Source organism: Streptomyces sp. NPDC001941, from assembly GCF_040296945.1.
GTDB lineage: Bacteria > Actinomycetota > Actinomycetes > Streptomycetales > Streptomycetaceae > Streptomyces.
The window spans coordinates 243,743-408,822 of the sequence record NZ_JBEOYE010000001.1; the positions used below are offsets into that span (position 1 = coordinate 243,743).

Below are 165,080 nucleotides of genomic sequence, written 5' to 3' on the forward strand. Positions count from 1 at the left end.
TTTTTTTGTTGTTTGTTTTTTTTTTTTTTTTTTTTTTTTTTCACACGGGTCGGGGGGGGCGCCCCCCCCCCCCCCCCCGAGCACCCCCCCCAGGAGGCCCCCGAGATGTCCGCACTCCCCGCGACCAACCGTGAATGGCACCTGCGCGAGCGTCCGGTCGGCTGGCCGAAGCCCGAGGACTTCGCCCTGGTCGAGACGGAGATCGGGCAGCCCGGACCGGGCCAGGTCCTGGTGCGCAACGTGCACCTGTCCGTCGACCCGTACATGCGCGGCCGCATGAGCGCCGCCAAGTCCTACGTCGCGCCCTTCGAGCTCGGCAAGGTCATGCAGGGCGGCGCGGTCGGCGAGGTCGTGGCCTCCGAGGCCGAGGGCATCGCCGTCGGCGACCACGTGCTGCACTTCTTCGGCTGGCGCGAGTTCGCCGTCGTGGACGCCGAGCACGCCGTGAAGGTCGACGCCCAGGCCGCCCCGCTCAGCACCTACCTCGGCGTCCTCGGCATGCCGGGCCTGACCGCCTACGCGGGCCTGCTGCGCACCGGCGACTTCAAGGAGGGCGACACCGTCTTCGTCTCCGGCGCGGCCGGCGCGGTGGGCGGCCAGGTCGGCCAGATCGCCAGGCTCAAGGGCGCCGCCCGGGTGATCGGCTCCGCGGGCTCCGACGAGAAGGTCAAGCTCCTGACCGAGGAGTACGGCTTCGACGCGGCCTTCAACTACAAGGCGGGCCCGGTCCACGAGCAGCTGAAGGAGGCCGCCCCCGACGGGATCGACGTGTACTTCGACAACGTCGGCGGGGACCACCTGGAGGCCGCGATCGCGCGCCTGAACCGGGACGGCCGCATCGTGATCTGCGGCGCCATCTCGGCGTACAACAGCACCGAGCCCCCGGCCGGCCCGCGCAACCTGACCCGCCTGATCCAGACCCGCGGCCGCATCGAGGGCATGCTGGTGGGCGACCACTACGACCTCCAGCCGCAGTTCGTGCAGGAGGTCGGGGCGTGGGTGCGCTCGGGCGAGCTGAAGTACCGCGAGACGTTCGTCGAGGGCATCGAGAACACCGTGGACGCGTTCCTGGGCGTCCTGCGCGGCGCCAACACCGGCAAGATGGTCGTCACGCTCTGACCCCCTCGCCCGCGGGTCCCCCTTGCGGGACCCGTTAGGCTCGGGCGCAGACCGTCGCGATCGTGGGCGCGAGTCGCGGCGAACCACAGGAGGAAGCACTTCATGCCTATCCAGCAGTCCGACGTCCTGTACACCGCCGTCGCCACCGCCGAGAACGGCCGTGACGGCCGCGTGGCCACCGACGACGGCAAGCTCGACGTCGTGGTCAACCCGCCCAAGGAGATGGGCGGCTCCGGTGCCGGCACCAACCCCGAGCAGCTCTTCGCCGCCGGGTACAGCGCCTGCTTCCAGGGCGCGCTCGGCGTCGTCGCCCGCAACGAGGGCGCCGACATCTCGGGCTCCACCGTCACCGCCGAGGTCGGCATCGGCAAGAACGACGAGGGCTTCGGCATCATCGTCAAGATCTCCGCCAAGATCCCGAACGTGGACGCGGCCACCGCCAAGGACCTGATCGAGAAGGCCCACCAGGTCTGCCCGTACTCCAAGGCGACCCGCGGCAACATCACGGTCGAGCTGGCCGTCTGAGCCACCGCGCCCGTCCGAGGGCCGCACTCCCCGCGCGGGGGGTGCGGCCCTCGTCGCGTACCCGTCCCGTCCGGGGCGTGCCGGGGGCGTGTCCGAGGCGCCTCATAGGATGGCCGCATGCGTGATCTCGGGGTGGGCTTCGGCTACTTGGTGAAGGGCCAGCGTTGGGTCGGCGGGCACGGCCGGTGGTTCGGGTTCGGGCTGCTGCCCGGCCTGATCACCCTGCTGCTGTACGTGGGCGCGCTGGTGGGCCTCGGCTACGGGGCCGACGACCTGGCGAACTGGGCGACGCCGTTCGCCGACGACTGGTCCTCGCCGTGGCAGGGCCTCTTCCGGGGGTTCCTGACGGCGCTCGTCTTCGCCTTCGGCCTGTTCCTCGCCGTGATCACCTTCACCGCCGTGACCCTCCTGGTGGGCCAGCCCTTCTACGAGTCGCTCTCCGAGCAGGTCGACCGCTCCGAGGGCGGCGAGGTGCCGGAGTCCGGGCTGCCGCTCTGGCGCGAGCTGTGGATCTCGGCGCGCGACAGCCTGCGGGTCCTGGCGCGGGTGGCGCTGTACGGCGTCCTGCTCTTCGCCCTCGGCTTCCTGCCCGTGGTCGGGCAGACCGTGGTCCCGGTGGTCGGCTTCTGCGTCTCCGGGTTCTTCCTGGCCGAGGAGCTGACCGCGGTGGCGCTCCAGCGCCGGGGCGTGGAACTGCGCGAGCGCCTGGCGCTGCTGCGCTCCCGCCGGATGCTGGTGCTGGGCTTCGGGGTGCCGCTCACCCTGGCGTTCCTGGTGCCGCTGGTGGCGGTCTTCCTGATGCCGGGCGCGGTGGCCGGCGCGACGCTGCTGGTCCGCGACCTCCAGGCCACGCCCGCCCCCGACACCGCCCCGGACGACGGGGCCACCGCGCCCCGCCGCCCGTACAGCCTCGACAAGGGCTGAGCGCCGGGCCTCACCCGCCCGCCGCCACCCCCAGCACCGCCCGCACCTGGGCCACGATGTCCAGGCGGTTGCGGATGAACTCCGGGTCGGTGACCGTGCCCGTCGACGGGTCGGTGTTGCCCGCGCCGAACTGCAGGACCGGCGTGTGGACGTGGCCGCCCGGCAGCCGGTCGTGCAGGCCGAGGCGGTCGCGCAGCAGCGTGGCCCGGTAGGCGATCTCGTTGGACAGGTAGTCCCCGCCGCCGCCCGCGCGCGCCGTGGAGCCGGGTGTCGGGCCGTCCGGGCGCACCACGGGCTGCGTCTGCCCGGCCGGGATCTCGGTGACCGAGGTGTTGTCGTACACCGGGAAGCGGCCGGTGGGGGCGGACGTGATCCGCGCGTACGGGAGCGTGGTCGTCGTCCACTGCGGCTGGCCCGCCGGGTCGGACACCGGGACGGTCTCCGTGCGCGAGACGTTCTCATTGTCCGGGAAGCCGCCCCGCCAGGCGCCGTTGGTGCGCTCGACGTCGAAGCGGCCCACCCGGCCCTGGCTGACCGTGGTGAACAGGTCGGCCGCCGGGAGCGCGCCGCGCAGGGTGCGCTCCACGGTCCCGGCGGCGAAGTCGTCCCAGCGCACCGGGAAGAGCGCGGTCTCCACCCGGGCCCGGCCGCCGTCGGCGGTACGGATCCAGGTGCCGTCCAGGGCCAGGGCGGTGGCGCCGGACGGGTTGCTGATGCGGACGTCCCGGTCGAGGGTGAACGGGTCGAAGCCGGTGAGGACGATCCGCTTGAAGCCCTTGCCCGCCGGGAACGCGAGGGTGTCCTGGCCGCGCGAGGTGCGCTCCAGGCGGTCCAGGAGCCGGGCGCGCACCGCCGCGTCCACGGCGAACCCGGGCCGCCAGGCGCGCAGTTCGCGGGTGAGGGCGAGCCGCGCCCAGTACAGCGGCCGGTCGTCGTCACGGCTGAGGTCGCCGCCCGCGGGCCCGCGCCCCTGCACCCGGTCCACCGCGCGCCGCCACAGCGCGGAGCCGTGCGCGGCGACCGCCCGCTCGGCCTCGCGGGCGGAGCCGGCCCGGGCGAGCGCGCGGGCGAACCGGGGCGCCAGGGCGTCGAATCCGCTGCGCCGCAGGATCTCCCGGGGCGCCGCCCGGTCGAGCCGCGCCTCCTCCACGGTGACGGCGGGGGCGCCGTCGCGCACCGCGGCGGGCGCGGCTGTCGCGGGTGGGGCGGCCAGGGCCGGTGAGACGGCGGCCAGGGCGAGTCCGAGTGCTGCCACGCGAATCCGGGACACGTCGATCCTTCCGTCGGGTCCCGGAAGTATCCCCGCGCACCGCGTGCCCCCTCAACACCGCCTCAGGGCGCGGGCGTCGGGCCCTCCGGCACCCGCAGCAGCGCCAGGAAGTCGCGGAACGCGCCCGGCATGTCCACCGACTCCGGGTCGAGCAGCCACTGGTACTGCAACCCGTCGAGCACCGCGGTGAGCACCGGCGCCGCCCGCTCCGGGGTGAGGCCGCCGGGCAGCCGCTCGCCGAACTCGGCGCGCAGCAGCCGGGCCATCTCCTGGCGCACCTGCGCGTAGCGCCGGGTGAAGAACTCACGGGCCGGGTGCTCGTCGGTGACGCTCTCGCCGAGCAGCGCGGAGAAGGTCTGCACGATGCCGGGCCGCATCGCGTTGTACTCGACGAGCGACTCCAGCAGGTCCAGCCGCCACCGCTCGACGGGGATGCCGCCGCCGGTGTCCCACTGGTCGCGCTCCTCCAGCACGGCGACCAGCAGGGCCTCCTTGGTGGGGAAGTAGTGCAGCAGCCCCTGCTGGGTCAGGCCGACCCGTTCGGCGACCGCGCCCAGGGAGGCGCCCCGGTAGCCCCGCTCGGCGATCACTTCGAGCGTCGCGCGCAGGATCTCCGCACGCCGCTCCTCGCTCCTGGCCCGCGCCATCGTGCACCTTTCCCGTCCACAGGTCCCTGACGACAGGACCGTACGTCACCCATCGAATCACGAAAAGATAACGAACCCTACCGCTCTACAGGTAACGGGTTCACCATGGGAGGACCAGCAGGTTTCTCGACGAGGAGGTAGCCGTGGCGGAGACCGCACGCACCGGCGCGGACAGTGCACGTGAGCAGGCCGTGGAGACGGCGCTCGGCAAGCTCGACCTGGACGCCAAGGCGCGTCTGCTGGCCGGCCGCGACATGTGGTCGCTCCCGGCCCTGCCGGAGATCGGCCTGAAGTCCCTCGTCATGTCCGACGGCCCCATCGGCGTCCGCGGCGTGCGCTGGACCGCCGACGACCCGTCCGTCGCCCTGCCCTCGCCGACCGCCCTGGCCGCCGCCTGGGACCCGGAGCTGGCCCACCGGGCCGGCGCGCTGCTCGCCCAGGAGGCCCGCCGCAAGGGCGTCCACGTGCTGCTCGCGCCCACGGTCAACCTGCACCGCAGCCCGCTGGGCGGCCGGCACTTCGAGTGCTACAGCGAGGACCCGTACCTGACCGGCGAGGTCGCCGGCGGCTACATCCGGGGCGTGCAGTCCGGCGGCGTCGGCACCACGGTCAAGCACTTCGTGGGCAACGACTACGAGACCGACCGCTTCACCGTGGACACCGTGGTGGCCCCGCGCCCGCTGCGCGAGCTGTACCTGGCCCCGTTCGAGGCGATCGTCGAGAACGCCCACCCGTGGGGCATCATGACCGCCTACAACCAGGTCAACGGCACCACCATGACCGAGCACCGCTACCTCGTGAACGAGGTGCTGCGCGGCGAGTGGGGCTTCGACGGCATGAACGTCTCCGACTGGATGGCCGCCCGCTCCACCGTCGGCGACATCGAGGGCGGCATGGACGTCGCCATGCCCGGCCCGACGACCGTGTACGGCGAGGCGCTGGCCGCCGCCGTGCGCTCCGGCGAGGTCGACGAGGCGCTGGTGGACGACGCGGTGCGCAACGTGCTGCGGCTCGCCGCCCGCGTGGGCATCCTGGAGGGCGCCCCGGCCGTCGTCTCCGACCCGCCGTCCGGCATCGACGGCGACGCGCTGGCCCGCGAGGTCGCCCGCCGCGGCTTCGTCCTGGTACGCAACGAGGGCGGCGCGCTGCCGCTGGCGGCCGGCACCACCGTCGCCCTGGTCGGCGCCTCGGCCCGCGACGCCCGGGTGCTCGGCGGCGGCTCCGCGCAGGTCTTCCCCGACCACGTGGTCTCCCCGCTCGACGGCCTCACCGCAGCGCTTCCCGAGGGCGCGCTCACGTACTCCGTCGGCGCCGACCCCAGCGACGAACTCACCCCCGCCGACCAGGGCTTCACGCTGAAGGCCGTGTGCCGCGACGCGGACGGCAACGTACTGGGCGAGGGCTCGCTGCCCACCGGCCAGGTCCAGTGGATCGGCGACGACCTGCCCGCGGGCGTCACCCACGAGGCCATGCACAGCGTCGAGGTCACCGGCACCTTCGTGCCGCGCGAGAGCGGCGAGCACTCCTTCGGCACCCGCGGCCTGGGCGCGTACACGCTGACCATCGGCGGCGAGCGCCACTTCGAGGGCGTCCAGCCGATGGGCGAGGAGGCCGACCCGTTCGAGGCGTTCTTCGGCGCCCCGGTGGAGCGCGCCAAGGTGGCCCTGACCGAGGGCGAGCCCGTCGAGGTGTCCCTGCTGCACGTGCTGGACAAGCAGTACGCGACGCCGCTGCCGGCGCTCATGTTCTCCTTCGTCCACCTCGGCCCGCGGCGCGACCCCGACGACCTGATCGCCGAGGCCGTCGAGGCCGCCCGCGCCGCCGACACCGCCGTGGTGGTCGTCGCCACCACCGAGCGCGTGGAGTCCGAGGGCTTCGACCGCACCGACCTGAAGCTGCCCGGCCGCCAGGACGAGCTGGTGGCCAGGGTCGCCGCGGCCAACCCCAACACCGTGGTCGTGGTCAACTCCGGCTCCCCGGTGGAGATGCCGTGGCGCGAGGACGTCGCCGCGGTGCTGCTCAGCTGGTTCCCGGGCCAGGAGGGCGGCGCCGCCCTCGCCGACGTGCTGACCGGCGCCGAGGAGCCGGGCGGGCGGCTGCCCACCACCTGGCCGGTCGCCTTCTCCGACGTCCCGGTCACCGACTGCACCCCGGTGGACGGACAGGTGCACTACGACGAGGGCGTGTTCATCGGCTACCGCGCCTGGGACAAGTCCGGCGCCGTCCCCGCGTACCCCTTCGGCCACGGCCTGGGCTACACCACCTGGGAGTACGAGTCCCTGGAGGCCACGCCCGAGTCGGTGCGGGTGCGGGTGCGCAACACCGGCGGGCGCGCGGGCCGCGAGGTCGTCCAGGTCTACCTGGCGCCCGAGGGCGACCGGGCGGAGCGGCCGCTGCGCTGGCTCGCCGGGTTCGCGGGCGTCGAGGCCGCCGCGGGCGAGAGCGTCGAGGTCGAGATCCCGCTGCGCCGCCGGGCGTTCGAGATCTGGGACGAGCAGGCGGACGCGTGGGCGTTCGTGCCCGGCGGCTACGAGGTGCGGGCGTCCCACTCGATCGACGACACGCGCCTGAGCGTGACCCTCGACGTCGAGTGACGCACTGACGGAAGGCGCGGCCTTCCCCCTGAACGGCCCCGGGGCGGTCCCTGACAACCGCCCCGGGGCCAGCCCCTTTCCGGCCTCAGGAGGCCGCGGTCACCCTGCGGTAGGCGATCTCCGCCAGCCGGGCCTGGCCGTCCCTGCTCGGGTGGAACCAGTCCCAGGGGCTGAGCTGTTGACCCGTGAAGCGGTACGCGAAGACGTCACCGCCGTCGTAGCGGCACCGCTCGTCCTTCGCGCACACGTCCCGCAGCACGGCGTTGTAGGCGGCCACCCGCGCGCGCACCCGGTCGCGGCGCTCCCCGCCGGCCCGGGTCAGGTCGTCGGGGTCGGCCAGCATCGAGCGGCAGATCCCGAGGCCCCACACCTGCTTGGCCATCGCGCTGGTGCGCCCGGTGGACCAGAGCCGCTTGAGGTCCGGCACGCTCGCCACGTACACCTGCGACTTCGGGGACGCGGCGCGCAGGGTGCGCAGCGCCCGCTCGAAGGAGGCGCGGAAGTCGGCGACCGGGGTCATCTGCGCGGCGGTGTCGCGGCAGGCGTCGTTGGCGCCGGTCATCACCGTGACCAGGCCCGGCCGTTCGGCCGCCGCGCGCTCCATCTGCCCGGGCAGCTCGGCCATCCGGGAGCCGGAGCGGGCCAGGTTCCAGCTGTTCCCGGCCGTCTTCGAAGCGCCGAGGAGCCGCACCGCGAGGCTGTCCACGGCCGGGTCGGTGCCGGTCGACCAGGACACCTCGGGGCAGTCCGAGAGGACGCCGCAGGCGTCGAAGCCCCGGGTGATGGAGTCGCCCACGGCGGCCACCGAGGAGGGGCTGCGGTCCCACAGGGGCGTGGGGGAGGGGGACGGGCGCGTCGGGGCGGGCGAGCCGCCCGCGGGCGCGTCGGGGGCGGCGCTGCACCCGGTGAGCACGGCGGCGGCCGCGGTCAGGGAGAGCAGGGCCGTCCGGAACCTGCGACGGTGGCTCATCCTCGGCCTTCCTTCGGCGTCCTGGCGGGTGAAAGCTCGGTACGTACGGGCTCCGACCGACGGTACGTCACCCCAAGGGCGCCCCAGCACGGTAGTTTTTCCCCCGTCGACCCAGAGGCACCTTCGACCACCGGCTCCGGTAAATTACATCACGTCACATGCTGTCCGTTTTTCGGGAGTTTGTGGAGTTTTGCTCCCGATGCTGTTTACTGAGGCCGCTGGGGAAAGGCGAACCTCGTCCCACACTGGAGGTCCCGGTGACGACACGTGGAGTCCTGTACGTACACTCCGCGCCGCGCGCGCTGTGCCCGCACGTCGAATGGGCGGTCGGCGGAGTGCTCAACGTCCGGGTCCAGCTCGACTGGATCCGGCAGCCCGCGGCGCCCGGCACCTGGAGAGCCGAGTTCTCCTGGCAGGGCGAGGCGGGCACGGCCGCCAGACTCGCCTCCGCGCTGCGCGGCTGGCAGATGCTGCGCTTCGAGGTGACCGCCGAGCCCTGCCGCACCGCCGAGGGCGAGCGCTACAGCGCCACGCCCGCGCTGGGCATCTTCCACGCCGTCACCGGCATGCACGGCGACATCCTGATCCCCGAGGACCGGCTGCGCGCCGCCCTCGCCCGCTCCGCCCAGGGCGAGACCGTCCTGGAGGCCGAGATCGCCAAGCTCCTCGGCAAGCCCTGGGACGACGAGCTGGAGCCCTTCCGCTACGCGGGAGAGGGCGCCCCCGTCCGCTGGCTGCACCAGGTCGTGTAGCGCACGCGAAAGGGCCCCCACCGCGCGGTGGGGGCCCTTTCGGCTACGCATGCCGTACGTCGGGGCGTACGTCCGCGGATCAGACCGTGCGGAACGCCAGGACCACGTTGTGGCCGCCGAAGCCGAAGCTGTTGTTGATCGCCGCGATGGTGCCCTCGGGCAGCGGACGGGGCTCGCCGCGCACGACGTCCGCGTCGACCTCCTCGTCCAGCTCGTCGATGTTGATCGTCGGCGGGGCGAAGCGGTGGTGCAGGGCCAGGACCGTGGCGACGGTCTCGATGCCGCCCGCGCCGCCCAGCAGGTGACCGGTCATGGACTTGGTGGCGGAGACCGCCACGTGGTCCAGGTCCTCGCCCAGGACGCTGCGCAGCGCCTTGATCTCGGCGACGTCGCCCAGCGGGGTCGAGGTGGCGTGCGCGTTCAGGTGCACGACCTCGGACGGCTTCAGGTCGGTGGACTCCAGCAGGTGCCGCAGCGCGGCCGCGATGCCGCGGCCGGTGGGCTCGGGCTGCGCGATGTGGTGGGAGTCGGCCGACAGGCCCTGGCCCAGCACCTCGCAGTAGACCCGGGCGCCGCGCTTGGCGGCGTGCTCGGCGGACTCCAGGATCACGACGCCGGCGCCCTCGCCCAGGACGAAGCCGTCCCGGCCCTTGTCGTAGGGGCGCGAGGCCTTCTGGGGCTCGTCGTTGTTCTTGGACATCGCCATCATGTTGGCGAAGGCCGCGATGGGAAGCGGGTGGATGGCCGCCTCGGTGCCGCCCGCGACGACCACGTCGGCACGGCCGGTACGGATCATCTCGACGGCGTAGCCGATCGCCTCGGCGCCGGAGGCGCACGCGGACACCGGGGTGTGCACGCCCGCCCGGGCGTTCACCTCCAGGCCCACGTTGGCCGACGGGCCGTTCGGCATCAGCATCGGCACGGTGTGCGGGGAGACGCGGCGGGCGCCCTTCTCCTTCAGCACGTCGTACTGGTCGAGCAGGGTGGTCACGCCGCCGATGCCGGAGGCGATGACGGTGCCGAGCCGCTCGGGGGCGACCGCGTCGTCCTCGCCGGCCGGCGCGGTGTAGCCCGCGTCGGCCCACGCCTCACGGGCCGCGATCAGCGCGAACTGCGCCGAGCGGTCCAGGCGGCGGGCCAGCGGACGCGGCAGGACCTCGGACGGGTCGACCGCCGCGAGCGCGGCGATGCGGACCGGCAGTTCGGCGAAGCGCTCCCCCTCCAGGGGGCGTGCTCCGGAACGACCCGACGTCAGACCTTCCCAGGTCGAAGCGGTGTCGCCACCCAGCGGTGTGGTTGCGCCGATACCGGTGACGACCACGGTGCGATTGGTCGAGCTCACAGGAATTCTTTCTCCACGTTGATGAGGGTCGGGCAGTGCTGTCCCGGGGGGCCAACCCCCGGACCCCCGGTCGAGAAACGGCGCCACCGCTGGGTGGCGTACCGGACTCAGAACCGGATCAGTCCTGGTGCTTCAGGATGTAGTCGGCGGCATCGCCGACGGTCTTCAGGTTCTTGACGTCGTCGTCCGGGATCTTGACGTCGAAGCGCTCTTCGGCGGCGACGACGACCTCGACCATGGACAGCGAGTCGACGTCCAGGTCGTCGGTGAAGGACTTGTCCAGCTGGACGTCCTCGACCGGGATGCCGGCGATCTCGTTCACGATCTCGGCGAGACCGGCGACGATCTCTTCCTGAGTGGCGGCCATCTTGGCGCTCCTTCTTGTGTGTCCAGAGGGTGGGGCGGTATCCGTCGCGGACCGGGCTGGCCCGGACGTGATGCCTAGGGGAGGGTAACGACCGTCGCTGCGTACACGAGACCCGCCCCGAAACCGATGACGAGCGCGGTGTCGCCGCTCTTCGCCTGTCCGGTCGCCAGGAGCCGCTCCATCGCGAGCGGGATCGAGGCGGCCGAGGTGTTGCCGGTGGTCTCCACGTCACGGGCGACCGTGACGTGCTCCGGCAGCTTCAGAGTCTTCACCATCGAGTCGATGATCCGCATGTTGGCCTGGTGCGGGATGAAGACGTCCAGGTCGTCCGCCGAGATGCCGGCGGCGTCCAGCGCCTGCTGGGCGACCTTCGCCATCTCGAAGACGGCCCAGCGGAAGACCGCTTGGCCCTCCTGCGTGATGGCCGGGAACTTCTCGACCTCGCCGTCACGGTAGTCCGTCCACGGCACGGTCTGCTTGATGGTCTCGGACTTGTCGCCCTCGGAGCCCCAGACCGTGGGGCCGATGCGCGGCTCCTTGGAGGGGCCGACCACCACGGCGCCGGCGCCGTCGCCGAACAGGAAGGCCGTCGCGCGGTCCTCCAGGTCGGTCAGGTCCGACAGCCGCTCGACGCCGATGACCAGCACGTACTCCGCGGAGCCCTCCACGACCATGCCCTTGGCCAGGGTCAGGCCGTAGCCGAAGCCCGCGCAGCCCGCCGAGATGTCGAACGCGGCCGGCTTCTTCGCGCCGACCTTGTCCGCGATCTCGGTGGCCACGGCCGGGGTCTGCTTGAAGTGCGAGACCGTGGAGACGATCACGCCGCCGATCTGCTCGGGGGTGATGCCTGCGTCCGCGATGGCCTTGCCCGCGGCCTCGACCGACATCGCGGTGACGGTCTCCTCGGGGGAGGCCCAGTGGCGCGTGGCGATGCCGGAGCGCGAGCGGATCCACTCGTCCGAGGAGTCGATCGTCTCGAGGATCACCTCGTTGGGCACCACCCGGGTCGGGCGGTAGCCGCCGACCCCCATGATGCGCGCGTACGGGGCGCCCTGGCTGGGCTTGATCTTCGCCATGCTCTACGGCTCCTTGTCTCAGGAAGAGTGCTCGGCGACGAGCGTGCGGGCCGCGTCGAGGTCGTCCGGGGTCTTCAGGGCGAGCGTCTTCACGCCCGGCAGGGCGCGCTTGGCGAGCCCGGTCAGGGTGCCGCCGGGGCACATCTCGACCAGCGCGGTGACGCCCAGCTCCTGGAACTTCTCCATGCACAGGTCCCAGCGCACCGGGTTGGCCACCTGGCCGACCAGGCGGGAGATCACCTCGGCGCCCGAGGCCACGACCTGCCCGTCCCGGTTGGAGACGTACGTCACGGTCGGGTCGGCCGGGGAGAGGTCCTTGACGGCCTCCTCCAGGCGGGCCACGGCCGGGGCCATGTGGTGCGTGTGGAAGGCGCCCGCGACCTTGAGGGCGACGACCTTGCGCACGCCCTCGGGCTTGTCCTCGGCGAGGGCGGCGAGCTGCTCGGCGGTGCCGGCGGCCACGATCTGGCCCGCGCCGTTGACGTTCGCCGGGGTCAGGCCCAGCTTCTCCAGGTGCGGGACGGTCACCTCGGGGTCGCCGCCGAGCAGCGCCGACATGCCGGTCTCGGTGACGGCCGCGGCCTCGGCCATGGCCAGGCCGCGGGTGCGCACGAGCTTCAGCGCGGCGGTGTCGTCGAGGACGCCCGCCAGGACGGCGGCCGTGATCTCGCCGACGCTGTGGCCGGCCAGGGCGCCCGGCGCGATGTCAGCGATGTCACCGAGTGCCGTGGCGGAGAGCAGCCCCGCGGCGACCAGCAGGGGCTGGGCGACGGCGGTGTCGCGGATCTCGTCCGCGTCGGCGTGCGTGCCGTAGTGGGCAAGGTCGAGCCCGATGGCGTCGGACCACGCGGCGACGCGGTCGGCGGCACCGGGGAGTTCGAGCCAGGGAGTCAGGAAGCCGGGCGTCTGGGCGCCTTGGCCGGGAGCGACGAGTACGAGCACCCTCACACTCTCTCTTGTGGACGGTCCGGGACGCCCGTGGGGACAGGGACGAAGAACCGTCAGGGTAATTGTTGGTGTCCGACAAAAGTCTAGGACTGCTGATCTGCGTCGGCCAGACGTCCGAGGATCAGCGCGATCCTCAGTGTGAACGCTGACCGGACGTCGGAGGGCGACCAGCCGGTGACGTCCGTCACACGTCGGAGCCGGTAGCGCACGGTGTTCGGGTGGACGAAGAGCATCCGGGCGGCGCCTTCGAGGCTGCTCGCCTGCTCCAGGTAGACGCTCAGCGTCTCCAGGAGCGCGGATCCGGCCTCCTCCAGCGGTCTGTAGATCTCCTCCACCAACTGGTCGCGCGCCGCAGGGTCGGAGGCGATGGCGCGTTCCGGCAGCAGATCGTCCGCGAGGACCGGCCGCGGCGCGTCCTGCCAGGCCGTGCAGGCCTTCAGCCCGGCGGCGGCCGCCTGCGCGGAGCGGGTCGCGGCCAGCAGGTCGGGCACCACCGGGCCCGCCACCACCGCGCCGGCGGCGAACGGGCCGATCAGCGCCTTGGCCACGGCCAGCGGGTTGTCGTTGCCGCCCGCGATGACCACCAGGCGGTCGCCGAGGACCCCGGTGAGCACCTGGAGCTTGGCGTGCCGGGAGGCCCGCCTGATCGCCTCCACGGTCAGCTCGCTGTCGCCGTCGGGGGCGGTGCCGAGGACCACGCAGACGTGGTCGGGGGAGTTCCAGCCCAGCGCGGCGGCCCGGCTCACCGCGCCCTCGTCGGCCTCGCCGGAGAGCACCGCGTTGACCACCAGGGACTCCAGGCGGGCGTCCCAGGCACCGCGTGCCTCGGCGGCCTGGGCGTACACCTGGGCGGTGGCGAAGGCGATCTCGCGGGCGTACACCAGCAGCGCCTCGCGCAGCACCGAGGAGTCACCGGGCGCCGCGACCTCGTCGATCGCGGACTCCATGACCTCGATCGTGGTGCGGACCATCTCCACGGTCTGGCGCAGCGTGATCGCCCGGGTCAGCTCGCGCGGCGCGGTGCCGAAGACGTCCGTGGAGATCGCCTGGGGCGTCTCGGGGTGCCGGAACCACTCGGTGAAGGCCGCGATGCCCGCCTGGGCGACCAGGCCGATCCACGAGCGGTTCTCCGGCGGCATGGCGCGGTACCAGGGCAGCGTCTCGTCCATGCGGGCGATGGCGCTCGCGGCGAGCCGCCCGGAGGACTGCTCCAGGCGCTTCAGGGTCGCTGCGTGCGGGTGGGCGTCGCGGTGGGTGTCGTTCGCTGCGGGTTCAGGCACGGGGACAAGACTGCCTTATCGGGACGCCGGCCCGTCCAGCCGGTCTACCGTGGGGGCGTGATTTCCGTGCAGCGCGCCGTCGAGCGCCACCGCGGCGGCGACCCGGCCGCCGGTATAGAGACCCGGCACGCGTTCTCCTTCGGGAGCCACTACGACCCGGACAACCTGCGCTTCGGGGCCGTCATCGCGTGCAACGAGGAGCGGCTCGCGCCCGGTGCGGGATTCGGCGAACACCCGCACAGCCACACCGAGATCGTCACCTGGGTCGTCGAGGGCGAGCTGACCCACCGCGACTCGGCGGGGCACGCCACGGTGGTCCGGGCCGGGGACGTGCAGCACCTGTCGGCCGCCGGGGGCGTGCGCCACGAGGAGCGCAACGACGGGGCGGAGCCGCTGGTGTTCGTGCAGATGTGGCTGGCGCCCCGGGAGCCCGGCGGCGAGCCCGCGTACACGACCGTCCCGGGGATCGCCGACTCCACGCCGTACGACCTCCCGGCGGCGGGCGCGCAGTTGCACGTACGGCGCCTGGGCGCGGGCGCGCGCACCGCGGTGCCGGACGCGGACCTGGTGTACGCGCACGTGGTGCGGGGCGCGGTGGAGCTCGGCGACCGGCGCCTGCGCCCCGGGGACGCCGCCCGGATCACGGACGCCCGTGGCCTGGAGCTGGTGGCCGGGGACGGCCCGGCGGAGGTGCTGCTGTGGGAGATGGCGGCGGGGTAGGGCGCCCAGGGCTCGCCGACCTAGCGGGCCAGCTCCGCCAGGACGGCGTCGGTGAAGGGGGGCCACGCCTCGACCGCCCACGGGCCGAAGGCCCGGTCGGTGAGCGCGACGCAGGCCGCGCGGGCGTCCGGGTCGACCCAGAGGAACGTGCCGGACTGGCCGAAGTGCCCGAAGGTGCGCGGCGAGGACGAGGCGCCCGTCCAGTGCGGGGACTTGGAGTCGCGGATCTCGAAGCCCAGGCCCCAGTCGTTGGGCCGCTGGTGGCCGTAGCCGGGCAGGATGCCGGTGAGCCCGGGGTGGACCACGCTCATGGCCTCCAGGACCGTGCGCGCGTCGAGCAGCCGCGGGGCCTGGAGCTCGGCGGCGAACCGGACCAGGTCGTCGACGGTGGACGTGCCGTCCTTGGCGGGCGAGCCGTCCAGCGAGGTGCCGGTCATGCCCAGCGGCTCCAGGACGCCCTGGCGCAGGTACTCGGCGAACGGGATGCCGGTCGCCTTGGCCACGTGGTCGCCGAGCGCGTCGAAGCCCGTGTTGGAGTAGATCCGCTTGGTGCCGGGTGCCGCCGCGACCGCCGGGGTGTCGAAGGCGAGCCCGGAGGTGTGCGCGAGCAGGTGCCGCACGGTCGAGCCCTCCGGCCCGGCGGGCTCGTCCAGCTCGACGGCGCCCTCCTCGTACGCCACCAGCACCGCGTAGGCGGCCAGCGGCTTGGTCACCGACGCGAGCGGGAAGCGGCGCGCGGTGTCCCCGCGCGTCCCGGCGACGGTCCCGTCGGCGCGTACGACGGCGGCCGCGGCGTTCGGCACGGGCCAGCTCTCGATGATCCCCAGGCTCTGCATGCGTACGAGCCTAATCGGCTCACCAGGTGGGCCGTCCCGGTGCCGGGACGGCCCGCGTACGAGGTCCATGACGGGGCAGGCTGGTACGTGTCGCGAAAATCCCGCCGTTCCGTCCGCTCCGGTCCGGGGTCCCTTGCCTGGAGTGCACTCCAAGGTCCTAGCGTGGAGGCATGACGGTGATCGAGAGCACTCCCGTACGGACCGAACGCCCGGCCACGGTGGAGAACCTGTGCGTGGCCGCGCCCCCGGCGCACCCGCGGCCCGCGGGGCAGGACCGCTACACGATCGGCGAGGTCGCCGCCTGGACCGGGCTCAGCGCGCACACCCTGCGCTGGTACGAGCGGATCGGCCTGATGCCGCACGTCGACCGGTCCCACACCGGGCAGCGCCGGTTCACCAACCGCGACCTCGACTGGCTCACCTTCGTCGGCAAGCTCCGGCTGACCGGGATGCCGGTCGCCGGCATGGTCCGCTACGCGGAGCTGGTGCGCGAGGGCGAGCACACCTTCGGGCAGCGCCAGGAACTCCTGGAGGACACCCGGCGCGACGTGCTCACCCGGATCGCCGAGCTGCGGGACACGCTCGCCGTCCTCGACCACAAGATCGGTTTCTACGCGGACGCCCACCGGGCGCCGGAGAGGGTCTGACCCATGAGCGGCACCGAAGAGAACACCCCCGTCCTGGACACCGTCGAGCTGGGCCGGGGCGGCCCGGTCGTCGGCGTCCAGGGCCTCGGCTGCATGGGCATGAGCTTCGCCTACGGGCCCACCGACGCCGACGCGGCCCGCGCCACCCTGGAGCGCGCCCTGGAGCTCGGCGTCACCTTCTACGACACCGCCGACATGTACGGCTTCGGGGCCAACGAGGAGTTCCTCGCGCCGTTCCTCGCCGCGCACCGCGACGAGATCGTCCTCGCCACTAAGTTCGGCATCGTCCTGGACCCCGCCGACCTCTCCAAGAGGGCCGTGCGCAACGACCGGGCGTACGTCCGCCAGTGCGTCGAGGGCAGCCTGCGCCGCCTGGGCACGGACGTCATCGACGTCTACTACATGCACCGCCGCGACGTGAACGTCCCCATCGAGGAGACCGTCGGCGCGATGGCCGAACTGGTCGCCGAGGGCAAGGTCAGGCACCTGGGCCTGAGCGAGGTCACCGGCGAGGAGCTGCGCGCCGCGCACGCCGTGCACCCGATCGCCGCCGTGCAGTCCGAGTGGTCGGTCTTCAGCCGTGACGTGGAGGACACCGCGGTGCCCGCCGCGGCCGACCTGGGCACCGCCTTCGTCCCGTACTCGCCGCTCGGCCGGGGCTTCCTCACCGGCTCCTTCACCAGCGCCGACAAGGAGCTGGGCGACGACGACTTCCGCCGCACCATGCCCCGCTTCACCGGCGAGAACGCGACCTCCAACGCCCACCTCGTGGAGCCGATCCGGTCCGTCGGCGAGGCCCACGGCGCGACGCCGGGCCAGGTCGCGCTGGCCTGGCTGCACGCCCAGGCCGCCGCCCGCAAGCTGGCCGTCGTCCCGATCCCGGGCACCCGCAAGCCCTCCCGCGTGGAGGAGAACACCGGCGCGACCCGCCTGGTGCTGACCCCGGGCGAGCTGGAGCTCCTGGACGGCATCGCGGGCCGCGTGAGGGGCGACCGCTACGCCGACATGTCGACCACGTCGGCGGGCCGCGAGTAACGCCGTACGCGGACGGGCCCGGGGAGGCGTCCTCCCCGGGCCCGTCCGCGTACCCCGCGCGTCCTACGCCAGGCCCAGCGCGAACACCGCGAACCCCGCCGCGAGCACCCCCGCCACCGCACCGCGGGCCCGGGCCGCGCCGCCGTCCGCGCGCCACGGGCCCTCGAAGCCCCGCGCGTACCGCCCGATCAGCACCAGCAGCAGCGCGAACAGCGGCATCCAGGCGAGCCGTTCGGCCACCCACGCCAGGGTGTCGGGGGCCGTCGTCAGGCCCGGCACGGCGCCCGCGGTCAGCGAGGCGGGCACGGCCGCGGCCAGCATCGCGCTCTGGTGCCAGCACAGGACGGTCATCGCCGACAGGTTGACCACCACCACCGGCGCCCACAGCGCGGGCCGGGCCAGCAGCCGCGCGATCCGGTCCCGCAGCAGCACCGCCGCGCCGCTCTGCGCCGCCGCCAGGGCGAGCACGAGCAGCGACGGCGGGTGCGAGTTGGTGCGGGCCTCGCCCGGCACGCCGACCATCGACATCGGGTAGTGGAAGACCGTGACCAGCGCCGCGAACAGCGCGGCCCCGCCCAGCAGCAGCGCCCAGCCGTGCCGCCGCGCCAGCCGGCCCTCGCCCCAGGAGACGCCCAGCTGGTACGCGAACAGCCAGCCCGGCAGGATGTTCAGCACGCTCAGCCAGGACGGCACCGCCTCCGCGTACGGCCCGTACCGCAGTACGTCCACCACGGCCACCGACGCCAGCAGCGGCGCCGCCGCCCACGCGCCCAGCCGCCGCGCGGCGCGCACGCACCACGGGGTCAGCGCGGTCACCACGGTGTACACGCCCACGAACCACAGCGGCTGGATCACCAGCGTCGCCGCGGTCCGCAGGGTGTCGGCGGGCACCCCCAGGCCGTAGTGCAGTACGGGCAGCAGCAGCGCCCACACCGCGGTCACCCCGAGCACCGGGCGGCCGAGCCGGGCGACGCGCCCGCGCAGCCAGGAGGCGGTGGAGCCCCGGTGGCGCCGGAAGGACAGCGCCGAGGAGTAGCCGCCGACCAGGAAGAAGATCCCGAGCATCTGGAGCACCCAGCTGAGCGGCGCGAAGAAGCCGAAGGAGGACAGCGGCGAGGCGTTGTGCAGTGCCCCGTCCGCGCTCAGGGTGAAGCCGCCGAGCAGCCAGTGGCCGGTGGGCACGGCGAGCAGGGCCAGGGCGCGCAGGCCGTCGACGGCCCGGTCGCGGTGGGCGGGGGTGCGGGCTTCGATGCGGTGGGCCAGCCGGGTCAGGCGGTTCGCCCGGGCCGCTTCGGTGGTCTCGGCCGGTGCGGTCACTGCGGTCACTTCAGGGCTCCCCGGGCGATGGCGGCGAAGGTGCGGAGGGAATCGGTGCCGGGCGCGAAGTAGCCGTCGTGGCCGCGCGCCCCGGCGGCGGGGACCCGGCGGGCGCCGAACGCCGGGTCGGTGGGGTCGGTGCCGTGCCCGAGCCCCGCGAACTCGACGTGGGGGACCTTGGAGATCCAGTCCGTGGCGTCCTTGGCGGCCCACACCCGGGCGTCGGTGCCCAGGTCGGCGGCCCGGTCGGCGCGCATCCCGGGGGAGCCGAACACCACCAGGTCCTTGGCCTTCAGGCGGTGCGCGGCCAGGCCGCAGACCACCGAGCCGTAGCTGTGGCAGAAGTACGACGGGGTGGGCGCGCCCGTGGCCGCCAGGCCCCCGGCGAACCGGGCCAGCCGGTCGGCCCCGGCCTCGGCGAGGTCACCGGTGGCGGCGTCCAGGCCGACGCCGACGGGCGTGGTGTAGCCGGCCCAGGCGATCACGGCGGTGTCCGGCGCGGCCGCCCGCAGCGCCCGCGCCTTGTCGGTGACCGAGCCGCCGCGCCCCGCGTCCACGTCGGAGCCCGGGACCAGCACGGCCAGGTGGCGGCTGCGGTCCGGGTCCCCGAGGACCACGGCGAACTGGCCCCGGCCGCGCGGGTCGAAGGCGAGCACCCGCTCGCGCTCCAGGGCGGGGAAGCGGCCGTCACGGCGCAGGGCGTCGGCGTTGGCCGCGTACCGCAGGGCGGGCGGGGCGCCGTCGAGGTTGCCCACCACCGAGGGGTGGCGGCGGGCCAGCTGCCGGGCCTCCTCCGGCCCCAACCGGGCGAAGTAGGCGGCCACTTGGGCCGGTGTGGCGCGCTCCGGGTCGGGCCGCCCCTCGGCCACCCAGGCGGCGGTCCCGGGCGGTGGCCCGGTCACCGCCCGCTGGGCCGTGCCGGATGCCCAGCCCGCCGTGCCCGTGACCACCGTGGTCGCGAGCGCGACGGCCACCAGGGTCCTCTTGTAGCGCCGCACGGGGTGCCTCCCTCCCTGCCGTTCCTGCCTCGGTTCGTCGGCGAGAGGAAAGGTAGGAAGGAGGTGGCCGCGCGCACGTCACACCGGGGGGCCAAGTCGGGGGTGCTACCCGGGTAGGGGGCGGAGGAGGGGGGAGCCGGAGGCGGGGGGTGGGGGTGGCCCTACCGGGGGGTGGGGGGCCTTCGGGGGTGGGGGTGCGCCTTCGGGGGTGCGGGGGCTTCGGGGGTGCGGGCGGGCGGGGTGCGGGCCCGGGGTCTCCCCGCCCCGCCCCTTCCCGAAAGCCTCCGGCGGCGGGAGGGGGAAGGGTGTTCGGGGGCTGCGCCCCCGGGCCCCGCGCGGGGCTGCGCCCCTGCACCCCCTGCGGGGCTGCGCCCCGGGGGCCCGTTGTTCCGGCGCCCGGCGTGAGGGCCCGGGCCCTCGGCTCGTACCCCCTACCGGGCCTCTCCCGGTGTCACCAGGCCCGACTCGTACGCGAAGATCACCGCCTGGGCGCGGTCCCGCAGGTCCAGTTTGGACAGGACCCGGCCCACGTGGGTCTTCACCGTCTGTTCGGCGAGCACCAGGCGTTCGGCGATCTCCAGGTTGGCCAGGCCGCGGGCGATCAGTTCCAGGACCTCGGTCTCGCGCGGGGTCAGCGCGTTCAGCCGCAGCGCCACCCGGTCCGAGCGCACGCCCGGGCGCTGTGCCGCGAAGTCGGCGATCAGGCGCCGGGTCACCGAGGGCGCGAGCAGGGCCTCGCCCGCCGCCACCACCCGGACCGCCGCGATCAGGTCGGCCGGCGGCGCGTCCTTGAGCAGGAACCCCGAGGCGCCCGCGCGCAGCGCCTCGTACACGTAGTCGTCGACGTCGAAGGTGGTCAGCATCAGCACCTTCGGACGGTGCGTCACCCCGGGCGGCGGGGACAGGACCTCGCGGGCGGCGGCGAGCCCGTCCATCTCCGGCATCCGCACGTCCATCAGCACCACGTCCGGGTGCGTCGAGCGGGCCACCTCGACCCCGGCCCGTCCGTCCGGCGCCTCGCCCACCACGTCGATGTCCGGCTGCGCCGAGAGCAGCGCGGCGAAGCCGGCCCGCACCATGGCCTGGTCGTCGACGATGATCACGCGGATGGTCACGGGGCGTCCTTCGGATCCAGCGGCAGCCGTGCCGAGACGCGGAAGCCGCCGTCCGGCAGCGGCCCGGTGTCCAGCGTGCCGCCGGTCAACCGTACGCGCTCGCGCATCCCGACCAGGCCGTGCCCGGTGCCGGAGGTCTCCAGCGGTGAAGCGGCCCCGCGCGCCGGGCCGTTGACCACGAGCACCAGCAGCCAGTCCGCGCCGCGCGTGACCGACACCCGGGTCGTGGCGCCCGGCGCGTGCCGCACCACGTTCGCCAGCGCCTCCTGCACGATCCGGTACGCGGACAGGTCCACCGCCTGCGGCACCGCGCCCAGGTCGGCCGGGAGCGCCAGTTCGGCCGGCACTCCCGCCCGCACGGTCGCCTCCACCAGCTGCTGCACCCGGTCCAGGCCCGGCTGAGGCGCCCGCTCGCCCTCCGATCCGTCACTGCGCAGCACCGCGAGCAGCCGCCGCATCTCGCCCAGCGACTCCCGGGCGCCGGCCGCGATCGACCCGAACTCCTCGCGCGCCGCGTCCGGCAGCCCCTCGATGCGGTACGGGGCGGAGTCCGCCTGGACCGTGATCACCGACATGTGGTGGGCCACCACGTCGTGCAGCTCGCGCGCGATCCTGGCCCGCTCCTCCAGGAGCGTGCGCCGGGAGCGCTCGGCCTCGCTGATGGTGGCCTGCTCCTCCAGGCGCCGCTCGGCCTCGCCCCGTTCGCGCAGCGCCCCGGTCACCACCAGGACCACGCCGCTCAGGACGAACAGCAGCAGGTTGGCGCCGTCGCTCAGGGACGGGGAGAGCAGCTGGAAGACGAGGCCCGCCGCCCCGGTGGCCAGCCACACGCCGAGCAGCGTGCGCCACCCCTCGCGCAGGCCGAGCAGGGTCATCAGCCACAGGTAGCCGACGATCGCCATGGGCGTCCACGGCCAGGTCCGTCCCGCGGTGCCGTCGGCCGCGAGCAGCGCCAGGGCACCCGCAACGTCCGCGGCGAACACCACCCACCAGGCCTGCAGCGGCCGGGTCACCGCGAGCAGCAGCGGCGCGGCCTGCGCGGTGGCCAGCGCCCCCGCGAGCGCGCCGGGCACCCGGTAGTCCTGGATCAGCACGGTCGCCGTGACCGGCAGCAGGCTGGCCGCGAAGCCGAGCGCGAGCACCCAGGGCGCGTAGCGCAGCCAGCGTGCCGCGGCGCGGGCGAAGGGTGCCGGGTAGGGGCCGCCGGGGGTGGCCAGGGGCGCGGTCAGCGGGGCGATCAGCGCGCGCAGCCGGGCCCCGGGGCGGGAGGTGTCGTCCATGGTCCGTCCAGGGTAGGCAGCGGTCCCGGCCGCGGGCGTCCTCCCGGGGGCCCGCTCCGGGGCCCGGCCCCGCCCCCGCCTCACAGCTCCGCGAGCAGGTCCGCCTTCTTGGCCGCGAACTCCTCGTCCGTCACCAGGCCCGCCCGGTGCAGCTCGCCCAGGTGCCGGATGCGGTCGGCGACGCCCGCCGGGTCGCGGCGCCCGGCCTCGGCCGGCTCCCGCACCAGCTCGCGCACCGCGGGGCCCGCTCCCCGTACCGCCTGGAGCACCGCCGCGGCGAACGGCAGCGACTCGTGGACCGGCCCGTACCCCAGGCCGAACACCACCGCCGCCGGGTCCTGGTCGGCCTGCGCGGGCTGCGGGGCCGCGTCGCGCCGGACCAGCCGCAGGTAGCCGTCGAGCACGTCGGGGGAGCGCCACTGGACGTCGCTGAGCTCGGCGGTGCGGAAGCTCTGGTCGCCCGCCTTCCACTTGGCGGTGGAGGCACCGGTCCAGAACCAGCGGAAGGCGATCCGCTCGCCGTCGAAGGAGGCCTTGGCGTCGTACGCCTTGAAGTGCAGGGGCGCCTCGGGCACCGGGACCAGGAAGCGGTCGGCGGGCTCGTCGGCGGCCCCGGCCGGCAGCCGGGCGCGCAGCTCGTCCGCGTAGTACTCGGCGAGCGTCCCGCGCTCGGCGGGCAGGACCAGGCGGTAGGGGTCGCACCCCTCCTTCAGCTGTCCCGCCGCGGCCTCCATCAGCGGGTCGGCGCCCGGACGCGGCACGGCGTGCAGCACGACCGTCCCGCGCCTGCCCGGGGACAGCGTCACCGCGCGCAACGCCTCGACGGGGACGCGCCGTTCGCGCAGCGCCTGGAACAGCTTCGGCGTGCGGATCCCCCGTTCGAAGCGGATGAGCACGGCGTCGGGCTCGAACTCCCAGGAGGCGTGAATTCCGGCCAGCACATCACCCATGCGCCTCATCGTAGGCCGCGTGCGCCCGCGCGTCGCCCCTCCTCCGCTCCGGGATGTGTGCCGGTTTCTACGCGCGTCAGACGCCTTCCGTACCGGAAATTCCGTCGCGGCAGGCCTGGTCGGCGGGTGCACAGGTGACGGAGTCGTACGAACCGACGGCGATGTCGGCGAAGTTGGACAGGCTCTCGGTGCCCGGCTCGAAATAGCCGGTGTGGCCGACGGCGCCCGCCGCCGACAGCACGCGCGCCCCGAACTCCGGGGCCACCGGGTCCGCTCCGTGGCCCAGGCCGCCGACCTCCAGGTAGGGCACGTCCTGGATCCAGTCGTCCGCGTCGCGCATCGCCCACACGCGCGCGTGCGTGCGCAGGCCCGCGGTGGTCTCGGCGCGCATCCCGGGGCTCCCGGCGACCGCTATGTCGGTGACCCGGGGCGGCAGCCGGCGCGCGGCGACGCCGCAGACCACGGAGCCGTAGCTGTGGCAGAACAGCGAGACGGGCGCGTCGCCGGGCAGCGCGCGGGCCAGCGCGGCCAGCCGCAGCGAGCCCTCGGCGGCCAGCTTGCCGGTGGCCGCGTCGATGCCGACCCCGCTGGGCGCCGTGTAGTCGGCCCAGGCCACCACGGCGGTACGGGTGGCGGGCGCGGCCTTGCGCTCGGCCAGGTACAGCGACTCGGCCATGCCGACGGGCGCCGAGTAGCGGCGGGCGGTCTTCTGGAAGGTCAGCAGGTTGGTGTCGACGCCGGGCACGACCACCGAGACCCGGTCCGCCTTCTCCAGGTCGCCGAAGACCTCGGCGACCCGGCCCTTGCCGCGCGGGTCGAAGGCCAGGATGTGGCGGTCCTTCGCCATCAGGGCCTCGAAGCGGTTCATCCGCCGCACGGCCTCGTGGTGGCCGTCCGCGCTGAGCTCGCGGTCGGCGACCCGGCCCCTCTCCGCGGCCAGTGAACGGCCGAGCGCCGCGCGGTTGGCGCGGTAGCGGAGCGTGACCGGGGCGCCGTCGAGGTTGCCGACGACGTACGGGTGCTCATCGGCCAGCCGACGCTGCCCGGAGGGTCCGAGGGAGGCGAAGAACGCGGCGAGGACGCCGGGCGCGGAGGCCCGCGAGGGCAGCCTGCGGCCGTCGAACCAGCCGTGGTCCCAGGCGGCGAGCACGGCCTCGCGCGACCCGTCGGGCCCGCGGTGATGCTTGATCGCGGTCCACCCGGTGGTCGCCAGCATGATGAGCACGACGACGAGCGCGAGCAGCGTGCGCCAGGCTGTGAGTGTGGGGGAGGAGTCGAAGGAAGTCACTGCGGCTCACCCTAGGCGCCGGGTGCGGGGCACCGCGAAGAGCGTGACGCGGATCACGCTTGATCGGGGGAATGTCCCGCGGAATCGGGGAAGGGTGGTCACGCTCCGTGCGCGCCGGGCGTACACTCCGGCGCCGACCGCCGTCCGGCCCGCGCCCCGGCTTCCGTTCGGGCGCCGGCTACCCCTCGGGAGCCGGCTCCGGCACCGCGTGCCAGTCGTCCGCGAGCGCCGGGCCCAGCCGGTCCAGGTAGTTCAGGGTCAGGTCGCGCATCGCCTCCAGGGAGAGGTCGGCGCCCTGCCCCCACAGCTGTCCGGCCACCCGCATCACCCCGCTGAAGGAGGCCACGGCGATGCGCGGGCGCGGGTCGAGGTCCGGGTCCACGCCCTCGCGCTCGGCGATCAGCCGCGCGATGCTCTCCTCCATCTCCATCGAGCGCCGCAGGTGGGCGGCGAGGAGCGCGGGGGTGGACTCGATCATGTGGTAGGTCCGCAGGTACACCTCGACCGGGACGACCTCGGTGATCGCCTCGCCGATGGTGTCCCAGGCGGCCAGCACGGCGTTGCGCATGGCCCGCAGCGGGCTCTCGCCGGGCGGCCGCTCCTGCAGCGCCTCGTAGTAGCGCCGCTCCACCATGTGCTGCACGGCGAAGGCGACGTCCTCCTTGCTGGCGAAGTAGCGGAAGAAGGTGCGCTGCGAGACCTCGACGACCTCGGCGATCTCGTCGACCGTCGTGCGCTCGTACCCCTGGGCGAGGAACAGCTCCAGGGCGGCGCGCAGCAGGGCGTCGCGGGTGCGCTGCTTCTTGCGTTCGCGCAGGCCCGGGGTCACCGACTGCTCCACGGTCACTGAGGGGTCCTCCTCGTCGCTCTTCGCGGTCTTTGTGGGGGTTTTCGCTGCTCAGCGTACCTGTGAGCTACATGACAGTTACCGACGTGTGAATTGCTTTGTCAATTGTCAGTGGCTGTCACTAACCTCGGAGGATGACTAATCAGACCATCGTCGACAAGGCGCCGCCGGCCGGCGGATCCGAGCCGGCGCCCGCCAAGGGCCTGCGCGGACACCCCTGGCTGACCCTCTTCGCCGTGGCCATCGGCGTCATGATGGTCGCGCTCGACGGCACGATCGTCGCCATCGCCAACCCCGCCATCAAGGACGATCTGAACGCGTCCCTGTCGCAGGTGCAGTGGATCACCAACGGCTATCTGCTGGCCCTGGCTGTCTCGCTGATCACCGCGGGCAAGCTCGGCGACCGCTTCGGCCACCGCCAGACCTTCCTGATCGGCATCGTCGGCTTCGCCGCCGCCTCCGGCGCCATCGGCATATCCGGCTCCATCGGCGCGGTGATCGCCTTCCGCGTCCTGCAGGGCGTCTTCGGCGCACTGCTGATGCCCGCCGCGCTCGGCCTGCTGCGCGCCACCTTCCCGGCCGAGAAGCTGAACATGGCGATCGGCATCTGGGGCATGGTCATCGGCGCCTCCACCGCGGGCGGCCCGATCGCCGGCGGCCTGCTCGTCGAGCACGTCAACTGGCAGTCCGTGTTCTTCATCAACGTGCCGGTCGGCGTCATCGCCCTCGCCTTCGGCCTGGTGATCCTGAAGGACCACCGCGCGCGGAACGCGCCGCGCTCGTTCGACATCCCCGGCATCGTGCTGCTCTCCGGCGCGATGGCCGCCCTGGTCTTCGGCCTGATCAAGGCCGGTGAGTCCTGGGGCTGGACGGGCACGTGGACCCTGCTGTGCCTGGGCGGCGCGGTGGTGCTGTTCCTGCTCTTCGGCTTCTGGGAGACCAAGGTCAAGGAGCCGCTCATCCCGATGGGCCTGTTCCGCTCCGTGCCGCTGACGGCGGGCGTGATCCTGATGGTCCTGATGGCCTTCGCCTTCATGGGCGGCCTCTTCTTCGTGACCTTCTACCTCCAGGGCGTGCAGGGCCTGAGCCCGGTCGACAGCGGCCTGCGGCTGCTGCCGCTCACCGCGATGATGATCGTGTCCTCGCCGCTGGCGGGCGCGCTGATCACCAAGTTCGGCCCGCGCGTGCCGCTGGTCGGCGGCATGGTGTGCACCGCGGTCGCCATGTTCGGCATGACCACGCTCACCGAGACCACCTCCACCTTCGCGATGTCCCTGTGGTTCGCGCTGCTCGGCCTGGGCCTGGCCCCGGTCATGGTCGGCGCCACCGAGGTCATCGTGGGCAACGCGCCGCTGGAGCTGTCCGGCGTCGCGGGCGGCCTGCAGCAGGCGGGCATGCAGGTCGGCGGCGCGCTCGGCACGGCCGTGCTCGGCGCCGTGATGTCCTCCAAGGTCACCGCCGTCTTCGCGGACAACTGGCAGGCCGCGGGCATCCCCGTGCCGGCCGACCCGCGGCTGGAGCAGGCGGCCGAGTTCGGCGCGGTCCCGGCCGAGCTGGCCAAGACCCCCGGCATGACGCCGGAGCTGTTCGCCACGATCGGCGGCGTCATCAAGGACACCTTCATGTCCGGCATGGGCCTGGCCTTCACCGTCGCGGGGGTGGTCGCGGTCGTCGCCGCGCTGGTCGCCCTGCTGACCAAGCGCGGGGAGAACGCGGAGGCGGGCGGCGGGGCGGTCCACATCTAGGACCCGTCCAGGCGTCCACGTACAGGCGTCCACGTACAGCCGTCCACATCCGGCCGTACGAGACGCTTCGCGGCCCGCGCCCGCAGGAGCGTTTCGCCGCCCACTCCATGGGGTGAAGCACGGGGCCCGGCCTCCTTCGGGGGGCCGGGCCCCGCGCTGTGCCGCCGTCGTGCGCGGCGTCGTATACGACCCGTACGCGCGAGTGACCCCGCCCCGGCCGCCGCGAAACCCCTCATCCGGGTGGACCCCGCGGGCCCCTCTTCCCCGGCCCGCCCCGCACCCCCCACGCTCACCCCCAGGTGATCGACCACGCTCACCGCACACACCACACGGGGGTTCCCACCATGCGTACGACCACGAGCACCGTCCTGTCCCTGGCCGCCGCCCTGTCGCTCACCCTCCTCGCCCCGGGCGCCGCCGGAGCCGCCGCTCCCCGGCTCGCCACCTGCGGGCCCGGCGAGCTGTGCCTGTGGGGCAAGACCGACTTCCGGGGCGCCCGCCAGGTCCACGAGCTGGCCACCACCGACATCGAGAGCTGCGTGCCGCTGCCGCCGGGCACCACGGCCCAGTCCCTGGTCAACCGCACCGGCCGACCCGTCACCACCTACCAGTCCGCCGAGTGCGCCGAGACCGGTGAGTTCGAGACGTACCCCGGCGGCGGCACCTGGGTCCCGCAGTCCCCGTACCAGGTACGGGCGTTCAAGGTCTGGGAGTCCTAGGCGGTCCGGGCAGCCCCGGAGCGCGCCCCGTGCGCGTGCGTCCCGCCGGGTGTCAACACCCGCTGGAACAAGGGGTAATGGGCAGCGGCCACCCGGGTACCCGCACCCCATGAACGGTTACGGGAACACGACGCACTCGCGCAAGCACCCCCGTTCACGCGGCCGGATGTGGTCGCGGAGCGGGCCGGACAGCGCGACGCTCGGCATCATCGGCCTGGTCTGCGCCGTCGCGGGGTTCTTCGTCCTCGGCATCATCCTCGGCCCGGTGGCCGTCGTCTGCGGATGGCTCGCCATGGGCCGGCGCTGGGCCACCGGGCACGTCCCGTCCGTGGTGGCCGTGGTCCTGGGCGCGATCGACACGCTGCTGGCGATCATCTGGCTGGCCGGCGCCGCGTCCATGGGCAACGGACTGCTCTGAGCGCGGAAGGCCCCGAGCCGGCACCTCAGGGGCCGTGGGGCTGGGGCGGCACCGCGTGCGCCCCGGCCCCCGCGCACGCCGGAGGGGAGAGCCGGGCCACCTCGGCCCGCAGCTCGCGCACCTCGGCGGTGAGCGCCTCCAGGAGCGCCGTCTGACGGCGCTCCTCGGCGTCGTCGCGGTCGAAGCGCGCGATGAACCAGGCCGCGATGTTGGCGGTCACCACACCCAGCAGGGCGATGCCGGAGAGCATCAGGCCCACCGCGAGGACCCGCCCCAGGCCGGTGGTCGGTGCGTGGTCCCCGTACCCCACCGTCGTCATGGTGGTGAAGGACCACCAGACGGCGTCCCCGAGCGTCTTGATGTTGCCGTGCGGCGCGTCCCGCTCCACGTGCAGCACCGCCAGCGAGCCGAACATCATCAGGCCCACCACCGCACCCGCCACGTACGTGGTCAGGGTGATCTGCGGCGCCATCCGGGCCCGCCGCCCCACCAGCATCAGCGTCGCCACCACCCGCAGCAGCCGCAGCGGCTGGGCCAGCGGCAGCAGCACCGCCAGCAGGTCCAGCGGATGGCCGCGCACGAACGCCCACTTGGCGGGCGCCAGGGCGAGCCGCACCAGGTAGTCCACCGCGAAGGCCGCCCACACCGTCCACTCGACCACGGAGCAGACCCGGTGCACCCACTCCCGCGCGTCCGGCGCGACGATCGGCACGGCGTACGCGACGCCGAAGGCCAGCGCCATGCCGAGCAGCGGCCCCTGCGTCCGCGCCTCCCAGCTCCGCTGCGCCCGCCCGTGCCGCAGCTTCATCTCTCCAGCCGCGCCCTGCGCCGTCTTGCCCCACATGGTGCGCATCGTAGGGGCAGCCGACGCGAAGGGGCGGCAGGACCGTCCGGTCCTGCCGCCCCTCCCGCGTACGTACGACTGCTACGCGTCGCCGCCCGCGGCGCCCGGGTCCGCCGCCGCCACGTCGAGCAGCTGGTAGCGGTCCACGGCCTGCTTGAGCACCGAGCGGTCCACCTTGCCGTCGCGCGCCAGCTCGGTCAGCACGGCGAGCACGATCGACTGGGCGTCGATGTGGAAGAAGCGCCGGGCCGCGCCGCGCGTGTCGGCGAAGCCGAAGCCGTCCGCGCCCAGCGAGCTGTACGTGCCGGGCACCCAGCGCGAGATCTGGTCCGGCACCGAGCGCATCCAGTCCGACACCGCCACGAACGGGCCCTCGGAGCCCTGGAGCTTGCGCGTCACGTACGGCACGCGCTGCTCCTCCTCCGGGTGCAGCAGGTTGTGCCGCTCGCAGTCCACGGCCTCGCGGCGCAGCTCGTTCCACGAGGTGGCCGACCAGACGTCGGCGCGCACGTTCCACTCCTCGGCCAGGATGCGCTGGGCCTCCAGGGCCCACGGCACGGCCACGCCGGAGGCGAGGACCTGCGCCGGGATCGTCCCGGCCTCGCCCGCCTTGAAGCGGTGCACGCCCTTGAGGATGCCCTCCACGTCCGCGTCGGCGGGCTCCGCCGGGTGCTGGATGGGCTCGTTGTAGACGGTCAGGTAGTAGAAGACGTCCTCGGCGTCCGGACCGTACATCCGGCGCAGGCCGTCCTTGACGATGTGCGCGATCTCGAAGCCGAAGGCCGGGTCGTACGCGACGCAGCCCGGGTTCGTCGAGGCGAGCAGCTGGGAGTGGCCGTCCGCGTGCTGCAGGCCCTCACCGGTCAGGGTCGTGCGCCCGGCGGTCGCGCCGAGCACGAAACCGCGCGCCAGCTGGTCGGCCATCTGCCAGAACTGGTCACCGGTGCGCTGGAAACCGAACATCGAGTAGAAGACGTACACCGGGATCAGCGGCTCGCCGTGGGTGGCGTACGCCGAGCCCGCCGCGATCAGCGACGCCGTGCAGCCCGCCTCGGAGATGCCGTCGTGCAGCATCTGGCCGGTGGGGGACTCCTTGTACGCCAGCAGCAGCTCGCGGTCCACGGCCTCGTACTGCTGGCCCAGCGGGTTGTAGATCTTGGCGCTCGGGAAGAACGAGTCCATGCCGAAGGTGCGGTACTCGTCCGGCGCGATCAGCACGAACCGCTTGCCGATCTCCTTGTCCCGCATCAGGTCCTTGAGCAGCCGCACGAACGCCATGGTGGTGGCGATCGACTGCTGGCCCGAGCCCTTGCGGACCGCCGCGTAGGTCTTCTCCTCCGGCAGCTGCAGCGGCTTCGCGCGCACCACGCGCGTCGGGACGTACCCGCCGAGCGCCTTGCGGCGGTCGTGCATGTACTGGATCTCCTCGGAGTCCCGTCCCGGGTGGTAGTACGGCGGCAGGCCGTCCTCCAGCTCCTTGTCCGTGACCGGGATGTGCAGCCGGTCGCGGAAGCGCTTGAGGTCGTCGACCGTCAGCTTCTTCATCTGGTGCGTGGCGTTGCGGCCCTCGAAGTTCGGCCCCAGCGTCCAGCCCTTGACGGTCTGGGCCAGGATCACGGTCGGCTGGCCCGCGTGGGCCTTGGCCGCCGCGAACGCCGCGAAGATCTTCTTGTGGTCGTGGCCGCCGCGGCCCAGGTGCAGCAGCTGCTGGTCGCTCATCGACTCGGCCATCGCGCGCAGCCGGTGGTCGTCGCCGAAGAAGTGCTCGCGGATGTAGTCGCCGGTCTCCGTGGCGTACGTCTGGAACTGGCCGTCGGGCGTCGTGTTCATCTTGTTGACGAGCACGCCGTCGCGGTCCTGCGCCAGCAGCGGGTCCCAGCTGCGGTCCCAGATCAGCTTGATGACGTTCCAGCCGGCGCCGCGGAACTGCGACTCCAGCTCCTGGATGATCTTGCCGTTGCCGCGCACCGGGCCGTCCAGGCGCTGCAGGTTGCAGTTCACCACGAAGGTCAGGTTGTCCAGGCCCTCGCGAGCGGCGATGGACAGCTGGCCGAGCGACTCCGGCTCGTCCATCTCGCCGTCGCCGAGGAACGCCCAGACGTGGGACTTGGAGGTGTCCGCGATGCCGCGCGCCTCCATGTACCGGTTCATCCGCGCCTGGTAGATCGCGCCGAGGGGGCCCAGGCCCATGGAGACCGTGGGGAACTCCCAGAAGTCCGGCATCAGGCGCGGGTGCGGGTAGGACGACAGGCCGTCGGGGAACTTCGACTTCTCCTGGCGGAACGCGTCCAGCTGCTTCTCGCTCAGCCGGTCCAGCAGGAAGGCGCGCGCGTAGATGCCGGGGGAGGCGTGGCCCTGGAAGAAGATCTGGTCGCCGCCGTCGCCGCCGTCCTTGCCCCGGAAGAAGTGGTTGAAGCCCACGTCGTAGAGCGAGGCGGAGGAGGCGAAGGTCGCGATGTGGCCGCCGACGCCGATCCCGGGACGCTGCGCGCGGGACACCATCACCGCGGCGTTCCACCGGGTCGCGTTCAGGACCTTGCGCTCGATCTCCTCGTTGCCCGGGAAGAACGGCTCGTCCTTGGTCGCGATCGTGTTGACGTAGTCCGTGCTGCGCATCTCCGGCACGGCCACGCGCTTCTCACGGGCCCGCTCGATCAGGCGGAGCATCAGGTAGCGCGCCCGCTCGCGTCCGCGCTCGTCGATGGCCGCGTCCAGGGAGTCGAGCCACTCCCGGGTCTCCTCGGGGTCGAAATCCGGGACCTGGCTGGGAAGGCCGCCAATGATGATCGGGTTGCGATCGGATGCGGAAGCCACGCTGTTCCTTCGCTGTTCGGTCGAGCCCTACGGGATTTCCATCGTGTACCCCGCGGGCGCGCACGTCATCTCTACCGAGGAGTAACCCCCACTCTCCCCGCTGGGCTCCCGGTTCGGTCAAATCGCAACCTTACGCCCAAGCCGTCCAGGTGTTTGCCCGAGCGGGGTCCCCCTCGATCGGCGTACCGTCGGGAAGGAACACCGCAAAGGCCGTCAAAAGGTGTGGCGTGCGTCACGAGGCCCGTGAACGGGGGCGTCTGGACTTGCGGGGAGACTGCCGCATCCGTCACCGTTTCGGCGGTCTGGACCGCCGGGTACTTGCGCGATACGCCGCGCCCGTGTGGACTACGGCCAACAGCCGCGCGCAGACGCGTGGCCCCCAGCATTTCCCGAAACGAGCAGGAGGCAAGCCGTGAGCGCGACCGCGGACCACGCGGAGGAGCGGACCAACCCGGCAGCACGGTTGGGATTCGAGCCCGGACAGGTGGTCCAGGAGATCGGCTACGACGACGACGTCGACCACGACCTCCGTGAAGGCATCGAGGCCCTCATCGGCCAGGAACTCGTCGACGAGGACTACGACGACGTCGCCGACGTCGTGCTGCTGTGGTTCCGCGACGAGGACGGCGACCTGACGGACGCCCTGGTGGACGCCATCGGCTTCCTCGAGGACAACGGCCAGATCTGGCTGCTGACGCCGAAGACCGGCCGGGACGGATACATCGAGCCGAGCGACATCAACGACGCGTCGCAGACCGCGGGCCTGACGCAGAGCAAGAGCATCAGCGTCGCCAAGGACTGGGTGGGCACCCGTCTCGCCTCGCCCAAGCGCTGACCCCGCACCACCAGGAGGGCCTCGCCGGCACGCGCCGGCGGGGCCCTTTGCGTAGGCTGGGCGTCACCGCGACGGCCCAGTGGAGGGCCGGGTGGAGGGAAAGGCGCGTCATGGCGATCGAGGTGGGCAGCGAGGCCCCCGGCTTCGAGCTCAAGGACAACCACGGCCGCACGGTGCGCCTGGGCGACCTGCGCGGCGAGAAGAACGTGGTCCTGGTCTTCTACCCGTTCGCCTTCACCGGGGTGTGCACCGGCGAGCTGCGCGCCCTCCAGGAGAACCTGGACCGCCTCGGCGACGACACCGAGGTGCTCGCGGTCTCCAACGACTCCATCCACACCCTGCGCGTCTACGGCGAGCAGGAGGGCCTGGAGTACCCGCTGCTCTCGGACTTCTGGCCGCACGGGGCCGCCTCGCGCGCCTACGGCGTCCTGGACGAGGACAAGGGCTGCGCGGTGCGCGGCACCTTCGTGATCGACAAGGCGGGTACGGTGCGCTGGAGCGTGGTCAACGCGCTGCCGGACGCCCGTGACCTGGAGGACTACGTCAAGGCGCTCGACGCCCTGTGATCGTTCGCACGAACTGTCTGTTTGCGACGGGAACCCGTCACTAGGATCCACACGTTGATCCGATGCCAACGCACGACGGGGGCGCTGCCCCTGGAAACCAATGGAGGGACTCGTGGGAGTCAGCCTCAGCAAGGGCGGCAACGTCTCGCTGACCAAGGCCGCGCCCAACCTGACCGCGGTCACCGTGGGTCTGGGCTGGGACGTCCGCACCACCACCGGCACCGACTTCGACCTCGACGCCAGCGCTCTGCTGACGAACGCCGAGGGCAAGGTCGCCGGTGACGGCAACTTCGTGTTCTTCAACAACCTGAAGAGCACCGACGGCTCGGTCGAGCACACCGGCGACAACACCACCGGTGAGGGCGACGGTGACGACGAGCAGATCAAGGTCAACCTGGCCACGGTCCCGGCGGACGTCGAGAAGATCGTCTTCCCGGTCTCGATCTACGACGCCGAGAACCGCCAGCAGTCGTTCGGCCAGGTGCGCAACGCGTTCATCCGCGTCATCAACCAGGCCAACGACGAGGAGCTCGCCCGGTACGACCTGAGCGAGGACGCCTCCACCGAGACCGCCATGGTCTTCGGCGAGCTGTACCGCAACGGCGCCGAGTGGAAGTTCCGCGCCATCGGCCAGGGCTACGCCTCGGGCCTGCGCGGCATCGCGCAGGACTTCGGCGTCAACGTCTGAGCCGACCCGCGCTCCGTCCGGCGCCGCACCTTCCGGGTGCGGCGCCGGACGTGCCTGTTCCCGAGGGCGGGGACGTGCCTGTTCCCGCGTCCGGCGGGGAAGTGTGAGGGGCAGCGGCACCACCGGACACACGTACCTGAAGCACCGACCGGGGAGGATCCATCGTCATGGGCGTCACGCTCGCCAAGGGAGGCAACGTCTCCCTCTCCAAGGCCGCACCCAACCTGACCCAGGTGCTGGTCGGGCTCGGCTGGGACGCGCGCTCCACCACCGGAGCGCCCTTCGACCTCGACGCCAGCGCGCTGCTGTGCCAGAACGGCCGGGTGCTGGGCGACGAGTGGTTCGTGTTCTACAACAACCTGAAGAGCCCCGACGGCTCCGTCGAACACACGGGGGACAACCTCACCGGTGAGGGCGAGGGCGACGACGAGTCGCTGATCGTCGACCTCAACCGGGTCCCGGCCACCGTCGACAAGATCGTCTTCCCGGTCTCGATCCACGAGGCGGACAACCGGGGCCAGACGTTCGGCCAGGTCAGCAACGCCTTCATCCGCGTGGTGAACCAGGCCGACGGCCAGGAACTGGCGCGCTACGACCTCAGCGAGGACGCTTCCACGGAGACCGCGATGATCTTCGGGGAGCTGTACAGGTACGGCGGAGAATGGAAGTTCCGAGCGGTCGGGCAGGGGTACGCGTCGGGGCTGCGCGGCATCGCTCTAGACTTCGGGGTCAACGTTTCGTAAAGCCGTGCGCGGCACGGGGGAGACCCGTACAGACACGATGGGGTAGCCAGTGCTTCTGAAAACCTTCGGGTGGTCGTTCGCCATCACGGCGGTCGGCCTTGCATTCGCCGCATGGCAGTGGGGGTGGGAGGCGTTCGGGATCGTCCTGATCCTGTCGATCCTCGAGATCTCGCTGTCCTTCGACAACGCGGTCGTCAACGCCGGCATCCTCAAGAAGATGAATGCCTTCTGGCAGAAGATCTTCCTGACCGTCGGCATCCTGATCGCCGTGTTCGGCATGCGGCTGGTCTTCCCCGTCGTGATCGTGGCCATCAGCGCCAAGGTCGGGCCGATCGACGCGGTCCAGCTCGCCCTGGACCACCCCGACCAGTACAAGGACCTGGTCACGGACGCCCACCCGGCGATCGCCGCCTTCGGTGGCATGTTCCTCCTGATGATCTTCCTCGACTTCATCTTCGAGGACCGCGACATCCAGTGGCTGCGCTGGATCGAGCGGCCGCTGGCCAAGCTCGGCAAGGTGGACATGCTGTCCGTCTGCATCGCGCTGATCGCCCTGCTGGTCGCCTCGATCACCGTCGCCACCCACGCGCACACCAGCGCGGGCCACGCCGACAAGTCCGCGACCGTGCTGCTGTCCGGCATCGCCGGCCTCATCACGTACCTGATCGTCGGCGGCCTCTCCGGCTACTTCGAGGACAAGCTCGAGGAAGAGGAGGAGCGCGAGGCCGAGGAGGAGGAGAAGGCCAAGCGGGAGGGCAAGCAGGTCTCGGCCATCGGCCTGGCCGGCAAGGCCGCCTTCTTCCTGTTCCTGTACCTGGAGGTGCTCGACGCCTCGTTCTCCTTCGACGGCGTGATCGGCGCCTTCGCCGTCACCAACCAGATCTTCTGGATGGCCCTCGGCCTGGGCATCGGCGCCATGTACGTCCGTTCGCTCACCGTGTACCTGGTCCGCCAGGGCACCCTGGACGACTACGTCTACCTGGAGCACGGCGCGCACTACGCGATCGGCGCGCTCGCCGTGATCCTGATGGTCACCATCCAGTACGAGATCAACGAGGTGATCACCGGCCTGGTCGGCGTGGTGCTCATCGCCGCGTCCTTCTGGTCCTCCGTGCGCCGCAACAAGGCGCTGGAGGCGGCGGAGGGAAAAGCTGAGTCCTCGGGCGAGAAGCTCTCGTCCGGGGTCTGAGGCCCGCGCGTCCGCGGGGGTGTGACACCCCCGCGGACGAGGAACGCTTCCTGACGGGGCGGCCGGTGCGTCCGGCCGCCCCGTCGGCCTGAGCGCACGTGGACACACTGGGGGTGGGGACCATGGCTTTCTGGGACAACCTGCGGCAGGGGCGCGCCGCGCAGTTCGACTCCGGCAACGCCGCGACGAACACCATCGAGCTGACCCGGCGCCGCCCGTCGGTCTCGCTCAGCCAGCAGGGCGCGGGCACCGGCAACCTGCGGGTCAACCTGTCCTGGCGGATGCGCTCCTCCGACATAGAGGGCCGCTCCAAACAGGGCGGGCTGCTGCGCCACCCCTTCAAGTTCTTCCAGCCCGACGTGGTGCAGGCGCACACCCAGGGCGTCGTCAACGTCGACCTGGACCTGGGCTGCCTGTACGAGATGACGGACGGCAGCAAGGGCGTGGTCCAGCCGCTGGGCAGCCTCTTCGGCAGCCTCAACCAGCCGCCGTACGTCAAGCTCAGCGGCGACGACCGGTTCGGCGCGCCCTCCGGCGAGACCCTGTTCGTGAACCTGGACCACCGCGACGACATCAAGCGGCTGCTGTTCTTCGTGTACATCTACGACCAGACCCCGGCCTTCGACCGCACGCACGCCAAGGTCACGCTCTACCCGAACAACGGCCCCCGGGTCGAGATCGAACTCGACGAGCGCGCCCCGCAGGCCCGCTCCTGCGCCGTGTTCTCCGTCGACAACTCCAAGGGCGAGCTGGTGGTGCGCCGGGAGGTGAAGTTCGTCTACGGGTTCCAGGCCGAGCTGGACCGCCTCTACGGCTGGGGCCTGCAGTGGGGCCGCGGCTACAAGACCAAGATCTGACGTGCCCGGCCGCGCACGGCCGGGTCGGCGTCCGGGAGCGTTCGCGGGAACGTCCCCGGGAGCGTCTGCGCAGGAGCCGGCGGAAGGCCCCGCGGAAGGCCCCGGGGGAACGTCCTCAGGGGCATCCTCAGGGGCGTACGAACTGCGGGCCCATCGGCGGCAGCCGGAAGTTCGGGTCGGGTGCCGGGGCCGCCGCCGCGGCCGGCTGAGGGTAGCCGTACCCGGGCCGCCCCTGCGGCGCCTGCTGCGGGTAGCCGTACCCGGAGTGCCCCGCGCCCGAGGAGGGCTGGGGATAGCCGTACGAGGCCGGGGCGGGCGGCTGCGCGGGCATCGGCGGCACCCCCGCGCCGGCGGGCTGGTGCCCCGTGGGCTGCGCCTGCGGCCCCGGCTGCGTCGCGTCCGCGTCGCCGTCGGCGGCCGACTCGTCCACCGAGATGCCGAACGCGGTGGCGAGGCCGACGAGGCCGGTCGGATAGCCCTGGCCGACCGCCCGGAACTTCCACCCCTCGCCGCGCCGGTACAGCTCGCCGCAGATGATCGCGGTCTCCTCGCCGGTCTCCGCCGTCACGTCGAAGACCGCGAGCGGCTCGGACCCGGCCGACCCGGCGTCGTACAGCAGGATCCGCAGGTCCTGGACCCGGCGGAAGGTGTCGCCGTCCGAGGACGCCGCGAGCACCACCTGGTCCACCGAGGGGTCGAGGGCCGACAGGTCCGCCTCGACGGTGTCGGTGAGGCCCTCGGTGACGCGCTTCTTGGGCAGCCGGCGCACCAGCCCCGAGGGGTGGCGCGGCTGGTTGTAGAAGACGAAGTCCTCGTCCGAGCGCACCCGCCCGTCGGCGCCCAGCAGCAGCGCGGAGGCGTCCACGTCCGGCACCCCGGGGCCGGGGGTCCAGCGCAGCACGGCCCGTACGGCCGCCGCGTCGAGCGGCACGTTGGAGCCCTTGAGCATGGCGTGCGTCATGAACGTCATCCTGCCTCGCGGGCCCGGCCCCGGACAACGCGGGGTGCGGCACTCCGGATGACGGGTCCGCCCCGAGGACGCGGGGCGTGGGACTCGACAGCCGGGTTACCTGGATTTCATGCTCTTGGGGAACTCTTGACACCTCTCTCTACGTACTATTACCGGCCACATGTCGACACGGCCCAGCAGTCAGTTCGGGGGATTTGAATGCGTCATTTCGGGCACATCCCGGCTGCGGCCCGCGCCGGGCTCTTCCACCGCGAGCCGGCCGAGTTCACCGCGGATTCCCCCGCGGACGTCCTCGCGGCCGCCCTCGGGGCCACCCTGTACAGCCCGGCCACCCGCCCCGGGCTCGCCGACGACGTCCTCAAGCAGGCCGCCCGCGGCGTGGTCTCCATGGTCCTCTGCCTGGAGGATTCCATCGACGACGCCGAGGTCGAGGGCGCCGAGGAGAACCTGGTCCGCCAGTTCGCCGACCTCGCCGCGCGCGGCCGCGAGGTTCCCCTGCTGTTCATCCGGGTGCGGTACCCCGGACAGATCACGGACCTGGTCCGGCGCTTGGCTGACAGCGTGCGGCTGCTGTCCGGATTCGTACTGCCCAAGTTCACCGAGGAGCGCGGCGTCCCCTTCCTGGAGGCCCTCGCCGCGGCCGAGGCCGCCGTCGGGCGCCGGCTGTTCGCCATGCCCGTCCTGGAGTCCCCGGAGCTGCTCCACCTCCAGACCCGCCCCAGCACGCTCGCCGGCATCGCCGACGCCGTCGAGAAGTACCGCGACCGCGTCCTGGCGCTGCGCCTGGGCGTCACCGACTTCTGCTCCGCCTACGGGCTGCGCAGATCCTCCGACATGACCGCCTACGACGTCCAGATCGTCGCCTCCGTCATCGGCGACGTCGTCAACGTCCTGGGCCGCTCCGACGGCACCGGCTTCACCATCACCGGGCCCGTCTGGGAGTACTTCCGCCTCCAGGAGCGCATGTTCAAGCCCCAGCTGCGCCGCAGCCCCTTCATGGAGCTGCGCGCCGACGAACTGCGCACCGCCCTGATCGAGCACGACCTGGACGGGCTGCTGCGCGAGATCGAGCTGGACCGGGCCAACGGCCTGACCGGCAAGACCTGCATCCACCCGTCGCACGTGCTGCCCGTGCACGCGCTGTCCGTGGTCAGCCACGAGGAGTACAGCGACGCCCGGGACATCCTGCGGCCGGAGCGGGGCGGCGGAGGCGTCCTGCGCTCCGCGTACACCAACAAGATGAACGAGGTGAAGCCGCACCGCGCCTGGGCCGAGCGGACCCTGCGCCGCGCCGAGGTCTTCGGCGTCGCGCGCGAGGACGTGGGCTTCGTGGAGCTGCTCACCGCGGGCCTGGCCGGCTGAGCCGGCCGCACGAGCGGCGCGCACGCGCCGCGACGACGAGGACGACGAGGAAGAAGAGGCACGACGTGGAGTGGACGGGAACGTGGGTCGCCGAGCGACTGGGCGTGGAACTGGTCGGTGACGGCGGACTGCGCGACCTCCTGGGCCTCGCCCTGCGCCGCAACCCCAAGCGCGCGCACCTGCTGGTCTCCAACGTGCTCGGCAAGCACGTCCCGCAGCGGCCCTCGACGGTCCGGCGCGCCGGGTACGACCTGGGCGTGCGGGTGCGCGCCCTGCTCGGCGAGGACGAGAGCGCCCGCGCCGTCGTGCTGGGGTACGCGGAGACCGCCACCGGCCTCGGCCACAGCGTCGCCGACGGCCTCGGCATCGCGCCCTACCTGCACTCCACCCGCCGCCCGGTGCCCGGCGTCGCCACGGCCGGCGGCTTCGAGGAGTCCCACTCGCACGCCACCTCGCACCTGCTGCTGCCCGAGGACCCCGCGCTGTTCGCGGGCGACGGACCGCTGGTCCTGGTCGACGACGAGTTCTCCACCGGCAACACCGTGCTCAACACCGTGCGCGCGCTGCACGAGCGCCATCCGCGCGGACGGTACGTGATCGTCGCCCTGGTCGACATGCGCGCGCCCGCCGACCGGGACCGGCTGACCGCGTTCGCCCGCGAGATCGGCGCCCGCGTCGACCTCGTCGCCGCCGCGCACGGCACGGTCGCGCTCCCCGACGGCGTCCTGGAGCGCGGCCGGGCCCTGGTCGAGCGGTACGACACCCCGGTGCCCCGCCCCCGCGCCCCGCGCGGCGCCGTGGTCAGGGCCCGGCTCGACTGGCCCGCGGGCGTCCCCGACGGCGGCCGGCACGGCTTCGCCCCCGCCCACCGCGAGCGCCTGGAGGCCGCGCTGCCGGGCCTGGCCGAGCAGCTCGCCGCCGAGCTCCCGGCCGCCGGACGGATCCTGGTCCTGGGCAACGAGGAGCTGATGTACGCCCCGCTGCGGCTGGCCACCGCCCTGGAGGAGGCCGGCCACGACGTCGCGTACTCCACCACCACCCGCTCCCCGGTCCTCGCCGTCGACGACCCCGGCTACGCGATACGCACCCGGCTGGTCTTCCCGGCCCACGACCGCCCGGCCGACGGCCCCGGCGACCGGTACGCCTACAACGTCGCGGGCGCCGGCTTCGACGCGGTCCTCGCCGTCGTCGACTCGGCCGGAGACACCCCCGAGCTGCACGCCCCGGACGGCCTGCTCGCCGCGCTGGCGGCGCAGGTGCCGCGGGTGGTGCTCGCGGTGGTGCCGTCGTACGTCCCTCAGGCCGAGCCCGCCGAGCCCGCCGGGCGCACCACGCCTGCCACTGGGCTTGCCACCTCCGCCCCCGCCGGGCGCGCTACTGCTTCCGGGCCCACCACCTCGTTGGCGCCCACTGCCTCCTCCGGGCCCCTCGCCTCCTCCGCGCCCCGCGCCTCAGCTGCCGCCTCCGCATCCGATGAAAGGGCCCCCATGCTGCCCGAGCCCCTGCGCGGACCCGCGTTCTCCTCGTACGCGCCCGAGGAGGTCGGCTGGCTGCTCCAGGACCTCTCGGACGTCGAACTCGAGGCCCCGACCGAGGAGCGCGAGGAGGCCATCCAGAGCGGCGGCGCGCACTACGCCGAGTCGCTGCCGGTGGAGTACCAGCCCAGCGCGCAGTACCAGGAGCTCTTCCGGGCCGCCCTGGACACCTCGGCGGCCCGGATCGCGCGCGCCGTGGGGACCGTCACCGAGACCGTCCTCGCCGAGCGCTCCCCGCGCCCGGTCCTGGTCTCGCTGGCCCGCGCGGGCACGCCCGTCGGCGTGCTGATGCGCCGCTGGGCCCAGCGGCGCCACGGCCTGGACCTGCCGCACTACGCGGTGTCCATCGTGCGCGGCCGGGGCATCGACGCCAACGCGCTGCGCTGGCTGCGCGACCACCACGACCCGGCCGACGTGGTCTTCGTGGACGGCTGGACCGGCAAGGGCGCCATCACCCGCGAACTGGCCGCCGCACTCGCGGAGTTCGAGGGCTTCGACCCGGAGATCGCGGTGCTCGCCGACCCCGGCTCCTGCGTGCGCACCTACGGCACCCGGGAGGACTTCCTCATCCCGTCCGCCTGCCTCAACTCCACCGTCTCCGGCCTGATCTCGCGCACTGTGCTCCGCGCCGACCTGGTCGGGGCGGACGACTTCCACGGCGCCAAGTTCTACCGGGAGCTGTCCGGCGCGGACGTCTCCGTGGAGTTCCTCGACGCGGTGTCGGCGCACTTCGACGCGGTCGCGGACGCGGTGGACGCCGAGGTCAAGGAGCTGCTGGGCGCCGACCGGACGCCCAGCTGGGAGGGCTGGGCCGCGGTGGAGCGGATCAGCGAGGAGTACGGCATCCACGACGTCAACCTGGTCAAGCCGGGCGTCGGCGAGACGACGCGCGTCCTGCTGCGCCGGGTGCCCTGGAAGATCCTGTCCCGGCGCGGCGCGGGCGCCGACCTCGACCACGTGCGGCTGCTGGCCGCGCAGCGCGGGGTGCCCGTCGAGGAGGTCGACGAACTCCCGTACACCTGCGTGGGGTTGATCCACCCGAAGTACACCCGCGGCGCCACCGGCGCCGACGGCCGGGCGGTGGAGACCCCGTGAGCGTGCTCGTCGCCAGCGACCTGGACCGTACGCTGATCTACTCCACGGCCGCGCTCGCGCTGGCCGGCCCCGACGCGGAGGCGCCACGGCTGCTGAGCGTGGAGGTGTACGACAGCAAGCCGCTCTCCTTCATGACCGAGGCGGCGGCCGGCCTCCTCGAGGAGCTGGCCCGGGCGGCCGTCTTCGTCCCCACGACCACCCGCACGATCGCCCAGTACGAGCGCATCCAACTCCCGTGCCCCACGCCGAGGTTCGCGATCTGCGCCAACGGCGGCCAGCTCCTGGTCGACGGCGAACCGGACCCGTCCTGGCGGCGCGCGGTGGACGCCCGCCTCGCGGACGAGTGCGCCTCGCTCGCGGAGGTCCGCGAGCAACTGGTCAAGCGGGCGGACCCGCTGTGGCTGCTGAAGGAGCGGGTGGCGGAGGACCTGTTCGCGTACCTGGTCGTGGACCGGGAGGCGCTGCCGTCTGACTGGGTGGCGGAGTTCGCGGCCTGGGCGGGACCGCGCGGCTGGCAGGTCTCGCTCCAGGGCCGCAAGATCTACGCCGTGCCGGTACCGCTCACCAAGAGCGCCGCGATGCGCGAGGTGGCCCGCCGCACGGACGCCGAACTCACGCTGGCCGCGGGGGACTCGCTCCTGGACGCGGACCTGCTGCTGGCCGCCGACCGGGCCTGGCGCCCGGGCCACGGCGAACTGGCGGACACCGACTGGCGCGCCCCGCACGTGGAGGTACTGGCCGAGCGCGGAGTGGCAGCGGGCGAGGAAATCCTCCGCGGCTTCCTGGGAGCCTGCACCTGAGGCGACCGGGGAACCCCTGAGGCGGGGCGGGGGTTGCTCACCCCCGCCCCCTCCGCACCCCCGACCCCGGCTTGAACACCCTGACGGCCACGAAGGCGAGGACGGCGGCCACGGCGACGACGAGGACGACGGTCGAGTACACGGAGACGTACCCCGTCACCTGCTCCCAGTTGTCGCCGAGCAGATAACCGGCCAGCACGAACACGGTGTTCCACAGGGCGCTGCCGAGGGTGGTCAGCAGCAGGAACACCGGCAGCCGCATCCGCTCGACCCCGGCGGGCACCGAGACGAGGCTGCGGAAGACGGGCACCATCCGCCCGAAGAACACGGCCTTGGTCCCGTGCCGCAGGAACCAGGCCTCGGTCCGCTCGATGTCACTGACCTTCACCAGCGGCAGCTTCGCCGCGATCGCGACGGTCCGCTCCCGCCCGAGCAGCGCCCCGGCCCCGTACAGCGCGAACGCCCCGACGACGGACCCGGCGGTGGTCCACAACAACGCGGCGACCAGCCCCATCCGCCCACTGGCGGCCGCGAACCCGGCCATCGGCAGGATGACCTCACTGGGGATCGGCGGAAAGAGATTCTCCAACGCGATGGCGAGCCCGGCCCCGGGAGCCCCGAGCACGTCCATGAGGCCGTTGATCCAGCGTTCCATGCGCCCACGGTAGGGACCGCCGGCTGAAGGGGGGCTGAAGCCGGGGCGTGGACCCCTCTTACCAGCTGCGCACCGACTCAGTTGTCGTCCCGTGCGGCTGTGCCAGGCCTGTGCGGCTGCGCCACGATCGTCGCTGCGCGTGCGTCATCTGCATGCTTCTGCTCCATGGAGGCCCGCAGCTCCGCGGGGCTCGGCCATGGCGCGCGTCGGTGCACCATGCGGTGACAGTTGGCGCATATGAGGGCGAGATCGCTGAGCTTGGTCCGCCCCTCGCCTGCCTCGTGCAGCGGGATCACATGGTGGCATTCGATGTACCCGGCACCGCGTTCACCGTAGACCGCCTCGAAGTCGAACCCGCACGCCTCGCACGCCAGGTGCCCTCCGCTCTTGAGTACGGACGCAATCTTCTTCCTGCGCAGCCCCTTGTTGCGCTCACGGGCCTGGTGCCGGCGCACGAGGAGCCGGCCTTCGGGGGCGCTGTAGTCGCTGTCCTCCTCGGTCTCCGCGGGCAGATCCTCGAATTCACCGGCGACGAGGCCGAGTCGAATGCGCTGGGCCACCTCCGCCATCTCGGCCGGGCGCGCGAGGAAGTCATGAAGGACCTCGACATCGAGGGCGTTGCCATTGGTGGGCTTCCCCGAGTAGTCCGGGTGCCGGCAGGTGATGTCGACGGTCTTGCGGGCTACGCCGTTGGGGTTCCGGAACAACTCGTTCCTGACCTCTTCAGGATGGATCGGCATGGTCCGCAGCAGAGCGGACAGCTCGATCACGCGCGGATCATCGAACTCCAGCCGCTTCCACCCGTTGGACCTCGCCAGGTCACAGGCGAGGATGATCTCGTCGCGCGTCCAGTCCGGGCTCCGAGCCGCACGGATCAGGAACCCCTGTTGCCTGAGCCACCTCGCAGCGTGCGACCTCCCACCACTCAACTCGTCCGGCCTCAGAGCCCGGCCCTGACCGAACTTGTGGGCCACGCCGGCGATGGCCTTCGAGTCGTACGTCCGCCCCTCATGGACGAGGAGGTACCCGGTTGCAGGCTTGTACCCGTACTCCGAGAGAAACCGCTCCCGGCCCAAGTCGTCGCACTCCTCTATGGCTTTGAGAATGTCCTGCTGGCTGATCGCACCTTTGCGCATGGCGGAAGGGTAAGGGCTGCCACTGACAGTGAGTCGTGCGCTCCTGCCCATGGACGTGGACGCAGCGGATGCGGAATACCCCCGTCATGATCGGCGGGGGTTGCGGCCGAAGGCCTTCAGCAGTTGTCAGCAGGGTCCTGCCAGTACCAAGGGGTCGCGGGCGGCACCCAGCTTTCGGAGTCGCTGCGGTCCAAAGCCGGCGGTGGGCAGTCAGCCGGGGCGGGTTTGGCGTCGATCACGGCCTCCAGCGTGAGCTGAACGTATCGGAGGTAGGCGCGTACGTCTCGAATCTGGCGAGCGCGATTCTCGTGCCCAACCCTCCGGTATCCCACGTCGTAGCAGAGCCTCACCAACGTGCGGTAACGGAAGCGTACTTGGTCATTTGGGATGGAGAGCAGCTCAGTCTGCATGCCATGGCGAAGCGATTCAACGGCTGTGCCGCACTTGGTTCGGGCCTCGATGCTGAACTGTGGCTGGTCCAAGTCGAGGTCCGGCAGAGACGGCAGCCACGAGTACAAGGTCGCAAGCCGCTCCAGGAGCTGCTGGGCTGCTTCAGCAGCGCGCTGCTGGGTCCACTCACTGCGGGCCAGGGTGGCAGTGGCGGACTGCTGTGAGGCTGCGAGTTGCGCCTGAGCATGGATGGTCCGTGCCGTCTGCCACCGCGCGACCAGAATGGTGATGGCGCCACCGGCAAGGGTTCCCATCAGAGCGCTGATTGCCTGACTTGCGAGTTCGCTCCAGTCGCTCATCCGTCGACCTCGCCCTTCGGGGCCAGGAGAGGTTGACGGTGAGGGTAACTCGTCGGCTGGTGTCCGTTCACCGCGCGCGCCGCGGTTCGATGTGGTGGCAACGTTCACGTTGTGCGTATTCGCCCGCGACACCCTGACCGACCCTGGTCCAAAAGGGCTCGGATTCACGGAAGTGACCGCCTGCTGTGTGCCATTGGGCGTCGGGATAAGCCTCCCTGAGGGCCGCTAAAGCGGCAGCAGCCAGTCCGCACCGTCTGTACTCCTCGTAGGTGTGCGGTGACTCAACCCAGGCGATCCGGCATGGATGGCAGACCACGTACTCGACCTCGAAGGCCAGTTCGTCCGCGTGGTAGGCCGCACGAATGCGCCAACCAGTCCTCTCGTAGTGTCCTGCCGGCCGATCGACCCAAGGCTTGGGAGGCCGGGCTTCCTTGTCGAATTGGTACTCTTCGGGGTACACCCAGCGGCGGAAGCGATCTCGAAGCGTGGCTTTTTCAGGCAGCTCCCGTACCCAATGAACGTTGCTGGCGTGCTGGGCAATTAAGCGAACGCTCTGTGTAGTCTCGCCCATGGACCCTCCCCCTTCAGCCTCTTCTGGATAGACCCCATGTCTGATCGACCACATGAACGATGCCGCACTGTGGCGTGCTCGGCCTTGGTGTAGGTCGACCTGGATCACTGATGGCGACATCCATCCGCCCCTGGCCTGTAGAAGCCCAGAGGCCCGAGCGCTGCGGCTTGCAGGCGAGAAAAGATCTTTCACGGGAGTACGGCGAAGCACAGGCTTACGCCAAGGAGCCCTCCGTCGCGCGTACGGGCTGCGGTGGGCATAGGGCTGATGCAGGCATGGTCACGACGTATCGATGGCGACCACTGATACGGCCGTGGGCGTGACGAACCATCCAGATCGCCATTTCGGTGTTCTGGATGGTCCGTGCTCGTGGGTGCGGACGGTTTCGAACCGCCGACATCTGCTTTGTGAGCTCGCCCGGCGGGGCGCGGTGGTGCTGCCGACGCCCGGTGAGGGCCGTGCTCGCGGGCACCGGGGAACGGCCCGGTCCACCCCGGTTGATGTCAGCTGTGGATGTCAGCCGAGCAGCCCGGCGCCGGGGCTCACCGCTTCTTGCGGATCTTCTTCATCTTGGCCTCGGCTTCCTTCTTCTTGCGCTGCTGCACCCCGTAGGCGGACCAGGCGCCCTGGTGCTTGGAGCACCGTGAGGTGCCGATGACGGCCTTGTTCTGGCACCGCTTGCCGCTCTGGGTGGGTGCTCCGCACTTCGACTGCGTCATGTGCCCCTCCTGCGTACGGATCGCCGTGGACGGAACAGGGCATGGTCCCAGGAGCGCTGGCCGCCCGGGTAGGCGCGTACGGGTCACGTCGGGGGTACGGCGTGGGGTGCGTCGGCGGTGTCCGCCTCTGCTGCCGGGCTCGCCTCATCCCGCCAGCAACGTCTGGTCGGCCCTCGACGCTCTCTGGCCTGCGCCCCACACGGAACGGTGCAAGACCGGCCCCCTGATCGTCGGGGTTGTGGACCCTATGTGGATTCCGAGCACGGCGAAGGCCCCTTCGCGATCTCTACGAAGGGGCCTCGAACTGCCTATGACCTGCCAAGCACTACTGGTGGGCGCGGACGGTTTCGAACCGCCGACATCTGCTTTGTAAGAGCAGCGCTCTACCCCTGAGCTACGCACCCGGGAATGAGGCAAAAGCTTACATGGACCATGGGTGGGTGCCGCAAACCCGTTCCGGTGGGGCGGGGCCGTGTGGGGGCGGCCGGGGGATAGCCCCACCCCCGTGCTGTGGGTTGCCGGATCGTGGTGGGGCGGGGGCGGTCGTAGGCTCTCGGGGTGCGGTGGGTGCCGTGCTGGTTGATCGGGGGGTTCGTCGTTGTGAGCGTGGGTCGTGTCCGTTTCCGTGTCCGTACTGCCGTTGTCGTCGGCGGGGTCGTGTTCGCCTCGCTCGCCCTCGCCGGGTGCGGCAGTACCGATGTCGACTCCGCTCCCGTGGAGCGCAAGTCCTTCGCGTTGGAGGGGAAGAAGCTCAGTGTGAAGAGCGGGAACTCGCGTGTCGAGGTCATGGCCGCCGACGTGAAGGACGTCGAGGTCAGCCGGCAGGTCGACGGGTGGGTCGTCTTCGGCAGTGGGCCGCATGCCGTGTGGAAGATGGAGCAGGGCGTGCTCACCCTCGACGTCGATTGCGATGGCGTCGCTTCCGACTGCCAGGCCTCGCACGTCGTCAAGGTGCCCCGTGGCGTCGCCGTGGATGTCGAGGACGGCAACGGGGACGTTCTCGCCCATGGGTTCGACACCGACCTCGGGCTGCGTTCCGAGAACGGGCGCGTCACCGTCCGCGACGTCACCGGGGCCCTCCGGCTCGACAGCGGCAACGGGCAGGTGGTCGTGGAGAAGTCGTCGCCGTCCTCCGTCGTCGCCAATGCCGACAACGGGCAGGTACGGCTCCGGTTCGATGCTCCTCCGCGGAGTGTGGATGTCGTCAGTGACAACGGTGAGGTTCTCGTCGAGCTGCCGGGCAAGGGGCCCTACGCCGTGGACGCCCGCAGCGAGAACGGCGACGTGCGCGTCGACGTCCCCACCGATCCCGCCAGCGCCCACGTCGTCAAGGCCCGCAGCGACAACGGGACGGTCGCCGTCCGCGGTGTGAACTGACCGTGTGACGTGTGAACCGACCGGGCCGTGTGTTCGTCAGTCCCTGGTGGGACAATGGACCGGGCACGACGGACACGGCGCGGGAGAGGGATGTGGCGGCGACACACGCTGGGGGCGCGGGCTTGGGTGTCGTCGGGTTCCTGCGGGGGGTGGGCGAGCTGGCCGTGATGGTCGTGGCGCCCGTGCCCCTCGCGGTCGGCGTGCTGGCCGCTTCGTACACCGGTGGCGGGACCCGGCGCTGGTTCGGCGGGCGCGCCGAGAACCAGCGCGCCGAGGCGCAGGCCGCCAAGGACGCCGCGGCCGCCGCCTTCTACGAGCTCGACACCGCCCAGCGCGACCTGCGCATCTCCATCGAGACCATCACCGCCGTCGACTCCTCCCCGGCCGCCCGCCGCGCCGTCGAGGACTTCGAGGCCCTCGGGCGCCGCATCGACGAGGTCAGCGGGGCCTACATCACCGCCGTCGACGCCCACGACCTCGACCGCGACGAGCTGGAGGCCGGGGCCGCCTCCCGAGCCCGTACCGAACTGGACCGGGCCAAGGACGAGCTCGTACGGGTCAAGGGCGAGCTCGACCGCTTCGCCCAGGGCCTCGGGCCGCTCCTCGACACCGCCGAGACCCAGCTCGCCCGCCTCGCGCCCGCCGTGGAGCGGGCCCGGCAGGCGTTGCGGGGTGCCAGTGGCGCCCTCGACGCGGTGCGCGGCGCCGGGCTGCGCGCCGACGACCTGGCCGCCCGGCTCGCCGCCCTCGGCCCCGAGCTGACCCGGCTCAACCAGGGCGCCGGGCAGCACGGCGTGCCCGAGACCCTCCAGCGCGCCGACCGCGTGCTGCGCGAGGCCGAAGCCGTACGCACCGAGGCCGAGCGGCTCCCCGAGCGCGCCGCCGAGACCGACAAGCGCCTGGTCTCGCTGCGCACCCGCGCCCAGGCCCTGGCCAACCGCGCCTCCGGCGTCGAACCCGTCCTCAGCGAGCTGCGCCGCCGCTTCAGCGCCGCCTGCTGGCAGGACCTCCAGCAGGTCCCCGAGCAGGCCGCCCGCAGCGTGCGCCAGGCCGAGGAGAAGCTCGCCGAGGCCGGGAAGGCCCGCGACGAGCAGCGCTGGCCCGACGCCACCGCCCTGCTCACCACCGTCCGCGCGCTGCTCAACTCCACCGACGAGGCCGTGTCCGCCGCCGGTGACCGGCTCCAGCGCCTCAACGCCGTCTCCAAGGACCCCCAGGCCGAGATCGAGCGCACCCGGTTCGCGCTCCGCGACGCCCAGCGCCTCGCCATGACCGGCCGCCACACCCCCGACCCGCGCCACGCCCGCCCCCTGGACGCCGCCGTCGCCCGTCTCGAGCGCGCCGTCGCCGGTCTGGAGGGGCGCCACCCCGACTACTGGCACTTCCTCACCGAGACCGAGGCCGTGCGCGACGCCGCCTCCCGCGTCGTCGACGCGATCCGCGAGGACCGGGGCGGTCAGGGGCGCTAGCCCGCTAGCCAGCTAGCCAGAGGGAAGGGGGACCCCGCTCGGGCCCGGTTTGTCCCGTCCCGGCCTGGGTCGGCTTCCCCCGCCCCCGCCCGGGCCGGCTTCTCCCGCCCCGGCCCGGCCCCCGCGCCGCGCCCCCTACAGTGGCCCCATGCCCCGTTACGAGTTCCGCTGCCGGTCCTGTGGTGACACCTTCGAGGTCAGCAGGCCCATGGCCCAGTCCAGCGACCCGGCCGTTTGCCCCGCCGGGCACGAGGACACCGTCAAGCTGCTGTCCGCCGTCGCCGTCGGCGGGTCCGCCGCTCCCGCCGCGGGTGGGGGCGGAGGCGGTGGCGGCTGTTGCGGCGGGGGCTGCTGCGGCTGAACACTGACGGCATGTGCCGCAGCATCAAGACCCTCCGCCCCCCGCTCCTCGACCACGAGGCGACCGAGGACGACGTCCGGGCCGCCGCCCTCCAGTACGTACGCAAGATCTCCGGCTTCCGCGCGCCCGCCGCGCACAACCGCGAGGTCTTCGAGCGCGCCGTCGACGAGGTCGCCGAGGCCACCCGCAAGCTGCTCGAAGGGATCGAGGTGCGGGGGGCGGGGGCCCGGAAGTGACGATCCCCGGTTCGGCGCTCCGGTGCCTCAGGAAGCCGTGACCGCCGCGGGCTCCGCCGCCGGGCGCCGCATCACGTACGCCGCCAGCGTGCCCGCCAGGAACAGCGCCACCAGCGAGACCGCCGCGCCGAACCAGCCCGCGCCCAGCCACTGGCCGCCGAAGTAGCCCAGGCCCACGCTGTAGCCCGCCCACGCCACGCCCGCCAGGGCCGACCAGGGCAGGAACTCCTTCACCTTGCGGTGGGCCGCCCCGGCGCCCAGGGACACCACGGAGCGTCCGGCGGGGGCGAAGCGGGCGATGACGACCAGGACGCCGCCGCCCTTGGCGAGCGCGCTGCCGAGACGTTCCTGCGCGCTGGTCAGGCGGCGCGAGCGGGCGATGGCCCGGTCCAGGCGCTCCCCGCCGCGCCAGGCGAGGCGGTACGCCACCAGGTCGCCGAGGACCGAGGCGGTGGCCGCGCACAGGGCGAGGACCAGCAGCGAGGGCGCGTCGTGGGCGACCTGGCCGTCGACGACGCTCGTGGAGCCCGCGGCCGCGGCCGTCGCGGCCGTGATCACCAGGACGCCGCTGGGCAGTACCGGCAGGAAGACGTCGAGGACGACGGAGACCGCCACCACGACGTAGATCCATGGGCTGCCGGTCAGCGACCCCACGCTATCGAGCACCTTGACTCCCCGGTGTTACGTGACAACGCCGCGACGTCGCAGGGGAGCGGCAGGGGCGGCTTGAACAGCTATACAGCGTACGCCTGTGAGGGGGGAGCCCGCCGCCCGGGGTGGGGTGATGTCGTGCACCTCACGCCGGATGGGGGCAGTCTGGGAGGAGTGACAGGGGGGAGGCAGAGCGTGAGGAGTGGCAGATGGTGTCTGGTGCAGACGCAGGGCCGACCGTGCGGCCGGGTGCGCGGGCGGTGAGCCGCGAGCGCCTCGCGGCCGGGCTCGCCGTCACCCTCGCCGCCGCGCCGGCCGTCCTGTTCGCCGTCCTGCTCGGCGGGCCCGCGGCGCCCGCGTCCGCCGCGCCCCTGGACGACCCGCACGGCGTGGTCCTCGGTGACGTCTCGCTGTGGGGCGTCTGAGTCCACGGGACGCGGGGGTACGGGAGTACGGGAAGGGGCCCGGGCGCGTCTCGCGCCCGGGCCCCTTCCCGTACCGGTGTGCGTCAGGCCATGACGGTGGCCTTGCGCTCCTCGGCCTCCCGCTCGGTGTCCGACGCGGCGCGCCCGGCGAACAGGCCGTCCACGGCGAACGCGCCCGGGCCGGTGAAGACCAGCAGCAGGAAGACCCAGCTGAACATCGCGGCGGCCTCGCCGCCGTTCTGCAGCGGCCACAGGGCTTCGGGCTGGTGCACGTTGAAGTACGCGTACGCCATCGATCCGGAGGCGACGAGGGCGGCGACGCGGGTGCCGGCGCCGACGAGCACCAGCAGGCCGGCGACCAGCTGGATGACCGCGGCGTACCAGCCGGGCCAGGTGCCGGCGGCGACGGTGCCGCCGCCGGGGCCGCCGCCCAGGACGCCGAAGAGCGAGGCGGCGCCGTGGCAGGCGAAGAGCAGGCCGACGACGACGCGGAACAGGCCGACGGCGTACGGCTGTGCGTGGTTCAGGCGGTGGGTGAGGGTACGCATGAGGGGGGTGGCTCCTTCGGTTGGGGACGTGAACCGATGAGAGCCTCAAGGTTAGGCACGCCTAATCTATGCTTGCAAGTTCAACATTTAGTTGTCGGTTACTTTCCGCCGGGGATTCCGTTTGCGCCCCGGTCGCGGCCAGCAGGGCGGCCCGCGCGACCGCGTCGGTGTCCGAGAGCAGGACCGAGTCGACGCCCGGGCGGGCGCCCGCCGCCGTCACCCAGTGGACCCCCTCGGTGGGCACTCCGAGCGCGAACCTCCTGGTGTGGGGCCTGCCGTGACGGTCGATCATGCGGTACGGGCGGGCCGTCACGTCGAGCCCGCCGGTCTCGTAGCCGCCCACGGAGTGCGGTCGGCAGGCGCCGCCGCGCAGCAGCCGGCCGAGCAGTTCGTCACCGCTGCGCCGAAGGTCCGGTTCCGGCAGCCGGGCCTCGATGAGGGTGGTCGCCCGCACCGCCGAACCGGGGACGTCGGGCGAGTGGGCGGTGAACGCGCCGTCCTCCGCGCGGACGGTGAGGCGCGGACCGACGACGTCCAGCACGCCCGCGTCGATCAGCGCGGCCATCTCCTCGACGCGCCGGCGCGGCGGCCCGATCGAGAGGAACGCGTTCATTGGTGTGTACCAACGGTCCAGGTGGTCGCGGTAGGAGGAGCCGCTGAGCCCCGAGTGGTCCACGATCAGGCGCAGTTCGTTGCGCAGGTCCCGCAGGACGTCCAGGGCCGCCTTGAGCGGGCCCGCCACGTTCCCCAGGGCAGCCTGTGCCGCGTCCCGTCTCAGGTGCCCGAGCAGCCACGCGCGGTGCTCGGCGGGGGAGGCGAACGCCGCCCTGCCGTGCGGGCGGGTGACCCGCTCCCAGGACCAGCGGGCCGATTCCGGCAGGCCGAATCTGGCCGGGATGTCATGTACGTCTCCGGGCGCGGCGTCCAGGAACGCGCGCCGGAACTCCCGCGCCCGGTGCGGCGGGAGCAGCGCCTCGTAGTAGACGGTCTCCACCTCGCGGGCCACCAGCGGCCAGACGTCGGCGAGGAAGTCAGGCGGGTCGCCCGCCGCCGCGCGCTCGCGGAACGCCGCGATCACCCCCGGCGTCAGCAGCAGCGGCTCGTGCCGCCCCGAGGCGCCCTTGGCGTTGTCGCCGCGCGCCTGGTACGGGACCCCCCGCCGCGAGCCCGCGACCAGCCGCGGCTCACGGCCCGAGGGACGGTAGGCCAGACCGTGCCGCCCCTTGACGAAGGAGCCGCCGCGGCCGGTGGTGAGCAGGGCCATGTGGTCGAAGAAGTTGAGCCCGAGCCCGCGCAGCAGGACCGTTTCGCCGGGGCGGACCGCGGCCAGGTCCAGGTCGGCGGGGTTGGCCGGCGGGAAGTGGCGCAGCCCGTGCCGGACCGCGTACGCCGAGAGCCGGGCCACCTCGGCGCCGGGCCGGGCGGGCAGGTGGCCCTGGGCGAGCACGACCGCGCCGAGGCCGCGCAGCCGGGTCCCGTCGTCCAGGTCGAGCGCCTGAAGGCCGCCCGGCTCGTCGGTCAGCCGGACCGCCCGGGCGCGGTGGACGCGGACCGTGAGGGCGTCCGGCGCCGTGGCCACCGTACGGGCGAAGGCCCACTCCAGGTAGCGGCCGTACTGGGCGCGGGTGGGGTAGTCGTCGGGGCCCAGGCGCTCGTCGGCCCCGGCGGCGGCCCACTCGTACAGGCTCGGCCCCGGGCGGACCGGGCCCGCGCACCGCACGCTCGCGTCGGTGAACACCGTGACCTGCGAGGCGACCGTGTTCATCAGCAGCTCGGCGGGCTGGTCGGTGCGCCACACGCGGCCCGCGCCGGGCGGGCTGGGGTCGACCACGTGGACGGTCAGCGGGGTGTCCGGGGCCAGCGTCGGCAGGGAGGCGCAGAGCCTCTCCAGGGCGGAGGTGCCGCGCGGACCCGCGCCGACCAGGGCTATCGGTGCAGACGACAAGGTGGTGACTCCCGGGAGCGTTCGGCGCTGGACGGTGATCGTCCGGCACATCATGCCGCCGCCGCCTTCGAGAACGAACCTCTGGCCGGAGCTTCACACTTTGCGGTTGGGATGGTCACGCGGGCTTCACATGCGCCCGCGGGCGCCCCACGGGCCCCTTCCCGGAAGCCGCGGATCCCGCCGAACCGGCCCCGTCCCGGAAGCCTCGGGCCCCGCCCGACCGGGCGCGGAGTTCCGGCGCCGCCCTCAGCGCCGGCGGCTGAGCGTGCGCCGTTCCACCGTCCGCAGCCGGGCGCCGCCCCGGGTCGCGCGCGCCTGCTCCAGGCCCAGCTCGGCCCCGCGCCCGCGCAGCGTCAGCGTCATCAGCTGGTTGCCGAACCACGGGCCGCCCGTGCGCCGCCAGCGCACCGGGGGGCGCCGCACCCCGCCGTGCCGGGCCAGCGCCCGCCCGAGCCGCCGCCCCGCCCGGCTCCAGCCGAACCGGAAGCCGAGCCGTATCGAGCGCGGCACCGAGTTGTGCACCGGCGAGCAGGTCAGCTGCAGCACGTGCGCGTCGGGCCCGCGCGAGGGCCACTCGGGCTCGGCCACGTACGCGTGGTGGACGTCCCCGGAGAGCACGCACACCGTCGCCGGGGCGTCCGGGCCGCTGCCCGCCTCCCGGATCAGCGCGGCCAGCCAGGAGAACGACGCCGGGAACGCGGCCCAGTGCTCCAGGTCCGCCCGCCGCCGCAGGTACTCGGCGAACCGCGCCCACCGCCGCCCCCGGCCGCCGCGCGCCAGCGCCGCGTTCCAGCTCTCCGCGTCGTGCACCAGCGGCGGCAGCAGCCAGGGCAGCGAGGTGCCGAGCAGCAGGTGGTCGTAGGAGCACGCCTCGTCCAGGACCTGCTCGCGCACCCAGGCGGCCTCGTCCTCGTCGAGCATCGCGCGCTCGCTCTCCCGCAGGACCCGGGCGGCCCGCGAGTCGATCATCATCAGCCGGGTGCGCCCGAAGTCGCGCCGGTAGCTCCAGCGGGCCCGGCGCGGGTCCTCGTCGGCCGCCGCCGCGAACGCCCGCAGCGCGTCCGTCCCGTCGGGCGCCGCGCACACCGCCGCGTACACCTCGTCGGCGGCCAGCTCGTCGGGGGAGAGGTTGCCCAGGTGCTGGTAGACCCAGTACGACATCAGGCCGCTCAGCACCCGCTCGCGCCACCACGGGGTGGCGCGCATGTCGGCGACCCAGGCGTCGCTGGTGTTCCAGTCGTCGATCACGTCGTGGTCGTCGAAGATCATGCAGCTCGGTACGGAGGACAGCAGCCAGCGCACCTCGGGGTCGCGCCAGGACTCGTCGTACAGCCGGGTGTACTCCTCGAAGTCCGCCACCTCCGCGCCCGGGGCGTCGCGCAGGTCGCGGCGGGCGGCCAGCCAGCGGCGGGTGGCCTCGGAGGTCTCGTCCGCGTACACCTGGTCGCCCAGGAGCAGCAGCACGTCGGGCCGGTCGGCGTCCGGCGAGGACAGCAGCTTCAGGGCCAGGGTGTCCAGCGCGTCGGGCCCCACCGGGTCGTGCGCCTCGCCCTGCGGCTTGGCGGCCCAGCGGCAGGAGCCGAAGGTGATCCGGGCCTCGTGCGAGGGCACCCGCGGGGTGCGGATGGTGCTCGCCGGGAACCCGGCCTGCTCCTCGGGGTCGGCGGGCGGCCACACCCGGCGCCCGTCGAGCAGCACCTCGTACGGCGTGGAGCTGCCCGGCGCCAGGCCGGTCACCGGCACCAGCGCGTAGTGGTGCCCGGCGACCTGGAAGGTACGGGTGCTGCCGCCCGCCGCGCCCGCGCGCACCTCGGCGGCGCACGGGCGGTCGGCCTCCACCCAGACGGTCGCGCGGTCGCCGCGCTCCCAGTCGACGTACCTCAGAAGTGGTCCGAGCCGCAGTCCCGCCGCCATGAGAGGCCCCCTCCGTCGTTCGTACGTACGGTACGGAAACGAAGGGGGCGGGCGGGGCGGTTCCGGCGCAGGGGGTCCGGGACGGGCGGTCCTGCGCGGGGCCCGACGCCGGGGGCCTGTGCCCTTGGTCACGGGACGGGGCCCGGGGGAAGGGCGGTCGTCAGCAGCCGTTGAGTATCGACTGCAGCGCGCTCTTCTCGGCGGAGTCCACGGTCAGGTTCCAGTCGTGCTTGACCTGCGTCCACATCCGGGCGTAGGTGCAGCGGTAGGCGGTGCGCGGCGGCAGCCACTGGGCCGGGTCCTTGTCGCCCTTGGCCTGGTTCACGTTGTCGGTGACCGCGATCAGCTGCGGGCGGCTCAGGTCGTTGGCGAACGACTGGCGCTGCGCGGTGGTCCAGGAGCTGGCGCCCGAGCGCCAGGCCTGGGCGAGCGGGACCACGTGGTCGATGTCCAGGTCGGAGGCGGCGGTCCAGGTGGCGCCGTCGTACTCCGAGTACCAACTGCCGCTGACCGCCGCACAGCTGGAGTCCTGCTGCACGTTCGAGCCGTCGCGCTTGAGGACGACCTCGCGGGTGTTGCAGGCGCCGGACTGGGTGATCCAGTGGGGGAACTTGTCGCGGCTGTAGCCGGAGGAGGAGCCCTCGGCCTGGACGGTGAGTCCCGCGAGGTAGGTACGGGCGGTGGCGGCGCTCACCGGGGTGGGCGGCGCGGCCTGGGCGGCGGGCGCGGTGGCCAGCAGGCCGGTGACGGTGAGGGCGGCGGAGGCGGCGAGCACGGCGGCGCGCGAGGTGCGACGCGCGTAGACACCAGACATGCGAACTCCCTGAGGATGTGGGGGTGTTGGCCGGAGAGGCCCGTGGGGCCCGGCCATGTTCACGGCGCGAGATTGCGGTGGGGGGTGCGCCGGGTTACAGGGTGGCGACATGGGCACGTCACATCAAGGGGTGCGGTGGATCTCCGTCGCGGTGTCATGTGCTTTGTCCTGCTTCGGGGTTGATGTGCCGTCAGGTGGTGGTCGGGCGGTGTCTAGGGTGGGCGGGTGCTCCTGCCCGTCAACGGTGTCCTCGCCGCCGTGCTCGCCGTCCTGCTCGCCGTCGCGGCCGCCGTCGCCGCCCTCGCGCACCTGGGCCGCTCCCGCGAGATCGTCACCGCCGGACTGCGCGCCGCCGTCCAACTGGCCGCCGTCTCCGTGGTCATCGGCTGGGTCGTGCACCGGCTGCCCGCGCTGCTCGGCTTCCTGCTGCTGATGTACGCGGTCGCGGTGCGCACCGCAGGGCGCCGGGTCACCGGCAATGGCACCTGGTGGTGGGCGGCGGCCCCGCTGGCCGCCGGGGTCGTCCCCGCCGTCGCCGCACTGCTGCTCACCGGCCTGGTCCCGCTCCGGGGCGTCGCCCTGGTCCCGGTCGCCGGGATCCTGCTCGGCGGCGCGCTCACCGCCACCGTGCTCGGCGGGCGCCGCGCCCTGGACGAGCTGCGGGACCGGCACGGCGAGGTGGAGGCGGGCCTCGCGCTGGGGCTGCCGGAGCGCGAGGCCCGGCTGGAGGTCGCCCGCCCGGCCGCCGCCGACGCGCTGCTCCCGGGCCTGGACCAGACCCGCACGGTGGGCCTGGTGACGCTGCCGGGGGCGTTCGTGGGGATGCTGCTCGGCGGGGCCTCCCCGCTCCAGGCGGGGGCGGTGCAGCTCTTCGTCCTGGTCGCGCTGATGGCGGTACAGGCGGTGTCGGTGGCGGTGGTGCTGGAACTGGTGGCGCGGGGGCGGCTGCACCGGGGGTGACCCGTACGGAGCAGCGGGGAGGCGTGGCGCGGGGGCGGGCCGCGGGACCCGGGTGGCGCGAGGCGGACCTCGTTTTGTATCGTGAAGGAACAAAGTGGCCCCGCCCGCACTCCCTGACCGGTGGGCGGGCCGCTCTGTTCCTCCGCGCCCCCGCGCGGCACACGCGACACCCGGGAGCCCCGCATGCCCGTTCTGACCGCCCGCGCCCTCCTCCTGGACATGGACGGCACCCTCGTCAACTCCGACGCCGTGGTGGAACGCTGCTGGCGCGACTGGGCCGTCGAGAACGGCCTGGACCCCGACGAGGCGCTGAAGGTCGTCCACGGGCGCCAGGGGTACGCCACCATGGCCGCCCTGCTCCCGGACCGCCCCATGGAGCAGAACCACGCCGACAACAAGGTGATGCTCGCCCGCGAGACCGCCGACCTCGACGGGGTCGTCCCGATCGAGGGGGCGCCCGCCTTCATGGCCGCGATCGCCGCGCTGCCGCACGCCCTGGTCACCTCGGCCGACGAGGCCCTGGCCACCGCCCGGATGGGCGCCGCCGGACTGCCGATGCCCGCCTTGCGCGTGACCGCCGAACGGGTCGGCGCCAGCAAGCCCGACCCGGAGGGCTTCCTCAAGGGCGCCGCCGAGCTGGGCTTCGCCCCGGCGGACTGCGTGGCCTTCGAGGACTCCCAGGCCGGGATCGAGGCCGCGCGGGCGGCGGGGATGCGGGTCGTGGGGGTGGGCCCGAGGGCCGCCGCCTTCGCCCCGGACGTGCACGTGCTCGACCTGCGCGAGCTGGAGGTCGCCGCGAACGGGGAGGGCGGGATCGAGCTGCGGGTCGCGTAGCCGCCGCCTGTCGCGGGCCCGCCCGGGCCGCAGGGGCCACGGCCCCCGGACCCGGCCCACGGCCCCCGCACCCGGCCCCTGCACCCCGGCCCGGACCTCGTAACCCCGGCCCCCTAAGGCTCCGCCGTCTCCCGCTCCAGCCGCTCCCGCGTCTCCGGCCCGTACACCCCCGCCGGATCCCCCTCGATCGACTGGTACGACTGGTAGATCGCCACCGCGCGCTCGGTGCGCTCGTCGAACCGTCCGTCCGCGTCACCCCGGTACAGCCACAGCTGTCCCAGGCGCCGCTGCAGCTCGGCCACCTCCGGGCCCTGGTCGCCCCGGCGCAGGGTGGTGCCCGGGGTCGGGACCCGGGTGGACGGGGATGCCGACACCGTGGCCGTCTCCCGCGCGGTCGCCGACGGCGAGGGCGGCGCCTGGCGGGAGCGGCTCGGCGAGGCCCGCGAGGGCTCGGGCTCCCGCTGCGGCGTCCGCGCCGACGGCGACCGGGGCACGGCCGCCCCCGCCGCGCGCGAGGACGGCGCCGGGGAGACCCGGGCGCTGGGCGACCCGGCGGCGTCGGAGGGGTACGCGGAGACGAGCTCGGGCACCGCCCGGTCCGGCCCCCCGTCGCCCCCGCCGTCCCCGGAGAACAGCCCCGCCGCGAGCGCCCCCGTGCCCGCCACCGCGACCGCCGCCAGCGCCACGCCCAGCGCGGCCAGCACCCGCCGCCCCCGGTGCGCCACCGGCTCCGGGCCCGTGGGCTCCCCGGCCGCCCCGGGCGCAGGCTCGCGTACCGGAGGGGCCGGCGGCTCGCCGCGTACGAACAGGGGCACCGTCGCGTCGGCCGGTTCGGCCGCCTCTCCGCCCGGCGGGGCCGGCAGGTTCACGTACGGGCGTATGCGCAGCGGGTCGAAGTCCTCCGCCGCGGCCCGCTCGCGCGCCGCGCAGCCGCAGCCCGGCCCCGGCCTGCCGTCGGCCCCCCGCGGCGTCCCGCACTCGGAGCAGACAAGTCCGGTCATCGTGGGCCCCCTCCCTCGGATGCAGCGATTATGCAGCCCCGCCCCCCGAGCCCCCACGGCCTCGCCCGACCCGGGCGGTTCCCGGCGGTTCCCGGCAGGCCATAACGGGACACAGCGCCCAGGATGGGTCCCATGGAGGAGCGAACGAGCAACCCGAACAGCGGCCCGATACCCCTCGGCCCACCGCCCCCCGAGCCGGGGGCCGGGCAGAGCCACCGCACGGTCCTGGTCGCCATCGGCGCCCTGCTCCTGGGCATGCTGCTGGCCGCCCTCGACCAGACCATCGTGTCCACCGCGCTGCCCACCATCGTCAGCGAACTGGGCGGCATGGAGCACCTGTCGTGGGTGGTCACCGCCTACATGCTGGCGTCCACCGCCGCGACCCCGCTGTGGGGCAAGCTCGGCGACCAGTACGGGCGCAAGAAGCTGTTCCAGACGGCGATCGTCCTCTTCCTGATCGGCTCCGCGCTGTGCGGCCTCGCGCAGAACATGCCGCAGCTGATCGCCTTCCGCGCGGTCCAGGGCCTGGGCGGCGGCGGTCTGATGGTGCTGTCGATGGCGATCGTCGGCGACCTGGTCTCGCCCCGCGAACGCGGCAAGTACCAGGGCCTGTTCGGCGCCGTCTTCGGCGCGACCAGCGTGCTCGGGCCGCTGCTGGGCGGTCTGTTCACCGAACACCTCTCCTGGCGCTGGGTGTTCTACGTCAACCTGCCGGTCGGCGTGGTCGCCCTCTTCGTGATCGCCGCCGTGCTGCACGTACCGGTGCGCACCACCCGGCACACCATCGACTACCTGGGCACCTTCCTGATCGCCTCGGTCGCCACCTGCCTGGTCCTGGTCGCCTCGCTCGGCGGCACCACCTGGGCCTGGGGCTCGGCGCAGATCATCGGCCTCGCCGTGCTGGGCGCGGTGCTGCTGGTGTGCTTCCTGTACGTGGAGCGGCGCGCGGCCGAACCCGTACTGCCGCTGAAGCTGTTCCGCATCCGCACCTTCGCGCTGGTCTCGGTGATCAGCTTCATCGTGGGCTTCGCGATGTTCGGCGCGATGACCTACCTGCCGACCTTCCTCCAGGTCGTCCAGGGCGTCACGCCCACCATGTCGGGCGTGCACATGCTCCCGATGGTCCTCGGCATGCTGCTCACCTCCACCGCGTCCGGCCAGGTCGTCTCGCGCACCGGCCGCTGGAAGGTCTTCCCGCTGGCCGGCACCGCGATCACCGCGGTCGGCCTGGTGCTGCTGCACCGGCTGTCGGAGACCAGCTCCACCTGGGAGATGAGCCTGTACTTCTTCGTGTTCGGCGCGGGGCTCGGCCTGGTGATGCAGGTCCTGGTGCTCGTCGTGCAGAACGCCGTCTCCTACCAGGACCTCGGCGTCGCCACCTCCGGCGCCACCTTCTTCCGCTCCATCGGCGCCTCCTTCGGCGTCGCCATCTTCGGCACGGTCTTCACCAACCGGCTCACCGGGAAGCTCGAATCCGCCCTGGCCGGACAGCAGTTGCCGCCCGGCACCGGACCCGGCGAGATCGCCGCCGACCCGCGCTCCATGGGACTGCTGCCGCCCGCGCTGCGCCCGGCCGTGCTGCACGCGTACGCCACCTCCATCACGGACGTGTTCCTGTACGCGGCACCGGTCGTGCTGCTCGCCTTCGCCGTCGCCTGGTTCCTGAAGGAGGACAAGCTGCGCGGCTCGGTCACCGCGCCCGACGTCAGCCAGACCGTCGCCTCCAACCCGGTCGAGCGCTCCTCGTACGACGAGTGCGCCCGGGCCCTGTCCGTGCTCGGCTCCCGCGAGGGCCGCAAGGCGATCTACGAGAAGATCACCGAGCGCGCGGGCCTGGACCTGCTGCCCGGCGCCAGCTGGCTGGTACTGCGGATCCGGCGCCACGGGGCCGTCGAGCCCGGCCACCTGGCCGAGACCGCGCCCGTACCGCTCCAGGTCATCACGGACGCGGCCCGGCAGGTCGAGGAGCGCGGCCTGGCTCGCCGCGACGGGGTGCACCTGGTGCTGACCGAGCAGGGAGTACGGACGGCGACGGTGCTGGCCAAGGCCCGCGAGGAGTCGCTGGCGGAGCTGCTCGGCGACTGGTGGGGACCGGACCGGCCGACCGACCTGGTGCGCCTGGTGGAGGAGCTGACGGCCGAGCTCAGCGGCTCGGACGCGGAGCGCCCGCCGGGACCGGAGCCGCGGGGGGACCACCGCGCCCGCTAGCCGGGCTCGACGGCCCGATGGTCGGCTGGAGCTCAACATCCGCTCGATTGGCTGGAGTTGAGCGTCGAATTGACCCCCCATGTGCACCCGTTTGACCAACGGATTACGGGTCACCCGGAGTTCATGTCGACCATCCTGATCGTAGTCGTACTGGTCGCGGTGTTCATCCTCGTCGTCGCCGCCGTCCTCTGGGTCGGTCCTGGCCGGAGCAGTGGCAGGTCCGGGCTCAAACGGCGCTTCGGCCCGGAGTACGACCGCTCCGTCGCCCTGCACGACGGTGACGTCAAGGCCGCCGAGCACGAACTGTCCGAACGGGTCAGCCGGCACGGCGCGATCCGGCCCGCACCCCTGAAGGGCCCCGAGCGGGAGCGGTACGCCGCCGAGTGGACCGCCCTGCAGGAGCACTTCGTCGACTCGCCGCGCGCCGCCGTCGCCGAGGCGGACCGGCTCGTGGCGCGCCTCGCCACCGAGCGGGGCTTCCCGCCGGCCACGGACCACGAGGAGCACCTGGCCGCGCTGTCCGTGCACCACGCACCGCACGTCGACGGCTACCGCCAGGTGCACCGGGTCGCGGACGCGGCCGGTGACCGGACGGGCCCGGAGGCCACCGAGGAACTGCGCGCGGCGATGCTGAACGCGCGCGGCATGTTCGAGGCGCTGCTCGGCGACACCCCGCGCCGGCCGGAACCGGCCGGGCGCCGTGGGTTCGGGCAGCGGCACACGCTCAAGGCGAAGGGGAGTGGTGCCTGATGTCACGCGAGACCGACCCGAGGAACGTCCCGCCCGCGGAGGCGGCCCCGGCCGCCCCGACCGGCCCGGGCGCGGCCCGCATCCCGGAACAGCCGGGCGCGCCGAGCCGCACACCGGACACCCCGCTGACCACACCGGGCCGCGCGCCAGAAGCCCCGGTGGCGACCCCGCCGGCCGACCCGACGGCACCGGGGCACCACGCGGCGCCCCACGCGGCGCCCGCGGACACGGGCGCGGCTGCGGGGGTGGCCCCGGGGAAGCACCGCACGCCGGTGACGGCTCCGACTCCGGCCGCGGCCGCGGAAGCCGTACCGCACGCGCCCGCTGAGCACGCGGGCCAGCTGTTCCCGCAGGGCGAGCGCGACAAGCTGGCGCTGCGCCTCCAGCAGGCGCTGGGCGGTTTCGTGGACGAGCCGCGCGGGGCGGTGAGGGAGGCGGCGTCGGTCCTGGAGGACGTCACGGAACACCTCACGGCGACCCTGACCGAGCGGCGCCGGACGCTGCGGGCGGCGTGGGACGACGGGGACGGCCCGTCGGGCACGGAGGAGCTGCGGATCGCGCTGCGGACGTACCGCGAGATGACGGAGAGGCTGCTGAAGCTGTAGGCGGCGCGGTACGTACGAGCGGTACGTACGAGGGGCCCGCACCGTTTCGATCCGGTGCGGGCCCCTTCGCGTCCGTACGCGCGGGTCAGCCCTTGGGCGAGGCCTGCTGCACGACGTCGAAGGACCACAGGGTGGAGCCGGAGGCGGCGGGCTTGGGCCGCTCGCCACCGCCTTCGCCGCCGCCCTGGTGGGCGGCGCGCATGCTGCCGTTCATCCAGTTCTGGAAGTCCTCCTCGCTGCGCCAGCGGGTGTACACCAGGTACTGGTCGGTGCCCTCGACCGGGCGCAGCAGCTCGAACCACTCGAAGCCGTCGGAGTTCTCGACGGACCCGGCCCGCGAGGCGAACCGCTCTTCGAGGACCTTGCGCTGCTCGTCCGGCACGGACAGGACGTTGATCTTCACGATGCTCATGCGGACAGCATCGCAGGGGGTGACGTCGGGGAGACGTGAAGGGGGTGCGTCGCGGCTGTCCCGGCTGGACGGGGCCGGGGCGGCGAGGTGGGGCCCAGCGGGGGCGGGAGGATCCTGCGGCGGACAGGCGCAGCGCTGCTCACGGGGCCCGTAGTTCAGGGCCTTGCGGCAGTGGGGGCAGTCGCTGAGGCTGACGATCACGGGGAGCCTCGGAGGGGGCACGGCCCACATGGTCACCGCGCCGCTTTCCGGGGGTGGGGGTGGGAGTGGGCGTGATTCCGGTGGCGGAGGATCAGGACGTTCGCGTCGGACACGGTGGACAGGTCCCCCCGGAGGTACGCGGCGCCGCGTCGTTCGGCGAGGTGCCGACAGTGCGCGCATCCGGGTTCGGTGTCAGGGTCGCTGTGGTCGCGTACGGGCAGTAGTACGGGTGGCTGCGGGTATCTGGAGGGTGCGGTCATGGGGGCGCCTTGTGCGAGGAGTTGGGGTGTTTCAGGTCCCACCCTGCCTGCGTCGCCATACGATCACTAGATGTACCGATTCCGGCAGGAGAGGGGGAACCGGGCATATGCCAGGGGAGTCGGATCTGGACCCCACCCAGAGCATCCAGGCGTACATCGGGGAGAGGGTTCGCGTAGCCCGCAAGGCGCGCGGCTGGTCGCAGCCTGAGCTGGCGGTGAAGTCGTACAGCAACAAGACGACGATCTCCGATGTGGAGAACGGGACCCCACCGGATCGGAGCCTCGCCGTACGGCTGGAGGACGCCTTGGAGCTTGGCCGGGGCGCGATCGGGAATCTACTCGTGATCATCGAGAACCAGGCCGTCCGGGACTATGCGCAGGACTTCGTGGTCAAGCAGGGGCGGGCGTCGCTGATTCATGCTGCGGGCTTCACAGTGCCCGGCTTGCTTCAGACTGCCGACTACGCGCGTGATCTGTTGCTGGTCGGCCAGGAAGACCCGCACAAGATCGATTCCATCGTCGAGGCGCGAATGGCGCGGCAAGACGTGTGGGAGCGGGACGACCCGCCATGGATGTCCGCTGTGATCTCCGAGGCAGTCCTGCACCAAGCAGGTCAGGAACAGTTGGAGCGCTTGCGGGATGTTCAGGAACTGCGCCACATCAGCGTGCAGTTCCTCCCGTTCAACGCCGGAACGATCAACGGGTCCATCTATCTGCTGTCCCTCCCCGATGGTGTGAGGGGGGCGTACACGGAGGGGTTTTCAACGGGCAGCTACTCGGAAGAAACGCAGATCGTCCTGCATTACCAGCGGGTCTATGATCGCCTGGCCGCAAGCGCGTTGACGGCTGAGGCGACCACTGTCCGGATCACTGAGGCACTGAAGCAGAGGTTCACGTGAGCACTCCCAACTGGCACAAGAGCACGTACAGCGGCGGCAACACCAACGATTGCGTCGAGTGTGCGACGAACACCCCGGTGGTCATGATCCGCGACACCAAGGACCGTGACGCCGGGACGGTTGCCGTGAGCCGTGGGGCGTGGCGGGTGTTCGCGGTGTACGTGGGTAGCTGACTGTCCACGTTCATGGAGACGGGTCACCTCAATCACGGCTGAAGCAGAGGTTCACGTGAGCACTCCCAACTGGCACAAGAGCACGTACAGCAGCGGCAACACCAACGACTGCGTCGAGTGCGCGACGAACCTCCCGGTGGTCATGGTGCGGGACACCAAGGACCGCGACGCCGGGACGGTCGCCGTGAGCCGCGAGGCGTGGCGGGCGTTCGCGGCGTACGTGGGCCGCTGAACCCTCGTTGTCAGGCCCGGGCCCCGGCACCCCGGTCGCGGCAGCGTCTCGCCCCCCGGTGGGGGCGGCGAGTTCGCCGATCTCGCGACGAGCCACGCCCGTGTGCGGGGAGGCTTGGTGGAGGCGGCGCGCCGCGTGCGCCACGACGAGAGGGGTCGGTATGGCGGAGGGTGAAGGTGCGCGGCTGTTCCGTGAGGCGTGGATCTCAGGAGTGCGGCAGCACTTCCCGGGTGAGCCCAAGCCGGGGTACGTCACCCCTTGGGAGGCCACGCCACAGTGGGAGCGCGACGCCGCCGGGGTCGTGTACGAGCAGGTGCGCCACTTCGTCGAGGCCAGCGGCGGCCACGCCGCAAGGCTCTCGCGCGAGCAGAAGAGCCGCTTCTTGGCGACGTGCTGGACGGCGCAGATGTACAAGCACTTCGACGACCCGAAGCCGGGGTACGTCGCCGACCGGCCCGACCTCCCCGCCTGGCAACAGGAGACGGACGCGGACATCTTCGAGGCGATCGAGAGGGCATGAACGGAGCAAGGGGACGGCCCCGGCCCGGCGTACGCCAGTCGGGGCCGACCCCCTGTTCCGTACGGGACGCACGGCTGAGCGCATGACCGTTCAGGCGGAGTGCCGCGCCCACCACGTGGAGAACGGAACAGCGGCCGACATGGCCGCGTCCCTGTACTCCAGGAACTCCGGCCTGGTCCCCGTGTCCACGAAGTCAGCGCCCAGGAACTTCCCGGCGTCGTCGTACCGCATCGCCCCGACCGTGGTGTCGTCGAAGAGCCAGAAGTCGGGGGCCTCCGGGATCGGGTTCTCCTGGTCGGTGACGTCGAGGACGAAGAACTCCTCCCCGGCGGTCATGTTGCGGACGTACCCCCAGCCGAATTCGAAGCGCAGGTGGTCCGTGAGCGGGCGCGAGACGACGTGGACGCGGTACATGCGCTTGCCGGAGCGCGTCGCGTTCCCGACCGTGGTGAGCCACCCGGCTGTTCCGTACTCCTCCGGCTGCGGCTCCCCGGCGAGGAACGCCCGGTACGCCTCCACTCCGCCCGACTGGCTGTAGTCGTCCAGCGTTTCCAGCCGGAACGCTTCCCGCTCGAAGTCCTTGAGCCAGTCGCCCAGGGACCTGCGTGAGGTGGTCATGAGGCACCCTCCCGCTCAGGACGTGACGCGGGCCAGGAGGAGGCCGTCGTGGCCCTTCGCGCCGACCGTCTGGACCGCCGTCGCGTCCAGGCGCGGGTGTCCCGAGATCAGGTCGAACATCTCGCGCGTGCCCCGTACGTCCGCGCGGTCCGACGCCGACGGGTCCACCAGGGCGCCGCCGCGGACCACGTTGTCCACGACGATCAGGCTGCCCGGGCGGGTGAGCCGGAGGGCCCATTCCACGTACCGCGGGTTGTTCTGCTTGTCCGCGTCCACGAAGACCAGGTCGAACGGGCCGGCCTCCTCCTCGGCGAGCTTGGGCAGCGAGTCCAGGGCCGCGCCCGTGCGGACCTCGGCCAGGTGGTCCAGGCCCGCGCGGGCCAGGTTGGCGCGGGCGACGTCCGCGTGCCGGGGGTCGTACTCCAGCGAGACCAGGCGGCCGTCCGCCGGCAGGGCGCGCGCCAGCCAGATGGTGCTGTAGCCGCCCAGCGTGCCGATCTCCAGGATCCGGCGCGCGCCCTGCGTCAGGGCCAGCAGGTGCAGCAGCTTGCCCTGGTTGGGGGCCACGGCGATCGGGGGCAGGCCCGCCGCCTCGCTGTCCGCCAGCGCGGCGGTCAGCGCCTCGTCGGCGGGGGCCAGGCGGTCGGTGAGGTACGTGTCGATCTCGGTCCAGCGCTCTTGGTCGGTCATGACCGCGAACGTACCCGCGCGACGGGGCCCGCCGGGGGCGCCGGGGTCCGTTTCGAGCCGGGCGCCCCTCCCGTACGTCAGGACCAGTGCGCCGGGCGGGTCATCCCCTCCGGGACGCGGGTCGTCGCGTCGCCGCGCGCGGCGGCCAGCTGGGCGGGGGTGACGAACAGCGCGCCCGTCAGGTCCGCCCCGGCGAGGTTCGCGTCGCGCAGGTCCGCGCCCGTCAGGTCCGCGTCGCGCAGGTCCGCGCCGGAGAGGTCGGCGGCGATCAGGAGCGCGCCGCGCAGGCTCGCGCCGCGTAGCGGTGCCTTGCGCAGGCGCTTGCCGATGAGGTCGGCGCCGCGGTGGTCCTTCTTGCGGCCGGGGAGCTGATCCCGGGTCAGTTTGCTGGCCTGGAGCAGGAGTTCGTTGGCCTCGGCGCGGAGGGAGGCGGTGTCGGCGGCCAGCAGGGTGTCGGCGTCGGCGTTGCTGAGGGCGTCGAGGCGGTCGCGCAGGGGGGCCAGGGCGGCGTGCAGGGGGCGGGCGGGAGGGAGGACGAGGGCTTCGGTCACGTACCGGAGGAGCTCGTGCAACTGGCGCATGACGGGGAACACCTGGAACATCCGCGCGCCCGCCGCCGGGTCGTCGCGCCAGCCGGACCCGCCGAAGGTGACCTGCGAGACCTGCTGGCCGGCGCCGAGGCAGTCGAAGACCGTGCAGCCCTGGAAGCCCTTGTCGCGCAGGCGGTCGTGGATGCCGCAGCGGTGGTCGGCGAGGAGGTTGCGGCAGGGGGTGCCCGCGGGTTTGTCGACGGCGAAGTCGGTGGAGCGGGAGAAGGGGAGGGCGACGCAGCAGAGGGCGAAGCAGCGGGAGCAGTCGGCGGTGTAGTCGAGGGCGGGGCGGTGTGTCACGGGGCCATTGTCCCCGTACCCCGTGGGCGCTGCCCACTCCCGGTCCGCCTGGACGGGGTAGGGGCTGGGGGCCTGTGGGCGGTCCACCTCCTGTGGCGGGGTGCACCGGTGCGGGGCTTGGGGCGCGTGGGCGTGGCTCATGCCGGGGCCGGGTGCGCGGGGTGCGGGCCTTGGGGTCCCCGACCCGCCCCTTCCCGAAAGCCTCCGGCGGTTGGGGGCGAGGGTTTCGTCGGGGGCTGCGCCCCCGGGCCCCGTGCGGGGCTGCGCCCCTGCGCCCCCTCGGGGCTGCGCCCCTGCACCCCTCGGGGCTCCGCCCCGGACCCCGCGTGCCCGTGCGGGGCTGCGCCCCTGCGCCCTGCTTCGGGGCTCCGCCCCGGACCCCGCGCCTCAAACGCCGGCGGGGCTGGATCTGCCCGACCGCTCCGAGGCCCGGGGCGCAGCCCCGCACCGCACGGTGCCGCCCCTCCCGCCGCCGGAGGCTTTCGGGAAGGGGTGGGGAGGGGATCCGAAGCCCCGCACCCCGCCAGGAAGCCGGGGCCGGGCGTAGGGGGGAGGGGGCCCGGCTTCCTGGGGTGCCGGGGGCCGTGAGGGTCCCCGGGGTGCGTGGGTCGTGCGGGCCGCACGGGGAAGCCCGGGCCCGGTCCGGCGGCCGAACCGGGAGCCCGGGGCGCCCCCCGGAGACCGTGGGTGCCCCTCAGCCGTGGGTTACCCGGAGTTCCTTGATGCCGTTCAGCCATGCCGCGCGCAGGCGGCGGGGGGCGCCGGAGAGGTGGAGGTCCGGCATCTCGTCCGCCAGCGCGTTGAAGATCAGGTCGATCTCGTGGATCGCCAGCGACTTCCCCAGGCAGAAGTGCGGGCCCCCGCCCCCGAAGCCCAGGTGCGGGTTGGGGTCCCGGGTGATGTCGAAGGCCTCCGGGTCCCGGAAGACCTCCGGGTCGTTGTTGGCCGAGGAGTAGAACATCCCGACCCGGTCGCCCCGCCGGATCTTCTGCCCGCCCAGTTCGGTGTCCTGGGTGGCCGTCCGCTGGAAGGAGATGACCGGGGTCGCCCAGCGCACGATCTCCTCCGCCGCGGTCGCCGGGCGCTCGCGCTTGTACAGCTCCCACTGGTCGGGGTGGGTCAGGAAGGCGTGCATCCCGTGGCTGATCGCGTTGCGCGTCGTCTCGTTGCCCGCCACCGCGAGCAGCAGCACGAAGAACCCGAACTCGTCGGAGGACAGGTTCCCCTCGCCCTCCGCCGCCACCAGCTGGGTCACGATGTCCTTGGCCGGGCACTCCTTGCGGGCGGCGGCCATGTTCATGGAGTAGCCGATGAGTTCGAGGGCGGCCTCGGCGCCGACCTCCTCGGTGATGGCGTACTCCGGGTCGTCGTACGCGATCATCTTGTTCGACCACTCGAAGATCCGCGACCGGTCCTCCTGGGGTACGCCGATGAGTTCGGCGATCGCCTGGAGCGGCAGCTCGCACGCCACCTCGGTGACGAAGTCGAAGTCCCCGGCCGCCGCCGTCTCCTTGGCCCGGGCCACGATCCGCGCCGCCCGCTCGCGCAGCGCGGTCTCCAGGCCGCGGATGGCGCGCGGGGTGAAGCCGCGCTGCACGATCTGGCGCACCCGGGTGTGTTCGGGCGGGTCCATGTTGAGCATGATGAACTTCTGGACGTCGATCTGCTCGCGCTTGATGTGCTCGTTGAAGCGGATGACCGCGGTGTTCTCGTTCGCCGAGAACAACTCGGGGTGCGTGGAGACGTACTTGACGTCCGCGTGCCGCGTGACGGCCCAGTACCCCTCGTCGTCGAAGCCGGTGATCCCGCGCGGCTGCGGGCACCACCACACCGGTGCGGTCTGCCTCAGCTGGGCGAACTCCGGGAAGGGAATGCGCTGTTGCAGCAGATCGGGGTCGGTGGCGTCGAACCCTTCGGGGAGCGCGGGGCAGGACATCGGCAACTCCAGGTGTCCGGGAGCGGGAGCGGGAGCGGAGAACGGGGAGCGGGGAGCGGGGAGGGGATGGGGGCGGATCGCTTCTGACAGGGCGTCAGGTGGGCGTGAAGGTAGTAACGAGTTCTACAAGTCGCAAGGGCCGTGGCCGGAACTGTTGCACGGGGCGACGGTGCACGACCCTTGCGTACCCGGGGGGCCAGTCATAAGACTGCACTCATAACTAGAACGCGTACTAGTTCATCGCCGGGTGCCGGGACACCTGGCCGATGTGCGAGGAGAGGACGAGCTCATGGCCGCGGAACCCGTCATCGTCGAAGCCGTACGCACCCCGATCGGCAAGCGCGGTGGCGCGCTCGCCAACCTGCACCCCGCCTACCTCCTGGGCGAGACCTACCGTGAACTCCTCGGGCGCACCGGCATCCAGCCCGACTGCGTCGAGCAGGTCGTCGGCGGCACGGTCACCCACGCCGGCGAGCAGTCCATGAACCCCGCGCGCACCGCCTGGCTCGCCATGGGCCTGCCGTACGAGACCGCCGCGACCACCGTCGACTGCCAGTGCGGCTCCTCGCAGCAGGCCAGCCACATGACCGCGAACATGATCGCGGCGGGCGTCATCGACGTGGGGATCAGCTGCGGCGTGGAGGCGATGTCGCGGGTGCCGCTGGGCTCCGGCTCCAAGCACGGGCCGGGCAAGCCGATGCCGGACGAGTGGAACGTGGACCTGCCCAACCAGTTCGAGGCCGCCGAGCGGATCGCCCGCAACCGGGGCCTGACCCGCGAACGGGTCGACGCGCTGGGGCTGTTGTCGCAGGAACGGGCCGCCGTCGCCTGGGCCGAGGAGCGCTTCAAGCGCGAGACGTTCGCGGTGCAGGTGCCCACCACCGAGGAGGAGCAGGCCGCGGGACAGGGCATGTGGCGCCTGGTCGACCGCGACGAGGGGCTGCGGGACACCTCGATGGAGGCGCTCGCCCGGCTGAAGCCCGTGATGCCCACCGCGGTGCACACGGCGGGCAACTCCTCGCAGATCTCCGACGGCGCCGCCGCGCTCATGTGGGCGTCCAAGCGGATGGCGCGGGCCCTCAAGCTCAGGCCGCGCGCCCGGATCGTGGCGCAGGCCCTGGTCGGCTCGGACCCGCACTACCACCTGGACGGGCCGGTCGACGCGACGCGCGCGGTGCTCGGCAAGGCGGGGATGTCCCTGCGGGACATCGACCTCGTGGAGATCAACGAGGCCTTCGCGTCGGTGGTGCTGAGCTGGGCCCAGGTCTTCGAGCAGGACCTGGAGAAGGTGAACGTCAACGGCGGGGCCATCGCGCTCGGGCACCCCGTGGGGGCCACCGGCGCCCGTCTGATCGCCACGGCCCTGCACGAACTGGAGCGCAGGGACAAGGAGTTCGCCCTGATCACCATGTGTGCGGGCGGGGCGCTGGCGACGGGCACCATCATCCAGCGCCTCTGAAGGCGCTCCTGAAGGCGCTCCTGAAGGCGCTCCTGAAGGCGCTCCTGAAGGCGCCTCTGAAGGGCAGAGGTGTCGGCTCAGTACCAGCCGTTGGCCTGCCAGTGCGACCAGGCGCCGCACGGGCTGCCGTAGCGGCCGTTCATGTAGTCCAGGCCCCACTTGATCTGGGTGGCCGGGTTGGTGCGCCAGTCGGCGCCGGCCGAGGCCATCTTGGAGCCGGGCAGGGCCTGGACCAGGCCGTAGGCGCCGGAGGAGGAGTTCGACGCGGTGTGGTTCCAGCCGGACTCGTGGGACACGATGTTGCTGAAGCACTGGAACTGGCCGGCCGGGACCATCCCGCGGGCGATCTGCTGCGAACCACCACCGGGCGCGGCGGAGGCGCTCTGGGCGCCCATCACGGTGGCGCCGGCGGCGAGCACGGCGGCCGCGGTGGCGACCAGGGTCTTCGGGGCGAGGCGGGCGGCGAGCGAGCGGGACACGTAAGCGACCTAACGTCGGGGACAGGGGCGTCGCGGACGCGGCGGAACCACGCTGTCTCCTGCGAGAAGGGGTTCCGGCCGCGAGGGGGGCGCCTCGGCGAGTGCCGTGCGGCGCCCTGCGACCACTCCAATAGAGCAGGCCCCCGGCGCCGTCGCAACGACCCCCTGTACTAGTGGTGCTCGCATCGGGGGCCGGAGGTCCCGAACCGGACATCGGGGTCATCGCCGCAGGTCGGAGCGGGTCGCGGGGGGCCGCTCGGCACCCGCTCGCGGTCCACTACCCGCGATAGTGGAGGACCAAGGTCCTGTGGGGTGCTTCACCCCCTCGGGACCCCCGGAGGGTCCTCGAACGTGACCTGCGTCTCGAAGGCGGCCCGCCGGGTGGCCCGGCGCAGCGCCCTCAGCAGCACCGGCCCGACCGCCACGGTCAGCACCACCGTGAGCAGCGCCCTGCCCAGGTCCCAGCCCATCGAGGTGGCCAGGCAGTACGCGATGAACCGGGCCAGGTTGTCGGCCAGCGGGTCACCGGGGTGGAAGGACACCCCCGACGACATGCCGCCGATCGTGGTCCAGCCCTGCAGGTTCATCACGGTGCCGTACGCGAACGCCGCCACGAACCCGTACAGCGCCAGCACCATCACCTCCCCGCGCCCGCGCAGCCGGTCCGCGCCCGGCAGCAGCCCCGCGCCCATCGCGAACCAGCCCATCGACAGCATCTGGAACGGCATCCACGGGCCCACCCCGCCGGTCAGCAGCGCCGAGGCGAACATCGTCACCGCGCCCAGCACGAAGCCGAAGCCGGGACCGAGCACCCGTCCGCTCAGCACCATCAGGAAGAACATCGGCTCCAGGCCCGCCGTCCCCGCGCCCAGCGGGCGCAGCGCCGCGCCGACCGCCGCCAGGACCCCCAGCATCGCCACCGCCTTGGCGTCCAGGCCGCCGTCGGCGACCGTCGCCACGACCACCGCCACCAGCAGCGGCAGCAGCGCCGCGAACAGCCAGGGGGCGTCCGCGGCGTGCGCGGTGACCTGGGAGCCCCGGTCGGCCAGCAGCGGCCAGCCGAAGGCGAGCACCCCGATCACCGTGATCAGGGCGAGGGCGGCCACCGCGCGCGGGCCGAGCCGGACCGGGCGGGCGCTCACAGGGCCGCCTCCACCTGGGCCACGGTCAGCCACGGCTGGGGCGCCAGGACCTTGGCGACCTGCGGGGCGAAGGCGGGGGAGGAGACGACCACCTCGGCGGTCGGCCCGTCCGCGACGACCTCGCCCTCGGCCAGGATCACCACCCGGTGCGCCAGGTCGGCGGCCAGCTCCACGTCGTGGGTGGCCAGCACGATGGCGTGCCCCTCGGCGGCCAGGCCCCGCAGCACCCGCACCAGCCGGCCCTTGGCCGCGTAGTCCAGGCCCCGGGTCGGCTCGTCGAGCAGCAGCAGCGGGGGCCGGGCGGTCAGTACGACGGACAGCGCCAGGGCCAGCCGCTGGCCCTCGGACAGGTCCCGGGGGTGGGTGGCGTCCGGGACGCCCGGCAGCAGCTCGCCCACCAGCGCCCGGCAGGTCCCCGCCGGGGCGCCCGCGTCGGCGTCGGCCGCCGCGCACTCGGCGGCCACCGTGTCCGCGTACAGCAGGTCGCGCGGCTCCTGCGGGACCAGGCCCACCTCGCGGATCAGCTCGCGCGGCGGCGTGCGGTGCGGCACCCGCCCGCCGGTCAGGACCGTGCCGCCGGTCGGCTCGACCGTGCCGACCAGCACGCCGAGCAGCGTGGACTTGCCCGCGCCGTTGCGGCCCATCAGGGCCACCGTCTCGCCGGGCCCGATCTCCAGGCCGACGCCGCGCAGCGCCTCCACCCGCCCGCGCCGCACGTCCAGCCCCTCGACCCGGGCCAGGGCGGCGGCGGGTCCCGCGGGGTCGGGCGCCGGGCCGTCCGGACGGCGCCGCAGCCGGGACAGCAGGCCGCGCGCCGGTTCGGGGGCCCGGGCGGTACGGGCCGGGGCCGCGGCCACCGGGGCGGGCGCCGCGGGCGGGGTGAGCCCGGCGAGCCGCTCGCGCAGCCCGGACGCCCGGCGCCGCGCGTCCCGTACCGACAGCGGCGGCGGCGACCAGCCCGCGAGCCGTCCCAGCGCCACCACCGGCGGGTGCACCGGGGAGACGGCCATCACCTCGGCGGGCGGGCCCGTCACCGCGTCCGGCAGCAGGACCACCTGGTCCGCGTACTGCACGACCCGCTCCAGGCGGTGCTCGGCCATCAGCACCGTGGTGCCCAGGTCGTGCACCAGGCGCTGGAGCACCGCGAGGACCTCCTCGGCGGCGGCCGGGTCCAGGGCGGAGGTCGGCTCGTCCAGGACCAGCACCCGGGGGTGCGGGGTGAGGACCGAGCCGATGGCGACCCGCTGCTGCTGGCCGCCCGAGAGCGTGGCGATCGGCCGCTCCCGCAGCTCGGCCAGGCCCAGCAGGTCCAGGGTCTCCTCGACCCGGCGGCGCATCACGTCCGGGGCCAGGCCCAGCGACTCCATGCCGTAGGCCAGCTCGTCCTCGACGGTGTCGGTGACGAAGTGGGCGAGCGGGTCCTGGCCCACCGTGCCGACCAGGTCGGCCAGCTCGCGCGGCTTGTGCGTGCGGGTGTCGCGCCCGCCGACGGTGACGCGCCCGCGCAGGGTGCCGCCCGTGAAGTGCGGCACCAGGCCCGAGACCGCGCCGAGCAGCGTGGACTTGCCGACGCCCGAGGGACCGACCAGCAGCACCAGCTCGCCCTCGGGCACGGTCAGGTCGAGCCCGGACAGCACCGGCGCGTCCGCGTCCGCGTACTGCACCGAGACGTTGTCGAAGCGGATCACGAGGGCTCCTTGGGAACGGGGGCCACGACGGCCGGGAGCAGCCCCACCAGGACGGACAGGGCCGGCCACAGCGGCAGCGCCGGGGCCGTCAGCGGGACCACCCCGGGGCGCAGCGCCTCCGGGTCGTACGTACCCGCCCGGATCATCAGCGCCGCCACCGCCGCGCCGGATCCGGCCACCAGCCAGGCGCGGGCGCCGAAGCGGTCGGGGCGGTAGCGGGTGCGCACCGAGCGCCGCCCGCCCAGGCGCAGGCCCGCCAGCGCGGCGAGCAGCCCGAGCACGACGAGCGGCAGCCCGTACCCGGCGCCCTCGGCGGCCAGCAGCCCGTAGGTGCCCGCGCACACGCCGAGCAGCCCGCCCAGGGTGAGCGCGGCCGTGGTGCGCCGCACGGCGGGCGGGACCTCGGCAGTGCGGCCGTAGCCGCGCGCGTCCATCGAGGCGGCCACCGCGACCGAGCGCTCCAGGGCGCCCTCCAGGACCGGCAGGCCGATCTGGAGCACCGCCCGCACCCCGCCGGTCGGCCGGCCGCGCAGCCGCCGGGCGGTGCGCAGCCGCACCACGTCGGCGACCATGTTCGGCGCGAACGTCATGGCGACGACGACGGCGACCCCGGCCTCGTACAGCGCGGCGGGCAGCGACTTCAGCAGCCGGGCCGGGTTGGCCAGCGCGTTGGCGGCGCCCACGCAGATCAGCAGGGTGGCCAGCTTCGCGCCGTCGTACAGCGCGAAGACCAGCTGCTCGGCGGTGACCCGGCCGCCGATCCGCACCCCGCGCGCCCAGTCGGGCAGCGGCACCTCGGGCAGCGTGAAGAGCAGGTGGCTGCCCGGGATCGGGGAGCCGAGCGCCATCGAGAACAGCACCCGGACCGCCACCACGAACAGGCCGAGCTTGACGAACGCCCCGTAGGAGCGGGCCCAGGGCGCGTCGGTGCGCCGCGCCGCCACCACGTACCCCGCCACCCCGACCAGCAGGCCGAGCAGCAGTGGGTTGGTGGTGCGGGACGCGGCGGTGGCCAGGCCCAGGGCCCACAGCCACCAGGCCCCGGCGTGCAGGGCGTTGGAGCGGTTGGCCTCGGGGGCGCGCAGTTCCACGGCGGCCGGGCGCTAGCCGCGGCGCCGGCGGGCCTGCCAGACGGCCCCGGCCCCGAGCACGACCACGGCGGCGACGCCCGCGATCAGGCCCACGGACGGGCCGCTGCCGCCGTCCTTCTCCTGGGCGGCGGGCGTCTCCTTCTTGTCCGTCCCCTTCTCCGTCGCCTTCGGCGTGTCCGCGACCTGCTCGCCGCAGCCCGTCCCCGGGTAGCCCGAGATCGCGCAGAGCATCGCCTTGCTGTCGTAGCGCAGCGGCTTGGCCACCGCGGCCAGCGCGTCGGCGGCCGAGGCGTCGGAGGGCACCTGGGCGCAGGCGGTCCGCTGGGCGGGCGGCTGCTCGCCGGTGGCGGAGTCCTGCGGCGTGCCGAAGTCGACGACCACGCCGACCCGCTTGCTGCCGTCCTTGGCGGGGGTCTTCCCGCAGATCGCCGCGAAGTCGGGGGCGGTGCGCGGCTTGGCGGCGTCGCCGGAGTCCTCGCTGACCGCGAAGCGGAAGCCGTTGACCGAGCCGTCGGCGGGCCGGGCGGTGGCCGGGCCCTCGGTGGCGTACGCCCAGGAGCCCTTGCCGGACTCCCAGAAGGACCAGTAGCGGTAGCCCGCGGCCAGCGCGGGGCCCGCGCCGAACAGGGTCAGCGCGGCGCCGACGGCCACCAGCAGGGCGAGGGAACGGGTGCGGATCGCTGTTGCCCGGGTGCGCGTCACTGCTGCCCCTTCCGGCGGCCGGCCAGCAGGAAGCCGAGACCGGCGATCGCGACGACGCCCGCGCCGATGCCGACCCACTCGCGCGGGCCGATGGCCTCCTCGGCGTCGGTGGAGGAGGTGGCCCGGCTCTCCGGCTTCGGCCCGGTCGCGTTCAGCCGCTCGACCAGGTCCACGTCGCCGAAGGCGCGCGGGTCGGTGCCCATCGTCTGGGCGGCGAAGACCAGCTGCGCCCAGGCGGCGGGCCCGGCCTTCTCGGCCCAGGCGACGCCGTTCCGCTTCAGCCAGGCGAACGCCGCGGCGGCCTTGTCCTTGTGCCCGGAGGCGCCGAGGGCGACGACCGCGTCCGCGGTGTTGCCGGTGTCGGGCTGCGGGGTGCTGTCGGCGGCGCCCGGCATGGGCGGCATGGCCAGGTGGTCGCTCTTGGTGAGGACGCCGGCCAGGTAGGAGGCGCCGTTGCGGGCGGCCCGCTCGGCGGTCGGCTTGGCGGGCGTCTCGCAGCCCACCGGCTGGCTGGGGTCGACCCCGCGCACGGACAGGCCCTTGCCGAGCCCGCCCAGGACCGCGGCGGCGGTGGCGTCGTCGTTGGCCGTGAGCTTGCCGTCCTTGGGCTGGAAGGCGAAGGCGCCGGGGGCCGTCTTGTCGGTGCACGGCAGCGCGAAGGTGAGCAGCGCGTCGTAGGGGGTGCGGCCGTCGACGGACTTCACCGAGCCGGGGCGCTGGCCGGCCGCCGCGAGGGCGCCGATCACCAGCGAGGTGGAGTTGGCGTCGCTCGGCGCGCCGGGGCCCGAGCCCCAGCCGCCGTCCTTGTTCTGGTTGCCCTTGAGCCAGTCGACCGCGGTGACCAGGGCGGCGCCCACCGGGTCGGTGGGCGCGCCGGTGGAGGAGGCGCTGGGGGTCGCGCCGTCGGACGGCCCGTCGGAGGGCTCCTCGGAGGGCAGCGCCGGGCCGAAGCCGGTCAGCGCGGTCACGGCGACGGCGGTCGCGTTGACGTCGAGGAAGGTGTCGGGGGTGCAGGCCTTGGAGGCGTCGGCGCGGTAGGCGGGGAAGCCGCCGCTCGCGCACTGCTGGCCGACCAGCCAGTCCAGGGCCTCCTGCGCGGGCTTCACGCCGGTGGTGCGCTGCGCCATGAAGGCGAGCGACTGGCGCCAGACGCCGTCGTAGGTGGGGTCGGTGGTGCCGTACAGGCCCGTGGGCAGCTGGACGGACGGGCTGGGGGTGGGCGACGGCGCGGCGTACGCGGCAGGGGCGAGTGACGCGGCGCCGACCGCGCCGAGTACGGCGCCGGCGGCGAGCGCCGTGGCGCTGCGGCGAACGGTGAACATGAGCGGCTTTGCCCTCCTGGAACCGGACGCGGGCGCGCTCAGGGCACCTGGGCTCCGGCCCCGTGTACCTCGACGGTGCCGGCCACCGGGCGGATCCCGGGGGCACGAGCCGGTCACGTGCGCGTACGGGGCATTCCGACTTCCCAGTGGGCTGGGACACGGCTGCGGGTCAGTGCCGGATTTGCACCGGCTTCCCCCCGTACGGGCATGAAATCGACTCGCACACTCTACCGGGCGGTGCCCCGGGCGGAGCGGCAGCGTCCGCCCCGGGCCGCTCCCGGGCGCCCGCCGCCGGGGTCAGACCGCGGCGTACGCCACCGGGTCGCTGCCCGGCACCGCCTCGGCGTGCCCGAGCTTGACCAGCCTGCGCAGATGGGCCTCGGCCTCGGAGACGGCGATGTTGCGCGAGCCGTACGGGATCTGCTCCCAGGGCCTGTTCCACTCCATCCGCTCGGCCAGCTGCCAGGGCGTGAGCGGCGCGGCCAGCAACCGCCGCAGGTCGGCCAGCCGCTCCTCGTGGTGCTCCAGGAGCTCGCGCACCCGGCCCGCCGCGTCGGCGAAGGCGTGCTGGTGGGCCGGGAGCACCTCGGCGACGCCCAGGCGGCCGATGCGCTCCAGGGAGGCCAGGTAGTCGCCGAGGGGGTCGGTGACCGTGTCGCTGTCGGGGTCCTCGTACAGGCCGACGTGCGGGGTGATCCCGGGGAGCAGGTGGTCGCCGCTGAACAGCCGCCCGTTCCCGGCGAGTCCGGCCGGGTGCTCCTCCTCCAGGTGCAGGCAGACATGCCCGGGGGTGTGCCCGGGCGTCCAGACCGCGCGCAGCCGCCGCCCGGCCAGGTCCAGGAGCTCGCCGGGGACGATCTCGCGGTCGGGCAGCGCGGCGCGCAGCCCGGGCAGCTTGTGGCCGCGTCCGGCGGCGCGGGCGGCGCGCAGCGGGTCGGTGTGGCCGGGCGGGGCGCCGACCGCCTCCAGCTTGTCGGCGAGGTAGGCGAGCCAGGTGCCGGGCTCGGCCTCGCGGGTGCGGCGCACCACCGCGGAGTCGGCGGGGTGCATGGTGATCCAGGCGCCGGAGGCCTCCCTGACCTTGCCGGACAGGCCGTGGTGGTCGGGGTGGTGGTGGGTGACGACCACGCCGTGCACCTCGCCGGGGGAGGTGCCGACGGCGGCGAGGCCCTCGGCGAGCGCGTCCCAGGAGCCGGGGTCGTCCCAGCCGGTGTCGATCAGGACGGGGCCGCGGTCGGTGTCCAGGACGTGCACCAGGGTGTGGCCCAGCGGGTTGTCCGGGATGGGCACGCGCAGGGACCAGACGCCCCCGCCGTGGTCGATGACCCCTGACATGCGCGTCCCCTCTCGGCCGTCGTCCGGCGTCCGGCCGGCCCCACCACGATAACTGAAACCCGTTCCAATGGTCGCCCAAGTAGACGACTCTGCCTGGGGTTTCGGCCCGTCCGGGCCGTGGACTGTGCGAACTAGAACTGGTATCAGTTCTGAAACGCCGTCAGGGAGGGTCAGTCATGACCGAGCTTGTGGAGCACGGACAACTGTTCATCGGCGGGGAGTTGGCGGATCCGCTCGGCAGCGGCGTCATCGAGGTGGTCTCGCCCCACTCCGAGGAGGTCATCGGCCGCGTCCCGCACGCGGCCGAGGCCGACGTCGACCGGGCCGTCGCCGCCGCCCGCCGCGCCTTCGACGAGGGGCCCTGGCCCCGCATGACGCTCGACGAGCGCATCGAGGTGGTCACCCGGATCAAGGACGCCATCGCCGTGCGCCACGAGGAGATCGCCCGCTCGATCTCCTCGCAGAACGGCTCCCCGTACTCCTGGAGCGTCCTCGCCCAGGCGCTCGGCGCGATGATGGTGTGGGACGCCGCCATCTCCGTCGCCCGCGACTTCCCGTACGAGGGGCAGCGCGCCGGGGTCCTCGGGCCCATCCTGGTCCGCCGCGAGCCGGTCGGCGTGGTGGCCGCCGTCATCCCGTGGAACGTCCCGCAGTTCGTGGCCGCCGCCAAGCTGGCGCCCGCGCTGCTGGCCGGCTGCACGGCGGTGCTCAAGCCCTCGCCCGAGTCGCCGCTCGACTCGTACATCCTCGGCGACATCGCCCGCGAGGCCGGGCTGCCCGAGGGCGTCCTGTCGATCCTGCCCGCCGACCGCGAGGTCAGCGAGTACCTGGTCGGGCACCCCGGCGTCGACAAGGTGTCCTTCACCGGCTCGGTCGCCGCGGGCAAGCGCGTGATGGAGGTCGCCAGCCGCAACCTCACCCGGGTCACCCTGGAACTCGGCGGCAAGTCCGCCGCGGTGGTCCTGCCCGACGCCGACCTCGACGCCGCCGTCGCCGGGATCGTCCCGGCCGCCTGGATGAACAACGGCCAGGCCTGCGTGGCCCAGACCCGCGTCCTCGCGCCCCGCTCCCGCTACGACGAGGTCGCCGAGGCGCTCGCCGCCGCCGCGGGCGCCCTGAAGGTCGGCGACCCGCTCGACCCGGCCACCCAGATCGGCCCGCTGGTCGCCAAGCGGCAGCAGCAGCGCTCCCTGGACTACATCCGCATCGGCCAGGAGGAGGGCGCCAAGCTCCTCACCGGCGGCGGACGGCCCGCGGGCCTGGAGCGCGGCTGGTACGTGGAGCCGACCCTGTTCGGCGGGGTCGACAACTCCATGCGGATCGCCCGCGAGGAGATCTTCGGGCCCGTCATCTGCCTCATCCCGTACGGCGACGAGGCCGAGGCCCTCAAGCTCGCCAACGACTCCGACTACGGGCTCAGCGGCAGCGTGTGGACCGGCGACACCGAGCGCGGCATCGACTTCGCGCGCGGGGTGCGCACCGGCACGTACAACGTCAACACCTTCAGCCTCGACATGCTCGGCCCCTTCGGCGGCTACAAGAACTCCGGCCTGGGAAGGGAGTTCGGCCCCGAGGGCCTGAGCGAGTACCTGGAGCACAAGATGATCCACCTGCCCGCCGGCTACCAGGCCGGGGGTGCCTGATGGGCGACCGCTGGCGGGTGGAGGTCGACCGGGGCGTCTGCATCGGCTCCGGCCAGTGCGTCGGACACGCCCCGGACGGCTTCACCCTGGACTCCGCCCGCCAGTCCCACCCGGTGCATCCGGACACCGACGCCAACGAGAAGGTACTGGCGGCGGCCGAGGGCTGCCCGGTCGAGGCCATCCTGATCACGCTCCTGGGCAGCGGGGAGCCGGTGTTCCCGCCCGAGGAGTGACCCTCGAAGTACCGTGTCCTGAGAGGTCGTTCGAACACGCCCGAAACAGAAATTAACGCGTGCGTATCGCACGGTCACCTCGTGACAAGAGCGACTGTCCCCCCTCCTCCCGGCGTGGAAATCTCATTGCCACGCCGATGAGGCCCACGAGGGGGGAAGCACACCATGGACAAGCGGTACGAGGTCTACTGCCTGGGGGACAGGCGGTTCTACGAGACCCCGGACCGCTTGTCCGGTGCGCGCGGCCGCACCGGCTCCGCACCCGCCGCCGGCGGCACGCTCTTCGCCGCCGCCGAGCGGCCGCTGCCCGAGGGCTGGCGGCACGAACTCAAGGGCGACTGGCTGCACTTCCTGCCCGACGCGGTGCCCGGCCGGGTGCTGCGCCCCGCCCAGGGCTGGAAGATCCACGTCTCGGCCCGGCTCGACAACGCCGAGCACATAGCCGACGTCGTCCGGGACTACTGCGTGCCCAGGGCCCTGCCCTTCAAGCTCGTACCCGGACGGCGCCCGCTGCACCTGCGCAACTCCAAGTACGCGGGGCGCGGTTCCAGCGGCAAGTTCGCCACCCTCTACCCCGCCGACGACGCCGAGCTGAAGCAGGTGCTCGAAGAGCTCGGCGGACTGCTCGACGGCCAGCAGGGCCCGTACGTCCTCACCGACCTGCGCTGGAACGAGGGACCGCTCTACGTCCGCTACGGGGGCTTCCTGGCCCGCCACTGCGTCGACGACAACGGCCTGCTCGTCCCCGCGATCGAGAACCCCGACGGCGTCCTGGTCCCCGACCGCAGGGACCCCGTCTTCCAGCTCCCCGACTGGGTCGAGCTGCCCGAGTTCCTGGCGCCCCAGCTCGAAGCGCGCAACGCGACCACCGTCAGCGACCTGCCCTACCGCATCGAGCGCGCCCTGCACTTCTCCAACGGCGGCGGCGTCTACGCCGGCACCGACACCCGCACCGGCGAGCAGGTCGTCCTCAAGGAGGCCCGCCCGCACGCCGGGCTCGCCGCCGACGGGGCCGACGCGGTGACCCGCCTGGAGCGCGAGAAGGCGGCCCTGGAGGCCCTCGACGGCACCGGCGTCGCCCCCCGGGTACGCGACTGGTTCACCCTCGGCGACCACCGCTTCCTGGTGATGGACTTCCTGGAGGGCCGCACCCTCAACTCCTTCTTCGCCCAGCGCCACCCGCTGATCGCCGTCGACCCCGACCCCGAGGCCGTCGCCGACTACACCCGGTGGGCGCTGCGGGTCCTGGGCGCGGTCGAGGAGGCCGTCGCGGCCGTCCACGAACGCGGCATCGTCTTCAACGACCTCCACATGTTCAACATCATGGTGGACCCCGACGAACAGGGCGTACGACTCCTCGATTTCGAGGCCGCGACCCCAGTGGGGGAGCACCGCGGGCAGGCGATGGCCCATCCCGGATTCATCGCGCCGGGTGACCGCGAGGGGTTCGAGGTGGACCGCTACGCACTCGCCTGCCTGCGGCTCGCTCTGTTCCTGCCGATGACCTCGCTGTTCGTCGTCGACCGGGGCAAGGCCGCCCACCTGGCCCACGTGGCCCGGGAGTCGTTCCCCGACCTGCCCCCGGCCTACCTCGCCGAGGCGGTCGCGGTCATCGCCCCCGAACCGGACGGCGGCGCCCCCTACCTGCCGGTGCGCACCGCCGCCTCGCCCTGGCCCGAGGTCCGCGACTCGATGGCCGCCGCGATCCTGGCCTCCGCCACGCCCGGCCGCGACGACCGGCTGTTCCCCGGCGACATCGCCCAGTTCGCCGACGGCGGCGGACTCGGCCTCGCGCACGGCGCCGCCGGGGTCCTGTACGCCCTCGCCGAGGCCGGCGCCGGACGCTACGAGGAGGGCGAGCAGTGGCTCCTCGACCACACCGACCCGCCGCCGACCGGCACCCCGCTGGGCCTGTACGACGGCATGGCCGGCGTCGCGTACGTACTCGACCGGCTCGGCCACGCCGAGCGCGCCCGCGAGCTGATCGGCCGCGTCCTGGACGAGAAGTGGCTCAGGCTCGCCCCCGAACTGCACGGCGGGCTCGCCGGGATCGGCCTGGTCCTCGACTCCCTCGGACTGCGCGGCGAGGCCCTGGAGGCCGCCGACGTGCTGACCTCGCGCCCGGCGCACGGCAAGCTCAACGGACTGCTGCGCGGATCCAGCGGCGTCGCCCTGTTCCTGCTGCGGCTGTACGAGAGCACCGGCGACGCCGCCCTGCTCGACCACGCCGCCGACGCGCTCCGCCACGACCTGGCCCGCTGCACCACCAACCGCCACGGCGTCCTCCAGGTCGACGAGGGCAACCGCGGCATGCCCTACCTCGCCTCCGGCAGCGTCGGCGTCGGGCTCGTCCTCGACGACTACCTGCGCCACCGCCCCGACGAGGAGTTCGCCCGGGCCCGCGAGGGCGCCCTGCTGGCCGCCCGCTCCCGCTACTACGCGCAGCCGAACCTCTTCAACGGCCGCGCCGGCATGGTCCTGCACCTGGCGCGCACCCGCGCCGCCGGACTCGACGACCAACTGGCCGCACTGGACTGGTACGCCGTGCCCCACGCCGGGCACCTCGCCTTCCCGGGCGAGCAGATGATGCGCCTGTCCATGGACCTGGCCACCGGAACCGCGGGCGTCCTGCTCGCGGCGGCAGCCGCGCGCGACGCCGCGCGCCCCTCGCTGCCCTTCCTGCCGCCCCTCACCGAGGAGGCGGCCCCACAGACGGCCCCGACCGGGGTCGAACCGCAGTGAATCCCGTCCCCACGGACGCAGTTGTGAAGGAGAGCACCATGGCGCTTCTGGACCTGCAGAAGATGGACACCCCCGAGACCCACGGCCACGGCGGCGGTGGCGGCGGCGGTGGCGACAACAGCACCGCGAGCCTGCTGCTCTGTGACACCAACAGCCACCTGAGCCAGCTGCTCTGCCTCTGACGCAGACCCAGTGAGTTCGGCCCCGGGTGGCACCGCTCGCCGCCCGGGGCCCTCTCCGCTGCCGCCGTCCGGACCGTCCCGCCTCACCGCTTCGTGGGGGTTGCCTTGTCCCTGCGCGCCAGCGTCCGCCACGGAGCCGCCCGCGCCCTGCTCGTCCTCCTGCTGACCTGCGGCCAGTCCGCCGCCGCGCTCGCCCTGCCGGCCCTGCTGGGCCGCACCCTCGACCTGCTCGTCTCCGGGCGCCCCGCGGACCCCTGGCTCACCTGGACGGTGCTCGTGGTGTGCGCCGCCGTCGCCCTGGACGCCGTGGACGGCGTCGTCACCGGCACCCTGGACGCCCGCACCACGGCCTGGCTGCGCGGCCGGGTGCTGCGGCGCGTGATCGACGCGGGACCCGCCGGAGGCGCCCGCCCCGGTGACACCGTCGCCCGGCTCACCGGCAACGCCGCCCAGGCCGGCACCGTGCCCGGCGCCGCCGCGGCCACCGTCGCCGCGGTCCTCACCCCGCTGGGCGGCCTGGTCGCCCTGTTCCTGCTCGACGTGTGGACGGCGCTGGTGGTGGTCGCCGGACTGCCGCTGCTCGCCGTGCTCCTGAAGGTGTTCGTACGCGCCTCCGGCGAGAACGGTGCCCGCTACCTGACCGCCCAGGGCGAACTCGCCGAACGGCTCCTGGAGGCCGTGCGCGGCGCCCGCACCATCGCCGCCTCCGGCACCCACGACCGCGACGAGGCCCGGGTGCTGGCCCCGCTGGCCGAACTCTCCCGCCAGGGACACCTGATGTGGCGGGTGATCGGCCGCTCCACCGCCCAGGCCGCCGCCCTGCTGCCGCTGCTCCAGCTCGCCGTCATCGCCGTCGCCGGACTGCGCCTGGCCCAGCACGGGCTCACCGTCGGCGGGGTCGTCGCCGCCTGGCGGTACGGGGTGCTCGCCACCGGCACCGGAGTGCTGGTCGGCCGGCTCAACGCGCTGGTCAGGGCGCGCGCCGCGACCCGCCGCCTGGACGAGCTGGCCGCGCTGCCGGTCCCGGAGCACGGGTCGCTGCGGCTGCCGCCGGGCCCGGGGCGCCTGGAGCTGCGCGGGGTCAGCCGGGGCGTGCTGCGCGAGGTGGACCTGACGGTGCCCGGCGGCGCGGCCGTCGCCGTGGTCGGCCGCTCCGGCAGCGGCAAGTCGCAGCTCGCCGAGCTGGCCGGCCGGCTCGCCGACCCGGACCGGGGAACCGTCCTGCTGGACGGGGTGCCGCTGGACCGGCTGTCGCGCGGGACGCTGCGCCGCGCGGTGGGCCAGGCCTTCGACCGGCCGGTGCTGCTGGGGGAGACCATCGGCGACACCCTCGCCTTCGGCACCCACGACCCGGGGCGCCGCGACGTGATCAGGGCCGCCAGGGCCGCCTGCGCCGACGACTTCGTGCGCCGGCTGCCCGACGGCTACGGCACGCCCTGCGCGCGGGCCCCGCTCTCCGGCGGAGAGCTGCAACGCCTGGGCCTGGCACGGGCGTTCGCCCACCCGGTGCGGCTGCTCGTGCTGGACGACGCCACGTCCAGCCTGGACTCGGCGACCGAGCTGAAGGTGACCGACGCGCTGCTGCGCTCCGGGCACACCCGGCTGATCACCGCGCACCGCCCGGCCACGGCCGCCCGGGCCGACGCGGTGGTCTGGCTGGAGGGGGGCCGGGTGCGGGCGGTGGGCTCGCACGCGCGCCTGTGGCGGGACGAGGAGGACTACCGGGCGGTGTTCGCCGCCGAGGGGGAGCGCGATGACGGCGGGGCGCACGGTGAAGGGTCCTGAACAGGACACGGTGAAGGGTCCTGGGAAGGAGCGGCAGGAAGCCGGGGCGGCGGGACCGCTGCGGGCGGTGCTGCGCGGGCCGGTCCTGGTCCGGCTGCTCGCCTGGTCGGCCCTGGAGGGCGGCCAGGTCTTCCTGCTCGGCTTCGCCCTGGCCCGGGCGCTGGACGGCGGCTTCCTGGCCGGGCGGCCCGGCACCGGGCTCGGCTGGCTGGCCGCCGCCGGGGCCGCCGTGCTGCTCGGCGCGTACGGCACCGGCCGGGTGCACCTGGTGGTCGCCGACCTGACCGAGCCGCTCCGCGACGACCTGGTGCGCCGGGTGGTGCGCCGGGCGCTGCGGGACGCCGACGACGCGGCGGTCTCCCGGCTCACCCACCAGGTGGAGATCGCCCGGGACACCTTCGGCGGCCTGGTGATGGTCGCCCGCACCTTCGTGCTGTCCGCCGCCGGGGCGCTGATCGGCCTGGCCTCGCTGGCGCCGGTGCTGCTGCCGCTGGTGCTCGCGCCGCTGCTGGCGGGCCTGGCGCTGTTCCTGCTCACGCTGCGCCCGCTGGCCCGCAGGCAGCAGGACTTCCTGGTCGCCGACGAGCGGCTGGCCGCCGAACTGGCCCTGGTCACCGGCGGGTTGCGGGACATCACGGCGGCCGGGGGCGAGGAGCGGGCCGCCGCGGCGGGGGAGCACCGGATCGAGGCGGAGTACGCCGCCGCCCGGGTGCTGGCCCGCTGGAGCGCGGTGCGGGTCCTCGCCGTCGCCGTCGGCGGGCGGCTGCCGGTGGTGCTGCTCCTCGCGACGGCGCCCTGGCTGCTGCGCCAGGGGGTCACCGCGGGCGCCCTGGTCGGCGCGCTGGCCTACCTCACCCAGTCGCTGGCGCCCGCCCTGAGCGCCCTCACCCAGGGCCTGGGCACCTCGGGCGCCCGGCTCGCGGTGGTGCTGCGCCGCCTGTCGGTGCGGGCGCCCGAGCCGTCCGGGCCGCTGCCGCTCACCCCGGTGCCGGAGGCGATCCGGCTGCGCGGCGTCACCTTCGCGTACGGGCCCGGGGCCGCCCCGGTCCTGGACCGCCTGGACCTGTCGGTGCCGCGCGGCGGGCACCTCGCGGTGGTCGGCCCCAGCGGCATCGGCAAGTCCACGCTGACCGCGCTGGTCGCCGGAGTCCTGCGCCCCGGGGAGGGGGAGGTGTCGATCAGCGGCGACCGGGTCCTCGTACCGCAGGAGGCGTACGTCTTCACCGCCTCCGTCCGCGACAACCTCGTCCACCTGTGCCCCCTGCCCCCGGGCGACGCGGAGCTGCGGGCGGCCGTCGAGGCGGTCGGCGCGGACCGTCTCGTGGAGCGGCTCGGCGGGCTCGGCGCGACGCTGGCCCCTGCCGGTCTCTCGGCCGGGGAGCGCCAGTTGATCGCCCTGGCCAGGGCGTACGTCACCCCGGCGCCGGTGGTGCTGCTCGACGAGGCGACCTGTCACCTGGACCCGGCGGCGGAGGCCCGCGCCGAGCGGGCGTTCGCCGCCCGCCCCGGCACGACCCTGGTGGTGGTGGCCCACCGGCCGGGCTCGGCCCGCCGGGCGGACCGGGTCCTGCTGCTCGACGGCTCCCGCGCGTACCGGGGCACGCACCGGGAGCTGCTCGCGGACTCGGCGTTCTACCGCGAGCTGACGGGCCTGTCAGAGCCAACCCTCCCCCCGGGAGATGCGGATGGCGTCGACCCGGTTGCGGGCCCCGGTCTTCCGGGTGATCGCCGCCATGTAGTTGCGCACCGTGCCGTTGGACAGGTGCAGGCTGTGCGCGATGTCGGAGATGGAGGCGCCGCCGGCCGCCAGTGAGAGCACGCTCAGCTCACGTCTGGTCAGCGGCATCTCGGCGGCCCGCAGGAAGCCGAAACCGAGCGAGTCGGTGACGAAGCGCTTCCCGCGGGCCACCTGCCGTATGCCCTGCACGAGCTGTTCCGGCGTCCCGTCCCGGTCGACGAACCCCAGTGCCTGTGCCTCCACGGCCCGCCGCAGCGGGCCGGGCCGGTGGGCGGCGGCTATCACCAGGAGCCTGCGGTCGCACAGCTCGCCCAGCGGGGCGATGCCGTACGACTCCGTACACTCCAGGTCCACCGCGCACACGTCGGGGCCTAAGGACCGCGCCCGGGAGGGCGCGGTGCTCCATGGGGTGTGCGCGACTTCGAAGTCCGTCTCGACGGCCAGGCGCTGGGCCAGCGCCGATCTCAGCAGTCCGACATCGTGCACCAGAAGTACCCGGATCACGTTCAGTCCCCTCAGCTCCCCGCTTACCCGGTTGCTTCATTTCGCACGCGAATCATTCCTAGCGGCGAGTACCCCTGGCACGGGCCCGGGGAACCGGCCAACGGGTGGTACGGGGGGCGCACGCCCCGCGCACCGAGCCGAAGCGGGCGCATGGGCGTACGCACGGAATGACGGGCCCTGGTGCGGGCCAGGAGACAGTGTGAGGTGGGCCCGGGTGCACCGGGGCCGGGACGCCGGGAAGCGGAGGAGGAGGTGGCCGGAAAGCGCTCAGTGGCCGGAAGCGCGACCGGAGCCGGACGCCGGCCCGGGGTCGGTGAGGTCGATCAGCCGGCAGACCGTCTCGATGTCGATCTTCACCTGCGCGATCGAGGCCCGGCCCGAGAGCCAGGTGATCAGCGCCGAGTGCCAGGTGTGCTCGATGACCCGGACCGCCGACAGCTGCTGCGGGGTCGGGTCCTCCAGGCCCATCGCGTCCAGGATGATCAGCGTGGTCTGCCGGGAGACGGTGTCGACCTCCGGGCTCACGCTGCGGTCGGCGAAGGTCAGCGCCCGCACCATGGCGTCCGCCAGGTGCGGCTCGCGCTGGAGCGCCCGGAAGGCCCGCATCAGGGTCTCGGCGACCCGCTCGGCCGCCGCGTCCCCGGCCGGGGGCCGCTTGCGCAGCGTGGTGTGCATGTGGCCGAGCTGGTCCTGCATGGTGGCGACCAGGAGGTGGATCTTGGAGGGGAAGTAGCGGTAGAGCGTGCCCAGCGCGACCCCGGCCGCCTCGGCCACCTCGCGCATCTGCACCGCGTCGAAGCCGCCCCTGCTGGCGAGCTGCGCGCTGGCGTGCAGGATGCGCCGCCGGCGCGCTTCCTGGCGCTCCGTCAGGGGCGGCGACGTGGGCTTGGCTTCCGCAGGCATGGGTCCCGTTCCGTGGCATCGGTTCGCGACAGTATGGCGGGGCACCGGTCGTGGCGCGAATCACCTGATCCAGCCCTTACAGGGGCGCTACCTGCCGGTAGATTCGAAGCTCCTCGAACGATCAAGTCTGTAACTTGTTCTAGATTAGCGCGAGCGGTTACGCTCCCGCGAACACGCTGCGAGAAGGGGGCCGCGAGTGACCGCAGAGGCCATAGAGACGGGCCCCCGTGCCGGTGCCACGGGCGACGGGGACCGACCCCTGCGCATCGCCCTCCTGACGTACAAGGGCAACCCGTTCTGCGGCGGCCAGGGCGTCTACGTGCGGCACCTCTCGCGCGAGCTCGCCCGCCTCGGCCACCGCGTCGAGGTCATCGGCTCCCAGCCCTACCCGGTGCTCGACGAGGGCGTCCCGCTCACCGAGCTGCCCAGCCTCGACCTGTACCGCCAGCCCGACCCGTTCCGCACCCCCGGGCGCGGCGAGTACCGCGACTGGGTCGACGCCCTGGAAGTCGCCACCATGTGGACCGGCGGCTTCCCCGAGCCGCTCACCTTCTCGCTGCGCGCCCGCCGCCACCTGGCCGCCCGCGCCGGGCAGTTCGACGTCGTCCACGACAACCAGACCCTCGGCTACGGCCTCCTCGGCGGCCTCGGCGCCCCGCTGGTGACCACCATCCACCACCCGATCACCGTCGACCGGCAGCTGGAGCTGGACGCCGCCCCCGACCTCAAGCGCCGCGCCTCGGTCCGCCGCTGGTACGCCTTCACCCGCATGCAGAAGCGCGTCGCCCGCCGGCTGCCCTCGGTGCTCACCGTCTCCGGCTCCTCCCGCCAGGAGATCGTCGACCACCTCGGGGTGCGCCCCGAGCGCATCCGGGTCGTCCACATCGGCGCCGACACCGACCTGTGGTCGCCCGACGCGTCGGTCCCCGAGGTCCCCGGCCGCATCGTCACCACCTCCAGCGCCGACGTCCCGCTCAAGGGCCTGGTCCACCTGGTGGAGGCGCTCGCCAAGCTGCGCACCGAGCACCCCGGCGCCCACCTGGTCGTCGTGGGCAAGCGCGCCGAGGACGGCCCGGTCGCCCGCGCCATCGAGAAGTACGGGCTGGAAGGCGCCGTGGAGTTCGTCAAGGGCATCAGCGACGCCGAGCTCGTCGACCTGGTCCGCTCCGCGCAGATCTCCTGCGTCCCCTCGCTCTACGAGGGCTTCTCGCTGCCCGCCGCCGAGGCCATGGCCACCGGGACCCCGCTCGTCGCCACCACCGGCGGGGCCATCCCCGAGGTCGCCGGGCCCGACGGCGAGACCTGCCTGGCGGTGCCGCCGGGCGACGCGGGCGCCCTCGCCGGGGCGCTCGGCCGGCTGCTCGCCGACGAGGACCTGCGCCGCCGCCTCGGCGCGGCCGGGCGGCAGCGGGTGCTCGACCGGTTCACCTGGGCCAGGGCCGCCCAGGGGACCGCGGAGCTGTACCGCGAGGCGATCGCCGCCCGAGCCGCCCACAGCCGAACCACGAGCACCCCCACTGGGAGCAACGCCTGATGCTGACCGTCGACTTCACCCGCTTCCCGCTCGCCCCGGGCGACCGCGTCCTCGACCTGGGCTGCGGCGCGGGCCGGCACGCCTTCGAGTGCTACCGGCGCGGCGCGCAGGTGGTCGCCCTGGACCAGAACGGCGAGGAGATCCGCGAGGTCGCCAAGTGGTTCGCGGCGATGAAGGAGGCCGGCGAGGCCCCGGCGGGCGCCACCGCCACCGCGATGGAGGGCGACGCGCTCAACCTGCCCTTCCCCGACGCCTCGTTCGACGTGGTGATCATCTCCGAGGTGATGGAGCACATCCCCGACGACAAGGGCGTGCTCGCCGAGATGGTCCGGGTCCTCAGGCCCGGCGGCCGGATCGCGATCACCGTGCCCCGGTACGGCCCCGAGAAGGTCTGCTGGACGCTCTCCGACGCGTACCACGAGGTCGAGGGCGGGCACATCCGCATCTACAAGGCCGACGAGCTGGTCGCCAAGATCCGCGAGGCGGGCCTGAAGCCGTACGGCACCCACCACGCCCACGCGCTGCACTCGCCGTACTGGTGGCTCAAGTGCGCCTTCGGCGTGGACAACGACAAGGCCCTGCCGGTGCGCGCGTACCACAAGCTGCTCGTCTGGGACATCATGAAGAAGCCGCTGGCCACCCGGCTCGCCGAGCAGGCGCTCAACCCCGTGATGGGCAAGAGCTTCGTGGCCTACGCGACCAAGCCCCACCTGCCGGTGGACGCCGCCAAGTGACCTCGCCGGAGCGTACCGAGCACCTCGTCCTGCCCGGCGTGCTGACCGCCGAGCAGGCCGCCGAGACCGTCGCCGGGATCCTGGCCGCCCAGCGCGCGGACGGGGCCGTCCCGTGGTTCCGCGGCCACCACCTGGACCCGTGGGACCACACCGAGGCCGCGATGGCCCTGGACGCGGCCGGCGAGCACGAGGCGGCGGCCCGCGCCTACGCCTGGCTGGCCGAGCACCAGAACGAGGACGGCTCCTGGTACGCCGCCTACCACGACGGCGACGCCGGGCAGGTCACCGACCGCGGCCGGGAGACCAACTTCGTCGCGTACGTCGCCGTCGGCGTCTGGCACCACTACCTGGCCACCGGCGACGAGGCGTTCCTGGACCGGATGTGGCCCGTGGTGCTGGCCGCCGTGGAGTTCGTCCTGGCCCTCCAGCAGCCCGGCGGGCAGATCGGCTGGAAGCGCGAGGACGACGGCACGGCCGTCAACGACGCGCTGCTGACCGGGAGTTCGTCGATCCACCAGGCGCTGCGCTGCGCGCTGGCCATCGCCGACGAGCGCGAGGAGCCGCAGCCCGGCTGGGAGCTGGCACTGGGCGCGCTCGGCCACGCGATACGCAGCCACCCCGAGCGGTTCCTGGACAAGTCCCGCTACTCGATGGACTGGTACTACCCGGTGCTCGGCGGCGCGCTGGACGGCGCCGCGGCCAAGGCCCGCATCGAGGAGGGCTGGGACGACTTCGTGGTGCCGGGCCTGGGCGTGCGCTGCGTGCTGCCCAACCCGTGGGTCACCGGCGGCGAGAGCTGCGAACTGGCCCTGGCCCTGTGGGTGACGGGGGAGTCCGACCGGGCCCTGGAGGTGCTGCAGTCGATCAAGCACCTGCGCGCCGAGGGCGGCATGTACTGGACGGGGTACGTCTTCGAGGGCGACCGGGCCGTCTGGCCCGAGGAGCTCACCACCTGGACCGCCGGTTCGCTGCTCCTGGCGGTGGCCGCGCTCGGGGGGGACGAGGCGACCACCGCCGTCTTCGGAGGAGAACGGCTGCCGAGGGGCCTGGAACCGGACTGCTGCTGAGCCGCAGCGGTCCGGGGGCCGGGCCCCCGGCTCACCGACCGGTCAGTACCTGCGCAGCCGGCCGGCGATGGCGTGCCCGACGAGCAGGTACACCACGGCCGCGAGCCCGTACCCGGCGACCACCCGGGCCCAGGCCTCGTCGAAGGTGAACAGGTCGTAGGACCAGCCGGCCAGCCAGCGTGCCGCGTCCTGGACGAAGTTCACCAGGTCGTTGGCGCGGTTGGCGTCCAGCAGGTACATCAGGATCCACAGGCCGAGGATGACGGCCATGATGTCGGCGATCACGACGATGGCCGTCGCCGCCGAGTTGCTGCCACTGCGATGACGAGGGGACATGGAGGGCGTGTTGCCGCCTTCCGGGGCGCGAAACCCGTCCGGACGCGCTCCGGTGGCGCCGGTGCGCTCCCGGGGCGAGTGTGGGACCAACTGCTCCTGGGAGGTTCCCGTGCCCGTTTCCGGTCAGCTGCGCCGCGCGGTCGTCGCGCTCGTGATGTCCTGCGCCCTCATCGCCGGCGCCACCGCCTGCAACGGCGACGACAAGGACGGCGCGAGCGGCAACGCGACGCCCACCAGCTCGGCCGAGGCGCAGAAGTTCGCCAAGACCCGGTTCGTGGCCAACGCGAGCCTGGCGGCGGGCGCCGCCTACCAGTGGATCGTCAAGCCCTACCGCGCGGGCACCTTCAAGGCCGGTGCCGACGGCCGGAAGTTCGCGCTGGTCAAGGCGGGCCTGGCGGGCGCCTTCACGTACAACAGGCTCAAGGCGGCGGTGAACAACGCCAAGGGCGACGAGCTGCTGTCCAAGGCGGTCGCGCCGCTGTCGGCGGGCATCGAGTCGCTGAAGGACCTGGGCACCAAGCTGCGCAAGGGCGAGGCCGGGGACGCGGACGTCGGCGCCTTCGAGAAGGTGATCAACGACGTCAAGGGTGCCGGGAAGAGCGCGGGCGCCGAGGTCACCGACAAGGTGCCCAGCGTCTCCCAACTGGGCGGGTAGTACTAGGAGTTCAGCTCCGCCAGCACTCTGAGCGTCTCCGGGTCCGGTGCCGTGGCCAGCAGGTCCGTCACCGGGCCCTTGCGCCACAGGTCGAGGCGTTCGGCGATCCGGGCCCGCGGGCCCACCAGCGAGATCTCGTCCGCGAAGGCGTCCGGCACCGCGAGCACCGCCTCCTGGCGGCGCCCGGCCGCGAACAGCTCCTGGACGCGCCGCGCCTCCTCCTCGTACCCCATGCGCCCCATCAGGTCGGCGTGGAAGTTGCGGGCCGCGTGGCCCATGCCGCCGATGTAGAAGCCGAGCATCGCCTTCACCGGCAGCAGCCCCTCGGCGACGTCGTCGCACACCTGCGCCCGCACCAGCGGGGCGATCAGGAAGCCCTCCCGCAGCCCGTCCAGGGAAGCCTGGTAGGCGTCGGTGCGGGTGGGCGACCAGTAGAGCGGCAGCCAGCCGTCGGCGATCCGCACGGTCTGCGCGACGTTCTTGGGGCCCTCCGCGCCGAGCAGCACCGGCAGGTCCGCCCGCAGCGGGTGGGTGATCGGCTTGAGCGGCTTGCCCAGGCCGGTGCCGCGCGGCCCGTCGGTGCCCGCGTAGGGGTGGGAGTGGAAGCGCCCCGCCAGCTCCACCGGGCCCTCGCGGCGCAGCACCTGGCGGATCACGTCGACGTACTCGCGGGTCGCGGTCAGCGGCGAGGACGGGAACGGCCGCCCGTACCAGCCCTCCACCACCTGCGGCCCGGACAGGCCCAGGCCCAGCATCATCCGGCCGCCGGAGAGGTGGTCCAGGGTCAGGGCCTGCATGGCGGTCGCGGTGGGGGTGCGGGCGGCCATCTGCGCCACCGCGGTGCCCAGCCTGATCCGGGAGGTGTGCGCGGCGATCCAGGTGAGCGGGGTGAAGGCGTCCGAGCCCCAGGCCTCGGCGGTCCACACCGAGTCGTAGCCGAGCCGCTCGGCCTCCTGGGCGAGGTGCAGGTGGCCGGGGTTCGGGCCGCGGCCCCAGTAGCCGAGCGCGAGTCCGAGTCGCATGCCCCACAACCTTTCTGACGGACCGTCAGTTCAGGGGGCGAGCGTACGGCAACGGCCCCCCGCCCGGAAGGGCGGGGGGCCGTCGTGGACCGGGTGCGCGGATCAGCCGCGCTGGATGCCCGAGGTGTCCTGCAGGACGCCGCGGCGGCCGTCCTGGGTCTGGGCCACCAGGCCCGGGCCGCGCTGCTCGACGGCCAGGTACCAGGTGCCCGGCGCCAGTTCGGCGATCGGCGCGGGCGAGCCGTCCTCCGCGTACAGCGGGCGGGCCACCGGCACGGCGAACCAGAACGGGGCGAAGTCGCCCGACGGGGCGGCGGCCGCCTGCGGCTGGGCCGGCTGTGCGGCGGCCTGCTGGCCGTACGGCTGGGGCTGGCCGGGCTGGCCGCCGTACGAGGGCTGCTGGGCGCCCGGGTAGCCGTAACCACCCTGCGGCTGCTGGCCGTAGGGCTGCGGCGCCTGCGGGCGCGGGGCCGGCATCAGGGCGGCCTTGAGCGGCGGCACCAGCGGGGTGGCGACCGCGGCGCCGGCCAGCACCAGGGCGGCGATCAGGCCGAGGACCAGGCCCGCGCCCGCGTTGTCCGTCTCGAAGACCCACATCAGCAGCGTCCAGGCGGAGGCCACGGTGAGCACGATGCCGATGTGCGCCAGCTCCAGGCCCGCCACCTTGCGGGGCTGCGGCAGCCCGCGCGCCACGACGATCAGGGCCGCCCCGGCGATGGCGGGGAAGAAGGACCCCCAGCCGAGCTGGGAGAACTCCCAGGCGTTCGGGGTGTCGATCTTGTCGCAGAAGGCGCCGCTGCAGCTGCTGACGCCGAGGAACGAGGCGATGAACAGCAGCACCGCTGCTCCGATCACCACGCCATCGCCTCTAGTGAGGGAGCGGATGTTCACGTGAAATGTCCTTCGTCGGTCGTCTCGTCGGGGTGGCGCGAAGCACGGGGGCGGCCCCCCATGGTACGGACGAATCTATCGCCCGTCCGACCTACCCCTTCAGAAAGGTCCCGATGCCGTCGGCGATTCCCTGGGCCGCTTTCTGGCGCCACGCCGGGTTCGTGAGCAATGCGGCGTCCCCGGAGTCCCGCATGTTGCCGCATTCGATGAAGACCTTGGGGACGGTCGAGAGGTTGAGGCCGCCGAGGTCCTTGCGGACGTCGAGGCCGGTGCCGTCGCCGACGTAGTTCGAGCGGGCGCTGCCGGTGGCGCGCGCGAACCGGTCGACGAGCCGCTCGCCGAGCGCCCGGGACGGCCCCACGATCGCCGAGTTGTCCGCGCCACCCGCCTTGACCAGGGCCGGAAGGATCACGTGGAAGCCGCGGTTGCCACGCGCCGAGCCGTCGGCGTGCACCGAGACGACCGCGTCGGCCTTCGCCTTGTTGCCGATCCTGGCCCGCTCGTCCACGCACGGGCCCCAGGCCCGGTCGCCGTCCCAGGTGAATTCCACCGTCGCGCCCCGGCCGCGCAGCAGGGTGCGGAGACGTTGTGAAACATCGCGGGTGAATTCGGCTTCCGTGTAACCGGCGTTCGTCGACGTTCCGGTGGTGTCGCATTCCTTGCGATTGGTCCCGATGTCCACTTGCTTATTGATTTCCCGGGAATGGGAGAAATTGCCGGGATTGTGGCCGGGGTCGATCACGATGACCTTACCGGCCAGCGGCCCGCGCGGGGCGCCGGAGGCGGACGCGGGGGCGGAGGACGGCCGGCCGTCCGGGGTGGCGGCGGACTTGCCGTCGCCGCCGGGCGTCGTCGCGCCGGGCAGCGCGACGGCCTTCGGCGGCGGCGCGCTGCTCGCCGGGCCGCTCATCGCCTCCCACACCAGCCAGCCGGCCAGGGCGGTGGGGACGAGCGCGGCGGCCGCGATCGCGAGGTTGGAGCGGGCGAGACGGCGGGGTGCGGTGGGGGGCTCGTCGTACGACACCTCGCGATGCTATGCCGCGCGGTCAGATCCCCGGTGCCGTACGCCGCAGGACGCGCAGCGAGTCGGTCACCGAGACCTCGGTGAACGCGCCGGACGCCAGTGCCCTGAGGTACACGCGGTACGGCGCCTGGCCGGTGAACTCGTCCAGCTTCACCGGGAACACGTCGTGGATGACCAGCAGCCCGCCGACGGCGACCTTCGGCGCCCAGCCCTCGTAGTCGGCGCCGGCGTGCTCGTCGGTGTGCCCGCCGTCGACGAACACCAGCCCGAGCTCGCCGCCCCAGGCCCTGGCCACCTGCGGGGAGCGGCCGACGACCGCGATCACGTGGTCCTCCAGGCCCGCCCGGTGCAGGGTGCGCCGGAAGGTGGGCAGCGTGTCCATCACGCCCAGCTCGGGGTCGACCGTCGCGGGGTCGTGGAACTCCCAGCCCGGCTGCTGCTCCTCGCTGCCCCGGTGGTGGTCCACGGTGACCGCGCTCACCCCGGCGGCCCGGGCCGCGTCGGCGAGCAGGATCGTGGAGCGCCCGCAGTAGGTGCCGACCTCCAGGAGCGGCAGCCCGAGCCGCCCGGCCTCGACGGCCGCCGCGTACAGGGCGAGGCCCTCCTCCAGCGGCATGAACCCCTTGGCCGCCTCGAAGGCGGCGAGCGTCCCGGGCGCGGGGGCGACGTCGGTGGCCATGGGGTCCTCCAGCGGTAGGGGTGCCGGGCGGTGCGGCGGGGGTGGCGGTACGGGGAGTGGTGCGCGGATCAGGGCGGTACGGGTCCGTGCCCAGGGGCGGTACGGGTCCGTGCCCAAGGGGCGGTACGGGTCCGTGCCCAAGGGGCGGTACGGGTACGGGGCCGGGCCCATCGTGCCGTACCGCCCGCCTCACGCCTGCGCCGGGGCCACCCGCTCGGCGCCCTCCTCGGTGCGCCCTGCCGCGTCCCGCGCGCTGCTGGCCAGCAGGGTCATCCGCTCCCGGTGCCGGGGCAGGAACGCCGCGCACACCGCGCCGAGCACCACGGCGACGATCGCGATGAGGAAGGAGAGCCGGAAGCCCTCCAGGGTGGGCACCCGGACCGCGCCCAGCGGCTGGGCGGTGCGGGCCAGCACCATGCCGACGACGGCGCTGGAGACGGAGGTGCCGATGGAGCGCATCAGGGTGTTCAGGCCGTTGGCGGCGCCGGTCTCGGACGGGTCGACGGCGCCCACGATCAGGGCGGGCAGCGAGGAGTAGGCGAGGCCGATGCCCGCGCCGAGCACGGTGGAGACCACCACGGTCTGCCAGGCGGCGCTCATCATGCCGAGCCCGGCCGCGTACCCGACGGCGATGACCGTCATGCCGAGCAGCAGCGTGGTCTTGGGCCCGTACGTCGCCGACAGGCGCGCGTACAGCGGCGCGGTCAGCATCATCGTCAGGCCCAGCGGCGCCACGCACAGGCCCGCGACGACCATCGACCGCCCCAGGCCGTAGCCGGTCGCGGCGGGCAGCTGGAGCAGCTGGGGCAGCACCAGGGAGACCGCGTAGAAGGCGACGCCGACCATCATCGAGGCCAGGTTGGTCAGCAGCACCTGGCGCTTGGCGCTGGTGCGCAGGTCGACCAGCGGGGCGGGGGTGCGCAGTTCGAAGGCCGCCCAGCCGAGCAGCACCAGCGCGGCGGCGGCGAACAGGCCGAGGATGCGGGCCGAGCCCCAGCCCCATTCGGCGCCCTTGGTGACCGGCAGGAGCAGCAGCACCAGGCCGGCGGAGAGCCCGAGCGCGCCCGGCACGTCGAAGCTGCCGCGCGCCCGGCTCCCGGTCTCGGGCACGAAGGCCAGGGTCAGCGCCATGGCCAGCACGCCGAGGACGGCGGTGCCGAAGAACAGGGCGTGCCAGTCGGCGTGCTGGGCAACCAGCGCGGCCAGCGGCAGGGCGAGGCCGCCGCCGACGCCGATGGAGGAGCTCATCAGGGCCATCGCGGAGGCCAGCTTGGCGGGCGGCAGCGCGTCGCGTATCAGGCCGATGCCGAGCGGGATGGCGCCCATGGCGAAGCCCTGGAGCGCGCGGCCGGCGATCATCACGACGAGGTCGGAGGTGAAGCCGCAGACCAGCGAGCCGGCCACCATGACGGCGAGGCTGATGAGCAGCATCCGGCGCTTGCCGTACAGGTCGCCGAGCCGGCCCATGACGGGGGTGGCGACCGCGCCCGCGAGCAGGGTCGAGGTGAGGACCCAGGTGGCGTCGGAGGGGGAGGCGGACAGCAGCTGGGGCAGGTCCTTGACGACGGGGACGAGCAGGGTCTGCATCACCGCGACGACGATTCCCGAGAAGGCCAGGACGGCCACGGTGCCGCCGGTGCGGGAAGGGTCGCGAGGGGTGCGCGTCATGGGGGTGGGCCTCCAGGGGTCCTCGGGGGTGTGGTGCGGGGCAGGCCGGATCGACACCCCCTATACGTGCACGGTGCAACCTTCTGTACCGGTACGACTATTCCGGCTCGGGGCCGACTTGGGAACGACTTGACCTTTTCCTGGGCGCCACGGGGGCGGCGGCCGGGAGCACGCCCCGCGCACGGTTGTCTGACGCACTGTCAGAAACCCTCTTCCGAAGCACTGGAACGTGTTCTAGTCTGCCGTCCATGGGCATCGGAATCACGCAAGAACAGCGGGAGTTGGCCCGGTCCGTGCGCGGCTGGCTGGCCCGCGCCGCACCCCCCGAGCAGACCCGCAAGCTCCTCGACGTGCCCGCACCGCCCACCGGCCTCCCCGGCTACTGGCGGGCCGCCGCCGGGCAGGGCCTCCTCGCCCCGCACCTGCCCGAGGAGCACGGCGGCGCGGGCGGCACGCTCACCGACCTCGCCGTCGTCCTCGAAGAGGCCGGGCGCGCCGGGCTCCCCGGCCCCCACCTGCCCAGCGCGCTCGCCGCCGAGCTGCTGCTGCGCGCCGGGCACACCGGCCTCGCCCGCGCCCTCGCCACCGGGGAGCGCGCCGCCGCCGTGGCGCCCGGCCCCGGCACCCTCACCGCCACCCGGGCCGCCGACGGCACCCTCCACCTGGACGGCACCGCGCCCCCGGTGCTCGGCGGGGCCCAGGCGGACCTGCTGCTCCTGACCGCCGCCGGACCCGAGGGCCCGCTGTGGGCCGCCCTGGACGCGGACGCCCTCGCGGTGCGCGCCCACGAGAGCGCCGACCCCACCCGCCCCACCGCCGAAGCGGTCGCCGCCCACGTCCCCGTACCACCGGGGCGCCTGCTCGCCCTCGACCCGGACCTCGTCACCGACCTCGCGGCCGTGCTGTACGCGGCCGACGCCTGCGGCACCGCGGCGCGCGCCCTGGAGACGGCCGTCGAGTACGCCAAGGTGCGCGAACAGTTCGGCCACCCCATCGGCCGCTTCCAGGCCATCAAGCACCTCTGCGCCGACATGCTGGTCCGCCTGGAACAGGCCCGCGCCCTGACCTGGGACGCGGCCCGGGCGGCCCAGTCCGGGGACCCCGCCGCGCGCTCCCTCACCGCCGCGCTCGCCGCCGCCACCGCCCTGGACGCCGCCCACACCTGCGCCAAGGACTCCATCCAGGTCCTCGGCGGCATCGGCTTCACCTGGGAGCACGACGCCCACCTCCAGCTGCGCCGCGCCCTCGTCGCCCGCCAGCTCCTGGGCACCGGCGACGCCCACCGGCTGCGCGCCGTCCGCCTCGCCGCCGCCGGGGCCCGCCGCGAACTGCGCCTGGAGCTGCCGCCGGAGGCCGACGCCCACCGGGCCGGGGCGCGCGAGGCCGCCTCCGGGGCCCGGGGCCTCGACCCGGCCGCCGCGCGCCGCGCCCTGGCCCCCACCGGCTACGCGGCCCCGCACCTGCCGCCGCCCTACGGCCTGGGCGCGGGCCCGCTCCAGCAGCTCACCGTCCAGCAGGAACTCGCCGCCGCCGGGGTGCGGCTCGGCGACCTGTCGATCGCCACCTGGGTCATCCCCTCCCTCCTCGCGTACGGCACCGAGGAGCAGAAGGAACGCTTCCTCGGCCCCACCCTGCGCGGCGAACTGCGCTGGTGCCAGCTCTTCTCCGAGCCCGGCGCGGGCTCCGACCTGGCCTCCCTGCGCACCCGCGCCGAACGGGACGAGGAGACCGGCGGCTGGCGGATCACCGGCCAGAAGGTGTGGACCAGCGCCGCCCAGCGGGCCGACCACGGCATCCTGCTGGCCCGCACCGACCCGGACGCGCCCAAGCACAAGGGGCTCACCTACTTCCTGGTCGACATGCGGTCCACCCCCGGCATCGAGATCCGCCCGCTGAAGGAGATCACCGGCGACTCGATGTTCAACGAGGTGTACTTCGACGGGGCGCCGCTGCCCGCCGACGCGGTGGTCGGCGAGGTGGACGGCGGCTGGCGGGTGGCCCGCAACACCCTGGGCAACGAACGCGTCCACATGGCCGACCAGGTCGCCTTCGACACGGGCCTGGAAGCCCTGCTGGAAGGGGCCGACGCCCTGGACGACGCGACCCGCGCCCGGCTCGGCGCACTGCTCGCCGAGGCGCACGCCCTGTCCTGCGTCGGCCTGCGCACCACGCTCCAGCAGGTCTCCGGCCTGGAGCCGGGCGCGGGGGCCAGCGTCCGCAAGCTGGTGCAGACCGTGCACCAGCAGAAGGTCGCCGAGCTGACCCTGGAACTCCTCGGCCCGGCGGGCGCGGTGCGGGAGGGCCCGGGGGAGCGGGCGGTGCACGGCTTCCTGCTGTCGCGGTGCCTGACGATCGCGGGCGGGACGACGCAGGTGCAGCTGAACGTGGTGGCGGAACGGATCCTGGGCCTGCCCAGGGACTGAAGGACCGACTCGTGAACGCAACGACCGAGGGGCTCTGGGACGGATGAAGTCGTACATCGTCGGCGTCGGCATGACGAAGTTCGAGAAGCCGGAGACGCGGGACTGGCAGTACTGGGACATGGCCGGGGAAGCCGGCAGGGCGGCCCTGTCGGACGCCGGGATCGGCTACGACCTGGTCGAGCAGGTCCCGGTCGGCTACTGCTTCCAGGCGTCGACGGCCGGGCAGCGCGCCGCGTACGAACTCGGCCTGACGGGCGTGCCCGTCTACAACGTCAACAACAACTGCGCGACCGGCTCCACGGCGCTGATGCTGGCCCGCCAGTTCGTCGAGGGCGGCGGCTCGGACTGCGTGCTCGCGCTGGGCTTCGAGAAGATGAAGCGGGGCGCGCTGGGCGGCGGCTCGGACGGCGGCGACTTCAAGACGTCCCCGGTGGCGCGGCACTACGGGATCATGGCGGCGGCCCACGGCTTCGAGATGTCCCCGCCCACCGCCCAGATCTTCGGCAACGCGGCGCGCGAGCACATGAAGCGGTACGGGACGACGGAGGAGCAGCTCGCGGCGGTGGGCGCGAAGAACCACCGGCACTCGGCGGACAACCCGAACGCGCAGTTCCGGCAGGTGTACTCCACGGACGAGGTGCTGGCGGCGAAGCCGGTGCACGCACCGCTCACCAGGCTCCAGTGCTCCCCGACGTCGGACGGCGCTGCGGCGGCGGTCGTCGTCTCGGAACGCTTCGTGGAGCGGCACGGGCTCGGCGACCGGGCGGTGGAGATCGCGGCCCAGTCGATGACGACGGACACGGAGGAGTCCTTCGCCTCGGGGACCTGCATCGACGCGGTGGGACAGCCGATGTCGCGGGAGGCGGCGCGCCAGGCGTACGAGCGGGCGGGCCTGGGGATCGAGGACGTGGACGTGGTCGAACTGCACGACTGCTTCTCGATCAACGAGCTGCTCACGTACGAGGCGCTGGGCATGTGCGGCGAGGGGGAGTCGGGCGCGCTGGTGGAGTCGGGGGCCACCACGTACGGCGGCCGCTGGGTGGTGAACCCGTCGGGCGGCCTGATCTCCAAGGGCCACCCGCTGGGCGCGACGGGCCTGGCGCAGGCGGCGGAACTGGTGTGGCAACTCCGCGCGGAGGCGGGGGCGCGCCAGGTCCCGGGCGCGCGGGTGGGCCTGGCGCACAACATAGGTCTGGGCGGCGCGGCGGTGGTGACGCTCCTGCGGAGGGCGTAGCGCGAGGGGGCCCGCGGGGGCGGGGCACCCGGACCCTGCGGGCGCGGGGGCACCCGGGGCCTGCGGGTACGGGGTCACCCAGGGCCTGCGGCTGCGGGGCCCCGGGTCCTAGGACCAGCGGGCCCCGCCCCCGTACGGCCAAATCCCGATGTACGGCCCACGCGCCACCTGCGACCATGACAAGCATGCCCCGACCCAGCACCCGCACCACCACCCCCACCTCCCCCGACCTCATACCGCCCCCCACCTCCACCCCCCGCCCCTGGCTCGTCCTCCTCGCCGCCTGCGCCGGGCAGTTCCTCGTCGTCCTCGACGTCTCCGTCGTGAACGTCGCCCTCCCCTCCATGCGCACCGACCTCGGCCTCTCCGCCACCGGGCTGCAGTGGGTCGTCAACGCCTACTCCATCGCCTTCGCGGGCTTCATGCTCCTCGGCGGCCGCGCCGCCGACCTCTTCGGCCGCAAGCGCGTCTTCCTGGCCGGCCTCGCCCTCTTCACCCTCGCCTCGCTGCTCGGCGGCATCGCCCAGGAGGGCTGGCAGCTGCTCGCCGCCCGCGCGGTGCAGGGCCTGGGCGCGGCCGTCCTCGCCCCCGCCACCCTCACCATCGTCACGGCCGCCGTCGCGCCTGGCCCGGCCCGCACCCGGGCGATCGGCACCTGGTCGGCCGTCGGCGCGGGCGGCGGCGCGGCGGGCGGCCTGGTGGGCGGCGTGCTCACCGACCTCCTGAACTGGCGCTGGGTCCTGCTCATCAACGTCCCCATCGGCATCCTGGTGCTCGCCGGCGGCACGCTCTGGCTGCGCGAGGGCCGCGAGGCCGGCCCGCGCAGGCGCCTGGACCTGCCGGGCGCGGTGCTGGTGACGGCGGGCCTGGCCACCCTCGCGTACGGCATCGTGCAGACCGAGGAGGCGGGCTGGGGCGCGCCCGCGACCCTGGTGCCGCTGCTCGGCGGCCTGGCGCTGCTGGCCCTGTTCGTCGTGGTGGAGGCGCGCTCGGGGGAGCCGCTGATGCCGCTGAAGGTGTTCCGCTCGCGGGCGGTGTCGGCGGCGAACGTGGCGATGCTGGTGTGCGGTTCGGCGTCGTTCGGCATGTGGTTCTTCATGACGGTGTACGCGCAGAACGTCCTCGGCTACACCCCGCTGGAGGCCGGACTCGCCCTGGTCCCCAGCTCGGCGGCGGTCGTGGTGGGCTCCAAGCTGGCGCCGCGCCTGATGCCGTCCACCGGCGAGCGCAACCTGGCGGTGCTCGGCGCGCTGATCGCCGCGACCGGGTTCGGCTGGCAGTCGTGGATGACGGCGGACGGGGCGTACCTGACGGCGGTCCTGGGCCCGGGCGTCCTGATGATGCTGGGCATGGGCCTGGCGGTGACGCCGCTGGCCACCCTGGCCACCTCGGGCGCGGCTCCCGGGGACGGCGGCCTGGTCTCGGGCCTGATCAACACGTCGCGGACGATGGGCGGCGCGCTGGGGCTCGCGGTGCTCTCGACGGTGGCGGCGTCGCGCACGGGCGCCTCGACGAGCCCGGAGTCACTGACGGCGGGCTACGCCCTGGCGTTCCGGGTGGGCACGGGGGTGCTGCTGGTGGCGGCGCTGCTGATGCTGCTGTGGCTGCCGCGCGCGGCGGGGGCTCGTGGGCGACGGGGTGCGGAGGGGGTCGCGGGCTAGAGCCACCCCTGCTGGCGGGCGGCCCGGACGGCCTCCATCCGGTTGCGGGTGCCGGTCTTGCCGATGGCCGAGGAGAGGTAGTTCCGTACGGTCGACTCCGACAGGTGGAGCTTGGCCGCGATGTCGGAGACGGTGGCCCCGTCCACCGAGGCGTTGAGCGCGTCGCGCTCGCGGGCGGTGAGGGGACTGGGCCCGGCGCTCAGGGCGGCGGCGGCGAGCGCGGGGTCGATGACGGTCTCGCCGGTCAGGACGCGCCGGATCGCCTGGGCCAGCTCCTCGACGGGCCCGTCCTTGACGAGGAACCCGGCGGCCCCGGCCTCCATGGCGCGCCGCAGGTAGCCGGGCCGCCCGAAGGTGGTGAGGATGAGCACGCGGCAGTCGGGCACCTCGTCGCGCAGCAGCGCGGCGGCGTCGAGGCCGCTCATGCCGGGGAGCTCGATGTCGAGGAGGGCGACGTCGGGGCGGGCGGTGAGGGCGGTGTCGACGATGGCGTCACCGGTACCGATCTGGGCCACCACCTCGATGTCCTCCTCCAGCCCGAGCAGCAGGGCGAGCGCGCCGCGCATCATGCCCTGGTCCTCGGCGAGGAGGACCCTGATGCACTTGGAGGGGCGGTGGTGCTGCGGCATCTCGTCCATGGGGCCAGGCTATCCGCAGGTCAGCCGGGGGGCGCTGAGGTGGGCGGTTCGGGTCGGTGGAAGGGGCCTGGCTGCGCCTGGGCCTGCGGCTGCGGTCAGCGCATGAGCAGGACGACGGTCGAGACGAGCAGGGCCAGGGTCGCGACGGCGACCACGACGAGGGCGACGCGAGCGATGCTGCCGCTACGGCTCACAACTCCACCTCACTGAACCGGTGTTCGGATCCCGGTTTCCTTCGATGCTGTCCCATCCGGGACCGGGGAACACGGGGTTGGCCGGTAACGGGTGGGGAGCGGCGCATTAGGAGGCTCGGGCCCGGGGGCTTGCGCCTTGGTCCGCCCTCAAACGCCGGACGGGCTGGGTTTCCCCGGAGAATCCCAGCCCCTTCGGCGTTTGAGGAGCGGGGTCCGGGGCGGAGCCCCAGGGGCCTGCGCCCCTACCCGCCGGAGGCTTTCGGGAAGGGGTGGGGAGGGGACTCCAAGGCCCGCGCCCCGAGGGGCAGTTCCGTACGGGCGGCCCGGGCCCCGCACCGACTCACCGCCCACGGGCGGACGCGTACCGCCGCGCCTCCTCCTCGGTGAGGGGCCGCAGGGTGCCGGGCGACGCCACCCAGGAGATCCCGCCCCACAACGCGGCGACATGCACCGCGAGTTCGGTGATCCGGACCACCACGCACACCCGCCCGTTGCGGTCGACGGCACGCCCACCGACCCGGGGCGCCCAGGTCATCGCCCCGCCTCCTGGGCGGCGGGGGCACGCCCGAGGGCCGCCGCCAGGAGGAGGGCGGTCGGTACGGAACAGGCCCCGAGGCTGACCATGGGCACCGCCCCGGCCGCGTCGACCCGGAGCGAGGGGAGGGTGAGCCCGAGACGGGCCATGGCCCGGGCGACGTCGTCGCGGGCGCGGTCGGCGGCGTGCAGTTCCCCGAGCGTGGGCCCGGCGGGGTTCCTGGGACGTGAGGGGTGCATGGGGGCGCCCTTTCGGCGGAGCGGTTCGTTCGGGCTCCAGAGAAGCACCGTTGCGCCCCACTTGAATGACTTGAACGCCTTTCTTCAAGTTCGGTCACTGCTATGACAGTTGGGTGGTTACGGGTAAGGAGAGGTGGCAAGCATGAGCGACGAGGTCGATCCCGATGAAGTGAATCCGCTGCAAGCGTTCGGGCGTGACGTGGCGGAACTGCGCACCGCCCGGCGCATGACGATGAAGGCGTTGGGTCTGGCGACGGGATACAGCGAGTCGTACGTGAGCAAGGTGGAGGCCGGCCGGATCAAGCCGAGCGCGCGCTTCGTGGAGAAGTGCGACTTCGTCTTCGGTACGGGAGGCATGATCGGGCGTACCTATCGCCGGATGATCGACGGGGTGTCGCCGACGTGGTTGGCGCCGTACCTGTCTCTGGAAAAGGAGGCGCTGAAGGTCAGTAGCTACTCGCCGCTCTTCCTGACCGGACTGGTGCAGACACCGGCCTATGCCGAGGCGGCCTTCAGGGGTACGCACCCGCATGAGCCCCCCGGACAGATTGCTGAACGCGTGGCTGAGCGCATGAAGCGCCGCGCCATCCTGGAGCGCCCCATGCCCGCGCTGTTGTGGCTCGTCGCCCATGAAGCGGCGTTGCGCATGGTCGTCGGATCACGCGCTGTCATGGCCGAACAGCTCGACTACCTCCTTGAACTGGCGGCGACCCCACACGTGACGGTGCAGGTGTACCCGTTTCGGGCCGCTGTTCCGATGTCCGGCCTTCCATTTATCCTGCTGTGTATGGGCGGGGGGATCCGGTACAAGTACGCGGAGGCCGCTGGTCGTGGGTTCACGAGTGATGCCGCAGAGGACGTCGACCACTTGACGTCCATGTTCAACCGGCTGTGTGCGGAAGCGGAGTCGCCCGCTCGGTCCGTACGCCTGATTGCCGAGGTTCTTGAGGAGTACCGAGCGTGAGCAACACCCGTTCACCAGGGGCGATATGGGTCAAGTCGAGCTACAGCGACGGCGGGGGCGAATGCGTCGAGTGGGCGCCGTTCTCCGCCGCCGTGGGCACGGTGCCCATTCGCGACTCGAAGCGTCCTGGAGGGCCGCGTCTTGAGCTGAGCGTTCATGCCTGGACGGTATTCGTCGGTGGCCTCAAGGACTGATCACCCGCAATCGCAAGATTCCATGTCCGCACTAGCTGAGGAGTGACGCACATGAGCACCACCCGTGACCAGAGCACGCGCTGGATCAAGTCCACCCACAGCGACGGCCAAGGCGGCGAATGCGTCGAGTGGGCCCCCTCTCTGTCCGCCGCCGGGTCCGTCCCCGTCCGCGACTCCAAGCGTCCCGGCGGCCCCCGTCTCCACCTCACCCCCCACGCCTGGACCACGTTCGTCACCGCCCTGAAGCGGTGACCGCCGGCCTTCGCCGCCCCCGGCCCCGGGCGGCGAAGGCCCCGTACCACCCCGCACCCCCGTAGGGGGCACCGTCGGCCCGGAGTCGCCATGGCTCACCGGCACCACCTCACCCCCGCCACCCTCCACGCCCTCGAAGCCACCTTCGACGACCTCGCCACCCGCTACCCCGTCGACCCGCCCCAGGCCCTCCTGGTCCGCGTCCGGAGTCAGGCCGGCCACGTCCACCGGCTCCTCGGCGCGCGCATGACCCTCGCCGAGCACCGGCGCCTCCTGGTCGTCGGGGGCTGGCTCCAGCTCCTCGGCGCCACGCTCCACGTCGACCTCGGCCAGGAGCACGCCGCCGTCGCCCGGTTGCGGGCCGCCGAGGCGCTCGGGCGGGAGGTCGGGCACCCCGAGATCACCGCGTGGTGCCACGAGACCGGCGCCTGGCAGCTGCTGGTCCGCGGCGAGTACGAGCGGGCGCGCGAACTCTCCCGTACCGCCCGGGCGTTCGCCCCCGTCGGGTCCTCCGTCGCCATCCAGGCCGCCGCCCAGGAGGGGCGGGCCAGTGCCCGGCTCCGGGACGCCGCGGCCACCTACGCCGCCATCCAGCGGGTGCACCGCCTCGCCGGTGCGCTGGAGCCGCGCAAGGGCCTTGAGCACCACTACCAGTACGACCCGGGCAAGTCCCTCTCGTACACCGCCACCACCCTCGCCTGGCTCGGCGATCCGGCGGCGGAGTCGTACGCGCGTGAAGTGATCGCCCTCCTGGGGCCCGGTGACGACGTGCGGCGGTGGCCGCGCCGGGTCGCGACCGCCCACCTCGACCTGGCCCTCACCCTCCTCGGTGGCGACCGGCTCGACGAGGCCTGCGCCGCCGCGCAGCAGGCCGTGCTCTCCGGGCGGATCGTCCCCTCGAACCACTGGCGCGCCCTCGAAGTCGTACGCGCCGTCGAGGCCCGCCGGCTCCCCGAAGCCCCCGGCCTGCGTGAGGCCTACCAGGCGCTGCACCCCGCCGCCGGACTTCGGTGAGCTCAGCAGTCGCGCGGGCCCACCCGGCTCCACCGCCTCCTGCGGGTCCGGGTTTCCCGTTCCTCGGCGGGCCCGTCCGGTTCCGCCCCGCCGCCCACCGGGAGCTCCGTACGGACCTCGAAGCCCCCGCGGTCCAGCGGTACCGCCTCCAGCGTGCCGCCCGCCGTCGCCACCCGTTCCCGCAGGCCCCGCAGCCCGTTCCCCGGCTCCGCGGCCCCCGGGCCCCTCCCGTCGTCCGTGACCGTCAGGCGCACCCGCTCCGGGCCGCCCGTCACCGCGATCACGCACCGCGTCGCGCCCGCGTGGCGCACGACGTTGGTCACCGACTCCCGCACCACCCAGCTCAGCAGCGCCTCCGCCTGGGGCTCCAGGGGCGGGCCCGACTGGCGGACCACCGGGTCCACGCCCGCGCTGGTCAGGATCGAGCGGGCCCGGTCCAGTTCCGTGCCCAGGCTGCCCTCGCGGTAGCCCGTCACCGCCTCCCGGATCTCGGTGAGCGCCTGGCGGCCCACCGACTCGATGTCCGCGACCTGGCCCAGCGCCGCGTCCAGGTCGCGCGGCGCCAGCCTGCGCGCCGCCTCCGACTTGACCACGACCACCGACAGCGTGTGGCCCAGCAGGTCGTGCAGGTCGCGGGAGAAGCGCAGCCGCTCCTTCTCCACCGCCGCGCGGGCCAGTTCCTCCTTGGTCTCGCGCAGTTCGCGCACCGTCTCGGACAGGGCGAGCAGCGCCGCCGTCACCATCGAGGAGATGAACGTGCCGTACGCGATGTTGATCGCGTCCCAGCCGTCCCGCCACGCCCCGGTCGCCGCCGCCAGGAGGCAGAGCGGGAAGACCACCCTCGGCAGCATGCGGCCGCGCAGCACCGAGCCGACCGCCAGGCCGAGGAGCGCGAAGAAGGTCAGCCAGTCGCCGCCGTACCCGGCCGCCAGCCCGAAGGTCACCGCGCCGAGCGCGCCCAGCAGCCACAGGGTGGCCCTGGACTCCCGCTTCTTCTTGTCGAAGGCCCTGAACACCACGGAGATGTAGAGGGAGTTGAAGGCCAGCAGGCCCAGGCCGCCGATCAGCGGGTTCGGCGTCTCGCCCTGGAGCAGGTTGGAGAACGCCCCCATCCCCATCAGCAGCCACGGCAGCATCGCGAAGCCGTTCGGCGGGACGCCCTGCTCGGGGGCCGGGCCCTCGCCGCGCCGGCGGCGGGCCTTCTGCTCCGCCCGCCACTCGGCCCGGCGCCGCGGCCACTCCTTCTTCTGCTCCGCCTGCGCGGTGCGCAGCTCGGCCCACCGCGCGCGCCAGCCCTGCTTCATGAACCCGCTCCGTTCCCCGCGGCCCGTCACGTCCTGGCCCCCGTCACGCCGTCCCGTTCCCCGTCACGCCGTCCTGGCCGACCGACGGTACGAGACCACGGCGTACCCGCCGAACACCAGGCCCCAGCCCGCCAGCACCGCCACCGCCGCGCCGCCCGGCGCGCCGCTGTCCGCCAGCGCCCGGCCGACCTCCGCGAAGCCGTACGTGGGCGTGTACTCGGCGACCGCCCGCAGCCAGCCGGGGAACAGCTCCAGCGGGAACCACAGGCCGCCCACCACCGCGAGGCCCAGGTTGCACGCCACGTTGACCACCCCCGTCGTCTGGGCGGTGAGGCGGTAGCCGTTGCCCAGGCCGAGCAGGGTGAAGGGCAGCGAGCCGAGCCAGAGCGCCAGCGCCACCACCGCCCAGTGCCAGGGCGCGAGGCGCACCCCGTTGACCAGGGCGCCCGCCGCGAGGACCGCCGTGATCGCGGGCAGCACCACCACCGAGCCGGTCAGCGCCCGGCCGACCACCACCTGGCGCGGGCTCATCGGGGTGATCCTCAACTGCCGCAGCCAGCCGAGGGACTTGTCCTCCGCGACGCCGTTCCCGGTGGACAGCGCGGCGCCCAGCGCGCCGTACGCGGCCATGCCGACCATGGACGCGGTCTTCCACGCGCCGCCGTCCGACCCGTCGGCGCCCAGGTTGGTGAAGAGCAGGTACATCAGGACCGGCATGCCGACGCCGAAGATGACGAACCCGGGGTCGCGCAGCGCGCGCCGCACCTCCAGGCGTACGTACGCGGTGATCATCGGGCCGTCTCCAGTTCGTGGGTGGGGGAGGAGGAAGGGGAGGTGAGGGCCAGGAACGCGTCCTCCAGGGAGACCGGCGCCACCTCCAGGCGCCGCACCGCCCCGAGCCCCGCCAGCGCCACGATCGTCGCGTCGGAGTCCTCGGTGCGCAGTCGGGCGCGGTCGCCCCGCACCTCGACCGCGACCACGCCGGGCAGCCGGGGCAGGTCCCCGGTCGGGCGGCCCGCGAGGTCGAAGGAGACCAGGCTGCCGCCGGCCGCGCGCTTCAGCTCCTCGCCGGTGCCGTCGGCGAGGATCCGGCCCCGGTCGATGACCACGATCCGGTCGGCGTGCTCGTCGGCCTCCTCCAGGTAGTGGGTGGAGAAGAGCACGGTGTTGCCGCGCCGGGCGTAGGCGCGCATCGAGGCCCAGAACGCCTGGCGCGCCTCCACGTCCAGCGCGGCCGTCGGCTCGTCCAGCACGATCAGCTCGGGCGCCCCGGCCAGGGCCACGGCGAACCGCACCCGCTGGACCTGGCCGCCGGAGAGCCGGTCCGCGCGGCGGTCCGCGTGCTCGGCGATCCCCGCGAGCCGCAGCGCCTCGTCGACGTCCAGCGGCGCGGGGTAGGTGCGGGCCACGAAGGAGACCAGCTCGCGCACGGTGACGCGGGGGACCGGGCGGCCCTCCTGGAGCATGGCGCCGACCCGGCCCGCGCCGACGGCCCGGGCGGGGGGCCCGCCGAACAGCTCGACCCGGCCGGTGTCGGGCGCGTCCAGGCCGAGGAGCAGGGAGAGGGTGGTCGACTTGCCCGCGCCGTTGCGGCCGAGCAGCGCGACGGTCTCGCCGCGCCGCAGCGTCAGGTCGATCCCGGCCAACGCCCGCACGGAGCCGAAGGACTTGGCGACCCCGTCGAAGTGGACTGCTGTCTGCGTCATGTCCCCGACGGTACGGAGGACGGGGGCCGCCCCGGCAGATGCGCATGTACGGACCCGGCGGTGACAAATGTCCTGGGCGCCCGGGCGGTGAACGGGCAAGTCAGCGACCGGGAAGGCGATCTGACGTTCCGTCAGCAGCCTTCACAACCACCCCGGGGTGCGTTATACATAGTGCCCACCGGCCCTAGAACGCGTTCTAGAACGAGCGAGGGACGCGGCCGACGGGACCGGCCCCGTACGACCTCGGCGCGTCCGACGGTGCGGACGGCCGCGCCGAGGTCTTCCACTCCTCACGGACGCCCCCAAGGAGCTGCTGCCCATGCCCATCGATGCCGCCAAGGCCGTCGCCGCCGAGCCCCGCAGCGCCGAGATCGCCTGGGACCACAAGGACGTCCAGCTCTACCACCTCGGCGTCGGCGCGGGCGTCCCCGCGACCGACCCCGACGAACTGCGCTACACCCTGGAGTCCAGGCTCCACGTCCTGCCCAGCTTCGCCACCGTCGCGGGCGCCGGCATGGGCGTCGTCGGCGGGCTCTCCGCACCCGGCGTCGAGATCAACCTGGCCTCCGTGCTGCACGGCGGCCAGAGCGTCACCCTGCACCGCCCCATCCCCGTCAGGGGCCGCGCGGTGTCCAGTTCGCGGGTGGCCGCCGTCTACGACAAGGGCAAGGCCGCCGTCCTGGTGCTCCGCACCGAGGCGTCCGACGACGACGGACCGCTGTGGACGAGCGACGCCCAGATCTTCGTGCGCGGGGAGGGCGGCTTCGGCGGCGAGCGCGGGCCCTCCGTGCGCACCGAACTGCCCGACCGCGACCCGGACCGCACCGTCGAGCGCCCCGTGCGCGAGGACCAGGCCCTGCTCTACCGGCTCTCCGGCGACTGGAACCCGCTGCACGCCGACCCGGAGTTCGCCAAGCTCGCGGGCTTCGACCGGCCGATCCTGCACGGCCTGTGCTCGTACGGGATCACCCTCAAGGCGGTGGTCGACACCCTGCTCGACGGCGACGTCACCCGCGTCCGCTCCTACGGCACCCGCTTCGCCGGGATCGTCTTCCCCGGCGAGACCCTGCGGGTGCGGATGTGGCGGGGCGACGGCCGGATCCAGGTGGCGGTGACGGCCGTGGAACGGGACGACGCCCCGGTCCTCGCCGACACGCTCGTCACGTACGCGTAGCCCGCGGCCCCGACCCGTAAGCCCGCACCCGCAGTCCGCACCCGCACGTACCACCCGCACCCGCACTCGCACGCCCGCGCGGGTCCGCACCCGCAGCCCCACTCCCGTACCCGCCCCAGCACTCCACTCCCGGAGGGAGCCGCACCATGCGCGCAGCCGTACTGCACGAGACCGGTCAGGACAAGCTCGAAGTGCACGACGACGTCGAGGCCGTGGGCTTCGGACCGGGCAAGGTGAAGATCAGGGTACGGGCCACCGGGCTGTGCCACTCCGACGTCTCCGCGATGAACGGCACGCTCCCGCAGCCCGCCCCCTTCGTCCCCGGCCACGAGGGCGCCGGGGAGATCGTGGACGTCGGCGACGGCGTCACCGGTCTGAGCGCGGGCGACCGGGTCCTGGTGTGCTGGCTGCCCGCCTGCGGCGTCTGTCCGTCCTGCAAGCGCGGCCAGTCCCAGCTCTGCCTGGCCGGGTTCATGAACGCGGGCGTGCCCAACTTCAAGCGGCCCGGCGGCGACGTCTTCGGCTTCGCCGGGACCGGCACCTTCGTCGAGGAGGTCGTGGTGGACGCCGGGTGCGCCGTTCCGATCCCCGAGGACGTGCCCTTCGACATCGCCGCGCTGATCGGCTGCGGCGTCACCACCGGGCTCGGCGCGGCCGTCAACACCGCCAAGGTGGAGCCCGGTTCGTCGGTCGCCGTGATCGGCTGCGGCGGTGTCGGCATCTCCGCGATCCAGGGCGCCCGGCTGATGGGCGCGGCACAGATCGTGGCCGTGGACCCGGTGGCCTCGCGGCGCGAGGCGGCGCTGGGCTTCGGGGCCACCGAGGCGGTCGCCCCGGACGCGCTGGGCGACGCCAAGCAGCGCATCACCGCGGGCGAGGGCTTCGACTACGTCTTCGAGGTCGTCGGCAAGTCCGCCACCGCCCGCACCGCCTACGAGACCACCCGGCGCGGCGGCACCCTGTGCATCGTCGGCGCGGGCGCCATGGACGACAACCTCCAGCTCAACATGTTCGAGCTGTTCTTCGACGAGAAGCGCATCCTGCCGTCCATGTACGGCGGCGGCGACGTGCTGCGGTCCTACGAGCGGGCCATCGCGCTGTGGCGCGCGGGCCGCATCGACCTCGCGTCGCTCATCACCCACCGGGTGCCGCTGGCGGACGTCAACGAGGCGCTGGACCAGATGCGCACGGGCGTCGCGCTGCGCACGTGCATCGAGATCTGAGAGGACCCGCATGTCACTCCCCCTGGAGGGCCTGAGCGCGATCGTCACCGGCGCGGGCCGGGGCCTGGGCCGCGCCGAGGCGCTCGAACTGGCCCGGCTCGGCGCGTCCGTGGTCGTCAACGACTACGGGCAGCCCGGCCGCGACGGCTCCGGCGAGGCCTCGGCCGCACCCGCCGAGGAGGTCGCCGCCGAGATCGTGGCGGCGGGCGGGCAGGCGGTCGCGCACCTGGGCGACGTCGCCGACGCCGACTCCGCCCGCGCCCTGGTGGACCTGGCGGTGAGCACGTACGGGAAGCTCGACGTCCTGGTCAACAACGCGGGCATCCTGCGCGACCGGATGGTCTTCTCGATGAGCGAGGACGAGTGGGACTCGGTGATACGGGTCCACCTCAAGGGCCACTTCAACACCACGCACCACGCGGCCGTGCACTGGCGCGAGCGCTCCAAGGCGGCGGGCGGCCCGGTCTACGGCCGCATCGTCAACACCTCGTCGGAGGCGTTCCTCGCGGGCTCGGCCGGGCAGCCCAACTACGCGGCGGCCAAGGGCGGCATCGTCGGCCTGACCACCTCGACGGCCCTGGCGCTCGGCAAGTACGGGGTCACCGCCAACGCGATCTGCCCGCGCGCCAGGACCCGGATGACCGAGGACGTCTTCGCGGGCTTCGCCGAACCGGCGGCGGGGCAGCTCGACGCCCTGGCGCCGGAGCACGTCTCCCCGCTGGTCGGCTACCTGGCCTCACCGGCGGCGGCCCGGGTCAACGGCCAGCTCCTGGTGGTGCACGGCGGGATGGTCGCGGTGGTCGAACGGCCCAGGGTGGCCGCGAAGTTCGACACCAAGCAGGACGCGTTCACGTACGACGAACTGGACGGCCTGCTCTCCCCGTACTACGAGGGCCGGCCGGAGAAGGAGACCTTCGCGGCGGCGGAGGTCCTGGGACTCAAGCACGGGTCCTGAGCGACGGGAACGCGCGAGGGGCGGGGCCACTTCGGCCCCGCCCCTCCTCTGCGCGCCCTAGGGCGTGTTGCGAAAGTCCCGCCTGCCCCGCGACGCCTGGCACGCACGCTCGCTGCGTTGTCGGGATCATCCAAGTACGTCCAGTACGAGGATGACCCTCCGCCTTGCGAGCGCACGCACCAGACGCCGCGGGGCCCGCCCTCCGGGCGGACGGCGCTACTTTCGCAACACGCCCTAGTCGGACTCGCTGTCCCGCCGATGCCGCCCGTGCGGCGCGGACGCGGCGTCCTCCGCCGCTGCGGGTCCCCGGTGCCTGCCGGGTCCGTCGGTCTGCACGGACTCGGTGCTGCTCTCGGACATGTGAAACGTCACCCCGTGGTCGATCGCTTACCAGTGCGGCCGGAGAGTCTAGTCACCCCTCCCGCGCGGCCGCTCACCCCCGTCCGGCCAGCGGCGCCTGGCCCAGCGGGACCGGCTTCGCGGCGGGCGCGGGCATCGGCGCCACCCGCACCACCGGCGGCGGCTCCGGCATCGCCAGGCGGGCCACCCCGGCCCCCAGCCCGTCGATCGCCCAGGGCAGCCGCAGCTCGCCGTCCCGGCTCCACACCCCGGCCCCCGCCAGCCACCCCTCGGGCGGCGCCAGCTGGTGCAGCACCCGCTCGGCCGGCCGCCACAGCCCCACCCAGCTGCCCGTCGCCCCGTCGATCCGCAGGGCCACCGCGCAGCCCTCCGGCGTCAGCGTCTGCCCCGGCTGCACCGCGAACGGCGTCAGCTCCACGCCGGGCGGGCGCAGGCACTCCGGGAAGCGCACCGGCAGCGTCGAGCCCAGCACGCCCCAGCCGAGCCGCTCGTGCCCGGGCGCGTCCGAGCGCAGCATCAGCAGGCCGCTCTCCGGGTCCGCGAGCAGCAGCCGGTCGTCGCTGTCCTCGGCGATCTGCAGCAGCGGCGTGACCTCGCCGCCCCGCTCCAGGTCGACGGCGACGGCCTTCACCGGGCCGTCGTCCACCTGGCGGTCCAGGGCGAGCATCCGTCCCGTACGGTCCAGCCAGACCCCGCCCGTGCAGCGGCCCTTCACGTCCGCGACGTGCTCGGGGCCGAAGGCGCCGCCCGCCACCAGCCAGATCGCCGTCGCGTGCACGCCGCCCACCAGCGCGTACGCGCAGGCGCCCTGCGGCGAGGGCGGCAGCAGCCGGACGTCGGCGGCCTCGATGCCGCCCAGCGGCAGGTCCCCGGTGGCCGGTCCGGTCGGGTAGAGCAGGGAGAACAGCACCCGGCCGTCCGCCCGCCGCGCGATCAGCACCCGGCCGTCCGCCAGCGGCAGCACCTGGGCGTCCGGCTCCTCCGGCTGCCCGGCGGGCAGCGGCACGGTGTAGGCCTCCGGGCCGTCCAGCGTCCACCGCTGCGGGTACAGGGCCTGGCCGTCGCCGGCGAGGCGGACCGCGTAGGCGCCGTCCGCCGTGATCGTGAGCCCCGCTCTTCGTGCCGTACCGCCGTCCCCAGCGGCGGGTTCGATGGCACACGCTGTCATCGACTCGTCACCTCCGGCGACGAAGCTAGTTTTCGCGCTTCCGGCCGGACAACAAGAGACCCGCCTCTTCACACATAAGGGTGGCCGCGCCGGGATTCTCCTGAAGTGACCGGTCCCGTTGTGCTGACGGGGCGGTCGGGACGGACGGGGAGGCCGGCACCGCCCCGTACCGGTGCGACAACGGCGTGGTGGGCCCGGCACGCCGGGCAGGTAGCCTTTCCCCGTGCCCCGTCTGTCTGAAGTCATCGCCGAGCTCGACGCCCTCTGGCCCCCCGAGCGGGCCGAGGCGTGGGACGCCGTGGGCACCGTCTGCGGCGACCCCGACGCCGAGGTCAGCGGCGTGCTCTTCGCCGTCGACCCGGTCCAGGAGATCGCCGACGAGGCGGTGGCCCTCGGCGCCGACCTGGTCGTCACCCACCACCCGCTCTACCTGCGGGGTACGACGACGGTGGCCGCCGGCCACTTCAAGGGCCGTGTCGTGCACACCCTGATCAAGAACGACGTCGCCCTGCACGTCGCGCACACCAACGCCGACACCGCCGACCCCGGCGTCTCCGACGCCCTCGCCGGAGCCCTCGGCCTGCGCGTCACCGGGCCCCTGGTCCCGGAGAACGGGCTCGGCCGGATCTGCGAGCTCGACGCCCCCGAGACCCTGGCCGACTTCGCCCGCCGCGCCGCCGCACGGCTGCCCGCCACCGCGCAGGGCGTCCGACTGGCCGGCGACCCCGGCGCCACCGTCCGCCGCGTCGCCGTCAGCGGCGGCTCCGGCGACAGCCTCTTCGACGCGGTGCGGGCGGCGGGCGTCGACGCCTTCCTCACCGCCGACCTGCGCCACCACCCGGTGTCCGAGGCCACCCAGGCCTCGCCGCTCGGCCTCGTCGACGCCGCGCACTGGGCCACCGAATGGCCCTGGTGCGAGCTGGCCGCCGCCCAGCTCGACGCGATCTCCGACCGCCACGGCTGGGACCTGCGCGTCCACGTCTCGAAGACGGTCACCGACCCCTGGTCCTCCCACGAATCCTCTGGAGCCCCCAACTGAACGCCGCGCCCGCCGACCAGATCCGCCTCCTCGACGTCCAGGCCCTCGACGTGCGCCTGTCGCAGCTCGCCCACAAGCGCACGTCCCTGCCCGAGCACACCGAGATCGAGTCGCTGAACAAGGACCTCACCCAGCTGCGCGACCTGCTGGTGGCCGCGCAGACCGAGGAGAGCGACTGCGCCCGCGAGCAGACCAAGGCCGAGCAGGACGTGGACCAGGTGCGCCAGCGCGCCGCCCGCGACCAGCAGCGCCTGGACTCCGGCGCGGTCACCTCGCCCAAGGACCTGGAGAACCTCCAGAAGGAGATCGTCTCCCTCGCCAAGCGCCAGGGTGACCTGGAGGACGTCGTCCTGGAGGTCATGGAGCGCCGCGAGTCCGCCACCGAGCGGGTCGCCGAGCTGACCGGCCGCACCGACGCCGTCCAGGCCAAGGCCGACGACGCCACCGCCCGCCGCGACACCGCCGAGGCGCAGCTGGACGCCGAGTCCGCCAGTGTCTCCAAGGAGCGCGCCGTCGTCGCCGGGTCCGTCCCGGCCGACCTGCTGAAGCTGTACGAGAAGCTGCGCGGGCAGCAGGGCGGCGTGGGCGCGGCCCGGCTGTACCAGCGCCGCTGCGAGGGCTGCCACATCGAGCTGAACATCACCGAGGTCAACGAGGTGCGCGCGGCCGCCGCCGACGCCGTGCTGCGCTGCGAGAACTGCCGCCGGATCCTGGTGCGCACCTCGGAGTCGGGCCTGTAATGAGGGAGCTGATCGTCGAGGCCGACGGCGGCTCCCGGGGCAACCCGGGCCCCGCCGGCTACGGCGCGGTCGTCATCGACCCGGCGACGGGGGAGACCCTCGCGGAGCGGGCCGAGTTCATCGGCGTCGCGACGAACAACGTGGCGGAGTACCGGGGCCTGGTGGCGGGTCTCTCCGCCGCCCGCGAGCTGGACCCGGACGCCTCCGTGCACGTGCGGATGGACTCCAAGCTGGTCGTCGAGCAGATGTCCGGCCGCTGGAAGATCAAGCACCCGGACATGAAGCCGCTGGCCGCCGAGGCGGCCCGGGTCCTGCCGGCCGCGCGGGTGCGCTACGAGTGGATACCGCGCGAGCGCAACAAGCACGCGGACCGGCTCGCCAACGAGGCGATGGACGCGGGCAAGCGCGGCGAGCAGTGGTCGCCGTCCGCCTCCACGGCCGACCTGGACACCAGCGCCGACGCGCGCGCGGCCCGGGTGGTCGGCGACGCGGCGGCCGGTGCGGCGAAGGCCCGCGCGGCCCTCGCGGGCGCCCGCCCCGAGGCGGCGGAGGCCGCCGACCTGGCCCGCGCGGCGCTCGCCGGAGTGGGCGGCGCGGCGGGGGCCGCCGCGACGGCGGCACTGGCGATGACGGTGGACGAGCGGCCCCAGGAGCCGGAGCGGCCCGCCGCCCCGTCCGTCGGCTGGGGCAGCGCGGCCGACCTCGGCGCGCCCGCCACCTTCGTCCTGCTGCGGCACGGCGAGACCGCGCTCACCCCGCAGAAGCGCTTCTCCGGCAGCGGCGGCACCGACCCCGAGCTGTCGCCCGCGGGGCTCCGCCAGGCCGAGGCGGCCGCCGCCGCGCTGGCCGCCCGGGGGACCGTCCAGGAGGTCGTCAGCTCGCCGCTGCTGCGCTGCCGCCAGACCGCCCAGGCGGTCGGCGACCGGCTCGGCCTGCCGGTGCGGATCGACGAGGGCCTGCGCGAGACGGACTTCGGCGCCTGGGAGGGCCTGACCTTCGGCGAGGTCCGCGAGCGCCACCCGGAGGACATGGCCGCCTGGCTGGCCTCCCCGGACGCGCGGCCGACCGGTGGCGGCGAGAGCTTCGAGGAGGTGGCGGTACGGGTCGCGGCGGCCCGCGACCGCCTCGCCGCCGAGTTCGCCGGGCGCACGGTGCTCCTGGTGACGCACGTGACGCCGGTGAAGACGCTCGTACGGCTGGCGCTGGGCGCGCCGCCCGAGTCGCTGTTCCGGATGGAGCTGTCGGCTGCGTCGCTGTCGGCGATCGCGTACTACCGCGACGGCAACGCGTCCCTGCGCCTGCTGAACGACACCTCGCACCTGCGCTGACGGCTGTGGGTACCTCCGGGTACTACGACGAAGGGGCCGGGCGGCTTGCGGGCCGCCCGGCCCCTTCGCGTACCGCCGCACTACTTCACGCGGCCGCCGGCCCTACAGGCTGCGGCGACGGTTGCGGAACACCAGCGCGCCACCGGCCGAGACCAGCGCGGCCGCGGCGGCGCCCAGCATCCCGAGCGAACCGCCCGAGGTGCCCGTCTCCGCCAGCTCCGTGCCGTGGCCGCCCTCGTGGCCGCCCTCGTCCATGGCCGGGACCGGGGCGCCGGGCAGACCCGGGACGCCCGGCTCGTCGGCCGAGACCGGGACCTCGGGCAGGCCCGGGACGTCCGGGGTCTGCGGACCCTGCGGCTCGTCCGGGCTGACCGGGACGTCCGGCTCGGACGGCGCGTCCGGCTCGATGTCCGGCTCGTCCGGGGTCACCGGGGCGTCGGGGTTCTCCGGGGTGAGGACCGGCGGGGTGCCGGGCTCGTCCGGGGTGGCCGGGACGTCCGGGGTGCCCGGCTGGTCCGGCGTCGCGGGGGTGTCCGGCGTACCGGGCTCGTCCGGGGTCGCGGGGACGTCCGGGGTGTCGGGCGTCTCCGGCGTACCGGGCTCGTCCGGCGTGGCGGGGGTGTCCGGGGTGCCGGGCTCGTCCGGGGTGGCCGGGACGTCGGGGGTGCCGGGCTCGTCCGGGGTCGCCGGGGTGTCCGGGGTGTCGGGCGTCTCGGGGGTGCCCGGCTCGTCGGGGGCGGCCGGGGGCTCCAGGACCTCCGGGGGGCTGTCCGGGGTGTCGACCTGCGGCGGGAGCTGCGGCTCGTCCGGGGTGGCCGGGGGCTCCAGGACCTCCGGCGGGGAGTCCGGGGTGTCGACCTGCGGGGGCAGCTGCGGCTCGTCCGGGGTGACCGGCGGCATCGGGACCGTCGGGACCTCGGGGACCTCCGGGACCGGCACCTCGGGGACGTGGATCTCGGGGATCTCCGGGACGTGGATCTCCGGGACCTCGGGGATGTCCGGGACGTCCGGGACCTCGGGCGCCTCGGGGGCCTGCGGCTCCTCGGGCAGCTCGGGCTCGTCCGGGGCCGCCGGGACCTCGGGGATCTCCACGTGCGGCTCGTCGACGTCCGGGACCTCGATCTGGACGCGGGTCTCGGGGATCTCCGGGATGTCGATGTCGACCCACGGCTCGCCGACCTCGGGGAAGTCCACCTGGAGGGTGTCGTCCCAGTGGCCCGGGCACTGCGGCTTGGGCTTCGGCTTGTGGCAGACCGGCTTGGGCTCCGGCTGCGGCTGGGGGCAGGTCTTCGGGCAGGAGCCGCCGCGCAGTGCGGCGGAGCCGTCGGTCGCGGCACTGGCGGGGGAACCGAGCAGCACGAGGGAGCTCGCGAGAGCTGCCGCCGTGGCCGTCCCGTACAGGGATGAGAGGCGCATGGCGTGATCTTGTGGCGTAAAAGGGCGATAAGCGTCTTTTATGTGTTCGAGTCTTCGCAAGATCCACACGAACGGCCGCGCCCGGGGGAAACCGCGTGCCCCGGGCAACTTCCGTTGCGGGGGGTGGTCCGCGCGGGGTGGGCGGCGAGCGCCGACACGGCCGAATTCCTTGCGGCGGCAGGGGAGTACGGGTCCCGGGGGCCGGCTCGCGAGACCGTCCCGGTCGCCGTCGCGGAGGCTGGACGGGCCCTGGAGGCGGCGGCGTACGGAAGCGACGCGCCCGCGCGGTCCGGCCGGCGGTGCGAGGGGTCCGGTCACGGTCCGGTCGCCGACGCGTGCGCGCGGGCCCCGGGCCGTGCCGCCGCCACCCGGCCCGACGGACCGTCAGGCGGCCGGTGGGCCCGCGGTGATGACGGCCGTCTGACGGGGCGACAGGTGTCCGGAGGTCTCGCGCGTCCACGCCCGAGGATGCGCGCGGTCGGGGGTACGCGGGTGCGGTGGCCGCCGTGGTCGGTCGTGACGCGCTCCTGGTGGGCGCCGAACACGTGCTGCTCTTCGCCGACTTGGCGAACCCGACGGGCAACGCCCACTATCCGCGCCTGGGTTACCGGCCCGTGGCCGACCACGCCTGGCTGGAGTCCGGGCCCGGCTGATCAGGGCCTGAGCGCGGCGGCCTCCCGGGCCAGGGCCTCGACCCGGCCCCAGTCGCGGGCCGCGACGGCGTCCGCCGGGAGCATCCAACTGCCGCCCACGCAGCCCACGTTGGGCAGGGCGAGGTACTCGGGGGCGGACGCGGCGGAGATGCCGCCGGTGGGGCAGAACCGGGCCTGCGGGAGCGGGCCCGCCAGGGACTTGAGGTACGGGGTGCCGCCCGCCGCCTGCGCCGGGAAGAACTTCATCTCGCTCACCCCGCGCTCCAGCAGGGCCACCACCTCGGAGGTGGTGGACACCCCCGGCAGGAAGGGCACGCCGGAGCCCTTCATCGCGTCGAGCAGCCCGTCCGTCCAGCCCGGGCTGACCAGGAAGCGCGCGCCCGCGCCGACCGCGTCGGCCACCTGGGCGGGGGTGATCACCGTGCCCGCGCCGACGACCGCCCCGGGCACCCCGTCCGCGATCGCGCGTATCGCGTCCAGGGCGGCCGGGGTGCGCAGGGTCACCTCGATCGCGGCCAGGCCGCCGGCGACGAGCGCCTGGGCGAGCGGTACGGCGTCGGCGGCGTCGTCGATGACGACGACGGGGACGACGGGGGCGAGGTCGAGGACGGAGCTGCTCATGCGCCCATCCTGCCGGGGGTGCGGCAGATTGCGCAACGGCCGTTGCGCATGCTGCAACGCGATGCCCCGCGTGCTAGTGGATCTCGTCCACCAGCACGTCCAGCGACCACGCCTTCCCGGCCTTGCCCGGGTCCTGCGCCTCCACCGTGTACCGCAGGTCCCGCAGCGCCTCCACCAGCTCCGCCGGACCCGCAGGGGACGTGCCCGACTCCAGCAGGCCGCGCACGATCCGGCCCTTGGTTGCCTTGTTGAAGTGGCTGACCACCTTGCGGGTCGGCGCGTGCAGCACCCGCACCGACGCGGTCCGCCCGGCGACCTCGCCCTTCGGCTTCCAGGCCGCGGTGTACGCGGACGAGCGCAGGTCGAGGACCAGGCCGGAGCCCGCCGCCTCGGGCATCACGTCCGCCATCGGCCCGCGCCAGTACGCGCCCAGCGCGCCCAGGCCCGGCAGCTTCACGCCCATCGAGCAGCGGTAGGAGGGGATCCTGTCGTCCACCCGGACGGCGCCCCACAGCCCGGAGAACACCAGCAGCGACTGCCGGGCCCGCTTGCGGGCCGCGGCGTCCAGGGTGGCCAGGCCCAGCGCGTCGTAGAGGACGCCCGTGTAGACCTCGCCGGCCGGGCGGGCCCCCGCGGTGCGCAGCTCCGCGTTCTTGGCGACCTCGCCGCGCAGGCCCTCGCTGAGCCCCAGCACCTCGCAAGCCTTGTCCTCGTCGGCGGCGCACAGCTCGACCAGCTCGTCCAGGACGGCGGCCCGGGCGTCGGCGAGACCGGGCAGCGACAGCGCCTCCGGCTTGAGCGGGGCGCCCCGCCCCGAAGCGGCCTTGCCCTCCGACGGCGGCAGCAGCACGAGCACAGCGGTTCTCCTTGTGTTCCGTACGGGAAGGGGCGAGGGTCCGGGGTGCGGCCCGGGACCCGGGGCCCGCCGCAAGCCTATGCGCCGACCGCCCCCGCCCCGGCCGCCCCGCCCCTCCCCGCCCAGGCCGCCCCGTCCCCGTACCCCCGCGTCCGCACGACGTGCCGCGCCCGCCGCCGCGGCCTACGCTCGGGGCATGCCACGCCGCCATCTGCACGTCACCGGCGCCCCCGAGGCCCCGCTGCGGGCCGCCCTGGCCGCGGTGCGCGCCGGGCTCGGCGTCCCCGAGTCCTTCCCCGGCGCCGTGCTCGCCGAGGCCGAGGCCGCCGCCAAGGCGCCCCGGCTGCCCGGCGAGGACGCCACCGACCTGCCGCTCTTCACCATCGACCCGCCCACCTCCGTCGACCTGGACCAGGCCATGCACCTGGCCCGGCGCGCCGACGGCGGCTACCGGGTGCACTACGCGATCGCGGACGTCGCCGCGTTCGTCACCCCCGGCGGCGCCCTGGACGCCGAGGCCCACCGCCGGGTGCAGACCCTGTACTTCCCCGACGAGAAGGTGCCGCTGCACCCCACCGTGCTCTCCGAGGGCGCCGCCAGCCTGCTCCCCGGCCAGCCCGCCCCGGCCCTGCTGTGGCGCATCGACCTGGACGCCGAGGGGCGCCGGGTCGCCACCGACGTGCGCCGCGCCCTGGTGCGCAGCCGCGCCAAGCTCGACTACGCGGGCGTGCAGCGGGCCATCGACTCCGGCACCGCCGAGGAGCCGGTGGCCCTGCTGAAGGACATCGGCCTGCTGCGCGAGGCCCTGGAGGTGGAGCGCGGCGGCATCTCGCTGAACGTGCCCGAGCAGGAGATCGTCGAGCGCGGCGGCTCCTACTCCCTGGAGTACCGCGCCCCGCTGCCCGCTGACGGCTGGAACGCCCAGGTCTCGCTGCTCACCGGCATGGCGGCGGCCGACCTGATGACCGCCGCGGGCACCGGCATCCTGCGCACCCTGCCGACCGCCCCCGACGGCGCGGTCGCCCGGCTGCGCCGCAGCGCCAGGGCGCTCGGCGTGGACTGGCCGCACCACGTCCCGTACGCGCAGGTGATCCGCTCGCTCGACCCCCGCGACGGCCGGCACGCCGCGTTCCTCCAAGAGTGCACCACCCTGCTGCGCGGCGCGGGCTACACCGTCTTCACCGACGGCAACGTCCCCGCCGCCACCGTGCACGCCGCCGTCGCCGACGAGTACGCGCACTGCACCGCCCCGCTGCGGCGCCTGGTCGACCGCTACGCGGGCGAGCTGTGCGTGGCGGCCGTCGCGGGCCAGGAGCCCCCGGCCTGGGTGCGCGACGCGCTGGACGCGCTGCCCAAGGAGATGGCCGAGGGCTCGCGGCGCGCCAACTCGGTGGAGCGGGAGTGCGTGGACATCGTCGAGGCGGCCCTGCTGAAGGACCGGATCGGCGAGGTCTTCGACGCGTACGTCGTCGACGTCAAGGAGCGCGAGCCCACCGTCGGCACCGTGCACCTGGAGGAGCCCGCCGTGGTCGCCCGCGTCGAGGGCGGCGAGGCGAGGCTCCCGCTGGGCGAGCGCCTGCGGGTCCGGCTCACCCAGGCCGACCCGGGGACGGCGAAGGTGCGGTTCGCGCCCGCCTGAGCCCCTCGCCGAGCGCGGCCGTGAAGGCCCGGGCGTCGTCCGCGTGGCAGCGGACCGTGTGCACCCGCCGGGTGGCGCCCAGGAGCCCCCGCACGGCCACGGGCTCGCGCAGCCGTACGGTCACCGAGGTCTGCGAGCCCACGGCCAGGTCGAGCACGCCCTCCTGCGCGGGGTGCGTGAACACCAGCTCGTACCTGACCTCCTCCAGCTGCTCCCACGGCACCCGCACGTCCACGTGCGCGGCCTGGCGCAGCCGCACGCCGTCCGCGTCCAGGGTGTGCGGGCGGGTCACCGAGGCGGCGTGCAGGCCGAGGACGAAGAGCACGGTGTACACGTCCAGGACGAGCACGACCGCGTGCAGCACCGGCAGGTTCCGCAGCAGGTACGACATCCCGGCCGTCTCCACCAGGCACACGAACGCGAAGCCGTACATCAGGGCCGCCTGGTCCGCCGCGTGCCCGAAGGCCCGCACCCCCGGGCCGGTGCCGTGGCGGCGCCGGGCGGCCCAGAGGAGCAGGGCGTGCAGCAGGCGCAGCTCGTGCCCGGCCAGCCGCCGCACCCGCTCCGGCACCAGCTCCCGGAGCGCCTCACGGGTGCCCAGGCCGGCCCGCCGCAGCCGCAGCACCATGACGACCTCGGCGACCAGCAGCGCCAGCACCAGCGCCTCGGCGCCGAGGAGCACGCCCCCCGGTATCCGTACGCCCGCCACCACGCACACCACGAGCACCAGTTCCGCGGGCAGCAGGACGTACGCGGCCGCGCGCAGCGCCCGCCTCACCGGTCCCGCCCCCGCTCCGCGGCGATCCGCATCGCCCCGCGCACGGCGGCGGCCTGGGCGGGGGAGAAGTCGGAGAGGAACGGGTCGAGGGCCGCCGGGTCCCACTCGCCAGGACCGGGCAGCAGCTCCTCGGGCAGGCAGGCGGCCAGCGCCCGGGCGGCCCCGTCCACCCGGGGGTCACCGGCCGCCGCGCCCTCCAGGGCGTCGAGCAGCGCGTACACCTCGTGGGTGCGGGCGGCCAGCTCCGGGTCGGCGGTGACCGCCCGCATCGCCCCGATCAGCCGCTCGCGCTCACCGGCCGGGGCGATCGTGTCCAGCAGGGTCAGCAGCTCGCGGTCCCGGGCGGCCATCGGCGAGACGGGCCCGTCGCGCAGGTCGGCGAAGAGCGCGGCCAGCTCGGGGGAGACCGGCCCCTCGGCGGGCAGCCGCCCGTCCCGCGCCTGCCGCAGCAGCCCGTCCAGCCGCGCGCGCCGCTCCCGGATCCGCTCCTCCTGGCGCGCCAGGTCCGCGTCGAGCTCCTCCAGTACGTCGACGAGCTCGCGCCCCTCGTCGTCGGCGAGCACGTCCCGCACCTCGTCCAGGCCGAGCCCCAGCTCGGTCAGCCGCCGGATCCGGGCGAGCAGCACGGCGTCGCGCGTGGAGTAGTCCCGGTACCCGTTGGCGCGCCGCTCGGGCTCGGGCAGCAGGCCCAGGTGGTGGTAGTGCCGCACCGCACGCGAGGTGACCCCGACGAGGGCGGCGATCTCTCCGATCCGCATGCCCCTCAGTAGAAACCCTGACGCTGCGGCAAGGTCAAGCACGGCCGGGGACGGCGGGCGTCCGGGGGCCGGGTAGCATGTCCACCACGGCAGACGAGCCGGGCGGGCGGCCGCGTGGGGATCATCCGGTCCCCCCGAGGAACGTCCGGGCTCCACAGGGCAGGGTGGTGGCTAACGGCCACCCGGGGTGACCCGCGGGACAGTGCCACAGAAAACAGACCGCCGGGGACCTCGGTCCTCGGTAAGGGTGAAACGGTGGTGTAAGAGACCACCAGCGCCTGGGGTGACCCAGGCGGCTAGGTAAACCCCACCCGGAGCAAGGTCAAGAGGGGCCGCCCAGGCGGCCCTGCGCGAACGTTCGAGGGCTGCCCGCCCGAGTTCGCGGGTAGACCGCACGAGACCGGCGGCAACGCCGGTCCTAGATGGATGGCCGTCACCCCGACGACCGCGAGGTCCCGGGGGACAGAACCCGGCGTACAGCCCGACTCGTCTGCCCCATCCCCCCGTGCCCGCGCTGCGATCCCCTGTGAACCACCCGATCGGATCACAGCGCGCGGGCCCCGGCAGGCGGAGCATGGACCGCACGCACACACCGTGCGCACTGTCCTTCGTGAGGAGCCCTCATTGCGCTCATCGCTTCGTGAGGCATCGCCGCGCCGCTACCTGATGTGCCCACCCGCGCACTTCAGGGTCACGTACTCCATCAACCCCTGGATGGACCCGGCGAAGCCCGTGGACCTGCCGCTGGCCCAGACCCAGTGGGAGGACCTTCGCGACCGCTATACCGCGCTCGGCCACACCGTCGAGCTGCTCACCCCGCAGCCCGGCCTGCCCGACATGGTGTTCGCCGCCAACGGCGCCACCGTGATCGACGGCCGCGTCCTGGGCGCCCGCTTCGCCTACCCGGAGCGCACCGCCGAGGCCGCCGCGCACCTGGACTGGTTCCGCTCGCACGGCTACGCCGAGATCCACGAGCCGGACCACGTCAACGAGGGCGAGGGCGACTTCGCCGTCACCGCGTCCTGGATCCTGGCCGGGCGCGGCTTCCGCTCCAGCCCGCTCTCGCACGACGAGGCGCAGGAGTTCTTCGGCCGCCCGGTGATCGGCCTGGACCTGGTGGACCCGCGCTACTACCACCTGGACACCGCGCTGTGCGTCCTGGACGACGCGGCCGACGAGGTCATGTACTACCCGGGCGCGTTCTCCCCGGGCAGCCGCGCCGTGCTGGCCCGGCTGTTCCCCGACGCGCTGATCGCCGAGGAGGCGGACGCCGCGGCGCTCGGCCTGAACGCGGTGAGCGACGGGCGCCACGTGCTGCTGCCGCAGGCCGCGGTGGGCCTGTTCGAGCCGCTGCGCGCACGGGGCTTCGAGCCGGTCGGGATGGACCTGGGCGAGCTGCTCAAGGGCGGCGGCAGCGTGAAGTGCTGCACCCAGGAGCTGCGGGCCTGACCCGCGGCGGAGGGGCCGGGGACCGCGGGCGCGGAGGCCGGCGGTTCAGTCCAGGGGCGGCGGCCAGCCGTCGCCCCACTCCGCGTCGCGCGCCGCCTTGTACAGCGCGCCGTGCTTCTTGGTGACCGTCTCCCGGCCGAGCCCCTCGCCGCCGCACACGTCGAGCAGCACCAGGCCCTTGCGGATCTGCGGCCTGCGGGTGACCCGGGCCGGGGCGGGCGTGACGGGGAAGCGGGTCGCGGCGACGTAGGCGTACTTCTCGTCCTCGTACGCCAGGGAGCCGCCCTTGACCCGCCGGTGCAGGGAGGAGCGGCTGACCCGGGCCGCGAAGTGGCACCAGTCGGTGCCCGGTTCGATGGGGCAGGCGCCGCTGTGCGGGCAGGGCGCGGCGACGGTGAAGCCGGCCTCGACCAGGCGGGCGCGCGCCTCGATGATCCGCTGGTAGCCGTCGGGGGTGCCCGGCTCCACCACGACGACGGCCCGCGCGGCGCGGGCGGCCTCGGTGACGACGGCCGCCCGGTCCTGCTCGGTCAGCTCCTTGAGCACGTACGACACCGTGACGAGATCACTGCTCTCGATCCGGAGCTCCGCACTGATCCGCGAGCGCTGCCACGCGGCGCCCGCCAGGCCCGCGATCCCCGACGCCGCGGCCAGCTCCCGGCCCAGCGCGAGGGCGGGCTCCGCCCAGTCCAGGACCACCGTGCGGGCGGCGGAGTCCCAGGCCTCCGCGACCGCCCAGCTCGCCGCGCCCGTGCCGCCGCCGATGTCGGTGTGCGTGGCGGGCACCCACTCCGGGGCGGCCCCGCGCAGGGCGTCCAGCGCGCCCCGTACCGCCTCGAAGGTCGCGGGCATCCGGTACGCGGCGTACGCGGCGACGTCCGAACGGTCCCGCAGCACGGGCGCGTCGGTGGGGGTGGTGCCCCGGTAGCTGGCGATCAGCCGCTCGACGGCCTGGGCGGCCTGCTTCGGCGGCAGCCCGTCGAGCAGCCCGGACAGGGCGGCGCGCAGGGCTTCCGGGGCGGGGAGGGAGTCGTTCACCGGGACATCCTAGACAGCCGGGCCGACGAGCGGCCCCGCACCAGGACCGGCACCGAGCCCCGCACCAGGACCCGCACCGAGTCCCGTACCGAACCGGACGGAACGGACTCCCGTCCCGCCCGTCACAGGCCCGTACCGGGTCGGTGACCGAACTGCGGGCACCCGCTTACCAGTTGCTACGCTGACGGCCGTTGATCCCGGGTCATCCGCGGGTGATCCGACGGCGGAGCCCATCGGGGGGACGATGAGACAGCGGATCGTGCGCACGGCCCTGGTGGCCGGAGTGGCCGTCCTCGCCATGATCCTGCTGCTCGCCACGTGCGGCGGCGGCACCGGGAAGCCCGGGGCGAAGGCGAGGCCCTCGGCCGCGCCCAAGCCGTCGGCCACCCGGACCGGCGGGCCGCCCACGCAGCTGACGGTCCCGTCCTCGTACGACACCGGGCGCGGCTGGGAAGTGGCGGACGCCTCGCCCGAGTACGCCATGGCGGGCCTGGACACCCTGGGCTTCCTGGAGCGCGTGGACGACTTCCGGTTCCGGCTGCGCGCGGTCGACGCGGCCACCGGGAAGACCCGCTGGACCGGCGGCCCCTGGCAGCCGCTGTCCACCGCGGGCACCTATCCGCGGCTGCTCTCGGTCACCCGTGAGGACAAGCGCTTCTTCGTCACCTGGTCGTACGGCAAGACGCCGGGCGAAGGCCCGGGCGGCGCGAGCGGCGGCTCGACCCTGGTCTCGCTGGACCTGTACGACGCCGAGGACGGCGAGACCCAGCGGGTCGAGGTGCCCTGGTCCGACGCGCCGACCGTCACCGGCAGCGGCCCCGCCGTACTGATCACCGACGGCAAGTCCCGCAGCGCGGTCGTCGACCCGGGCACCGGCGAGGTGACCACCGTCGAGCCCGCCGACCTGGGCTACCCCAAGGGCTGCGCGGACTGCCGCCGGCTGACCGAGGTGCGCGCGGTCACCCCGAAGGGCCTGCTGGTCAACGGGGCCCGGGAGTTCTGGGTGCGCGGCGGCTGGACCAGCCGCTCGGGCGTGCCCAAGGGCGCCGACCCGGCGTCCGGGACGCCCGCGGCGGTGGCGCCCGGCGGCCGGATCCTGGCCAAGTGGCAGGAGGCCAGGGGGTCGAAGAAGGCGGCCACGCACGACATCTGGGCGGTGCACGACCCGGCGACGGGCAGGTCGCTGGTGCAGGTGGAGTGCCGCAAGCCGGAGGTCGTCACCGGCGACCGGCCGGTGGCCCTGACCTCGCCCCAGGGCCGCTACCTGATCGCCGGGAACCTGGCCTTCGACCTGGAGAACGGCAAGGGCTGGTGCTTCGAGGAGCCGGACGGCACCCGCCCGCTGGCGCTGACCACGGTGACCGACGAGGGCCTGGTGTACGGGGCGTCCAGCGCGCGCACCACGGGCGAGGCGCTGGCGGGCGGCGGTTCCCCCCTGCGCGTCGACCTGGCGACCGGGGTGCCCGAGCCGCTGCCCGCGAACGTCCGGCTGCCGTCGGCGGACACCGCCGGGGTGGGCCTGTTCCGCTGGACCGACCCCGGCGACCGCCAGCACCTCATCGCGTACGCCCGCGGGTCCGGGTCCTAGGAGCGGCTCAGCCGGTCAGGGCCTCGCCCCGGCGCTCCCACGGGCGGCACAGCCCCAGGAAGCAGCCGAGCGCGAGCAGGGCGCAGGCCAGCTGGACCACGGCCATCGGCACGGCCGTGGCCTCGCCCGCGATGCCGACCAGCGGCGAGGCGATGGCGCCGACCAGGAACGAGGACGTGCCGAGCAGCGCGGAGGCGGTGCCTGCGGCGTGCGGGGTGCGCATCAGAGCCATGGCGTTGGTGTTGGGCGTCGCCAGGCCCATCGCGGACATCAGCACGAACAGTCCGACGGCGATCGGCACCAGGCCCACGTCGCCGAAGAGCCCGCTGGTCATGAGCAGCAGCGCGGTGGCGGCCAGCGCGATCACGGTCAGGCCGAAGCCGAGCGCCTTGTCCAGGCTGACCCGGCCGACGAGCAGCTTGCCGTTGATCTGGCCGACGATCGTCAGGCCGACGGAGTTGATGCCGAAGAGCAGGCTGAAGGTCTGCGGCGAGGCGCCGTAGATCTCCTGGACGACGAACGGCGAGGCGGAGATGTACGCGAAGAGCGCGGCGAAGGCCAGACCGCCGGACAGCATGTAGCCGGTGAACACCCGGTCGGCCAGCAGCCCGCGCATGGTGCGCAGCGCCTCGCCGGTGCCGCCGGAGTGGCGCCGCTCGGGCGGCAGCGTCTCGGCGAGCCACTTCCACACCACCAGGGTGAGCAGCAGGCCGACGACGGTCAGGACGTAGAAGACGCCGCGCCAGTCGGTGATCCGCAGGATCTGCCCGCCGATCAGCGGGGCGACGATCGGGGCGACGCCGGAGATCAGCATCAGGGTGGAGAAGAACCGGGCCATCTCCACGCCGTCGTACAGGTCGCGCACCACGGCCCGGGCGATCACGATGCCCGCCGCGCCCGCCAGGCCCTGCAGCAGCCGGAAGGCGATGAGCAGTTCCACGGTGGGGGCGAACGCGCAGACCGCGGTGGCGGCCGCGTACACCAGCATGCCGCTGAGCAGCGGGCGGCGGCGCCCCCACTTGTCGCTCATCGGCCCGACCACCAGCTGGCCGAGCGCCATGCCCACCAGGCACGCGGTCAGGGTGAGCTGGACCGTGGCGGCGGGGGCGCTCAGCGAGCCGGTGACCTCGGGCAGGGCCGGGAGGTACATGTCCATGGAGAGCGGCGGCAGGGCGGTGAGGCCGCCCAGCACGAGGGTCACGAGCAGGCCCGCCCGGCGGGCGGCGGCCGGGGGTGCCGTCGCCGGAGGGGCCCCGGTTATCCGGTCGGGTGTCTTTCCCCGCGTGCTCTGGCCGCGCTCCGGCATCGACTGCTCCGTTTCGTTGAATCCGCACCCAATTCTCTCAGCCCGTGGGTGGTGGACCGCACCGCTCAGGCGGGCTTGAGACCCGGATCACCGGCCTCCGTCACGAAGGAGCCGACCGTGGAGACGGGAGCGCCGGGCCTGGTGACGTACGGTACGGCGCGGAAGTCGGCGCGTGCCAGGTCGCGTCCGAGCTCCACGGTCACGTAGCCACGGCGCCCGTTGTAGAACTTCAGGTGGGGGTTGGCCCGGGTCAGGTCGGACCAGTTGGCGGGCCGGTCGGCGCCGTCCTTGCCGCTGGCTATCGAGGTGGCGACGACCTCGGTGCCGAGCGTGCGCGAGTCCGGGTCGTCGAAGTCGGCCTTGAGGTCGAGGCCGTAGGCGACGTGCACGTCTCCGGTGAGGACGAGCAGGTTGTCCACCCCGGCGGAGACCGCGCCGGCCAGGACCCGGTCGCGGGAGGCCGGGTAGCCGTCCCAGGAGTCCATGGAGAGCTTGAAGGCCGCGCTGGGCACGTCGCGCCGCTGGGCGAAGGTGACCTGCTGGGGGACGACGTTCCACAGGGCGCGCGAGCGGCGCCAGCCGTCGATCAGCCAGCGCTCCTGGGTGGCGCCGGTCATGGTGCGGGCCGGGTCCTCGGACTCGGGCCCGGGCCGCTGCCAGCCGTCGCCGTAGGCCTGGTCGGAGCGGTACTGGCGGGTGTCCAGGACGTCGAACTGGGCGAGCCGGCCCCAGCCCAGGCGCCGGTACAGCCGCATGTCGGGTCCCTGTGGCCGCTGCGGGCGGCGCAGCGGCTGGTTCTCCCAGTAGGCGCGGTAGGCGGCGGCCCGGCGGATCAGGAACTCCTCCGGCGGGACGTCGTTCTCGGGGGTGTCGCCCGCGTAGTTGTTCTCGGTCTCGTGGTCGTCCCAGGTGACGACGAAGGGGTGGGCGGCGTGCGCGGCCCGCAGGCCGGGGTCGGTCTTGTACAGGGCGTAGCGCAGCCGGTAGTCCTCCAGGGTCAGGGTCTCCCGGTTGAACAGGTCGGGCAGCCGGCGGTCGGTGTAGGCGCGGGCGCCGCCGGTGGCGGTGACGGCGTACTCGTACAGGTAGTCGCCGAGGTGGAAGACCGCGTCGACGTCCTCCTCGGCCAGGTGCTCGTAGGCCGTGAAGTAGCCGTCGTGGTACGCCTGGCAGGAGACCGCGGCCAGCGTGAACGAGGCGGCGCGGGCCCCGGGGGCGGGGGCGGTGCGGGTGCGTCCGACGGGGCTGGTGAAGGCGCCGGCGCGGAAGCGGTAGTAGAGGACCCGGTCGGTGTCGAGGTGGTCGGCCTCGACGTGGACGGCGTGGGCGAACTCGGGGTGGGCGGTGGCGGTGCCGCGCCGCACGACCCGGGTGAAGCGCTCGTCGCGGGCGATCTCCCATCTGACGGCGACCCGGGCCCGGGGCAGGCCGCCGCCGGGCTCGTACGGGCGCGGGGCGAGCCGGGTCCACAGCAGGACGGAGCCGGGCAGCGGGTCGCCGGAGGCGACGCCCAGCGTGAACGGGTCCTGGTCGAGCTTCGCGGTGTCGAGTTCGGCGGCGCTGGCGGTGCCGGTGGCGGGCAGGTTCACGGCGAAGGCGAGCGCGGCGGCGGCGCCGGTGGTGGTGAGGAACCGGCGGCGTCCGAAGTGGCGCGCCGCGGCTCGGAGTCGGTCGTGCGGGCTGCTGCTGTCGTTGGCCATGGCAGGTATTGCAGCGGGGACCGACGACCCCGGCTTGTCGAGTACACAACATCCGCGTGTCGGACGGGTGAGGGTCGGGTGCCCGCAGGTCACGTACGCTGCGCGGCCATGAGGATCGCTGTGGTGACGGGTGCGGGATCGGGAATCGGCCGGAGCGTGGCGCTGGCCCTGTCGGAGGCGGGCTGGGGCCTGGCGCTCGCGGGCCGCAGGGCGGAGCCGCTCCAGGAGACGGCGGCGCTGGCGCCCGGGCCGTGCCTGGCGGTGCCCACCGACGTGACCTCCCCCGACGGCGTCGCCGCCCTCTTCTCCCGGGCGGTGGACGAATTCGGCCGGGTGGACCTGCTGTTCAACAACGCGGGGACCTTCGCCGGCGGCGGGGTCCCGGTGGAGGACCTGGAGTACGCGACCTGGCGCGCGGCCGTCGACACCAACCTGACCGGCGCGTTCCTGTGCGCCCAGGCGGCGTTCCGGGTGATGCGGGAGCAGTCGCCCCGCGGCGGCCGGATCATCAACAACGGCTCGATCTCGGCGCACGTGCCGCGCCCGGACTCGATCGCGTACACGGCGACCAAGCACGCCGTGACGGGCCTGACCAAGTCCCTGTCCCTGGACGGCCGCAAGTACGACATCGCCTGCGGCCAGATCGACATCGGCAACGCGGCCACCGAGATGACCGCCCGCATGCAGACGGGCGTCCGCCAGGCCAACGGCGAGCTGGCGGCGGAGCCGGTGATGGCGGCGTCCGACGTGGCGGCGCTGGTGGTGCAGATGTCGGGGCTGCCGCTGTCGGCGAACGTGCAGTTCGCGACGGTGATGGCGACGGCGATGCCGTACGTCGGACGGGGCTGACCCCAGGGGCCCGGCTCAGTGGGCCCTGGCGGCGCCCGAGGCCGTGCGGCCCACCTCGTGGTCGGGGGGCGTCGGGGCGGGCTTCCTGCGGGGGCCCGGCTTGGACAGGGCCTCCGGGGTGTCCGTGACCAGGCCCGTGCAGCCCAGCCGCAGCATGCGGGACCGGGCCGACGGGGTGTTCACCGTGTGGGCCCACAGGCGGGCGATCCCCGACGCGGCCGCCCGCCGCACATCGGCGTCCCGGGACCGCTGGTCCACGTCCAGCACGTCCACGTACCCCCTCCAGCGCCGTGGATCGTCCCCGCGCAGCTGACGCGCCGAGCGCCACAGCCGGGACGACAGGCCGAGGCGGTGCGCGGCCCGTGCGACCTCCGGGCGGCCCGAGCCGATCAGCACCGAGTCCGCCAGGCCCCGGCCCTGCACCAGGCGGGCCAGCCGGGGCAGCGCCGCCGGGTCGTCGGTGCCCAGGGAGAGCACGGCGCGCCCGCCGAGGCGGTCGAGGACCTCGGCCACGGTCGGCGGGCGCTCGGCCGGCGCGGTGCCGCGCAGCCGTACCCGCTGCCAGCCCCGCGCGTCCAGCGCCCGCACCGGCCCCCGCGAGAACGTGGTCCGCTCCAGCGTGGCGTCGGCCATCACCACCGGCGTCCCGTCGCGCAGCACCCGGGTGTCCAGGTCCAGGACCTGCGCGTGCCCCCGGGCGTGCGCCGACACGAGCCCCGACAGGCTGTTCTCCACGACCTCCCGCGCCCCGCCCCGGTGCGCCACCCGCACGGTGGCCGGAAGTGTGGCGATCGTCACGGCCCGCGGCGGCGCCCCCCACAGCAGCGGGGGCAGGGCCGCGGCCTGTCCGGCGAGGGCCAGGGCGATGAGCGTGCTCAGCGGGCTCCAGGGCGTCATGGCCCCAGGCTAGGAAGAGGGGGGAGGAATGTGGTGGAAACGCACCAGGACACGCACTCCCACGGCCTTCCGCGGCGGCCCGGGGGACCCCCGGTTGGGGACTCCGGTCACCCGGGGCGCAGGATGGTGGGACCATGGCATGAGTTGCTCCGCGCGGCGACCCCGCGCGGGCCCGGGCCCGACCGGCCCACGGGCGAGCGTGAGTGTGAGGGGATAGATGGGCGACGGTATCGGCCGCTACCGCGGCACGGAGGGCAAACTCGCGCAGTGGCTGCGCCGCCGCCCCAAGAGCGCCGCCGCCCCGGAGGAAGGCGGACGCGAGGAGCTGCTCCTCGCCGTCGCGGCCGCGGGCCTGCCGCTCGCCCCCGCCGCCCATCCGGCCGGCTACCGGTGTTCGTGCGAGCGCATCGGCTGTCCCACCCCGGCCCGCCACCCCGTCTCCTTCGCCTGGCAGACCCAGTCGACCACCGACCGCTCCCAGGTCGAGCGCTGGGCCCGCAACCAGCCCGAGGCCAACTTCATCACCGCCACCGGCATGGTCCACGACGTCCTCGACGTGCCCCTCCAGGCCGGGCGCGCGGCCCTGGAGCGCCTGCTGGCCCAGGGCATCGACGTCGGCCCGGTCGCCGAGTCCGGCGACGGCCGCGTGCTCTTCTTCACCGCCACCCGCGGCACCCCCGAGGACGAGGACGAGTGGTGGCCGTGCGAGCTGGACTGCCATCCCGAGACCATGGACGAGCACCCGGGCCTGCGCTGGCACTGCCGCGGCAGCTACGTCCTCGTACCGCCCGCCCGGCTGCCCGGTGACCTCACCGTCGACTGGCTGCGCGGCCCCGAGCACCCGCTGCCCGACCCGCTGACCCTCCTGGAGACGCTCACCGACGCCTGCGCGCGGTACGCCGCCGAGCAGGGCGAGCCGACCGGGCACGAGGTCGCCTGGCCGATGGGCCGCTAGGGCTTTCGGGGCCTAGAGGGCTGGCGGCTTTCGGGGCTTACGGATTGCGCGTCTCACGAGCCGGAGGCGCCGACCACGCCCTGGAGGCGGCCCACGATGTCCACGGCGTCCTTCGCGGCGCCCGCCGGCTTCACCCACACCGTCTGGTTGGACACCCACTCCTTGGTGAGGGTGTTCGTCACCTCGCCCGTCATCAGCGCCCGTACGTCCTGGCTCACCTTGGGGCGGTAGCCGCGGGCCGCGGTCTGCCGGTCGTAGTAGCGGGTCGCGAAGAAGACGAAGCCGCCGCCGTCCCGGGTCATCAGGCCCAGCGGCGCGAACGCGCCGGTGTCCAGGGCCTGGTCGACGTACTGGGTGGCCAGGCCCGGCCGGACCGCCTGCTTGCGGCGATCCTCGCGCCACCGCGTGGTGTGCTGCCCGGCCTTGAAGTGGTCCGGCTTCCCGTCGCGCAGGTAACCGGCGTACTCCTCGCTGAGGTTGCCCGGCTCCACCGCCAGCAGCCCCGAGTCGGGCGCCACCGGCACCGCGTACCCCTGCGCGTCGGTGGCGAAGGCCGGTATCTCGTCGGGCTCCAGGATCGTCAGGTAGGCGACCTTCCAGGGCTGCGCGGCGGCCGTCTTGACGAAGACCATCGCCCAGCGGTTGTCGCCCGCGCCCCGGTCGGTGTCCCGGTTGGAGTCGGCGTTCGCGAAGAACCAGCGGGGCCAGCCCGCCTTCCGGGGGATGGCGAACTCGGCGTCGGTCAGCTCCAGCGGCCGGTGCTGCCGGTTCCCGCCGGGCGTGGTCACCGAACGGGCCCGCAGGCCGGCCTGGTTGATGGCGCCGAGCGCGCCGGTGACCCGGTCCCTGTCCAGGGCCGGGTCGAAGGCCTTGTCGGCCTCGTTGTACGCGGTGGTGAAGTCCGCGAGCGCGCGGGCCGCCTCAGCCCTCGTCGCCGACGGCAGGAGCTCCCGCTCGCCGTGCACCGTCACGCAGCCGGTCGCCGCCGTCAGTGCCAGTACGGTCGTCGACGCCAGCGCCGCCGCCCGGCTCAGCCTTCTCATCGGTTGCCTTCTGCTCCTCGACCCCCAGTGACCGTCCGAACCCTACCGGGGACAGGAACAGCGCGAGCGTGGGGACCAGATACAGCAGCCACACCGTGACCTGCAGGACGGTCGGGTCGGGCTGGAAGTTGAGGACGCCCTTGAGCAGGGTGCCGTACCAGCTGTCCGGCGGGACGGTCGCGCTGATGTCGAACGCCTTGTCCGCGAGGCCGCCCAGGAACCGGGCCTCCTGCAGGTCGTGCACGCCGTACGCGAGGACGCCCGCCGCGACCACGACCAGCATCCCGCCGGTCCAGGTGAAGAACTTGGCCAGGTTGATGCGCACCGCGCCCCGGTAGAACAGCCAGCCCAGCAGCACCGCCGTGGCGATGCCGAGCAGCACGCCCACCAGCGGCGCCGGGGTGCCGTCCTGCGAGGCGCGCACCGACGCCCACACGAACAGCGCGGTCTCCAGGCCCTCGCGGCCCACCGCCAGGAACGCGGTCGCCACCAGCGCCGCCGTGCCCATCCGCAGCGCCTCGTCGAGCTTGCCGTGCAGCTCCCTCTTCAGGTGCCGCGCGGTGCGCCGCATCCAGAAGACCATCCACGTCACCAGGCCCACGGCGACGATGGACAGCGAACCGCCCAGCGCCTCCTGCGCCTCGAACGTCAGCTCCTGGGAGCCGTACTCCAGGGCGAAGCCGAAGCCGAGCGAGATCGCGACGGCGACGCCGATGCCGATCCAGATCGGGGCGAGCGCGTCCCGCCGCCCGGTCTTGACCAGGTAGGCGATCAGGATGCACACCACGAGGCTGGCTTCCAGCCCCTCGCGCAGACCGATCAGATAGTTGCCGAACACGTCGGCCTCCCGTCTACGAAAAGAGCGCCCGGCCCCACCAGTCGTCCTTGTCGCGGACGCCCGGCGGGACGGCGAACAGGGCCGAACCCACGTGCTGGATGTACTCGTTGAGCGCGTCGTGGCGCGCCAGGGCGGTCTGTACGGGGACGAAGCCCTTGCGCACGTCGCGCTGGTACGCGAGGAAGAACAGGCCCGCGTCCAGGCGCCCGAGGCCGTCGGTGCCGTCGGTGAAGGAGTAGCCGCGGCGCAGGATGGTGGCCCCGCCGTTGGAGTCGGGGTGGGCCAGGCGCACGTGCGCGTCCGGCTTCATCGCCTTCAGGAACGGCTCGTCGTGCTCCTTGGCCTTGCCGACGGGCGCGCCCTCGGCCTTGTCGCGGCCGAAGACGTCCTCCTGCTCCTGCAGCGAGGTGCGGTCCCAGGTCTCGATGTTCATCCGGATGCGGCGGGCCACCAGGTAGGAGCCGCCCGCCAGCCAGGCCGAGGCGCCGCGGACGTCCTCGGGGCCGACCCAGACGTGCTGGTCGAGGGCCTTGGCGTCGGTCCCGGCGATGTTCCGGGTGCCGTCCTTGAAGCCCATCATGTTGCGCGGGGTCTGGGCGTCGGGGGTGGTGGAGGAGGTCTTGCCGAAGCCGAGCTGGGACCAGCGCACGGCGACCTTGCCGAAGCCGATGCGGGCCAGGTTGCGGATGGCGTGCACGGCGACCTGCGGGTCGTCCGCGCAGGCCTGGACGCACAGGTCGCCGCCGGAGCGGGCCGGGTCCAGGTTGTCGCCGGGGAACTTCGGCAGCTCCACCAGGGCCCCGGGCCGCCGTCCCGCGAGGCCGAACCGGCCGTCGAACAGGGACGGCCCGAAGCCGATGGTCAGGGTGAGCCGGGACGGCCTGAGGCCCAGGGCCTCGCCGGTGTCGTCCGGCGGCGCCTCGGGCAGGCCGCCGAAGGCGCCCTCGCCGACCTCGTGCCCGGCGGTCATCAGCGCGGCCGCCCGGGTCCAGTCCTTGAGGAGCCGCACCAGTTCGGCGCGGTCCTCCGTCTTCACGTCGAACGCAGCGAAGTGCAGCCGGTCCTGCACCGCGGTGGCGATGCCGGCCTGCCGGTCGCCGTGGAAGGGGACGGCGGCGCCGCCGTCGGCGGCGGGTGCCGTGTGGTCCCCGCCGCGGGTGAGCGCGACCGTGCCGCCCGCGGCGGCGGCCCCGAGCGCGAGCCCGGCACCGCCCCAGCCGAGCACCGAACGGCGCGAGGGCGCCCTCGTCTCCTCGGACATGTCCATCCCCTGCTTCCCCGGGTGCTACTTGGTGACGGCGGCGGCGAGCTTGGACAGCGGCTCGGCGAGGGCGTTGACGCCGTCGGAGAGCTCCTTGCGCTGGTCCTTGCCGACCTTGTCGTACGAGGTGAAGGCGTAACCGGTCTTGTCGGCGCGGTACTTGTCCAGGAGCGTGTTGAGCGCGGCGAACTGCTTGTCCAGTTCGGCGACCAGCGCGGCGTCGTTCTTCGCGGCGACCGGCTTGAGCAGCTCGAAGGACTTCTGGGCGCCCTCGACGTTGGCCTTGAAGTCGACCAGGTCGGTGTGCGAGTAGCGCTCCTCCTCGCCGGTGACCTTGCCGGTGGCGACCTCGTCGAGGAGTTCCTTGGCGCCGTTGGCCATGGAGGTCGGGGTGATGTCGGCCTTGCCGACCCGCTTGACCCAGTCGGCCAGGTCCAGGTCGAGCTTGTCGGCGAGCTTCTTCTCCGGGTCGCCGATCTTCTTGTCCTGCCACAGCGCCTTCTCCAGGCGGTGCCAGCCGGTCCAGTCCTTCGCCGGGTCCTGGCCCGCCTCCAGGCCGTCCTCGCGCACGTCGACCTTGGGGTCGATGTCGCCGAAGGACTCGGCTACCGGCTCGGTGCGCTCCCAGCCGATGCGGGAGTCGGCGTACGCCTTCTTGGCCGCTTCCAGGTTCCCGGCGCGCACCGCGTCGGTGAACACCTTCACCTTGGGCAGCGTCTCGTCGGCCTGCTGCTGCACGTACTGGCGGTAGGAGGCGACGGCCTTGTCCATCTCGGGGGAGCGGGCCGGGCCCGCCTTGCCGCCGGTGGCCTTGACCTGCTGGCGGATGCCGTCGCCCTTCATGCCGGGCTTGCAGGCGATCTCGTAGTCGCCGGCCTTGACCTCGGCGGTGATCTTCGCCTTGGTGCCGGGGCCGATGTTCTCGCGCTCGGTCACGATGCGGTCGTCGGGGAACAGCACGTAGACCTCGGTGACCTTGGAGCCCTTGTTCTCCACCGCCAGCTCCACGTGCCCGGCCGGGAACTCCTTCGTGGAGACCTCGCAGGAGTCGTCCTTGGCGACGACCCGCACGGCGCCGTCGCCGGAGCCCTTGGCGTCGCTCTTCTCGGCGCAGCCCGTGACGGCGGTCAGAGCCGCGACCGTGGCGGCGGCGGTGACGACGGAGAGGCGGACGGGTCGCATGCGGACTCCAGGGCGGGGGCGGCGGGGTGGGATGGGTGGGGGGTGAAGCCGAAGGGTGGAGCGGGTCAAGCGGAGTGAGGCGGACCTAACTTAACCGAGGCTTACCTGACCGATACCCGTCCGTCCAGTGATTCACCTCTCATGCCCGGGCGCCGGACACGGGGCGGTCACGGCCCGTCCATGACGGGGTCAAGCAACGGTCAAGGGAGCGTCTGCGCGGGGTCCTCGTCCCGCCGGGGCACGACGAGCGGCGCCCCGGTCCGCGGGTGCGGGAACACCTCGACGGGCTGCCGGTAGACCCGGCTCAGCAGCGCGTCCCCGAACACCTCGGCCGGCGGTCCGTCCGCCGCGACGACCCCGTCGTGCAGCACGGCCACCCGGTCCGCGTGCGCCGCGGCGAGCCCCAGGTCGTGCAGCACGACCACCACCGCGTCGCCCGCGGCGGCCCGCTCCCGGCAGACCCGCAGCACCAGTTCCTGGTGGCGCAGGTCCAGGGCCGCGGTCGGCTCGTCGAGCAGCAGCACCGGGGCGCGCTGGGCCAGCACCCGGGCCAGGGCGACCCGGGCGCGCTCGCCGCCGGAGAGCGCGGCGAACGGGCGCGCGGCGAAGGCGGTGACCTCGGTGGCCGCCATCGCGGCGGCGACCGCCCGGTCGTCCTCCTCGCGCAGCGGCGTCGCCGCCCACGGGGCGCGGCCCATCCGCACCACGTCCTCCACCGGGAAGGGGAAGGACAGGGCCGCGGCCTGCGGCAGCACCGCCCGGCGCAGCGCCAGTTCGGGCGCGCTCCAGTCGCCGACCGGCCGCCCGGCGAGGAGGACCTCGCCGCGGGTGGCCCGCAGGTCGGCGGCGAGCGCGGCCAGGAGGGTCGACTTCCCGGCGCCGTTGGGGCCCACCAGGGCCAGCACCTCGCCCGCCCGGGCCGCCAGGTCGACGCCCCGCAGCACGTCCCGGGCCCCGAGCCGCACCTGCACGCCGCGCGCTTCGAGGGCGGTGTCACCGGGCGCGAAGGGCGCGGGCAGCTCCCGGGAGCGCCGGACCGACAACGAGCGGATCATGCCCAACCACCTTGCTTCCTACGGGTCCTGCGCAGCAGCCAGAAGAAGAACGGGCTGCCGAACAGGGCGGTGAGCACGCCCAGCGGGAGCTCGGCGGGGACGGCGACCGTGCGGGCCGCCAGGTCGCCCGCGACCAGCACGACCGCGCCGCCGAGCGCGCTGCCCGGCACCAGGAAGCGGTGCCCGGAGCCGTGCGCCATGCGCAGCAGGTGCGGCACCAGCAGGCCCACGAAGGTGATCACGCCGGCCACCGCGACGGCCGCGGCGGTCAGCAGCGCGACCACCAGGATCAGCACCAGGCGCAGCCGCTCCACGTCCACGCCCAGGTGGCGGGCCGGGCGCTCGCCGAGCGCGAGCAGGTCCAGCTTGCGCGCGTACAGCGGGGCGACGAGCAGGCCGGCCAGGGCGAACGGCAGGACGGCGAGCACCTTGGGCCAGGTCGCCTGGGCCAGCGAGCCCAGCTGCCAGAAGGTGATCTGGGTGATCTGCGCGTTGTCCGCGAAGAAGACGAACAGGCCGATGAGCGCGCCCGCGAAGGCGTTCACCGCGATGCCGGTGAGGATCAGCGTGACGACCTCGGTACGGCCGCCCGAGCGGGACATCACGTACACCAGGCCGACCGTGACCAGGCCCGCGACGAACGCGCAGACGGTCACCGACCAGTTGCCGAAGGCGTTGACGCCGAGCGAGATCGCGCCGACCGCGCCGACCGCGGCGCCCGAGGAGATGCCGATGACGCCGGGCTCGGCCAGCGGGTTGCCGAACACGCCCTGCATCAGCGCGCCCGCGCAGCCCAGCGAGGCGCCCACGAGCAGCGCGAGCACCACGCGCGGCAGCCGGATGTTCCACAGCACGCTCTCGGCGGCGCGCTCCAGTTCGTGGCCGCCCAGGCCGGTGCGGTGCTGCACGGAGGCGACGATGTCGCCGAGCGGCAGGTGGTACGAGCCCATGGCCGCCGACATCAGGCAGAGCGCGACGAGGACGGCGATCAGCGCGGCGGTCAGCAGGAAGGCGCGGCCGCGCGGCTTGCGGTCGGGGCGTACGGGGCCGGGTCCGGGTTCGGCGGCCTTGACCGGCGCCTCGGCGGTGGCGGTCACTCGGCGCTCCCGTACAACTGCTCCACCAGGGACTTCAGCACCTGATCGGTGCGCGGCCCGTAGTTGAGGAGCACGCCGTCGGGGATGGAGACGATGCGGCGGTCCATGCCGGCCGGGGTCTCGGCGACGCCGGGGATCTTCACCAGGCCGTCGGGGCCGCCGACCGAGTCCAGCCCCTTGCTCATCACCAGGACCGCGTCGGGCGCCGCCTTGGCGAGTGCCTCGGAGGTGATGGGCGTGAAGTCCTTGGTCAGGCCGGACTCCTTGCCCGCGTCGACCGCCCCGGCCGCCTCCAGCAGGGACGCGGCGCCTGAGTCGGCGCCGCCCAGCAGGTACACGGCGGCGGAGCCGCGCAGGTAGAGGAAGGCGACCCGGGGCCGGTCCTTCTCGCCCTTGGGCGCCGGAACTCCCTCGCGCACGGCGGCGATCCGCTCGTCGGTGCGCTTCTTCAGCGCCTCGCCCGCGGGCTGCACGCCGAGCGCGGCGGCGACCGCGTCGATCCGGGCGTTCACGTCGGCCAGGCTCTTCGCGGGCTTCACCACGACCAGCGGGATGCCCGCGTCGCGTATCTGGTCGACGGCCTCGGCCGGGCCGGTGGAGGTGTCGGCGATGACGACGGTCGGCTTCAGGGAGAGCACGCTCTCGGCCGACACGTCGTGCGCCCGGGTGACCACCGGCAGGGACTTCGCCTGCTCGAAGGTGGCGGTGATGTCCCGGGCGACCACCTGCTCGCCCAGGCCCAGGGTGAAGACGATTTCGCTGAGCGAGCCGGTGAGCGGGACGATCCGCTCGGTGGAGGCCACGGTGACCTTCTTGCCGTCCGCCGAGTCGACGGTCACCGGCAGGTGAGGCTTCGGCGCGGGCAGCGGCTCCACCCGGTCGGGGGCGGCGGCGGGGGCCTTGGCGGCGGCCGGGTCCGCCTGCTGGCCGGTGCCGCAGCCGGTGGCCGCGAGGGCCAGGCCGAGCACCGATACGAGCGCGCCGGCCAGGCGGGTTCTGCTGCGCACCGAGGGCACTCCTGTCGTTCGTCGGCCCTGGTGAGGAGGCCGCTGTGCGGGGTCGAGGTCGGGGTTCCCGGAGGCTTCCTCCAGAACCCGGCATAGCTTAGGTTAGCCTTACCTCGCTCTGCCAGTCCTCGGAGGGGATCCCATGCCGTTGTCCACGACCACCCGCGCGCTCGCCGTCGCGCTCTTCGCGGCGCTGCTGGGGGCCCTGCTCCCGGCCGCCACGGCACACGCGGCCGCGCGCACGGTGCAGGGCGGCAGGCTCGACTGGGGGATCAAGTCCTCGTTCCAGAGCTACGTCACCGGGCCGATAGCCAAGGGGAGTTGGAACCTCACCCAGGGCGCCGCCACGGTCGGCGGCAGCCAGTTCCGCTTCCACTCCGCGCAGGGGTCGTACAACCCCGACAGCGGCGCCTTCGAGGCAGGCTTCTCCGGCGGCGTGCACTTCACCGGCCACCACAAGGCCGACGGGAGCAACGAGCTCGACCTGACCGTCAGCCGCCCCCGGGTGCGCGTCCAGGGCGGCGGCGGCACCCTCTACGCCGACATGGTCAGCAAGGCCAAGGGCAGCGGCAGGGTCACCAGCCGCGCGGGCGTCCCGCTCGCCACGCTCGACCTCTCCGGCGTGAACATGCGCGGCGGCTCCAGCCCCGTCGCGCTCACCAACGTCCCGGCGACGCTGACGGCGCAGGGCGCCGAGGCCTTCGCCGGCTACTACACCGCGGGCACCCGGCTCGACCCGGTCAGCCTGTCCGTCGACGTCAAGGCCCCGGCGGAGAAGCCGAAGGCCACCCCGTCGGCCTCCGCGTCCGCCTCCGCCTCCCCGTCGGCGTCCGCCCCCGCGGCCACCGGCTCCTTCCAGGACGCGGCCGTGGACTGGGGCGTGCGCCGCACCTTCCGCGAGTACGTCTCCGGCTCCATCGCCCAGGGCAAGTGGGCGCTGTCCGGCGGCGCCCAGGACGGCGGCGCGCTCTACCGCTTCCCGCGGGGCAAGGGCGCGTACGACCCGAAGGAGCAGACGCTGACGGCGGCCTTCGCGGGCAGCGTCCGCTTCACCGGCAACCACCTCGACCTCACCCTCGGCGCCGTCGGCGTCAAGGTCGCGGCCGGCACCGGCACCCTCACCGCCGACGTCACCAGCGCGGGCACCACCACCAAGGCCGTCCCGCTGATCACCTTCACGGCCAAGGACTTCGCGCCCAAGAACGGACTCGCGTCCCTGACCGAGGCCCCCGCCACCCTCACCGCGCAGGGCGCCAAGGCCTTCAACGACATGTACAAGGCGGGCACCGCCATGGACCCGGTCTCGCTGGCGGTCGCCGTCGACACCAAGGCCCAGCTGCCCGCCCTGCCCGACCTGGGCAGCGACCCCCGCCCGTCGGCGGCGCCGTCGAAGGACGCGCGCACCGAGGCCGCCCCCGCGGCGTCCTCCGCCTCCGACGGCAGCACCGGGACGTACGCGGCGATCGGCGCGGGAGTCCTCGCCGTCGCCGCCCTCGCGGCCTTCGGCATCGTCCGCAGGCGCCGCGCGTCCACCGATTGACCCTCCCCCCTCGAACTTCCTGCCCCTTCCGCCTTATCCCCTAGGAGAACCACCCATGGCAGCCACCCGCCGCCCGATAGCCCTCGCCGCCGCCGTCGCCACGGCCGCCGCCCTCGGCGCCACCGCGTTCGCCCTGCCCGCCCTCGCGGACAGCGCCCCGGCCGCCGGTCCGGGTGACGTCCCCGCCATGGACCTCAAGGAGGGCACGCTGGACTGGGGCGTCGACCAGGTGCTCCGCGAGCACTTCGGCGCGATGAAGGACGGGGTCACGGTCGCCGACGGCGCCAAGCAGGCCGAGAAGCACGGCCCGTTCACCTTCGTCGACGGCACCGGCCGGTACGCGGGCTCGCCGACGCACACCGTCGCCACGGCCTTCAAGGGGAGCGTGCGGTTCTACGGCTACGGCGGTCAGTTCGACGTCAAGTTCTCGGACCTGAAGCTCAACACCAAGGACGCCAAGAGCGGCGAGATCCTCGCGGACGTCACCGCCCCGGGCAAGGACGGCAAGTCCCAGACGCAGCAGGACGTGGCCGTCGCCGCGCTCGACCTGACGAACGTCCGGCCCAGCCAGGGCGCCGGCGGCGTCATGGTCTACAAGGACATCCCCGCGACCCTGACCCAGGGCGGAGTCGCGGTGCTCGGCGCCCGCTACAAGGTGGGCCAGGCCCTCGACCCGGCGACCCTGACCGTCAAGGCCGACATGGGCGGCGGCAACGGCGGCGGCCAGAACGGCGGCGGCACGAACGCCGGTCAGCAGGGCGGCGGCACGAACGCGGGCCAGCAGGGCGGTGGCACCAACGCCGGTCAGCAGGGCGGTGGCGCCAACGCGGGCCAGCAGGGCGGCGGTGCGAACGCCGGTCAGCAGGGCGGCTCCACCAACGGCCAGGGCGGCGGCGCGAACACCGGTTCCTCCAACGGCCAGACCGGCGGCTCCACCGACGGCTCCACCGGCGGCGGCGAGGAGCAGCCCGGCAAGGTCCTCAACGGCAAGCTCAGCTGGGGCGTGAAGAAGACCTGGCGCGACTACGTCACCGGGATGTGCGGCGGCAAGGTCACCACGCTGGACGGCGCCTCGGGCAGCACCGGCGGCTACGACTTCGCCTTCGGCTCGGCGACCCTGGACGCCAAGGCCCGCAAGGCCGACGCCCGGTTCAAGGGCGGCGTGCGCTTCGAGTGCGCCGCGCACGGCATCGGGCTGACCTTCGCCAACCCGCGCGTCGAGGCCGACGGCACCGGCGGCAAGCTGATCGCCGACTCCACCAACTCGCAGGGCAAGACCACCAAGGGCGTCGTGATCGCCACCCTGGACCTGGCCAAGGCCGACTTCACGGCCAAGGACGGCACGACCACGCTCGCGGACATCCCGGCCAAGCTGACCGCCGAGGGCTCCGCCCAGTTCTCCGCCCCCGGCGGCCAGGGCGGCTACCCGGCGGGCACCGCCCTCGACCCGGTCACGCTCGTCCTCTCCACCAAGTCCGGCGACCTGCCGAGCACCACCGGCGGCAGCTCCACCGGCGGCTCCTCCGGCACGGGCGGCGACACCGCGGGCGGCTCCACCGGCGGTTCCACCGCGGGCGGTTCGACCACCACCGGCGGCACGGTCGGCGGCGGCAGCGCCGGCGGCTCCGGCTCCCTCGCGGCCACCGGCTCCTCCACCCCGACGGGCGCGCTGCTCGGTGCGGCGGCCGCCACGGCCGCGGCCGGTGCGGCGGTCGTCTTCGCGGTCCGCCGCCGCCGCGACGGCGACGCCACCGCGTAACCCACGGGGCAACCACGAGTACAGCGGCGGGGCCGCGCCACCGACTTCCCGGTGGCGCGGCCCCGCCGTCGTGCTTCAATGCCCGCGTGAACAGGACGACCACGAACAGGACGACCGCACACGGGACGACCGGGGACGGGGCGCTCGCGGACAGCGCCACCCGAGTCGAGGTGCTCCGCGTCTTCTGCGGCCCCGACGGCCGCCACGGCAACGCCCTGGGGGTCGTACGGGACGTGCGCGCCCACCGCGACGAGGCGTCGCGGCAGGCGCTGGCCCAGCGGCTGGGCTTCAGCGAGACCGTGTTCGTGGACGACCCCGAGCGGGGCGTGCTGGACGTCTACGCGCCCGGGGCACGGCTGCCGTTCGCCGGGCACCCGCTGGTCGGCGCGGCCTGGCTGCTCGACCTGGAGACGGTGTGCCCGCCCGCGGGCGAGGTGTGGGCGCGCCAGGACGGGGAGTTCACCTGGATCACGGCCCCGGCCGCCTGGTCGCCGCCGCGCACCCTGCGCCGCTACGGCTCGCCCGCCGAGGTCGACGCCCTGGCGGTGCCGGAGCCGGGGGAGTGGGTCTACGCCTGGGCCTGGGAGGACGAGGCGGCCGGGCGGGTGCGGGCGCGGGGCTTCCCGGGGCGCGGCGACGGCGTCGAGGAGGACGAGGCCACCGGCGCGGCGGCGATGCTGCTCAGCGCGGAGCTGGGCCGGGCGCTGAACGTGCGGCAGGGCCGGGGGTCGCAGTTGCTCACGGCCCCCGGCCCTGACGGCACCGTGGAACTCGGCGGCCGGGTCCGGCAGTGGGAGGTCCTGGCCGTCTGAGCGACGGCCGGGGACCCCGGGGTCCTGGCCGTCCGGGCGACGGCCGAAGGACCCCGTGGGGTGCTCAGGCGCTGAGCGGGAACTCGGCGCCGAGCTCGCGGAAGACCGCGCCGTTGAAGTCGAAGGCGCGCTTGCACTCGTCGACGATGCGCTGCTTCTCCAGGTCGTCCGCGTTCACGGCGTCCAGCAGCTCCCGGTAGGAGCGCTTGAAGGCCGCCGGGTTGGAGATCTCCTCGAAGACGTAGAACCGCACGCCGTCGCCCTTGCGCGCGAAGCCCCAGGTCCGCTCGGCCTTGTCGCGGATGATCTGGCCGCCGGACAGGTCGCCCAGGTAGCGCGTGTAGTGGTGCGCCACGTATCCCGCGGGCCAGGTGCGCGCGCACTCGGCGACGCGCTCCGCGTAGGCGGCGGTGGACGGCAGCGCCACCAGGCCCTCGCGCCAGTCCGGGCCGCGCAGGTGCGCCAGGTCCCGCTCCAGCTCGGCGGTGCGGAACAGCTCCGGCTGTATGAACGGGCCCGCGACCGGGTCGTCCTTCAGCGACTCGGCCGCCTCCTCCAGCGCCGCGTACACGAACCACAGCTGCTCGGTGTAGCGGGTGTAGGCGTCCACGCCGAGCCGGCCACCGAGCAGGTCGCTCATGAAGGTCGAGGTCTCGGCCTCCGTGTGCTGCTCGTGCGAGGCGACACGGATGAGGGTCGAGAAGGGCGTGTCCAAGGCGGACCTCCAGGAGGCAAAGGGGACGCGTAGCGCGGTGACCAGGAGGAGTATCGCTACTTAGGTTTGCCTAAGTCAACTGGTTCCCGACGTCCTGTCGGGAAAAAAATACCCCCGGAACCCGGTCCGGCGACACCCCGTGCGCGAAGGAGCCCCCGCCCGGTGGGGGCGGGGGCTCCTGGGAGGGGCGCGAGGACGCGGCCGGGGGCGCTCAGGGAAGCGTGAGGACCTCGGCGCCGGTGTCGGTCACGACCAGGGTGTGCTCGAACTGCGCGGTGCGCTTGCGGTCCTTGGTCACCACGGTCCAGCCGTCCTCCCACATGTCGTACTCGTGGGTGCCCAGCGTCAGCATCGGCTCGATGGTGAAGGTCATCCCGGGCTGGATGACGGTGGTGGCGTGCGGGGAGTCGTAGTGCGGGATGATCAGGCCCGAGTGGAACGACGAGTTGATGCCGTGCCCGGTGAAGTCGCGCACCACGCCGTAGCCGAACCGCTTGGCGTACGACTCGATGACCCGGCCGATCACGTTGATCTGGCGGCCCGGCTTCACGGCCTTGATCGCGCGGTCGAGGGACTCCCGGGTGCGCTCCACGAGGAGACGCGACTCCTCGTCGACGTCGCCGCACAGGTAGGTGGCGTTGTTGTCGCCGTGCACGCCGCCGATGTACGCGGTGACGTCCAGGTTCACGATGTCGCCGTCCTTCAGGACGGTCGAGTCGGGGATGCCGTGGCAGATGACCTCGTTGACCGAGGAGCACAGCGACTTGGGGAAGCCCCGGTAGCCGAGGGTGGACGGGTAGGCGCCGTGGTCGCACATGTACTCGTGCGCGACCCGGTCCAGCTCGTCCGTGGTCACGCCGGGGGCGATGTGCTTGGCGGCCTCCTCCATCGCCCGCGCGGCGATCCGGCCCGCCACGCGCATGCGCTCGACGGTCTCGGCGTCCTGGACCTCGGGGCCGGTGTACGGGGTCGGCATCGGCTTGCCCACGTACTCGGGGCGCTTGATGGAGCCGGGGACGGAACGGTGGGGGGAGAGCTCCCCCGGTACGAGAAGCGACTGGCCAGACATGCGGCGAGTCTAACCAGCGCGGGTGGGGGAGCATGGGGGGAGAGGAAGGAGCCGAGCATGGCCCTGTTCAAGAAGCGCGTGGCGGGCAAGCCGGGCGAGTGGTTCTACTGCCTCCAGCACAAGAAGGTGGAGGAGGGGCCCGAGTGCCCGTCCAAGAACCGCTTCGGCCCCTATCCCAGCCGCGAGGAGGCCGCGCACGCCATGGAGACCGCGCGTGAGCGCAACCTGGAGTGGGAGACCGACCCCAAGTGGCACGACGCCGGGAAGCGGGACGACGAGGGGTGAGCGCCGCCCGGGACCCGTGCGGTCCCGGCGCCCGCCACGGGGCCGCCCTCACGCCGTGAGGGCGGTCTCCCGCTGGGCGCGCCGCGCCCTCGCGTCCTCGTCGGTGTCGGCGTCGTACGACAGCAGCCTCGGCAGCACCGCGGCCAGCAGCCCCACCGACGCCAGGCAGGCCAGGCCGCCGCCCCAGAAGGCCGCCCGGGTCCCGGTCCAGCCCGCCATCGCACCGGCGCGCACCTGGCCCAGCTGGGGGCCGCAGCTGTACGAGAGCACCTCGATGCCCGCGAGCCGGCCGCGCAGCTCCTCCGGGATGGTCTGGTTCCAGATCGTCGAGCGGCCCAGACCGCTGAGCATGTCGCCCGCGCCCGCGACCGCCAGGCACACCAGCACCAGCCACACGTTCGAGAACCAGCCCGCCGCCGCGATCGCCGCGCCCCACGCGCCCGCGCCGAAGACCACCAGCAGCCCGTGCCGGCGCACCCGCGAGGTCCAGCCGCTGGTCAGCGAGAGCGCCAGCGAGCCGATCGAGCCCGCCGCGTACATCAGGCCGAGCGACCACTCCGCGTCCAGCTCGTCGGCGAGGAACGGGAAGATCGCGTTGGGGAAGGCGAAGAACATCGCGGCCAGGTCGACCGCGTACGTCCCGAGCAGCACCGGCCGCGACCACGCGTAGCGCGCGCCCTCCGCGATGCCGCGCAGCGACGGCTTCTCCGCGTCGTGCGCCGGCGGCGCGGGCGACAGCCGCAGGCACAGCAGTACGGAGACGACGAAGCAGGCCACCGTCGTGCCGTAGGCCGTCGCGTGCCCGGCGAACGCGACCACCACACCGGCCAGCGACGGGCCGACGATGGCGCCCAGCTGCCAGCGCAGCGCGTTCAGCGCGGCGGCCGCCGTCAGCTGGTCGTGCGGCACGATCCGGGCGAACAACGAGTCCAGCGCGGGGCGCTGCAGTCCCGCGAGCGCCGAGACGCCCGCCGCCACCACGTACAGCGGCCACAGCAGGGGGTCCGGCAGCAGCGCGTTGACCAGCAGCACCAGCGCCAGCAGGCCGAGCCCCGCCTCGGTGAGCAGGATGACCCGGCGGCGGTCCACGGCGTCGGCGAGCGCGCCCCCGTACAGCCCGAACACCACCAGCGGCACCAGCTCCACTGCGCCCATCACGCCCACCGCGAGCGGCGAGTCGGTCAGGTGCTTGATCTGCAGCGGCAGCGCGACCAGCGCCATGAAGCTGCCGAAGGTGGCGACCAGGCCCTGGATCCACAGCCGGCGGAAGTCGGCGGAGGAGCGCCAGGGGGAGAGGTCGGGCAGCAGGGCGGAGAGCCTGGAGGTCGCAGCGGTCACGACGGGCCATGCTGCGACGAAGGGCACCTTCGGGGCAAACGGTTTTCCGGACGCCCGAGCTCCGCGCCGCCCGGGGTCACCAGCGCGTCGGCGGCGGCGCCGTCAGCTGCTCCGCGAGCCGGGCCAGCCGGTCGCGCAGCCGGGGACGGCCGCGCGGGCCCGGCACCGCGTTCTCCCCGGCCGCCGCGCTCACCAGGTGCTGCACCGTGTCCAGGTCCACCGGCGCCCCGGGCCCGGCCGGCACCGACAGGGCCTCGTGCGCGAGGGCGGCCAGCTCCCGGTCGCCGCCGTCCAGGGACAGCACCGTCACCCCCGCGCGCCGGGCGTCGTGCACCCGCTGGAGCAGCCCCTCGCCCGGCTCCCCGGGCGCCACCACGAGCAGCGTCTCGCCGCGCCGCGCCGCCTCCACCCGGCCCAGGCCGACCGCCAGGTGCGCCGGGGCGCCCGGCCCCACCCGGTGCCGCACCAGGGTCGGCTCCAGCTCCGGCCGCCCCGACCAGGCGGCCTCGTCCACCAGGTGCGCGGCCAGGTGCCAGGGCTCGTACGCCTCGGTGCCCACCAGCAGCAGCCCGCCGCCGCGCGGCACCACCGAGGACCGCAGCGCCCCGGCGAACCTGCGGGTCTCCGAGGGCCAGTGCGTCCCGGCGAGCACCTCGCGCAGCAGCGCGACACGTACGGCGTCCATGGCGCCGCATCCTCACACCGACTCCGGCCGCGGTGCGGGCGTTTGGGAGGCGCTCACCCGTACGGGTCGTCCCGTAGTGTCGGGCGCATGACTACGAATGACAGCGCGGCCGACGGCGCGCAGAAGCCCCCGGCCAAGGACCCCTGGGACCTCCCCGACGTCTCCGGCCTCGTGGTCGGCGTCCTCGGCGGCACCGGTGACCAGGGCCGGGGCCTCGCCTACCGGCTCGCCCGGGCCGGCCAGAAGGTGATCATCGGCTCGCGCGCCGCCGAGCGCGCCGAGGCCGCCGCGGCCGGCCTCGGCCTCGGGGTCGAGGGCGCGGACAACGCCGAGTGCGCCCGCCGCAGCGACGTCGTCATCGTCGCCGTGCCGTGGGACGGCCACGCCAAGACCCTCGAAGCGCTGCGCGAGGAACTGGCGGGCAAGCTCGTCGTCGACTGCGTCAACCCGCTCGGCTTCGACAAGAAGGGCGCCTACGCCCTCAAGCCCGAGGAGGGCAGCGCCGCCGAGCAGGCCGCCGCGCTGCTGCCGGACTCGCGGGTCACCGCCGCCTTCCACCACCTGTCGGCCGTGCTGCTCCAGGACGAGTCGGTGGAGGAGATCGACACGGACGTGATGGTGCTGGGCGAGTCCCGCGCCGACACCGACCTGGTGCAGGCGCTCGCCGCCCGCATCCCGGGCATGCGCGGCGTCTTCGCCGGACGCCTGCGCAACGCCCACCAGGTGGAGTCGCTGGTGGCCAACCTGATCTCGGTGAACCGCCGTTACAAGGCGCACGCGGGACTGCGCGTCACCGACGTCTGAGCCGCGCGCCCGGCCGCCGCGCCGGGGCCGCACGGAGCGGGTGCCCACGGGCGCCCCGGCACCCCGCCCCGGGGCCGCCGGGGCGCCCGTGGCGCGTCCGGCGACGGCTGCGTACCGCATTCGGGCCATGTTCCCCGTGGCGCAATTCGCCGCAATACCCCAACTGCCGGGCGGGCAAACGCGGTTGGCGCCACCCGGTGCCCGCTCGGCGTGAACGTTCCGGTGCCCGGAACACGCGCGCCCAGTTCGCGCGGCGGCGCCCGCCGGGCCGACAGTACGCAGCAGCACGGTCCCGCTCCACGGCGAAAGGACACCGCACATGCGTCAACGCGTCAGACCCGCACTCGCCGCACTCGCGCTCGCCGGCGCGGCCGCCCTGGGCTCGTTCGCGCCCGCCCAGGCCGCCGACCGGTCCGGTGCCGCCACCGAGGGCGTCGGGATCCAGTCCGTCGTCCACGTCGTCTACTACCAGCACGCCAACTACGGCGGCGCCACCTACACGCTGCACGGCGACTACGGCTGCGACACCAACGCCGACGTCGACTGGCAGCTGGCCACCTTCGCCAGCGGCTGGGACAACGTCATCTCCTCCTGGCACGGCTACTCCGACTGCCAGCAGCGGCTCTTCGAGAACACCTACTACGGCGGGTCCTCGTACGGGTCGTACACCGACACCAGCTACGTGGGCGACGCCATGAACGACCGCGGCTCGTCGTCCCAGTCCTCCTGAGCACCACCCGCACCACCCGCAGGAGGTGGCGCCGACGGCCGCAATCCGCCGGCGCCACCGGCAACCGTACCCGTCACGCCCAGGAGGCCCGGTGGACCGGAACCGGCCGCGCGGCACCCGTACCGCCGCCGCTTCGGCGCTCGCCCTCGCCGCCCTCGCCGGCTGCTCGGACCCCGGCGGCGGCCCCCCGGACGGTGCGCCGCCCCCGCTCGGCCCGGTGCCCGCCGTGCGCACCAGCGCCGACATCCCCGACCTGCCCCTGGACGCCTACCTGCTGACCCGGGAGCAGTACCAGGCGTTCCTGCTCGCCCAGCGCACCGCCGTGCGCCGCTGCATGGCCCGCTACGGCTTCGACTACCGGGCCCTGGACGCGGTCCTGACCCCCGGCGAGGTGCCCGACCCGCGCCCCGACAAGGCCCGTTACTACTTCCTCGTCGACGACTCCGCGGCCCGCAAGGCCGGTTACCACCCGCCGCCCCGCGTGCGCGCCCGCGACAAGACCACCGACGGCCCCGACACCACGCCCACCGAGGCCGAACGCGCGGTCCTCGCCGGGCGCGACGCCGGACGCAGCGTCGGCGGCGCCACCGTCCCCCGGGGCGGCTGCCAGGGCGAGGCCGAGCACGCCCTCCTCGGCGACGGCGGGCGCCCCGACTTCCTCCAGGTCGCCAACGAGCGCAACCAGCCGCGCGCCCGCGCCGACGCCGACGACCGGCTCGCCAAGGCCTTCGCGGCGTGGAGCGCCTGCATGAAGGAGTCCGGCCACGACTACCGCGACCCCGCGCAGGCCAACGACGACCCGCGCTGGCGCGGCGGCACGGCCGGGCCCGCCGAGATCGCCACCGCCACCGCCGACGTGGCGTGCAAGCGGCGCACCAACCTGACCGGACTGTGGTGGGCGCTGCAGAGCGCGTACGAGAAGCAGTACATCGAGCGCAACGCCGAGCGGATGGGCGCGGTGCGCCGCACCGTCGACGCCGTCCTGCGCAACTCCCCGGCCCTGGCGGGCGGCGGTGCCTGACGAGGAGGCCGCCGGGAGCGGCGGGGCGCGGCGCGGGCGGCTGCTCGCCGTGGTCGTCGCCGTCGCCGTGGTGCTCTGCGCGGGCGGGATCGGCGCCGCCGCCTTCGTCGAGTCCCCGGCCCAGAAGGCCGCCTCGCACGCGCCGCCCGCCCCGGACGTGCTCACCGCTCCGGTGGAGAAGCGGGTCCTGCGCAACTCGGTGGTGCTGCGCGGCACCGTCGCGGCCGCCCGGACGACGAAGGTCACCCCGCTGCCGGGCGCCCAGGGCGCGGTGCGGGCCGTCGTCACCCGCACCCCGCTCGCCCCGGGCGCCGCCGTGCGCGCCGGGGCCGTGCTGGTCGAGGTCTCCGGCCGCCCGCTGCTCGCCCTGGAGGGCACCCTGCCCGTCTACCGCGACCTCCGGCCGGGCGCGCGCGGCCAGGACGTCCGCCAGCTCCAGGCCGCCCTGGCGAAGCTGGGGTACGGGTCCGGGGACGACGCCGCCGGGGTGTTCGGCGCCGCCACCCAGCGCGCCCTCACCGCCCTCTACGCCGACCGGGGCTACGAGCCGCTGCCCGCCCGCCCCGAGGGAGCGGACGAGGTCACCGGCGCCCGCCAGGCGGTCACCCAGGCCCGGCGCGCCTGGGAGGACGCCCCCGAGGGCAAGGCCAGGCGGCGGGCCGCCGAGGACCTGGCGGCCGCGCGCGAGGCGCTGGACCGGGCCGAGGCGGCGGACGGGCCGATGCTGCCCGCCGCCGAGGCGGTCTTCCTGAGCGGCTTCCCGGCCCGCGTCGACCGGCTCGCGGCGGCCGTGGGGGAGGAGGCCAAGGGCGAACTGCTCACCGTCTCCGCCGGGGCCCTGGTCGTCAACGGCACCCTGGACCGCGACCGGGCCGGCCTGGTGCGCGCGGGCCAGGCCGTCGAGCTGCTCTCCGAGGCCACCGGGGCGAGCGCCACGGGCACGGTCGCCTCGGTCGCCCGGGCCCCGGCCGGGCAGGGGGGCCAGGACACGGGCGCGGACGCGGGCGCGGCGGACGGTACGGACCCGGGGGCGGGCGCGGCCGGCGGCTACCTGGTGCGGGTCGTCCCGTCCCGCCCGCTGCCCGCCGAACTCGCCGGCCAGGACGTCCGGCTGACCGTCACCGCGGCCACCTCGCGGGGCCCGGTCCTGGTGGTCCCGCTGTCGGCGGTCTACGCGGGGGCCGACGGGCGGACCCGGGTGACGGTGTACGGCTCCGGGGGCGCCCGCCGCGAGGTGGAGATCGCCACGGACCTCACGGGCGACGGCTCCGTGGCGGTGCGGCCGCTGGGCGGCGCGGCCCTGCGCGCGGGCGACCAGGTGATCGTGGGGGTCCGGGGGGCCGGAGGATGAGGCGGTGGCGGCGGCGGTTCGGGGGGCCTCCTCCCGGACCGCCGGAGCACGGGGAGCCGGGGGCGCCCGCGGTCCCGGACGCGGTCGGCCCCGTACCGGAGCGTCCCGCGGCCCTGCCCCCCGTACTGGAGTTCCGGGGCGTCGCCCTCACCTACCCCGGGCCGCCGCCCGTCGCCGCCCTGCGGCCCGCCGACCTCAGCGTGGAGCGCGGCGAGTACGTCACCGTCGTCGGGCCCTCCGGCTCCGGCAAGTCCACCTTCCTCAACATCGCCGGACTGCTCGACGCCCCCACCGCGGGCCACTACCTGCTCGACGGCACCGACACCGGCGGCCTCGGCGACGCCCGGCGCACCGCCCTGCGCGGACAGCGCATCGGGTTCGTCTTCCAGGCGTTCCACCTGCTGCCGCACCGCACCGCCCGGGAGAACGTCGAACTGGCCCTGGTCCACGGCGTGCCCGCACCCCGCGCCGAGCGCTCCGCCCGGGCCCTCGACGCCCTGGACCGGGTCGGCCTCGCGCACCGCACCGAGGCCCTGCCCACCCGGCTGTCCGGCGGCGAACAGCAGCGGGTCGCCGTGGCCCGCGCCCTGGTCGCCCGCCCCTCGCTGCTGCTGTGCGACGAGCCGACCGGCAACCTGGACACCGCCACCGCCGCCTCGGTGCTGCGGCTCCTCGACGAACTGCACGCCGACGGCATCACGCTCGTCGTCATCACCCACGACCCCGCCGTCGCCGCCCGCGCCTCGCGCACCGTCACCCTCCGCGACGGGGTCCTGAGCACGTGAACCCGCTCCGGCGAGCCCGCCCCGCGCCACCCCCGCCCCGCTCGCGGCTGGCCGCCCGTGACCTGGCCGGCGAGGCCGTCGCGGGCGTGCTCCAGCGCCCCGCCCGCTCCGCGCTCACCGCCCTGGGCACCGTCCTCGGCGTCGGCACCTTCGTCGCCGTGCTCGGGCTCACCGCCACCGCCTCCTCCCAGATCGACTCCCGCTTCAACGCCCTGACCGCCACCGAGGTCGTCGTCGAGGACACCGGCGGCGACGGCGCCGACAAGCCCGCCCTGTCCTTCCCCGCCGACGCCGAACAGCGCGTCGGACGCCTCGCCGGGGTGGAGGCGGCGGGCGTGTACTGGACCGTCAAGGCACCCGCCGCCCGCACCGTGCGGGCCGCGCCGGTCGGCGACACCGCGCGCGGCGGCGACACCCCCGTGGTCGCCGCCTCTCCCGGGGTGCTGGCCGCCGCCCGCCCCACCGTCGCCGAGGGCCGCCTCTTCGACGCCTGGCACGAGCTCACCGCCCAGCGCGTCGCCGTGCTCGGCGCGGGCACCGCCGCCCGGCTGGGCGTCACCACCCTGCAGACCCGGCCCGCCGTCCTCGTCGGGGACGTGCCGTTCACCGTCGTCGGGATCGTCGCCGACGTGCGGCGCAAGGCCGACCTGCTGATGTCGGTCGTCGTCCCGCGCTCCACCGCCGCCGCCCTGTGGGGGCCGCCGGGCGACAGCCGGGCCGCGATGCTGGTGTCCACCCGGGCCGGCGCCGCCGCCCAGATCGCCCGCGAGGCCCCCTACGCGCTGCGCCCCGACCGGCCCGGCGCCTTCCGCGCGGTCCCGCCGCCCGACCCGCGCGCCCTGCGCTCCGGCGTCACCTCCGACCTGGACCAGCTCTTCCTGGTGCTCGCGGCGGTCTGCCTGGTCATCGGCGCCGTCGGCATCGCCAACACCACGCTGGTGGCGGTCCTGGAACGGACCGCCGAGATCGGGCTGCGCCGCGCCCTGGGCGCCCGCCGGCGGCACGTCCTGGCCCAGTTCCTCGCCGAGTCGGGGGTGCTGGGGGCGCTGGGCGGCCTGGTCGGCACGGCCCTGGGCGTCCTGGTGGTCCTGGCCGTCGCCCTCGTACGGCAGTGGACCGCGGTGGTGCACCCGGGCACCGTCGCCGCCGCCCCGCTCATCGGCCTCGCCACGGGCGTCGCCGCCGGGCTCTACCCGGCCTGGCGGGCCTCCCGGACGGAGCCCGCGGAGGCCCTGCGCCGCTGACCGCCCCGCGACGGTGGGACACTGGTCAGCGCACAGCCCACGTCCCGACAGGAGCCGACCCCATGCCCCGCCTCGCCCTCTACGCCCTCGCCGTGTGCGTCCTCGCCGTCGTGGCCGCCGTGATCTCCTTCGCGCAGGGCAGCTGGCTCGGGATCGTCTGGGTACTGCTCGCCGGCCTGTCGTCCAACATGGCCTGGTACTACCTGCGCCGCGCCCGCGCCGCCCGGGGCTGAGGCCGCCGCCCTCCGGGGCGCCCTACCGCGCCCCGAAGGACCACTCGCCCCAGAACTGGTACAGCGAGCGCCCGGCCGACGCGTCGAACCGGCTGACGCCGAGGCCCTCCAGGATCCCGTACACCGCGTCGAAGAAGACGCCGTTGACCTGCGGGATCCACAGCAGGCCGAAGACGATGAAGAAGCCGACCGACGCGAACGGCTCCACCTGGCGGCGCACCCCGTACGACAGCCAGGGCTCGATCACCCCGTACCCGTCCAGGCCCGGCACCGGCAGCAGGTTCAGGATCGCGGCCGTCACCTGGAGGAACACCAGGAACGCCAGCGCCAGGCGGAACGGCGTCGGCACCCCGTCCAGCGCGCCCAGCCAGAACGGCGCGGCGCACACCACCGCGAACAGCACGTTCGTCAGCGGGCCCGCCGCCGAGATCAGGCTGTGCTTCCAGCGCCCCCGGATCCGGCCGCGCTCGATGAACACCGCGCCACCGGGCAGGCCGATGCCGCCGAGCATCAGGAAGACCACCGGCAGCACGATCGACAGCGCCGCGTGCGTGTACTTCAGCGGGTTCAGGGTCAGATAGCCCTTCGTCCCCACCGTGATGTCCCCGCCGTGCAGCGCGGTGCGCGCGTGCGCGTACTCGTGCAGGCAGAGCGAGACGATCCACGCCGACGTCACGAACAGGAACACGGCGATCTTCACGTTCGACGCGAAGTCGGTCCACACCGCCCAGCCGGTGACCGCCATGACGGCGACGATCCCCAGGAAGACGGGGCTGACCCTCCGGTCGCTGGAGCGTGAGGTGGAGGTCGGCATGGGCGGGGCTCCTGGTGCGTGGACGGCCGGGAAGGCGACCGTACCGGTTGGTGAGGGGGGAACGTCTCGTCCTGCGGTCGGAGTTCCGGCCCCGCGCCGCCGGGGAGAATGGGCGGGTGCACTACCGCCTGCTCGGCCCCACCCAGGCGCTCCGCGACGACGGCACCCCCGTCGCCGTCGGCGGCGCGCGCCTGCGCGCCCTGCTCACGGCCCTCGCGCTGCGGGCCGGGCGCACCGTCCCCGCCGCCACCCTGGTCGACGAGGTGTGGCACCTCGACCCGCCCGCCGACGCGCCCGCCGCGCTGCAGGCCCTGGTCGGCCGGCTCCGCCGGGCCCTCGGGCACGGCGCCGTCGCCTCCGCGGACGGCGGCTACCGGCTGGCCGCCGACCCCGGCGACGTGGACCTGCACCGCTTCGAGCGGCTCGCCGCCGACGGCACCCGCGCGCTGGCCGGGGGCGAGCCCGGGCGGGCCGACGCCCTGCTCGGCGAGGCCCTCGCGCTGTGGCGCGGCCCGGTCCTGGCCGACCTGCCCGACCGCGCCGGCGAGGCTACGGGATGGGAGGCCCGGCGGCTGGAGGCCCGGCGCGCCCAGGCCGCCGCCAGGATCGCCCTGGGCCGCGCCGAGGAGGCGCTGCCCGAACTGGCCGCGCTGTGCGGGGAGCACCCGCTGGACGAGCCGCTGCAGGCGCTGCGCATCCGGGCGCTGCGGGACGCCGGGCGGGCCGCGCAGGCGCTGGCCGCCTTCGAGGCCGTGCGCCAGGAGCTGGCCGACCGGCTCGGCACCGACCCGGGACCCGGACTGCGGGCCCTGCACGGCGAACTCCTCAACCCGGCCCCCGCCGCCCACCCGGCCCCGGCCGTCCACCCCACCCCCGCCGCGCCGCCGCCCGCCCGGGCCGCCGCGCGCCCCGGCAACCTGCGCGAGCGGCTCACCAGCTTCGTCGGCCGCGAGGACGACCTCGCGGCGATCCGCGGCGACCTGGACGCGGCCCGCCTGGTGACGCTCCTCGGCCCCGGCGGCGCGGGCAAGACCCGGCTGTCCCAGGAGGCGGCCGAGAGCCTGCCCGGCGAGGCGTGCCCGGACGGCGTGTGGCTGGTGGAACTGGCGCCGGTGGACGACGCCGAGGACGTGCCGGAGGCGGTGCTCGGAGCGCTGGGCGCCCGCGAGACCGTGCTGCGCGGTGCGGGCGCCGAGGAACTGCGGGCCGTCGAGGGCGCCGTGGACGTCACCGCCCGGCTCGCCGAGTACTGCGCCGACCGCCGGATGCTGCTCGTCCTGGACAACTGCGAACACGTGGTGGACGCCGCCGCCGCGCTCGCCGAACGGCTCCTGGAGCGCTGCCCCGGGCTGCGGGTCCTGGCCACCAGCCGCGAACCGCTGGGCGTGCCGGGCGAGCTGGTGCGCCCCGTGGGACCGCTGCCCGAACCCAAGGCGCTGCGGCTGCTCGGCGAGCGCGGCGCGGCGGCCCGGCCCGGCTTCTCGGTGGACGGGGACCGCGCGGCCTGCGCGGAGATCTGCCGGCGACTGGACGGCCTGCCGCTGGCGATCGAGCTGGCCGCCGCCCGGCTGCGGCTGCTGACGCCGCGCCAGATCGCGGACCGGCTCGACGACCGCTTCCGGCTGCTGACCAGCGGCAGCCGCACCGTACTGCCGCGCCAGCAGACGCTGCGCGCGGTCGTCGACTGGTCCTGGGACCTGCTCGACGAGCCCGAACGGGCCGTGCTGCGGCGCCTCTCCGTGTTCGCGGGCGGCTGCGACCTGGCCGCCGCCGAGGCGGTGTGCGGGCCCGAGGCGCTGGACCTGCTGGGCTCGCTGGTCGACAAGTCGCTGGTGGTGGCCGCCCCGGACGCCGGCGGCGAGATGCGCTACCGGCTCCTGGAGACCGTCGGGGAGTACGCCGCCGAGCGCCTGGACGCGGCCGGCGACCGGGCCGGGACCGAGCGCCGCCACCTGGTGCACTACCGCGAACTGGCCCGCACCACCGACCCCTCGCTGCGCGACGCCCGCCAGGAGCGGGCCCTGGCGCTGTTCCAGCGGGAGTACGAGAACCTGCGCACCGCGCTGCGCCGGGCCGTGGCCGCCCGCGACGAGCAGGAGGGCCTGTGCCTGGTCCTCGGCCTGGCCTGGTACTGGCAGATGCGCGACCTGCGCTCCGACGCGATGCACTGGTCGGGGGCCGTGGCCGCGCTGAGCACCGACCCGTTCGCCCGGGGAGCGGCGCCCGCGGAGCCGCTGGACGAGGCGCCGGGGGAGCGGCCGCCGCCGTGGCGGGACGAGGTGATCGAGGAGGCGCGCCGCGGGGTGTGGCTGATCAGCCACGTCACCGTGGAGCGGGCCGTGGACGACTGGACCGGCGCGGAGCGGGGCGACCTGGTGGAGCGGATGGCCGCGGTCTACCGGCCCGGGCTGCCGCAGACCTGCCGCTTCCCCGCCTCCCTGTGGTCCTTCGCGGTGATGCTGACCGGTGACGCGGAGCGGCTGATGCTGGTCCTGGACGAGACCGTGCGGACCTGCCGGGAGCGTGGGTACGACTGGGAGCTGGCCGCCGTCTACCAGATGCGGGCCAACGTGCTGGCCAACCGCGGCGACACCGCGCAGGAGGCCGTCGGGGACGCCGAGCGGAGCCTGGAGCTCTTCCGGGCCTGCGGTGACGCGTGGGGCCAGGTGGAGGCGCTGGCGGCGCTCGGCGAGGCCCGCGAGCACCTGGGCCGCTACGAGGAGGCCGCCGAGGACTTCCGCACCGCCGCCGGGATGGCCCGGCGGGTGGGCGCGCACGGGCAGGTGGCCCTGCTGCGGGCGCGCTACGCGGCGATGCTGTGCGAGCTGGGCCGGGGCGCCGAGGGCGAGGCGGTCCTGCGGGAGGTGCTGGGCGGCGGCACGACCCGGGAGAGCGTGCGCGAGGCGTCCCTGGCGGCCCGGCTGTTCCTGGCCATGGAGCTCGGCCGCACCGGCCGGGCCCCCGAGGCGCGGCTCGAACTGGAGCGGCTCGCCGCCGACTTCACCGAGGGCAACATGGCGGTCTTCGAGGGCTTCCGGATCGGCGGCGTGGCCTGGCTGGACTGCGTGGAGGGCGACTACGCCGCCGCCCTGCCGCGGGTGCGCACCGCGCTGGACGCCTCCCGCAAGGAACTGGCGATGATGGTCGCCCCGCAGATGGCGGCAGTGCACGTGGCGACGGCGGCCTGGGCGCTGGCGGGCCTGGGCGCGGACGACCCGGGCCTGGCCCGCGACGGCGCCCGGCTGCTCGGCGCCTTCGAGGGCCTGCTGCCCAAGAGCCACGTCTCCTCGTCCATGGAGCGGCACAACCTGGAGCGGGCCGAGCGCACCGCCCGCGCCGTCCTCGGCGACGCGGCCTTCGAGGCGGCGTACGCCGAGGGCGACGGCCTCACCATGGAGGAGGCCGCCGCCCTGATCTGACCGGCTCCCCCGGGGGAGCGGGTGCCTGACGCGCCGCCGACGCGATCCGGGCGCTGGGCCGGCGCGTCAGGGGCGAGGGGTGCGGCTCACGTCTTCTTGCGGAACTTGGAGACCGCGAGCGGCGCCATGACCAGGGTCAGGGCCGCGGCCCAGCCCAGGGTCATCCACACGGGGTGGGCGATCGGGCCGCCGTTGATCAGTCCACGGGCCGCGTCGGCCAGGTTGGACAGCGGGTTGTAGTCGGTGAAGGCCTCCAGCCAGCCGGGCATCGACTGGGTCGGCGCGAAGATCGACGAGCCGAACTGCAGCGGCATCAGGACGAGCATGCCGACCCCCTGGACGGCCTGGGCCGTCTTCATGGTGAGACCGAGCAGGATGAAGATCCACATCAGCGAGGCGCCGAAGACCAGGGACAGGCCGACCGCCCCGAGGAGCTCGAAGACCGAGGTCTTGATCTCCAGGCCGAGCAGGAAGCCCATGGTGAGCAGGATCGCGGTGGCCACCATCATCCGGCCGACCTCGACCACGATCTTGGCTATCAGCACCGACGACCGGGCGATGGGCATGGTCCGGAACCGGTCCATGACGCCCTTCTTGAAGTCGTCGTTGATGCCGCTGCCGACGGCCATGGAGATGTTCATCCCCATCATCGCCATCAGGCCCGGGATCAGGTAGTTCACGTACTCCTGCTGGTTGCCCTTGCCGAACATGGCGCCACCGAAGACGTACACGAACAGCAGCGTGAAGATGATCGGCATCAGGACGGCGTCGAACATCGACTCCGGGTCCTGCTTGATCTGCAGGGCGTTGCGCCGCACCAGGGCGCCGATGTGGCGCAGGTTGGCGCGCGGGCCGATGCGGCCCTCGCCGGCCGGGGCCGGGCGTCGGGGGGCCTTGTCCACCGGTGCGGGCGCGCCGGTGATCGTGGTCGTGCTCACGCGGCGACCTCCTCGGGGATCGTGTCGGACACCGGCGCCTTGTCGCCGGTGATGGCCAGGAACACCTCGTCCAGGCTGGGCAGGTGCGTACCGATGTGGGCGATGGCGAAGCCGCGGGCGCCGAGCAGTCCGATGACGGCCGTCAGCTGGTCGTCGCTGAGGATCGGCACGTACAGCTGGGCCTCGTCGGGCACGACCGTCGCCCCCGCGACGCCGTCCAGCCCGGACTCGCGCAGGGCCGCCGCCATGCCCGGCAGGTCCGCCGGGTCGACCGGGCGGATCTGCAGGGTGCGCCCGCCGACCTTGGCCTTCAGCTCGTCGACCCCGCCGTTGGCGATGACCCGGCCGCGGTCGATGACCGTCAGCTCACTGGCGAGCTGCTCGGCCTCCTCCATGTACTGCGTGGTGAGCAGGACGGTCGCACCCTCGGCGACCATCCGCTGGACCTCGTCCCACACCTCGTTGCGCGTGCGGGGGTCCAGGCCGGTGGTGGGCTCGTCCAGGTAGAGCACGGACGGCCGGCCGATCATGGAGGCGGCCAGGTCGAGCCGGCGGCGCATGCCTCCCGAGTAGTTCATCGCCGGGCGCTTGGCGGCCTCGGTCAGCGAGAACCGCTCCAGCATCTCGTCGGCGCGGCGCCGGGCGTCCTTGCGGGGCAGGTCGAGCAGCCGCCCGATCATGTAGAGGTTCTCCCAGCCGGAGAGCTTCTCGTCGACCGAGGCGTACTGCCCGGTCAGGCCTATGGTGCGGCGCAGCTGGCGGGGCTGCTTCACCACGTCGTACCCCGCGACGACGGCGGTGCCGGAGTCCGGGACGATCAGGGTGGACAGGCAGCGGACCAGGGTGGTCTTGCCCGCCCCGTTGGGGCCGAGGACACCGAGCACGGTGCCCTCGCGGACGGTGAGGTCCACCCCGTCCAGCGCCTTCGTCTCGCCGAAGTGCTTCACGAGGCCTCGTACCTCGACGGCGTTGTTGTCGGATCGCGTCATGTCCCCAAGGAGACCAGCCGCCACCGACAAGCCGCCGACACGCTACCGACATCCTGTGGAAAACCGCCGACACCCCGTCGACGTCGCAGGTCGGACGGGGTGCCGTTGATATGACCGGAACTGTGGACGCCGGTCGCGACGGTCAGTGGAAGGTGTGCTCCTCCGCCGGGAACGCGCCACCGACGACCTCGTCGGCGTACGCTCGCGCCGCCTCGGTCATGATCGCGCGCAGGTCCGTGTACTTCTTGCTGAAGCGCGGCGCCCGCCCCGGCGTGAGCCCCAGCATGTCGGTGGTCACCAGCACCTGGGCGTCGCACTCCGCGCCCGCGCCGATCCCCACCGTCGGGATGTGCAGCACCCGCGTGACCTCGGCGGCCAGCTCGGCCGGGACCAGCTCCAGGACCACGGCGAACGCGCCCGCGTCCTGCACCGCCTTGGCGTCGCGCAGCAGCTGCTGGGCGGCCTCCTCGCCGCGTCCCTGCACCCGGTATCCCATGGCGTTGACCGACTGCGGGGTCAGCCCGATGTGGGCCATCACCGGGATGCCGGACTCCACCAGGAGGCGGATCTGCTCGTGCGAGCGCTCGCCGCCCTCCAGCTTCACCGCGCCGACGCCGGCCTCCTTGACCAGCCGCATCGCCGAGCGCAGGGCCTGCACGGGGCCCTCCTGGTAGCTGCCGAACGGCAGGTCGCCCACGACCAGGGCGCGGCTGGTGCCGCGTACCACCGAGGCGGCGAGCACGGCCATCTCGTCGAGGGTGACCGGGACGGTGGTCTCGTAGCCGAGGTGGCAGTTGCCCGCGGAGTCGCCGACGAGCAGGACCGGGATCCCGGCCTCGTCGAAGACGGACGCGGTCATCGCGTCGTAGGCCGTGAGCATGGGCCACTTCTCGCCGCGCTCCTTGGCGGCGGCGATGTCGTGGACGGTGATGCGCCGGGTGCCCTTGCCGCCGTACAGCGCCTTGGGGTGCGCGGTGCTGCTGTCGGCGGACTGCGTCGGGGCAGCCTGAAGCGTCATGGTGATCGGCTCCTTCGTCATCTCGAAGCGCCCTGACGGCGTCTCCGGACCACGTCCATGGTGACACCTCGGCCTCGCGTGCCGCCAGAGCCCCCGCACGCACCCGAGGTGCCAGGACCGAGCCCCTGCCAGTAACCCGCCTACCCCGCCCAACGTAAAGACTTCCTATACGAGACGGTCTCGTATCGAAATGAGGCCTAGTCTGGGGTCATGTCCATACCGAACGGCGCTCCCGACGCCGCGTCCCGCGTCCCGGAGGCCGTCCACCGCCGCCGCTGGGCCATCCTGGCTGTGCTGATGTTCAGCCTGCTGATCGTCGTGCTCGACAACTCGATCCTGAACGTGGCGGTCAAGACGATCGCCAGCCCCGAGCCCACCGGCATCGGCGCCACCCAGAGCGAGCTGGAGTGGGCGATCAACTCCTACACGCTCGTCTTCGCCGGCCTGCTGTTCACCGCGGGGCTGCTCGGCGACCGCCTGGGCCGCAAGAAGATCCTGCTCTTCGGCATCGCCGTGTTCGGCATCGGCTCCGCGCTCGCCGCGATGTCCGGCTCGCCCGCCGAGCTGATCGGCTACCGCGCCGTCATGGGCTTCGGCGCCGCCTTCGTGATGCCCGCCACCCTCGCCGTGCTGATGAACGTCTTCGAGCGCGACGAGCAGCCCAAGGCCATCGGCATCTGGGCCGGCGGCGTCGGCCTCGCCATCGCCATCGGCCCGATCACCGGCGGTGTGCTCCTGGAGCACTTCTGGTGGGGCTCGATCTTCCTGATCAACGTGCCGATCGTGATCGTCGCCCTGATCGCGATGGTCGCCCTGGTGCCCGACTCCCGCGACCCCGCCCCCGGCAAGGTCGACCCGCTGGGCGTCGTCCTCTCCGTCGTCGGCCTGGTCCTGCTGGTGTACGGCATCATCCGCGGCGGCGAGCTGGCCGACTTCACCGACGCGAGCGTGCTCGCGCCGCTGCTCGGCGGACTCGCCGTGCTCGTCGGCTTCGTCCTGCACGAGAAGCGCAGCGACCACCCGGCCATCGACATCGGCTACTTCAAGAAGCCGGTGTTCTCCGCCGCCGTCGCCGCCATCGCGCTGGTCTTCTTCGCGCTGATGGGCGTCACCTTCTTCTCCGCCTTCTACCTGCAGAGCGTGCGCGGCTACAGCGCCCTCCAGTCCGGCCTGCTGATCCTGCCGCTGGCCGTGGCCCAGATGGTCTTCGCGCCGCGCGCCCGGCTGGTGGTGGAGCGCTTCGGCGCCCGCGCCGTGTGCACCGTCGGCATGCTCGCCGTCGCCCTCGGCCTGGCCGCCTTCGCGCTCTTCGACGCGGACACCCCGGTCTGGCTGATGGAGGTCGTCTTCTTCGTCCAGGGCGCCGGGATGGCGCACATCATGCCGCCGGTGACCGTGGCCGTGATGCAGACCCTGCCGCGCGAGAAGGCCGGCTCCGGCTCGGCCGTCAACAACACCTTCCGCCAGGTCGGCGGGGCCCTCGGCGTCGCCGTCCTCGGCTCTCTGCTCTCCGCCACCTACCGTGGGCAGATCGAGGACCACCTCGGCCGGCTCCCCGCGGGCCTGCGCGACACGGCGGGCGAGTCCATCGAGGCCACCCTCGCCGTCGCCGAGAAGCTCGGCCCGGCCGGGCGCGCCCTGGTCGACCCGGCCAACGCGGCCTTCCTGGACGCCATGCACGTCACCGCGCTCGCCTCCGCGGGCGTGGCCCTGCTCGGCGCGCTCGTGGTGGCCCTCTTCCTGCCCGGTCGCGCCAAGGGCCCGGACCAGGCTCCGGGCAGCCCGGCCGACCAGCGAGAATCAGTGGCGGGCTGACCGGTCGGCCCGCCGCCCTCCCGGCGGCGGGAGGGCGGCGG

The 165,080-nt window shown here is 74.0% G+C and carries 157 protein-coding genes, 1 tRNA gene, 1 other RNA gene, 2 pseudogenes and 1 riboswitch; of the genes and pseudogenes, 78 read left to right on the forward strand and 83 right to left on the reverse strand.

Annotated features, from left to right (window positions below):
- The first annotated feature begins 105 nt into the window (after positions 1–105).
- The 3 genes from ABT160_RS01050 (at position 106) to ABT160_RS01060 (ending at position 2,568) form a co-directional block, all read left to right on the forward strand.
- A complete protein-coding gene (locus tag ABT160_RS01050) occupies positions 106–1,119 on the forward strand; it encodes an NADP-dependent oxidoreductase (RefSeq protein WP_351641877.1) in 1,014 nt (337 codons plus the stop codon).
- 102 nt (positions 1,120–1,221) lie between these two features.
- Positions 1,222–1,644, forward strand: coding sequence for an organic hydroperoxide resistance protein (locus tag ABT160_RS01055; RefSeq protein WP_351641879.1), 423 nt, complete (start codon positions 1,222–1,224; stop codon positions 1,642–1,644).
- Positions 1,645–1,761: 117 nt separating this feature from the next.
- Positions 1,762–2,568 (forward strand): EI24 domain-containing protein, encoded by an 807-nt coding sequence (locus ABT160_RS01060; protein WP_351641881.1) that lies wholly within the window; start codon positions 1,762–1,764, stop codon positions 2,566–2,568.
- Positions 2,569–2,578: 10 nt separating this feature from the next.
- Here the strand turns inward: ABT160_RS01060 and ABT160_RS01065 are convergent, their stop codons facing one another.
- On the reverse strand, positions 2,579–3,838 hold the full coding sequence (locus ABT160_RS01065) for a pyroglutamyl-peptidase I (protein ID WP_502984137.1): 1,260 nt from the start codon (positions 3,836–3,838) through the stop codon (positions 2,579–2,581).
- 62 nt (positions 3,839–3,900) lie between these two features.
- Positions 3,901–4,485, reverse strand: a complete 585-nt coding sequence (locus tag ABT160_RS01070; protein WP_351641883.1) for a TetR/AcrR family transcriptional regulator — start codon at positions 4,483–4,485, stop codon at positions 3,901–3,903.
- A 143-nt stretch (positions 4,486–4,628) separates the two neighbouring features.
- On the opposite strand from ABT160_RS01070, the gene ABT160_RS01075 reads away from it, so the two are divergent.
- Complete coding sequence (locus tag ABT160_RS01075; RefSeq protein WP_351641886.1) at positions 4,629–7,079, forward strand: beta-glucosidase family protein; 2,451 nt, start codon at positions 4,629–4,631, stop codon at positions 7,077–7,079.
- Positions 7,080–7,164: 85 nt separating this feature from the next.
- Here the strand turns inward: ABT160_RS01075 and ABT160_RS01080 are convergent, their stop codons facing one another.
- On the reverse strand, positions 7,165–8,049 hold the full coding sequence (locus ABT160_RS01080) for a GDSL-type esterase/lipase family protein (RefSeq protein WP_351641888.1): 885 nt from the start codon (positions 8,047–8,049) through the stop codon (positions 7,165–7,167).
- 257 nt (positions 8,050–8,306) lie between these two features.
- Here ABT160_RS01080 and ABT160_RS01085 point away from each other — a divergent pair, with 257 nt between their 5' ends.
- Positions 8,307–8,801, forward strand: a complete 495-nt coding sequence (locus tag ABT160_RS01085) for a DUF3145 domain-containing protein (RefSeq protein WP_351641890.1) — start codon at positions 8,307–8,309, stop codon at positions 8,799–8,801.
- A 79-nt stretch (positions 8,802–8,880) separates the two neighbouring features.
- Here ABT160_RS01085 and fabF read toward each other — a convergent pair whose 3' ends face one another.
- From fabF to ABT160_RS01110, 5 genes are all read right to left on the reverse strand, one after another.
- On the reverse strand, positions 8,881–10,143 hold the full coding sequence (fabF, locus tag ABT160_RS01090; RefSeq protein WP_351641892.1) for a beta-ketoacyl-ACP synthase II: 1,263 nt from the start codon (positions 10,141–10,143) through the stop codon (positions 8,881–8,883).
- A gap of 118 nt (positions 10,144–10,261) precedes the next feature.
- Positions 10,262–10,510, reverse strand: coding sequence for an acyl carrier protein (locus tag ABT160_RS01095; protein ID WP_093617374.1), 249 nt, complete (start codon positions 10,508–10,510; stop codon positions 10,262–10,264).
- A 74-nt stretch (positions 10,511–10,584) separates the two neighbouring features.
- Complete coding sequence (locus tag ABT160_RS01100; RefSeq protein ID WP_351641896.1) at positions 10,585–11,586, reverse strand: ketoacyl-ACP synthase III; 1,002 nt, start codon at positions 11,584–11,586, stop codon at positions 10,585–10,587.
- A gap of 18 nt (positions 11,587–11,604) precedes the next feature.
- Complete coding sequence (locus ABT160_RS01105; protein WP_351641898.1) at positions 11,605–12,528, reverse strand: ACP S-malonyltransferase; 924 nt, start codon at positions 12,526–12,528, stop codon at positions 11,605–11,607.
- A gap of 89 nt (positions 12,529–12,617) precedes the next feature.
- Complete coding sequence (locus ABT160_RS01110; RefSeq protein ID WP_351641900.1) at positions 12,618–13,814, reverse strand: PucR family transcriptional regulator; 1,197 nt, start codon at positions 13,812–13,814, stop codon at positions 12,618–12,620.
- Positions 13,815–13,871: 57 nt separating this feature from the next.
- Between ABT160_RS01110 and ABT160_RS01115 the strand changes: the two genes are divergently transcribed.
- Positions 13,872–14,534, forward strand: coding sequence for a pirin family protein (locus ABT160_RS01115; RefSeq protein ID WP_351641902.1), 663 nt, complete (start codon positions 13,872–13,874; stop codon positions 14,532–14,534).
- Positions 14,535–14,554: 20 nt separating this feature from the next.
- Here ABT160_RS01115 and ABT160_RS01120 read toward each other — a convergent pair whose 3' ends face one another.
- Positions 14,555–15,370 (reverse strand): serine hydrolase domain-containing protein, encoded by an 816-nt coding sequence (locus ABT160_RS01120; RefSeq protein ID WP_351641904.1) that lies wholly within the window; start codon positions 15,368–15,370, stop codon positions 14,555–14,557.
- A 170-nt stretch (positions 15,371–15,540) separates the two neighbouring features.
- Here ABT160_RS01120 and ABT160_RS01125 point away from each other — a divergent pair, with 170 nt between their 5' ends.
- Together ABT160_RS01125 and ABT160_RS01130 are read left to right on the forward strand one after the other, a co-directional pair.
- On the forward strand, positions 15,541–16,017 hold the full coding sequence (locus ABT160_RS01125; protein ID WP_351641906.1) for a MerR family transcriptional regulator: 477 nt from the start codon (positions 15,541–15,543) through the stop codon (positions 16,015–16,017).
- 3 nt (positions 16,018–16,020) lie between these two features.
- Positions 16,021–17,052 (forward strand): aldo/keto reductase, encoded by a 1,032-nt coding sequence (locus tag ABT160_RS01130; RefSeq protein ID WP_351641909.1) that lies wholly within the window; start codon positions 16,021–16,023, stop codon positions 17,050–17,052.
- Between the two features lie 63 nt (positions 17,053–17,115).
- On the opposite strand, the gene ABT160_RS01135 is transcribed toward ABT160_RS01130, so the two are convergent.
- From ABT160_RS01135 to ABT160_RS01165, 7 genes are all read right to left on the reverse strand, one after another.
- Positions 17,116–18,324, reverse strand: a complete 1,209-nt coding sequence (locus ABT160_RS01135; RefSeq protein ID WP_351642220.1) for an acyltransferase family protein — start codon at positions 18,322–18,324, stop codon at positions 17,116–17,118.
- Positions 18,325–18,374: 50 nt separating this feature from the next.
- Positions 18,375–19,367, reverse strand: a complete 993-nt coding sequence (locus tag ABT160_RS01140; RefSeq protein WP_351641911.1) for an alpha/beta hydrolase — start codon at positions 19,365–19,367, stop codon at positions 18,375–18,377.
- A 431-nt stretch (positions 19,368–19,798) separates the two neighbouring features.
- Positions 19,799–20,482, reverse strand: a complete 684-nt coding sequence (locus ABT160_RS01145) for a response regulator (RefSeq protein WP_351641914.1) — start codon at positions 20,480–20,482, stop codon at positions 19,799–19,801.
- Entirely contained in the window at positions 20,479–21,762 is a 1,284-nt protein-coding gene (locus tag ABT160_RS01150) for a sensor histidine kinase (RefSeq protein ID WP_351641915.1), read from the reverse strand. Before ABT160_RS01150 ends, ABT160_RS01145 begins: the two co-directional genes overlap by 4 nt.
- Positions 21,763–21,842: 80 nt before the next feature.
- Positions 21,843–22,712 (reverse strand): DUF4429 domain-containing protein, encoded by an 870-nt coding sequence (locus tag ABT160_RS01155; RefSeq protein WP_351641919.1) that lies wholly within the window; start codon positions 22,710–22,712, stop codon positions 21,843–21,845.
- Between the two features lie 76 nt (positions 22,713–22,788).
- On the reverse strand, positions 22,789–24,000 hold the full coding sequence (locus tag ABT160_RS01160) for an alpha/beta hydrolase (RefSeq protein ID WP_351641921.1): 1,212 nt from the start codon (positions 23,998–24,000) through the stop codon (positions 22,789–22,791).
- A gap of 178 nt (positions 24,001–24,178) precedes the next feature.
- Complete coding sequence (locus tag ABT160_RS01165) at positions 24,179–24,847, reverse strand: TetR/AcrR family transcriptional regulator (RefSeq protein ID WP_351641922.1); 669 nt, start codon at positions 24,845–24,847, stop codon at positions 24,179–24,181.
- A 134-nt stretch (positions 24,848–24,981) separates the two neighbouring features.
- Between ABT160_RS01165 and ABT160_RS01170 the strand changes: the two genes are divergently transcribed.
- The 3 genes from ABT160_RS01170 (at position 24,982) to ABT160_RS01180 (ending at position 27,729) form a co-directional block, all read left to right on the forward strand.
- A complete protein-coding gene (locus ABT160_RS01170) occupies positions 24,982–26,592 on the forward strand; it encodes an MFS transporter (protein WP_351641925.1) in 1,611 nt (536 codons plus the stop codon).
- Between the two features lie 344 nt (positions 26,593–26,936).
- Positions 26,937–27,311 carry a peptidase inhibitor family I36 protein gene (locus ABT160_RS01175; protein WP_351641926.1) on the forward strand — a complete coding sequence of 125 codons (375 nt, stop codon included), beginning with the start codon at positions 26,937–26,939 and terminating at the stop codon, positions 27,309–27,311.
- A gap of 109 nt (positions 27,312–27,420) precedes the next feature.
- Complete coding sequence (locus ABT160_RS01180) at positions 27,421–27,729, forward strand: small hydrophobic protein (protein WP_351641928.1); 309 nt, start codon at positions 27,421–27,423, stop codon at positions 27,727–27,729.
- Positions 27,730–27,754: 25 nt separating this feature from the next.
- Here ABT160_RS01180 and ABT160_RS01185 read toward each other — a convergent pair whose 3' ends face one another.
- Positions 27,755–28,537, reverse strand: coding sequence for a potassium channel family protein (locus tag ABT160_RS01185; RefSeq protein ID WP_351642223.1), 783 nt, complete (start codon positions 28,535–28,537; stop codon positions 27,755–27,757).
- A gap of 117 nt (positions 28,538–28,654) precedes the next feature.
- Entirely contained in the window at positions 28,655–31,387 is a 2,733-nt protein-coding gene (gene aceE, locus ABT160_RS01190; RefSeq protein WP_351641930.1) for a pyruvate dehydrogenase (acetyl-transferring), homodimeric type, read from the reverse strand.
- Positions 31,388–31,799: 412 nt separating this feature from the next.
- Between aceE and ABT160_RS01195 the strand changes: the two genes are divergently transcribed.
- The 6 genes from ABT160_RS01195 to ABT160_RS01220 all read left to right on the forward strand — a co-directional run bounded on the left by ABT160_RS01195 (position 31,800) and on the right by ABT160_RS01220 (position 36,265).
- On the forward strand, positions 31,800–32,222 hold the full coding sequence (locus tag ABT160_RS01195; protein WP_351641932.1) for a DUF3052 domain-containing protein: 423 nt from the start codon (positions 31,800–31,802) through the stop codon (positions 32,220–32,222).
- Positions 32,223–32,332: 110 nt separating this feature from the next.
- Positions 32,333–32,788 (forward strand): peroxiredoxin, encoded by a 456-nt coding sequence (locus tag ABT160_RS01200; protein WP_351641933.1) that lies wholly within the window; start codon positions 32,333–32,335, stop codon positions 32,786–32,788.
- A 112-nt stretch (positions 32,789–32,900) separates the two neighbouring features.
- Positions 32,901–33,476, forward strand: coding sequence for a TerD family protein (locus tag ABT160_RS01205; RefSeq protein WP_351641936.1), 576 nt, complete (start codon positions 32,901–32,903; stop codon positions 33,474–33,476).
- A 167-nt stretch (positions 33,477–33,643) separates the two neighbouring features.
- Positions 33,644–34,219 (forward strand): TerD family protein, encoded by a 576-nt coding sequence (locus ABT160_RS01210; RefSeq protein WP_351641937.1) that lies wholly within the window; start codon positions 33,644–33,646, stop codon positions 34,217–34,219.
- 49 nt (positions 34,220–34,268) lie between these two features.
- Entirely contained in the window at positions 34,269–35,408 is a 1,140-nt protein-coding gene (locus ABT160_RS01215) for a DUF475 domain-containing protein (RefSeq protein WP_351641939.1), read from the forward strand.
- 122 nt (positions 35,409–35,530) lie between these two features.
- A complete protein-coding gene (locus ABT160_RS01220; protein ID WP_351641942.1) occupies positions 35,531–36,265 on the forward strand; it encodes a TerD family protein in 735 nt (244 codons plus the stop codon).
- Positions 36,266–36,392: 127 nt separating this feature from the next.
- Here ABT160_RS01220 and ABT160_RS01225 read toward each other — a convergent pair whose 3' ends face one another.
- Complete coding sequence (locus tag ABT160_RS01225; RefSeq protein ID WP_351641944.1) at positions 36,393–37,226, reverse strand: TerD family protein; 834 nt, start codon at positions 37,224–37,226, stop codon at positions 36,393–36,395.
- Positions 37,227–37,433: 207 nt separating this feature from the next.
- On the opposite strand from ABT160_RS01225, the gene ABT160_RS01230 reads away from it, so the two are divergent.
- From ABT160_RS01230 to ABT160_RS01240, 3 genes are all read left to right on the forward strand, one after another.
- Entirely contained in the window at positions 37,434–38,597 is a 1,164-nt protein-coding gene (locus ABT160_RS01230; RefSeq protein ID WP_351641946.1) for an HpcH/HpaI aldolase/citrate lyase family protein, read from the forward strand.
- A gap of 65 nt (positions 38,598–38,662) precedes the next feature.
- Entirely contained in the window at positions 38,663–41,227 is a 2,565-nt protein-coding gene (locus ABT160_RS01235; RefSeq protein ID WP_351641948.1) for a phosphoribosyltransferase, read from the forward strand.
- On the forward strand, positions 41,224–42,027 hold the full coding sequence (locus ABT160_RS01240) for an HAD family hydrolase (RefSeq protein ID WP_351641950.1): 804 nt from the start codon (positions 41,224–41,226) through the stop codon (positions 42,025–42,027). Before ABT160_RS01235 ends, ABT160_RS01240 begins: the two co-directional genes overlap by 4 nt.
- A gap of 37 nt (positions 42,028–42,064) precedes the next feature.
- Here the strand turns inward: ABT160_RS01240 and ABT160_RS01245 are convergent, their stop codons facing one another.
- The 6 genes from ABT160_RS01245 to ABT160_RS01270 all read right to left on the reverse strand — a co-directional run bounded on the left by ABT160_RS01245 (position 42,065) and on the right by ABT160_RS01270 (position 46,261).
- The gene (locus ABT160_RS01245) at positions 42,065–42,682 is read right to left on the reverse strand and encodes a DedA family protein (protein WP_351641952.1); all 618 of its coding nucleotides are present in this window, start codon (positions 42,680–42,682) and stop codon (positions 42,065–42,067) included.
- Between the two features lie 77 nt (positions 42,683–42,759).
- A complete protein-coding gene (locus tag ABT160_RS01250) occupies positions 42,760–43,818 on the reverse strand; it encodes an HNH endonuclease (RefSeq protein WP_351641954.1) in 1,059 nt (352 codons plus the stop codon).
- A gap of 116 nt (positions 43,819–43,934) precedes the next feature.
- On the reverse strand, positions 43,935–44,567 hold the full coding sequence (locus ABT160_RS01255; protein WP_351641956.1) for a hypothetical protein: 633 nt from the start codon (positions 44,565–44,567) through the stop codon (positions 43,935–43,937).
- 67 nt (positions 44,568–44,634) lie between these two features.
- Entirely contained in the window at positions 44,635–45,138 is a 504-nt protein-coding gene (locus tag ABT160_RS01260; protein ID WP_351641959.1) for a hypothetical protein, read from the reverse strand.
- A gap of 542 nt (positions 45,139–45,680) precedes the next feature.
- On the reverse strand, positions 45,681–45,857 hold the full coding sequence (locus ABT160_RS01265; protein ID WP_351641961.1) for a hypothetical protein: 177 nt from the start codon (positions 45,855–45,857) through the stop codon (positions 45,681–45,683).
- A gap of 329 nt (positions 45,858–46,186) precedes the next feature.
- A tRNA-Val gene (locus ABT160_RS01270) sits at positions 46,187–46,261 on the reverse strand.
- A gap of 178 nt (positions 46,262–46,439) precedes the next feature.
- Here ABT160_RS01270 and ABT160_RS01275 point away from each other — a divergent pair.
- The 4 genes from ABT160_RS01275 (at position 46,440) to ABT160_RS01290 (ending at position 49,300) form a co-directional block, all read left to right on the forward strand.
- Positions 46,440–47,234, forward strand: a complete 795-nt coding sequence (locus ABT160_RS01275; RefSeq protein ID WP_502984147.1) for a DUF4097 family beta strand repeat-containing protein — start codon at positions 46,440–46,442, stop codon at positions 47,232–47,234.
- A gap of 92 nt (positions 47,235–47,326) precedes the next feature.
- The gene (locus ABT160_RS01280) at positions 47,327–48,703 is read left to right on the forward strand and encodes a hypothetical protein (protein WP_502984138.1); all 1,377 of its coding nucleotides are present in this window, start codon (positions 47,327–47,329) and stop codon (positions 48,701–48,703) included.
- 148 nt (positions 48,704–48,851) lie between these two features.
- Entirely contained in the window at positions 48,852–49,064 is a 213-nt protein-coding gene (locus ABT160_RS01285; RefSeq protein ID WP_351641966.1) for an FmdB family zinc ribbon protein, read from the forward strand.
- An 11-nt stretch (positions 49,065–49,075) separates the two neighbouring features.
- The gene (locus ABT160_RS01290) at positions 49,076–49,300 is read left to right on the forward strand and encodes a DUF2277 domain-containing protein (RefSeq protein WP_351641967.1); all 225 of its coding nucleotides are present in this window, start codon (positions 49,076–49,078) and stop codon (positions 49,298–49,300) included.
- A gap of 27 nt (positions 49,301–49,327) precedes the next feature.
- Here the strand turns inward: ABT160_RS01290 and ABT160_RS01295 are convergent, their stop codons facing one another.
- Positions 49,328–49,966, reverse strand: coding sequence for a DedA family protein (locus ABT160_RS01295; RefSeq protein WP_351641969.1), 639 nt, complete (start codon positions 49,964–49,966; stop codon positions 49,328–49,330).
- 194 nt (positions 49,967–50,160) lie between these two features.
- On the opposite strand from ABT160_RS01295, the gene ABT160_RS01300 reads away from it, so the two are divergent.
- Complete coding sequence (locus ABT160_RS01300; protein WP_351641972.1) at positions 50,161–50,376, forward strand: hypothetical protein; 216 nt, start codon at positions 50,161–50,163, stop codon at positions 50,374–50,376.
- Positions 50,377–50,459: 83 nt separating this feature from the next.
- Here ABT160_RS01300 and ABT160_RS01305 read toward each other — a convergent pair whose 3' ends face one another.
- The 4 genes from ABT160_RS01305 to ABT160_RS01320 all read right to left on the reverse strand — a co-directional run bounded on the left by ABT160_RS01305 (position 50,460) and on the right by ABT160_RS01320 (position 55,597).
- Complete coding sequence (locus tag ABT160_RS01305; protein WP_351641974.1) at positions 50,460–50,924, reverse strand: DoxX family protein; 465 nt, start codon at positions 50,922–50,924, stop codon at positions 50,460–50,462.
- Between the two features lie 61 nt (positions 50,925–50,985).
- Entirely contained in the window at positions 50,986–52,920 is a 1,935-nt protein-coding gene (locus tag ABT160_RS01310) for an FAD/NAD(P)-binding protein (protein ID WP_351642227.1), read from the reverse strand.
- A gap of 195 nt (positions 52,921–53,115) precedes the next feature.
- Positions 53,116–54,783, reverse strand: a complete 1,668-nt coding sequence (locus ABT160_RS01315) for an alkaline phosphatase D family protein (RefSeq protein WP_351641976.1) — start codon at positions 54,781–54,783, stop codon at positions 53,116–53,118.
- 160 nt (positions 54,784–54,943) lie between these two features.
- The gene (locus tag ABT160_RS01320; protein ID WP_351641977.1) at positions 54,944–55,597 is read right to left on the reverse strand and encodes an HNH endonuclease family protein; all 654 of its coding nucleotides are present in this window, start codon (positions 55,595–55,597) and stop codon (positions 54,944–54,946) included.
- A 225-nt stretch (positions 55,598–55,822) separates the two neighbouring features.
- Here ABT160_RS01320 and ABT160_RS01325 point away from each other — a divergent pair, with 225 nt between their 5' ends.
- Together ABT160_RS01325 and ABT160_RS01330 are read left to right on the forward strand one after the other, a co-directional pair.
- Entirely contained in the window at positions 55,823–56,557 is a 735-nt protein-coding gene (locus ABT160_RS01325) for an ABC transporter permease (RefSeq protein WP_351641979.1), read from the forward strand.
- A gap of 183 nt (positions 56,558–56,740) precedes the next feature.
- Entirely contained in the window at positions 56,741–57,391 is a 651-nt protein-coding gene (locus tag ABT160_RS01330; protein WP_351641981.1) for an HAD-IA family hydrolase, read from the forward strand.
- A gap of 113 nt (positions 57,392–57,504) precedes the next feature.
- On the opposite strand, the gene ABT160_RS01335 is transcribed toward ABT160_RS01330, so the two are convergent.
- A complete protein-coding gene (locus tag ABT160_RS01335) occupies positions 57,505–58,392 on the reverse strand; it encodes a peptidoglycan-binding protein (RefSeq protein ID WP_351641982.1) in 888 nt (295 codons plus the stop codon).
- A gap of 132 nt (positions 58,393–58,524) precedes the next feature.
- Between ABT160_RS01335 and ABT160_RS01340 the strand changes: the two genes are divergently transcribed.
- From ABT160_RS01340 to ABT160_RS01350, 3 genes are all read left to right on the forward strand, one after another.
- Complete coding sequence (locus ABT160_RS01340; protein WP_351641983.1) at positions 58,525–60,600, forward strand: MDR family MFS transporter; 2,076 nt, start codon at positions 58,525–58,527, stop codon at positions 60,598–60,600.
- 123 nt (positions 60,601–60,723) lie between these two features.
- Positions 60,724–61,350 carry a hypothetical protein gene (locus ABT160_RS01345; RefSeq protein WP_351641984.1) on the forward strand — a complete coding sequence of 209 codons (627 nt, stop codon included), beginning with the start codon at positions 60,724–60,726 and terminating at the stop codon, positions 61,348–61,350.
- Positions 61,350–61,955: a hypothetical protein gene (locus ABT160_RS01350; RefSeq protein WP_351641986.1), complete on the forward strand. Its 606-nt coding sequence runs from the start codon at positions 61,350–61,352 to the stop codon at positions 61,953–61,955. Before ABT160_RS01345 ends, ABT160_RS01350 begins: the two co-directional genes overlap by 1 nt.
- Positions 61,956–62,040: 85 nt before the next feature.
- Here the strand turns inward: ABT160_RS01350 and ABT160_RS01355 are convergent, their stop codons facing one another.
- A complete protein-coding gene (locus ABT160_RS01355; RefSeq protein ID WP_351641988.1) occupies positions 62,041–62,367 on the reverse strand; it encodes an antibiotic biosynthesis monooxygenase family protein in 327 nt (108 codons plus the stop codon).
- A 568-nt stretch (positions 62,368–62,935) separates the two neighbouring features.
- On the opposite strand from ABT160_RS01355, the gene ABT160_RS01360 reads away from it, so the two are divergent.
- The 4 genes from ABT160_RS01360 (at position 62,936) to ABT160_RS01375 (ending at position 64,652) form a co-directional block, all read left to right on the forward strand.
- Entirely contained in the window at positions 62,936–63,727 is a 792-nt protein-coding gene (locus ABT160_RS01360) for a helix-turn-helix domain-containing protein (protein WP_351641989.1), read from the forward strand.
- Positions 63,724–63,900, forward strand: coding sequence for a DUF397 domain-containing protein (locus ABT160_RS01365; RefSeq protein ID WP_351641992.1), 177 nt, complete (start codon positions 63,724–63,726; stop codon positions 63,898–63,900). Before ABT160_RS01360 ends, ABT160_RS01365 begins: the two co-directional genes overlap by 4 nt.
- 55 nt (positions 63,901–63,955) lie before the next feature.
- A complete protein-coding gene (locus ABT160_RS01370; RefSeq protein ID WP_351641993.1) occupies positions 63,956–64,132 on the forward strand; it encodes a DUF397 domain-containing protein in 177 nt (58 codons plus the stop codon).
- Between the two features lie 160 nt (positions 64,133–64,292).
- On the forward strand, positions 64,293–64,652 hold the full coding sequence (locus ABT160_RS01375) for a hypothetical protein (protein ID WP_351641995.1): 360 nt from the start codon (positions 64,293–64,295) through the stop codon (positions 64,650–64,652).
- Positions 64,653–64,742: 90 nt separating this feature from the next.
- Here ABT160_RS01375 and ABT160_RS01380 read toward each other — a convergent pair whose 3' ends face one another.
- The 4 genes from ABT160_RS01380 to ABT160_RS01395 all read right to left on the reverse strand — a co-directional run bounded on the left by ABT160_RS01380 (position 64,743) and on the right by ABT160_RS01395 (position 68,786).
- On the reverse strand, positions 64,743–65,270 hold the full coding sequence (locus ABT160_RS01380; protein ID WP_351641997.1) for a DUF6879 family protein: 528 nt from the start codon (positions 65,268–65,270) through the stop codon (positions 64,743–64,745).
- A 15-nt stretch (positions 65,271–65,285) separates the two neighbouring features.
- Positions 65,286–65,960 carry an O-methyltransferase gene (locus tag ABT160_RS01385; RefSeq protein WP_351641999.1) on the reverse strand — a complete coding sequence of 225 codons (675 nt, stop codon included), beginning with the start codon at positions 65,958–65,960 and terminating at the stop codon, positions 65,286–65,288.
- Between the two features lie 77 nt (positions 65,961–66,037).
- The gene (locus tag ABT160_RS01390; RefSeq protein WP_351642002.1) at positions 66,038–66,850 is read right to left on the reverse strand and encodes a pentapeptide repeat-containing protein; all 813 of its coding nucleotides are present in this window, start codon (positions 66,848–66,850) and stop codon (positions 66,038–66,040) included.
- A gap of 694 nt (positions 66,851–67,544) precedes the next feature.
- Entirely contained in the window at positions 67,545–68,786 is a 1,242-nt protein-coding gene (locus ABT160_RS01395; RefSeq protein ID WP_351642004.1) for a cytochrome P450, read from the reverse strand.
- A gap of 289 nt (positions 68,787–69,075) precedes the next feature.
- Between ABT160_RS01395 and ABT160_RS01400 the strand changes: the two genes are divergently transcribed.
- A complete protein-coding gene (locus ABT160_RS01400) occupies positions 69,076–70,245 on the forward strand; it encodes a steroid 3-ketoacyl-CoA thiolase (protein WP_351642006.1) in 1,170 nt (389 codons plus the stop codon).
- Positions 70,246–70,322: 77 nt separating this feature from the next.
- Here the strand turns inward: ABT160_RS01400 and ABT160_RS01405 are convergent, their stop codons facing one another.
- The 7 genes from ABT160_RS01405 to ABT160_RS01435 all read right to left on the reverse strand — a co-directional run bounded on the left by ABT160_RS01405 (position 70,323) and on the right by ABT160_RS01435 (position 78,004).
- On the reverse strand, positions 70,323–70,724 hold the full coding sequence (locus ABT160_RS01405; protein WP_351642008.1) for an aggregation-promoting factor C-terminal-like domain-containing protein: 402 nt from the start codon (positions 70,722–70,724) through the stop codon (positions 70,323–70,325).
- 317 nt (positions 70,725–71,041) lie between these two features.
- The gene (locus ABT160_RS01410; RefSeq protein WP_502984139.1) at positions 71,042–71,899 is read right to left on the reverse strand and encodes an ECF transporter S component; all 858 of its coding nucleotides are present in this window, start codon (positions 71,897–71,899) and stop codon (positions 71,042–71,044) included.
- Positions 71,863–73,554 carry an ABC transporter ATP-binding protein gene (locus ABT160_RS01415; RefSeq protein WP_351642012.1) on the reverse strand — a complete coding sequence of 564 codons (1,692 nt, stop codon included), beginning with the start codon at positions 73,552–73,554 and terminating at the stop codon, positions 71,863–71,865. The genes ABT160_RS01410 and ABT160_RS01415 overlap by 37 nt, the downstream gene beginning before the upstream one ends.
- Positions 73,551–74,645, reverse strand: a complete 1,095-nt coding sequence (locus ABT160_RS01420; protein ID WP_351642014.1) for an energy-coupling factor transporter transmembrane component T — start codon at positions 74,643–74,645, stop codon at positions 73,551–73,553. Before ABT160_RS01420 ends, ABT160_RS01415 begins: the two co-directional genes overlap by 4 nt.
- Positions 74,646–74,657: 12 nt before the next feature.
- On the reverse strand, positions 74,658–75,347 hold the full coding sequence (locus ABT160_RS01425) for an SCO2322 family protein (protein WP_351642015.1): 690 nt from the start codon (positions 75,345–75,347) through the stop codon (positions 74,658–74,660).
- The gene (locus tag ABT160_RS01430; protein ID WP_351642016.1) at positions 75,344–76,669 is read right to left on the reverse strand and encodes an SCO2321 family membrane protein; all 1,326 of its coding nucleotides are present in this window, start codon (positions 76,667–76,669) and stop codon (positions 75,344–75,346) included. Before ABT160_RS01430 ends, ABT160_RS01425 begins: the two co-directional genes overlap by 4 nt.
- Before the next feature lie 128 nt (positions 76,670–76,797).
- Positions 76,798–76,866: riboswitch (cobalamin riboswitch) on the reverse strand.
- A gap of 100 nt (positions 76,867–76,966) precedes the next feature.
- Complete coding sequence (locus tag ABT160_RS01435) at positions 76,967–78,004, reverse strand: Strvi_7410 family MBL fold metallo-hydrolase (RefSeq protein ID WP_351642018.1); 1,038 nt, start codon at positions 78,002–78,004, stop codon at positions 76,967–76,969.
- A gap of 176 nt (positions 78,005–78,180) precedes the next feature.
- Between ABT160_RS01435 and ABT160_RS01440 the strand changes: the two genes are divergently transcribed.
- The 6 genes and pseudogenes from ABT160_RS01440 to ABT160_RS01465 form a co-directional block, all read left to right on the forward strand.
- Positions 78,181–79,647 (forward strand): aldehyde dehydrogenase, encoded by a 1,467-nt coding sequence (locus ABT160_RS01440; RefSeq protein ID WP_351642019.1) that lies wholly within the window; start codon positions 78,181–78,183, stop codon positions 79,645–79,647.
- On the forward strand, positions 79,647–79,880 hold the full coding sequence (locus ABT160_RS01445) for a ferredoxin (RefSeq protein ID WP_351642020.1): 234 nt from the start codon (positions 79,647–79,649) through the stop codon (positions 79,878–79,880). The genes ABT160_RS01440 and ABT160_RS01445 overlap by 1 nt, the downstream gene beginning before the upstream one ends.
- 165 nt (positions 79,881–80,045) lie before the next feature.
- The gene (lanKC, locus tag ABT160_RS01450) at positions 80,046–82,622 is read left to right on the forward strand and encodes a class III lanthionine synthetase LanKC (RefSeq protein WP_351642022.1); all 2,577 of its coding nucleotides are present in this window, start codon (positions 80,046–80,048) and stop codon (positions 82,620–82,622) included.
- A 38-nt stretch (positions 82,623–82,660) separates the two neighbouring features.
- Positions 82,661–82,804, forward strand: a complete 144-nt coding sequence (locus ABT160_RS01455) for a SapB/AmfS family lanthipeptide (protein ID WP_351642023.1) — start codon at positions 82,661–82,663, stop codon at positions 82,802–82,804.
- 105 nt (positions 82,805–82,909) lie between these two features.
- A complete protein-coding gene (locus ABT160_RS01460) occupies positions 82,910–84,589 on the forward strand; it encodes an ABC transporter ATP-binding protein (RefSeq protein WP_351642025.1) in 1,680 nt (559 codons plus the stop codon).
- A gap of 412 nt (positions 84,590–85,001) precedes the next feature.
- Positions 85,002–85,979, forward strand: a pseudogene (locus tag ABT160_RS01465) (ATP-binding cassette domain-containing protein); the annotation flags it as partial.
- A gap of 264 nt (positions 85,980–86,243) precedes the next feature.
- Here the strand turns inward: ABT160_RS01465 and ABT160_RS01470 are convergent.
- Both ABT160_RS01470 and ABT160_RS01475 read right to left on the reverse strand, forming a co-directional pair.
- Positions 86,244–86,831: a LuxR C-terminal-related transcriptional regulator gene (locus ABT160_RS01470; protein WP_351642028.1), complete on the reverse strand. Its 588-nt coding sequence runs from the start codon at positions 86,829–86,831 to the stop codon at positions 86,244–86,246.
- A 267-nt stretch (positions 86,832–87,098) separates the two neighbouring features.
- Positions 87,099–87,734: a TetR family transcriptional regulator gene (locus ABT160_RS01475; RefSeq protein ID WP_351642029.1), complete on the reverse strand. Its 636-nt coding sequence runs from the start codon at positions 87,732–87,734 to the stop codon at positions 87,099–87,101.
- 196 nt (positions 87,735–87,930) lie between these two features.
- Here ABT160_RS01475 and ABT160_RS01480 point away from each other — a divergent pair, with 196 nt between their 5' ends.
- Genes ABT160_RS01480 through ABT160_RS01490 form a run of 3 tightly spaced genes read left to right on the forward strand, consistent with a single transcriptional unit; the run spans position 87,931 to position 91,069 of the window.
- Entirely contained in the window at positions 87,931–89,268 is a 1,338-nt protein-coding gene (locus ABT160_RS01480) for a glycosyltransferase family 4 protein (RefSeq protein ID WP_351642031.1), read from the forward strand.
- A complete protein-coding gene (locus ABT160_RS01485; protein WP_351642032.1) occupies positions 89,268–90,002 on the forward strand; it encodes a class I SAM-dependent methyltransferase in 735 nt (244 codons plus the stop codon). The genes ABT160_RS01480 and ABT160_RS01485 overlap by 1 nt, the downstream gene beginning before the upstream one ends.
- Positions 89,999–91,069, forward strand: a complete 1,071-nt coding sequence (locus tag ABT160_RS01490; protein WP_351642034.1) for a prenyltransferase — start codon at positions 89,999–90,001, stop codon at positions 91,067–91,069. Before ABT160_RS01485 ends, ABT160_RS01490 begins: the two co-directional genes overlap by 4 nt.
- A gap of 42 nt (positions 91,070–91,111) precedes the next feature.
- Here the strand turns inward: ABT160_RS01490 and ABT160_RS01495 are convergent, their stop codons facing one another.
- Positions 91,112–91,405, reverse strand: coding sequence for a hypothetical protein (locus ABT160_RS01495; RefSeq protein WP_351642035.1), 294 nt, complete (start codon positions 91,403–91,405; stop codon positions 91,112–91,114).
- Positions 91,406–91,559: 154 nt separating this feature from the next.
- Here ABT160_RS01495 and ABT160_RS01500 point away from each other — a divergent pair, with 154 nt between their 5' ends.
- Positions 91,560–92,060: a hypothetical protein gene (locus ABT160_RS01500; protein ID WP_351642229.1), complete on the forward strand. Its 501-nt coding sequence runs from the start codon at positions 91,560–91,562 to the stop codon at positions 92,058–92,060.
- 2 nt (positions 92,061–92,062) lie between these two features.
- On the opposite strand, the gene ABT160_RS01505 is transcribed toward ABT160_RS01500, so the two are convergent.
- From ABT160_RS01505 to ABT160_RS01525, 5 genes are all read right to left on the reverse strand, one after another.
- Positions 92,063–93,082 (reverse strand): LLM class F420-dependent oxidoreductase, encoded by a 1,020-nt coding sequence (locus ABT160_RS01505; protein WP_351642037.1) that lies wholly within the window; start codon positions 93,080–93,082, stop codon positions 92,063–92,065.
- Positions 93,083–93,184: 102 nt separating this feature from the next.
- On the reverse strand, positions 93,185–93,973 hold the full coding sequence (locus ABT160_RS01510; protein ID WP_351642039.1) for a DUF5336 domain-containing protein: 789 nt from the start codon (positions 93,971–93,973) through the stop codon (positions 93,185–93,187).
- A 91-nt stretch (positions 93,974–94,064) separates the two neighbouring features.
- Positions 94,065–94,997: an N-acetylmuramoyl-L-alanine amidase gene (locus tag ABT160_RS01515; RefSeq protein WP_351642042.1), complete on the reverse strand. Its 933-nt coding sequence runs from the start codon at positions 94,995–94,997 to the stop codon at positions 94,065–94,067.
- Between the two features lie 22 nt (positions 94,998–95,019).
- Positions 95,020–95,676: a class I SAM-dependent methyltransferase gene (locus ABT160_RS01520; RefSeq protein ID WP_351642044.1), complete on the reverse strand. Its 657-nt coding sequence runs from the start codon at positions 95,674–95,676 to the stop codon at positions 95,020–95,022.
- Positions 95,677–95,865: 189 nt separating this feature from the next.
- Positions 95,866–97,344: an MFS transporter gene (locus ABT160_RS01525; RefSeq protein ID WP_351642047.1), complete on the reverse strand. Its 1,479-nt coding sequence runs from the start codon at positions 97,342–97,344 to the stop codon at positions 95,866–95,868.
- Between the two features lie 248 nt (positions 97,345–97,592).
- Between ABT160_RS01525 and ABT160_RS01530 the strand changes: the two genes are divergently transcribed.
- The 3 genes from ABT160_RS01530 to ABT160_RS01540 all read left to right on the forward strand — a co-directional run bounded on the left by ABT160_RS01530 (position 97,593) and on the right by ABT160_RS01540 (position 102,662).
- Entirely contained in the window at positions 97,593–99,767 is a 2,175-nt protein-coding gene (locus ABT160_RS01530) for an acyl-CoA dehydrogenase family protein (protein WP_351642049.1), read from the forward strand.
- Between the two features lie 43 nt (positions 99,768–99,810).
- A complete protein-coding gene (locus ABT160_RS01535; RefSeq protein WP_351642051.1) occupies positions 99,811–101,001 on the forward strand; it encodes a lipid-transfer protein in 1,191 nt (396 codons plus the stop codon).
- 176 nt (positions 101,002–101,177) lie between these two features.
- Positions 101,178–102,662: an MFS transporter gene (locus ABT160_RS01540; protein WP_502984140.1), complete on the forward strand. Its 1,485-nt coding sequence runs from the start codon at positions 101,178–101,180 to the stop codon at positions 102,660–102,662.
- Here the strand turns inward: ABT160_RS01540 and ABT160_RS01545 are convergent.
- From ABT160_RS01545 to ABT160_RS01555, 3 genes are all read right to left on the reverse strand, one after another.
- On the reverse strand, positions 102,659–103,300 hold the full coding sequence (locus ABT160_RS01545; RefSeq protein ID WP_351642055.1) for a response regulator: 642 nt from the start codon (positions 103,298–103,300) through the stop codon (positions 102,659–102,661). The genes ABT160_RS01540 and ABT160_RS01545 overlap by 4 nt on opposite strands.
- Positions 103,301–103,834: 534 nt before the next feature.
- Entirely contained in the window at positions 103,835–104,029 is a 195-nt protein-coding gene (locus ABT160_RS01550; protein WP_351642057.1) for a hypothetical protein, read from the reverse strand.
- A complete protein-coding gene (locus ABT160_RS01555) occupies positions 104,026–104,268 on the reverse strand; it encodes a hypothetical protein (RefSeq protein WP_351642059.1) in 243 nt (80 codons plus the stop codon). The genes ABT160_RS01550 and ABT160_RS01555 overlap by 4 nt, the downstream gene beginning before the upstream one ends.
- A gap of 142 nt (positions 104,269–104,410) precedes the next feature.
- On the opposite strand from ABT160_RS01555, the gene ABT160_RS01560 reads away from it, so the two are divergent.
- The 4 genes and pseudogenes from ABT160_RS01560 to ABT160_RS01575 form a co-directional block, all read left to right on the forward strand.
- On the forward strand, positions 104,411–105,232 hold the full coding sequence (locus ABT160_RS01560) for a helix-turn-helix domain-containing protein (protein WP_351642061.1): 822 nt from the start codon (positions 104,411–104,413) through the stop codon (positions 105,230–105,232).
- On the forward strand, positions 105,229–105,426 hold the full coding sequence (locus ABT160_RS01565; RefSeq protein WP_351642063.1) for a DUF397 domain-containing protein: 198 nt from the start codon (positions 105,229–105,231) through the stop codon (positions 105,424–105,426). The genes ABT160_RS01560 and ABT160_RS01565 overlap by 4 nt, the downstream gene beginning before the upstream one ends.
- Positions 105,427–105,477: 51 nt before the next feature.
- The gene (locus ABT160_RS01570; protein ID WP_351642065.1) at positions 105,478–105,678 is read left to right on the forward strand and encodes a DUF397 domain-containing protein; all 201 of its coding nucleotides are present in this window, start codon (positions 105,478–105,480) and stop codon (positions 105,676–105,678) included.
- Positions 105,679–105,699: 21 nt separating this feature from the next.
- Positions 105,700–106,692, forward strand: a pseudogene (locus ABT160_RS01575) (NsdA family TPR-like regulatory protein); the annotation flags it as partial.
- A 2-nt stretch (positions 106,693–106,694) separates the two neighbouring features.
- Here ABT160_RS01575 and ABT160_RS01580 read toward each other — a convergent pair.
- From ABT160_RS01580 to ABT160_RS01590, 3 genes are all read right to left on the reverse strand, one after another.
- Positions 106,695–107,996: a sensor histidine kinase gene (locus ABT160_RS01580; RefSeq protein ID WP_351642069.1), complete on the reverse strand. Its 1,302-nt coding sequence runs from the start codon at positions 107,994–107,996 to the stop codon at positions 106,695–106,697.
- Between the two features lie 63 nt (positions 107,997–108,059).
- On the reverse strand, positions 108,060–108,788 hold the full coding sequence (locus ABT160_RS01585; protein WP_502984141.1) for an ABC transporter permease: 729 nt from the start codon (positions 108,786–108,788) through the stop codon (positions 108,060–108,062).
- Positions 108,785–109,702 carry an ABC transporter ATP-binding protein gene (locus tag ABT160_RS01590; protein WP_351642071.1) on the reverse strand — a complete coding sequence of 306 codons (918 nt, stop codon included), beginning with the start codon at positions 109,700–109,702 and terminating at the stop codon, positions 108,785–108,787. The genes ABT160_RS01585 and ABT160_RS01590 overlap by 4 nt, the downstream gene beginning before the upstream one ends.
- A gap of 319 nt (positions 109,703–110,021) precedes the next feature.
- Between ABT160_RS01590 and chsH3 the strand changes: the two genes are divergently transcribed.
- From chsH3 to ABT160_RS01605, 3 genes are all read left to right on the forward strand, one after another.
- Positions 110,022–110,876, forward strand: a complete 855-nt coding sequence (gene chsH3 / locus ABT160_RS01595; RefSeq protein WP_351642073.1) for an enoyl-CoA hydratase ChsH3 — start codon at positions 110,022–110,024, stop codon at positions 110,874–110,876.
- A gap of 146 nt (positions 110,877–111,022) precedes the next feature.
- On the forward strand, positions 111,023–112,099 hold the full coding sequence (locus ABT160_RS01600) for a Zn-dependent alcohol dehydrogenase (protein WP_351642075.1): 1,077 nt from the start codon (positions 111,023–111,025) through the stop codon (positions 112,097–112,099).
- Positions 112,100–112,109: 10 nt separating this feature from the next.
- Positions 112,110–113,054, forward strand: coding sequence for a 3-oxoacyl-ACP reductase (locus ABT160_RS01605; RefSeq protein ID WP_351642077.1), 945 nt, complete (start codon positions 112,110–112,112; stop codon positions 113,052–113,054).
- A 234-nt stretch (positions 113,055–113,288) separates the two neighbouring features.
- Here the strand turns inward: ABT160_RS01605 and ABT160_RS01610 are convergent, their stop codons facing one another.
- Together ABT160_RS01610 and ABT160_RS01615 are read right to left on the reverse strand one after the other, a co-directional pair.
- On the reverse strand, positions 113,289–113,414 hold the full coding sequence (locus ABT160_RS01610; RefSeq protein WP_351642078.1) for a hypothetical protein: 126 nt from the start codon (positions 113,412–113,414) through the stop codon (positions 113,289–113,291).
- Positions 113,415–113,487: 73 nt separating this feature from the next.
- The gene (locus ABT160_RS01615) at positions 113,488–114,582 is read right to left on the reverse strand and encodes a hypothetical protein (RefSeq protein ID WP_351642081.1); all 1,095 of its coding nucleotides are present in this window, start codon (positions 114,580–114,582) and stop codon (positions 113,488–113,490) included.
- 223 nt (positions 114,583–114,805) lie between these two features.
- Between ABT160_RS01615 and ABT160_RS01620 the strand changes: the two genes are divergently transcribed.
- The 3 genes from ABT160_RS01620 to ABT160_RS01630 are packed head-to-tail and all read left to right on the forward strand — an operon-like array spanning position 114,806 to position 117,689.
- Positions 114,806–115,621: a Nif3-like dinuclear metal center hexameric protein gene (locus ABT160_RS01620; RefSeq protein WP_351642083.1), complete on the forward strand. Its 816-nt coding sequence runs from the start codon at positions 114,806–114,808 to the stop codon at positions 115,619–115,621.
- Positions 115,618–116,361, forward strand: coding sequence for a zinc ribbon domain-containing protein (locus ABT160_RS01625; RefSeq protein ID WP_351642233.1), 744 nt, complete (start codon positions 115,618–115,620; stop codon positions 116,359–116,361). The genes ABT160_RS01620 and ABT160_RS01625 overlap by 4 nt, the downstream gene beginning before the upstream one ends.
- A complete protein-coding gene (locus ABT160_RS01630; RefSeq protein WP_351642085.1) occupies positions 116,361–117,689 on the forward strand; it encodes a bifunctional RNase H/acid phosphatase in 1,329 nt (442 codons plus the stop codon). The genes ABT160_RS01625 and ABT160_RS01630 overlap by 1 nt, the downstream gene beginning before the upstream one ends.
- A gap of 102 nt (positions 117,690–117,791) precedes the next feature.
- Here ABT160_RS01630 and ABT160_RS01635 read toward each other — a convergent pair whose 3' ends face one another.
- A complete protein-coding gene (locus tag ABT160_RS01635; RefSeq protein ID WP_351642088.1) occupies positions 117,792–119,105 on the reverse strand; it encodes an LPXTG cell wall anchor domain-containing protein in 1,314 nt (437 codons plus the stop codon).
- A gap of 497 nt (positions 119,106–119,602) precedes the next feature.
- Between ABT160_RS01635 and ABT160_RS01640 the strand changes: the two genes are divergently transcribed.
- Positions 119,603–119,758: a GNAT family N-acetyltransferase gene (locus tag ABT160_RS01640; protein ID WP_502984142.1), complete on the forward strand. Its 156-nt coding sequence runs from the start codon at positions 119,603–119,605 to the stop codon at positions 119,756–119,758.
- Here ABT160_RS01640 and eda read toward each other — a convergent pair whose 3' ends face one another.
- Together eda and yaaA are read right to left on the reverse strand one after the other, a co-directional pair.
- Positions 119,759–120,379, reverse strand: coding sequence for a bifunctional 4-hydroxy-2-oxoglutarate aldolase/2-dehydro-3-deoxy-phosphogluconate aldolase (gene eda / locus ABT160_RS01645; protein WP_351642091.1), 621 nt, complete (start codon positions 120,377–120,379; stop codon positions 119,759–119,761).
- A 73-nt stretch (positions 120,380–120,452) separates the two neighbouring features.
- Positions 120,453–121,235, reverse strand: coding sequence for a peroxide stress protein YaaA (gene yaaA, locus ABT160_RS01650; protein WP_351642093.1), 783 nt, complete (start codon positions 121,233–121,235; stop codon positions 120,453–120,455).
- Between the two features lie 196 nt (positions 121,236–121,431).
- Between yaaA and ABT160_RS01655 the strand changes: the two genes are divergently transcribed.
- Positions 121,432–122,874 (forward strand): RNB domain-containing ribonuclease, encoded by a 1,443-nt coding sequence (locus ABT160_RS01655; RefSeq protein ID WP_351642096.1) that lies wholly within the window; start codon positions 121,432–121,434, stop codon positions 122,872–122,874.
- Here ABT160_RS01655 and ABT160_RS01660 read toward each other — a convergent pair.
- Positions 122,825–123,652 carry a hypothetical protein gene (locus tag ABT160_RS01660; protein ID WP_351642099.1) on the reverse strand — a complete coding sequence of 276 codons (828 nt, stop codon included), beginning with the start codon at positions 123,650–123,652 and terminating at the stop codon, positions 122,825–122,827. The genes ABT160_RS01655 and ABT160_RS01660 overlap by 50 nt on opposite strands.
- Positions 123,649–124,410: a MerR family transcriptional regulator gene (locus tag ABT160_RS01665; RefSeq protein WP_351642102.1), complete on the reverse strand. Its 762-nt coding sequence runs from the start codon at positions 124,408–124,410 to the stop codon at positions 123,649–123,651. The genes ABT160_RS01660 and ABT160_RS01665 overlap by 4 nt, the downstream gene beginning before the upstream one ends.
- Before the next feature lie 94 nt (positions 124,411–124,504).
- On the opposite strand from ABT160_RS01665, the gene rnpB reads away from it, so the two are divergent.
- Positions 124,505–124,903, forward strand: an RNA gene (gene rnpB, locus ABT160_RS01670) — RNase P RNA component class A.
- 131 nt (positions 124,904–125,034) lie between these two features.
- On the forward strand, positions 125,035–125,859 hold the full coding sequence (gene ddaH, locus ABT160_RS01675; RefSeq protein ID WP_351642104.1) for a dimethylargininase: 825 nt from the start codon (positions 125,035–125,037) through the stop codon (positions 125,857–125,859).
- Between the two features lie 45 nt (positions 125,860–125,904).
- Here ddaH and ABT160_RS01680 read toward each other — a convergent pair whose 3' ends face one another.
- Positions 125,905–126,897 carry a small ribosomal subunit Rsm22 family protein gene (locus ABT160_RS01680; RefSeq protein ID WP_351642107.1) on the reverse strand — a complete coding sequence of 331 codons (993 nt, stop codon included), beginning with the start codon at positions 126,895–126,897 and terminating at the stop codon, positions 125,905–125,907.
- A 244-nt stretch (positions 126,898–127,141) separates the two neighbouring features.
- Here ABT160_RS01680 and ABT160_RS01685 point away from each other — a divergent pair, with 244 nt between their 5' ends.
- Complete coding sequence (locus ABT160_RS01685; protein WP_351642109.1) at positions 127,142–128,485, forward strand: hypothetical protein; 1,344 nt, start codon at positions 127,142–127,144, stop codon at positions 128,483–128,485.
- A gap of 7 nt (positions 128,486–128,492) precedes the next feature.
- Here the strand turns inward: ABT160_RS01685 and ABT160_RS01690 are convergent, their stop codons facing one another.
- Positions 128,493–129,791 (reverse strand): Bcr/CflA family multidrug efflux MFS transporter, encoded by a 1,299-nt coding sequence (locus tag ABT160_RS01690; protein WP_351642110.1) that lies wholly within the window; start codon positions 129,789–129,791, stop codon positions 128,493–128,495.
- Positions 129,792–129,856: 65 nt separating this feature from the next.
- Positions 129,857–131,491: an alkaline phosphatase D family protein gene (locus tag ABT160_RS01695; protein ID WP_351642113.1), complete on the reverse strand. Its 1,635-nt coding sequence runs from the start codon at positions 131,489–131,491 to the stop codon at positions 129,857–129,859.
- A gap of 108 nt (positions 131,492–131,599) precedes the next feature.
- On the opposite strand from ABT160_RS01695, the gene ABT160_RS01700 reads away from it, so the two are divergent.
- On the forward strand, positions 131,600–132,340 hold the full coding sequence (locus ABT160_RS01700; protein WP_351642116.1) for an SDR family oxidoreductase: 741 nt from the start codon (positions 131,600–131,602) through the stop codon (positions 132,338–132,340).
- A gap of 15 nt (positions 132,341–132,355) precedes the next feature.
- Here ABT160_RS01700 and ABT160_RS01705 read toward each other — a convergent pair whose 3' ends face one another.
- Positions 132,356–133,237 (reverse strand): glycerophosphodiester phosphodiesterase, encoded by an 882-nt coding sequence (locus tag ABT160_RS01705; RefSeq protein ID WP_351642119.1) that lies wholly within the window; start codon positions 133,235–133,237, stop codon positions 132,356–132,358.
- A gap of 217 nt (positions 133,238–133,454) precedes the next feature.
- Between ABT160_RS01705 and ABT160_RS01710 the strand changes: the two genes are divergently transcribed.
- Positions 133,455–134,192 (forward strand): bifunctional DNA primase/polymerase, encoded by a 738-nt coding sequence (locus ABT160_RS01710; protein WP_351642120.1) that lies wholly within the window; start codon positions 133,455–133,457, stop codon positions 134,190–134,192.
- 53 nt (positions 134,193–134,245) lie between these two features.
- Here ABT160_RS01710 and ABT160_RS01715 read toward each other — a convergent pair whose 3' ends face one another.
- The 7 genes from ABT160_RS01715 to ABT160_RS01745 all read right to left on the reverse strand — a co-directional run bounded on the left by ABT160_RS01715 (position 134,246) and on the right by ABT160_RS01745 (position 141,684).
- A complete protein-coding gene (locus tag ABT160_RS01715; RefSeq protein ID WP_351642235.1) occupies positions 134,246–135,226 on the reverse strand; it encodes an SCO2278 family lipoprotein in 981 nt (326 codons plus the stop codon).
- Complete coding sequence (gene efeU / locus ABT160_RS01720) at positions 135,114–136,073, reverse strand: iron uptake transporter permease EfeU (protein ID WP_351642123.1); 960 nt, start codon at positions 136,071–136,073, stop codon at positions 135,114–135,116. Before efeU ends, ABT160_RS01715 begins: the two co-directional genes overlap by 113 nt.
- A gap of 13 nt (positions 136,074–136,086) precedes the next feature.
- Positions 136,087–137,334, reverse strand: a complete 1,248-nt coding sequence (gene efeB / locus ABT160_RS01725) for an iron uptake transporter deferrochelatase/peroxidase subunit (RefSeq protein WP_351642125.1) — start codon at positions 137,332–137,334, stop codon at positions 136,087–136,089.
- A gap of 24 nt (positions 137,335–137,358) precedes the next feature.
- Positions 137,359–138,516 (reverse strand): iron uptake system protein EfeO, encoded by a 1,158-nt coding sequence (gene efeO, locus ABT160_RS01730; RefSeq protein WP_351642127.1) that lies wholly within the window; start codon positions 138,514–138,516, stop codon positions 137,359–137,361.
- A gap of 200 nt (positions 138,517–138,716) precedes the next feature.
- On the reverse strand, positions 138,717–139,571 hold the full coding sequence (locus tag ABT160_RS01735; RefSeq protein ID WP_351642130.1) for a heme ABC transporter ATP-binding protein: 855 nt from the start codon (positions 139,569–139,571) through the stop codon (positions 138,717–138,719).
- Complete coding sequence (locus tag ABT160_RS01740; RefSeq protein WP_351642132.1) at positions 139,568–140,668, reverse strand: FecCD family ABC transporter permease; 1,101 nt, start codon at positions 140,666–140,668, stop codon at positions 139,568–139,570. The genes ABT160_RS01735 and ABT160_RS01740 overlap by 4 nt, the downstream gene beginning before the upstream one ends.
- Positions 140,665–141,684, reverse strand: coding sequence for a heme/hemin ABC transporter substrate-binding protein (locus tag ABT160_RS01745; protein ID WP_502984143.1), 1,020 nt, complete (start codon positions 141,682–141,684; stop codon positions 140,665–140,667). The genes ABT160_RS01740 and ABT160_RS01745 overlap by 4 nt, the downstream gene beginning before the upstream one ends.
- A gap of 133 nt (positions 141,685–141,817) precedes the next feature.
- On the opposite strand from ABT160_RS01745, the gene ABT160_RS01750 reads away from it, so the two are divergent.
- From ABT160_RS01750 to ABT160_RS01760, 3 genes are all read left to right on the forward strand, one after another.
- Positions 141,818–143,215: an HtaA domain-containing protein gene (locus ABT160_RS01750; protein WP_351642136.1), complete on the forward strand. Its 1,398-nt coding sequence runs from the start codon at positions 141,818–141,820 to the stop codon at positions 143,213–143,215.
- 55 nt (positions 143,216–143,270) lie between these two features.
- Positions 143,271–144,974 (forward strand): HtaA domain-containing protein, encoded by a 1,704-nt coding sequence (locus ABT160_RS01755; RefSeq protein ID WP_351642138.1) that lies wholly within the window; start codon positions 143,271–143,273, stop codon positions 144,972–144,974.
- 170 nt (positions 144,975–145,144) lie between these two features.
- Positions 145,145–145,786, forward strand: coding sequence for a PhzF family phenazine biosynthesis protein (locus tag ABT160_RS01760; protein ID WP_351642237.1), 642 nt, complete (start codon positions 145,145–145,147; stop codon positions 145,784–145,786).
- Positions 145,787–145,850: 64 nt separating this feature from the next.
- On the opposite strand, the gene ABT160_RS01765 is transcribed toward ABT160_RS01760, so the two are convergent.
- Complete coding sequence (locus ABT160_RS01765) at positions 145,851–146,501, reverse strand: biliverdin-producing heme oxygenase (protein WP_351642141.1); 651 nt, start codon at positions 146,499–146,501, stop codon at positions 145,851–145,853.
- Positions 146,502–146,712: 211 nt separating this feature from the next.
- On the reverse strand, positions 146,713–147,570 hold the full coding sequence (gene map / locus ABT160_RS01770; RefSeq protein ID WP_351642144.1) for a type I methionyl aminopeptidase: 858 nt from the start codon (positions 147,568–147,570) through the stop codon (positions 146,713–146,715).
- Positions 147,571–147,627: 57 nt separating this feature from the next.
- Between map and ABT160_RS01775 the strand changes: the two genes are divergently transcribed.
- On the forward strand, positions 147,628–147,855 hold the full coding sequence (locus tag ABT160_RS01775) for a hypothetical protein (protein WP_351642146.1): 228 nt from the start codon (positions 147,628–147,630) through the stop codon (positions 147,853–147,855).
- Between the two features lie 48 nt (positions 147,856–147,903).
- Here ABT160_RS01775 and ABT160_RS01780 read toward each other — a convergent pair whose 3' ends face one another.
- Complete coding sequence (locus ABT160_RS01780; RefSeq protein WP_351642149.1) at positions 147,904–149,193, reverse strand: MFS transporter; 1,290 nt, start codon at positions 149,191–149,193, stop codon at positions 147,904–147,906.
- Positions 149,194–149,269: 76 nt separating this feature from the next.
- Positions 149,270–149,878, reverse strand: a complete 609-nt coding sequence (locus ABT160_RS01785; RefSeq protein WP_351642152.1) for a hypothetical protein — start codon at positions 149,876–149,878, stop codon at positions 149,270–149,272.
- A gap of 87 nt (positions 149,879–149,965) precedes the next feature.
- On the opposite strand from ABT160_RS01785, the gene npdG reads away from it, so the two are divergent.
- The 7 genes from npdG to ABT160_RS01820 all read left to right on the forward strand — a co-directional run bounded on the left by npdG (position 149,966) and on the right by ABT160_RS01820 (position 156,046).
- A complete protein-coding gene (gene npdG, locus ABT160_RS01790; RefSeq protein WP_351642155.1) occupies positions 149,966–150,682 on the forward strand; it encodes an NADPH-dependent F420 reductase in 717 nt (238 codons plus the stop codon).
- A gap of 319 nt (positions 150,683–151,001) precedes the next feature.
- The gene (locus tag ABT160_RS01795) at positions 151,002–151,412 is read left to right on the forward strand and encodes a hypothetical protein (RefSeq protein ID WP_351642158.1); all 411 of its coding nucleotides are present in this window, start codon (positions 151,002–151,004) and stop codon (positions 151,410–151,412) included.
- A gap of 91 nt (positions 151,413–151,503) precedes the next feature.
- Positions 151,504–152,433, forward strand: coding sequence for a hypothetical protein (locus ABT160_RS01800; protein ID WP_351642161.1), 930 nt, complete (start codon positions 151,504–151,506; stop codon positions 152,431–152,433).
- A complete protein-coding gene (locus ABT160_RS01805; protein WP_351642163.1) occupies positions 152,426–153,784 on the forward strand; it encodes a peptidoglycan-binding protein in 1,359 nt (452 codons plus the stop codon). The genes ABT160_RS01800 and ABT160_RS01805 overlap by 8 nt, the downstream gene beginning before the upstream one ends.
- A complete protein-coding gene (locus ABT160_RS01810; RefSeq protein ID WP_351642166.1) occupies positions 153,781–154,569 on the forward strand; it encodes an ABC transporter ATP-binding protein in 789 nt (262 codons plus the stop codon). The genes ABT160_RS01805 and ABT160_RS01810 overlap by 4 nt, the downstream gene beginning before the upstream one ends.
- Positions 154,566–155,813 (forward strand): ABC transporter permease, encoded by a 1,248-nt coding sequence (locus ABT160_RS01815; protein WP_351642168.1) that lies wholly within the window; start codon positions 154,566–154,568, stop codon positions 155,811–155,813. The genes ABT160_RS01810 and ABT160_RS01815 overlap by 4 nt, the downstream gene beginning before the upstream one ends.
- A 62-nt stretch (positions 155,814–155,875) precedes the next feature.
- Positions 155,876–156,046 (forward strand): hypothetical protein, encoded by a 171-nt coding sequence (locus tag ABT160_RS01820; protein ID WP_351642171.1) that lies wholly within the window; start codon positions 155,876–155,878, stop codon positions 156,044–156,046.
- A 22-nt stretch (positions 156,047–156,068) separates the two neighbouring features.
- Here ABT160_RS01820 and ABT160_RS01825 read toward each other — a convergent pair whose 3' ends face one another.
- Entirely contained in the window at positions 156,069–156,860 is a 792-nt protein-coding gene (locus tag ABT160_RS01825; protein ID WP_351642173.1) for a site-2 protease family protein, read from the reverse strand.
- Between the two features lie 116 nt (positions 156,861–156,976).
- On the opposite strand from ABT160_RS01825, the gene ABT160_RS01830 reads away from it, so the two are divergent.
- Positions 156,977–160,279 (forward strand): ATP-binding protein, encoded by a 3,303-nt coding sequence (locus tag ABT160_RS01830; RefSeq protein ID WP_351642176.1) that lies wholly within the window; start codon positions 156,977–156,979, stop codon positions 160,277–160,279.
- Positions 160,280–160,365: 86 nt separating this feature from the next.
- On the opposite strand, the gene ABT160_RS01835 is transcribed toward ABT160_RS01830, so the two are convergent.
- From ABT160_RS01835 to panB, 3 genes are all read right to left on the reverse strand, one after another.
- Positions 160,366–161,217, reverse strand: a complete 852-nt coding sequence (locus ABT160_RS01835; protein ID WP_351642178.1) for an ABC transporter permease — start codon at positions 161,215–161,217, stop codon at positions 160,366–160,368.
- Positions 161,214–162,206, reverse strand: a complete 993-nt coding sequence (locus tag ABT160_RS01840; RefSeq protein WP_351642181.1) for an ATP-binding cassette domain-containing protein — start codon at positions 162,204–162,206, stop codon at positions 161,214–161,216. Before ABT160_RS01840 ends, ABT160_RS01835 begins: the two co-directional genes overlap by 4 nt.
- Before the next feature lie 142 nt (positions 162,207–162,348).
- Positions 162,349–163,224, reverse strand: a complete 876-nt coding sequence (gene panB, locus ABT160_RS01845; RefSeq protein WP_351642182.1) for a 3-methyl-2-oxobutanoate hydroxymethyltransferase — start codon at positions 163,222–163,224, stop codon at positions 162,349–162,351.
- Positions 163,225–163,434: 210 nt separating this feature from the next.
- On the opposite strand from panB, the gene ABT160_RS01850 reads away from it, so the two are divergent.
- Positions 163,435–165,039, forward strand: a complete 1,605-nt coding sequence (locus tag ABT160_RS01850) for an MFS transporter (RefSeq protein WP_351642185.1) — start codon at positions 163,435–163,437, stop codon at positions 165,037–165,039.
- The last annotated feature ends 41 nt before the right edge of the window (positions 165,040–165,080 follow it).

Coding starts and splice junctions, on each gene's coding strand:
- ABT160_RS01050 (WP_351641877.1), top strand. CDS start 106: ATGTCCGCACTCCCCGCGACCAACCGTGAATGGCACCTGCGCGAGCGT.
- ABT160_RS01520 (WP_351642044.1), bottom strand. CDS start 95,676: ATGGCCACCGACGTCGCCCCCGCGCCCGGGACGCTCGCCGCCTTCGAG.
- ABT160_RS01385 (WP_351641999.1), bottom strand. CDS start 65,960: ATGACCGACCAAGAGCGCTGGACCGAGATCGACACGTACCTCACCGAC.
- map (WP_351642144.1), bottom strand. CDS start 147,570: ATGTCTGGCCAGTCGCTTCTCGTACCGGGGGAGCTCTCCCCCCACCGT.
- ABT160_RS01590 (WP_351642071.1), bottom strand. CDS start 109,702: ATGACGCAGACAGCAGTCCACTTCGACGGGGTCGCCAAGTCCTTCGGC.
- ABT160_RS01230 (WP_351641946.1), top strand. CDS start 37,434: ATGCGTCATTTCGGGCACATCCCGGCTGCGGCCCGCGCCGGGCTCTTC.
- ABT160_RS01665 (WP_351642102.1), bottom strand. CDS start 124,410: ATGCGGATCGGAGAGATCGCCGCCCTCGTCGGGGTCACCTCGCGTGCG.
- ABT160_RS01630 (WP_351642085.1), top strand. CDS start 116,361: ATGAGGGAGCTGATCGTCGAGGCCGACGGCGGCTCCCGGGGCAACCCG.
- ABT160_RS01555 (WP_351642059.1), bottom strand. CDS start 104,268: ATGCACCCCTCACGTCCCAGGAACCCCGCCGGGCCCACGCTCGGGGAA.
- ABT160_RS01535 (WP_351642051.1), top strand. CDS start 99,811: ATGAAGTCGTACATCGTCGGCGTCGGCATGACGAAGTTCGAGAAGCCG.
- ABT160_RS01785 (WP_351642152.1), bottom strand. CDS start 149,878: ATGGACGCCGTACGTGTCGCGCTGCTGCGCGAGGTGCTCGCCGGGACG.
- ABT160_RS01180 (WP_351641928.1), top strand. CDS start 27,421: ATGAACGGTTACGGGAACACGACGCACTCGCGCAAGCACCCCCGTTCA.
- ABT160_RS01265 (WP_351641961.1), bottom strand. CDS start 45,857: ATGACGCAGTCGAAGTGCGGAGCACCCACCCAGAGCGGCAAGCGGTGC.
- ABT160_RS01525 (WP_351642047.1), bottom strand. CDS start 97,344: ATGACGCGCACCCCTCGCGACCCTTCCCGCACCGGCGGCACCGTGGCC.
- ABT160_RS01395 (WP_351642004.1), bottom strand. CDS start 68,786: ATGTCCTGCCCCGCGCTCCCCGAAGGGTTCGACGCCACCGACCCCGAT.
- lanKC (WP_351642022.1), top strand. CDS start 80,046: ATGGACAAGCGGTACGAGGTCTACTGCCTGGGGGACAGGCGGTTCTAC.
- ABT160_RS01290 (WP_351641967.1), top strand. CDS start 49,076: ATGTGCCGCAGCATCAAGACCCTCCGCCCCCCGCTCCTCGACCACGAG.
- ABT160_RS01570 (WP_351642065.1), top strand. CDS start 105,478: ATGAGCACCACCCGTGACCAGAGCACGCGCTGGATCAAGTCCACCCAC.
- ABT160_RS01200 (WP_351641933.1), top strand. CDS start 32,333: ATGGCGATCGAGGTGGGCAGCGAGGCCCCCGGCTTCGAGCTCAAGGAC.
- ABT160_RS01380 (WP_351641997.1), bottom strand. CDS start 65,270: ATGACCACCTCACGCAGGTCCCTGGGCGACTGGCTCAAGGACTTCGAG.
- ABT160_RS01795 (WP_351642158.1), top strand. CDS start 151,002: ATGCGTCAACGCGTCAGACCCGCACTCGCCGCACTCGCGCTCGCCGGC.
- ABT160_RS01175 (WP_351641926.1), top strand. CDS start 26,937: ATGCGTACGACCACGAGCACCGTCCTGTCCCTGGCCGCCGCCCTGTCG.
- ABT160_RS01250 (WP_351641954.1), bottom strand. CDS start 43,818: ATGCGCAAAGGTGCGATCAGCCAGCAGGACATTCTCAAAGCCATAGAG.
- ABT160_RS01475 (WP_351642029.1), bottom strand. CDS start 87,734: ATGCCTGCGGAAGCCAAGCCCACGTCGCCGCCCCTGACGGAGCGCCAG.
- ABT160_RS01610 (WP_351642078.1), bottom strand. CDS start 113,414: ATGTCCGAGAGCAGCACCGAGTCCGTGCAGACCGACGGACCCGGCAGG.
- ABT160_RS01305 (WP_351641974.1), bottom strand. CDS start 50,924: ATGCGTACCCTCACCCACCGCCTGAACCACGCACAGCCGTACGCCGTC.
- ABT160_RS01545 (WP_351642055.1), bottom strand. CDS start 103,300: ATGGACGAGATGCCGCAGCACCACCGCCCCTCCAAGTGCATCAGGGTC.
- ABT160_RS01635 (WP_351642088.1), bottom strand. CDS start 119,105: ATGCGCCTCTCATCCCTGTACGGGACGGCCACGGCGGCAGCTCTCGCG.
- ABT160_RS01455 (WP_351642023.1), top strand. CDS start 82,661: ATGGCGCTTCTGGACCTGCAGAAGATGGACACCCCCGAGACCCACGGC.
- ABT160_RS01060 (WP_351641881.1), top strand. CDS start 1,762: ATGCGTGATCTCGGGGTGGGCTTCGGCTACTTGGTGAAGGGCCAGCGT.
- ABT160_RS01355 (WP_351641988.1), bottom strand. CDS start 62,367: ATGAGCATCGTGAAGATCAACGTCCTGTCCGTGCCGGACGAGCAGCGC.
- ABT160_RS01690 (WP_351642110.1), bottom strand. CDS start 129,791: ATGCCGGAGCGCGGCCAGAGCACGCGGGGAAAGACACCCGACCGGATA.
- ABT160_RS01095 (WP_093617374.1), bottom strand. CDS start 10,510: ATGGCCGCCACTCAGGAAGAGATCGTCGCCGGTCTCGCCGAGATCGTG.
- chsH3 (WP_351642073.1), top strand. CDS start 110,022: ATGCCCATCGATGCCGCCAAGGCCGTCGCCGCCGAGCCCCGCAGCGCC.
- efeO (WP_351642127.1), bottom strand. CDS start 138,516: ATGCGACCCGTCCGCCTCTCCGTCGTCACCGCCGCCGCCACGGTCGCG.
- ABT160_RS01100 (WP_351641896.1), bottom strand. CDS start 11,586: ATGGCGAAGATCAAGCCCAGCCAGGGCGCCCCGTACGCGCGCATCATG.
- panB (WP_351642182.1), bottom strand. CDS start 163,224: ATGACGCTTCAGGCTGCCCCGACGCAGTCCGCCGACAGCAGCACCGCG.
- ABT160_RS01695 (WP_351642113.1), bottom strand. CDS start 131,491: ATGGCCAACGACAGCAGCAGCCCGCACGACCGACTCCGAGCCGCGGCG.
- ABT160_RS01080 (WP_351641888.1), bottom strand. CDS start 8,049: ATGAGCCACCGTCGCAGGTTCCGGACGGCCCTGCTCTCCCTGACCGCG.
- ABT160_RS01150 (WP_351641915.1), bottom strand. CDS start 21,762: ATGGACGACACCTCCCGCCCCGGGGCCCGGCTGCGCGCGCTGATCGCC.
- ABT160_RS01340 (WP_351641983.1), top strand. CDS start 58,525: ATGGAGGAGCGAACGAGCAACCCGAACAGCGGCCCGATACCCCTCGGC.
- ABT160_RS01735 (WP_351642130.1), bottom strand. CDS start 139,571: ATGATCCGCTCGTTGTCGGTCCGGCGCTCCCGGGAGCTGCCCGCGCCC.
- ABT160_RS01335 (WP_351641982.1), bottom strand. CDS start 58,392: ATGACCGGACTTGTCTGCTCCGAGTGCGGGACGCCGCGGGGGGCCGAC.
- ABT160_RS01185 (WP_351642223.1), bottom strand. CDS start 28,537: ATGAAGCTGCGGCACGGGCGGGCGCAGCGGAGCTGGGAGGCGCGGACG.
- ABT160_RS01435 (WP_351642018.1), bottom strand. CDS start 78,004: ATGTCAGGGGTCATCGACCACGGCGGGGGCGTCTGGTCCCTGCGCGTG.
- ABT160_RS01320 (WP_351641977.1), bottom strand. CDS start 55,597: ATGTCTGGTGTCTACGCGCGTCGCACCTCGCGCGCCGCCGTGCTCGCC.
- ABT160_RS01710 (WP_351642120.1), top strand. CDS start 133,455: ATGGGCGACGGTATCGGCCGCTACCGCGGCACGGAGGGCAAACTCGCG.
- ABT160_RS01485 (WP_351642032.1), top strand. CDS start 89,268: ATGCTGACCGTCGACTTCACCCGCTTCCCGCTCGCCCCGGGCGACCGC.
- ABT160_RS01225 (WP_351641944.1), bottom strand. CDS start 37,226: ATGACGCACGCCATGCTCAAGGGCTCCAACGTGCCGCTCGACGCGGCG.
- efeB (WP_351642125.1), bottom strand. CDS start 137,334: ATGTCCGAGGAGACGAGGGCGCCCTCGCGCCGTTCGGTGCTCGGCTGG.
- ABT160_RS01220 (WP_351641942.1), top strand. CDS start 35,531: ATGGCTTTCTGGGACAACCTGCGGCAGGGGCGCGCCGCGCAGTTCGAC.
- ABT160_RS01430 (WP_351642016.1), bottom strand. CDS start 76,669: ATGTTCACCGTTCGCCGCAGCGCCACGGCGCTCGCCGCCGGCGCCGTA.
- ABT160_RS01550 (WP_351642057.1), bottom strand. CDS start 104,029: ATGACCTGGGCGCCCCGGGTCGGTGGGCGTGCCGTCGACCGCAACGGG.
- ABT160_RS01505 (WP_351642037.1), bottom strand. CDS start 93,082: ATGCGACTCGGACTCGCGCTCGGCTACTGGGGCCGCGGCCCGAACCCC.
- ABT160_RS01600 (WP_351642075.1), top strand. CDS start 111,023: ATGCGCGCAGCCGTACTGCACGAGACCGGTCAGGACAAGCTCGAAGTG.
- ABT160_RS01120 (WP_351641904.1), bottom strand. CDS start 15,370: ATGCAGAGCCTGGGGATCATCGAGAGCTGGCCCGTGCCGAACGCCGCG.
- ABT160_RS01330 (WP_351641981.1), top strand. CDS start 56,741: ATGCCCGTTCTGACCGCCCGCGCCCTCCTCCTGGACATGGACGGCACC.
- ABT160_RS01540 (WP_502984140.1), top strand. CDS start 101,178: ATGACAAGCATGCCCCGACCCAGCACCCGCACCACCACCCCCACCTCC.
- ABT160_RS01285 (WP_351641966.1), top strand. CDS start 48,852: ATGCCCCGTTACGAGTTCCGCTGCCGGTCCTGTGGTGACACCTTCGAG.
- ABT160_RS01560 (WP_351642061.1), top strand. CDS start 104,411: ATGAGCGACGAGGTCGATCCCGATGAAGTGAATCCGCTGCAAGCGTTC.
- ABT160_RS01210 (WP_351641937.1), top strand. CDS start 33,644: ATGGGCGTCACGCTCGCCAAGGGAGGCAACGTCTCCCTCTCCAAGGCC.
- ABT160_RS01810 (WP_351642166.1), top strand. CDS start 153,781: ATGAGGCGGTGGCGGCGGCGGTTCGGGGGGCCTCCTCCCGGACCGCCG.
- ABT160_RS01685 (WP_351642109.1), top strand. CDS start 127,142: ATGAGACAGCGGATCGTGCGCACGGCCCTGGTGGCCGGAGTGGCCGTC.
- ABT160_RS01125 (WP_351641906.1), top strand. CDS start 15,541: ATGACGGTGATCGAGAGCACTCCCGTACGGACCGAACGCCCGGCCACG.
- ABT160_RS01315 (WP_351641976.1), bottom strand. CDS start 54,783: ATGGCGGCGGGACTGCGGCTCGGACCACTTCTGAGGTACGTCGACTGG.
- ABT160_RS01130 (WP_351641909.1), top strand. CDS start 16,021: ATGAGCGGCACCGAAGAGAACACCCCCGTCCTGGACACCGTCGAGCTG.
- ABT160_RS01585 (WP_502984141.1), bottom strand. CDS start 108,788: ATGATCACCGCGTACGTACGCCTGGAGGTGCGGCGCGCGCTGCGCGAC.
- ABT160_RS01070 (WP_351641883.1), bottom strand. CDS start 4,485: ATGGCGCGGGCCAGGAGCGAGGAGCGGCGTGCGGAGATCCTGCGCGCG.
- ABT160_RS01255 (WP_351641956.1), bottom strand. CDS start 44,567: ATGAGCGACTGGAGCGAACTCGCAAGTCAGGCAATCAGCGCTCTGATG.
- ABT160_RS01155 (WP_351641919.1), bottom strand. CDS start 22,712: ATGGGTGATGTGCTGGCCGGAATTCACGCCTCCTGGGAGTTCGAGCCC.
- ABT160_RS01500 (WP_351642229.1), top strand. CDS start 91,560: ATGTCCTGCGCCCTCATCGCCGGCGCCACCGCCTGCAACGGCGACGAC.
- ABT160_RS01245 (WP_351641952.1), bottom strand. CDS start 42,682: ATGGAACGCTGGATCAACGGCCTCATGGACGTGCTCGGGGCTCCCGGG.
- ABT160_RS01755 (WP_351642138.1), top strand. CDS start 143,271: ATGGCAGCCACCCGCCGCCCGATAGCCCTCGCCGCCGCCGTCGCCACG.
- eda (WP_351642091.1), bottom strand. CDS start 120,379: ATGAGCAGCTCCGTCCTCGACCTCGCCCCCGTCGTCCCCGTCGTCGTC.
- ABT160_RS01495 (WP_351642035.1), bottom strand. CDS start 91,405: ATGTCCCCTCGTCATCGCAGTGGCAGCAACTCGGCGGCGACGGCCATC.
- ABT160_RS01345 (WP_351641984.1), top strand. CDS start 60,724: ATGTCGACCATCCTGATCGTAGTCGTACTGGTCGCGGTGTTCATCCTC.
- ABT160_RS01615 (WP_351642081.1), bottom strand. CDS start 114,582: ATGACAGCGTGTGCCATCGAACCCGCCGCTGGGGACGGCGGTACGGCA.
- ABT160_RS01170 (WP_351641925.1), top strand. CDS start 24,982: ATGACTAATCAGACCATCGTCGACAAGGCGCCGCCGGCCGGCGGATCC.
- ABT160_RS01775 (WP_351642146.1), top strand. CDS start 147,628: ATGGCCCTGTTCAAGAAGCGCGTGGCGGGCAAGCCGGGCGAGTGGTTC.
- ABT160_RS01445 (WP_351642020.1), top strand. CDS start 79,647: ATGGGCGACCGCTGGCGGGTGGAGGTCGACCGGGGCGTCTGCATCGGC.
- ABT160_RS01825 (WP_351642173.1), bottom strand. CDS start 156,860: ATGCCGACCTCCACCTCACGCTCCAGCGACCGGAGGGTCAGCCCCGTC.
- ABT160_RS01750 (WP_351642136.1), top strand. CDS start 141,818: ATGCCGTTGTCCACGACCACCCGCGCGCTCGCCGTCGCGCTCTTCGCG.
- ABT160_RS01820 (WP_351642171.1), top strand. CDS start 155,876: ATGCCCCGCCTCGCCCTCTACGCCCTCGCCGTGTGCGTCCTCGCCGTC.
- ABT160_RS01400 (WP_351642006.1), top strand. CDS start 69,076: ATGGCCGCGGAACCCGTCATCGTCGAAGCCGTACGCACCCCGATCGGC.
- ABT160_RS01440 (WP_351642019.1), top strand. CDS start 78,181: ATGACCGAGCTTGTGGAGCACGGACAACTGTTCATCGGCGGGGAGTTG.
- ABT160_RS01605 (WP_351642077.1), top strand. CDS start 112,110: ATGTCACTCCCCCTGGAGGGCCTGAGCGCGATCGTCACCGGCGCGGGC.
- ABT160_RS01705 (WP_351642119.1), bottom strand. CDS start 133,237: ATGACGCCCTGGAGCCCGCTGAGCACGCTCATCGCCCTGGCCCTCGCC.
- ABT160_RS01260 (WP_351641959.1), bottom strand. CDS start 45,138: ATGGGCGAGACTACACAGAGCGTTCGCTTAATTGCCCAGCACGCCAGC.
- npdG (WP_351642155.1), top strand. CDS start 149,966: ATGACTACGAATGACAGCGCGGCCGACGGCGCGCAGAAGCCCCCGGCC.
- ABT160_RS01850 (WP_351642185.1), top strand. CDS start 163,435: ATGTCCATACCGAACGGCGCTCCCGACGCCGCGTCCCGCGTCCCGGAG.
- ABT160_RS01655 (WP_351642096.1), top strand. CDS start 121,432: ATGCCACGCCGCCATCTGCACGTCACCGGCGCCCCCGAGGCCCCGCTG.
- ABT160_RS01530 (WP_351642049.1), top strand. CDS start 97,593: ATGGGCATCGGAATCACGCAAGAACAGCGGGAGTTGGCCCGGTCCGTG.
- ABT160_RS01310 (WP_351642227.1), bottom strand. CDS start 52,920: ATGTGCCGGACGATCACCGTCCAGCGCCGAACGCTCCCGGGAGTCACC.
- ABT160_RS01350 (WP_351641986.1), top strand. CDS start 61,350: ATGTCACGCGAGACCGACCCGAGGAACGTCCCGCCCGCGGAGGCGGCC.
- ABT160_RS01055 (WP_351641879.1), top strand. CDS start 1,222: ATGCCTATCCAGCAGTCCGACGTCCTGTACACCGCCGTCGCCACCGCC.
- ABT160_RS01360 (WP_351641989.1), top strand. CDS start 62,936: ATGCCAGGGGAGTCGGATCTGGACCCCACCCAGAGCATCCAGGCGTAC.
- ABT160_RS01300 (WP_351641972.1), top strand. CDS start 50,161: ATGGTGTCTGGTGCAGACGCAGGGCCGACCGTGCGGCCGGGTGCGCGG.
- ABT160_RS01580 (WP_351642069.1), bottom strand. CDS start 107,996: ATGAAGCAGGGCTGGCGCGCGCGGTGGGCCGAGCTGCGCACCGCGCAG.
- ABT160_RS01700 (WP_351642116.1), top strand. CDS start 131,600: ATGAGGATCGCTGTGGTGACGGGTGCGGGATCGGGAATCGGCCGGAGC.
- ABT160_RS01375 (WP_351641995.1), top strand. CDS start 64,293: ATGGCGGAGGGTGAAGGTGCGCGGCTGTTCCGTGAGGCGTGGATCTCA.
- ABT160_RS01840 (WP_351642181.1), bottom strand. CDS start 162,206: ATGACGCGATCCGACAACAACGCCGTCGAGGTACGAGGCCTCGTGAAG.